Annotated in this window: 231 protein-coding genes, 1 pseudogene and 1 riboswitch (2 of these 233 running past the window's edge); of the genes and pseudogenes, 108 read left to right on the forward strand and 124 right to left on the reverse strand. The window is 54.2% G+C overall.

From position 1 onward, the window contains the following. Both mutT and C8N30_RS19785 read left to right on the forward strand, forming a co-directional pair. Window positions 1–291 carry the 3' portion of an 8-oxo-dGTP diphosphatase MutT gene (mutT, locus tag C8N30_RS07615; RefSeq protein WP_025063909.1) on the forward strand. Its footprint begins 108 nt before the window's first position, so 291 of the gene's 399 nt are visible here — the last part of the coding sequence; its start codon lies off the left edge, out of view; it ends in the stop codon at window positions 289–291. Window positions 292–410: 119 nt separating this feature from the next. Continuing rightward, complete coding sequence (locus C8N30_RS19785) at window positions 411–545, forward strand: hypothetical protein (RefSeq protein WP_269667582.1); 135 nt, start codon at window positions 411–413, stop codon at window positions 543–545. Window positions 546–640: 95 nt separating this feature from the next. Here C8N30_RS19785 and infB read toward each other — a convergent pair whose 3' ends face one another. The 6 genes from infB to pip form a co-directional block, all read right to left on the reverse strand. Beyond that, on the reverse strand, window positions 641–3121 hold the full coding sequence (gene infB / locus C8N30_RS07620; protein ID WP_025063910.1) for a translation initiation factor IF-2: 2481 nt from the start codon (window positions 3119–3121) through the stop codon (window positions 641–643). Window positions 3122–3130: 9 nt separating this feature from the next. Continuing rightward, window positions 3131–3751 (reverse strand): RNA-binding protein, encoded by a 621-nt coding sequence (locus C8N30_RS07625; RefSeq protein ID WP_025063911.1) that lies wholly within the window; start codon window positions 3749–3751, stop codon window positions 3131–3133. Window positions 3752–3774: 23 nt separating this feature from the next. Continuing rightward, a complete protein-coding gene (nusA, locus tag C8N30_RS07630) occupies window positions 3775–5385 on the reverse strand; it encodes a transcription termination factor NusA (RefSeq protein WP_025063912.1) in 1611 nt (536 codons plus the stop codon). After that, a complete protein-coding gene (gene rimP / locus C8N30_RS07635; RefSeq protein ID WP_025063913.1) occupies window positions 5385–5963 on the reverse strand; it encodes a ribosome maturation factor RimP in 579 nt (192 codons plus the stop codon). Before rimP ends, nusA begins: the two co-directional genes overlap by 1 nt. A 137-nt stretch (window positions 5964–6100) precedes the next feature. Further along, on the reverse strand, window positions 6101–6931 hold the full coding sequence (locus tag C8N30_RS07640) for an ABC transporter substrate-binding protein (RefSeq protein WP_025063914.1): 831 nt from the start codon (window positions 6929–6931) through the stop codon (window positions 6101–6103). Next, a complete protein-coding gene (gene pip, locus C8N30_RS07645; RefSeq protein ID WP_025063915.1) occupies window positions 6928–7899 on the reverse strand; it encodes a prolyl aminopeptidase in 972 nt (323 codons plus the stop codon). Before pip ends, C8N30_RS07640 begins: the two co-directional genes overlap by 4 nt. 48 nt (window positions 7900–7947) lie before the next feature. Between pip and ubiG the strand changes: the two genes are divergently transcribed. Beyond that, window positions 7948–8697, forward strand: a complete 750-nt coding sequence (ubiG, locus tag C8N30_RS07650; RefSeq protein WP_025063916.1) for a bifunctional 2-polyprenyl-6-hydroxyphenol methylase/3-demethylubiquinol 3-O-methyltransferase UbiG — start codon at window positions 7948–7950, stop codon at window positions 8695–8697. Here ubiG and C8N30_RS07655 read toward each other — a convergent pair. From C8N30_RS07655 to C8N30_RS07670, 4 genes are read right to left on the reverse strand one after another with little or no spacing between them, the layout of a single operon-like run. Continuing rightward, window positions 8694–9128: a MarR family winged helix-turn-helix transcriptional regulator gene (locus C8N30_RS07655; protein ID WP_025063917.1), complete on the reverse strand. Its 435-nt coding sequence runs from the start codon at window positions 9126–9128 to the stop codon at window positions 8694–8696. The genes ubiG and C8N30_RS07655 overlap by 4 nt on opposite strands. Further along, window positions 9125–9958: a carbon-nitrogen hydrolase family protein gene (locus C8N30_RS07660; RefSeq protein ID WP_025063918.1), complete on the reverse strand. Its 834-nt coding sequence runs from the start codon at window positions 9956–9958 to the stop codon at window positions 9125–9127. The genes C8N30_RS07655 and C8N30_RS07660 overlap by 4 nt, the downstream gene beginning before the upstream one ends. Further along, window positions 9955–10212, reverse strand: a complete 258-nt coding sequence (grxC, locus tag C8N30_RS07665) for a glutaredoxin 3 (RefSeq protein WP_025063919.1) — start codon at window positions 10210–10212, stop codon at window positions 9955–9957. Before grxC ends, C8N30_RS07660 begins: the two co-directional genes overlap by 4 nt. A 35-nt stretch (window positions 10213–10247) precedes the next feature. After that, complete coding sequence (locus tag C8N30_RS07670; RefSeq protein WP_025063920.1) at window positions 10248–10976, reverse strand: ComF family protein; 729 nt, start codon at window positions 10974–10976, stop codon at window positions 10248–10250. 29 nt (window positions 10977–11005) lie between these two features. Between C8N30_RS07670 and C8N30_RS07675 the strand changes: the two genes are divergently transcribed. Together C8N30_RS07675 and hemH are read left to right on the forward strand one after the other, a co-directional pair. Then, entirely contained in the window at window positions 11006–11806 is an 801-nt protein-coding gene (locus tag C8N30_RS07675) for a methyltransferase domain-containing protein (RefSeq protein WP_232222850.1), read from the forward strand. Between the two features lie 51 nt (window positions 11807–11857). Further along, entirely contained in the window at window positions 11858–12922 is a 1065-nt protein-coding gene (gene hemH, locus C8N30_RS07680) for a ferrochelatase (protein WP_025063922.1), read from the forward strand. A 329-nt stretch (window positions 12923–13251) separates the two neighbouring features. On the opposite strand, the gene C8N30_RS07685 is transcribed toward hemH, so the two are convergent. Continuing rightward, entirely contained in the window at window positions 13252–13431 is a 180-nt protein-coding gene (locus tag C8N30_RS07685; protein WP_025063923.1) for a hypothetical protein, read from the reverse strand. A 146-nt stretch (window positions 13432–13577) separates the two neighbouring features. Continuing rightward, window positions 13578–14186, reverse strand: a complete 609-nt coding sequence (locus C8N30_RS07690; protein WP_025063924.1) for a L,D-transpeptidase — start codon at window positions 14184–14186, stop codon at window positions 13578–13580. 163 nt (window positions 14187–14349) lie between these two features. On the opposite strand from C8N30_RS07690, the gene dalA reads away from it, so the two are divergent. Further along, window positions 14350–14859 (forward strand): divisome-associated lipoprotein DalA, encoded by a 510-nt coding sequence (gene dalA / locus C8N30_RS07695; protein ID WP_025063925.1) that lies wholly within the window; start codon window positions 14350–14352, stop codon window positions 14857–14859. 34 nt (window positions 14860–14893) lie between these two features. Here dalA and C8N30_RS07700 read toward each other — a convergent pair whose 3' ends face one another. The 7 genes from C8N30_RS07700 to hslO all read right to left on the reverse strand — a co-directional run bounded on the left by C8N30_RS07700 (window position 14894) and on the right by hslO (window position 23207). Next, window positions 14894–15394: a L,D-transpeptidase family protein gene (locus C8N30_RS07700; RefSeq protein WP_025063926.1), complete on the reverse strand. Its 501-nt coding sequence runs from the start codon at window positions 15392–15394 to the stop codon at window positions 14894–14896. A gap of 117 nt (window positions 15395–15511) precedes the next feature. Further along, window positions 15512–16729, reverse strand: a complete 1218-nt coding sequence (locus tag C8N30_RS07705) for a class I SAM-dependent RNA methyltransferase (RefSeq protein ID WP_025063927.1) — start codon at window positions 16727–16729, stop codon at window positions 15512–15514. Window positions 16730–16768: 39 nt separating this feature from the next. Next, entirely contained in the window at window positions 16769–18601 is a 1833-nt protein-coding gene (locus tag C8N30_RS07710) for an ABC transporter ATP-binding protein (RefSeq protein WP_025063928.1), read from the reverse strand. After that, window positions 18598–20439: an ABC transporter ATP-binding protein gene (locus tag C8N30_RS07715; RefSeq protein ID WP_025063929.1), complete on the reverse strand. Its 1842-nt coding sequence runs from the start codon at window positions 20437–20439 to the stop codon at window positions 18598–18600. Before C8N30_RS07715 ends, C8N30_RS07710 begins: the two co-directional genes overlap by 4 nt. A gap of 38 nt (window positions 20440–20477) precedes the next feature. Then, the gene (locus C8N30_RS07720) at window positions 20478–21662 is read right to left on the reverse strand and encodes a CCA tRNA nucleotidyltransferase (protein ID WP_025063930.1); all 1185 of its coding nucleotides are present in this window, start codon (window positions 21660–21662) and stop codon (window positions 20478–20480) included. Beyond that, window positions 21638–22234, reverse strand: a complete 597-nt coding sequence (locus C8N30_RS07725) for a CoA pyrophosphatase (RefSeq protein WP_025063931.1) — start codon at window positions 22232–22234, stop codon at window positions 21638–21640. Before C8N30_RS07725 ends, C8N30_RS07720 begins: the two co-directional genes overlap by 25 nt. Beyond that, window positions 22227–23207, reverse strand: coding sequence for an Hsp33 family molecular chaperone HslO (gene hslO / locus C8N30_RS07730; protein ID WP_025063932.1), 981 nt, complete (start codon window positions 23205–23207; stop codon window positions 22227–22229). Before hslO ends, C8N30_RS07725 begins: the two co-directional genes overlap by 8 nt. 81 nt (window positions 23208–23288) lie before the next feature. Between hslO and C8N30_RS07735 the strand changes: the two genes are divergently transcribed. Then, on the forward strand, window positions 23289–23735 hold the full coding sequence (locus C8N30_RS07735; RefSeq protein ID WP_025063933.1) for an NUDIX domain-containing protein: 447 nt from the start codon (window positions 23289–23291) through the stop codon (window positions 23733–23735). Here the strand turns inward: C8N30_RS07735 and C8N30_RS07740 are convergent. After that, window positions 23714–24994: a PP2C family protein-serine/threonine phosphatase gene (locus C8N30_RS07740; RefSeq protein ID WP_025063934.1), complete on the reverse strand. Its 1281-nt coding sequence runs from the start codon at window positions 24992–24994 to the stop codon at window positions 23714–23716. The two genes, C8N30_RS07735 and C8N30_RS07740, sit on opposite strands and share 22 nt — an antisense overlap. 138 nt (window positions 24995–25132) lie before the next feature. On the opposite strand from C8N30_RS07740, the gene C8N30_RS07745 reads away from it, so the two are divergent. Then, window positions 25133–25465 carry an Hpt domain-containing protein gene (locus C8N30_RS07745; protein WP_025063935.1) on the forward strand — a complete coding sequence of 111 codons (333 nt, stop codon included), beginning with the start codon at window positions 25133–25135 and terminating at the stop codon, window positions 25463–25465. On the opposite strand, the gene C8N30_RS07750 is transcribed toward C8N30_RS07745, so the two are convergent. After that, the gene (locus C8N30_RS07750) at window positions 25462–26268 is read right to left on the reverse strand and encodes an SDR family oxidoreductase (protein ID WP_025063936.1); all 807 of its coding nucleotides are present in this window, start codon (window positions 26266–26268) and stop codon (window positions 25462–25464) included. The two genes, C8N30_RS07745 and C8N30_RS07750, sit on opposite strands and share 4 nt — an antisense overlap. Window positions 26269–26279: 11 nt before the next feature. After that, on the reverse strand, window positions 26280–27512 hold the full coding sequence (gene ilvA / locus C8N30_RS07755) for a threonine ammonia-lyase IlvA (RefSeq protein ID WP_025063937.1): 1233 nt from the start codon (window positions 27510–27512) through the stop codon (window positions 26280–26282). A gap of 130 nt (window positions 27513–27642) precedes the next feature. Between ilvA and C8N30_RS07760 the strand changes: the two genes are divergently transcribed. Beyond that, window positions 27643–28863: an argininosuccinate synthase gene (locus C8N30_RS07760; protein WP_025063938.1), complete on the forward strand. Its 1221-nt coding sequence runs from the start codon at window positions 27643–27645 to the stop codon at window positions 28861–28863. A gap of 267 nt (window positions 28864–29130) precedes the next feature. On the opposite strand, the gene C8N30_RS07765 is transcribed toward C8N30_RS07760, so the two are convergent. From C8N30_RS07765 to C8N30_RS07780, 4 genes are all read right to left on the reverse strand, one after another. Then, entirely contained in the window at window positions 29131–29826 is a 696-nt protein-coding gene (locus tag C8N30_RS07765) for a sulfotransferase-like domain-containing protein (protein ID WP_025063939.1), read from the reverse strand. A gap of 73 nt (window positions 29827–29899) precedes the next feature. Next, on the reverse strand, window positions 29900–30766 hold the full coding sequence (locus C8N30_RS07770; RefSeq protein ID WP_025063940.1) for a ribokinase: 867 nt from the start codon (window positions 30764–30766) through the stop codon (window positions 29900–29902). Further along, window positions 30763–33021 (reverse strand): NADP-dependent malic enzyme, encoded by a 2259-nt coding sequence (locus C8N30_RS07775; protein ID WP_025063941.1) that lies wholly within the window; start codon window positions 33019–33021, stop codon window positions 30763–30765. The genes C8N30_RS07770 and C8N30_RS07775 overlap by 4 nt, the downstream gene beginning before the upstream one ends. A 58-nt stretch (window positions 33022–33079) precedes the next feature. Continuing rightward, window positions 33080–34807 (reverse strand): glycosyltransferase 61 family protein, encoded by a 1728-nt coding sequence (locus C8N30_RS07780; protein ID WP_025063942.1) that lies wholly within the window; start codon window positions 34805–34807, stop codon window positions 33080–33082. Window positions 34808–34936: 129 nt separating this feature from the next. Between C8N30_RS07780 and mutS the strand changes: the two genes are divergently transcribed. Further along, window positions 34937–37579, forward strand: coding sequence for a DNA mismatch repair protein MutS (mutS, locus tag C8N30_RS07785; RefSeq protein ID WP_232222851.1), 2643 nt, complete (start codon window positions 34937–34939; stop codon window positions 37577–37579). Between the two features lie 31 nt (window positions 37580–37610). On the opposite strand, the gene C8N30_RS07790 is transcribed toward mutS, so the two are convergent. Both C8N30_RS07790 and hrcA read right to left on the reverse strand, forming a co-directional pair. Then, complete coding sequence (locus tag C8N30_RS07790; RefSeq protein ID WP_025063944.1) at window positions 37611–38165, reverse strand: nucleotide exchange factor GrpE; 555 nt, start codon at window positions 38163–38165, stop codon at window positions 37611–37613. A 9-nt stretch (window positions 38166–38174) separates the two neighbouring features. Further along, window positions 38175–39239 (reverse strand): heat-inducible transcriptional repressor HrcA, encoded by a 1065-nt coding sequence (gene hrcA, locus C8N30_RS07795; RefSeq protein ID WP_025063945.1) that lies wholly within the window; start codon window positions 39237–39239, stop codon window positions 38175–38177. An 84-nt stretch (window positions 39240–39323) separates the two neighbouring features. Between hrcA and rph the strand changes: the two genes are divergently transcribed. From rph to hemW, 3 genes are read left to right on the forward strand one after another with little or no spacing between them, the layout of a single operon-like run. Next, complete coding sequence (rph, locus tag C8N30_RS07800) at window positions 39324–40037, forward strand: ribonuclease PH (protein ID WP_025063946.1); 714 nt, start codon at window positions 39324–39326, stop codon at window positions 40035–40037. Beyond that, window positions 40034–40645, forward strand: a complete 612-nt coding sequence (gene rdgB / locus C8N30_RS07805; protein ID WP_025063947.1) for an RdgB/HAM1 family non-canonical purine NTP pyrophosphatase — start codon at window positions 40034–40036, stop codon at window positions 40643–40645. The genes rph and rdgB overlap by 4 nt, the downstream gene beginning before the upstream one ends. Continuing rightward, window positions 40638–41813, forward strand: a complete 1176-nt coding sequence (gene hemW, locus C8N30_RS07810; protein WP_025063948.1) for a radical SAM family heme chaperone HemW — start codon at window positions 40638–40640, stop codon at window positions 41811–41813. Before rdgB ends, hemW begins: the two co-directional genes overlap by 8 nt. On the opposite strand, the gene C8N30_RS07815 is transcribed toward hemW, so the two are convergent. The 7 genes from C8N30_RS07815 to C8N30_RS07845 form a co-directional block, all read right to left on the reverse strand. Next, window positions 41810–42703 (reverse strand): ParB/RepB/Spo0J family partition protein, encoded by an 894-nt coding sequence (locus C8N30_RS07815; RefSeq protein ID WP_025063949.1) that lies wholly within the window; start codon window positions 42701–42703, stop codon window positions 41810–41812. The genes hemW and C8N30_RS07815 overlap by 4 nt on opposite strands. Next, complete coding sequence (locus C8N30_RS07820) at window positions 42696–43520, reverse strand: ParA family protein (RefSeq protein WP_025063950.1); 825 nt, start codon at window positions 43518–43520, stop codon at window positions 42696–42698. The genes C8N30_RS07815 and C8N30_RS07820 overlap by 8 nt, the downstream gene beginning before the upstream one ends. Next, window positions 43513–44124: a 16S rRNA (guanine(527)-N(7))-methyltransferase RsmG gene (gene rsmG, locus C8N30_RS07825; RefSeq protein ID WP_025063951.1), complete on the reverse strand. Its 612-nt coding sequence runs from the start codon at window positions 44122–44124 to the stop codon at window positions 43513–43515. Before rsmG ends, C8N30_RS07820 begins: the two co-directional genes overlap by 8 nt. Further along, the gene (gene mnmG / locus C8N30_RS07830; protein WP_025063952.1) at window positions 44121–45983 is read right to left on the reverse strand and encodes a tRNA uridine-5-carboxymethylaminomethyl(34) synthesis enzyme MnmG; all 1863 of its coding nucleotides are present in this window, start codon (window positions 45981–45983) and stop codon (window positions 44121–44123) included. Before mnmG ends, rsmG begins: the two co-directional genes overlap by 4 nt. Before the next feature lie 12 nt (window positions 45984–45995). Then, the gene (gene mnmE, locus C8N30_RS07835; protein WP_025063953.1) at window positions 45996–47282 is read right to left on the reverse strand and encodes a tRNA uridine-5-carboxymethylaminomethyl(34) synthesis GTPase MnmE; all 1287 of its coding nucleotides are present in this window, start codon (window positions 47280–47282) and stop codon (window positions 45996–45998) included. A gap of 29 nt (window positions 47283–47311) precedes the next feature. Then, window positions 47312–48583, reverse strand: coding sequence for a transcription termination factor Rho (gene rho / locus C8N30_RS07840; RefSeq protein WP_025063954.1), 1272 nt, complete (start codon window positions 48581–48583; stop codon window positions 47312–47314). 132 nt (window positions 48584–48715) lie between these two features. Beyond that, window positions 48716–49165 carry a CopD family protein gene (locus C8N30_RS07845; RefSeq protein ID WP_025063955.1) on the reverse strand — a complete coding sequence of 150 codons (450 nt, stop codon included), beginning with the start codon at window positions 49163–49165 and terminating at the stop codon, window positions 48716–48718. Window positions 49166–49569: 404 nt separating this feature from the next. On the opposite strand from C8N30_RS07845, the gene C8N30_RS07850 reads away from it, so the two are divergent. The 4 genes from C8N30_RS07850 to dnaQ are packed head-to-tail and all read left to right on the forward strand — an operon-like array spanning window position 49570 to window position 52268. Then, on the forward strand, window positions 49570–50169 hold the full coding sequence (locus C8N30_RS07850; RefSeq protein WP_025063956.1) for a Maf family protein: 600 nt from the start codon (window positions 49570–49572) through the stop codon (window positions 50167–50169). Further along, entirely contained in the window at window positions 50166–51002 is an 837-nt protein-coding gene (locus C8N30_RS07855) for a shikimate dehydrogenase (RefSeq protein WP_025063957.1), read from the forward strand. The genes C8N30_RS07850 and C8N30_RS07855 overlap by 4 nt, the downstream gene beginning before the upstream one ends. Then, window positions 51002–51589: a dephospho-CoA kinase gene (coaE, locus tag C8N30_RS07860; RefSeq protein ID WP_037968031.1), complete on the forward strand. Its 588-nt coding sequence runs from the start codon at window positions 51002–51004 to the stop codon at window positions 51587–51589. Before C8N30_RS07855 ends, coaE begins: the two co-directional genes overlap by 1 nt. After that, window positions 51582–52268 carry a DNA polymerase III subunit epsilon gene (gene dnaQ / locus C8N30_RS07865; protein WP_025063959.1) on the forward strand — a complete coding sequence of 229 codons (687 nt, stop codon included), beginning with the start codon at window positions 51582–51584 and terminating at the stop codon, window positions 52266–52268. Before coaE ends, dnaQ begins: the two co-directional genes overlap by 8 nt. A 7-nt stretch (window positions 52269–52275) precedes the next feature. On the opposite strand, the gene secB is transcribed toward dnaQ, so the two are convergent. Together secB and C8N30_RS07875 are read right to left on the reverse strand one after the other, a co-directional pair. After that, window positions 52276–52758, reverse strand: a complete 483-nt coding sequence (secB, locus tag C8N30_RS07870) for a protein-export chaperone SecB (protein WP_025063960.1) — start codon at window positions 52756–52758, stop codon at window positions 52276–52278. Between the two features lie 104 nt (window positions 52759–52862). After that, entirely contained in the window at window positions 52863–53351 is a 489-nt protein-coding gene (locus C8N30_RS07875; RefSeq protein WP_025063961.1) for an FxsA family protein, read from the reverse strand. Window positions 53352–53455: 104 nt separating this feature from the next. Here C8N30_RS07875 and C8N30_RS07880 point away from each other — a divergent pair, with 104 nt between their 5' ends. Genes C8N30_RS07880 through C8N30_RS07890 form a run of 3 tightly spaced genes read left to right on the forward strand, consistent with a single transcriptional unit; the run spans window position 53456 to window position 55736 of the window. Further along, entirely contained in the window at window positions 53456–54112 is a 657-nt protein-coding gene (locus C8N30_RS07880; RefSeq protein ID WP_025063962.1) for a Tim44/TimA family putative adaptor protein, read from the forward strand. Window positions 54113–54153: 41 nt separating this feature from the next. After that, window positions 54154–55146 carry a murein transglycosylase A gene (mltA, locus tag C8N30_RS07885; RefSeq protein WP_084273688.1) on the forward strand — a complete coding sequence of 331 codons (993 nt, stop codon included), beginning with the start codon at window positions 54154–54156 and terminating at the stop codon, window positions 55144–55146. Further along, complete coding sequence (locus C8N30_RS07890; protein WP_025063964.1) at window positions 55143–55736, forward strand: Smr/MutS family protein; 594 nt, start codon at window positions 55143–55145, stop codon at window positions 55734–55736. The genes mltA and C8N30_RS07890 overlap by 4 nt, the downstream gene beginning before the upstream one ends. On the opposite strand, the gene C8N30_RS07895 is transcribed toward C8N30_RS07890, so the two are convergent. From C8N30_RS07895 to hslV, 3 genes are read right to left on the reverse strand one after another with little or no spacing between them, the layout of a single operon-like run. Next, window positions 55719–56942 (reverse strand): MFS transporter, encoded by a 1224-nt coding sequence (locus C8N30_RS07895; RefSeq protein ID WP_025063965.1) that lies wholly within the window; start codon window positions 56940–56942, stop codon window positions 55719–55721. The genes C8N30_RS07890 and C8N30_RS07895 overlap by 18 nt on opposite strands. Window positions 56943–56981: 39 nt before the next feature. Then, complete coding sequence (hslU, locus tag C8N30_RS07900) at window positions 56982–58289, reverse strand: ATP-dependent protease ATPase subunit HslU (RefSeq protein ID WP_025063966.1); 1308 nt, start codon at window positions 58287–58289, stop codon at window positions 56982–56984. Then, window positions 58286–58843, reverse strand: a complete 558-nt coding sequence (gene hslV / locus C8N30_RS07905; RefSeq protein WP_025063967.1) for an ATP-dependent protease subunit HslV — start codon at window positions 58841–58843, stop codon at window positions 58286–58288. Before hslV ends, hslU begins: the two co-directional genes overlap by 4 nt. 74 nt (window positions 58844–58917) lie before the next feature. Between hslV and C8N30_RS07910 the strand changes: the two genes are divergently transcribed. Continuing rightward, on the forward strand, window positions 58918–59883 hold the full coding sequence (locus C8N30_RS07910) for a phosphotransferase (RefSeq protein WP_025063968.1): 966 nt from the start codon (window positions 58918–58920) through the stop codon (window positions 59881–59883). A 32-nt stretch (window positions 59884–59915) separates the two neighbouring features. Here C8N30_RS07910 and trxA read toward each other — a convergent pair whose 3' ends face one another. The 9 genes from trxA to regB all read right to left on the reverse strand — a co-directional run bounded on the left by trxA (window position 59916) and on the right by regB (window position 71746). Next, entirely contained in the window at window positions 59916–60236 is a 321-nt protein-coding gene (gene trxA, locus C8N30_RS07915) for a thioredoxin (RefSeq protein WP_025063969.1), read from the reverse strand. A gap of 33 nt (window positions 60237–60269) precedes the next feature. Next, complete coding sequence (gene addA / locus C8N30_RS07920; RefSeq protein WP_025063970.1) at window positions 60270–63653, reverse strand: double-strand break repair helicase AddA; 3384 nt, start codon at window positions 63651–63653, stop codon at window positions 60270–60272. Beyond that, window positions 63650–66601, reverse strand: coding sequence for a double-strand break repair protein AddB (addB, locus tag C8N30_RS07925; RefSeq protein ID WP_025063971.1), 2952 nt, complete (start codon window positions 66599–66601; stop codon window positions 63650–63652). Before addB ends, addA begins: the two co-directional genes overlap by 4 nt. Continuing rightward, entirely contained in the window at window positions 66594–67274 is a 681-nt protein-coding gene (locus C8N30_RS07930) for a nucleotidyltransferase family protein (RefSeq protein WP_025063972.1), read from the reverse strand. The genes addB and C8N30_RS07930 overlap by 8 nt, the downstream gene beginning before the upstream one ends. Continuing rightward, a complete protein-coding gene (locus tag C8N30_RS07935; protein ID WP_025063973.1) occupies window positions 67271–68281 on the reverse strand; it encodes an aminoglycoside phosphotransferase family protein in 1011 nt (336 codons plus the stop codon). The genes C8N30_RS07930 and C8N30_RS07935 overlap by 4 nt, the downstream gene beginning before the upstream one ends. Next, complete coding sequence (gene tsaE / locus C8N30_RS07940; RefSeq protein ID WP_025063974.1) at window positions 68278–68745, reverse strand: tRNA (adenosine(37)-N6)-threonylcarbamoyltransferase complex ATPase subunit type 1 TsaE; 468 nt, start codon at window positions 68743–68745, stop codon at window positions 68278–68280. Before tsaE ends, C8N30_RS07935 begins: the two co-directional genes overlap by 4 nt. Before the next feature lie 41 nt (window positions 68746–68786). Next, window positions 68787–69344 carry a hypothetical protein gene (locus C8N30_RS07945; RefSeq protein WP_051567243.1) on the reverse strand — a complete coding sequence of 186 codons (558 nt, stop codon included), beginning with the start codon at window positions 69342–69344 and terminating at the stop codon, window positions 68787–68789. Continuing rightward, the gene (locus tag C8N30_RS07950; protein ID WP_051567244.1) at window positions 69332–70276 is read right to left on the reverse strand and encodes a hypothetical protein; all 945 of its coding nucleotides are present in this window, start codon (window positions 70274–70276) and stop codon (window positions 69332–69334) included. Before C8N30_RS07950 ends, C8N30_RS07945 begins: the two co-directional genes overlap by 13 nt. 78 nt (window positions 70277–70354) lie before the next feature. Next, entirely contained in the window at window positions 70355–71746 is a 1392-nt protein-coding gene (gene regB, locus C8N30_RS07955; RefSeq protein ID WP_025063975.1) for a sensor histidine kinase RegB, read from the reverse strand. Window positions 71747–71859: 113 nt separating this feature from the next. On the opposite strand from regB, the gene C8N30_RS07960 reads away from it, so the two are divergent. Together C8N30_RS07960 and C8N30_RS07965 are read left to right on the forward strand one after the other, a co-directional pair. Continuing rightward, the gene (locus C8N30_RS07960; RefSeq protein ID WP_025063976.1) at window positions 71860–72468 is read left to right on the forward strand and encodes an SCO family protein; all 609 of its coding nucleotides are present in this window, start codon (window positions 71860–71862) and stop codon (window positions 72466–72468) included. Between the two features lie 66 nt (window positions 72469–72534). Further along, window positions 72535–73089: an ActR/PrrA/RegA family redox response regulator transcription factor gene (locus C8N30_RS07965; protein WP_025063977.1), complete on the forward strand. Its 555-nt coding sequence runs from the start codon at window positions 72535–72537 to the stop codon at window positions 73087–73089. A 21-nt stretch (window positions 73090–73110) separates the two neighbouring features. Here the strand turns inward: C8N30_RS07965 and C8N30_RS07970 are convergent, their stop codons facing one another. Both C8N30_RS07970 and C8N30_RS07975 read right to left on the reverse strand, forming a co-directional pair. After that, window positions 73111–73596 (reverse strand): GNAT family N-acetyltransferase, encoded by a 486-nt coding sequence (locus C8N30_RS07970; RefSeq protein WP_025063978.1) that lies wholly within the window; start codon window positions 73594–73596, stop codon window positions 73111–73113. Next, on the reverse strand, window positions 73593–74189 hold the full coding sequence (locus C8N30_RS07975) for an HD domain-containing protein (protein ID WP_025063979.1): 597 nt from the start codon (window positions 74187–74189) through the stop codon (window positions 73593–73595). The genes C8N30_RS07970 and C8N30_RS07975 overlap by 4 nt, the downstream gene beginning before the upstream one ends. A 99-nt stretch (window positions 74190–74288) precedes the next feature. Between C8N30_RS07975 and C8N30_RS07980 the strand changes: the two genes are divergently transcribed. The 4 genes from C8N30_RS07980 (at window position 74289) to C8N30_RS07995 (ending at window position 77279) form a co-directional block, all read left to right on the forward strand. Further along, window positions 74289–74594, forward strand: a complete 306-nt coding sequence (locus C8N30_RS07980) for a hypothetical protein (protein ID WP_084273626.1) — start codon at window positions 74289–74291, stop codon at window positions 74592–74594. A 93-nt stretch (window positions 74595–74687) separates the two neighbouring features. Then, the gene (ahcY, locus tag C8N30_RS07985) at window positions 74688–76076 is read left to right on the forward strand and encodes an adenosylhomocysteinase (RefSeq protein ID WP_025063981.1); all 1389 of its coding nucleotides are present in this window, start codon (window positions 74688–74690) and stop codon (window positions 76074–76076) included. Between the two features lie 6 nt (window positions 76077–76082). Further along, a complete protein-coding gene (locus C8N30_RS07990) occupies window positions 76083–76823 on the forward strand; it encodes an extensin-like domain-containing protein (RefSeq protein ID WP_025063982.1) in 741 nt (246 codons plus the stop codon). 114 nt (window positions 76824–76937) lie between these two features. Next, entirely contained in the window at window positions 76938–77279 is a 342-nt protein-coding gene (locus C8N30_RS07995) for a DUF2853 family protein (RefSeq protein WP_025063983.1), read from the forward strand. Window positions 77280–77514: 235 nt separating this feature from the next. Here C8N30_RS07995 and C8N30_RS08000 read toward each other — a convergent pair whose 3' ends face one another. Genes C8N30_RS08000 through tsaD form a run of 4 tightly spaced genes read right to left on the reverse strand, consistent with a single transcriptional unit; the run spans window position 77515 to window position 80261 of the window. Beyond that, window positions 77515–77934 (reverse strand): EVE domain-containing protein, encoded by a 420-nt coding sequence (locus C8N30_RS08000; protein ID WP_025063984.1) that lies wholly within the window; start codon window positions 77932–77934, stop codon window positions 77515–77517. Then, window positions 77934–78206 (reverse strand): YciI family protein, encoded by a 273-nt coding sequence (locus tag C8N30_RS08005; protein ID WP_025063985.1) that lies wholly within the window; start codon window positions 78204–78206, stop codon window positions 77934–77936. Before C8N30_RS08005 ends, C8N30_RS08000 begins: the two co-directional genes overlap by 1 nt. Before the next feature lies 1 nt (window position 78207). Further along, complete coding sequence (locus C8N30_RS08010; RefSeq protein ID WP_025063986.1) at window positions 78208–79161, reverse strand: NAD(P)H-dependent glycerol-3-phosphate dehydrogenase; 954 nt, start codon at window positions 79159–79161, stop codon at window positions 78208–78210. Further along, the gene (gene tsaD / locus C8N30_RS08015) at window positions 79158–80261 is read right to left on the reverse strand and encodes a tRNA (adenosine(37)-N6)-threonylcarbamoyltransferase complex transferase subunit TsaD (RefSeq protein ID WP_025063987.1); all 1104 of its coding nucleotides are present in this window, start codon (window positions 80259–80261) and stop codon (window positions 79158–79160) included. Before tsaD ends, C8N30_RS08010 begins: the two co-directional genes overlap by 4 nt. 69 nt (window positions 80262–80330) lie before the next feature. Here tsaD and C8N30_RS08020 point away from each other — a divergent pair, with 69 nt between their 5' ends. The 6 genes from C8N30_RS08020 (at window position 80331) to C8N30_RS08045 (ending at window position 88507) form a co-directional block, all read left to right on the forward strand. Beyond that, on the forward strand, window positions 80331–81032 hold the full coding sequence (locus tag C8N30_RS08020) for a uroporphyrinogen-III synthase (RefSeq protein WP_025063988.1): 702 nt from the start codon (window positions 80331–80333) through the stop codon (window positions 81030–81032). A gap of 115 nt (window positions 81033–81147) precedes the next feature. Further along, the gene (locus tag C8N30_RS08025) at window positions 81148–82344 is read left to right on the forward strand and encodes a COG4223 family protein (RefSeq protein ID WP_025063989.1); all 1197 of its coding nucleotides are present in this window, start codon (window positions 81148–81150) and stop codon (window positions 82342–82344) included. Window positions 82345–82354: 10 nt separating this feature from the next. After that, window positions 82355–83851, forward strand: coding sequence for a heme biosynthesis protein HemY (locus C8N30_RS08030; protein WP_025063990.1), 1497 nt, complete (start codon window positions 82355–82357; stop codon window positions 83849–83851). Between the two features lie 35 nt (window positions 83852–83886). Then, on the forward strand, window positions 83887–84570 hold the full coding sequence (locus C8N30_RS08035; protein WP_025063991.1) for a cation transporter: 684 nt from the start codon (window positions 83887–83889) through the stop codon (window positions 84568–84570). 701 nt (window positions 84571–85271) lie between these two features. Beyond that, window positions 85272–87002 carry a calcium-binding protein gene (locus C8N30_RS08040; protein WP_037968034.1) on the forward strand — a complete coding sequence of 577 codons (1731 nt, stop codon included), beginning with the start codon at window positions 85272–85274 and terminating at the stop codon, window positions 87000–87002. A gap of 860 nt (window positions 87003–87862) precedes the next feature. Then, the gene (locus C8N30_RS08045; protein WP_025063993.1) at window positions 87863–88507 is read left to right on the forward strand and encodes a glutathione S-transferase family protein; all 645 of its coding nucleotides are present in this window, start codon (window positions 87863–87865) and stop codon (window positions 88505–88507) included. 161 nt (window positions 88508–88668) lie between these two features. Here the strand turns inward: C8N30_RS08045 and C8N30_RS08050 are convergent, their stop codons facing one another. Continuing rightward, the gene (locus C8N30_RS08050) at window positions 88669–88998 is read right to left on the reverse strand and encodes a DUF2322 family protein (RefSeq protein ID WP_025063994.1); all 330 of its coding nucleotides are present in this window, start codon (window positions 88996–88998) and stop codon (window positions 88669–88671) included. A gap of 191 nt (window positions 88999–89189) precedes the next feature. Here C8N30_RS08050 and C8N30_RS19930 point away from each other — a divergent pair. Together C8N30_RS19930 and C8N30_RS08055 are read left to right on the forward strand one after the other, a co-directional pair. Next, window positions 89190–89305: pseudogene (locus C8N30_RS19930) on the forward strand (IS3-like element ISMamg1 family transposase); the annotation flags it as partial. Between the two features lie 537 nt (window positions 89306–89842). Then, on the forward strand, window positions 89843–91378 hold the full coding sequence (locus tag C8N30_RS08055; protein ID WP_025063995.1) for an AMP-binding protein: 1536 nt from the start codon (window positions 89843–89845) through the stop codon (window positions 91376–91378). 732 nt (window positions 91379–92110) lie between these two features. Here the strand turns inward: C8N30_RS08055 and C8N30_RS19570 are convergent. From C8N30_RS19570 to C8N30_RS08085, 6 genes are all read right to left on the reverse strand, one after another. Beyond that, the gene (locus tag C8N30_RS19570) at window positions 92111–92305 is read right to left on the reverse strand and encodes a hypothetical protein (RefSeq protein ID WP_249038043.1); all 195 of its coding nucleotides are present in this window, start codon (window positions 92303–92305) and stop codon (window positions 92111–92113) included. 425 nt (window positions 92306–92730) lie between these two features. Further along, the gene (locus C8N30_RS08070; RefSeq protein WP_051567246.1) at window positions 92731–93192 is read right to left on the reverse strand and encodes a Rossmann-fold NAD(P)-binding domain-containing protein; all 462 of its coding nucleotides are present in this window, start codon (window positions 93190–93192) and stop codon (window positions 92731–92733) included. A 6-nt stretch (window positions 93193–93198) separates the two neighbouring features. Next, entirely contained in the window at window positions 93199–93324 is a 126-nt protein-coding gene (locus C8N30_RS19790; protein WP_269667569.1) for a hypothetical protein, read from the reverse strand. 227 nt (window positions 93325–93551) lie between these two features. Beyond that, window positions 93552–94043: a nuclear transport factor 2 family protein gene (locus C8N30_RS08075; protein WP_025063997.1), complete on the reverse strand. Its 492-nt coding sequence runs from the start codon at window positions 94041–94043 to the stop codon at window positions 93552–93554. 49 nt (window positions 94044–94092) lie between these two features. Next, entirely contained in the window at window positions 94093–94935 is an 843-nt protein-coding gene (locus tag C8N30_RS08080) for a nuclear transport factor 2 family protein (protein ID WP_025063998.1), read from the reverse strand. Window positions 94936–95043: 108 nt separating this feature from the next. Further along, the gene (locus C8N30_RS08085; protein WP_025063999.1) at window positions 95044–95340 is read right to left on the reverse strand and encodes a DUF2218 domain-containing protein; all 297 of its coding nucleotides are present in this window, start codon (window positions 95338–95340) and stop codon (window positions 95044–95046) included. A 95-nt stretch (window positions 95341–95435) separates the two neighbouring features. Here C8N30_RS08085 and C8N30_RS08090 point away from each other — a divergent pair, with 95 nt between their 5' ends. Then, on the forward strand, window positions 95436–96344 hold the full coding sequence (locus tag C8N30_RS08090) for a LysR family transcriptional regulator (protein ID WP_025064000.1): 909 nt from the start codon (window positions 95436–95438) through the stop codon (window positions 96342–96344). A gap of 58 nt (window positions 96345–96402) precedes the next feature. On the opposite strand, the gene C8N30_RS08095 is transcribed toward C8N30_RS08090, so the two are convergent. Continuing rightward, window positions 96403–97518, reverse strand: coding sequence for an S-(hydroxymethyl)glutathione dehydrogenase/class III alcohol dehydrogenase (locus C8N30_RS08095; RefSeq protein WP_198021502.1), 1116 nt, complete (start codon window positions 97516–97518; stop codon window positions 96403–96405). A gap of 165 nt (window positions 97519–97683) precedes the next feature. On the opposite strand from C8N30_RS08095, the gene C8N30_RS08100 reads away from it, so the two are divergent. Beyond that, the gene (locus C8N30_RS08100; RefSeq protein WP_025064002.1) at window positions 97684–98553 is read left to right on the forward strand and encodes a LysR family transcriptional regulator; all 870 of its coding nucleotides are present in this window, start codon (window positions 97684–97686) and stop codon (window positions 98551–98553) included. A gap of 456 nt (window positions 98554–99009) precedes the next feature. Here C8N30_RS08100 and C8N30_RS08105 read toward each other — a convergent pair whose 3' ends face one another. From C8N30_RS08105 to C8N30_RS08130, 6 genes are read right to left on the reverse strand one after another with little or no spacing between them, the layout of a single operon-like run. Next, entirely contained in the window at window positions 99010–99474 is a 465-nt protein-coding gene (locus C8N30_RS08105; RefSeq protein ID WP_025064003.1) for a phosphatase domain-containing protein, read from the reverse strand. Beyond that, window positions 99471–100016 carry a histidine phosphatase family protein gene (locus C8N30_RS08110; RefSeq protein ID WP_025064004.1) on the reverse strand — a complete coding sequence of 182 codons (546 nt, stop codon included), beginning with the start codon at window positions 100014–100016 and terminating at the stop codon, window positions 99471–99473. The genes C8N30_RS08105 and C8N30_RS08110 overlap by 4 nt, the downstream gene beginning before the upstream one ends. Continuing rightward, window positions 100013–101080: an MBL fold metallo-hydrolase gene (locus C8N30_RS08115; protein ID WP_025064005.1), complete on the reverse strand. Its 1068-nt coding sequence runs from the start codon at window positions 101078–101080 to the stop codon at window positions 100013–100015. Before C8N30_RS08115 ends, C8N30_RS08110 begins: the two co-directional genes overlap by 4 nt. Next, window positions 101081–102130 (reverse strand): ABC transporter ATP-binding protein, encoded by a 1050-nt coding sequence (locus C8N30_RS08120; protein WP_025064006.1) that lies wholly within the window; start codon window positions 102128–102130, stop codon window positions 101081–101083. Beyond that, window positions 102118–103821 carry an ABC transporter permease gene (locus tag C8N30_RS08125; protein ID WP_025064007.1) on the reverse strand — a complete coding sequence of 568 codons (1704 nt, stop codon included), beginning with the start codon at window positions 103819–103821 and terminating at the stop codon, window positions 102118–102120. Before C8N30_RS08125 ends, C8N30_RS08120 begins: the two co-directional genes overlap by 13 nt. Continuing rightward, window positions 103821–104789 (reverse strand): ABC transporter substrate-binding protein, encoded by a 969-nt coding sequence (locus C8N30_RS08130; protein ID WP_025064008.1) that lies wholly within the window; start codon window positions 104787–104789, stop codon window positions 103821–103823. Before C8N30_RS08130 ends, C8N30_RS08125 begins: the two co-directional genes overlap by 1 nt. A gap of 170 nt (window positions 104790–104959) precedes the next feature. On the opposite strand from C8N30_RS08130, the gene C8N30_RS08135 reads away from it, so the two are divergent. Both C8N30_RS08135 and C8N30_RS08140 read left to right on the forward strand, forming a co-directional pair. Further along, window positions 104960–105724: a DeoR/GlpR family DNA-binding transcription regulator gene (locus tag C8N30_RS08135; RefSeq protein ID WP_025064009.1), complete on the forward strand. Its 765-nt coding sequence runs from the start codon at window positions 104960–104962 to the stop codon at window positions 105722–105724. Between the two features lie 748 nt (window positions 105725–106472). Continuing rightward, a complete protein-coding gene (locus tag C8N30_RS08140) occupies window positions 106473–108269 on the forward strand; it encodes an SLC13 family permease (protein ID WP_051567247.1) in 1797 nt (598 codons plus the stop codon). 457 nt (window positions 108270–108726) lie between these two features. Here C8N30_RS08140 and C8N30_RS08145 read toward each other — a convergent pair whose 3' ends face one another. The 9 genes from C8N30_RS08145 to mutM all read right to left on the reverse strand — a co-directional run bounded on the left by C8N30_RS08145 (window position 108727) and on the right by mutM (window position 120458). Continuing rightward, a complete protein-coding gene (locus C8N30_RS08145; protein WP_170151163.1) occupies window positions 108727–109902 on the reverse strand; it encodes a sugar-transfer associated ATP-grasp domain-containing protein in 1176 nt (391 codons plus the stop codon). 488 nt (window positions 109903–110390) lie between these two features. Beyond that, window positions 110391–112805 (reverse strand): DNA topoisomerase (ATP-hydrolyzing) subunit B, encoded by a 2415-nt coding sequence (gene gyrB, locus C8N30_RS08150; RefSeq protein ID WP_025064012.1) that lies wholly within the window; start codon window positions 112803–112805, stop codon window positions 110391–110393. Window positions 112806–112901: 96 nt separating this feature from the next. After that, complete coding sequence (gene recF / locus C8N30_RS08155) at window positions 112902–113999, reverse strand: DNA replication/repair protein RecF (protein ID WP_025064013.1); 1098 nt, start codon at window positions 113997–113999, stop codon at window positions 112902–112904. A gap of 60 nt (window positions 114000–114059) precedes the next feature. Continuing rightward, a complete protein-coding gene (gene dnaN, locus C8N30_RS08160; protein ID WP_025064014.1) occupies window positions 114060–115178 on the reverse strand; it encodes a DNA polymerase III subunit beta in 1119 nt (372 codons plus the stop codon). Window positions 115179–115317: 139 nt separating this feature from the next. Then, complete coding sequence (dnaA, locus tag C8N30_RS08165; RefSeq protein ID WP_025064015.1) at window positions 115318–116688, reverse strand: chromosomal replication initiator protein DnaA; 1371 nt, start codon at window positions 116686–116688, stop codon at window positions 115318–115320. A 488-nt stretch (window positions 116689–117176) separates the two neighbouring features. Continuing rightward, window positions 117177–117440, reverse strand: coding sequence for a 30S ribosomal protein S20 (gene rpsT, locus C8N30_RS08170; protein ID WP_025064016.1), 264 nt, complete (start codon window positions 117438–117440; stop codon window positions 117177–117179). 443 nt (window positions 117441–117883) lie between these two features. Continuing rightward, window positions 117884–118633 carry a helix-turn-helix transcriptional regulator gene (locus C8N30_RS19480; RefSeq protein WP_025064017.1) on the reverse strand — a complete coding sequence of 250 codons (750 nt, stop codon included), beginning with the start codon at window positions 118631–118633 and terminating at the stop codon, window positions 117884–117886. A 134-nt stretch (window positions 118634–118767) separates the two neighbouring features. Further along, on the reverse strand, window positions 118768–119544 hold the full coding sequence (locus C8N30_RS08180) for an enoyl-CoA hydratase (protein WP_025064018.1): 777 nt from the start codon (window positions 119542–119544) through the stop codon (window positions 118768–118770). A gap of 62 nt (window positions 119545–119606) precedes the next feature. Then, complete coding sequence (mutM, locus tag C8N30_RS08185) at window positions 119607–120458, reverse strand: bifunctional DNA-formamidopyrimidine glycosylase/DNA-(apurinic or apyrimidinic site) lyase (protein ID WP_025064019.1); 852 nt, start codon at window positions 120456–120458, stop codon at window positions 119607–119609. A gap of 81 nt (window positions 120459–120539) precedes the next feature. On the opposite strand from mutM, the gene ubiE reads away from it, so the two are divergent. Together ubiE and ubiB are read left to right on the forward strand one after the other, a co-directional pair. Further along, window positions 120540–121283: a bifunctional demethylmenaquinone methyltransferase/2-methoxy-6-polyprenyl-1,4-benzoquinol methylase UbiE gene (ubiE, locus tag C8N30_RS08190; protein WP_025064020.1), complete on the forward strand. Its 744-nt coding sequence runs from the start codon at window positions 120540–120542 to the stop codon at window positions 121281–121283. 1 nt (window position 121284) lies between these two features. Continuing rightward, window positions 121285–122817, forward strand: a complete 1533-nt coding sequence (gene ubiB, locus C8N30_RS08195) for a 2-polyprenylphenol 6-hydroxylase (RefSeq protein ID WP_025064021.1) — start codon at window positions 121285–121287, stop codon at window positions 122815–122817. Between the two features lie 73 nt (window positions 122818–122890). On the opposite strand, the gene C8N30_RS08200 is transcribed toward ubiB, so the two are convergent. The 4 genes from C8N30_RS08200 to C8N30_RS08215 all read right to left on the reverse strand — a co-directional run bounded on the left by C8N30_RS08200 (window position 122891) and on the right by C8N30_RS08215 (window position 127738). Then, window positions 122891–124069 (reverse strand): acetyl-CoA C-acyltransferase family protein, encoded by a 1179-nt coding sequence (locus tag C8N30_RS08200; RefSeq protein ID WP_025064022.1) that lies wholly within the window; start codon window positions 124067–124069, stop codon window positions 122891–122893. 74 nt (window positions 124070–124143) lie between these two features. Beyond that, window positions 124144–124881, reverse strand: a complete 738-nt coding sequence (locus C8N30_RS08205; protein ID WP_025064023.1) for a metallophosphoesterase family protein — start codon at window positions 124879–124881, stop codon at window positions 124144–124146. Between the two features lie 66 nt (window positions 124882–124947). Further along, a complete protein-coding gene (gene serA, locus C8N30_RS08210; protein WP_025064024.1) occupies window positions 124948–126543 on the reverse strand; it encodes a phosphoglycerate dehydrogenase in 1596 nt (531 codons plus the stop codon). 55 nt (window positions 126544–126598) lie between these two features. Next, a complete protein-coding gene (locus C8N30_RS08215) occupies window positions 126599–127738 on the reverse strand; it encodes a phosphoserine transaminase (RefSeq protein WP_025064025.1) in 1140 nt (379 codons plus the stop codon). 157 nt (window positions 127739–127895) lie between these two features. Here C8N30_RS08215 and serB point away from each other — a divergent pair, with 157 nt between their 5' ends. Beyond that, window positions 127896–128771, forward strand: a complete 876-nt coding sequence (gene serB / locus C8N30_RS08220) for a phosphoserine phosphatase SerB (RefSeq protein WP_025064026.1) — start codon at window positions 127896–127898, stop codon at window positions 128769–128771. A gap of 72 nt (window positions 128772–128843) precedes the next feature. Here serB and C8N30_RS08225 read toward each other — a convergent pair whose 3' ends face one another. After that, the gene (locus tag C8N30_RS08225; protein ID WP_025064027.1) at window positions 128844–129827 is read right to left on the reverse strand and encodes an asparaginase; all 984 of its coding nucleotides are present in this window, start codon (window positions 129825–129827) and stop codon (window positions 128844–128846) included. Between the two features lie 193 nt (window positions 129828–130020). On the opposite strand from C8N30_RS08225, the gene C8N30_RS08230 reads away from it, so the two are divergent. From C8N30_RS08230 to C8N30_RS08240, 3 genes are all read left to right on the forward strand, one after another. After that, the gene (locus C8N30_RS08230; RefSeq protein ID WP_051567248.1) at window positions 130021–130551 is read left to right on the forward strand and encodes an invasion associated locus B family protein; all 531 of its coding nucleotides are present in this window, start codon (window positions 130021–130023) and stop codon (window positions 130549–130551) included. Window positions 130552–130648: 97 nt separating this feature from the next. Further along, window positions 130649–131833 carry a 23S rRNA (adenine(2503)-C(2))-methyltransferase RlmN gene (gene rlmN, locus C8N30_RS08235; RefSeq protein ID WP_025064029.1) on the forward strand — a complete coding sequence of 395 codons (1185 nt, stop codon included), beginning with the start codon at window positions 130649–130651 and terminating at the stop codon, window positions 131831–131833. A 105-nt stretch (window positions 131834–131938) separates the two neighbouring features. Next, window positions 131939–132154 (forward strand): hypothetical protein, encoded by a 216-nt coding sequence (locus tag C8N30_RS08240; protein WP_025064030.1) that lies wholly within the window; start codon window positions 131939–131941, stop codon window positions 132152–132154. 16 nt (window positions 132155–132170) lie between these two features. On the opposite strand, the gene C8N30_RS08245 is transcribed toward C8N30_RS08240, so the two are convergent. After that, complete coding sequence (locus C8N30_RS08245) at window positions 132171–133013, reverse strand: LOG family protein (protein ID WP_025064031.1); 843 nt, start codon at window positions 133011–133013, stop codon at window positions 132171–132173. A gap of 173 nt (window positions 133014–133186) precedes the next feature. On the opposite strand from C8N30_RS08245, the gene dapD reads away from it, so the two are divergent. The 3 genes from dapD to C8N30_RS08260 are packed head-to-tail and all read left to right on the forward strand — an operon-like array spanning window position 133187 to window position 134722. Beyond that, complete coding sequence (dapD, locus tag C8N30_RS08250) at window positions 133187–134014, forward strand: 2,3,4,5-tetrahydropyridine-2,6-dicarboxylate N-succinyltransferase (protein WP_025064032.1); 828 nt, start codon at window positions 133187–133189, stop codon at window positions 134012–134014. Then, window positions 134014–134370: a hypothetical protein gene (locus tag C8N30_RS08255; RefSeq protein WP_025064033.1), complete on the forward strand. Its 357-nt coding sequence runs from the start codon at window positions 134014–134016 to the stop codon at window positions 134368–134370. Before dapD ends, C8N30_RS08255 begins: the two co-directional genes overlap by 1 nt. A gap of 13 nt (window positions 134371–134383) precedes the next feature. Further along, entirely contained in the window at window positions 134384–134722 is a 339-nt protein-coding gene (locus C8N30_RS08260) for a hypothetical protein (protein ID WP_025064034.1), read from the forward strand. Here the strand turns inward: C8N30_RS08260 and C8N30_RS08265 are convergent. Together C8N30_RS08265 and C8N30_RS08270 are read right to left on the reverse strand one after the other, a co-directional pair. Then, the gene (locus C8N30_RS08265) at window positions 134719–135813 is read right to left on the reverse strand and encodes a Hint domain-containing protein (RefSeq protein ID WP_025064035.1); all 1095 of its coding nucleotides are present in this window, start codon (window positions 135811–135813) and stop codon (window positions 134719–134721) included. The two genes, C8N30_RS08260 and C8N30_RS08265, sit on opposite strands and share 4 nt — an antisense overlap. Beyond that, window positions 135814–137400: a Hint domain-containing protein gene (locus tag C8N30_RS08270; protein ID WP_025064036.1), complete on the reverse strand. Its 1587-nt coding sequence runs from the start codon at window positions 137398–137400 to the stop codon at window positions 135814–135816. Between the two features lie 265 nt (window positions 137401–137665). On the opposite strand from C8N30_RS08270, the gene dapE reads away from it, so the two are divergent. The 5 genes from dapE (at window position 137666) to C8N30_RS08295 (ending at window position 143479) form a co-directional block, all read left to right on the forward strand. Then, window positions 137666–138820: a succinyl-diaminopimelate desuccinylase gene (dapE, locus tag C8N30_RS08275; protein ID WP_025064037.1), complete on the forward strand. Its 1155-nt coding sequence runs from the start codon at window positions 137666–137668 to the stop codon at window positions 138818–138820. A gap of 2 nt (window positions 138821–138822) precedes the next feature. Beyond that, window positions 138823–139233: a GNAT family N-acetyltransferase gene (locus C8N30_RS08280; RefSeq protein WP_120222865.1), complete on the forward strand. Its 411-nt coding sequence runs from the start codon at window positions 138823–138825 to the stop codon at window positions 139231–139233. Beyond that, complete coding sequence (locus C8N30_RS08285) at window positions 139230–139802, forward strand: TIGR04282 family arsenosugar biosynthesis glycosyltransferase (RefSeq protein ID WP_025064039.1); 573 nt, start codon at window positions 139230–139232, stop codon at window positions 139800–139802. The genes C8N30_RS08280 and C8N30_RS08285 overlap by 4 nt, the downstream gene beginning before the upstream one ends. 37 nt (window positions 139803–139839) lie before the next feature. After that, window positions 139840–142095, forward strand: a complete 2256-nt coding sequence (gene rnr / locus C8N30_RS08290; protein WP_025064040.1) for a ribonuclease R — start codon at window positions 139840–139842, stop codon at window positions 142093–142095. Window positions 142096–142261: 166 nt separating this feature from the next. Beyond that, entirely contained in the window at window positions 142262–143479 is a 1218-nt protein-coding gene (locus C8N30_RS08295; RefSeq protein WP_025064041.1) for a lytic murein transglycosylase, read from the forward strand. Here the strand turns inward: C8N30_RS08295 and C8N30_RS08300 are convergent. The 5 genes from C8N30_RS08300 to C8N30_RS08320 form a co-directional block, all read right to left on the reverse strand. Further along, window positions 143468–144646, reverse strand: a complete 1179-nt coding sequence (locus C8N30_RS08300; protein ID WP_025064042.1) for an ABC transporter permease — start codon at window positions 144644–144646, stop codon at window positions 143468–143470. The genes C8N30_RS08295 and C8N30_RS08300 overlap by 12 nt on opposite strands. Window positions 144647–144657: 11 nt before the next feature. Further along, window positions 144658–146343, reverse strand: a complete 1686-nt coding sequence (locus tag C8N30_RS08305; protein ID WP_198021485.1) for an ABC transporter permease — start codon at window positions 146341–146343, stop codon at window positions 144658–144660. Between the two features lie 93 nt (window positions 146344–146436). Continuing rightward, on the reverse strand, window positions 146437–147543 hold the full coding sequence (locus tag C8N30_RS08310) for an extracellular solute-binding protein (RefSeq protein WP_025064044.1): 1107 nt from the start codon (window positions 147541–147543) through the stop codon (window positions 146437–146439). A gap of 120 nt (window positions 147544–147663) precedes the next feature. Beyond that, complete coding sequence (locus C8N30_RS08315; protein WP_025064045.1) at window positions 147664–148764, reverse strand: ABC transporter ATP-binding protein; 1101 nt, start codon at window positions 148762–148764, stop codon at window positions 147664–147666. A gap of 204 nt (window positions 148765–148968) precedes the next feature. Next, entirely contained in the window at window positions 148969–150366 is a 1398-nt protein-coding gene (locus tag C8N30_RS08320) for an aspartate aminotransferase family protein (RefSeq protein ID WP_025064046.1), read from the reverse strand. Between the two features lie 225 nt (window positions 150367–150591). Between C8N30_RS08320 and C8N30_RS08325 the strand changes: the two genes are divergently transcribed. From C8N30_RS08325 to C8N30_RS08345, 5 genes are all read left to right on the forward strand, one after another. Further along, complete coding sequence (locus C8N30_RS08325; protein WP_025064047.1) at window positions 150592–151677, forward strand: polyamine ABC transporter substrate-binding protein; 1086 nt, start codon at window positions 150592–150594, stop codon at window positions 151675–151677. 65 nt (window positions 151678–151742) lie between these two features. Continuing rightward, complete coding sequence (locus C8N30_RS08330; RefSeq protein WP_025064048.1) at window positions 151743–152891, forward strand: ABC transporter ATP-binding protein; 1149 nt, start codon at window positions 151743–151745, stop codon at window positions 152889–152891. 3 nt (window positions 152892–152894) lie between these two features. Beyond that, on the forward strand, window positions 152895–153770 hold the full coding sequence (locus C8N30_RS08335) for an ABC transporter permease subunit (protein WP_025064049.1): 876 nt from the start codon (window positions 152895–152897) through the stop codon (window positions 153768–153770). After that, a complete protein-coding gene (locus C8N30_RS08340; RefSeq protein WP_025064050.1) occupies window positions 153767–154585 on the forward strand; it encodes an ABC transporter permease subunit in 819 nt (272 codons plus the stop codon). Before C8N30_RS08335 ends, C8N30_RS08340 begins: the two co-directional genes overlap by 4 nt. Then, window positions 154582–155910: an NAD(P)/FAD-dependent oxidoreductase gene (locus tag C8N30_RS08345; protein WP_025064051.1), complete on the forward strand. Its 1329-nt coding sequence runs from the start codon at window positions 154582–154584 to the stop codon at window positions 155908–155910. Before C8N30_RS08340 ends, C8N30_RS08345 begins: the two co-directional genes overlap by 4 nt. On the opposite strand, the gene C8N30_RS08350 is transcribed toward C8N30_RS08345, so the two are convergent. Both C8N30_RS08350 and C8N30_RS19300 read right to left on the reverse strand, forming a co-directional pair. Then, a complete protein-coding gene (locus C8N30_RS08350; protein ID WP_037968036.1) occupies window positions 155907–156578 on the reverse strand; it encodes a flagellar hook capping FlgD N-terminal domain-containing protein in 672 nt (223 codons plus the stop codon). The two genes, C8N30_RS08345 and C8N30_RS08350, sit on opposite strands and share 4 nt — an antisense overlap. Before the next feature lie 9 nt (window positions 156579–156587). After that, on the reverse strand, window positions 156588–157544 hold the full coding sequence (locus tag C8N30_RS19300; protein WP_170151164.1) for a flagellar hook-length control protein FliK: 957 nt from the start codon (window positions 157542–157544) through the stop codon (window positions 156588–156590). Window positions 157545–158435: 891 nt separating this feature from the next. Between C8N30_RS19300 and C8N30_RS08360 the strand changes: the two genes are divergently transcribed. The 6 genes from C8N30_RS08360 (at window position 158436) to C8N30_RS08385 (ending at window position 161644) form a co-directional block, all read left to right on the forward strand. Further along, window positions 158436–158720, forward strand: coding sequence for a rod-binding protein (locus tag C8N30_RS08360; RefSeq protein WP_084273630.1), 285 nt, complete (start codon window positions 158436–158438; stop codon window positions 158718–158720). After that, complete coding sequence (locus tag C8N30_RS08365; protein ID WP_025064055.1) at window positions 158710–159063, forward strand: hypothetical protein; 354 nt, start codon at window positions 158710–158712, stop codon at window positions 159061–159063. Before C8N30_RS08360 ends, C8N30_RS08365 begins: the two co-directional genes overlap by 11 nt. A 255-nt stretch (window positions 159064–159318) precedes the next feature. Next, the gene (locus C8N30_RS08370; RefSeq protein ID WP_025064056.1) at window positions 159319–160161 is read left to right on the forward strand and encodes a flagellin N-terminal helical domain-containing protein; all 843 of its coding nucleotides are present in this window, start codon (window positions 159319–159321) and stop codon (window positions 160159–160161) included. A 73-nt stretch (window positions 160162–160234) separates the two neighbouring features. Further along, on the forward strand, window positions 160235–160588 hold the full coding sequence (gene flaF, locus C8N30_RS08375; protein ID WP_037968037.1) for a flagellar biosynthesis regulator FlaF: 354 nt from the start codon (window positions 160235–160237) through the stop codon (window positions 160586–160588). 13 nt (window positions 160589–160601) lie between these two features. Then, the gene (gene flbT / locus C8N30_RS08380) at window positions 160602–161006 is read left to right on the forward strand and encodes a flagellar biosynthesis repressor FlbT (protein WP_025064057.1); all 405 of its coding nucleotides are present in this window, start codon (window positions 160602–160604) and stop codon (window positions 161004–161006) included. Continuing rightward, complete coding sequence (locus C8N30_RS08385) at window positions 161006–161644, forward strand: DUF1217 domain-containing protein (protein WP_232222854.1); 639 nt, start codon at window positions 161006–161008, stop codon at window positions 161642–161644. The genes flbT and C8N30_RS08385 overlap by 1 nt, the downstream gene beginning before the upstream one ends. A 149-nt stretch (window positions 161645–161793) precedes the next feature. Here the strand turns inward: C8N30_RS08385 and C8N30_RS08390 are convergent, their stop codons facing one another. Further along, the gene (locus C8N30_RS08390) at window positions 161794–163131 is read right to left on the reverse strand and encodes a FliI/YscN family ATPase (protein WP_025064058.1); all 1338 of its coding nucleotides are present in this window, start codon (window positions 163129–163131) and stop codon (window positions 161794–161796) included. A gap of 80 nt (window positions 163132–163211) precedes the next feature. On the opposite strand from C8N30_RS08390, the gene C8N30_RS08395 reads away from it, so the two are divergent. Genes C8N30_RS08395 through C8N30_RS08435 form a run of 9 tightly spaced genes read left to right on the forward strand, consistent with a single transcriptional unit; the run spans window position 163212 to window position 167832 of the window. Next, window positions 163212–163598, forward strand: a complete 387-nt coding sequence (locus tag C8N30_RS08395) for a FlgB family protein (RefSeq protein WP_025064059.1) — start codon at window positions 163212–163214, stop codon at window positions 163596–163598. A gap of 11 nt (window positions 163599–163609) precedes the next feature. Further along, the gene (flgC, locus tag C8N30_RS08400; RefSeq protein ID WP_025064060.1) at window positions 163610–164002 is read left to right on the forward strand and encodes a flagellar basal body rod protein FlgC; all 393 of its coding nucleotides are present in this window, start codon (window positions 163610–163612) and stop codon (window positions 164000–164002) included. A gap of 48 nt (window positions 164003–164050) precedes the next feature. Continuing rightward, a complete protein-coding gene (gene fliE / locus C8N30_RS08405) occupies window positions 164051–164341 on the forward strand; it encodes a flagellar hook-basal body complex protein FliE (protein ID WP_025064061.1) in 291 nt (96 codons plus the stop codon). Next, window positions 164341–164610, forward strand: a complete 270-nt coding sequence (locus C8N30_RS08410) for a flagellar biosynthetic protein FliQ (protein ID WP_025064062.1) — start codon at window positions 164341–164343, stop codon at window positions 164608–164610. The genes fliE and C8N30_RS08410 overlap by 1 nt, the downstream gene beginning before the upstream one ends. A gap of 2 nt (window positions 164611–164612) precedes the next feature. Continuing rightward, window positions 164613–165329 (forward strand): flagellar hook-basal body complex protein, encoded by a 717-nt coding sequence (locus tag C8N30_RS08415; protein WP_025064063.1) that lies wholly within the window; start codon window positions 164613–164615, stop codon window positions 165327–165329. A gap of 12 nt (window positions 165330–165341) precedes the next feature. Beyond that, the gene (gene flgG, locus C8N30_RS08420) at window positions 165342–166127 is read left to right on the forward strand and encodes a flagellar basal-body rod protein FlgG (RefSeq protein ID WP_025064064.1); all 786 of its coding nucleotides are present in this window, start codon (window positions 165342–165344) and stop codon (window positions 166125–166127) included. After that, window positions 166127–166546 (forward strand): flagellar basal body P-ring formation chaperone FlgA, encoded by a 420-nt coding sequence (flgA, locus tag C8N30_RS08425; protein ID WP_025064065.1) that lies wholly within the window; start codon window positions 166127–166129, stop codon window positions 166544–166546. Before flgG ends, flgA begins: the two co-directional genes overlap by 1 nt. Window positions 166547–166550: 4 nt before the next feature. Further along, window positions 166551–167285, forward strand: coding sequence for a flagellar basal body L-ring protein FlgH (flgH, locus tag C8N30_RS08430; protein WP_025064066.1), 735 nt, complete (start codon window positions 166551–166553; stop codon window positions 167283–167285). A gap of 13 nt (window positions 167286–167298) precedes the next feature. Next, window positions 167299–167832: a flagellar basal body-associated FliL family protein gene (locus tag C8N30_RS08435; RefSeq protein ID WP_025064067.1), complete on the forward strand. Its 534-nt coding sequence runs from the start codon at window positions 167299–167301 to the stop codon at window positions 167830–167832. Window positions 167833–168419: 587 nt separating this feature from the next. Here the strand turns inward: C8N30_RS08435 and C8N30_RS08440 are convergent. Next, a complete protein-coding gene (locus C8N30_RS08440; RefSeq protein WP_025064068.1) occupies window positions 168420–168725 on the reverse strand; it encodes a hypothetical protein in 306 nt (101 codons plus the stop codon). Between the two features lie 419 nt (window positions 168726–169144). Then, window positions 169145–169489 carry a c-type cytochrome gene (locus tag C8N30_RS08450; RefSeq protein ID WP_232222855.1) on the reverse strand — a complete coding sequence of 115 codons (345 nt, stop codon included), beginning with the start codon at window positions 169487–169489 and terminating at the stop codon, window positions 169145–169147. A 392-nt stretch (window positions 169490–169881) separates the two neighbouring features. Between C8N30_RS08450 and C8N30_RS08455 the strand changes: the two genes are divergently transcribed. The 5 genes from C8N30_RS08455 (at window position 169882) to C8N30_RS08475 (ending at window position 175833) form a co-directional block, all read left to right on the forward strand. Then, on the forward strand, window positions 169882–170985 hold the full coding sequence (locus C8N30_RS08455; RefSeq protein ID WP_025064070.1) for an ABC transporter permease: 1104 nt from the start codon (window positions 169882–169884) through the stop codon (window positions 170983–170985). Then, window positions 170985–171776 (forward strand): ABC transporter ATP-binding protein, encoded by a 792-nt coding sequence (locus C8N30_RS08460; RefSeq protein ID WP_025064071.1) that lies wholly within the window; start codon window positions 170985–170987, stop codon window positions 171774–171776. Before C8N30_RS08455 ends, C8N30_RS08460 begins: the two co-directional genes overlap by 1 nt. Next, complete coding sequence (locus C8N30_RS08465; RefSeq protein ID WP_025064072.1) at window positions 171776–173491, forward strand: MCE family protein; 1716 nt, start codon at window positions 171776–171778, stop codon at window positions 173489–173491. Before C8N30_RS08460 ends, C8N30_RS08465 begins: the two co-directional genes overlap by 1 nt. A gap of 6 nt (window positions 173492–173497) precedes the next feature. Further along, window positions 173498–174112, forward strand: coding sequence for an ABC-type transport auxiliary lipoprotein family protein (locus C8N30_RS08470; RefSeq protein WP_025064073.1), 615 nt, complete (start codon window positions 173498–173500; stop codon window positions 174110–174112). A gap of 1328 nt (window positions 174113–175440) precedes the next feature. Continuing rightward, window positions 175441–175833, forward strand: coding sequence for a hypothetical protein (locus C8N30_RS08475; protein WP_051567307.1), 393 nt, complete (start codon window positions 175441–175443; stop codon window positions 175831–175833). Between the two features lie 590 nt (window positions 175834–176423). Here the strand turns inward: C8N30_RS08475 and C8N30_RS08485 are convergent. Next, the gene (locus C8N30_RS08485) at window positions 176424–177479 is read right to left on the reverse strand and encodes an AbrB family transcriptional regulator (RefSeq protein WP_037968038.1); all 1056 of its coding nucleotides are present in this window, start codon (window positions 177477–177479) and stop codon (window positions 176424–176426) included. 898 nt (window positions 177480–178377) lie between these two features. Here C8N30_RS08485 and C8N30_RS08490 point away from each other — a divergent pair. Beyond that, a complete protein-coding gene (locus C8N30_RS08490; RefSeq protein ID WP_170151165.1) occupies window positions 178378–178722 on the forward strand; it encodes a transposase in 345 nt (114 codons plus the stop codon). Further along, entirely contained in the window at window positions 178722–178853 is a 132-nt protein-coding gene (locus C8N30_RS19935) for a transposase (RefSeq protein ID WP_409373592.1), read from the forward strand. The genes C8N30_RS08490 and C8N30_RS19935 overlap by 1 nt, the downstream gene beginning before the upstream one ends. 159 nt (window positions 178854–179012) lie before the next feature. On the opposite strand, the gene C8N30_RS08500 is transcribed toward C8N30_RS19935, so the two are convergent. After that, window positions 179013–179354, reverse strand: a complete 342-nt coding sequence (locus tag C8N30_RS08500; protein ID WP_025064078.1) for a hypothetical protein — start codon at window positions 179352–179354, stop codon at window positions 179013–179015. 484 nt (window positions 179355–179838) lie between these two features. On the opposite strand from C8N30_RS08500, the gene C8N30_RS08505 reads away from it, so the two are divergent. Beyond that, the gene (locus tag C8N30_RS08505; protein WP_025064079.1) at window positions 179839–180258 is read left to right on the forward strand and encodes a zinc ribbon domain-containing protein; all 420 of its coding nucleotides are present in this window, start codon (window positions 179839–179841) and stop codon (window positions 180256–180258) included. A 221-nt stretch (window positions 180259–180479) separates the two neighbouring features. On the opposite strand, the gene C8N30_RS08510 is transcribed toward C8N30_RS08505, so the two are convergent. From C8N30_RS08510 to C8N30_RS08550, 9 genes are all read right to left on the reverse strand, one after another. Next, window positions 180480–180887, reverse strand: a complete 408-nt coding sequence (locus C8N30_RS08510) for a hypothetical protein (protein ID WP_025064080.1) — start codon at window positions 180885–180887, stop codon at window positions 180480–180482. Next, window positions 180884–181966, reverse strand: coding sequence for an EscU/YscU/HrcU family type III secretion system export apparatus switch protein (locus C8N30_RS08515; RefSeq protein WP_025064081.1), 1083 nt, complete (start codon window positions 181964–181966; stop codon window positions 180884–180886). Before C8N30_RS08515 ends, C8N30_RS08510 begins: the two co-directional genes overlap by 4 nt. Beyond that, window positions 181963–182736, reverse strand: a complete 774-nt coding sequence (locus C8N30_RS08520) for a flagellar biosynthetic protein FliR (RefSeq protein WP_025064082.1) — start codon at window positions 182734–182736, stop codon at window positions 181963–181965. Before C8N30_RS08520 ends, C8N30_RS08515 begins: the two co-directional genes overlap by 4 nt. Then, entirely contained in the window at window positions 182733–184811 is a 2079-nt protein-coding gene (flhA, locus tag C8N30_RS08525; protein ID WP_025064083.1) for a flagellar biosynthesis protein FlhA, read from the reverse strand. Before flhA ends, C8N30_RS08520 begins: the two co-directional genes overlap by 4 nt. Before the next feature lie 169 nt (window positions 184812–184980). Then, entirely contained in the window at window positions 184981–187230 is a 2250-nt protein-coding gene (locus tag C8N30_RS08530; RefSeq protein WP_025064084.1) for a hypothetical protein, read from the reverse strand. Further along, window positions 187227–188096, reverse strand: coding sequence for a flagellar motor stator protein MotA (gene motA, locus C8N30_RS08535; RefSeq protein WP_025064085.1), 870 nt, complete (start codon window positions 188094–188096; stop codon window positions 187227–187229). Before motA ends, C8N30_RS08530 begins: the two co-directional genes overlap by 4 nt. A gap of 63 nt (window positions 188097–188159) precedes the next feature. Continuing rightward, window positions 188160–188813, reverse strand: a complete 654-nt coding sequence (locus C8N30_RS08540; RefSeq protein WP_025064086.1) for a MotE family protein — start codon at window positions 188811–188813, stop codon at window positions 188160–188162. Further along, on the reverse strand, window positions 188813–189238 hold the full coding sequence (locus C8N30_RS08545) for a hypothetical protein (protein ID WP_025064087.1): 426 nt from the start codon (window positions 189236–189238) through the stop codon (window positions 188813–188815). Before C8N30_RS08545 ends, C8N30_RS08540 begins: the two co-directional genes overlap by 1 nt. A gap of 11 nt (window positions 189239–189249) precedes the next feature. Beyond that, window positions 189250–189744 carry a flagellar basal body-associated FliL family protein gene (locus C8N30_RS08550; RefSeq protein WP_025064088.1) on the reverse strand — a complete coding sequence of 165 codons (495 nt, stop codon included), beginning with the start codon at window positions 189742–189744 and terminating at the stop codon, window positions 189250–189252. A gap of 122 nt (window positions 189745–189866) precedes the next feature. On the opposite strand from C8N30_RS08550, the gene fliF reads away from it, so the two are divergent. The 5 genes from fliF to C8N30_RS08575 all read left to right on the forward strand — a co-directional run bounded on the left by fliF (window position 189867) and on the right by C8N30_RS08575 (window position 193896). Then, window positions 189867–191486, forward strand: a complete 1620-nt coding sequence (gene fliF, locus C8N30_RS08555) for a flagellar basal-body MS-ring/collar protein FliF (RefSeq protein ID WP_025064089.1) — start codon at window positions 189867–189869, stop codon at window positions 191484–191486. After that, window positions 191483–192088, forward strand: a complete 606-nt coding sequence (locus tag C8N30_RS08560; protein WP_025064090.1) for a FliH/SctL family protein — start codon at window positions 191483–191485, stop codon at window positions 192086–192088. Before fliF ends, C8N30_RS08560 begins: the two co-directional genes overlap by 4 nt. Next, window positions 192081–192365 carry a FliM/FliN family flagellar motor switch protein gene (locus tag C8N30_RS08565; RefSeq protein WP_025064091.1) on the forward strand — a complete coding sequence of 95 codons (285 nt, stop codon included), beginning with the start codon at window positions 192081–192083 and terminating at the stop codon, window positions 192363–192365. The genes C8N30_RS08560 and C8N30_RS08565 overlap by 8 nt, the downstream gene beginning before the upstream one ends. Continuing rightward, entirely contained in the window at window positions 192365–193099 is a 735-nt protein-coding gene (gene fliP / locus C8N30_RS08570) for a flagellar type III secretion system pore protein FliP (RefSeq protein ID WP_025064092.1), read from the forward strand. Before C8N30_RS08565 ends, fliP begins: the two co-directional genes overlap by 1 nt. A gap of 125 nt (window positions 193100–193224) precedes the next feature. Continuing rightward, window positions 193225–193896 (forward strand): hypothetical protein, encoded by a 672-nt coding sequence (locus tag C8N30_RS08575; protein WP_025064093.1) that lies wholly within the window; start codon window positions 193225–193227, stop codon window positions 193894–193896. Between the two features lie 9 nt (window positions 193897–193905). Here the strand turns inward: C8N30_RS08575 and C8N30_RS08580 are convergent, their stop codons facing one another. From C8N30_RS08580 to C8N30_RS08600, 5 genes are all read right to left on the reverse strand, one after another. Further along, window positions 193906–195018 (reverse strand): flagellar basal body P-ring protein FlgI, encoded by a 1113-nt coding sequence (locus C8N30_RS08580; RefSeq protein WP_037968039.1) that lies wholly within the window; start codon window positions 195016–195018, stop codon window positions 193906–193908. Next, the gene (locus C8N30_RS08585) at window positions 195015–196019 is read right to left on the reverse strand and encodes a flagellin (RefSeq protein ID WP_025064095.1); all 1005 of its coding nucleotides are present in this window, start codon (window positions 196017–196019) and stop codon (window positions 195015–195017) included. Before C8N30_RS08585 ends, C8N30_RS08580 begins: the two co-directional genes overlap by 4 nt. A gap of 3 nt (window positions 196020–196022) precedes the next feature. Then, window positions 196023–197465, reverse strand: coding sequence for a flagellar hook-associated protein FlgK (gene flgK, locus C8N30_RS08590; RefSeq protein WP_025064096.1), 1443 nt, complete (start codon window positions 197463–197465; stop codon window positions 196023–196025). Between the two features lie 58 nt (window positions 197466–197523). After that, window positions 197524–198819, reverse strand: coding sequence for a flagellar hook protein FlgE (locus tag C8N30_RS08595; RefSeq protein WP_084273634.1), 1296 nt, complete (start codon window positions 198817–198819; stop codon window positions 197524–197526). Window positions 198820–198919: 100 nt separating this feature from the next. Beyond that, window positions 198920–199750 carry a flagellar motor protein MotB gene (locus C8N30_RS08600; RefSeq protein WP_025064098.1) on the reverse strand — a complete coding sequence of 277 codons (831 nt, stop codon included), beginning with the start codon at window positions 199748–199750 and terminating at the stop codon, window positions 198920–198922. A 127-nt stretch (window positions 199751–199877) separates the two neighbouring features. Between C8N30_RS08600 and C8N30_RS08605 the strand changes: the two genes are divergently transcribed. Continuing rightward, window positions 199878–201095: an MFS transporter gene (locus C8N30_RS08605; protein ID WP_025064099.1), complete on the forward strand. Its 1218-nt coding sequence runs from the start codon at window positions 199878–199880 to the stop codon at window positions 201093–201095. Between the two features lies 1 nt (window position 201096). On the opposite strand, the gene trhO is transcribed toward C8N30_RS08605, so the two are convergent. Next, the gene (gene trhO / locus C8N30_RS08610; RefSeq protein WP_025064100.1) at window positions 201097–201987 is read right to left on the reverse strand and encodes an oxygen-dependent tRNA uridine(34) hydroxylase TrhO; all 891 of its coding nucleotides are present in this window, start codon (window positions 201985–201987) and stop codon (window positions 201097–201099) included. A 106-nt stretch (window positions 201988–202093) separates the two neighbouring features. Between trhO and pncA the strand changes: the two genes are divergently transcribed. Beyond that, entirely contained in the window at window positions 202094–202687 is a 594-nt protein-coding gene (gene pncA, locus C8N30_RS08615; RefSeq protein ID WP_025064101.1) for a bifunctional nicotinamidase/pyrazinamidase, read from the forward strand. A 9-nt stretch (window positions 202688–202696) separates the two neighbouring features. Here the strand turns inward: pncA and C8N30_RS19575 are convergent, their stop codons facing one another. Together C8N30_RS19575 and C8N30_RS19940 are read right to left on the reverse strand one after the other, a co-directional pair. Next, window positions 202697–203050, reverse strand: coding sequence for a MarC family protein (locus C8N30_RS19575; protein ID WP_322787455.1), 354 nt, complete (start codon window positions 203048–203050; stop codon window positions 202697–202699). A gap of 41 nt (window positions 203051–203091) precedes the next feature. Beyond that, complete coding sequence (locus tag C8N30_RS19940) at window positions 203092–203208, reverse strand: hypothetical protein (protein WP_338054582.1); 117 nt, start codon at window positions 203206–203208, stop codon at window positions 203092–203094. Between the two features lie 153 nt (window positions 203209–203361). Between C8N30_RS19940 and pncB the strand changes: the two genes are divergently transcribed. Both pncB and C8N30_RS08630 read left to right on the forward strand, forming a co-directional pair. After that, window positions 203362–204654: a nicotinate phosphoribosyltransferase gene (pncB, locus tag C8N30_RS08625; protein WP_025064102.1), complete on the forward strand. Its 1293-nt coding sequence runs from the start codon at window positions 203362–203364 to the stop codon at window positions 204652–204654. Then, window positions 204651–205559, forward strand: coding sequence for an aminotransferase class IV (locus C8N30_RS08630; protein ID WP_025064103.1), 909 nt, complete (start codon window positions 204651–204653; stop codon window positions 205557–205559). Before pncB ends, C8N30_RS08630 begins: the two co-directional genes overlap by 4 nt. Here the strand turns inward: C8N30_RS08630 and C8N30_RS08635 are convergent. The 4 genes from C8N30_RS08635 to C8N30_RS08650 are packed head-to-tail and all read right to left on the reverse strand — an operon-like array spanning window position 205556 to window position 208975. After that, window positions 205556–206389: a metal ABC transporter permease gene (locus C8N30_RS08635; protein WP_025064104.1), complete on the reverse strand. Its 834-nt coding sequence runs from the start codon at window positions 206387–206389 to the stop codon at window positions 205556–205558. The genes C8N30_RS08630 and C8N30_RS08635 overlap by 4 nt on opposite strands. Next, window positions 206386–207240, reverse strand: a complete 855-nt coding sequence (locus C8N30_RS08640; protein WP_025064105.1) for a metal ABC transporter permease — start codon at window positions 207238–207240, stop codon at window positions 206386–206388. The genes C8N30_RS08635 and C8N30_RS08640 overlap by 4 nt, the downstream gene beginning before the upstream one ends. Continuing rightward, window positions 207237–208085, reverse strand: coding sequence for a manganese/iron ABC transporter ATP-binding protein (locus C8N30_RS08645; RefSeq protein ID WP_025064106.1), 849 nt, complete (start codon window positions 208083–208085; stop codon window positions 207237–207239). The genes C8N30_RS08640 and C8N30_RS08645 overlap by 4 nt, the downstream gene beginning before the upstream one ends. Then, a complete protein-coding gene (locus C8N30_RS08650; protein WP_025064107.1) occupies window positions 208082–208975 on the reverse strand; it encodes a metal ABC transporter substrate-binding protein in 894 nt (297 codons plus the stop codon). The genes C8N30_RS08645 and C8N30_RS08650 overlap by 4 nt, the downstream gene beginning before the upstream one ends. Before the next feature lie 126 nt (window positions 208976–209101). On the opposite strand from C8N30_RS08650, the gene C8N30_RS08655 reads away from it, so the two are divergent. Further along, a complete protein-coding gene (locus C8N30_RS08655; RefSeq protein ID WP_025064108.1) occupies window positions 209102–209527 on the forward strand; it encodes a Fur family transcriptional regulator in 426 nt (141 codons plus the stop codon). Here the strand turns inward: C8N30_RS08655 and C8N30_RS08660 are convergent. Further along, window positions 209524–210411, reverse strand: coding sequence for a DMT family transporter (locus C8N30_RS08660; RefSeq protein ID WP_232222856.1), 888 nt, complete (start codon window positions 210409–210411; stop codon window positions 209524–209526). The genes C8N30_RS08655 and C8N30_RS08660 overlap by 4 nt on opposite strands. Window positions 210412–210509: 98 nt before the next feature. Beyond that, a riboswitch (cobalamin riboswitch) is annotated at window positions 210510–210704 on the forward strand. Window positions 210705–210740: 36 nt separating this feature from the next. On the opposite strand from C8N30_RS08660, the gene C8N30_RS08665 reads away from it, so the two are divergent. Genes C8N30_RS08665 through cobJ form a run of 10 tightly spaced genes read left to right on the forward strand, consistent with a single transcriptional unit; the run spans window position 210741 to window position 220044 of the window. Beyond that, window positions 210741–210911: a CbtB domain-containing protein gene (locus tag C8N30_RS08665; protein ID WP_084273635.1), complete on the forward strand. Its 171-nt coding sequence runs from the start codon at window positions 210741–210743 to the stop codon at window positions 210909–210911. Between the two features lie 3 nt (window positions 210912–210914). Continuing rightward, entirely contained in the window at window positions 210915–211598 is a 684-nt protein-coding gene (locus C8N30_RS08670; RefSeq protein ID WP_025064110.1) for a CbtA family protein, read from the forward strand. A 16-nt stretch (window positions 211599–211614) separates the two neighbouring features. Further along, window positions 211615–212112 carry a hypothetical protein gene (locus C8N30_RS08675; protein ID WP_232222857.1) on the forward strand — a complete coding sequence of 166 codons (498 nt, stop codon included), beginning with the start codon at window positions 211615–211617 and terminating at the stop codon, window positions 212110–212112. Between the two features lie 58 nt (window positions 212113–212170). Then, complete coding sequence (locus C8N30_RS08680; protein ID WP_025064112.1) at window positions 212171–212545, forward strand: DUF1636 family protein; 375 nt, start codon at window positions 212171–212173, stop codon at window positions 212543–212545. After that, entirely contained in the window at window positions 212542–213576 is a 1035-nt protein-coding gene (cobW, locus tag C8N30_RS08685) for a cobalamin biosynthesis protein CobW (RefSeq protein WP_025064113.1), read from the forward strand. Before C8N30_RS08680 ends, cobW begins: the two co-directional genes overlap by 4 nt. Before the next feature lie 3 nt (window positions 213577–213579). Then, window positions 213580–216822, forward strand: coding sequence for a cobaltochelatase subunit CobN (gene cobN / locus C8N30_RS08690; RefSeq protein WP_025064114.1), 3243 nt, complete (start codon window positions 213580–213582; stop codon window positions 216820–216822). After that, window positions 216819–217949: a precorrin-3B synthase gene (cobG, locus tag C8N30_RS08695; RefSeq protein WP_025064115.1), complete on the forward strand. Its 1131-nt coding sequence runs from the start codon at window positions 216819–216821 to the stop codon at window positions 217947–217949. Before cobN ends, cobG begins: the two co-directional genes overlap by 4 nt. Before the next feature lies 1 nt (window position 217950). Next, window positions 217951–218580, forward strand: a complete 630-nt coding sequence (locus C8N30_RS08700) for a precorrin-8X methylmutase (protein WP_025064116.1) — start codon at window positions 217951–217953, stop codon at window positions 218578–218580. A gap of 1 nt (window position 218581) precedes the next feature. Next, window positions 218582–219313 carry a precorrin-2 C(20)-methyltransferase gene (locus C8N30_RS08705; RefSeq protein ID WP_025064117.1) on the forward strand — a complete coding sequence of 244 codons (732 nt, stop codon included), beginning with the start codon at window positions 218582–218584 and terminating at the stop codon, window positions 219311–219313. After that, the gene (cobJ, locus tag C8N30_RS08710) at window positions 219310–220044 is read left to right on the forward strand and encodes a precorrin-3B C(17)-methyltransferase (RefSeq protein WP_025064118.1); all 735 of its coding nucleotides are present in this window, start codon (window positions 219310–219312) and stop codon (window positions 220042–220044) included. The genes C8N30_RS08705 and cobJ overlap by 4 nt, the downstream gene beginning before the upstream one ends. Here cobJ and C8N30_RS08715 read toward each other — a convergent pair. Further along, on the reverse strand, window positions 220020–220766 hold the full coding sequence (locus tag C8N30_RS08715) for a cobalt-precorrin-6A reductase (RefSeq protein ID WP_025064119.1): 747 nt from the start codon (window positions 220764–220766) through the stop codon (window positions 220020–220022). The genes cobJ and C8N30_RS08715 overlap by 25 nt on opposite strands. A gap of 1 nt (window position 220767) precedes the next feature. On the opposite strand from C8N30_RS08715, the gene C8N30_RS08720 reads away from it, so the two are divergent. Genes C8N30_RS08720 through cobF form a run of 7 tightly spaced genes read left to right on the forward strand, consistent with a single transcriptional unit; the run spans window position 220768 to window position 226197 of the window. Continuing rightward, on the forward strand, window positions 220768–221949 hold the full coding sequence (locus C8N30_RS08720; protein WP_025064120.1) for a bifunctional cobalt-precorrin-7 (C(5))-methyltransferase/cobalt-precorrin-6B (C(15))-methyltransferase: 1182 nt from the start codon (window positions 220768–220770) through the stop codon (window positions 221947–221949). Continuing rightward, on the forward strand, window positions 221946–222329 hold the full coding sequence (locus C8N30_RS08725) for a cobalamin biosynthesis protein (RefSeq protein WP_025064121.1): 384 nt from the start codon (window positions 221946–221948) through the stop codon (window positions 222327–222329). Before C8N30_RS08720 ends, C8N30_RS08725 begins: the two co-directional genes overlap by 4 nt. Next, a complete protein-coding gene (gene cobM, locus C8N30_RS08730; RefSeq protein ID WP_025064122.1) occupies window positions 222326–223108 on the forward strand; it encodes a precorrin-4 C(11)-methyltransferase in 783 nt (260 codons plus the stop codon). The genes C8N30_RS08725 and cobM overlap by 4 nt, the downstream gene beginning before the upstream one ends. After that, entirely contained in the window at window positions 223105–224430 is a 1326-nt protein-coding gene (locus tag C8N30_RS08735; RefSeq protein ID WP_025064123.1) for a cobyrinate a,c-diamide synthase, read from the forward strand. Before cobM ends, C8N30_RS08735 begins: the two co-directional genes overlap by 4 nt. Continuing rightward, the gene (gene cobA / locus C8N30_RS08740) at window positions 224427–225152 is read left to right on the forward strand and encodes a uroporphyrinogen-III C-methyltransferase (RefSeq protein WP_025064124.1); all 726 of its coding nucleotides are present in this window, start codon (window positions 224427–224429) and stop codon (window positions 225150–225152) included. Before C8N30_RS08735 ends, cobA begins: the two co-directional genes overlap by 4 nt. Then, window positions 225149–225454: a DUF1636 family protein gene (locus tag C8N30_RS08745; protein WP_025064125.1), complete on the forward strand. Its 306-nt coding sequence runs from the start codon at window positions 225149–225151 to the stop codon at window positions 225452–225454. Before cobA ends, C8N30_RS08745 begins: the two co-directional genes overlap by 4 nt. Further along, window positions 225451–226197 (forward strand): precorrin-6A synthase (deacetylating), encoded by a 747-nt coding sequence (gene cobF / locus C8N30_RS08750; RefSeq protein ID WP_025064126.1) that lies wholly within the window; start codon window positions 225451–225453, stop codon window positions 226195–226197. Before C8N30_RS08745 ends, cobF begins: the two co-directional genes overlap by 4 nt. Before the next feature lie 67 nt (window positions 226198–226264). Here the strand turns inward: cobF and arfB are convergent, their stop codons facing one another. The 3 genes from arfB to C8N30_RS08765 all read right to left on the reverse strand — a co-directional run. Continuing rightward, complete coding sequence (arfB, locus tag C8N30_RS08755) at window positions 226265–226684, reverse strand: alternative ribosome rescue aminoacyl-tRNA hydrolase ArfB (protein ID WP_025064127.1); 420 nt, start codon at window positions 226682–226684, stop codon at window positions 226265–226267. Window positions 226685–226995: 311 nt separating this feature from the next. Then, entirely contained in the window at window positions 226996–227613 is a 618-nt protein-coding gene (locus tag C8N30_RS08760) for a queuosine precursor transporter (RefSeq protein ID WP_025064128.1), read from the reverse strand. A 94-nt stretch (window positions 227614–227707) separates the two neighbouring features. Beyond that, window positions 227708–228251: the 3' portion of an esterase-like activity of phytase family protein gene (locus C8N30_RS08765; protein ID WP_025064129.1), read on the reverse strand. It continues 323 nt past the right edge of the window; only the last 544 of its 867 coding nucleotides appear in the window; the start codon falls outside the window, past its right edge — the gene reads right to left on this strand; its stop codon occupies window positions 227708–227710.

The following is a 228251-nucleotide window of genomic DNA, read 5'->3' on the forward strand; positions in this document are numbered from 1 at the left end:
GGCGGCAAAATCGAGAGCGGCGAAACCCCGGAGGCAGCATTGGTTCGAGAGCTGCATGAAGAACTGGGTATTGAGACTTGGTCATCCTGCCTCGCGCCGCTGACGTTCGCGAGCCATTCATACGAAAAATTTCACCTGATGATGCCTTTGTTTGCCTGTCGGAAATGGGAAGGCACGCCACAACCACGTGAGGGTCAGGTGCTAAAGTGGGTCAAGCCAGCAGAGATGCGAGAACTTCCGATGCCAGCGGCAGATATACCCCTGATAGCTGTTTTGCGAGACTGGCTGTGACGACAGCCTAATTTTATGTCTTATAATGCCTAATATATATTCAATTTGTTTCCAGAAATGTATGGAAGAGCTAAAATTTTTAGCTATTGTAAAACATGTAGAAATTCTGGGGAGGGTTAATGATGCTACGTACCATTACAATCGGCAGCTGCGTATCGGTTCAGGGAATATTTGTAGGCTCCACACCAGATGGCCGCATTTCCGTACAGGTGGACAATACCGTTTACTCTGGCGTTCCTGTTACCAAAAAGTAATCAGAACTCCATCGCAGTTAAGTTAAGTTGAGACATGAAAAAGGGGACGGTGTTTTACACCGTCCCCTTTTTGCATTTTTTCTACGTACTTTGCCTTAGCTAAGCGTGCGGGTTACTTCCTCACGGGTGAAGATCTCAATTACGTCGCCAGCGCGAACATCATCGTAGTTCTCGAACGCCATACCACATTCCTGACCAGACTGGACCTCTGACACTTCATCCTTGAAGCGCTTGAGCGTCTTGAGGTTGCCCTCGTGAATCACCACGTTGTCGCGCAGCAGACGGACACCTGCAGAGCGGCGAGCCACCCCTTCGGTAACCAGACAACCGGCGACTTTGCCGATGCCCGTGACCTTGAACACTTCTTTGATATTCGCATATCCAATGAAGTTTTCCTTGATCTCGTTGCTGAGAAGCCCGGATGCAGCAGCCTTAATATCATCGACCAGATTATAGATAACCGAGTAATAGCGGATCTCGACACCTTTCTGGTTAGCTGTATTGCGGGCCGAGGCATTGGCACGCACGTTAAAGCCAATGATAGGTGCGCCTGATGCTTCAGCAAGTCCCACATCTGTTTCAGTGATCGCACCAACGCCGGAATGCAGGACGCGCACACGGACTTCCTCGTTGCCAATCTTCTCCATCGCCTGAACGATCGCTTCTGCAGAGCCTTGAACATCCGCTTTTACCACAATCGGCAACTCGGATACGCTCTCGTCTGCTTTGGCGTTCGCCATCAGCTGTTCCAGTGTCGTCGCAGCACCCGCCGCAGCGCGTTTGTCTTTTGCTGCGTTTGCACGGTACTCGGCGATCTCACGCGCTTGCGCTTCGGTGTCGGTCACGTTCAGAACGTCACCGGCTTCGGGTGTGCCGTTAAGGCCAAGAACTTCGACAGGAACAGAGGGGCCTGCTTCCTTGATGCGGTTACCCTGATCATCGATCAGCGCGCGGACTTTTCCGTACTGCTCACCCACAACAAAGATATCGCCAGTGCGCAATGTGCCGTTCTGGATCAGAACCGTCGCCACCGGGCCACGGCCAACATCAAGTTTTGCCTCAATCACGGCACCAACAGCGGCGCGTGCAGGATTTGCCTTCAGCTCAAGAATCTCTGCCTGAAGTGCAATCGCCTCCAGAAGTTGATCAAGGCCCATACCAGTCAGCGCAGACACTTCAACGTCCTGCACATCACCAGACATTTTTTCGACGATGACTTCGTGCTGCAACAACGCTGTACGCACGCGATCAGGGTCAGCTGAAGGCTTGTCGCATTTATTGATTGCTACAATCATCGGCACTTTTGCTGCCTTTGCGTGCGCAATCGCCTCAATGGTCTGTGGCATAACGGCATCGTCAGCAGCGACAACCAGAACCACGATGTCCGTCACCTGTGCGCCACGTGAGCGCATTGATGTAAAGGCAGCGTGGCCTGGAGTATCGAGGAACGACAATACCTGTCCGCGTTCGGTTTTAACCTGATAGGCGCCGATATGCTGGGTAATACCCCCAGCCTCGCTCGCGACGACCTTCGCTTTGCGGATTGCATCCAAAAGCGATGTTTTACCGTGGTCAACGTGACCCATGATTGTGATGACCGGCGGACGATCCTGAAGATCGGCAGCATCATCAATCTCAAGCTTGATTACGTCTTCGACATCGGCATCGGACACCCGTACAACGTTGTGGCCGAACTCTTCGATGATCAGCTCCGCGGTGTCTGCATCAATGGTTTCGTTCTGGGTGACCATTAAGCCGCTGTTCATCAGCGCCTTTACAACAGCACCAGTCTTTTCAGCCATACGTGCCGCTAGCTCGGACACAACAATTGCTGGAGGCAACTGCACGTCGCGTACGATCTTTTCGCGCTCGACGTTCCCACCCATAGCCTTCGCACGGGCACGGTCTTGCTTGCGCTTCATCTGCGCCATGGAGCGTTGACGCCCGCCCTCACCACCACGAAGTGCCTGATTGACTGTCAGCTTGCCGGAACGGCGACTGTCATCATCCTGACGATTCTTCTTGTTGGTTTCCTCGCGCTCTCGCTCTGCCTTTCGGGGCGTGGCAGCAGGGAGCGCCTTATTAGGCGCGGCGCGGCTCTGCGCCGTCGACGGCTCCGAAGCGGGTGCAGCAGCGGCTTTTGCCGCTTCTGCAGCTTCACGCTTAACACGCTCTTCTTCTTCAGCCTTTGCCTTGAGGCTCTCTTCGCGTTCGCGATCTTCAGCCTCTTTGGCTTCAATCTCGGCACGGCGACGCTCACGGTCTTCTGCTCGGGCAATTTCATCTGCTTCGCGTGCAGCGGCCTCTTCGACCTCACGCGATTTAGCAGCCTGAACCGCCTTCAGGCGCCGTTCCATTTCTGAATCGGTTATCCCAGCGGGACGCTTTGATGGATCACCAACAGGGCCCGCGCCGGGGCCGCTTGGCTTTTGTCCACCGGGCTTGGGGATAACAACGCGCTTGCGCTTTGTCTCCACTACAACATTCTTGGTCCGCCCATGGCTAAAGCTTTGCTTTACATTTCCAGGACGCGAGCCACCGAGGCCCAGTGTTTTTCTGCCGTCATTATCGCTCATCTAGCTCGTCTATCCTTTCGGCTGGTCGATACCAGCCTCGTTTTTGCGCACGCCGTTTAGTCTGTGAGCTTCCTCTACAACACGCAGAGTGAGTCCACCAGAGGCGAGCGCCCCATGTATCACAGTTTGGCGTCCGAATGCCAAACCCAATTCATCCGCAGTAAGACACCCGATATAGTGTCCGTAATGCGGCGTACTCAGTTTTGATTTGCCCCGTCCTGATCCATCCACAGCCTGAATCAACACAAGCGCCTCTTCCGTTTGCAGCCAACTTTTGACTTTCTCATAGCCCGCTACGGCTTTACCTGCCTTGCGCTGCATCGAGATAAGGTCCACCACACGGCGGGCCAGCTGCTTTTCAACTTCTTCCACCAGATTATCCGGTGTCTTAAGCGGCTGTTTCGCAGAGCGCGAGAACAACCCCCTTTTTACGGCCATCTCAAGAGCGGCACGATTTGCCGTCACCCACATACCGCGGCCAGGTAATTTACCCATCACGTCTGGAAATACCTGACCCTCAGGCCCTACAACGAAACGCACCATCTGGTACTTTTGTTGCACGTCACCTGTAGCAAGGCATTTACGCTCTGCGCCGCTCTCGCGGTCTTTGGATGCGCCACCGCGTCCCATATTGGTTCTCCCGAGGCCTGCGATCAGGCCTCGGCCTCCTCGTCAGCGTCGCCTTCGTCAGCGTCGGTTTCAAGATCGGCAGGATCAACCCAGCCCAGCATTACACGGGCCGTCATGATCATGGCTTGCGCTTCTTCAAGGGTCATCTCGAAGGGCTCAAGCGTACCATCATCCTTCACGCGCTCGCCATTTACAGTCGTCCAGCCACCGGCCAACTCCCAGTCGGCACATGTCGCAAAGTCTTCAAGGGTTTTCACATCGTCCTTGGCGAGAGCCTCGATCATCTGAGGCGTCAGACCTTCGAAGTTAATCAGGCTATCCTCTGCGCCCAGCGCACGCGCCGCATCAAGTGCAGCTTTATTTTGCGCTTCGAGAACGTCCTGTGCACGGGCCTGCAACTCGGCTGCGGTATCTTCATCAACACCGTCGATCACGAGAAGCTCGTCCAACTCGACATAAGCAACCTCTTCCAGGCTTGTGAAGCCCTCGGAAACCAGAAGCTGGGCAAAGAACTCATCGAGATCAAGGTTATCCATAAACAACTTGGTGCGCAGTTCAAACTCGGCCTGACGGCGTTCGCTTTCCTGTGCTTCGGTCATGATGTCGATATCGAGTCCGGTCAGCTGTGATGCAAGCCGCACGTTCTGGCCGCGGCGACCAATCGCAAGGCTCAGCTGCTCTTCGGGCACCACGACTTCGATCTTGCCCGCTTCTTCGTCCAAAACAACCTTGGACACTTCGGCTGGTTGAAGCGCGTTCACAAGGAAAGTGGGCATATCTTCGTTCCACGGGATAATGTCGATTTTTTCACCCTGAAGCTCATTCACGACGGCCTGAACACGGCTACCGCGCATACCGACGCAGGCGCCGACAGGATCGATAGAGTTATCATAGGAGATCACAGCGATTTTTGCGCGTGAACCGGGGTCACGGGCAACCGCCTTTATCTCGATGATGCCATCATAGATTTCAGGTACTTCCATCTTGAACAACTCCGCCATGAATTCGGGCGCTGTGCGGCTCAGGAAGATCTGCGGACCGCGCTGTTCACGGCGCACTTCCTTGATGTAGACGCGGATACGGTCGTTAGGGCGGTATGATTCGCGGCCGATCTTCTCGTTGCGGCGCAGGATCGCTTCACCGGCACCCACATCGACGATGACGTTGCCATATTCTTCGCGCTTGACCAGACCGTTGATGATGGTGCCTGCGCGGTCTTTGAATTCTTCGTACTGACGGTCACGCTCGGCCTCACGGACCTTTTGCAGAATCACCTGTTTGGCTGACTGCGCGGCAATGCGGCCCATCTCGACGGGGGGAACTTCTTCGATAAACTCCTGACCGATTTCGGGATTGGCCATATACTGCTTGGCCTGCTCGACCGTAAATTCAGCCTGATAGTTTTCCAGTTCAGCATCCGCTACAACTGTACGAACACGGGTAAACTTGGCGCGGCCAGTTTTACGGTCAATCGACACACGAATATCCATTTCCGCGCCGTAGCGGGATTTTGCAGCGCGGGCGAGGGATTCTTCCATCGCCTCAATCACCAGTACGGGATCAATCATCTTCTCACGGGCAACAGCTTCGGCAGTTTGCAAAAGCTCGAGCTGGTTTGCGGATGTAATGGCCATTAATCTTCTCCCTCGTCAGACAGATGCGTCTGCACTTCATCAAATTGTTCTTCGTCGATTGCGCCCGTCGCTTTACGCTGGCGCAGCATTTCGCGGATCAACTCGTCTGTCAGGACCAGCTTGGCGTCCGTCAGCCATTCGAACTTCAGGCCCACTGTGCCCTCTTCGATATTGATTAAAATTTCTTCGCCCTCAACGCCCGCCAGTTCACCCTTAAAGCGGCGGCGCCCGTCTATCAGATCATCTGTTTCGATCTTGGCCTCGTATCCCTCGAAGTTCGCAAAATCCTTAAGCCGTGTCAGCGGGCGATCGATGCCGGGGCTTGAAACTTCTAACGCATATTCGTCTACAATCGGATCTTCCACATCCAGCACCGCGCCGACGGCTGTGCTGATCTTGGCGCAATCGTCCACCTCGATACCGCCCTCCGGCTTGTCAGCCATGATTTGCAAAATCGCGTTCTTGCCAGACATCAGCCGCACGCGCACCAGCTCATAGCCCATGTCCTCGATGACAGGGGTAATGATTTCGGCCAGACGCCGGTCCATTGCTGCTTTTGCTATCAAATCGTTGTTCATAGTCTCACTTGGATTTAGCCGGTAATCGGCAAGCACAAAAAAACGGGCGCGCGGCCCGTATCAGAGGATCATTGGCGCTTGGTTTGGACCCAAGCAACACGCTGTTGACATCCATATACGCGCAGAGCCGAAGAACATCAAGCCCCCCACCATCGCTGAGGCGCGCGCAGATCGTCGAACACACCGCAGCCAAGTGTCATCGGCATCGCCACGCTGTTCGCTACGGCCTGACCGTCCCACACGGCGATATCGTTGAAGCCTGCAAGAGCCGTTGCATCGGCAATGTCAGCACCATCCACCAGATACTCCGCCATCGCCTGCACCCGCACGGAAGAAAGCGGGATCGATACCAGCTCGACTTCGTCGAACCAGCCGGCCTGCCCATCCTTCCAATGCGGCGCACTGCGGCTGGCCAAAAGTTGCTGACCCGCGGCAAAATGCCGAACGCGGTACAGGCCCGTCCCTATACCCTCAACAGGTGCGTGGGCGGGGCGAATAATATGATGCGCACGACCCAGCATGAACGGCAGCGCCGGATCGGGCTCACTCAACGTGATTTGAACACGCCCTGGTCCTAAGGCGCGCACATCGCCTAGCGCTGAAAGGCTATGCACCACATCAGACGCGGTAAATGGTATGCCATCATGGAATTTCACACCCTTCCGAAGTTCAAACGTCCAGATACAGGCGTCTGCTGAACTGCTCCATCCCGTAGCAAGCTCCCCGCGAAGCGTGCCGTCAGCAGAGATTTCTGTGAGGGTTTCATACACCAAACCGAGCTTTGCGACCTGCATGAACAGGCCATCCCCCTTACCCCAATCATCAGTGCGTGCCGCTCCCGAAAGCGCAAGTCGCAGCTTACCACCGCGCTGCGGCAGCGGCCCAGCACTCAACCCCGTTGCCGCAAGCAGGGCAGCGGCAGCGGCACTTGAAAACAATGCACGGCGGTCAAGAGGTTTGCGACTCATGCGGCAGCTATCCGGTCCATGGCCCGTACCAGTTCGGCGCTAATTCCCGGTTCGCTTAGGGCGTGGCCGGCATTGCGCACCATCTTCAACTCTGCTTTGGGCCACACTTTTGCAATACTATAGGCGCTGGCGGGCGGGCAGATCATGTCATACCTGCCCTGCACAATCACACCCGGTATATGGGCGATCCGGTCCATTTGGGCGAGGATTTGCCCGTCATACTCCAGAAATCCATTATTGATGAAATAATGATTCTCCAGACGCGCAAAGGCTCGGGCGTATTCTCCGGGTCCCTCGATCATCTGCCCAGAAGAGGAAATTGAAGCTAGCGCATTCTCCCATCCGGCCCATGCCCGCGCATAGCGCGTTTGCAGGGACATATCATCGGAAAACAGTCGTCTGTGGTAAGCCTTGATAAAATCATCCTGTTCGTCGCGGGGCACGATCGCTGCAAACCTGTCCCAGACCTCGGGCCAAAATTTACCCGCACCGCCACCATAGAACCAGTCAAGTTCAATTTGAGTCATCAGGAACACACCGCGCAGCACCAGATTGCGTACCGCTTTTGGATGCGTTTGGGCATAGATGAGCGATAGCGTCGCCCCCCAGCTACCGCCAAAGACAACCCACTGGCCAATTCCGAGCGTTTCGCGAATCAGTTCGATGTCGGCCACAAGATGCCATGTGGTGTTATCCGTGACGCTCGCATGCGGGGTGGAGCGGCCACACCCGCGCTGGTCAAACAGGATGACACGGAACTTTTCAGGATCAAAATAGCGTCGCATTGACGGACTGCACCCGCCACCGGGGCCACCATGCAGAACAACAACGGGAATACCGTCAGGATTTCCGCATTGCTCCACATACACTTGATGCCCCTGCCCGACGGCGAGCATCCGGCGGTCAAAGGGATCTGTTGGCGGATACAAATACTGCACTGCGCGCTTTTGATCAGGGGTCTTATCCATTACGAGCCTATATAGGTTGAGCAGACATTGAATACGAGGAGCTTAAAAATGCAAGCGCATCAGAGCACTGTTGACGACGCTGAGGTCGCAAAATTCGAGGCCATGGCAGCCGAGTGGTGGGATGCCGAGGGCAAGTTCAAGCCACTACACATGCTCAACCCATGCCGCCTTGATTACATCACCATGCAGATCGCAGGCGAGTTCGACTGCGATCTAACAGCGCCTGATGCATTCAAAGGTCTGCGTATCCTCGATATCGGCTGCGGCGGCGGGCTGTTGTCAGAGCCGATGGCGCGTCTGGGTGCCACAGTAGTCGGGGCAGATGCGGCAGCGGGCAACATTCCTGTCGCACAAATCCATGCACAGCAGTCGGATTTGAAAATCGACTATCGCCATACCACGGCGGAGGCTTTGGCCGAAGCAGGCGAGCAATTCGATGTAGTACTGAATATGGAAGTGGTCGAGCATGTCGCCTCACCCATTGCCTACCTTACCGCCTGCCGCCAATTGCTCAAACCTGGCGGCCTTCATATCTGCTCAACGCTGAACCGCAACGCCAAGTCTTATGTTGTGGCGATCGTCGGGGCCGAGCATGTCATGCGCTGGCTGCCAAAAGGCACACACGAATGGTCCAAATTCATAACACCCGACGAACTCTATAATATGCTGAATGAATCAGGGCTGACACCGGTCGACCGCAAAGGATTCGTTTTCAACCCGATTTTGTGGAGATGGAGCCTGTCGGCAAAGGACTTGAGCGTTAACTATGTCACTGCAAGCCTGAAACCAAAAACCTAGTCGATCTGGTTGCGCAACTCGCGCAGTATCGGCAGAGCCGCGCGCGCCTTATCCTCACCGAGGTCTTCAACGACCTTTGTGATCATCGGAGCAATCGCGCTGAGCGCAGTTTCACGGGCAAGGCGACCGGCCGGACTGATCGTGACCATCTTTCGGCGTGCATCATCCCAATCGGGCCGAACGTGTATATAGCCGGCCCACTCAAGCTTGGTCAGGGTATTGGTCATGGCACCGCGGGTTACGTGAAATGTCTCGGCCAATTGTGCCGGAGAGCGCTCAAGGTCGCGCCAAGCGAGATGATTGAGCACAGAAAAATGGGATATTTCCATGCCCTTAGGCAGCACCTTGCTCAGGCGGCTGCGCAATATCTGGTCAGCGCCCAGAATTTCGCTGAACAGCATGATCGCAAGTGTGTTGGATGTATCGCTCATAGTGGTCCATCAAAAGGGCGCTTGTGGCTCATACTGGGTACTTTGGCACGGGCTGCTTTGATCTGCCCCATATCCAGATCGCACATATATACGCCTGCGGACGTTCCTGCGTCTAGGATCACCTCACCCCACGGTGAAATCACCAGCGAATGACCATAGGTTTCGCGGGTCTTGTGGAGGGCACTGGCGTGCGTGCCTGTCTGGGCGGCCGCGATTAAAAAGCAACCTGTCTCGATGGCCCTCGCCCGCAGTAAAACATGCCAATGCGCCGCCCCGGTAACGGGGGAAAACGCCGAAGGCACCGTGAGGATTTGTGCGCCCGCATCGGCCAATGACTGATAAAGCGCAGGAAACCGGACATCATAGCAAATGGTCATGCCAATGGCTGCAAAAGGGGTTTGCGCAAGAACTGCCTGGAATCCCGGACGGTAGCCGGCTGATTCTCGGTACGTCTCGGTCGCACTTACAGCCACATCAAACATATGGATTTTATCATAGCGGGCGACGACCATGCCCTCCGGATCAATCAGAAATGATCGGTTGGCAAAACGCCCGTCTGCGTCCTGCGTTTTCAGAGCTATTGATCCAATCGACAGCCAGACTCCGTGTTTTTTTGCTTCCTCGCGCATTGCCGCGAGAGTTGGATCTTCGTCCTCGTAATGCAAAACGCGCTGCTGGTGATCGCGGCTTGTCGATATGCAGTTACTGACTTCGGGCGTGCATACAAGTTGTGCACCCTTCGCTGCGGCCTCCTCCAGCATGCGCCGCGTCACCACCAGGTTCTCTGCTGGATCATCGCTGACGTTCAGCTGGAGGATCGCTATTCTCATGCCTTCAGCAGCGCATCAAGCTTTCCCGCCCGCTCGAGCGCATTGAGATCATCAAAGCCGCCGACATGCACATCGCCTACAAAAATCTGTGGCACGGTGCGGCCACCGTTGGCGCGCTTGATCATCTCCGGCTTGCGGTCGGGATTTGACAAGACATCAACTTCGGAAAAACTGACGCCTTTGCTGTTCAGCAGTCGTTTCGCAGCGTGGCAATAACCGCACAGCGGGGAGGTGTAAATTTCGACAGGTTTCATGAACTGGTCCTTTTCAACAAGTGTTGGAAAAGGATTTAAGCGTCTTTGCCCGCTCTTGCTAGGGTCAGGACGCGCACGGGGCCAGACTCGGCGTCGATACATGCACGAGTGCATGCGATCAGAGTCGCGCCGGTGGTCATCACATCATCGATCAACAGAACGGGCCGCCGCTTGAGCAAAACACCGCGTTTGGGGTGCGGGCGGATGGCGGTTTCCAGCATGTCGAACCGCTGTTCGTGGCTCAATCCCTCCAAAGATGCGGTTCGCCTCACCCGCACCAACGCATCGGGGCACCAATCAAGGTTGAGCCTGCGGGCGACAACCTTAGCCAACAATGCTGATTGATTGTAACGACGTTTGAGCAGGCGCGACCAGTGTAGTGGCACAGGCACCACAATCGCATCCTCCGCCACAAGTCCGCGCATAAGGTTCGCCATCCACAGCCCCGCAGGGCGAGCCATTTCCTGCCTGTCACCGTGCTTTAGCGCCAAGACCATCTTACGACCCGTGTCGCGGTACATGACAGCAGCACGCCCTTGCACCCAAGGCTTCGGCGCCTGCATGCAGCTGTCACAGTGGTGCACCAAGCCATCCCCACCAGCAGGTAGCTGGATACCGCACAAGTCGCAAATCATCCCACCAAGAAACGCCGTGTCGCGCCAGCACGTACCGCACAGGCCAAAATCACTCTCGACTGTATCGCCGCAGGTAATACAGCGGGGAGGATAAATCAGCGCTACCGCTGTTTGAAGTTGCGCAAGCACCGGCCTATATCTCCTCTATGACAACGCCCATGACTGACAGACAGGCCCTTGAGGCGCACCGCACCCGCGCGACAGCTGATGGGATGTTCCTGCACGCCGCTGCAGTGGATGAACTTCAGGATCGCTTGGACATGGTTAATAAGTCGTTTACCAAGCCTGCGATTGTCACAGCGTTTGGCGAATTTTGGCAACCATTCTTTCCAGCGGCCCAGATCGCTTCCGATACCGAGACTCTCAACCTTTTACCACAGTCCCATGATCTTGTGGCGCATGTGCTCGGTCTGCATTGGGCGAACGATCCAGTCGGGCAATTAATTCAGTGCCGCCGCGCCCTAACCGCTGACGGGTTATTCATCGGCATAAGCTTTGGCGGCGATACGCTGCAAGAACTGCGGCGCTCACTGGGCGAGGCTGAGATTGAGATAACGGGCGGACTTTCTCCGCGCATTGCTCCCCTGCCCGAGCTGCGTGATCTAGGCGGGCTTCTGCAGCGTGCGGGATTTGCCCTGCCAGTGGCGGATACGGCCACGCTGAAGGTAGAGTATCGCGACATCTGGCACCTGATGAATGATCTGCGCAGTATGGGAGAAACCAACGCGCTGACAGCCCGCCTACGCCATCCAACGCGCCGCGCAGTGTTTCAACGTGCACAGGAATTATACGCTGCTCATTTTGTCGCACCCTCTGGCCGTCTATACGCCAGCTTCGAGCTTCAAGTGATCACGGGATGGGCCCCTGACGCCTCCCAGCCGAAACCCCTGAGGCCTGGATCCGCGCAACAGCGCCTTGCCGATGCCCTTGGGACACCTGAAAAACCCCTACGCGATTGACCCCACGCCAAATCTGACTATGTCACCCTTTACACTATTCAGGATTGTCCGATGAAAGATATGCATCCCACCGAGACGGCGACATGCCCTGTTCACGCAGCTGCCGACCACCCGCCAGTAGCGCGCCCCAAGATTGGGGTACTTGTCGGCAATCTCGGCACGCCGGACAACTACGACTATTGGTCCATGCGTCGGTATCTGGGGGAGTTTCTGTCTGACCAGCGCGTGATCGACTATTCACCATGGCTCTGGCAGCCGTTGTTGCAGTTGGTAATCCTGACCAAACGACCCTTCACTTCCGGCGCAGCCTATAAATCAATCTGGAACGAGGAGGCGAACGAGAGCCCTCTGCTGACCATTACAAAAGCACAGACAACCAAGATTGCTGCAGAAATGCAGAAAACCTATGGCGATGATGTCATGGTGGAGTACTGCATGCGCTATGGGAATCCTTCCACGCAAAGCAAGGTTGAAAAGCTGGTTAAAGCCGGATGCCAAAAGATCCTCTTTTTTCCACTATATCCTCATTATGCCGGTGCCACCTCAGCCACAGCATGCGACAAATTCTTTGAAGCTTTGACCAAAGAAAAATGGCAGCCCGCCAGCCGGACGGTCCAGCCATATTTTGACCGCCCCGATTATATCGACGCGCTCGCTAAAAGTATTGAGACAGCTTATGCCAAGCTCGATACACGCCCGGACATACTGGTATGTTCATATCATGGAGTGCCAAAGCGGTATCTGATGGAGGGCGACCCCTATCACTGCCAATGCCAGAAAACGACGCGATTGCTCAAAGAGCGTCTTGGCTGGAACGACACAGAGATAAAGACAACTTTCCAGTCAAAATTTGGCCCCGAAGAATGGCTCCAGCCCTATACGGTTGAGGAAGTTGCCCGTCTCGCCGAACAAGGCAAAAAGAACATCGCCGTATGCGCCCCTGCATTTTCCGCGGATTGCATCGAGACCCTTGAGGAAATCAACGAAGAGATTTTCGAGAGTTTCGAGGAAGCCGGTGGCGAGACGTTCACTTATATTCCATGTCTGAACGACGATGACGCACATATCACTGCCCTCTCGAATGTGATTCGCGAGAATTTAGCAGGTTGGATCTAGGCCAGAATGTACCCCCAGAAGGGCCGAAGAGCGGCTTTAACAATTTGTGTAAGGAAGTAAGTCAGGATGCTGTGGGCTGGGCTTGCGAAAAACCACTCCCGCTTAGAAGTCCCACCGAAACTTATTTATGTGCTACTCCAGTTCGATACATTTCGCCTTGGAGCAGCCGGATTGGTTGCGGACTTTGGACGAGCAGGCAGTCGCTTCAATTAGACCATAAGTTAAGAAACTGCGCCTGATAAATACAAATAATGTGGTTTGCCAAGCTGGTTTACGTAAAAAAGGCGGCGCAATGCACCGCCTTTTTCAATTCAGTCGAAGACCGAAATTTAGTCAGCCAAAGCTGCTGCAACCAGAACCACCAAAAGCAGTGGAACGAGAATGCCTGCCGAAGAGCTGGAAGCTTCTTCAACGATTACTGGCGCTTCGATGATCGGATCTGCAAGCGAACCTGCAAATGCGGAAGAAGCGGCAACGGACATAGCGGCGGCGAGAACGAGTTTTTTCATAGTAAATAACCTCCAGAAGATGACGCGCCACGATTCTCAGCATGAAACGCGTCTAAGACTTAACCTCGTGTGTTTTTCTAAATAGCATCTGTCACACGAAGGGAACAAAGATTCATCAGCCGATTACGAGTAGCGCCTAAATGTCGTCAAATTAGCAACACTTGTGTGCCGACTTTTGTCTTACCGTACAGCTCTGCGATGTGCTCATTGTAAAGACCAACGCAACCGTTGGATGAACGGCGACCAATTTTACGCGTGTCGTGAGTGCCGTGAATGCGGTAGTATGTCCAGCTCAAGTAAAGTGCGTGAGTGCCCAGCGGGTTATCAGGGCCAGGTCCGATAAATGCAGGCCACTCAGGGTTCCGCTCAAGCATGGAGGGTGTCGGGCGCCAGCTTGGGCCTTCTACTTTCTGAATGATTTCTGTCCGGCCACGGCGGGTCAGTTCCTGGGTCAGCGGAACGCTAGAGGGGTACAGCTTGTACTCGCTCTGATCCTCGGACCAGTAGTGGACTGCACGACTGTCGATATCGACAAGGATCGCACCGTTTTTAGTGTTGTCAAAATAGGGCTGCCAATCAAGCGTACGAAAGCTCGAAATATTGCGGCGTACCACCTCTGTGACATCGCGCTCTGTTTCTGTGGTTTCCAGACTATTCACATCAGATGTCTGAGCGATTGCGGGCGCGGCCAAAAGTGCGGCAGATCCGGCGAGAAACCCGCGGCGTGAATTCAATTTAAATGTTTCGTTGGACATGTTCTGCCTCCGGCTGAAATCCATTATCGATCTTCTATATTGCCTCAAAGACACGTTTTCAAATCAATCCGGTGTGACATCGGCGGATCACAGCTAAGTGCATTTGTACTGTTGCAACACAGCATGTAATGGGAACTATCATATTTGGGCTTGGAGTAGCGTAATGATCCGTCTTTTCACTGTATTGCTGGTAACTGTCATGGCGTTGACTGCCTGCCAGCCAGCCGCGCCCACAATTGGCGCTGACGGGCGTCCCGTGCCAAAAGCCTATAAAATCGGCCAGCGTGAAGCGGACGAACTTCCATTCCGCATGCTTGATTCGGTCAATTCGCTTCGCTCTGCCTCGGGCCTTTCTCCCGTGCAGCTTGATGCACAGCTGACTGCAGCCGCCGCGACCCATTCACGTGACATGCAGGTTCAAAATCGCCCGTGGCACTTCGGCTCCGACGGTTCATCACCCGTAGACCGTGTGCGCCGTGTCGGCTTTACCGGCACTCTCATCGGTGAAGTAATCTCGGAAACCTACGAGACTGAGCTTGAGACATTGGGTGCGTGGATGGCACAGCCAGATACACGCCGTATCATCATGGCACCCGAGGCTCGGACGATGGGATTTTCGTGGTTTCAGGAAAATAATGGGAAAATTTGGTGGACGCTGGTGATCGGCGGCTGACCTTTAAAGGTCAGCGCCAAAAGCACTTCTAGCATCAAGGATTAATCGCGATCGGCGTGCCGTCCTTGATCATGGCGTAAATATTCTCCATCTCGTCATTGCTCACAGCAATGCAGCCCCACGTCCAATCACCGGAATCCTTGCGCATTGGATGGCGCTGGCCATGGATAAATATCTCACCACCAGGTGACTTTCCCAGTTCTGTGGCGACACGAATATCCTCTGCATTCGGGTATGAGATCCCGAGAGACAGATGAAAGCGGCTGTTCGGATTGCGGCGGTCGATACGGTAAACACCTTCAGGGGTTTTTCCATCGCCCTCCATGACCTTATGCCCTTCGGGCGCGAAACCCAAAAACACATCATATTCTTTCATCACACGCGAATCACTCAAGAGGAACATTTTACGCTCCGCCTTATTCACGACAACGCCCGTGACTTCAGGGCCTCTGTACCGTTTGAATTTACTGGGTGCGCCACACGCACCAAGGGTCGCGACCGCTGCGCCACCAAGGATAAGATGTCTGCGTTTCATATCACTACTGCCTGTATCCGTTGATCGGATTGTTATTCCCTACACTATACCAAATGTCTGTCAGTACACAAAGGTGTCAATTCGAAAAACCGGCAAGACCGGCGGAATTTGCCGCCTTCAGGTGCGGCTCAGTTGCGCTGCGAGCTCGACATGCGATGACCAGCGGAACTGGTCCACCGGCTGTACCCAGTCCAGTGTGAAGCCCCCTGCAATCATCTGCGCCACATCGCGGGCAAATGTAACCGGATTGCATGAGACATAGGCGACACGCTTTATGTTACTGTTGACAAGCTCTGCAGTCTGGGCCTCAGCACCATTGCGAGGCGGATCCATCACTACGGCATCGAATTTCTTGAACTCATCCGGCAAAAGCGGGCGCCTGTACAGGTCACGCGTCACATGCGTCACAGTCTTCAGGCCAACAGCCATGCGCCAGCCTTTATCCATCGCAGCCATCATCAGGGCATCGCCCTCAACCGCCCAAACTTCGGCATTTTTGGCCAGCGGCAATGTGAAAGTACCGCAACCCGCGAACAGATCGATCACCCGCTTGGCGCTGCCGACGGCCTCCTGAACAGCTGCCAGTAATTGGGCCTCGCCATGGGCCGTAGCCTGCATAAATGCACCCGGTGGCGGGCAGACATCAGCCACGCCAAAACGTTGAACCGGCGGAGCACGCTGCGCAATGACTTCATCTTCCCACGTCAGGCGCGCAAAGCCCCTGCTGTCGCACAATCCCGCCAGCGCAATCCGCAGCGGTCCGTCCAACGGCTTGCCGCCACTTGCCTGAACGTCAAGGCCTCGGGCAGAGGTGGTTACGGTGACGGCGAGAGTAGCTTTGCGGCTCCCCCCTATCTCGGCAAGCGATTCTGCAATGTCGCGCGCCGCCAGCAATTCCGGCTCAACCAGTTGGCAGCCCGGGATCTCGATTACAGTTCCCGAAGCGCGCCCGTAAAAGCCGGACATCGTCCCCTTTTTAGTTCGACGCGCGGCAAATGTGGCACGGCGGCGCGAATTGGCAGGCGAAGTCAGAATTGGCCTGATGTCTGTCTGAATACCCTGCGCAGCCAATGCCTGCGCGATGATGTCAGTTTTAAAGTCAGCGACCAGAAAATCGGAGGCATGTTGCAGCTGGCAACCGCCACATGCTTTGAAGTGGCGGCAGGGCGGTGCGACGCGATCCTCGGACGGAGTGATAATTTTCACGTCGTTCAGCGTCGTCCCCTCAAGTGTTCCTGTAACGACCTCTCCCGGAAGGGTCATCGGCGCGAACACCGGCCCTTCGGCAATGCCGTCACCGTAAATACCAAGTCGTTTTATGCTATATTCTGTCATATGCCTGCCATAGCCGTGCCAGCCCGCCCCCGCCAGCCCCTATTGCGCTGCCTCAAGATCAAGAAAACCGCCCGACTGCCTTTCCCAATAGCCCGCATAAAGTCCGCCCATTGCCAGCAACGCATCGTGACTGCCTGACTCGGCTATGCGGCCTTGATCGAGAACCACAATGCGGTCCATCTCACGCAGGGTCGACAGGCGGTGGGCAATCGCCATGACTGTTTTGCCCTCCATCACACGCTCCAGCGCGGACTGGATCGATGCTTCAACCTCGCTGTCCAGCGCGCTTGTCGCCTCGTCCAGCACCAAAATGGGGGCATCTTTGAGAATTGCGCGTGCCAGCGCAATGCGTTGGCGTTGGCCCCCCGACAGCTTCACGCCGCGCTCGCCCAGATGCGCATCATAGCCGGTGCGACCTTTGTGATCTTCCAGATCCAGGATAAAATCATGTGCCTCGGCTTTTTTCGCCGCTTCGATCAACTCAGCATCGGTCGCATCAGGACGGCCATACATGATATTGGCCCGCGCAGAACGATTGAACATCGCCGTTTCCTGCGTGACCATGGCGATAGATCGCCGCAGGCTTTCTTGTGTAACGTGGCGAATGTCCTGCCCATCGATCAAAATTCGCCCCTGCTCTGCCTCGTAGAGCCTCAGCATCAACGCCACCAGCGTGGATTTGCCAGCGCCCGACGCGCCCACAACTCCCAATTTTTCACCTGCGCCGATTGTCAGGTTAATTTCTCCAATACCGCCTTTGTCCCTTCCATAAGCGAACTTGAGACCTTCGATTCGCATTTCGCCATGGCGCGCATCGAGCGCTTTTGCCTCCGGCGCATCCTCCAGCCGTGTGCGCGGCGTCAGCGTACGCATGCCGTCCTCGATTTCGCCTATATTCGAATAAATAGCCATCAAGGTGAAGCTCACCCATCCTGTCATCTGTGCAATCCGAATCGAGATTGCACCCGCAGCCGCGATATCACCCGCGCTTGCCGTACCCCGTTGCCATAGCAAAACCGTTGCCCCTATCAACAATACCGGAAGAATACCCGCCAAGCTCATGAGAGCAAATCGAAAGCCTGCGGAGATGTACCCGAACTCGAGAGAGCGCTGGCGAAAGCTTTGCATTGCATCCAACGCTGCGCGGTCTTCATGGTCATCGTGGGCAAATAATTTAACGGTTTTAATGTTTGTGATTGTATCAACCACCTGCCCCGACACCATAGAGCGCGCGCCGGCCCGTGCCGCAGATTTGGACCGTATTCGGGGCATAAACCAGTTGATCAGTGCAAAATAGAACACCAACCAAACAGCCAGACCGACAGCTACCCACCCGTTTATCGCCGTCAAAAGGAAAACCGATCCGACAAGCGAGGCAAGCGCGAAAGCCACCACATTGATCATTTCGGAAGCGACATCTGTTACCGCACGAGCCGCCTGCATCTGCTTTTGCGCGATGCGGCCCGCAAAATCGTCATCAAAAAACGTAACGTTCTGACCCAAGGACCAGCGATGTAACCGCGACAGGACCAGTGGGTTCACATTGGGTTGGACAATGATCGCGTTTGTCGCAGCGGAAAGCCCGAACAGGATAGGCCGCGCAACAAGGAAAAAGCCGACGGAAGCAAGAATGATCGCGGTATTGCTACCATCAAAGAACGCGTCAGGCCCGCTACTCACAGTCGCGTCGATCACCCACCCCAAGACCAACGCCGTGCCCGCTTCGAGCGCGCCGGCAAGTGCAGAAAAAGCTGCTGCCAACCAAAGCGCAGGCCATGCTCCTGAGAGGCACCACTTCATGAACGCGCCCAGTACTTGCGGCGGTGGCCCCCCTGCCGGGCGAAACGGGTTTATCCAATTACCTATATTCACGCGTCATTATCTTCCGTCTTCAAAAACCCGCCGGATTGACGCGCCCAGAACTGTGCATATAGCCCGCCCGCTGCCAAAAGCGCGTCATGGTCCCCGTCTTCGACAACCTGCCCTTCATCCAACACCAGAATCCGATCCATTTGCGCAATCGTAGATAGGCGATGCGCGATAGCGATGACAGTCTTTCCCTCCATCATTCCGTATAGTGTCTCTTGGATTGCGGCCTCTACCTCACTGTCGAGCGCGCTCGTCGCCTCGTCGAGTAGCAGGATAGGCGCATCCTTGAGGATCACCCGCGCAAGCGTCACCCGTTGGCGTTGCCCCCCGGACAGTTTCACACCGCGCTCGCCCACCCGCGAGGCATAACCCGTGCGCCCTTCGGGATCTCGCAGCTCACCGATGAATTCATGAGCCTCGGCTCGCCGTGCTGCGTCGATCGCTTCCTCTTCGGACGCTTCGGGACGCCCGTAACGAATATTGTCGATAACTGAACGATGAAGAAGTGCGCTGTCTTGCTGAACCATCCCGATCTGCCGCCGCAGGCTGTCCTGCGTGACGTGGGTAATATCCTGTCCATCAATTTCGATCCGGCCGAACTCTGCATCATAAAACCTCAAAAGCAGCTTGAGCAGGGTGGATTTTCCCGCACCAGATCGTCCGATAAGACCGACCTTTTGTCCCGGTTCTATCACCAGATCAATGCCGTTCAGTCCACCCGAAGTGCGCCCATAATGATGGCTCAACGCCGTCATTTCGATCCTCCCCCTCGTGAGAGCCAGCGGCTTTGCACCCACCATATCAACAAGGGTGATCGGCTGTGCGATTGTCTCCATGCCCTCAGCGACCACACCAAGTTGACGAAAGAACGCCGAAAGCGCCCACATAATCCACGCGGTCATGGAATTGAGGCGCAGGGTGAGGGTGGCAGCAGCAGCAACGGTACCAACGCTCGCCTGACCATTCACCCACAGCGCAAGCGCCCATCCGACCACGCCCACGATCAGCAATCCGTTCAACAAAACCAGCGAAAAATCCATCGTAGTGAATATTCGCTGCTCGGCCTGGAAAGTGATGCGTGCGTCCTCAATCGCTTCTTTGGCGTACATCTCCTCGCGATCGTGATGCGCAAACATCTTGACCGAGTGGATGTTTGTATAGGCATCGACAACACGACCCGTGACAGCAGAGCGGGCATCCGATGCCGCCTTGGACGCAGGGCCGATCCGCCTGATCGCCCAGCGCGATAACACCAAATAGAGGCCGAACCATATAATCAGCGGAACCAGCAAACGTGGATCGGCAGAAGTGAGCAGAATTGCTGCGCCAATCAAATAGGCCAAGGAAAATGAGATTGCATCAAACGCCTGAAATACAACTTCACCCGCTGCAGGCGGTGTTTGCATGATACGGTTGGCGATACGGCCCGCAAAATCATTCTCAAACCACCCCACGGACTGCCGCAGAACCTGACGGTGCGCGCGCCAGCGGATCAAAGTGCCAAAATTTGGCAAAATTGCATTATTTATTAACGCGACATCAATTGCCTGAAGCACAGGGCGCAGAAAAACAATCAGCAACGCCACGACGATCAGTTCCGTGCCGTGTTGCGCCCACATCTGTTCCGGTCCCTCCTCAAGGACATCGACGATCCGGCCCATGTAATAGATCAGCCCCACTTCGATCGCGGCGACAACAATGGACATGAACGCGGTCAACGCAAAAACTTTTTTGAAGGGTTGGCTGTACCCCATAAAAAAAGACCACAAATCGCGTGGCGGGCAGTCATCCTCGGGATAATCACAATAGGGGTCCACGAGGGTTTCAAAGAAACGGAACATTTATTCGGCCTTTAATATCTTATCAAACCTGCACCTTGCTATGGGTGGGGGAGCGCTAAAAGCTCGGCCCTTGTCAGAACAAAATTTGATGCAATCCACTCTGTTTTCAACTGGCTGATCCGCTTGCCCAGCGCTTCACCCTTGAACGTCGGCATCAAATCCTGTGCAGAGACAGGAAATCGCTGACGGGAGGCATGTAAAAGCGCGTCGACGTACCGTGCCTCCGGCATGCTCTCTGCGATAGCGCAACGGATTAAATAAGCTTGGGTCGCCAGCTCCGGTCCATGGTCAAAAGAGATCCCCAACAAAGAAGCTCCTTCGAAAGCAGCCTTATGGATAAGAGCGTATTCCCTATGTTCACTTCTGCTCAATCGCAGACGCTTAGGCACACCCTCACCACCGAGCACGACCAGCCTCGCCAACCAGCTTACTGGCGCAGCAATATACGTTCCAGCATGTATCACGAGCAGGATAAAACGAATATCGGTGCCGGGTAGGATAGTGCCTAGGACACCTGTTTGAGCCATTGCACCAAGTGCTGTCGAGGGATCCTTTGCAGATAGGATTTTCTTGACCTCAGCCCCGACCCTTTCAGCTGAAAGAGTCTCTAAACCGGACAGATTAGAGCCTATTGCGGCAATAGCCTCAGGATCTAAACCTTCAGAGGTATCTCCGTACCACGCGTGGAACCGAAAGTAGCGCAGCGTGCGTAAATAGTCCTCGCGGATGCGCGTTTCTGCATCCTCAATAAACCGGACGCGGCCTGCCCGCAGATCATCCAGCCCGTTTAGGGGGTCAATCACGGTACCATCCGCTTCGGCATAAAGCGCATTCATTGTAAAGTCGCGGCGGCGCGCATCTTCGGTAATATCGGTAGAATATGCGATCACGGCATGGCGACCGTCTGTCACGACATCGCGGCGAAATGTCGTGACTTCATAGGGAGTGCCGCCGGAGACAACCGTGATCGTCCCATGATCAATTCCAGTTGGAATAGGTTTCAAACCCGACGCCTCGGCCAGTTCGATCACTTGTGCGGGCGTTGCAGATGTAGACATATCCACGTCACTGACGCCTACGCCCAAAAGAGCGTTGCGAACGCACCCACCCACGTAGAAAATTTGGTGGCCGCCCTGCGCAATTGCATCAAACACCGCCCTCGCCGAGGGAGCGACCAGCCATGCCGCATCTTCAGCGACTATTTTTGTATAATTTCGGTCCATGCCCGCAACATACGCGCAGTAGCGCCCCAGATGTAATAGGGGCCGTAGGGAACGACGAAATAATGCCGCATCTGCCCACGCCAGCGTCGTGATTGAATGACGTAATTTTCTGGGTTCAAAAGATGATCCAGAGGGACCGCAAAAACTTCGTCAACCTCACCAGGTTCCGGCAGGATATTAAACGGCTTTTTAACAAAACCGATGACGGGCGTCACATGAAAGCTGGTGACTGTTTCATGCGGCGGAAGAGTGCCGAGAACTTCAACGCACTCCGGTGGAAGACCAATTTCCTCATGCGCCTCGCGCAACGCAGCGGCGATTACGTCAACGTCGCCCTCATCCTGCTTACCGCCAGGAAAAGCAATCTGGCCGGGGTGGTGTTTAAGTGCGGCAGAGCGTTTGGTCAGTAAAAGGTTCAATCCATCAGGCCCCTCCACAATCGGTGCAAGAACGCCGGCAGGACGCAGCACGCGACCCGCAGGCAGAACTGTATCGGGGTTCAGGTCAAAATCGGATGACCCGACCCCCGTTTGCGCCAGCGCTATGCGAAAATGATCGAGAGATTCACGCATTTTTTTCAGCGTCGAAACCTACTGTTGCGGGATCAATGTCGTAGTGCGCCCCGCAAAACTGGCAATCAGCTGTCACGCGCCCCTCGTCCGTAGTCATTGTCGATATGTCCTTGGCGGAATAGATTGAAAGGCTTTGACGGACACGATCCTCGGAGCAAGTGCACCCGAAATGGACACGCTGCTTGTCAAAAATACGCGGGCTTTCCTGATGGAAAAGACGCAAAAGGACTTCGGAAGGCTCAAGCGAGGGGCCGATCAGTTCCAGATCATCCACAGTGTCGAGCAAGACATTCACACGGGTCCAGTTTTCTTTTTCGTCATCATCCAGAAGGTCAGCGGACTGTAAAATATCACCCGATCCCTCCGACTGCGCGGCAAAAGGTGATGCTTTCGGCATATGCTGCAACATCACACCCCCGGCACGCCAATGCTCGGGCGCATCCGATGTTATGGATTTGCCAAAGCTCAACTCGAAGCGGGTCGGCAATTGCTCGGATTGTGCAAAATATCCTTCGGCAGATTTTGAAAGGCTCTCGGACGACAAGGGCGAAATACCTTGATAGGGTGTCGTTCCCTTGCCCTGATCAATCATCACAGCAAAATAACCCTTCCCGACTTGATCGATCGGGGCACCATCAGTCAAACGCTCGGCGTCATAGCTGGCGTAGGCGCGAATGCGGGCGGGCTTACCGTCCTCTTCAGGGCCATAATAGTCCGTCGCGATCATCCGCACGGGGCCATCCGATTGTACCTGAAGCTGGAGTTTCCAGCGCAGCTTCATTGTTTGCCCGATAAGAGCGGTTAGCAGTGCCATTTCCGCTACCAATGCCTCTACGACAGGTGGATAGTCATGCTGTTCCAAAATACCGGCCAAGGCCGTGTCCAGCCGCGCAATGCGCCCGCGCATGTCGGAGTTGTCGAGCTGGAAAGGTAGAACTGTATCGTCCCACCCGCTGTTGTTGGCCTGTGTCATTTTCATCTATCCTTACCGCGAAGTGCTTGTCATATAACGCCCTATGTAGGTCGAACAAGCCATGACAAAAAGGGGGCTGCCGTGATCAGACGTGTCGGAGAGGTGCCACAACGCGGCCAGACCTATAAAATGCGTGCTGGAGCCTATGCAATTTTACCCATTGGGCGGCGCTTTTTACTCACTGCCAGCATGCGCGATCCGCTTGATATCCAACTGCCGGGCGGTGGGATTGATGCTGGCGAAAGCCCGTTGCGCGCTCTTTTTCGGGAAGTCCGCGAGGAAACCGGCTGGTCCATTGCGCAGCCGCTTCGCCTTGGCGCGTTCCGACGCTTTGTCTTTATGCCAGAGTACAATCTTTGGGCAGAGAAACTATGCCACGTTTATGTTGCTCATCCAGCGCGACAGCTTCACATGCCAACAGAGCCCGATCACGAAACGCTCATTCTCGATGCAGATGATGCCATTGCTGCATTGGGTAACGATGGTGACAGAATGTTTATGGAAGCTTATGCGACCGGAAGGCCATGATACTCAAACAAAATTGCTGATACATCATCGGGAAAATCCTCACTCCCGTTGAACTCTGTCAGGCGCCAGATCAACGCCTCGAGAAAAGAAGGGCCGCAGGTTTGGGACAGATCATGCATCAAGGCGATCAGCCCCCCCTCATCCAGCATCGCGCCGTCCGGCCCCGGACATTCCGTCACTCCATCCGACAATATCAGGATGCGATCACCCGGGCACAAGACAACCTCGAACTGCACAAAATCTACCCCTGACAGCAACCCGACAGGAAAACCACCAGTCCCCGTTATCTCGATCGTGCCGTTAGCGCGCTGGATGACGGGGTTCGGATGACCCGCCTGTGACATTACCACTTGTCCGGTCGACATCTCTACAAAACCCAGAAGGAGCGTGAAATAATGCTCCGTCTCCATTTCGTCCAAAACAAGGTTGTTAAGATCCGCAACCACCTCATCGGGCGGTCGCGGAACGAACTCACCCTCCAAATTCTTATGCAGCGCGACATTCTGGTCGGGCGCGGCACTGGACAGATACCCCGCCAGGCTTGCTGTCATCAGCGCAGAACTGATACCATGACCTGAAACATCCAACGCATAGAGCCCGATATGACGCGGCCCCGCTTCGAAGAACCCGACCAAATCACCGCCCACATGCCCTGAAGAGCGCAACATAAGTGAGAGGTCACCAACGGGCATTGCCCGAAATCGCTCGCGCACAAGAGACTGCTGAAGCTTTTTCGCCTCTTTAAGATCGCTGTCGATATTATCATAGAGTTGCTGCAACTCGCCCAATGTCTCGCTGAGAGTCCGGTTTGCCTGCGCCATTTTACGCTGCATCTCGATCAAGCGCTCCCCGGCTGTGATGCGGGCACGCAATTCATTGTTATCGACCGGCTTACTCAGGAAATCATCCGCACCATTGTCTAGCCCACGTGCTACTTCTTCCTTATCACTTTTTGACGTCAATAGGATGAAATAGCTGTATTCTTCCCCGCCCAACGCCCTGAAGTGCTTGCATAGTTCAAGCCCCGACATACCCGGCATCATCCAGTCGCTTAACACCAGATCGGGACGGTTCAGTGCAGCAAGGCGCAGCGCCTCTTCGCCACTACCAGCCTCCTCCACCTCAAAGCCCCATTTTTTCAGTGCAATGCTGAGCAGCTTGCGCTGAAGTTTGCTGTCGTCCACCACCAACACGCGCCGGATAGCACCCGCGCGAGGCTGTGAAGACGGCGAGATATATCGATGTGGGGCAGTCTGCATATTACTTTCGCTATAAGAACATTGCGCTAGACATAACCGGATGGCCTTAACAGGTCGTGAAGCAATCAGCGCAACCTGATGCTCATTCTCCCTTAATAACTCTGGCCTATAAACAGGGCGATCTGAAGGAGATGCGCCATGATAGATTGGTTGCGGGTCAACACCCTGCGCGAGGATGTTGGAGACGAAGATTTCGATGATGTTGTCGAAATATTTATCGAAGAGGTTACGGGAATGGTCACACGACTTCGCATAAACCCACAGATGGAGACGCTGGGTGAAGATCTGCACGCGCTGAAGGGCAGCGCACTCAATCTCGGGTTCGCAACCTTCTCTGCCTATTGCCAGACCGGTGAATCCCTTGCGGCGCACGGACGCCCTGCAGAAATTGAACTGGGTCAGATTCTGAGTAGTTATGACGAGAGTTTGGCGGCTTTTCTAACCGGCTTGAAAAAGCCGCCAGCAGCTTAAACCAGTTTGTAAAAATTACCGACGCTGATGCCGCCATGTTCAGTCATCGCTTTGGCCCGCAACATCTGCATCCCTTTTATCCAGCGTGCAGGATCAGCACCGCGTAGCGCACTATATTTCGCAACGTCAGGGTGCGGCAGAATGACAAACGCGCCTTCTGCGACGCCTTTCCAAACCGCTTTTGCAACATCGTCGGCGGTCAGTAGGTTCCCTTTCGCATCACCATCACCAAGTCCCAGCAGCGGTGTAGCCACATATTGCGGGCAGACAACTGAGACGCCGATGCCATCTGCCCCATGACTGATCAACAGCGATTCAGCGAAACTGACAGCGGCGTGTTTGGTCGCAGAATAGGCGGAATCGCCGATCTGGTTCAGCAATCCTGCCGCTGAGGCAACATTCACAAAGTGCCCCGATCCACGCGCGATCATAGCAGGCAAAACTGCGCGTGCCGCCCAGACATGAGCCATGACATGGACGTTCCAATTTAGCATCCAGTCGGCATCGGGCGCAGATGCGGCATGGGACGGATCACCCCGCCCAAGACCCGCGTTAGACACGAAAACATCAATTGGTCCATGCGCCGCTTCGGCTACTGCAACTGCTGCTATAATCTGCGTTTCCTGCGTGACATCACAGGAAACCGCAATGCCACCTATCTCGTGTGCAATACTCTGTGCCTGCTCGATATTCAGGTCTGCTATGCACACCTTGGCTCCCGCCTGTGCCGCCTGCCGCGCAATGGCTGCGCCAATACCACTCGCGCCGCCTGTTACGATGATCGACTTATCCGAAATATCCATTTGCGGCTCCCTCACAATACGAACTGCCCAAGCGTCTCATCATTAGTGATATCTGTATAGGTGAACCCTGCGTCATCAAGCTCCCGCACGAAGCGCGTAAAGTTATCCGCATTCAACGTCTCGATGCCAATGAGGACAGAGCCGAAATTACGCGCCGATTTCTTCAGGTATTCGAACCTACAGATATCGTCTTCTGGCCCCAGAATATTCAGGAACTCCTTAAGCGCACCAGGACGCTGCGGCAGACGCAGGATGAAATATTTCTTGAGTCCGGAGTACCGCTGCGCCCGCTCTTTCACTTCAGGCAACCGCTCAAAGTCGAAATTACCGCCGGACGTTACACAAACCACAGTCTTGCCTTTGATTTGCTCGGCCACTTCGCCAAGCGCCTCGATACTCAGCGCTCCTGCAGGTTCAAGCACGATCCCTTCGACATTGAGCATTTCGATGATGCTTACACAGATGCGGTCCTCGGTAAGATGCACCACATCACTGCGTTTGGCATCTTTCAACTTCTCAAACGTCCGCGCTCCGATCTTGGCCACTGCCGCTCCATCAACAAAGCTGTTGATCGGCGAAACATCCACCGGCTTACCTTCTTCAAGCGCACGCCCCAAGCTCGGCGCGCCCGTTGGCTCGACATAGGTGTAGGTGCAGCGATCTCCGAAAAAGGCGCGCGTGCCAGCGGATAGGCCGCCTCCACCGACCGGAAGGATAATGTGATCAGGCACACCTCCCAGCTGGTCCTCGATTTCGACTGCGACAGAGGCCTGACCCTCAATCACATTGTCATCATCAAAAGGTGACAGGAAATACCCCCCCTCATCTCGGCAGAATTCTTGTGCCGTGGTGAGTGTTTGGTCAAAATAATCGCCAACAAGGCGCACTTCTATGTTGGTACCGCCAAAAATTTTAGTTTTCTGGATCTTTTGTTGGGGCGTGGTCACGGGCATGAATATCACGCCCCGCACGCCAAAATGACTACACATAAACGCAACACCCTGCGCGTGGTTGCCGGCAGACGCACACACAAACAGCTGGTGATCTGGGATCAGCTTTCGCATGGCGTTGAAGGCCCCGCGCAGCTTGTAGGAACGTACCGGGCTCAAATCCTCACGCTTGAGATAGATCTCCGCGCCATATCTCTCCGACAAATGCTCATTCTTCATAAGCGGTGTCGCGGGAAAGACCGCGCGCATGGCCCGCGTGGCGGTGATCGCGCCCATCTGGAAATCTTCGCTCATTTGTTGCGGCCCTTATCTAACGCCTGTCTTGGATAGGTCGCGAATGCATGCCCGTCAATCAAGCCATCCCGCTTGCTGTACCCCTTGAAACGCGATACCCAAACCGCGAAACTCGACAAAGGAAGAGATCATGCCTGCGCCCAAGAAAGTTGTCCTCGCCTACTCCGGCGGTCTCGATACTTCTATTATCCTAAAATGGCTGCAAACCGAATACGGCTGTGAGGTAGTTACCTTTACCGCCGATCTGGGCCAAGGAGAAGAGCTGGAGCCCGCCCGTGCAAAAGCAGAGATGATGGGTGCATCTGCGATATATGTCGAGGACGTGCGCGAAGAGTTCGTGCGTGACTTTGTATTCCCGATGTTTCGCGCCAACGCTGTGTATGAAGGTCTCTATCTGCTAGGCACATCCATTGCGCGCCCCCTGATTTCAAAGCGTCTGGTCGAGATCGCACATGAAGTCGGAGCAGATGCTGTAGCACATGGTGCGACTGGCAAAGGCAACGATCAAGTTCGCTTTGAGCTTGCCGCATATGCTCTTGATCCCAATATCAAAGTAATCGCGCCATGGCGGGAGTGGGATTTGACCAGCCGCACCAAGCTGCTGGAATTTGCCGAAGCGAACCAGATACCGGTGGCAAAAGACAAACGCGGCGAAGCGCCGTTTTCGGTGGATGCAAACCTTCTGCACACCTCCTCGGAGGGCAAGGTTCTGGAAGATCCAGCAGTTGATGCGCCCGATTACGTTTACCAGCGTACTGTCGCACCCGAGGACGCACCGAACGAGCCGGAATATATCGAGGTCGGTTTCGAGCGTGGCGATGCGGTGTCCGTCAATGGCGAAGCGCTCTCGCCCGCCGAGCTTTTGACCAAACTCAATGAACTCGGCGGCAAGCACGGGTGTGGTCGTCTCGATCTTGTAGAGGGCCGCTTTGTCGGCATGAAATCACGCGGAATTTACGAGACACCGGGCGGCACGCTCCTACTGGAAGCGCACCGCGCCATTGAATCCATCACGCTCGACCGCGGTGCAATGCACCTCAAGGACCAACTCATGCCGCAGTATGCGGAGCTGATTTATAACGGTTTTTGGTTCTCACCGGAGCGTACAATGCTGCAAGCCGCAATTGACGCGAGTCAGACACATGTCACAGGCACGGTCCGCCTCAAGCTCTATAAAGGGCATGCACGAACTGTTGGTCGCTGGTCTGATTACAGCCTCTATTCAGAGGCTCATGTAACCTTCGAGGACGATGCTGGCGCCTACGACCAAAAAGACGCTGCCGGATTTATCCAACTTAACGCACTGCGCCTCAAGCTGCTGGCAGCTCGTGATAAGCGGATCAAAGGCTAAAGCACAAACGAAGCCGGTCAAATAAATCTGACCGGCCTCAATCCAACCACTGGAAGAACTGTCAGTGGGAAAGATTTGAAAATGATTTATTTTTTAGGCGGAAACGACCACCAAGCGACGTTCAAGCTCAATTTTTTAAAAGAGAACCGCCCGGGCATCCGATGCCCGGGCTGTCTACTCGTTACCGAACCAAAACAGGTTTACTCGTAAATGCCTAAATGAATACCATTTAGGAACACTGAATATTTAGACCAGATCGATGGGGAGTCACGGGGAAAGGCGGACCCGATATAACCCCAAATAGTGAGGGAGCGCCGCATCAAGAACGGATTGTAAATCCGGCGGCACGTCGGGCAGTGGCCCTTCTGAACCCGAAATTCTCGTGCTTTTATGGACTGCGCCGTACCAGTGCTTCGCCCAGATACCATCTTCGGATCGAGGCCCAGCTTGCCATTTCAGCATCGCAGGATCAAACGGAAGATCGATCTCATTGCACAAGGCCCGCAGCATCACCTCGGGCTGCGCACGAATATCAGTGCTATCAATCACAATACCGCCGAGTTTCTGGAAAAGCGCAGTTTGCTGGACAAAACCTATATCTTGGAGAGTTGGAGCTTCGCGCTTTTCGGCATAGCTCGCGATTACGCGTGCGGGGTGACGGATCAGATGTATGTTGATGCAATCCGCTGCCCACTCAAGCGGAAAATCCGCTAGCATGTGATGGGGCATGTGCTTCATGTAAAGGTGCGGTGTACCGGATTGCTCGCAAGAGCGCGCCACTACATCCACATCTGTTTCATGAGTCCGTAGAATATCCTCGGCTACCGGATGATCGGCCCCTGAAATCTTGAGGTAGGGCGCATAAAACGGCTCGTCCATCACAGTAAAATCTGCGCGCGATCCAAAAGAGTACATCATGGCGGTACTCAAATTCCGCGGCCCCGACCACATCGCAATCCTCATGTGTTCTTTCCTGTTGCAAAAAATACGACCAAAGCAGTTTCTAAAACGCTGTAAACTGAAGCCACGTGGGACACTATGTACCGAACTCGTCCTGAATTTCTTTGAGATCAGGTATCACATCTGCGGTTCCGCGTCGCGTGACCATCAGAGCGGCAGCCATGAGCGCCAGATCAATCGCTGCGGCCATATCCATCCCGCGATCAAGGCCGGCCACAAGATAACCGGTAAATGTATCTCCTGCACCCGTGGTATCGACAGCTTCCACGTGGTAGGCATCAAACTGCTTTATCCCCGCATTAGAGACCCATCTACATCCCTGCGCGCCAAGTGTGATGATCACGTCCGCCACGCCAAGCGCTTCTACACTTTGTCCCGTTGCTTCCAGCAACTGGGCCGCCTCGACCTCGTTGAGCACCAGTAAATCAATCCTGCCCAACAGCCGTTCAATCGCAAAGGAATCGAAGGGGGCAGCAGCATAAACGACACGAAGGCCCAAAGACTGCGCCGTGATTGCCGCGTATTCCTGACCGTTGGTTTCGTTTTGCATCAGCAAAAAATCTTTGTGCGATGCCTCGGCTAACGCAGTGCCTATGATCGCCTCTGTAAGTTGCACATTCGCACCCTGAAACAGGACGATGCTGTTTTCACCCTGCGGGTCTATCAGGATGTTTGCATGTCCTGTAGGCGCTTCGATCTGGGCGATATGGGGCGTATCAACCCCGTATTCCATCAGTCGGTCACGGGTCCATCGCCCGTCAGCACCGATCGCGCCAATATGTGACACACGCGCGGCGCCCCGTGCAGCCGCCACAGACATGTTTGCTCCTTTGCCCCCCAGACCAAACCCGTAACTTACTGCAGCCAGCGTCTCACCCGGCGCTGGAAGATGCGGCACCTCATAGAAATTATCGATGTTGATCGAACCGAGGTTCCAGATCATCCGCCCACCTTTGACGCTGCCAGTATCGCCATGTTGAGAATATCGTTAGTTGTCGATGTCGATGAGGCAATCTGGATCGACTGGTCCAGCCCTGTCAGGATGGGGCCTATGACCGTGGCGCCTGCCATTTCCTGCATCAACTTGACCGATATACTGGCAGAGTGCCGCGCAGGTACGATCAGGATGTTAGCAGGGCCGGTAAGGCGCGAGAATGGATATTTCTTCTGGCTTTCGACGTTGAGCGCGACATCGACTGTCATCTCGCCTTCATACTCGAAATCAACACCGCGCTGGTCCAGTACATTTGGCGCAAGGTGCATTTTCTCTGCACGCTCCGATACCGGATAACCGAAGGTCGAGAAACTCACAAATGCCACGCGCGGTTCAAGCCCCAGATGCCGCGCCACACGCGCACCGCTTTCGGCGATGTTGGCTAGGTCGACATCGCTGGGCCATTCATGAACAAGTGTATCCCCGATCAGAACAATCCGCCCCTTGTGCAAAACCGCTGTAATGCCTGCGGCGCCCCCTTGGGCATTTGCATCGAAGACATGGTTAATACGATCAAGAATATGTGCGGATTTACGGGTGGCACCTGTAACCAATCCCTCACCATGGCCATGCGCCAACATCAGCGCAGCAAACACATGGCGGTCCGTCGCAGCGAGGCGATGCACGTCTTTGTTATCAAATCCACGCCGTTGCAAGCGCTTGTATAGGAAGGATTTGTACAGATCCAGATGTTGGGTATTGGCAGCGTTCACAACTTCCAGTTCGCTAATGGCATCCTCCAGACCGGCCGCAATCAGCTTGCTCTTCACATCGTCGGGCCGCCCTACAACCAACGCTTTTCCCAAACCTTGCCGCTGGTACATTACAGCCGCGCGCAGCACCTTCGGATCATCACCTTCGGCAAAGATCATCCGCGCCTGATTGCTCCGCGCCCTTGAGTTGATTCCCCGCATCACATTAGCAGTAGGATCAAGACGTGATTTGAGACCTGCCTCGTATGCCTCCATATCAATGATTGGGCGGCGCGCCGCACCGGTATCCATCCCTGCCTTTGCGACCGCAGGCGGAATACGGTGGATCAGGCGGGGATCAAAAGGTGTGGGAATGATATAATCCCGACCAAAGCTGAGGTTCTTGCCATAGGCAAGGGCCACCTCGTCGGGCACATCCTCACGGGCCAACTGAGCCAAGGCATGGGCGCAGGCAATTTTCATCTCGTCATTGATCGCACGTGCGTTGATGTCGAGTGCACCGCGGAACAGATAGGGGAAGCCCAGAACGTTATTCACCTGATTGGGATAGTCACTGCGCCCGGTTGCCACGATCGCATCGCTGCGCACGGCATGCGCTTCTTCGGGAGTAATTTCAGGATCAGGATTCGCCATGGCGAAAATCACCGGATCGGGCGCCATGCTGGCAACCATCTCTGCCGTCACCGCCCCCTTGACTGACACGCCCAAAAAAACATCCGCACCCTTCATCGCATCGCCAAGGGTGCGCGCATCAGTACTGGCAGCGTGGGCCGATTTCCACTGGTTCATTCCCTCTGTGCGGCCTTGATAAATCACGCCCTTGGTATCGCACATAATGCAGTTGTTGTGTCGTGCACCCATCGCCTTCAGCAACTCGAGGCAGGCAATGCCCGCAGCACCCGCACCATTGAGAACGATTTTCACATCCTCGATCTTTTTTCCGGAAATCTTGAGCGCGTTCAGCAGACCTGCCGCACAAATCACAGCTGTACCGTGCTGGTCATCGTGAAATACGGGAATGTCCATTTCCTCCTTCAAACGCTGCTCGATAATGAAACACTCGGGCGCTTTGATATCTTCGAGGTTGATTCCGCCAAATGTCGGTCCCATCAGCTTGACCGCGTTGATGAAAGCCTCGGTGTCTTCGGTGTCCAGCTCGATATCAATGGAGTTCACATCAGCAAAGCGTTTAAAAAGGACTGCCTTTCCTTCCATCACCGGCTTTGACGCCAGCGCGCCGAGGTTACCCAACCCCAGCACAGCAGTACCGTTGGAAATGACCGCGACCAGATTACCCTTGTTGGTATAATCGTAGGCAAGCTGCGGATCAGCCGCGATCGCCTCGCATGGAACAGCCACACCCGGAGAATAGGCAAGCGACAAATCGCGTTGCGTCGACATCGGCACTGTCGCGGTAATCTCAAATTTGCCCGGTGTCGGCTCGAGGTGGAAGGCAAGCGCCTCTTCGGAAGTTACTTTGTTTCTGGTCACGGGCTGCCACTTTCATCTAGGTTTTCACAGTCATACCCCTAGGACCGCCTACGTTCAATCAGGCGACGAAACGAACCCAGTCATGATTTTTGACAAATGTGGCATGACGTTCGGGGAAATCCACCTCAAGACGGGACAGCGCCCAGCGGATCACCTGTGGCCGTTCACAGTGGTTTGCGCACCAGATAATCCGGATAAGCGTTTGCCAGCGTGTAGGCTGCGCTTTGAACGCCTGCTCTAGCGCAATTAATTCGGATTTGGGTTGCTCCAATGCTTTGTGACAGTCAGCCAGCAAAAGACACAGATCCAGACTGGTGGTCACCATTTCCCGATGCTTTTCCAGCAAGGCCAGCGCTTGATCCGCAGCCCCTGCCTTCAATACGCGTTTTGCCAAAACAGCGAGGGACTTGTCATCTGGTACAGTTGGCAAGCGGCCGAGGAGGGTCACGACAAAGGCCATCACCTGCGCAGCGCCGCCACTCGAAACAGAGGTCGGTACGATGCCGTCCCTAGCGAAGTCCGGCTCTTTAAGAGGATCTTCACTACTAAAATCAGCAAAAAAGCTAATATAGCGGCACTGGCTCGCGATAGCGTGGGGCCAGAAGTCTGCCCAGCGTTTTTTGGCGGTCTGCAAAGTGCCCAGTTCAATAACATAGGTATCGGGACTAGCAAAAAGCATGTTGGTGAAACCGGCACCGTGATGGGAAATCATCATCTCGGCTTGTGCCATAATAGCAATCTGTTCGAGCGGCGCGAGATCTTCGAATATGACGTATTCAAAACCAAAGCGCAGCAAATGCTCCAATAACAGATCCTGCCCCGCCAAAGGCCGCGCCCTGCTTTGTGCATCTCCACGTCCGATGAAAAAACGCTTTGGCAAATGGCTGAAGTTGTGTCCCTCAATCGCTTTAAGCGCCCGCCGGCGCAGTGAAAGAAGCGCGCTACTGACGGAGTTCATGGCGAGGTTTTGCATGAAACCAACCGTTCCTGGCACAATACCAGACGGGGCCACCTCCCCCAGCTTTTCCATATCGGCCGCTGGCATCTGGCAGATTCCACCAAAAAAATCATAGGCCGTCAGAACGAGGTCGTATTCCTTTGGTGCGCGCTCAAAAAACACCCGCCCCGCGTACTCAGGAAACAGCGCGGCCACAAAGGCGTCTGCAAAATTGCGGTGCTTGTCTTCTTGATTGGGAAAATGAAAATAGACATTTCCTTGGAATCCCACTGCATCCAACACGCACAATTGGCTGAGTGATTCAGTGATAAAATGATAATAGTTAAATGTGTTCCGGCACTCGATCGCAAAGTCCAGATCAGGCTCCAGAAAGGTCATTTCGAGCGGGATTTTTTTTCCCGCGTTGGTGGCGCTGCACTTTGCGAAATATTCATCAAGCTTTGAGCCGCGTCCGGTATCCTCGTCCTCGCAGCTTTCGCTACCCCATAAGAAGGTGTTGATCAGGCGTGTGGCGGAAGCACCGGACAAAACCAGCGCCTCTCGTGCAAGGAGGTGAGATTTTCGGAAACTGGCCTGCTCAACCACTGCGGGCACCGAATTTACTTCGACAGCCGATTTGAACCGCTTACCCTTATCGACAGAAGTGAGATACGATTGGATTTTGGCATTAATCTCTGTGTGCGCGCTCACGGCGAAGCCCTCGATGACCGGCAAGGGTACTTTGCGCCAGAAAAATTCCGGTTCTTGTAATAGCTTCAGGCCCTCGTCCTGCCATGGATTGAGGAACAGCGCGGTAGGGTCAGAAGAAAGATCGATCTTGTTGCGCACTGTTCGGTTATCCTCCTCGGAACAAGGTTAAAGGCCTTTTAGCACATTAACCCAAAGCGTCTATATCGTCGGCCCCCTTCCCTCGGTCGCGATGGTTTTGTAAGGACAACACATGCGAGGGGGAAGCATATGAACACCGGAACAGTCACGCCCATGATGGCCCAGTATCTGGAGATCAAATCCGGCTATCCGGATGCCCTTCTGTTTTACCGAATGGGCGATTTCTACGAACTTTTCTTTGACGATGCAGTTGCCGCCGCCGAAGCGCTGGATATTGCGCTCACCAAACGTGGAAAGCACGCCGGCGAAGATATCCCGATGTGCGGTGTCCCGTTTCATGCTGCTGAAGGTTATCTGCTCACGTTGATCCGCAAGGGATTCCGCGTCGCCGTTGGTGAACAGCTCGAGACGCCAGCTGAGGCCAAGAAGCGCGGCAATAAATCCGTGGTCAAACGCGATGTTGTCAGGCTGGTCACGCCCGGCACGCTGACCGAGGAGTCATTACTTGAGGCACGGCGACACAATTACCTCGCTGCATTTGCAGAGGTCCGCGATAACCATGCGCTGGCCTGGGTCGATATCTCGACAGGCGCGTTTCATGTGATGACAGTCCCACTCGTGCGACTGGGACCAGAGCTGGCGCGGCTGGCACCATCTGAACTCCTCATCGCTGAAGGGAGGGAATCTGAACATCGTGAGTTAGAAGCGGAATTTGGTCTTTCTTTAACGGAACTCGCCCGCGCAAGTTTTGACAGCACCGGCGCCGAGGCCAGACTATGCTCATTATTCGGTGTATCCTCATTGGACGCTTTCGGGAGCTTTAGCCGCGCAGAGATCTCTGCGATGGGCGCGGTGATCGAATATTTGCACCTGACCCAAAAGGGAAATTTGCCGTTACTGCGCAAACCGGTAAAGGAGACCGAGGCGCGCACTGTGCAGATTGATGCCTCCACCCGCCGTAATCTGGAACTCACCCACGCATTATCTGGGGGGCGCGCTGGAACGTTGCTGGCCGTTATGGACCGCACTGTGACCGCAGGAGGTGCGCGCCTTTTGGAGAGACGCATCTCGAGCCCATCACGCGTATTAGACACGATTCATGCACGTTTAGATGCCGTTGATTTTGCGGCGGCAAACCAGCGTATTGCTGGCAATATTCGGGATCGTTTGCGCGCTGTTCCTGACCTAGAGCGTGCTTTATCTCGCCTTTCACTTGATCGCGGCGGCCCCCGTGATCTCGCTTCTGTGCGCAACGGGCTGGCAGAGGCTTCGTATCTCAACAGTGCCCTGATGGATCATGATCTTCCCGAGCTCCTAAAAATCGCTGTTAAAAATCTTTCGGGTCATGAAGCGCTGGTGTCCCTGCTTGATGAGGCGCTGGTGGCGGAGCCGCCAATGATGGTCCGCGATGGCGGATTTATCGCCCAAGGATATCACTCCGAGCTGGACGACGTGCGGCAGCTGCGCGACGAAGGGCGCAGTGTAGTGGCAAGAATGCAGGCGCAATTCGTCTCTGATACAGGCATTTCGTCTCTTAAAATAAAACACAACAATGTCTTAGGTTATTTCATTGAGACGACCACTACCCATGCTGAGAGAATGCTCTCTGCACCGCTGTCCGACACGTTCATACACCGTCAAACCACCGCAAATCAGGTCCGCTTTACCACAGTCGAGTTGTCAGAACTTGAGACCAAAATACTTAATGCGGGCAACCATGCGCTTGAATTGGAAAAGCAGATTTACGCCAGCATAAGAAATGCCGTTCTTGAAAATGCAGGCGAAATAGGCGCTACATCGGCGGCTTTAGCCGAACTTGATCTGGCTGCTGCCCTTGCCGATCTTGCGCAATCGGAAAATTGGGTAAGACCGACTGTCGACAATTCCCGTGCCTTTGATATCCAAGGTGGGCGGCATCCCGTCGTAGAGCGTGCATTAGCGCAACAATCAGGGGCGCAATTCGTTGCAAACGATTGCAATCTGAGTGCTGATACAAGCGCAGCAATCTGGCTCCTGACTGGCCCGAACATGGCCGGCAAATCAACCTACCTACGCCAGAACGCATTGATGGCTCTAATCGCGCAGATGGGCAGCTACGTTCCGGCCCGTTCTGCTCATATCGGATTGGTGAGCCAGCTGTTCAGCCGTGTCGGGGCGTCAGATGATCTTGCGCGGGGCCGCTCGACATTTATGGTCGAGATGGTCGAGACCGCAGCAATTCTCAATCAGGCAGATGACCGTGCATTGGTGATCCTTGACGAGATCGGGCGCGGCACCGCAACCTATGATGGTCTATCGATCGCATGGGCCACGCTTGAACATTTACACGATGTAAATCGTGCTCGCGCACTATTTGCAACGCACTATCATGAAATGACCGCTCTCGCCGGAAAACTGGATGGCGTTGATAACGCAACCGTGACGGTAAAGGAGTGGGAGGGCGAAGTTATCTTTTTACACGAAGTAAAAAAAGGGGCGGCTGACCGATCTTACGGAGTGCAAGTGGCGCAGCTTGCCGGTCTCCCCGCTGCCGTGATCGCGCGCGCGCGTGTTGTTCTGGAAGCGCTGGAAAAAGGTGAGCGTGAAGGCGGTGCCAAGCAGAAAACCCTGATTGATGACCTGCCCTTGTTTGCGACAGCACCCACCCAGCCGCCAGCAAAAGCGAAACCGTCGGCCCTTGATGCCCTGATGGGTGAGATCATGCCCGACGATCTTTCACCGCGCGAAGCCCTTGAACTGATCTACAAACTGAAAGAGGCGGCCAAATCCTGACCGCCTCCTCCTAAAATCAATTTGCCAAAATTTAACCTGGCGTAGACGAAACGCCAACCTGCGCGGGCCGCAACAAACGGTCATGAAGCATAAACCCTTCGCCAGCAACCTGAATGATATCGCCTGCTTTTGTGTCCGGCACAGGCGCTTCAAACATTGCCTGATGCACCTTAGGATCAAACCGGTCACCGACTTCTGGTGTGATCGAAACGATACCGTGCTTTTTAAATACCGACACCAGCTCGCGCATGGTGAGGTCAATGCCTTCAAGCAATGGCCCCGATACTGCACGCTGCTCTTCTGTTGCAGCCTCCAATGCGCGCTTCATGTTGTCGTAAACCGACAGCATATCGCGAGCGAGCTTTGAACCGCCGTAATTTTCGGCCTCACGCCGATCTTTATCGGAGCGTTTGCGCGCATTTTCTGCATCTGCCAGCGCACGCGTAAAGCGGTCTTTATACTTGTCACGCTCGGCAACTAATTCTTCGAGCGCCAGTTCGGCCTCGTCAATTTCTTCCATCTCGTTAGCATAAGCCTCTGCTTCTGCATCTTCGGGATCATCCAAAAAATCGTTCGGGTCTGCCATTTTTTACCTCTAACTCCGGTCAGAAATCAATTTTCCGACCAGTTGCGCCGTGTAGTTCACAATCGGCACGATACGTCCATAGTTCAGGCGCGTCGGGCCAATAACACCCACTGCACCGATGATCTTACGATCAGAGTTCATATATGGGGAAACTACCAAAGAGGAACCCGAAAGTGAAAAAAGTTTGTTCTCGGACCCAATAAAAATGCGCACACCGTCGCCATCTTCGGCTAGCTCAAGAAAATCGGCGATGTCACGCTTACGCTCAAGGTCATCAAAGAGTGAGCGGACCTTCTCGAGATCCTGCGCCTCACCGCTACCAGTAAGAAGATTCGCACGGCCCCGCACGATCAGCCGCTCTGGGTGACCTTCACCGCTTTCCCATATTACTAAACCGCTTTCCACCAACTCGGCGGCAAGGGCGTCAATCTCCTGACGACGGCGATGCATTTCTACTTTTATTGTGCGCTGAAGCTCGCTCAGGGTTTTACCCTCAACAAGGGAATTGAGGAAGTTCGCGGCTTCACGCATCGAGCTGGGAGTTTGCCCTGCGGGTGGCGTAAACAGACGGTTTTCAACATGGCCATCAGAAAAAACCAGAACTGCCAAGGCCCGATCATGTGACAATGACACAAATTCTATATGTTTTATTGGCGCTTCATGCTTGGGCGCCAGCACCAACGACGCACCCTGCGTCACACCCGACAATGCCGTGCCCAAACGGTCCAACATGCCTGTCATGTCATTCTCGTCCCGTCCCATAGTGGCATCAATCTGGGCGCGATCATTATCGTCAGGGTTACCGACCTCCAACAAACCGTCGACAAACATCCGCAAGCCAAGCTGCGTAGGAATACGACCTGCACTTGCGTGCGGGCTGTCGAGAAGTCCAAGATACTCTAGATCCTGCATTACGTTCCGGATGGTCGCCGCGCTTACCTTCTCCGAGAATTCACGGGTGAGTGTGCGCGACCCAACCGGATCACCCTTCGCAAGATATCCTTCGACCACGCGGCGAAACACTTCGCGTGAACGATCATTCATTTCCTGCAAAAGGCCGGATGTGTCTGTCATACTGTCACATTAAGGGGGTGGGGGTTGCATCCGCAAGGGATGCAGCGGTATCGAGTTGGCTAAATCAAACAAAAGGAATATCCCATGCGCCCATCCGGCCGGAAACTTGATCAAATGCGCGAAGTCTCTGTCGAAGTGGGCTTCACCAAACACGCCGAAGGCTCTGCCTTGATCAAAATGGGCGACACGCATGTTTTGTGCACTGCATCTATTGAACCACGCGTGCCGCCGTTTATCAAAGGATCGGGCCTTGGCTGGGTTACCGCGGAATACGGAATGTTGCCCCGCGCGACGAACACACGGATGCGCCGTGAAGCCACATCAGGCAAACAAGGCGGGCGGACTGTGGAGATCCAGCGGTTGATCGGGCGCAGCCTGCGGGCCGGTGTTGACCGCGTCGCATTAGGCGAGCGTCAGATTACTATTGATTGTGACGTGCTTCAGGCGGACGGCGGAACACGATGTGCATCGATCACCGGTGGATGGATTGCGCTGCGGTTGGCGGTGAATAAATTGATGAAAGCGGGCGACGTCATTTCCGACCCAATGCTTGATCCAGTCGCCGCGATCAGCTGTGGTATTTACGCGGGCCAGCCCCTGCTCGATCTTGATTACCCCGAGGATTCCGAAGCGGGGGTTGACGGAAATTTCATCATGACGGAAAGCGGCAAGATGATAGAAACACAAATGAGTGCCGAAGGATCCACCTACTCGCGCGCGCAGATGAATGAGTTGTTGGACCTCGCAGAGAAAGGCATCGCCGAGTTAACAGCGATCCAGCGGGCAGCTTGCGCATGAGCCGTAAGTTTGAAGGCGACCGTATTCTGATAGCGACGCACAACGCAGGCAAGCTTGAGGAAATGAGAGAGCTATTTGCCCCGCTGGGCATAACCGTTGTCGGCGCAAAAGAGTTAGGACTGGAAGAACCTGAGGAGACCGAAGATAATTTCATTGGTAATGCGAGGATTAAAGCACATGCCGCCGTTCAGGCGACTGGCCTCCCTGCCCTCGCAGATGACAGCGGTATAGAAGTCGCTGCTTTGAATAACGCGCCGGGCGTTTATACTGCGAATTGGGCCGAGACACCTGATGGTCGTGATTTTGATATGGCGATGCAAAAGACTCATGACTTGCTGGAAAAGGCGAATGCGCCCCACCCAAGGGCCGCGCGTTTTTGCACCACATTTGTGCTGGCATGGCCCGATGGCCACGACGAAGTGGTAGAGGGGTCAGTTGAGGGAACTTTTGTTTGGCCGATGCGGGGTAAAACAGGACATGGTTATGATCCAATTTTCCAACCTTCAGGTGAAACCCGCACCTTCGCGGAAATGACCCATGACGAAAAGAATGCCCTGAGCCATCGCGGCAACGCCTTTACCAAACTGTTGGCACAGTGTTTTGACTAAGCCGCTTCTACCGGCAGAAGACTGGCAGCAAGGTGGCTTTGGTATTTATATCCACTGGCCTTATTGTGAGGCTAAATGCCCGTATTGTGACTTTAACAGTCATGTTTCGCGTAACATTGATCAGGCTGCGTGGAAGTCTGCGTATATTGCGGAACTTAAACGCTACGCCGCCGAAACACCGGGGCGCACGGTCACATCTGTATTTTTTGGCGGGGGTACGCCCAGCCTTATGAATCCTGATACTGTTGCTACTGTGATAGATGAAATTAAACGTCTTTGGCCGACTTCTAATGATTTTGAAATCACGCTTGAAGCAAACCCAGGTTCTGTCGAGGCGGGTAGGTTCAGAGCATATCGAGATGGCGGTATCTCTCGCATTTCGATGGGGATACAGGCGCTTAATGACGCGGATCTTAAGCGATTAGGCCGCATACACTCGACCGAGGAGGCGCTTTCGGCATTTGATATTGCGCGAGACACGTTCGAGCGCGTCAGCTTCGATCTGATCTACGCACGCCAGAACCAGAGCCTTAAAGACTGGGGAGCAGAGTTAAATCAGGCTCTAAAGCTATCGATAGATCATCTTTCACTATACCAACTTACAATCGAGGAAGGCACCGCATTCGGCGATCGTTACGCTTTGGGCAAACTTCGGGGTCTTCCCGATGAAGACCTGGGCGCTGATATGTTTGACCTAACACAGGAGATTTGTGCCGCGGCTGGTATGCCGGCTTATGAAGTATCCAACCATGCCCGCGATGGTGCGCACTCAAGGCATAATCTGATCTATTGGCGCTACGGTGATTACCTTGGCATCGGGCCTGGAGCACACGGCCGCCTGACCACCAACGGCATTCGCAAAGCGACCATTTGCTACAGCAACCCAAAAAAATGGTTGGAAATGGTCACTGTTAATGCGGCTGAACAAAGCCGTGAGAGCCTCACCAGAGAGGATGAAGCAACTGAGTTTCTACTGATGGGCCTTAGGTTGCGCGACGGAATTGATCTTGAACGCTATCGCTTGCTCGCTCAAAAACAGATCAACCAGAAAGCACTCGATCATTTGAACGGCATAGGTATGATAACCTCGTCTGGAAAAAGACTTACCGTTACTGATCGAGGATTTAAGGTTTTGAATTCCGTAATTGGCGATTTGCTTGCCGATTAAGTACCGCTCAATAGACGACATAGCTCATCTAACTCATCAAGTGTCTTGTATTGCACAGTGAGTTGTCCATTCTCCTGTCCAGGCTTGTGCGACAGCGAGACGTTCATTCCAAGGTTTGCAGACAAATCGCCTTCCAGCGCTTTGGTATCTGCGTCCTTTTCAGATGTATCGGATGAACCGATTGGGCGTGCTTTAACTGGTCCATTCAACTCACTTTTAACCAGCGCTTCGGTCGCCCGAACTGATAAACCTCCCTTGATCACCTGTTGCGCCAGTTTCAACGGGTCCTGGGCTGGGATCAGCGCTCGCGCATGTCCAGCGCTGATCTGTCCCTCACGCAAAAGCTCAAGCACTGCTATTGGGAGATTGAGCAGACGCAAAAGGTTTGCGATATGGCTACGGCTTTTCCCCAAAGCTTCTGCCATCTTCTCTTGAGTATGGCCAAACTTTTCCATCAGCTGTTTATAGCCTGCTGCCTCTTCAGCAGCATTAAGATCAGCACGTTGGATGTTTTCAATAATCGCGACTTCTAGCACCTCAATATCGCTAAATTCGCGAATAATAACCGGCAGCGAATGAAGCTGCGCCATCTGGGCAGCTCGCCAGCGACGCTCGCCTGCGACAATCTCAAAAGTTCCGCCCTCACGCGCCCTGACAATCAAAGGCTGCAAAACACCTTTTTCACGAATTGACGCCGCCAGATCATCAAGATCTTCTTGCCGGAACTGTTTGCGCGGCTGATCGGGATTCGGTGAGATCTTTTCGATCGGGATCATCTGGTCGGCCGCAGAAGGGCCTTTCGCAGCAGCACTTTCTGTCTCACTTACATCAGCCATGAGGGCAGAAAGCCCTCGGCCTAAGCCACGCTTGCGATCATTTTGGTTAGACATGCTGCACCTCTTGTGGCGTTAATTCATTATTCTTCAAAAGCTCAGTAGCAAGCTCGCGGTAGGCTTTGGCGCCCTTGGATTGCGTATCATAGGCCAATACCGGCATCGCAAAACTTGGCGCCTCACTCACCCGAACATTTCTGGGTATCATAGTTTTAAAAACTAGATCCCCTAGATTATCCCGCGCATCCTGCTCGACCTGTTGGGACAGGTTATTACGGCGGTCGTACATCGTCAGAACAACTCCCTCGATTCTCAGTTCCTTATTCCCTGACTGGCGAACTTCGCGAATTGTGAGCATCAGCTGTGATAGCCCTTCCAATGCAAAAAATTCACTTTGAAGTGGGACGAGTACTGAGTGGGCACCGATCATGGCGTTTACCGTCAAAAGATTCAATGAAGGAGGGCAATCAATTAGAATATAATTGAACCCAAATGAATCCATCTGTGTTTGGCGTAAAGCGTCATGGAGCAAAAAACTTCGTTTTTCATTAGATAGGAGATCAAGATCTGCGGAACTCAGATCGACAGTAGCCGGAACAATATAAAGGTTTTCCGTCTCGGTTTTCAAAATCACGTCATTTAGATCAATATCTTCAAGTAATAACTCATAGGTCGTAAACTCGCGACTATCCAAGCCAATCCCAAGACCGGTCGAAGCATTTCCTTGAGGATCCAAATCGATCACAAGAACGCGTTGGCCCCTCTCAGCCAAGGCAGCTGCCAGATTGATTGTGGTAGTCGTTTTACCAACTCCACCCTTTTGGTTAGCGATAGCTATTATTTTCGGCCCACTTGGTCGAGATAGATCAGACACGGGTCAACTCCTTGATCCTGAGAATGGTAGCGTCAGGGTTCGTCTGGCTTTTAATTACATCGAGTTTATAAGACCAATTCGAAAGGGCATCTTGATGTTCTTTATTCCACGATGCCCCCTTCGGAAATATAGCCGTTCCATTCGGCGCAAGATGTCGCTCGACATGAAAAAGGAGACCATTCAGATCATCCAAAGCTCGAGCTGATATCACAGTTGCGCCAAGAGGTTCGATTTCCTCAACGCGCTCGGCAAAAACCTTTACATTTAATCCAAGCTCGCGCGTCACCGTGCGCAGGAACGCACATTTTCGCTGATCGCTGTCTACAAGAGTAAACCGGCGATCAGGTTCAGAGTTCTTTGCCATAATTGCAGCAACAATTCCAGGAAATCCGCCCCCACTCCCAATGTCGAGCCAGTCTCCCATTGTTGGGGAAATACGATACACCTGAACTGAGTCGACTATATGACGCTCCCATATTTGGGAGGCATCTCGGGACGACACCAAGTTAATTTTTTTTGTCCACTTAAATACAAGCGCTTCAAATTGTCTGAGCTGCTCAATTGTTTCACGTGAAACATTTTCTAGAGATGTGTGCTCTATCATGCCAACTTTCTAACCTGCCCCTTACGGATCAAGGCCAAAATGAGTGTAAGCGCAGCGGGCGTCATACCATCAATACGGGCTGCCTGAGCGAGGTTCTCGGGCTTGGCCGCTAGAAGTTTCGATTTTAGCTCGTTCGAAAGGCCCTCAATAATCGAATAATCAAAATATATTGGGATCTTTTCTCCCTCATCTTTCCGCAGCAACGCCACATCATTTTCTTGTCTCTTGATGTAGTTAGCGTAGATCGCATCCCGCGATACCTGATCTGCAATCTCGTCGGAAACGACGCATAGTGGCGGGTGGAGCTTCAAAACATCCACAAACTTCACATCAGGAAATGCAAGAAGTTGGAAAGCAGTTCTGCGCTGGCCATCCTTATTCAGAGCAATACCAGCGTCCGCTGCCTCCTTTGGAGTGAAGGTCTTTTCCTCCATAATGCTGCGGCACTTTTCCAGAGCTTCCATTTTATTGTTGAAAACCTCGGCACGTTCTTTTGACACACACCCAAGGCCTATACCAACGCCTGTCAATCGTTGATCTGCATTATCGGCCCGTAGTGATAGGCGAAACTCTGCTCTGGAGGTAAACATTCTATACGGCTCCGTTACACCACGGGCTGTCAAATCATCAATCATGACCCCAATATAGCTGTTCGTTCGGCTAAAAATAATGGGATCTTTATCCTTCACTGCCAATGATGCGTTAAGGCCAGCGACTAGCCCTTGCGCTGCAGCCTCCTCATACCCCGTGGTACCATTTATTTGGCCAGCGAGATAAAGCCCCGGAACTGACTTAAGCTCAAGAGTTTGTGACAGCGCCCGCGGATCAACAAAATCATACTCAATCGCATAGCCAGGTTGCATAATAGAAACATTTTCAAGACCTGCGATGGATCGGACATATTCTTCTTGGACGGATACTGGCAAGGAAGTAGAAATACCGTTCGGATAAATGGTCGGATCATCCAATCCTTCAGGCTCAAGAAAAATTTGGTGGGACGACTTTTCAGAGAACCGCACAATCTTATCCTCGATTGAAGGGCAGTACCGGGGCCCCACGCCATCAATATGACCGCCATACATAGCGGACCGACCGAGGTTTGAACGAATTATATCATGTGTTTTTTCATTGGTATGGGTAATACCACATGAGATTTGACGAGATTTTGCGTTCTTCGACAAAAACGAAAACAATGATGGAACTTCATCTGCTGGTTGCATCTCAAGACCATCCCAATTTATTGTACGGCCATCCAATCGAGGGGGAGTTCCTGTTTTTAATCTTCCTAGATTTAAACCAAAACCGTCAATGCGCTCCGCAAGTTTCTGGGATGGATTATCCCCCATCCGGCCACCAGCCTTTTGAATATCACCGATGTGAATTATACCTCTGAGAAAAGTTCCCGTTGTGAGTATAACCGCCCCTGCCGTGATGCCTATGTTATTTGCTAAGATGACCCCAGCCACCCTCTCGCCGGCCATAATAAAATCTGTCGCTTCGCCCTCTACAACAGAGATAAGCGGATGCGATTCAATTTCGGCGAGCATAGATCTTCTATATATGTTGCGGTCAGCCTGAGTTCTTGGTCCCTGAACTGCGGGGCCTTTACGTCGATTCAAAAGCCTGAATTGTATACCCGCCGCGTCTGCAACCCGCCCCATGACACCATCGAGCGCGTCAATTTCCCGAACAAGATGGCCTTTTCCCAAACCGCCGATAGCCGGGTTACACGACATTACGCCGATAGTTTCGCGCGACATGGTAAGTAAGGCTGTCCGTGCGCCCATCCGTGCTGAGGCGTGAGCCGCATCCGCGCCTGCATGTCCGCCACCTATTACTACGACGTCAAAATGTTTCACGTGAAACAATCCTTATTTTCCAAGGCAAAAACTTGCGAATATTTCGTCTAACAGATTCTCTGCATCAATGCGACCAACAAGAACCTCCAGTGCGTGAATTCCTATACGAAGTTCGGCTGACACAATATCGTAATGGTCTGGACCGGCATTCAACATGCTCTGAGCCGCTAAAAGGCCATTCCGCGCAAGCATCATTGCATTAGCGTGCCGTGCATGCGTGGCAAGACCCGCCCCTGCAGCAAGCTTACTCAGGGATCGCTGAATATCAAGCAAGAGATTTTCAATACCAGCCCCCGTTTTGCCGGAGATGGCGGGGTAACTTTTCCCTGTTACATCCGATTTTGCACGCAAAACGATATCATCTACTAGTGGAGCTAAAGGCGGTTTGTCGTCCTGATCGAGTAAAAATACCCTCAGATCAGCGTTTGTTGCGCGGCGGAGCGCCAACTGTACTCCAAGAACTTCAATCTCATCAGTGCTCTCTCGAATACCTGCCGTATCCAGCAGAGTAACCGGAAGTCCCCCCAAATCCATCCTGACTTCAATAACATCACGGGTTGTTCCAGCGGTACTTGAGGTAATAGCAGCTTCGCGTCCTGCTAAACGGTTGAGCAATGTAGATTTCCCCACATTGGGAGCACCAACTATTGCTACTTCAAAACCTGCCCTGATCTGTTCTGCCGCTTTTGTACCATCGATCTCCATTTTGAGATCTGCGTCCACGCTGAACAATAGTGATCGCACCTCATCACTCACGTCGACTGGAACGTCTTCATCCGCAAAATCTATTGTGGCTTCCAACAAGGCAGCAGCGCGCACCAGCGATCTCCGCCATCCTTCAACTTTTGTACCCAGTGCGCCAGAAAGAACCCTTAGCGCCTGTTTGCGCTGCGCTTCGGTCTCGGCTTCTATCAGGTCTGCAAGGCCTTCAACCTGCACCAGGTCAAGCCTACCGTTTTCCAGTGCCCGTCTTGTAAATTCACCTGGATTAGCCAGACGAACTCCATCAAATAGACCTAGTTCCTCCAACACGCGGCGCATGATCGCGATGCTCCCATGAAGATGGAACTCAACTACATCTTCGCCCGTAAAACTCTCGGGGCCTTTAAACCAAATAACCAACGCTTGGTCTATAAAGCCGCCATCGCGATCCTTAACCATGCGAAGCGCCGTTGTTCGCGGCTGAGGCAGAGTGCCAACCATCCGCAAACAGGTAGCGTATGCCGATGGCCCGGAAATCCGCACAACGGACACGCCGGCACGGCCCATTGCTGTCGCTTGGGCAAAAATAGTATCCATAGACCTAAGCCTTTGAATTTATGTGACGTTTATGTATTCATCGAATCGAAGAAGTCTGAATTCGTCTTTGTCTGCTTGAGCTTTGATATCAGGAATTCAATGCCATCTGTAGTACCCATTGGATTGAGAATTCTACGCAGTACAAATGTCTTCTGAAGATCAACTTTATCCACCAGCAGTTCTTCTTTTCGTGTCCCCGATTTAAGAATATCGATGGCAGGGAACACACGCTTGTCCGCAATCTTGCGATCCAGAACAATCTCGGAGTTACCAGTTCCTTTGAATTCCTCGAAAATAACTTCGTCCATCCGGCTACCCGTATCAATCAACGCAGTCGCGATAATCGTAAGGGATCCGCCTTCCTCGATGTTCCGCGCTGCACCAAAGAAGCGCTTAGGGCGTTGCAGGGCATTCGCGTCCACACCACCTGTCAAAACTTTACCCGATGACGGCACAACTGTGTTGAAGGCCCGTCCCAGACGCGTCACCGAATCGAGAAGAATCACAACATCGCGCTTATGCTCGACCAGACGTTTCGCTTTTTCGATTACCATTTCGGAGACGGCGACGTGGCGCGTCGCAGGCTCGTCAAATGTCGACGAGACAACCTCACCCTTCACGGAGCGCTGCATGTCTGTAACTTCTTCAGGACGTTCATCAATCAGCAGAACAATTAGATAACATTCAGGGTGATTCTTTTCGATCGAGTTCGCAATGTTTTGTAAAAGAACGGTTTTACCTGTGCGCGGCGGCGCAACAATAAGGGAGCGCTGGCCTTTACCGATGGGCGCTACCAGATCGATAATCCGGGCAGAGCGGTCTTTTACAGTTGGATCATCAACTTCCATGATCAACCGCTCGTCAGGGTACAACGGCGTCAGATTTTCGAAAGCTACTTTGTGGCGCGCCTTCTCAGGGTCCTCGAAGTTGATCAAGGTTACCTCGGTAAGCGCAAAGTAACGCTCGGTGTCGTCAGGTGCCTTAATCAAACCGTCAATCGTATCTCCGGTCCGCAATGAGTGCTGGCGGATCATTTCGGGAGAAACATAAATATCATCAGGTCCTGGCAGATAGTTCGCTTCGGGAGAACGCAAAAATCCGAACCCATCCTGCAAAACCTCGAGAACACCATCCCCCGAGATTTCCCAGCCTTCGTCCGCGCGTTCACGCAGAATCTGGAACATCATCTCGCCCTTGCGCATCGTTGAGGCGTTTTCAATCTCAAGCTCTTCCGCCATCGAAAGCAGGCTTTTAGGAGATTTTGCCTTTAGATCGGCAAGTTTAAGGGTCTCGAGGGTCATGAAAATATCCTTAGCCCGCGCAAATGCGATCAGGGGCTGGTGTGGTAAGCAATAGGTGGGCTGCGCCATCCCCGAACGGGGAGGTAAATATCATTTACGCCGCTGACCTGCCCCTGTCAACAAATGCCGCTTTCAGAATTTTACAGTAACTGAAAATACAATCAGGATCATGAGAAGGGTCGGTACTTCGTTCATTATGCGATACTGTTTCCCGGTTGTTGAATTCTCGCCGTTTTGGAAACCTCGCATCCTCCGCATCAACCAGATATGAAACACCGTCATCGCGATGACGCCAGCACCCTTGAGCCAAGGCCAGACATCACCCCAGTAAACAATCCCCGGCGTTGCAACCAAAAGCAGGCCAAAGACCCAGGTCGCCATCATTGCCGGTTGCATGATTACTTTGGCCAATTTGTATTCCATCATTGCAAATATTTCATGGGTTTCACCACTCAGCCCTACCCGTTCGGTGTGATGTACCATCAAGCGGGGCAGATAAAACAACGCGGCCATCCAAGAAATCACAGACATGATGTGCAGCCCCTTGATCCAAGGGTATGCCGAACTCAGGATATCACTCATGTTTGTCTCCATCTCTGTGATCTACTCTTTATAATAATAAAGATAGAAAGAAAGATTGTTGATTTAAGTAGGGAGCCCAAAACCTGTGGATTAAATGGTTATCCCCAGTCTACTTTCCGTAATTTCATCGGGGGAGAACATATGTTAGCAAAGCCATGATATACCTTTTTTTATAATGTTATCAGTTATTTAATTTCGATCCTACAATTTTTATCTGTGGATAACCCTGTGCACAGCTCTGCATTAACCAAAGTTACCAAATGGTAAAATTATCCTTATCCACGGTGGAGGAATCTCAGGTAAACCCGATGGAAGGGGCGGCTTATCCACCCCTTGAACCTCTGGTGTTAATTGTCGACAAGTTATTGTCGAGAACATCTTGGCACTATGCACGAGTTATCCACATGTCTGTCCACATTATCCTTGCCTCTGGATCTGCGATAAGGACCAGTATGCTGTCACAAGCTGCTGTACCTCATACCGTTCAGATCGCCCGTGTCGACGAGGACATGATCAAAGCGTCTTTAATTGCCGAAGGGGCGCCACCTCGTGATATTGCGGATGCTCTTGCCGAAATGAAAGCTTCCAAAGTCAGCGATAAAAATGCTGGTGCGCTGGTTATTGGTTGTGATCAGGTGCTGGAGCATAATGGCACGCTGCTCAACAAGCCACAGACACCCGAGGACGCTCTCGCGCAGCTCAAGCAGATGCGCGGTGACAGGCATACGCTTTTATCTGCTGCAGTGATCTATGAGGATGGAAAACCCTTATGGCGTCATGTTGGTATTGTCCGGCTACGCATGCGCGATGCAAGCGATGCCTATCTGGCTGATTATGTCGCACGAAACTGGGACAGTATTCGCCATGCCGTTGGTGCCTATAAACTTGAGGAAGAAGGTGTGCGGCTGTTCTCGCGTATCGAAGGGGATTACTTTAACGTTCTGGGTATGCCTTTGCTGGAAATCCTCAATTACCTCACTCTGCGCGGAGATATTGCCCAATGACCGAATTGCCCCGCATCCCCCTCGCCGGTGTTATCGGCTCGCCCATTGCCCACTCAAAATCGCCGCAGTTGCACCGCCACTGGCTCAAGGCCTATGGCATTGCCGGCCACTATATCCCGATGGATGTAAGTGCAGAAAATCTGGAAAAAGTGCTGCGTACCCTTCCCTCGATGGGTTTTGTGGGCGTGAACATTACCATTCCGCACAAAGAAAATGTTCTTCAGATTGCTGATCTTGTGACAGACCGCGCAACGCTCATCGGTGCAGCAAATACACTTATTTTCCGAAAAGATGGAAAGATTCACGCAGATAATACAGATGGTTACGGTTTTATAGAGAATTTGAAATCGGGTGCGCCCGGTTGGGATCCCCGCTCCGGCCCTGCGGCTATTCTGGGCGCTGGTGGTGCTGCGCGCGCCGTCATCTCGTCCTTGCTGGAGGCGGGCGTGCCCGAGATTTTGCTGTCAAACCGGACACGCGTGCGTGCAGACAAACTTAAACAGGAATTCGGCAGCCGCGTTCAGGTCTTCGACTGGGTGCAGGCCGGTAATATGATTGATGACGCATCACTTCTGGTGAATACCACATCCCTTGGAATGATCGGTAAGTCCGAGATGCGCGTCCCACTGGACGGCCTGCGCGCGACCACTGTTGTGACCGATCTGGTTTATGCACCGCTCAAAACACGGTTGCTCGAAACTGCGCAAGGGTATGGTTGCGTTACTGTTGACGGTTTGGGAATGCTTTTGCATCAGGCAGTGCCCGCGTTCGAGAGGTGGTTCGGCAAACGTCCCGAGGTGGACAGCGCCACACGCGCTGCGGCCCTTCGCTGATGTTTTTGCTTGGCCTTACAGGCTCTATCGGGATGGGAAAATCAACCACTGCAAAGATGTTCGTCGACGAGGGGTGCGCCCTCTGGGATGCTGATGCTGCGGTGCACCGGCTGTATGCTCTTGGCGGAGCTGCAGTGCCGCCATTCCTTGCGGCGTTTCCGCAAGCTATAGTTGATGGCGCTGTATCACGGCCTGCACTAAAGGAAATCATCGGCGGCAATCCAGCAGCGCTTAACCAGATTGAGGCGATCATTCATCCGCTAGTCGGCCAAGACCGAGCTGACTTTCTTGCTAAAACCAAAGCTGATATCGTTGTTCTCGATATTCCGCTCCTTTTTGAGACAGGCGGTGACGCACGGGTGCATGCAACGGCCTGTGTCTACACGGATGATGCCACTCAGGAAACACGGGTTCTGGCGCGCGGCACTATGACCCGCGAACAGTTTCTGGCCATCAAGGCCAAACAGTTGCCTGCCGCTGATAAATGCGCCCGAGCGACCTATGTTATTCAAACCGACACCCTTGAACACGCCCGCGCGCAGGTGCAGACAATTGTAAAAACTATCCGGAGCCAGCCCCATGCGTGAGATCGTCCTCGACACCGAAACAACAGGATTTGACCCCAAATCGGGCGACCGGATCGTGGAGATCGGTGCCGTCGAATTGATGGGGCATGTTGCAACAGGCAAAACTTTCCATGAATATATAAATCCCGAGCGTGGCATGCCCGACGAGGCGTTTCAGGTGCATGGACTGGGCGATGACTTTTTGCGTGATAAGCCCAAGTTTGCTGCTGTGGGTCAGGCATTTCTTGATTTCGTTGGTGACAGCAAAATGGTTATCCATAATGCGGCTTTCGACATGAAGTTCCTGAACTTCGAATTGGGTAAAATGGGCTTAAGGCAACTGCCGTGGGAGCAGGCGATCGATACGCTGGCCATTGCGCGAAAGAAGTTCCCCGGCTCGCCCTCGTCGCTTGATGCGCTGTGCCGCCGCTTTGGCATCGACAATGGTGCGCGCACTCTGCACGGCGCGCTTCTTGACAGCGAAATTCTGGCTGAGGTTTATCTTGAACTTATCGGGGGTAAACAACCTGATTTCGGCCTGTCTACCCGCGCAGAGCCAAAAGAGGGCGAAACTCACACAGAGTGGACTCCGCGCCCGCGTCCCGTGCCCCTGCCCTCACGCCTGTCCGAAAAAGAAACCGCCGCCCACGCCGAGTTTGTCGGCAAGTTGGGCGGCGGTGCGGTTTGGTTGAAAACCTGAAACAGGCTTATGCTTGTGCAACAGGCTGTGCTTCGGCCTGACGGCGCGCGATCTCGTTGCGATAGAGCGACACAAAATCAATGTTTTCGAGGTTAAGCGGCGGGAAACCACCGTCACGTGTCACGTCACTCACAATACGGCGCAAAAACGGGAATATCATACGTGGGCATTCGATCAGCAAAAACGGGTGCAACTGTTCTTCGGCAACATCCTGAATATCAAAAATGCCGACATAGTCGATTTCCAGCACAAACAATGTCGTGTCAGCGCCCTTGGCTTTGGATGTCACATTCAGTTTGATTGCTGTCTCGTACTGGTTATCAGTGGAGCGCTTTTTTGCATCAAGGTTCACTTGAACCTGAACATCGGGCTGCACATCTGTCGGCGCGCCTTTTTGGGCCATGATATTTTCGAACGACAGATCGCGGATGAATTGACCCAGAACGCGCAGTTTCGGGGATACTGGTGGTGTTGCTTCGGCCTCGGCCATGAACGGCACTCCTTTTTGGAGGGTGAAAAATTAACTCGGCTCGGCTTATCAGGTCAGGCCAAATCGCTCAATCTCTTAGTTCCCCAAGGCTTGTGCGCCGCCGCTTAGCTTTTGGTCCAACCGGAGGGGCGTTTTTGTACGTCCTCATCTGGTAATTCCATAAATTCACCATCGATAATGTCACCGTTGCCGCTTGTCCGGTGTGGCTGTTGGTTTGGCCCGCCACTCTGTGTTCCGAAGCTCTGTATATTGATACGTGCGCGAATTGCCTTGAAGACCGCCGTGCGGATCGCTGGCACCAGAAGCGAAAAACCCACGGCATCGGTGAAAAAACCAGGGGTAAGCAACAAGGCGCCGGAAAACAGGATCATCGCGCCGTGCACCAATGGCTCTGTCGGATCGCGCAAATCGCCGAATGACTTTTGCAGCTGGTTGAGCGCCATGCGGCCTTGGCTACGCACCAGATAGGTGCCGGCAAGAGCTGTCAGGATGACAATAAGCAGCGTTGGCCAGAGGCCGATAAAGCCGCCAACCTGAATGAATAGCGCGATCTCGATCACCGGAACTGCGATGAATGCGATTAATAGCCACATGTTATTGCTCCCTTTCAGCGGGCCTGTGGTGGACTTGAGCCCCTATCACACCTACATAAGGTGCTTGACGCATTGTTTCCACGCCTAGTCCTCAAGAGGTTCATATGAATTCGCCGCTTATCCAGATTCTGGTTCTTGCCGCAATTGCGGTCTTTCTCGTCCTGCGCCTCAAGAACGTGCTTGGCACGCGGGAAGGATTTGAAAAACCTCCTTTGCCTGTTCCTGAGAAAAAACGGGACGGGCCGGCTTTTCAGGTGATCGAGGGCGGGCCTGATCTCGATATAACTGATCACTTCGATGAAGGGACGCCACAAGCAAAAGCACTGGCAGAGATGAAGCGCATCGAGCCATCTTTCAACGTGACCGAGTTTCTGGCCGGCGCGCGCGGCGCTTACGAGATGATCGTGATGGGTTATGAGACAGGTGAACTGGATAATATCAAAAGCTTTCTGTCCGATGACATCTATGAGAGTTTCGTCGACGGAGTTGCGGCGCGTGAAGATCAAGGCCTGACTATTGAGGCAAATTTTATCGGCGTTCGGGAGATGGCTCTTGATCATGTGACCCTAAATCCGGACACAAAAGAGGCCGAAATGACCCTCAAATTTGTGGCCGAACTGACACAGGCCGTTCGCAACAGTGACGGAGAGATTGTCGAGGGCAGTGTTACAGATGCTAAAAAGCAAAAAGATACGTGGGTATTCTCCCGCCATATGGGTTCGGATGATCCAAATTGGTTCTTGGTTTCTACAGACGGGTAACATGCGCTCTTCGCATTACTGCCATTTTCGGGGCCTCGCTGCTGGCGGGGCCTTTGGCGTCTGACGTGAAATATGAAGTGCTCACCTTCGACCAGCTTGATGGTTGGGCGGATGATGATCACGCCGCTGCCTTTTCGGTGTTTTTGAATACCTGTCAGGATATGAAGGACCCCGACTGGAATGCAGTTTGCGCTTTCGCCCGAACCAATCCCGACCCCCGCTATTTTTTCGAACTGCTGTTTCGCCCCGTTGTGATGGATGATGGGAACGAGCCATTGTTCACCGGATATTTCGAGCCCGAGCTCGAAGGCTCTATTACGCCTACATCGCGCTACCGGTTCCCAGTATATAAAATGCCGCCCGAAGCGCTGCAGAACCGTCCATGGCTACCACGCCGCGATATTCTGGAAACCGGCGTAATGGACGGGCGCGGATTGGAAATCGCGTTTGTTGATGATCCGGTCGAGCTTTTCTTTCTCCAGATACAGGGATCAGGCCGTATACGGCTGTCCAATGGAAATAACCTGCGCGTTGGTTATCGGGGATCCAACGGTCATGACTATCGTTCAATTGGTCAGGAATTGGTGCGCCGTGGCGTGTATGAGCCCCATCAGGTCAGCGCGCAAGTGATCAAGAACTGGGTAAGGCGCAATCCGCTCGAGGGGCAGGAATTGCTCTATCACAACCCATCTTATGTTTTTTTCCGCGAAGTCAGCCAAGTGCCCGGTGATCAGGGGCCTTTAGGAGCAATGAACCGCTCGATCACGACAATGCGCACGATTGCGGTGGATCCGGCATTTGTGCGTCTTGGCTCTCCAGTGTGGATTGAAAAAGACGGTGCCTCGCCGTTGCGGCGCCTCATGATCGCCCAGGACACCGGATCAGCGATCAAGGGTGCACAACGTGCCGATGTTTTCTTTGGTACAGGGGATGCGGCGGGCCAATTGGCGGGCACAGTTCGTGATCCCGGTCGTCTGGTGGTTCTGATGCCGATTCAGCGCGCCTATGCCCTGCTGCCCGAAAGCGCTATATGAAACGCCGCCGCCTCACAGCTGAGGACCGCGAGCTGTGGGACCGTGTGCGGGCAAATACGCAACCTATTCAGCGTAGCGATCTGGAGGTGGAGCGTTTCGACCCTGATACCACCCTGCCCGCGCCTGCGCCGCGCAACCTGCTCAAGGCAAAGTCGGTGATCCTCGGAAAACCTGTAGGTCCTTCCCGCAGTCCTGCCCATAATCTGGCACCGGCAATTCATGACCATATTCGTCAAACTCCGGTACAAATGGATCAGAAGTCATTTGGGAAGCTTAAGCGCGGCAAGCTGCGGCCGGAGGGCAAGATCGACCTGCATGGCATGACGCTGGAACGTGCGCATCCGGTGTTGACCGGCTTTGTGATGAATGCCCACTCCCAAGGAAAGCGCCTGATCTTGATTGTGACGGGAAAAGGAAAAGAGCGGGATGAAGGCGGCCCGATTCCCGTACGCTATGGCGTGCTACGTCACCAAGTGCCGCAATGGCTTGCCATGCAGCCTATGAAATCAGTCGTCCTTCAAATTGCGCAGGCTCATGTCAGCCACGGGGGGGGCGGTGCTTATTACGTGTACCTACGGCGCCACAGGTAGGTCACGCTGATACCTAAGGACACCGAGGCCTGCCATAAGCGCACCTGCAAAATAATAGACGGCAATCGGAATCATCTGATCGGGGAAATCGACGCCATAGTCGATGAAAGCGCCAGTTACTCCCGGCCCGATGGCTGATCCGAACACCATTAATGCTGCTGCTGCCGCCTTGATCGCACCAAGGTTGCGGGTGCCATAGAACACTGCCCAAAATGCCGAGGTCGCCGTACCCTGCATGCCCTGACCCACGCCGAAAATCACGAGACCAACACCGGCCATGAGTATCGTATCGGCATAGGCCAACACCAAAAATGACAGACCAAATGGCACCATCTGGAACGGGACAATCCATTTCACCCCGAAACGGTCAATTGCCCAGCCGGTGATAAACGTGAACGCGATGCTCGCTACGGTATAGGCAGGCATGAGTGCCACATAAGCTCCAAGGCTCCATCCTTTTACCTCGGTTAAATGAACCTGCTGGAAGAACAGCGCTGTCCCCCATGCGGAAGGGCCAAGGACCAGCGGGATCAGGATATAGAACAGCGGATGTCGTAGCATCTGTGTGCGGGTCCAATGATGCCCGCACATCCCGACGGATTGTGTATCGTTGGACATGGACTGAGGAGTCCGCTCTTGGCGCAGCAGCATCTGGATCATCGGTATCATCAGCACCACACACACCGCTGCCACTAGCCACAGGTTGCGCCAGTCCACAGTGGCAAGCAGGGCTACAAAGATGATCGGTAACACGGCTTGCCCCACGGCGAAGCCCATAGACGAGATCGAAAGCGCCCGTCCTCGCGTTGCAATAAACCAGCGCGACATTGCTACCGCACCAAGTTGCGATAGCATCCCCTGACCCATCAGCCGCAAAGCATAGATTACAAATATGAGCAAAAAACCGTTTGGTACGAGTGACATTACCACACAGGCAGCAGCCAGAAGCACCATCACCCAAAGTGACAATTGCCGCACGCGGAAACGGTCTGTAAGGGCCCCCGCCCAGATCATCGTAATCGCGGACAGCGTCGTGCCGATGGTATAAATCCCACCCCATCCACCATCGCTCAAACTGAAAGTGTCTTTAATTTCCCCCGCAAACAACGAAATGAAATAGGTCTGACCGAAGGAGGAGGTAAATGTGAGTAAAAAACCTGCAAGCAGGAATAAACGGTTGTCGATGAGAAAACGAATATAGCCCATGCGCCTTTGATTTCAGGCGCATGGGAAAATGAAAAGAGATTAAAGCACGTAGCGGCTCAGGTCGGTAGATTTAACCAGTTCACCGAGGTTTTTATCGACAAACTCAGCATCAACCACGATCTTCTCGCCACCACGATCCGGCGCGGAAAAGCTAAGCTCTTCGAAGACCCGTTCCATCACAGTGTAAAGGCGCCTTGCGCCAATGTTCTCTACAGATTGATTCACATCCGCCGCAATTTTTGCCAATGCTGCGATGCCTGTGGTGGTAAAGCTGACCTCAACCTGCTCCGTGTTCATCAGCGCGGTATATTGAAGGGTCAACGCATTGTCGGTTTCGGTGAGAATGCGGACAAAATCATGCTCTGTCAGGGGACGCAACTCGACACGGATGGGCAGACGGCCCTGAAGTTCGGGGAGCAAATCAGATGGCTTCGCGATATGAAAGGCGCCCGAAGCGATGAACAGGATATGATCGGTCTTCACCGGCCCGTGCTTTGTGCTTACGGTTGTGCCTTCGATCAGTGGGAGAAGGTCACGTTGTACGCCTTCACGGCTCACATCGCCGCCACGGGCATCGGCACGGGTACATACTTTATCGATTTCATCTAAAAATACGATACCATTCTGCTCGATCGCTTCGATCGCGGCGCGGGTTACTGTCTCGTCGTCCAGCAGCTTGTCGGCTTCTTCGCCGATAAGTACCTCATAGCTGTCGCGCACGCTCAGGCGTTTCTTGGTCTTGCGCCCGCCCATGGCTTTTCCGAAGATATCACCAAGGTTCATCATCCCGCCGCCGCCCTGTGGCTGACCCGGGATCTCCATCGCGGAAAACGGATTTGAGGTGTCGGTAACCTCCAGGTCGATCATTGTCTCGTCTAGCTGGCCATCATGCAGCTTTTTGCGAAACATTGTACGCGTTCCTTCGCGGGCATCCGGCCCTGCTATCGCATCAATCACGCGCTCCTCGGCGGCGCTTTGGGCTTTGGTTTTCACGTCTTCGCGCATATGTTCGCGGGTCATGGCAATGGCCACATCCAGCAGATCGCGTATGATCTGCTCTACATCGCGTCCGACATAACCTACCTCGGTAAATTTTGTCGCCTCAACTTTAAGGAAAGGCGCCCTCGCCAACTTTGCCAGACGGCGGCTGATTTCGGTTTTACCCACGCCGGTAGGTCCAATCATCAGTATATTTTTTGGGTATACTTCGGCGCGGATGTCATCGGGCAGGTTGCGACAACGCCAGCGGTTGCGCAGGGCGACGGCCACGGCACGCTTCGCGTCATTCTGGCCAATGATATAACGGTCCAGCTCGGATACGATCTCGCGGGGGGTTAGATCAGTCATGCTTTGATTTTCTCCACGGTCAGGTTGCCGTTAGTATAAACGCAGATGTCGGAGGCGATTTTCATGGCATCGCGTGCGACAGCTTCGGCATCACGGTCACTTTCGATTAGACCGCGCGCAGCAGCGAGCGCAAAGTTGCCGCCCGATCCGATGGCGGCAATATCATGTTCAGGTTCAAGCACGTCACCCGCACCTGTGATGATCAGTAGCTCCTTACCATCTGTGACAATTAGCATCGCTTCCAGCTTTTGCAGATATTTGTCCGTGCGCCAGTCCTTCGCAAGGTCAACGCTCGCACGCTGTAGCTGACCGGGGGTCGCTTCCAGCTTTGCTTCCAGCCGCTCCAATAAGGTAAATGCATCGGCGGTAGAGCCGGCAAAACCGACAACCACATCGTACCCACCGGGCGACAGGCGGCGCACCTTGCGTGCGGTGCCTTTGATCACGGTCTGGCCAAGGCTTACCTGACCGTCACCCGCGATCACGACTTCGCCGCCCTTCTTCACGCCAATGATCGTCGTGCCGTGCCAGCCGGGAAATTCTTGAGTTGCCATAAAGCCTCCATAGTTGAATCATATATGAAAACCCTGTCGGTGTTTAGCAAGGCCCTGACCGGAAAGGATATGAATTGCCCCAGACAACGATCCTTAAAATCGAGGCGCACCGGCTTTTTTGCGAGCTTGGTGCGCAGGCTGGTCTGGCAGTCACGGACTATCGCTGCGGTGCTGAATGGATCAAAGATGACCGGAACAGGCTGCATATCGTGCAACGCTATGATAATTCAGGTGCGCCGTCTGTGGTTCTGAAATTTGCCCAGCGGCCTGTTGATAAGGAAGCTTTCGGTCGGATACTTGACGCCCATCACGGCGCGCAGGCTGCTTTGTCAGGGTCGGAATTAAACACGGTTCCTCAGATACTGGCGGAGGACCGATGCGCCCAAGCATACTTAATGCAATATATCGCTGGCGATACCTTTCTAGAACTGTGCCGGAACCAGTCAAACCACACACCGCTTTTGCGCAAGGCGGGCGCGTGGCTGGCCGCGTTTCATGGCGGAACTTTTCAACAAAAACGTCCCTTCCAGCCGCGGTTCATGGTGCGCCATATGGGTAAGCTGGCCGGTCAGATGCGGGTAGGGGAACGGCGCATTAGCGGCCAAGGCCAGTTTATCACCTATGCCGATCGCATTGGTGAATTTGCGGGCACGGCGGAAGGTCATATCGGTACGATTGCCGCAAAACACGGTGACCTTAACGCGCATAACATCCTGATATCCGATCACGCGACTGCTGGGTTCGACTTTCTCGGGACGGATAATGCGCCGGTCGCCTACGATATCGCGCGCTTCTTGCAAAGCTATACCCAGTTGGTCGGGGATATGGACGATCTGAAGACGGGACACGCCGTACCGCAGCGTGCATGGGACGCATTTTTCTCAGGGTACGATTTGGTTGGCGCTGATGATCCCACGGTCATTTTCCTCAGCAAAGTTCAGATTCTGACAGATTGGAACAGGATGCAGGACAAAACGACACTCAAAAGCTTGTTAAGATTAGAGCGCCTTAAAGAAATTGCGCGCCAGGCTTTCACCTGACGCGCAAATTTTTCGATTACCATAGCGTCGAGTTAAAGAGCTTCTTCGATCCAGCTCTTCAATGCTGCCTTGGGGCGTGCGCCCGCCATATTGGAAACCACTTCGCCGTCCTTGAAGATGAACAGCGCAGGAATCCCGCGGACACCCATCTGGGCAGCTGCATTAGGGTTGCTGTCAACGTCGACTTTAACGATTTTAACTTTGCCGTCCATTTCGGCTGACAGCTCTTCGAGCGACGGGCCGATCTGTTTGCATGGGCCGCACCACTCCGCCCAGAAATCCACCACTACGGGGATGTCCGAGTTTTTTACTTCGGCGTCGAATGTATCGTCTGTTACTGCAACGGTGGCCATAAAGCTCTCCATGGGTTCGGGTGTTTAAGATACCTAAGAAGGTGTGTTGCCTGCGTCAAGGTGACCTGTGCGGTGCAATGCGGCAGTCACGATATTGTGGGGCAGTAACATCAGAGTGCCCGTATGGGTCCACAGGATCGCGGTTTCGATCCGGTGATCGGGGTAAATGGCGCGCAACGCATGATCATATGCCCCCATCTGGCGGAGCAGTCCTTCGGGGCAGCCTTCGGGTGTTTCTGGCACCGTCCGGTTGGTTTTGAAATCAACGGCCAACACGCGGTCCCCCTCAATGACCAATCTGTCAATAATGCCATAGAGCGGCGCGCTTCCGATGCGGGCAGTTACCGCGACCTCGGCTAATGCTGAGGGCGCAAATACAGGGGAAAGTGCGTGATTTTCGAGAACAGAAATCGCTTCGAAGAGCGCGATTTCTGCGACGGCGGGCTCGGTTCTTTGCATCAGTTGTCGCCCTGCTGAAGCGCGCTTTGACCCGTCGAGCGGGGCGAGATGCTCCAGTAGCATATGAACCAGTGTTCCGTACGACTTGGCCGCTTCTTCATCCATACCCGCTTCACCGCCCAACGCTTTTGCCCCGCCCAGATCAGAGGGGGAGAGCACTTCGGTGCGCACAGGAGCTGGGGGTGGCGCTGTGCTAAATACAGTCTCTAACTGGGTACTATGCGTCGAGAAGGGCTGCTGCGCCACAATGGGAAGCGTGTCCCAACCTGCTTCCTCGTGACGTTTTCCGTTGACCAACCCTTCGGTAAAAGAAACAGCGTTGAGGTGCCCAAGGGCTTCGTCCACCATCTGATACCAGCTTCCGTCTTTGCCTAAATCCCCTGCAGCAGCGACGATCAGCCACTTTTCAGCCCGGGTCATCGCGACATAAAGCAGGCGTAGCCCCTCTTGGGTTTGTGCCTCTTTCAACACATTAATGTGGGCCGCAATGCCCTGTGTCATCTCGTTGGCGTTCGGTTTCCAGATAGGTGTGTCGTCGAGAGTTATAATCTCGCTCTTCACATCGTTTTTCTTCAACCCTGTATCCGGCAGAATAACGATCGGCGCTTCCAGTCCCTTGGCACCATGGACCGTCATTACACGGATCTGGTCAGAGGCACTGTCGATCTGGCGCTTGATCTCAAGATCATCTGCCTGCATCCATTCCAGAAACCCCGTAAGGCTGGGCACCTCGGTCCGCTCATAGGCAAGCGCCTGTCCCAGAAGCGCATCTATCCCGTCTTCGGCCTCCGTTCCCATCCGCGCCAGCAGATTACGGCGCCCGTGATGGCGCGTCAAAATCCGCTCGATTAAATCATAGGGGCGCAAAAAATCTACCTGACTGCGGAGGTCGTGCAGAACGGTCAGAGTGTCAGGATATGTATCGGTTTGTGTGCGCAGGCTTTGCCACAGGTCCTGTTTTGCGGGGCGGTGGTGGGCCAATGTAAATAATTCTTGTTCGGTCCACCCAAACAGAGGCGAGCGTAATGCGGTTGCCAGTGCAAGCGCATCATCGGGCGTAGACAGAAACGACAGGAGTGCTCCGATATCGCGAACCGCCAATTCAGCCCCGACCTTCAGGCGATCCGCCCCTGCGATCTTGAGGCCAGCAACCTTGCAGGCGCGGATAATCTCCGAAAATAGTCCGGTCTTGCGACCCCGTACCAGAATGAGGAAGTCGCCCTCAGTAATTCGGCGGCGGTGCAAGCTGCGGTCTTTTCCATCGTCGGGAATATAATGCTCTCCCTCGACCAGATATTTGATCTGTCCGGCAATCTGGTCCGCTAAAATAACGGTATGGTGTTGCGTGCTTTTCCGGTCGACCGGATCCGTCCAGTCAGGTTCATCTTCCTTGGTCTTGTCTGCCTCTATAACAGGCCAGATATCCACACGACCTGGCAGAGCCTCCTTGAACGCGAGATGTGTCATGGTTTGATCCATGCGCGGATCGGGCAGGGTGTTGAATGTCTGATCAACCGCACGCAAAATCGCGGGAGAGGAGCGGAAAGAGTAGTCAAGGCTTTGGTCCTGAAAGCTCAGATTTGCGGCCCGCAAACTTTCTCCGAAGGACGTTCGCTTGTGGTCGAATTCACGCGGATCGGCCCCTTGGAACGAATAAATTGACTGTTTTTTATCGCCCACAACAAACAGGGTGCGCTCAATCGCGCTGTCCCGTGCACCAGAGCCTGACGCGAACTCGTCTGCCAGCTTCTCAATCACATCCCATTGGCGCGGGGAGGTATCTTGTGCCTCGTCGACCAAAATATGATCGATCCCGCCATCAATTCGGTAGAGAACCCATGCAGCAACTTTTGGATCATTAAGCAATGCGCGCGCGCGCAAAATCAGGTCGTCGAAATCAAGCCATCCTCGCCTTTGTTTTTCGGCCTCATAGCGGGAAATAAACATGGCCGCAAAACGGTGAAGGGCGCCCGTCCGCGATACATTACGGGCCCGCATCTGAATATCATGCGCTTCATATGTGCGCTGGGCCAGGTCCTCGAACGATCCCAGCATCGGGCCTAGGTCGGCTTTGGCATCCTTTGTCGGAAAGCTTTTGCGTGGCTCCATCGCTTGGGTGAGCATTAGAGATTTGAGCATTTCCAGCCCGGCAAGGGAGGGCTTTGTGAAATCGATTGTCCGCAATGCATCTGCCAGAATAGGCATCGTCTTGGTTTTCTGAACAGCAAATACTTCAATCGCGTCTGGCATCCATCGGGCAACGGCCTCGTCCATTACCTGTGCGGGCAGGGTGTTGATGTCAAAACCATCCGGCAGATCGAACAGCGCGTTCAAATCACCCGGCAGGCTTCCGAACAACTCGCGCTTTCCTGTGATGGACTGCGTAAGAGAGGCGAAACTCTCGCCCGTGTAATGCGCGGCCAAATCTGTGACCAATTGTGCCTGCTGCCCCTCGGCCATCGAATCGAGAACATCGGCGCGCAGCAGTTCTGCGGCACGGTCTTCGATCTCTTTGAATTGCGGGCTGACACCTGCCTCTAATGGAAAGCGGCGCAGAAGGGATGCACAGAATGAGTGGATAGTCTGGATCTTCAGCCCACCTGGGGTTTCGATGGCCTGCGCAAACAGCGTTCTCGCCTCGCGCAATTTATCAGGCGCGATTTCGCGCAACACCCCCAGATCGCGCAGGCCTTCGCGCAGGTCGTCATCTTCCATCATGGCCCATTCGCCAAGGCGTTTGAACAAACGGTTCTGCATCTCGGATGCCGCGGCTTTGGTGTATGTAAGGCACAGGATATGCTGGGGCTTCACCTCATCCAGCAACAGGCGCGCGACGCGGTCCGTCAATACGCGGGTCTTGCCAGAGCCTGCATTGGCGCTGAGCCAAGTGGATGTATCAGGCCGAGCTGCAGTAATTTGCGCGCGCGTGGCCTCGTCCCATTGAGGTTGGGTGGTCATATTAAATCCTCTGGCGCTGCTGTGTCTGATCCGTCCCATTCGCCGTAGCGTGCGAGGTGGTCGAACTCGCCTGCAAAGCCAACCTTTTCCATCATCCGCCGCGATGTGAACCCCTGATCAAGGTCAAGATAGGCAGCAATTAAGGTGCGCAAGTTTGCAATTATATCTGCTGGCGGCTCGTCCTCCAGCGGGGCATCAACCTCCTTTGGATTGTTGCCGAGCCCTATGAATGTGGCGCTGGATACAGGGGCGGCGCCAATTGCCTTGAACGCACCCTGTTCGACCATCGCGGCCTCGATCAACAGTTGCTTGTCAAAATGCGTTTGTTGTTTGGATGTGGGTGGCTCTCCGGTCTTGTAATCATAAATCTGGATTTCGCCCGCATCGTTGCGGTCAATTCTGTCTGCCACACCGCGCAGGGTGAACCCGAGTTCGACCAACTCAAGCGTGCCGCGTGCCTCTGCCTCGAAGGCTAGGGGGGTCGCCCGCCCGAGGCGCTCGCGTTCGCGCTCGATAAACCAGTCGGCAATGCGGGCAATCCGCGCTAGCCAAATCGTGCGCGCCGCAGGCCACGGAACAAGCTCGGTCAGGACAACTTCGGCGATTGCCAACAGTTGTTTTCGCGACAGGTTTGCAGGATCGGCTACGGCAGATTTTACAAAATGCTCCATTACCTTGTGGGTTACATCGCCGCGCAGCAGCGCATCGGCTGATTGTACCAGCGGGCGTAGGCTACGCAGGCGCAAGCTGTGGCGGGCATAGATGGCATAGGGGTCGCGGATCAGGGTCTTGATTTCCGTCACCGACAGATTGCGCGGGCGGGCGGCCAGTGGCGGGCGCGGTGAGGGGCGAAGGGCCGAGTTGACTGGCGTTACCGCCTCAAGCGCGCGGGCCTGCGAAAGCCAGTAATCCCCGCGTGCGATCATCGCTCTCCACGCATCCGCACCGCCCTGTTTGGGCAACCCGCCCATTAGGTTACCCAAACGGTTGATCCAGCGGGATGGTACCGTTTCCGCATCTTCTGACCGGATGGCGCGTGTAATCCAGACCTCGGGCGCGCAAACTGCCTGCTGGTAGTCATGCGCCGCAAGGCCGACTCGCCGCTCTGGTAACAACAGACCTGCATCATGTCGCATCTTGCGGTTTAGCCACGGATCGGGTGGCGGTGCTTCCGGCCATGTGCCATCGTTAAGTGCCCCGAGGATTACCAGATCGGCACCCTGTACCCGTGCCTCCAATGTGCCCCAGATCATGATGCCTGAATAGGGCGCATCGCGATCGCGCACCTCGCCTGCCGATAGAAGTGCACCGATCAGGTCGCCGTAATCGGATGCCGTGAGGTCAGTACCATGACCCGCCTCCGCTTCAAGTTCCTGCATGACCCGCAATGCTTCAATGCCAGCCTTCTTCTGCCAAAGTTCATGCCCGGGGTTTCGCGAGGGACCAGCCGCCAGACCATTTGCCAGCTCAAGGTGCCGCGCCACCCAATGCGTCAGCGGCCGCGCCTCATGATCAAGGTGACCCATCGTGGCGGCACCGACCCAAGCGGCCCACTGCTGCATCTGCGTGTCATCGGGTGCAGCCTTGGCGCAGATCGACACGAAAGCTTCCGTTTCGGGGTAGGGCAGACCGTGTCGCCGGATTGACAGTTCGCAGCGTTGTGTATTCAGGCGGTGCATGTTCCGGTTTTCCGCACTGTGTGTCAGTGGATGTTTCAGCAGCGTCAGCAAAGCTTCTGCATCCAGCCTGCGCGCAAATAACGCGGCAGCGTGACGCAAAAACCGCCCTGGAGGCGAAAGGTGCAGGGGTGTGCCCGCACTGTCATCTGGCAAAATGTCCCACCGGCCCAGTGCCGCAGTGACGCGCCGGCCCAGCATTCTGTCGGGCGTGATAAGTGCTGCTGTCTGGCCGTCTTCGGCGGCCTTGCGCAGACGCAGCGCGATCGCCAGCGCTTCTGCACGAGGGCTCTCGGCGAGCAGGAGGGTCATATCTTTGGTCGCATGCTTGAGATCGGCCAGATGTGGTCCCTCAATCCGCCATGCATCCGTCACAGGCGCGGGGCGCAGGGAGAGCGAAATCAGTTTGTTGCGCAGGGGGGATGGAACCTTTGACGGCTCATGCCAGCTTTTTACCGCATTTGCAGTGCCATCCAAGCCCTTCATCAGGCTGTAAAACCGGTATTGCGGATGGTCCTCCGAAATCATCGGATCATCAAGTGCTGCCCAAACTTCGGCTGGTAGATCAAAGTCGAAACCAGGCAGGACCAACGCGCCTTGCGGCAGCTTTGCCACTGCTTGCATCAGCATCATCGTAGTCCCGCGTGATCCGGTTGATCCTGCAATGATAACCGGATTTGCTGGTGGCTCATCAGCCCAAAATGCGGCAATCGCCGCCACTCTGGCCCGTTGGCGCGCCTCTTTGTCCGGGGCGGCTTCGGTAAGGGAAAGATAGCTTTGAACGATCCCTAGGAAAACTTTTGCCCTCTCCCAATGGCCGGACTGGTCCGTAACATCCAGTTCTGCGATGGTTTCCGGTGTGACGCCTTCGCCCTGCATCTCGTCGATCAGCGCTGCAAGGCTATCGGCCAGATCATAAAGCGAGGCGCGAGAGGCCAGATCGGGCGACTGCTCAAGCAAGGCCGAGATCAATCCGATCAACTCCAACCGTCGTCGCAATCCGGGTACCCCTTGTGGGATGATTACCTGCGGAACCAAACGCTCAAGATCGGTGATAAGGCGGATGCGGGGCAGCAGGCGGGCAGGACCATCTTCAAAAATTGTGCGCAGACGGCGCGCCATGCGCTGGGTATTGACGAGGAGATCAACGCTGGCCAAGGCTTCGGGTGGTTGTCCGGAAAACCTGTGAAGAAGGCCGTCAACCAGAGCTTGCGGAAAGTCTACACCTGCGGGTAGGCCGTAAACGCGAGGGGAATCTTGCGGCTCAAACATCGGTGGCGAGCAGTTCTTCAGCGGTTGCCACCCCATCGGGGTGCCCAACATCACACCACATCCCCGGATAGCTGAGGCCAAACAGCCGCTTCTCTTCCAGCATAACATCCCAAACAATATTGAGCGAGAAAACCCGTGCCACAATATTGGCCAGCAGGGCGGTCTTAATGATCTGCACACCGCCAAACACCACCCCCGCACCACGGGTCAGACGCCCATCAGGCGCAAGTGTGAAGTCACCTTTGCCCGAATGTTCAAGTGCGTGTGAAGGTTGTACACCCATCAAAAGCGCGTCCATTTTGTCAGGGTCCCAGGCATCAATAAGCAGGTGTAGCGGGTTTGGCCCACGCCAGATTGCATCGGTGTTCATGGTGATGACCGGTCCGTCTCCCAACATCGGCAGCGCGTTGCGCAGCCCGCCGCCGGTCTCGAGGATGTGGGGAAGTTCAACAACGGTTTGCACGCCCAACGGGCCAAGATGCGCTGCCAGCAACTCTGGGAGGTAATGCAGATTTGCGACGATAACCGGCGGTGCGATATCTTGCGCCAGCGCCAGTGCGTGATCGATCAGCGGTTTGCCCGCAACCGGCACCATGGGTTTGGGGCGATCAGCGGTCAGGTGTTTCATCCGTGTGCCGAACCCTGCTGCAAACAGCATCACCGAAAAACTCATATCGCCGATTTCGCTTTGAGGGTGGCAAGGATGTCGTGCGTGGGTACGGGCATTGTTTCGCGGATATGGACAGCAATTGGCGCAAGCGCCGGATGGGCGAGGTTGCGCTCTACAAATTCCCACACGCGGGGGATTAGATCGACGTAACGCGGTTTGCCCAGCGCGATCGACAATTTGGCGAAAGCACCTACGATCCGCAAGTTACGCTGTACTCCGAGGATAGCATATGCCGCGCGAAATTCGGCGGAGTCCTGTGGGTTTTGCGTCAGATAGCGGTCAATCATCGCAGACTCGATCACGAGGGGCACATCGCGCCGCGCATCCTGAAGGATTGAGACAAGGTCATAGGCGGCGTGGCCCGACATCGCGTCCTGAAAATCAAGCAGCCCAACGCGTGCTGCCCCGTCACGCGTTGGCAGCCACAATAGGTTCTCAGCGTGGTAATCACGCTGGATCAGAACCTGTGGCGCGGCTACAACGGGGACCAGTAGGTCCGCCATGATACGCTCGAACTCTGCTTGTTCAGGGGTGTTGCGCGCGCCTGTGATGCCGAACGAATACCATTCGTAAGCGCGCGCGGCGAATTTGGACATCGTGACCGTATCGTATGGCGCAAGCGGTGGCAGAGGGGCGCCATGCAAAACAGTGAGTACATCTACTGCGGCCTCGTACAGAGGCAATTCCAGCGTTGCATCTCGTGCAATGACTTCTTTAAAAAGGTCATCTCCGAGGTCTTCAATAAGCAAGAGGCCTTGCTCTTTGTTTTGGTTGTAAATCTTGGGTGCGCTTAGCCCGATATTGAGAAGATGCCCGGCGATTGCGAGGAACGGCCGCACATCCTCGCCCCGCTCTTCGGGAGCATCCATCAGGATTGATGTCTCTCCATCGGGGCGCACCAGGCGTTCGTAACGGCGGTTGGATGCATCGCCAGCCACGGTAATTCGTGTGGCATCGGCCCAGCCTGAGTTTGCAATAAAAGCGGTTAAAAGTTGTGCGCGGTCAGTCATGGAATCCAGTCAGTCAATTTATCATCCCAGCGCGGATCAGACCATGTCGCGGTCAGCCTGCGGTGATCTTCAGCATCTGCAGGTAGGAGGCTGATGTCCAGCGCATCCTGAGGCCGCAACGTGGCCAGACGATCAGGCCATTCAATTAAACATACCGCATGTTCCATCGCGTCGATTAGTCCAAGTTCCTCGATCTCGGAGGGATCTGAGAGGCGGTAGAGGTCTGCATGCCAAATCTCTAAGCCGCACGCGGCATTATAGGTCTGCACCAACGTGAAAGTGGGGGAGGGAACATCCTCTGAAATTTCCAGCATCGACTGGATGAGCGCGCGGGCAAAATGGGTTTTGCCGGCCCCTACATCGCCGTGCAGCAGAATCGTATCGCCCGAACAGAGTCTAGCGCCAAGGCGGATAGCGAGTGCTGAGGTGTGATCGGGACTGGAAAGGGGGCAGGTGATTTGCATACCCGCAAACTACCTGCGCCGGACGTCACAGGAAAGAGGGGTCAGTCGACTGCTTGTCCCATTATGACGCCAAATGAGGCGGCTGCGGGAGTTTGATGGGAGAAACGAACAACCGTTGCACCAGACGCTATGGGTACAATTCTGCATTGCATCGGTGTTTGACCCTTTAGGCTAACAGGCATGCTCCATTCAGCGCGGTCTTCCAGCTTCATCACGGCATCCTTCAGGTCCTGCCACAGAGGATTAGCCACGGATTTATCTTTCCAGAGTTGCACGGCGTCGGTTATGGTTACATCGGCAAAGCTGCTTTCACCATCAAACCCCCAAAGAGTATCATAGGCTTTGTTCGAGAAGGTAAGGATGCCGTCCTGTGAGAAAACGGCCAGAGCATCCTCGAACGTATCAACAAGGCTTTGTCCCAGTTCAAGCTCAGCGCGAAAATTTCGGGTGAGGGATACCTCGGCGCTGATATCCTCCATAAGAAAGGCGATTGCTCCATCAGGATGGGGTCGGCCTGTGACTCGGAATGTTTGGCCACCCTCCAGAGTCCAAGTCTCTTCAAACTGTCCGATTTCGGCTGCACTGATCAGATCCGCCATCCGTTGGCGCCAGGTTTTATAGTTTTTGGCTCAGGCATCCGGCGGTTCTCACGCATTGCATCAAAGAAAGAATCAATCGTTGGTCGCGGACTGAGGAATGACACTGACAGACTGGTGAGATCGACAAGAGCGGGATTGAACAGCGCAAGCTGACGGTCGCGATTGAAAATGGCCAGCCCGATTGAGAGATGTGCAAAAGTTTTTGCAAGCGTCTGAACGAAATCGCGCTGGGCCTCTTCAGCGCGGATAAGTTCTATGAGGGATGTCGCGTGATAGAATGTGCCATCCGACATCGGCTTCCGGGTCACGCTGAACCATTCGAAGATTTCGGGGCACTCAAGTGCAAGTTTAACGCGCTTTGTATCGCTGCCTCCAGCAATTGCAGGCAATTCGAATAAGTGGCCTGAGTGGTTATCAGAAGCTTTCGGTAATCTTTTTCTGAGTGCTGCATAGGCGTCATTATGCCAGACGAGGGCACCTGATTTGTCCAATTTCCAGACAGGGTAGGGCAGATGTTCGCTTACCTGTCTCAGGACCTTCAGCTCTTCAAGGTCCGGCGCAAGAACTGATTGTTCTTTTGCTCCGTGAAACAGAACTGTCGCCCCATTTTCATGCCAGATAATTTCAATATCGCTGCCATTCCCCTTAAGGACTAATTCCCCGCAGTCTTTGGCATGAGCCACCGGCGGGAAATCGGGGTAGTGCGGTACAAGTATATTATGCAGATCGGCCCAATTATGCGCGCCGATTGCGATGGGGAGGTTCGCGAGTGCACTGTCGGTTGCATGTTCGATAACGCCATCGCGGAAAAGGATTGCTGGCACATCTTTTTCCACCGGCTGGTCAGCTGGTTTTTGGGGCCTCAGAACCCACCAAATGCCAAGTGCGACAGTCGGCAGAACCACGGCAAAAATGAGAATCAGATCCGTCAAACGATACTCCGCATGCCCAAGTGGGCAAAATCACTCTGCATTAATTAGTCTTTATAAAGTGTTAATTCTGAGACCAATTTATGCCTCCGCAAAGCGGGCGTTCTGCCCTGAGGTCACTGCGTTCTCGCCCTCGCGGGCGTCAATCGTACTGCGCGGCCATCTCACCTCGACCACGGCACCGATATGAGCGCTTATATACCCCGCCTCGTCCGCTCCGTTGGCAAAGCGCAGACTGGCGCCAGAACGCTCCAGCAATGTCTTTGCAATGAAAAGACCAAGGCCCATGCCCTCATACTCGGGGCGCGACAAATCTTTTTTCCGATTTCGACGTTGGCCCATAAACGGGTCACCCAGACGGCCCAGAATTTGTGGCGGAAAGCCCTCACCATCATCGAGAATTCGCAGAGTAATGGTTTCGTCGGTCCATCTGGTTTCAATCCAAACGGTTGTCTTAGAAAAATCGACGGCGTTCTGTATCAAATTGCGGAGACCGTGTATGATCTCTGGCATGCGCAGGATCGCGGGCTGAGGTCCGGTTGGCGCATCTAGATCGTGCAGATTAATCACCACATCCTTGCCGCGTCCCATATGCGGCTCCGCAGCAGCCTCGACCACTGTAATGAGCGGGGCCTGACGCATGTGCAGATCGTCCTTTCCGGCACGGCCCATATCTCGCAAAATATCACGGCAGCGGTTTGTCTGTTCCACAATCAACTCTGCATCCTCGCGCAGCTCCGGCATATCGCGTAATTCCTGAACCAGTTCGGCACTCGCAAGTTTGATGGTCGCCAATGGGGTTCCCAACTCGTGCGCGGCAGCGGCAACAACACCGCCCAGATCGGTAAGCTTTTGCTCGCGTGCAAGGGCCATTTGGGTGGCCGCAAGTGCGTCTGACATCAGGTGGATCTCGGATGTGACCCGCCGCGAATAAGCAGATGTAAATACGACGGCGATGATCAACGCGATCCATTGTCCAAAAATGAACAGTTGTGGAATTTGCAGGACATCACCGGCACCGGTTCGCAACGGGAAATGATAAAAGGCGAGGACACTGACGCTCACGATTGCCATGCCGCATAGAACCATCGTGGCACGCAAACTCAGCGCTGTTGCCGAAATTGTCACAGGTCCTAAAAGCAACAGTGTGAAGGGATTGTTCAACCCGCCGGTCAAAAACAGCAACACACTCAGCTGTAGTAGGTCGAAAATAACCATCGCCATATTCTGGCGTTCGGAGAGACGCTTGTTTTCGGGAAAGACAAACCCGGCTACAAGGTTGAAAATCACCGAAACCCCGATCGCAAAATAGCACCAACCGAGTTCGAGCTGAATGCCGAACAGTTGGGGCGTGATAGTGACGGCTACGAATTGTCCCGAAATGGCGACCCAACGTAACAGGATCATCGTACGCAGACGGATCCAGTTGGCCCTTTTTCGCGCGCCCAAAGGGCGGATTGTTTGCTGCGGCATCTAGGCGCTCTCTCCGAGAAGTGACTTGCATTGCACCAGACCTAGCGTAGTTCTGGCCAAAATCATCATCAAGCGCGCCTAATGACGCGTCCTGTGCCCCCAAGGAGATACTCATGTTACGTATTGTTGCAATCGGTGCTGTTGTTATTGCGGGGGCCGGACTGCTGTCTATGGCTATCTACTCGGGGCGCAGCGATGACGCTCAATTCGCCTCATGTGGTGCTGCAAGCGTGGCTGGCGATTTAGGTGGCCCCTTCACATTGATCAATGGTGCGGGCCAGACGGTAACCAGCGCTGAAGTAATCACCGAGCCTACATTGATATATTTTGGCTACACCTATTGCCCTGACGTCTGCCCGCTTGATGTTGACCGCAATGCTGCTGCTATTGAAATACTCGAAGAGCGTGGGCAATCCGTGACGCCCGTATTCATCACTGTCGATCCCGCCCGCGATACCCCCGAGGTTGTCCGTGATTTCGCCGATGCAATGCACCCGCGTATGATCGGTCTGACCGGAAGTGATGCGCAAGTGGCGGAGGCAAGCAAGGCCTACCGCACTTACTTCAAAGCGCATCCGCCTGTTGACGGTGAATACCTCGTGGATCATTCAACCTTCAGCTACCTTGTGACACCGGAGCAAGGCTTTGTGGAGTTTTTCCGCCGCGAGCTGACGCCGGAACAGTTGGCAGACAAGATAGGTTGTTTTGTCGATGCCATTTGACCAGCGGCGCATATGCTCCATATTCAGGAACAAGTGCAGTAACCGTTTCTGATAAGGCGTCACACAATGCAAGAAGACATCAAGCCTGACCTTGGCCCCGACAAGACCCTTTTGCTTCTTGATGATGACGAGCCTTTTTTGCGCCGTCTTGCCAAGGCGATGGAGAAACGGGGCTTTGAGGTCGAGATGGCTGGTTCTGTGGCCGCAGGTTCTGCTATTGCTACGGCCCGTCCACCTGCCTATGCGGTTTGCGATTTGCGGCTTGAGGACGGTAACGGCTTAGACGTTGTCGAAATCCTGCGCGAAAAACGTCCCGATGCGAGGGTTGTGGTGCTGACAGGCTATGGCGCAATCGCAACTGCTGTCGCCGCAGTAAAAATCGGGGCGACAGATTATTTGTCAAAGCCAGCCGATGCGACCGACATTACGAATGCGCTGCTGGCAAAGGGCGACAACCTACCGCCGCCGCCGGAAAACCCTATGAGTGCCGACCGTGTGAGGTGGGAACATATTCAGCGTGTATACGAGTTGTGCGAGCGCAATGTGTCCGAAACCGCGCGGCGTTTAAACATGCACCGCCGCACGTTGCAGCGGATATTGGCAAAGCGTAGCCCGCGTTAGGCCGGAGTCTAACCAAACACTTCACACATCATATCTCTTGCTGATCTTGTTTACGATCTGGCCACTTTCGAGTGCGACACCCTCATCAATGGTCCATATGCGAAAGCCCCGGCTTTGATAGTAAGTTAGACCGCCTTCATTATCGGCGCGGATGGTTGCATTGATCCATTTATAACCGACCGCCTTTGCCGCCGCTGCTGTAGCGGTAAAGAGGGCTGAACCTATGCCAAGTCCTGTGCGTCCGATCTGAACAAAGCTCGCGATATCGCAAGCCTCCGGCGGCAGCTTTTCATGAGGAGATATCCACTGAAACCCTACCACCTGTTCTGTATCGTCGAGTGCGACATGCCAGGCTGAGGAGGTTTTGTTAATTGCCATCCATTCATTCAGGTCGTTCCCTGTGACAGGTCGGGTGAGGGCGGTCGTGCCGCCTTTTTCGATGATCTCATTCAACAGCTTTGCCATTGATCCGGCGTCAAGCGGCATCGCGGGGCGTACTTTGATCATGGCATCTGCCCCAGTAGGTATGCATGGCGCGCAGTGAAATCTGCACGTACCTCCACTGGGGGACGCAAAGTTATCCCAAGCCCCTCCTTGAGTGCGATATCAGGCTTGCCAAAAAAGCGGTCTGCCTCGGCCTCGTCGAACCCTGCAATCTGCACGGCCTCCATCCATGCGCTTACGCGGTCTGCTTTCTTGATTTGCTTTTTGATCGTTGCAGGTACCTTTGCGGGCAGCCCGAACCGTATATGAACCGCCGCCTCAAGGCGCTCGTCGAGCGCGCCATAATTGGGACCAACAGCGGCCTTCACCGGCGAGATCATATCACCGATCACATATTCCGGCGCATCGTGCAGCAGCGCAGCCAGCCGCCATTTTGCAGGTGCATTGGGCACGATACGGCCAAAAATGGTTTCAACCAAAATCGAATGTTCAGCCACGGAATATGCAAAATCCCCCTTGGTCTGCCCATTCCATCGCGCCACAAATGCAAGGCCGTGCGCAATGTCCTCTATCTCTATGTCGACGGGCGTAGGATCAAGAAGATCGAGCCTGCGACCCGATAACATGCGCTGCCATGCGCGGGGTTGGTGCGCCATCTTTGCCTCTTTCATTCGCCACTTCGGGTTTTGTTCCCAAAATAAACATTGGAACGCAATGCGCTCTGTTGCGGTTGATGCTGCAACAAGGAGATGAAGATGAAAACCACATTCACAGCATTTGCAGCGATTATCGCCATGACGACTACCGCCGCAGCGCAAGACGTTTGTATGAATGCCGCTGAGTTGCAATCCTCTCTTATAGACTGGTACGGGGAAAGTCCTGTTTCGGGACCTTCACGCGATAACACGCGTCTGTGGGTGTCTGATGCAAGCGGGTCGTGGACCCTGGTTCGTACTCTTTCTGACGGAAATGCTTGTGTAGAAGCGCAGGGCGGTAACTGGTCAGCTGGGATGGATCCCGAAGAAATGCTCGCCTCTATTCAGGCGCGCACCGACGGCTGAGGCAATTCGCCCCTGTAACCAACAAACGCCGCAGATTGCGAAAACCCGACCTTGGTGCTATGCGCGCTCCAACAGATACGAAGGAGCGCCACAATGGCCAATGACTATATCGTAAAAGACATCGACCTTGCAGCGTATGGCCGTAAGGAACTGGATATCGCAGAAACGGAAATGCCCGGCCTGATGGCGTTGCGCAGCGAATATGGCGCTGAAAAGCCGTTGAAGGGGGCACGGATTGTTGGATCGCTTCACATGACGATCCAGACCGCCGTCCTTATCGAAACGCTAGTAGAGCTTGGCGCCGATGTTCGCTGGGCTTCTTGCAACATCTTCTCCACGCAAGATCACGCCGCCGCAGCAATTGCTGCGGGTGGCACTCCTGTATTTGCTATCAAAGGTCAGTCGCTCGAAGAGCATTGGGACTATCTCGATAAATCTTTCATGTTCCCCGAAGGTCCGAACCTCATTCTGGATGATGGTGGCGACGCAACGCTCTACATCCTTCTGGGCGCACGAGCCGAGGCTGGCGAGGAGATCATCCCTGTTCCCACCTCCGACGAGGAGGTTGTGATCAAAGCTCAGATCAAAAAACGTATGGAAGCGACACCCGGCTGGTTTACCAAAATGCGTGATCAGATTGTCGGTGTATCTGAGGAGACCACTACTGGCGTTCACCGCCTGTATGATCTTTTCAAACAGGGACAGCTGCCGTTCCCCGCGATCAACGTGAATGATTCCGTAACCAAGTCAAAGTTCGATAATAAATACGGCTGCAAAGAGAGCCTGGTGGACGGTATTCGCCGCGCCACAGATACGATGATGGCGGGTAAGGTCGCGGTCGTTCTAGGCTATGGTGATGTGGGCAAAGGCTCTGCCGCGTCCCTTCAGGGGGCTGGTGCGCGCGTCAAGGTAACCGAAGTCGATCCTATTTGCGCGCTTCAGGCAGCTATGGACGGATTCGAGGTTGTTTTGCTGGAAGATGTTGTCGGTACTGCGGATATCTTTATCACGACAACCGGAAACAAGGATGTGATCCGGATCGAGCACATGCGCGAGATGAAGGATATGGCTATTGTCGGCAACATCGGCCATTTCGATAATGAAATTCAGGTCGCAGCCCTCAAGAACCATAAATGGACGAACATCAAAGAACAGGTGGATATGATCGAGATGCCATCCGGCAGCCGCCTGATCTTGCTCTCCGAGGGCCGCTTGCTGAACCTCGGTAATGCTACCGGTCACCCGTCGTTTGTGATGTCCGCATCCTTCACCAATCAAGTGTTGGCGCAGATGGAACTTTGGCTGCGCGGCGAACAGTACAAGAACGAGGTGTATATCCTGCCGAAGCATCTGGATGAAAAAGTTGCGCGCCTGCATCTCGACCGTATCGGTGTAAAGCTCAGCAAGCTCAACTCCGAGCAGGCCGCCTATATTGGTGTGCCGCCTGAAGGCCCATTCAAGCCCGAGCATTACCGCTATTAAGCGCGAATGAGCGAGCAAGATAAATATAAGCGCCGTCCGGTTTTCCACTGGGCGGCGCTGCTGCTTTTTATCCTTATCGGTGCAGGTTTTGGTACGTGGCAAGTGATGGTACATCCTGATACGCCGTTGTCACCAGAATGGAACCCGGTACAGCCTTTGGTCGTAAGTGATCCGGTAACATCATTGACCCGGTGGAAATTGAGAAGGGCGCTGGGCGATGATGCGGTGTGTCTTGCAGCGCTCGCGACAGGCGCACAGGCCGTGGTGAAGCCGGACTTCACCGAGAGTGAGCAATGCTTTATCGCGCCGCAGGTTACCTTAAGCGGCGTTGCGGGTGCCCTGGTTGCCCCAGTGAACACCCGCTGCCAGACAGCGCTCAGGCTGGCCATGTGGACGCAGCACGACCTTCAACCCGCCGCACGGGAGCTATTTGATCAAAGCCTTAAACAAATTGAACATTTTTCAAGCTATTCGTGCCGTCCGATAAGAACACCATTAGGTGGATCAGGTAGGATAAGCACCCACTCCACAGCAAACTCAATCGATATTAGTGGCTTTGTTCTCGCAGATGGGACCCGCCTTATTTTGTTGAGCGACTGGGAAGGCGCAGAGGTTAAAAGCAGCTTTCTCAGGCGTGCAAATATTACTGCCTGCAAATGGTTTCGCGTTACACTGGGTCCTGAGTATAACAATTTGCATGCTGATCACTTCCATCTCCAGCACACAGGTTTTGGCCTTTGCCGATGAAATCGGGGGGAAATAAGCCTGAAAAATCCCTTTTGCCCACCAAGTGTTTCAGTCTAGGGTTTTTAGGAGCGTCAGCAGTAAAGCTGACTTGGTCCAAAAAAAGGGGAGTATTTTATGGGCAAGCGGGATGAATGGATCGCGAAATACGCGGAAGATCTCAAAGGTAAATGCGGTGTAGAGCCTGACATGGCGTTGCTGACAAAAGTCACGATCGGTTGCGGTCCGTCAATTTATAATGCAGATGCGTCTACTGTTGCCGGAAGTCAGCCAGCAGAGTTGGAGACCGTAAAAAACAACTTCCTCGTCAAAAAGCTGGGGCTGCCGGACGGTCCCGACCTGATGGAAGCGATCAACAAAGTAATTGAGACATATGGTAAGTCCGAGCGCAACAAATACCGCGCAGTAATCTACTATATGCTGACAAAGCATTTTGGCAAAGAAGCCGTCTATAACTAAACCTGACACAGGTCTCGGTACAGGAAACTCCCGCTTGGTTAAGCGGGTGTTTCTTTTTTGAGTTGGATTTAACCCACTGCTTTCTTGCGAAAATTATCAGGGCGTTATATTCCATCTTCAACGGCCAGTACGGCCAGAACATATTTCGAATACGTGTGCCGGGGTTAAGGGAGCGCACGGGGTGAGAAAGGGTTCTGGCGGGGTGCCGGAACCCTTTTTTCATGCACGGTCTCGCTTAGGGCTCGGTCTTTCCGAGAGCACAGACAATTTTCCATTCGGCTTCCGTTACCGGCTGTACTGACAGCCGGGAGCTACGCACCAGCGCCATGTCGGATAGTCGATCTTCCGCCTTGACCGCCTCGAGCGTGACGGGAAGTACGAAGGGTCGCACGGCGCGGATGTCCACACATTCCCATCGCTGATCATCCGTGCTGCTGTCAGCGTGGGCCGACGTACAAACCTCCACGATACCGACGACCGCTTTTTCCTTTTGGGAATGATAGAAAAAGCCCAGATCGCCCACGGCCATCTCACGCATGAAATTTCTAGCCTGATAATTACGCACGCCGTCCCATTCTTCACCGGCATTGCCTTTGGCCACCTGATCGTCCCAGCCCCAAACAGAGGGCTCGGACTTAAAGAGCCAGTACCGCATCAGCCGATTACCTTTTTCCACTCGGTCAAGGTGACAGCGCTGAAAAGCCCTGCTTTTGCATAGGGATCATTTGCTGCCCAAGCTTCGGCAGCTGCCATGTCAGGCACATCGAGCACAATCATCGAACCGCACATGCCACCCTCCGCGTCAATCAACGGGCCTGCCAGATGCACGTGATCGGTACTTTTCAAATATTCCACATGCGCGGAACGGTTTTCCAATCGCACTTCCAGCGCGCCGGTTTTGTCATGGGCTATCAGGCATACAAGCATGTTATTCTTCTTTCAAAGGTCTGGTTAGGAGGCTGTGAACAGCCGCCTTCACATCTAACGATTTATCAAGTAGTCCGGCAACGGCCATCGTGATTGGCATATCAAGGCCAGCCTGTCTTGCGACTTGGGCCACCGCCTGCGCAGTCGCCGCGCCTTCGACTGTTGTACCGGCATCAAACACCTCTCCCCGTCCGAGGCTGAGCCCAAGGCGATAATTCCGCGATCCTTCAGAGGTGCAGGTTAGGGTGAGATCACCAAAGCCGGATAAGCCTGCAAGGGTGTCCGGATCCGCGCCACGATAGGCCGCCATCCGCTGCATTTCGGCGTAGCCGCGGGTCATCAATGCGGCACGAGCGCTCTCCCCCATGCCCGCACCCATTGCCGTGCCACAGGCAATCGCGACTACGTTCTTGAGTGCGCCGCCCAGTTCGGCCCCAACAGTATCCTTGGTCCTGTACAGGCGAAGCGCGGGAGTTGTGAGTTGCGCCTGCAAAGCCTTTGCAACCACTTCATCCGCCACCGCAAGCGTAAGTGCAGTGGGCAATCCGCGCGCGATATCGACGGCAAAGCTGGGGCCGGTCAAAATAGCAGCGTGAGCATCGGGCACTTCTTGGGCAATTATCTGAACTGGTCCCGCACCGGTACTCAGTTCGATCCCCTTACAGCAGGCGATCAACGATTTCCCAGCCAACATATAGGCGTGGGTTTTGATAAATCCGCGCAACTGTTGCATGGGCAGCGCAAGCAGGATCGTCTGCGCGGCAAGAGCCTGCGCCAGATCGCCCGTCACAGTCAAAGCATCGGGAAAACGACAATTCGGTAGCCGCGTTTTATTTTCGCGGTTGATTTGCATATCTGCGGGGTCACGGGCCCAGAGGGTGACCGGCCTCTGTCCCGAAAGGGCAATTGCAAGGGCCGTGCCGAATGCCCCGCCGCCCAGAACGGAAATGCTCATGCTTTTGCCCCTTTTTTGCCGCTCCCTAGCATTGCGGGGGCGGTTTGATCCAACGGCCAACGTGGGCGCGCGGACAACGCCATTCCATCAGGGTTGCGGGTTCCCATCTGCTCAAGCGCGGCATACGCGATCATCGCGGCATTATCTGTGCACAATGCAAGCGGTGGTGCGATGAAGGCGGCGCCGAATTCTGCCGCAATGGATTGTATTGCGCTGCGTATTGCCATGTTTGAGGCGACGCCGCCTGCAACGCAAATCGCCGGGGTGCTGGTGAGGGGGGTATAAATCGCCATGGCGCGACGGGTTTTTTCGGACAGGACGTCAACCACCGCCGCCTGAAATCCTGCTGCAAGGTCGGCCTGATCCTGTGATTTCAGTTTTGCCTCCACTAACAGGCTGTCGCGTTGACGCAGCACAGCGGTTTTTAAACCTGAAAACGACATATCACATCCGGCACGGTCCAAAAGGGGTCGGGGCAGTTTGAACCTGCTTGCATCGCCGTTGAAAGCACATGCCTCGATTGCCGGCCCTCCCGGCTGGGGGAGTGCGATGAGGCGCGCTACCTTGTCAAAGGCCTCGCCAGGGGCATCATCAATGGTGCCACCAAGGCGCTTAAATTCATCCGGTCCCGACACGATCAGAAACTGGCAGTGCCCTCCCGACACCAAAAGCATCAGATAGGGAAAAGCCACACCATGGGTCAACCGTGGCGTGAGCGCATGACCGGCAAGGTGGTTGACGCCATAGAGCGGCAGATCCCGCGCGAGCGCGATCCCCTTGGCGCACATAACGCCAGAGACAACACCGCCAATTAGACCCGGTCCCGCAGTGACCGCAACGGCATCGATATCTTCCAATCCCACACCGGCCTTATCCAGCGCCTGAACTACGCAAAGATCAAGCTTTTCAGCATGCGCGCGCGCTGCAATTTCAGGTACAACACCGCCGAAGTTCGCGTGCAGAGCGGTTTGGCCCATCACCACCGACGACATTACATCGGCGCTGCCTGCATGTCCGCGCAGAACTGCCGCGGCCGTATCATCACAGCTACTCTCGATTCCGAGGATGGTAAGGGAGGACATAAGCAGGGTAGTTTCCATTGCAACGCGGGTCTGCTGCAGGTAACACTTAGCCGTCCGGCAAACAATCCTGAGAGCGTTACACCGTCCATGGCAGTGCCCACCCTTTTGCTGACGCGGCCAAGCGGGGGATCGCATGGATTTGCAGCCGCTCTTGATCCGTCCGCACTGGCGCGGGTGCGGTTGCTGGTGGCACCACTTATGGAAATTACCGGAACGTTGGCAGCACTTGCGCCCCATGACGTCCAGGCTGCCATATTCACCTCTGCAAATGGTGTGGACTATGCGCCTGATGGCCGGGGGCGTCCGGCATTTTGTGTGGGGACCGTTACAACAGCCGAAGCCAAGCGCCGTGGATGGGATGCACAGCTGTCTGGCAAAAATGCGCATGAGTTAATTGCACGGCTGCGCGAGATGCGGCCAGTGATGCCTTTGGTGCATCTGGGCGGCGCCCATACAATCGGGGATATTGCCGAAACCCTCACAGCCGAGGGGATCACCACGAGACATATCGCGATCTACCAACAAACCTTGCTACCTCTGGATCCTGAGGCCATGGAGGCGCTTAAAGCACCTTGTATTGTGCCGGTATTTTCACTGCGAAGCGCCGCGCAATTGTCTTCTCAGGCCCAAGGTTTGCTTGAACATGCCCACATAATCGCGCTCAGCGATTCTGTCGCGTGCCCTTTTCACAATGAAAAAACTGCACAATGCCTTATATTACAATCACCGCAGGCGATATATATGCGTAAAGCGGTGGAAAACCTGTGCTGGAACCTCAGCCTGCCTTGAGGGGGGGGAGGATGCGCGCTAGGCTTTATAAAAGTCCGAATTCTGCGGGCATGAATCGAAAAAGGTGTTTGTCGTGGCGTCATCCAAGAAAACCGGACCTTCCAGCAGAAAATCTGTGAAGAACAAGGCAGAAGAAACAAAAATCGAGGATGCGGTTATTGTTGAGGCGGAAGTCTCAAAGCAGGCGCCTCTGGATACAAAGCCGGACGTCACCGGGGACCCTGCCACGGAGGCTGAAGATGTTGAGGTCGTCGAGCCTTCAGAGACGCATACTGAAGACGAGAAAACAGACGAGACAAAGCCCGAAGATATTCTGGCCGAAGAGCCGGAAGCCACACCGCGGAATGAGCACGAGGCGGTTCATCCGGCACCAGTTGTGGCCCGTCCGCCCGAGCAAAAGAGCATTTTCCTGCCGCTAGTTTTAGGCGGCATCGTTGCCGGCGTTGTTGGCTTTATGGCGTCTGAATTCGATGCGTTTGGCAAGGATGATGCCGCAATCACAAATAAACTGCGCAGCGATCTGAGCAGCCAGCAAGAGCGGATTGCCGCGCTGGAGAGTGCCGAGCCCCCCACTACCTCGATGGCCAGCGTTGATCTGACACCCATCGAGACGCAACTTAGTGACATTGAAGGCCGCTTGCTTGCCCTTGAGGAGCGCCCAGCTGTCGCGCCTTCCCAAGTTGGTGATACGGGTGCAGCGGAGGTTTATGCCGCCGAGCTTGAAGCGCTCAAGCAAGCCGCCGAAACCCAGCGCGGCGAGATTGCAGCGTTGTTAAGTAACGCTAAAACGGTGGAGCAAGCCACAGCTGATGCCGCCAGAATAGCAAGTGGTCAGACGGCAATTGCCAGCATTTTGTCGGCTATTGATGCGGGTCAACCTTTCGCGGATGCCGTTGCGACACTGAGCGCACTCGATATTGGCGAAATCGATCCTGCGCTTACAGCCAATGCAGACAGCGGTGTTGCCACACTAAGCGCACTGCAAAGCGAATTTCCTGATCAGGCGCGCACAGCATTGGCGGCAGCGCGCGCCAGTGGTGGCGAAGAAGGACAGCAAGGGATTGGCAGTTTCCTCAAACGCTCGCTCGGGGCACGCTCTGTCGTTCCGCGCGAGGGGAATGATCCCGACGCGGTGCTATCCCGTGCTGAAGCTGCGATAAAAACCGGTGATCTGGCGGTTACCCTGACTGAACTCGATGCCCTGCCCGAAGAAGCACAAGCCGCGATTGAAGGCTGGCGTACAGCGGCTGACGCCCGCCTTGCAACGCGCACTGCGGCAGATGCTTTGGCAAAACGCCTAACGGCAGACTAAGGAAAACAATATGCTCTGGTCCTTGATTAAAATCATCTTTTTCTTCTGTGTTGTTGGCGCACTTGCTTGGGGTGCAGGCTATTTGCTTCAGGCTGACGGCGGTCTTCAAGTCCGCGCCTTCGGCCAGGAGTTGAACCCTGGTCCGTTGGAATCCGTCCTTCTCCTTGTCCTTTTAGTGTTTGCAGTTTGGATCATCCTCAAGGTGCTGGCATTGCTGGTCGCGGTCTGGAAATTCCTCAACGGGGACGAAACGGCGCTATCGCGGTATTTCGATCGCAACCGCGAGCGTAGGGGGTTTGACGCCCTCTCCGAAGGGATGATGGCGCTCGCCAGTGGCGAGGGGCGCGTCGCCATGGCAAAAGCGGCCAAGGCCGAGAAGTACCTCAATAAGCCGGAACTAACCAACCTGCTCACTGCGCAGGCCGCCGAAATGGCGGGCGACACGCGAAAAGCAGAAGAAGCATACCGCAAGCTTATCGAGAACGAGCAAACCCGTTTCGTAGGGGTGCGGGGCATTATGAAGCAAAAATTGGCGGCTGGTGACAACGAGACCGCGCTGCAATTGGCGGAAAAGGCATTCGCACTTAAGCCAAAGCATGAAGAGACCGGCGATCTGCTGCTGCGCCTTCAGGCGGAAAAAGAAGACTGGACCGGTGCACGGAAAACCCTCAACACCAAGCTGCGCAACGGGCAGTTGCCGCGTGATGTTCATAAACGTCGCGATGCTGTTCTTGCCCTCTCTGAAGCGAAAGTCATCATCGACGATTCAAGCTCAATCGAAGCGCGTGAAACAGCTATCGAAGCAAACCGTATGTCGCCTGATCTGATCCCTGCCGCCGTGATGGCTGCTCATGGTTACATAGCGCAGAACAAGCCACGGTATGCCACTCGTGTTCTGAAAAAGGCATGGGAGGCGCGGCCCCATCCAGATTTGGCTGCTGCCTTTGCAGCCATTGCGCCAGACGAGGCACCTCCCGCACGGATCAAGCGGTTTGCTGCTTTGACAAAAATTAATCCTACCCACCCTGAGACGCGCATGCTGCTATCCGAGTTGCACATCGCAAACGAGGATTTCCCTGAAGCGCGCCGCGCGCTTGGTGATCTGGTCGAGACAGATCCAGATGCACGTTCCGTGACGCTGATGGCGGTGATCGAGCGCGGCGAAGGGGCCTCCGATACTGTTGTAAAAGGATGGCTCGCGCGTGCGATTGCCGTGCCACGTGGACCACAGTGGATCTGCGATAACTGTCAGCACATCCATAATGAATGGAAGCCGATCTGCGAAAACTGCTCCAGCTTTGATACGCTCGAGTGGAAGCGCCCCCCATTGTCCGAAGTCGCTACACCGACAGGCGTGCAGATGCTGCCACTGATTGTTGGTGCGCTCGGGGATAGCTCGGGGGCGGACGGTGTCCCCCCTGTGGCCGAGGATGTGACAATAGAAGATGCTCAAATCATCGACGATGAGGTCGCACCAGAGGCTGGGAATGATCGGGATACCAGATAACTTCGCGGTTGTGTCGGCTCTGAAGCGAGCTTCAGATGTCTGATACCTTCTGTATTTATGTGCGTAACATGTCATGCGATGCCTGTGCCGCGCGTGCTCAAAAAGCACTGGATGACGTCGAGGGCGTCGAGGGGGCATCCGTCACATTTACCGATAAGACAGCCTGGTTTTCTGTAAATTCTGCTAAGGCGCTCAAGGATGCCTTTGCTGCGCTTGAGAAGGCCGGATATCCGGGTGATTTGAAAGAAGACGAAGCAGCAAGCGCACGGCGCGATGCGAAGGAGAACGATGCCACCTCGCTGCGCCGTGCGACACTTATTGCCACCGTACTTTCGCTTCCCGTGATTGTCATTGAGACTGGAAGCTATTTTTTTCCTGCAATGAAGGCTGCGATCGACAACGGTATCGGAATCGAAACATCGTGGCAGCTGCAATCTGTGCTCTCAGCGATTGTATTAATGGGTCCGGGCCTGCGTTTTTTCCGCCGTGGTATCACGGCCCTACTAATGCTTGCGCCTGATGTGAATACGCTTATAGCGCTGGCAGCCGGCGGTGCTTATCTCTATTCCGCTGCCGTCTTGGCTGCGCCTGACTTGTTTCCAGATCAATTGCGTGCGGTTTATTTTGGAACAGCCTGTGCTGTTATCGTGCTCACGCTGGCAAGGCGCTGGCTGAGGGCGCGGTCAAAATCCCGCGCTGAAGCTGCGGTCGGCAATTAGTCCTGTCGGGCTCTTACCATGATTGTAGCGCGGCAAGAGGTTAACCTAATCGGGGGACATGCCTGCTGCTGCGCAATGATAATCAGCACTGCTCCATTCGGACGTATGTACGCTGCGTAGCTAAAGGCAGGAATCACCGAAGGTGGATATCGCTGACAGCCTAGTTAGGGTTGGGAAAAGGTTAAAAGCAGCTGCATATTACAGCTCTTTTATGGCGCGACCTGACGAAAGTGACGGTAGCTCTGTTTCGGGGAATGGCTTGTTGTGACGCTGATTTAGCGCTTTCCAGTGTGTTATCCCTTCAGGATCAAATCAGCGGGGCCGTTCCATAGTTTTGCGACTTCACCTAATGTAAAGCCGTGACTGAGATGCGGTTGTGAAATCAATGTTCATCCATGTCCTTTCTGGCGACGATGCCGCTGGTATCTAGCTTCCGCAGCGTCCTCAATTCACCAAATTATTATCGATTTTCGAAACAATAGCCATCGCTGTGACAGCAGCGTAGCGCATGTGCAGTGCTCCTTTTTGGGGATATGACGCCGCTCAGGCGCCCGCCGATACACCCGCGACGGTAAGAATTTGGCAACCAAAACTCAACGATTTGCAAATGTATTGTCGCCATAACGCGAACAATCCAAGCCCGCCCTCCGAAAGAGAGGATGCCAGTGACAGGGCTGTTAATTGTATTTGGAGTATCCAATATGCCCAGAGGTATCACCACAAATGGCAATGATCGTATTACAGGCACAGACCGGAATGAAAGATTGGAAGGCGCGAATGGTAACGATACACTGATCGGTGGAGGCGGTGCAGACACGCTGGTTGGCGACGATGGCAACGACCGTCTGATCGCAGCGAATGCCAAGGGGATTACGGGCCTGCGCGGGGGCGCTGGTGAAGATTACCTGTATGCCAGCATCCCAGGCAGCGGGCAGGTGCATATGTTCGGTGGGGACGGCGACGACACGCTTATTATGGATCTTAGCAAAGGGCCCGACAGATTTATCCGGGGTGAGCAGGCGAGGTATACCGGCCATCACGCTTATGGGGATGGGGGCGCGGATACATTCGCCTTTGTTAACGCAAGCGAGGCCAGCGGCGTTATTATCGGGCGCATAGATGATTTCAACGCTTCAGAAGACGTGCTGATGCTCGACGATGACGTGCTTGATCTGCACAATCCGCCAGATGACGTGCACCTGTTCGCCTTCAAAGACCAACAATGGATGCAGATTGGCGATAATGCTTACTTTGCACTGGAAGGTGCGCGCGAAGGGGGAGCTGAGCGGCATTTCCTAAGTGCAAGGGATCTTCAAGCGATGCTGCGGGCCAGTCAGGACCCTGACGCCAGTGTCAGGTTCATAGATCAGGTAAACGAAGTGCCCGCCAATTTGATCTCGCAATGGGCCAATTTCGACACGATACGTGGCATGGGGGACAGTGACAAAGAGGCAGATTTTTTTGGCTCGGCCGGAAATGACGCTGTCTATGATACCCGCGTTCGTAGCGCATCGATACCAGAGGATGTCACAAACAACCGGTTTGAGGGACTTGACGGTAACGACCTGATCAACGCAGGCAAGGGTTACGACACGCTATCAGGCGGTGCAGGCAGTGATAGTCTTGCAGGTGGGCTCGACGATGACCTGCTGATTGGCGGCACGGGCAACGACTTCCTTTTCGGCGGAAGCGAAAATGACACGATGCAAGGCGATTCAGGCGAAGATATGCTGGCAGGCGGCAGTGGCGAGGATTGGCTGGACGGCGGACAAGGTCATGACACACTACGCGGACAATCTGGGCGCGACACGCTGTTTGGTGGTGCGGGGCACGACCGGATGAGTGGGGGCGACGCCGCAGACCACCTTAGCGGCGACAGCGGAAACGACCGTATCTATGCCTCGGTCGGCAACGATCTGCTGCGCGGTGGAAGTGGTCGTGATACCCTTTGGGCGGGCACAGGTGATGATAGGCTCCACGGAGGCGGTTGGAATGATCGCATACACGGGCAACGTGGCGATGATACACTGACAGGTGGTCAAGGCAATGATGCGCTCTTCGGTGGCGCCGGCGACGATTGGATTCACGGCGGAAAGGATCAAGACCTGACGTGGGGCGGCACGGGTAAGGACATCTTCGCCTATTCCGATGAGGACTTGTTAAACTGGGTCGATCTTCAGGGTGATGCCGACATGCGCGCCCGTCAGATTGACCGAATTGAGGACTTTGAGATCGGAGAGGACAAAATTCTGCTATCAGGGTTTTCTCACACCGATGACATATCCGACCTAAACGCTACCTCTCTTGTACTTGACGGTAAAAGCTATGGCATGTTGTCTATTGAAGAGACTAATCAGCGCAGCCTTGTACAGCTTCAAAGGGAGGAAGACCTCGAAGAGCTAATGGATGACGATAATTTCGTCTTCTCCTAAAAATTCGAGATCCGCCCGCCTGACTTTTATTACAATCCTACGATAAGTGTCTCGCGGCTGCCCCGCCGATCTTGCCCGCCACACCTCTTGTGACCCAGTGGGTCCAGTGACTTTGGTCATGCGGGCTGCACTCTGCAACTAGACGCATCAGATAAAGTCAGTTTAATTGCTACCCGGATTTATACGACTGCCGCCGAAGAAGGTTGGTGATATGTTCATTATCTGCGCTAATTCTACCATGAACGCAGCCTAGGCCTAGCATTGGAAAAGGGACACAGCGCAGGGAGGTGATCCTGATAATCGGAAATTTCCTTAACCGATGAAAGCGCAACCTATTGGGCGAACCGCGCAAGGTTTTGGATCGAACGAAAGGTTATGCGCGATTCTGTAACAACAAGTAGGCGTGCGCGTAATATTGTGCCTCTCTCATCAGATATGAGTGGCTTGGGCTAATTAATGCGCACATAAATCTGCGCGAGTTGAGCGCATATAATTTCGCGTCACACCGCAAAGCTCCATGAAACACTCTGATCGGCCATTTGGCGGCGCAAACCGGACCTTGGTGCAATGCGTAGCTAACGGTCAAATGAACACTAACGATCCACGGCGATGATCGAAAATTTCGCGATTACAGCGTGGACAGATTCGACACGACCTGCCTAGAGCGGACATTAAACGATCATCGCTATGCCGCACCACAGCTTCCCCAAAGAGAGCATTAGGAATGGAAAGAAGCTTTTAGTGGTGTCGGGACTGCGATGCGGGCGAAGTTAGCTGGACACTTCTAAATTTTCCGCCACGGGTCTAAACAAGAGGCACAGCATCTCCGGAATGCCCCTACAAACAAACCAATGTGATACATGCTCATCTATACCTCCGACCATTCGCTATATTGTGCCAAGTTGCGCATCTTATTACGGCATAAGATGCTATTGTTTAGAGAAGTCCCGCCGCCGGGTGGAGGTGGTTCTTCCACATATCTGGCACTTGTGCCGTCAGGCAATTTACCCGCGCTCGTTGACGGGGACTTTACGCTGACAGATAGCGAAGCGATTGCCGAATATCTGGAAGAAAAATATCCGGAAATTCCAATGTTGCCGGACACGCTTGCCGCACGTGCCAGATCGCGGGAGCGCTCTCGGTTTGCGGATACGCGATTAGAACCTGCCTTGCGTCTGACATTCCCTCATGTTGATCCTAAAGTCCGTGATGCCGCAGCGATCAGTATAGCGCACGCGCAGATCAACCTGCGGCTGCACGGATTGGGCATCATGTTACAGCGACCGGAGCTGCCGCGTGACCGGCTCTGGATGGGTGATCCGGGCACGATTGTGACCCTTGAGTGGATCGCCCTTTTTGAAGGGACGGTTGTGCCCCGGCTGGAATGGCCTCAGGCAGTTCAGACCTACCGCTCAGACATGTTGAAGCACCAATCTGTAGCCACAGAACTTAAGGCCTATCGCCCTGCGATGCTCAATTACATGCAAGAAAAAGGCGCGCTGTAATTTGAGAAACTTGCGCCGTTATTGCAGGCGGCCAAAAGCGGCCCATGCCCGCGGGAGGTGGCAAAGCGGTGCAACAATCGAAAAACCGCCGTTCTGAGCCGATAGCAGAATGTGAAGAAATCGCCCGACCCTATACAACCGCAATAGGATTAACGTGAAGTCTAAGCCTCAACGAGCCGAATATCTAACGGAGCACCGCCATCTACGATCTTGAGCAAGCGGTCGATATTAGGATGTGCTCCAGGACGGTCCTTTGCATCTGCTGTATGTTCAGCAAAAACATCGAGGCCATGCACTGCAGCGTTCGCGTCCAGTGTGCCAAAAGACTGTTGAAGATACCTATATACGACGAGTGACCCCTGCTTGCCCGGCGCATTTTCAATGGATCCAACAAGAGTACCATCTTGATCAATAAGATCGATGCGCGCGAGGTTTTCAACAGACGGTAAAAGTTGCAAATTTTCCTTAAACGATACAGTTGGCTTAATCATCTCGATGTCCTTTAACGGGCGCCTTGGCTTCGTGTCGAACGACTTATATTCTGTGTCCCGAGCTTTGGGTACCTAAAAGTCTGTTGAAATCTTTTGCGTCCCCATAGGTCATGAATTTTGGCCCTTAGCTGCCATTTATGCCTCCCACGCATTCACTGAGCAGGCCCGCTTACTAACTTCTTACGCCCGAAAATAGCAGCGAATTCACTAGAATGGCGATCCTAAAATGGGTTCAGGATGCAGACTTTCGTGGCACTATATCGCGCCAGGAAAGCCTCAGGAAAGCTCTTTTATCGAAAGCATCAACTGAAAATTACGGGGCGAATGCCTCGTGGAAACGCTGTGGCCACATTAGGTGACGCTCGCGAAATGTGCGGCGACTGATAGTAGGATTACAATCGGAGTAGGCCACATTCAGCTCTAATTGACCTTACGCCAACGGGATTTTCGTAGAGAAAACGATGGATAAATTGGCCGCCTAAGGTCACAGATTTAACCCCAAGGACTCCGCGCAAAGCTGGAGAGAGATTGGGGCACAGGGCAGGCGTCTAGAGGCAACTGCTTGAGATACACACCTTATGTTCTCTGGCCTCCAGAAGTTTCCACAACTTGGCGAATACGTAAGCTTATGGAATACTCACTTGACACAGAACACTTCAGAGATGACCGTAACATACTGCTGAGTATGTTGTGTTTTAAATGAAGGGTGCCGCGGATCCGGAAAATTCAGCCGAGGCCTCGCATAACGAGATCTCTTGCGCCGCAGAGGTGACATGACTGAGCTTCGGAAAAAGGAAATGGCATCTTAGTGCAACTCAATTAGATTTAAGACGGAAAAGACAATATGACCGAAGCAATGATTGCAGATCTCGATCATCAGATCTCTCGAGATTTATTTGAAGAGCAGGCGGCAAAAGGAGCGAGTGCGTTGACTGCTATGTGCGCAGGCGCAGATGTTCCTGTTGCAATCATAATGCGCAATGATTTGGTACAACTTGAAATAATGCGCGCCGCAGCTTTGGCTGGAACCATTATTGTTGCGCTGAATTGGCACGGGGCCGTCGACGAAGTTGCCGCGATTTGCGACGACAGTGGTGCACGTTTTGTTATTATCCACCGCGATCTTATTGACGCGTTACGCCCTGCATTGGAGGGCCGGGTTGTGATTGGAGTCACACCTGGAGAGGGCCTGTGTAAAGCATATGAAATTGACAGTACTGCCGCGCATACAGACCCTGATACTCCAGAATGGGGCGATCTTGCACAGAAGCAGGCTCCTTTGACACAACGTGAAATGATGCGCCCCCTTAGGCGCTACACCTCCGGCTCAACGGGGACGCCCAAGGGAGTGGTTCGTATAGGATCGGGACCCCGTATAAACTTTGAAGACGTCTTGTCGCGCGTTGGTGCAGAGATGATGCAACTTAGGCCAGGGTCACGCTTCTTTACCGCCGCGCCAATCTATCATTCTGCGCCCTCGACACTGACAAGTGCTGCATTGATCGCGCCCGGTGTATCGACACTTGTTGCTGCAAAATTCGATCCCGAAGAGTTTTTAGCGACAATTCAATCGCATCGGATCACACATATTTATCTTGTTCCAACAATGATGAGCCTGATGCTGAAATTGCCTGAAGAGACTAAGGCGCGGTACGATCTGTCTTCCATCGAATACTGCGTCTCCACTGGCTCACCATGGCCTCACGACCTCAAGGCGGCAATGATCGAATGGTGGGGGCCTGTTTTTTGGGAAAGCTATGGCGCGACCGAAATTGGCTTTATGACTATGGCCTCCTCCCAGGATGCATTGGCAAAGCCTGGTACAGCAGGAAAAATGCAGATGGGGGGGACAGTTCTTATTCTTGATCCGGAGGGAAATATAACGCCTTCAGGCGAGGTGGGCGAAATCTATGCGCGGATGGATGCTTTTGGCGGATTTGATTATTCAAACGATCCTGAAAGCAGGATCGCTTCTGAGAAACACGGCCATATATCAGTGGGTGACTTGGGCTGGTTGGACGAGGACGGCTTTCTTTTCATTACGGACCGTAAAAAAGATATGATTATCTCTGGCGGTGCCAACATTTTTCCCGCCGAGATCGAAGCTGTATTAATGAGGGCGCCATTTATCCGCGACGTCGCTGTTTTTGGTGCGCCACACCCAGAATTCGGAGAGCAGATAGTGGCGGCTATCGAACCAGCTGAAGGTTGGACGCACAGTTCTACAGAAGTTCTGGAGTTTTTAGACGGAAAACTCGCACGCTTCAAGTATCCGAGAATTATCGACTTCCACCGATCACTGCCTCGACAGGACAGTGGTAAAATATTCAAACAAGTGTTGCGAAGCCCGTACTGGGAAAGTGCCGGTCGGAAGATTTGAGTTCTAATCGGATCAGGTGATCACGTTAAAAGTAACCCACCGCATACATGATAGCATCAACTGAACGGAACCGCCCTCTGAGCAGACGGTTTGTAACTGTCGTGGTGTTGGCGGGCTCCGTTTACACTGAACTCGCGAACTGAGCGTTAAGGTATAAAAAGCTTTGTGCGCAAAGCTGATCTTCACTTTCAGCGGCACAACGACCATTTGATAGGCAGATCCTAATGAAGGGCCACACCTACTTCATCGCCGATGTTTTGGCATGGGGTTTCCCAAAGCAGGCGTTCTCTCATTCCACAGCAACCTTACGATCCAGAGTTCTGCAAGCCTGCGATAGCGGAGGTTCGCACGGTCGGCCGCGAATTTCAGTCTCCCGCCCCCGCTGAAAGCCGCCGCTTCCAGCCCATTGCGGTCATCTAGCATATCAAGCACTAAAATTCGGTATTCATAAACGGGCATCCAAATTGCTTGATGCGACACAATGTGATTTTACTCTTCCCATATCGACGATCAGCGTCTGTCTGGTCATGATAAGACTTCAGGCAAAGTCTGTTAGCTCAGACGAGCCCAAAAGGCCCTTGGCTCGCCACCATTCGTCCCAAGTGATTTGTTATCGCGGCCGCAGAAACCAGTACCAGACCCTATAGGCCTCCAGCAGACCAAGCGGCACGAAATGGAACATTGCCGGGCCAAAACCACCCCAGTCATGTAGTGCCGCCCAGTGCAGGAGGGTCAGAACCGCAGCGGCATAGGTCGTGCGTTGCAGTGTCTTCCAGTTCTGGCCAATTTTCGCACGAAATAGTCTGATGAGGTGAGGGCCAGCGGCACGAAGATTACGAAGGCGATCCAGCCGGTCCAGATGTAGAGACTTGGTACGTCTGCCGTGACCTTCTGCACCGTGCCCAGATCAATCAGATACAACACCATGTGCGCCAGCGCATAAAAGAAGGCTGCGACGCCAAAATAACGGCGTTTTTTTGCAAGCAGCGCGGACCGCGCCAACCCTTAAAAAAGCAGCCCCAGCGGTGAGGCCATCATTCCGATAACCATGAAGCGCCCCGAACTCGCCGGTGGGATGCAGTGCTTCGTGATAGCTTTAGCGTCGGGTGCATTGATCAGGCTGTTGAGCACAACAAGACCGGGCAAGGCTAGGAGCACCCAAAACCAGTAGGAGGAGAGTCGGGAAAACATGTCTGTGGTCGACAAGCGAAATCGCCCAGTAAACCACCAGCGGCACCCGTGTTGAAAGGCCGCGCCACGCCCAGACCGCCCAGACTAGTGGCACGGCACCCACTACCGCGAACAGGTCCAGATAGGCGGGATAGTGCCACGCCTCGGAAGACCCGCCTGCATCAATGTCCTGGATCAGCACCCATGTGATCAAACGGCACAGTTCCAGCGCCAGCCAGATGCCGATGAGAAAGGCGCGTCGCGGTGCGGTAGTCTTCGACACTCATGGTGCGGAAGGTCAGATCGGTGCCAAAGGCGCGGTTCATGTAGGCCGGAAGGTCGGTTTTGGTGATTAGCGTGCCGTGCAGATTGTAGGTCTGGCAGTGGTGTTGCGGTTCGGCCAATATAAGGGCGTAGGCCACCGCCAGTTCCCCACGCGTCGTATACCCACAACGCCCGTCGCCCGCGCAGTTGGCGATCTCGCCCGCCTTGCGATAGCTGTCGATATATCCGATGTCGGGCTCGATATAGATGCCGTTGCGCCCGATGACCCAGCCTATGCCACTGGCGCGAATGTCGGCCTCTGTCTTACGGTTGCTATTGACCACCGGCGACAAGGCGGCGCCGGTCTCAGGCCCCTGCACGCTGGTTTAAATGATCCGTTCCACGCCTACGGCTTTTGCCGCGGCAATCACATTGTGGTGCGCAGCCGGGTCGCCATTGCCCGGCACCAGCAGCAGGCGGTCCACCCCTTCCAGCGAGGCTTCAAGCTGCACTCGGTCGGCGTAGTCGCTGGGGTCGTACCTCGATATTCAGGTCGGTGACATTTTACGGGGTACGTGCCAGCCCGATGACGGTTTCGCCCCGTTCGGTCAACTCACTTGCGATTGTTGCGCCCAGATGGCCGGACACTGCGGTAACTGCGATGATCCTATTTTGTGCCTCTTGTGACAGGCAGGCTGCATGCAGCCTGCCGTGGGGAGTTCTAAGCTATCGGGCTAGATCAGTCGTGATAGGCTTGGCTGACGGCAAAGCTGTCCTCGAACCAATGCCACAGCACTACCTGGCCGTCTTTCACTTTGGCACGCAGGGCAAAGGTAAATTCACCGGTCTCCTTGCCCGTATGGGTGGTGATGCCGTTCATCTTGCCAAAGACGGCTACGGTGTCGCCCGAAGCAAAGGCATCGGTGTTTTCCCAGGCTGTAGTCTTGAAATTCTCCGAGAATCTGCCGAGGAAGGAGAAGACGTTCTCTTTGCCCTTCGCCCCGCCGATCCATGGCAGACTTGGGTCGCCTTCGTTGTGCCAGACCATGTCATCGGCCATGAGCTTACCCATGATGTCCATGTCACCTGATCCCATCGCGCCCATGAAGGCCATGACGGTGTCAAAGCTTGCCTGTGTCTGTTCGTCCATTTCCTGTGCTCCTGCGTGTTGTCCAATGATGATTGCGAGCGATGCGCCCAGCGAAGTTTTCAATAGTGTTCTGCGGTTCATTTTGTGCTCCTTCTTTGCGCCCGGGTCCGGCCCGGGCGTCGGGCTGTGATCAGAATTTGCCGGCTTCGTTATGGGCGGCCCCTTCGCCGGGCATGGGCGCGATGACGTCCCAATGTTCGACGATCAGTCCGTCCTCGACGCGGAAGAGGTCGTAAAAGGCGGTGGGTTCGCCGCCCAACGCGCCCTCAGACAGTGTGAGGACAAAGTTGCCCTCGCCGATCACCTGATGGACATCGGTGTATTCCATGGAAATGCCCTGCGCGGCCATCTCGGCCATGAAAGCGCCAAAGCCGTCCAGCCCGTCAGCCACCATCGGGTTGTGTTGCGCGTAGTTGGCGGGATTGATGTACTGGGTGAAATCAACCTGCTCTTGGTTGATCAGCGCACGGGTGATGAACTCTTTGACCTTGGCCTTGTTGGCGGCGGTCTGGTCCAGATCGGTGATCGCGGTCGCGCCGTCAATCTGACTGCGGCCCGAAGGGTTGGCGGGCTGTTCGGGGATCAGGTTGTCCCAATGTTCAACGATCTTGCCATCCTCGACGCGAAAGACGTCAAAGCCGATCATCGGCGTTTCGCCGAACCCCTCATAGCGGGCATGCACGGCGACAATGTCGCCATCCGCGATCATCCGCACATAGTCGGCCTTGAAATTGCCGTTGCCCGCAAGAAAGCCGACGACGCCCTTCTGCGCGTCAATGCCATTGGCGAACATCTCGTTGTGCTGGGTGATGTCTGTGGCAAAATACTGATCGACCGCAGCCACATCGCCGGCCAGCAGCGTGTTTTTCAGCGCTTCAAGAACAAAGGCCTTGGTGACGGCGCTGTCGGCCAGCGCGGTCAGCGGCAGGGTCGCAACGATTGCGGCCGATGCAAAAAGTTGGTTCAGGGTCATTGTGGTCTCCTCGGGGTTGGTTGGGCATGCCCGCTCTGATCGCGCCCCGGGGTGGGGCGCGCTGAGGCAGGGATCGGGTGGATAGATGGCAGTGTTAGCGGGTGGGCGTCAGGCTTTGGTGCCGTTGGCGACAGTCCAGGTCAGGTCCGGATTTTCGCGGAAGGCAAAGCGGTCCAGATGGCTGGAAATCACTTCAGCGGTTTGGTCGAGTTGCGGCCTGTCAGGTGCTTCAACAGTCAGGAGCAACCCGTTTCCGTCAGCACAAAGCACGCATTGGCCGAAGGGCAGCTCGATCCGTCCGAAACTAGGCTGGTGGGTTACCGGGACTTTGTGCCCGAAATGTTTGCACAGTGAACCCAGATAGCGTTCCGCATTCGGAGTGGTGAAGAATGTGCTCGCGTCCATATTGTCGCTCCTTTTCCTGCATAGAACATCTATCCTTGCGAGACTGATCGGGGTATTTACAAAATTCAGAAGTCATAATTCGGACAGGCAGAACAATGATCGAGTATCTGCGGCACATGGCAATCTTTGCCAGCGTTGTCGATGAAGGGTCTTTTCGAGGGGCTGCAAAGGCGATCGGCCTTGCGCCTTCGCGTGTCAGCGAAACGGTCTCTGATCTTGAAAGCTATCTTGGTGTGACCTTGCTGTACCGCACAACGCGCAAGATCGCGCTGACGAACGAGGGCCGCATGTTCTACGCACGCGTTGCAGAGATGCTGCGCAGTGCGGAAAGCGGGCTGAACGATCTTAACGCCTTGTCATTGGAACCCGTCGGTGCACTGCGGGTATCAATGCCAGCCTTCATGTCCACTTCCTCATTAGCGACGGCTATCGCAGAATTCGTTCGGCAACACCCTCAAGTGGCCATTTCGGTCTCTTACACCGACGAACGGAAAGATCTGCTGGAAGACGGATTTGACGTGAACATTCGCGTGGGATGGCTGGATGACAGTTCGATGATGTCTCGCAAACTGGGCGAAAGCGACCGGGCGCTGGTGGCGGGTGCCAAGTATGCTTCGACCCGCCCGCAACCTACGCACCCCTCTGATTTAGAGAGCTGGGACTGGCTCCGCTACAAATACCGGCCTGATCACACCACATTGAGCGGGCCTGATGGGAAAGTAGTCAAGGTTCTGGGGCAAGCGCGCATCGAAGTCGACAGCATCGACGCGTTACATCACTTCACCTGCCAGAACCTCGGCGTTACGGTCCTGCCAGAACACCTTGCCGCACGTGGTGAAGCCAAGGGTGAGCTGGTGCGCCTTCTGCCGGATTGGGGCTTGATCCCGATTGGCTTTTTCGCCGTCTGGCCGGACACGTCCCGCCGTGAGAGCCTTACGTTACTCTTCGTGCGCTTTATCGCTCTGCAACAAGAGAATTTGAAAAAAGTAAGGGCCCTTGAGTAATCGGTGCTCTGGAAAGGTGGTTCCGGTCGCACCGATACGGGCACGGCCAAGAGAAGGATTATTGGCCAAAATGAATGACCGAACGGATGCTTTCACCGTCATGCATAAGCTTGAACGCATCGTTGATATCGTTCAGCCCCATGGTGTGAGTGATGAAATCGCTCAACTTGAATTCACCATTCATGTAACGCTCGACGTATTCGGGTAGCTCCGACCGGCCCTTGACGCCACCGAAGGCCGACCCGCGCCAGACACGACCTGTGACCAGCTGGAACGGGCGGGTGGAGATTTCCTGTCCTGCGCCGGCAACACCGATGACCACAGATTCACCCCAGCCCTTATGGCAGCACTCGAGCGCCGAGCGCATGACATCAACGTTGCCGATACACTCGAATGAGTAATCCACGCCACCTTCTGTCATTTCGACAATCACGTCCTGAATTGGCTTGTCGTGATCCTTGGGGTTGATGAAATCGGTCGCGCCCAGCTTGCGGGCCAGGTCAAACTTGCTTTCGTTGATGTCGATCACGATGATCCGGCTGGCCTTGGCCATGGTTGCTCCGATTACGGCGGACAAGCCAATGCCTCCCATGCCAAAGATCGCCACAGTCGAGCCTTCTTCGACATTAGCCGTGTTCATCACGGCACCCATGCCAGTAGTTACGCCGCAACCCAGCAGGCAGACCTCTTCGAGCGGTGCTTCTGGGTTTACCTTGGCGAGCGAGATTTCGGGCAGAACGGTGTATTCCGAAAAGGTCGAGCAGCCCATGTAGTGCAGGATCGGCTGGCCGTCCTTGTAGAAACGACTGGTCCCATCAGGCATCAAGCCGCGCCCTTGGGTTTCCCGGATTTTCTGGCAGAGGTTGGTTTTGCCAGATGTGCAGAATTTGCACTCGCCGCATTCTGGTGTGTAGAGTGGTATTACATGGTCACCCACGGCGACACTGGTGACCCCCTCGCCGATGGATTCGACGACCCCTCCTCCTTCATGGCCGAGAATGACAGGGAACAGCCCTTCGGGGTCTTCACCTGACAGGGTGAATGCATCGGTGTGGCAAACTCCCGAGGCGATAATTTTGATGCGCACTTCACCCGCCTCCGGCGGTAATACATCGATTTCCTCAATCGAGAGCGGTTTGTTCGCGGCCCAAGCAACGGCCGCCTTGCATTTAATGATTTCGGTCATGCGTCTCACTTTGCAGTAATAGGTGAATTGCCGTGTGGCGTTGTTGAGAACGGTGACCTAAACTGTTTCCTTGCAGTTATAATGGATAGAATTCGAAAAACACTATTACCTATATGAGATAATAACTGTGACGCTGAGCACGAAAGGACCATCATGCTAAGTTGGGAAGGTGTTTCCGAGTTTGTCGCCGTGGCCGAAGCCCAGAGCTTTACTGCCGCCGCCAACCGCTTGGGGATTTCCACTGCTCAGGTCAGCCGCCAAGTCGGCGCACTTGAGGTGCGTCTGGACACCAAACTTTTCTATCGTACAACACGCAAGGTTACGATCACCGAGACAGGGCAAGTGTATTACAACCACTGTCGCCAAGTACTCGAGGGCCTTGCCGAGGCCGAACGCGCGGTAACCGATCTGCATCAGCACCCCAAAGGTCGGCTTAACATGACCGCCCCGGTGAAGTTTGGCGAAAACCGCATCGCGCCATTGATTAACGATTTTCTGCAGCGTTATCCGGAACTTGAGATCAACCTCAGACTGACCAACCAACGACTTGATCTTGTAGCGGAAAGCTATGATCTGGCGATCCGGCTCGGTGAACTGGAAGACAGTTCGATGATGGCAAAAAGACTTTCCTCTCGCAGGCATTATACCTGTGCCGCGCCAGAATATCTTGCTGCTCATGGCACCCCAAATGCCCTATCCGAACTTGACGCCCACAATTGCTTGCAAGGCACCTTAGGCTATTGGCGATTTCAAGAAAATGGGACCACGCGGCATACCCGGGTAAAGGGAAATCTGCGCTGCAACAGTGGCGCGTCACTGGTTGATGCAGCGCGAAAAAATCTGGGGATCATTCAGTTGCCAGATTATTATGTGGAGGCAGATATTTCTGCCGGGCGCCTGATCTCTGTTTTGGAAACATACCGCAGGCCGGACGATGGTATATGGGCGATCTATCCGCAAAACCGTCATCTCTCACCAAAGGTGCGGCTGCTGATTGATTATTTTCGGGAAGGGTTGCGATGAATGGCAGTTCTCGCTTTTACAGCTGAGGAATGCGGCCTGAATAGTCAGCAGGGAAGCGTTAAGATGGCTGACAGAGCGACATCACGATGACCTCGTCCGGCAAGAGCCAGTCTCTATTCAAGCTCTCGTTGTACAGTCACGCTAAGCGCATGCCGGCCTTTCCGATCAAGAGCAGCGAAGGGCCGGTTTCTGCCCCTGTCGTCGGTCGACACGGACGGCCCGAAGCGGCCGTTGGTGTGAAACGCGTCTAATGGCCGCTCCCAGCTCAAAGCGGACATGGCCGAACGATGCCATGGACGGACTCCGATCGTTCACTGCATACTGGTGATACGCCCAAAATAGCGAAGATGACTAACATCCAGCTTATCTTACACGCCCACAGTGTTTACTCTCGGCATAATGCTCTTTTCAATCCGTCGACGTGTCAGACTGCTGTTTAACATCAACAATGTCTGATCAGAAATCCCCTGGTGCACATTGGAGGCAAACGAGCCCTTCGTTGCGCCAAGCCTCGACGACCGAAGTGCGGTCATCAATTACCAGCCAGGGCTTGAAGCCATCTGCTTTCATTTCGTTCAGCGCACTGCGCTTTACTTCTGGGTCGCTGGCACTGTCCTGATCCATTGCCCGCAAATATATACCGTCGAAGGGTAGGTCATGTTTGTGAAGCCATGCAATCGTGTGTTCGGCCCAGCCTCTTGGCCGCCCGGAACAGATCACGATGGTCTCCCCGCTTTCTTTCAGCCGGCGCATAAGTTTCGCAATTGGTGCAATCAACGCGGCATCAGCCATGGCATGATGAAACTCGTCCCAGTGTTTTTCAACACCGTGCACAAGATGGCCAAGACGGTCTGCATCGAATTCAGCAAGTGTACCATCGACGTCGAATACCACACATGGGGTAGGTACTGCTTGGGTCACAGGGGCTTCTCCATCATTTTACTGTCTGTTTGTGTGAAAAGGAGCGGTGTCGCATTTGGGGGGCGCTGCCCTGCGTCACCGGTTGTCCAAAGGATGCGCACCGCACGAATGATGCCTGAATGACAAACCAGTATCGGCATCTTTCCCTGCGAGGTGGTGCATATTTCTGTAATCGCGGCGTGCACGCGCATTATCATGTCGGACCAGCTTTCGCCTTGATCCGGCGTATCTTCTCGGAGGGGCTGTGCAGTCAGTGGTTTCCCCTCAAATACGCCCCAGTCGCGTTCTCTTAATCCGTTGTGCAGCTTGAAATGCTGACCCGGAAAGGCAAGGCGTGCAGTGTCTTGCGCCCGTGACATCGGGCTGGCGTAGATCGCGATTTGCTCTGGCCATGTTGTATGAGACAGCGCACGCGCCTGATCGCGTCCCAGCTGGGTCAGCTGAACATCCGTGACACCCGCGATGATCGCATCTGCGTTGGCGGTCGTCTCTCCGTGGCGGATCAGGCAAAAGTCCTGAGATGGCAAAGGGGGCGTGTTCATAAGCGCACCCGATCGTGGAAGAACACCTCGGCATCCAACCCTTCAACAAGGTAATCCTCAGGATGGGTGCAAAAAGCGGGCGCAAAGCGCTTTGCGCCAAGGCGCTTTAGCATCTTCACCTGATCGCGCAGGGGGGGATGCACGTTCCAACGTTGGAAATAGCCGCCCGGAACACTGCAAATGCCACGCGCATGGGCCGTCATATGGCCTGTGAATACAACATGGGCATCTCGCCCCAAACGGCCGCTTTCATGCCAAGCCCGAACATACCCCCAAGCGGCACCACCATCGGCGTTGGGTGTATCGCAGATAAGGAAACGCGCTTGCTCCATCGGGCCACGGTCCAGAAGTGGAGCGATTTCATTCGCATTGGCACTGACATTGCCACTGCTCAGCGCGGCGCGCAGCGTATCTTGGCACTCAGGGTCAAGCATTACACTTTCAGGTCCGTAGCGGCGGATCAGATGCAGTGCCATCTCACCTGCACGGCCAGACGGGGGCACAGGCAAAAGCACCTGACCCTGCACCCTGTCCAACAGAGCATGCATCGCCTCAAGGCGTTGAGATTGCGGGACGTCATCCAAATGATAAGAGCAATCCAAAATGGCTGTCGCAGCCGGAGGCGGCGCATCGAAGGAAAACCAATCAGATTCCTCAGACCAATCACCAGAATAGTAGAACCCTTCTCCCAGATCGAAGTGGAACCAAACACCGCCCATCGCATGCCCATTGCGACCGGTGGTCAGTGTGACGCCATCGATCACCGTCTGACCTTGCTCGGGCAACAGATGCACTTTAGCGGCAGGGGGAAGCGCCTTGGCCGTTTGCGCCGTGGCATATATGGGCAGCCCTGCCTCAACAGCATAAGAGGCCCCGCCGATGTGATCAACGTGGTCATGGGTGATGAACACCGCCTCGGCCCGCTCCAGCCAGAGGGGATCGAAATGCGCGTTAGCCTCGGGGCCAAAGCCGCAATCAAGCAGCCAAATTCGATCATCCAAGGTCAGCTGGATGCATGCGGGGCCTTTGTCCCCGATGCCGGAAAGTAAACGTATGCTTTGCATTTAGTCCTCCAAAAAAGCCCAAGGAGTTGTAATTGTAAGGCCCAATTGGGTGCCAACCTCGAAACGGGCGCGGGTTTCGGCAAACAGGCGTGCACCGCAGTCGGTCACCGCTTCCAACAGGTATTTACCGCCCACATAGGTGACCCGCGCGACTTTGCTGCGCAGATCCCCTGTCTCGGTAATGGTCAGGTTTTCAGGGCGCAAACAGACATGGCTGACCTGCGCCTCCTGGCTTGCGGATTGTACTGCAACCTCAGCCCCCAGAATACGCGCCTGTTGCGCATTTCCGCGGGATTTGAGCTCTTGCACCGGCACCACTGCGCCGCGCCCAACGAATTCTGCGACAAAGCGGTTCTTTGGCCGCTCATAAAGGGTTTGCGGAGTATCGAACTGCTGAATACGCCCTTGATCCATGACAGCAATCCTGTCAGCCATTGCCATGGCTTCGGCCTGATCATGGGTGACATAAACCATCGTGGCGCCGGTACGCTTGTGGAAGTCGGTAAAGACGCCCTGCATCGTGGCGCGCAGTGCCACATCAAGGTTGGCCAAAGGCTCATCCAGCAGGACCGCGCAGGGGTCCGAGACAAGGCAACGGGCCAAAGCGACACGCTGTCTTTGACCCCCCGAAAGATCAGAGGGCATACGATCCGCATAGTCCACCAGCCCGGTTGAGGCCAAGGCGGCATCGGTTTGTTTTGCGATTTCTGCTTTGGACAGTTTTCGGATCTCAAGCGGGTAGGATATATTGCGCCGCACAGACATATGCGGCCAAAGCGCGTAGGACTGGAACACAAACCCGATGTTGCGCGCTTCGGGGGGCAGGTTCGCGCCCGTCTGGGCGTTGGCCATTTCGCGCGTCCCGATGCGCAGGCGTCCGTGGCTGGGCGCTTCAAAGCCTGCCAAGATCCGTAAAAGCGTGGTTTTGCCACAGCCCGATGGCCCTAAAAGCGCAATAAATTCGCCGTCGTCAAACCGCGTTGTAATGTCTTGTAGCGCAGGCGTGCCTGCAAATGTCTTGCCAATGCAGGACAGGTCTATGTCTGCCATGGGACAACTCCTTTGGGAAAGCGGCGTGATAACAATTGGATCAGGGCCATGAGGACGATGACGACAAGCACGATGGTCATCGCCAATGCGCTGGCCATGCCGGTTTCGCCGCTGTCATCGAGATTGAAAATCACCACGCCAAGCGTCTCGGTGCCCGAGGACCACAAAAGCGCAGACACCGTGAGTTCGTTGAACGCGGTGAGAAAGACAAGAATTGCCCCCGCAGCAGCAGCAGGTGCCGAAAGCGGAAAGATCACATCACGTAAGCGCCGGTAAAGCGAAGCACCAACCGATTGCGCTGCCTCGTCCATCGCCGGATCAAACTGCTTGAGGCTGGCCTGAACCGAACGGAACATGACCGCAAAGAAGCGCGCGATATAGGCCAGAAAAATAATCCAGATGGTGCCGTAAAGCGTGGCATCTGTGAACGGCAGTTTGATCAATAGCAAGATCATAGCAATCGACAAAACCACCCCCGGCAGCGCGTAGGGCAAGTCAAGCAGGCTATCGAATAGGCGCGCAAGCCGCGTTTTTCGCCGCTCCATAAGCCACGCAAGGGGCAGGCAAAGCACGACAAGCACCAAGGATGCGCCCATCGCCAGCCCGAATGAGTTGGTAAAAGCGCGTGATGTTGAGGGTTGCCGGAAAAGCACCTCCTGCCACGACGCAAGGCTGACCGTATCCAGACGCAGCGGCACCCCATAGGCGGGTATCAAGGAGGTGGCCAAAAGGCCGAACATCGGCAGGACAAGGATTGCAGAAACCACCGCCCACAGAAGGATTTCAACAGGCAGGCGCGCCTTACCCAGCGGGAGAACTAAGGGGCGGGATGTGCTGCCGACAAGGTGTAGCTTCTGACGCGTCTGGAAGAGGCGTTGCAACAAAATACCGGCAACGGCCACAGCCCCGATCATCATCGCCAGAACCGAAACTTCGGCCAAGACCGTTGTCCCCATTCCCGCCAGCTTTTGGTAAACGAGCGTCGGCAGCGTCGCATAGCCTGCCGGAATGCCCAACATCGCCGGAATGCCAAAATTGCCAAGGGCGGTCACAAACGTGATTGCCGTACCGGCACCCAGACTGGGTAGGGTCAGCGGCAGCACCACTTGCCACCATACGCGCAACCCTTTCGCACCGCTGATGCGGGCGGCCTCAACAACGTCTTGGGGGACAGATCGCAGGCCAGCGCGCAACGTCAGAAAAATGATCGACATATGCTGGATGCCCAGAAGAAAAATAATTCCCTCAGGCGAATAGAGCGGCTGCGGAGCCCCAAGCGGGGGTGCGATGCCCAGCGTTTTCAACAGAGCAGACGAAGGCCCCGTAATCTGGACCCAAGACAACGCGGTAATCTGCGGCGGGATCATCATCGGGATCATCAGGCAGAAAACCAGTGCCGCTTTGGCCCTCAGGTCTGTCAGCGCCACGAGGAATGCAAAAGCAGATCCCAGCACCAAAGATACCAAAGTGCCAAAACCAGCCGTGATTAACGAATGTTTAAGCGCGCTCAAGGTTGAGGGCTGCGCCAGCACATCGCGCATCAGGGTAAGGCTGGGGTTCCCTTGATACGTGACGCCCTCAACAAAAAGACGCAACACTGGCGCAAGGGTCAGACAGATTGCCACGACCAGAATAGCAGAGAGCAGCCGGGCCTCGGACCGGCTGCCTCCGTTGTTTTGTGCGGCAAACATCACTCAGCGCCGAAAAGCTCTGAGAATTTGGCTTTATTGGCGTCTGCGTTTGCGAGCGCTTCAGCCGGATCAAAGGCCATCAACTTGATGTTATCGCGCGCAGGGAAACCTGCAGGGACACCCATGCCGTCGCGCGCCGGGATATAGCCCATATCCAAAACCAGGTCCTGACCGTCTTCGCTCAGCAAGAAGTCGACAAACTTCTCTGCGCCCGCAACGTTCTTGGCAGAGGATAAGATCGCAACCGGCTCAGTCACATATGAGACGCCTTCTTCAGGGAAGACGAATTCTACCGGGGACCCATCGGCCTTATTGCGGATGGCAAGAAAGTCCACGACCATGCCGTAGGGCTTTTCGCCCGAGGCGACGGCCTTGAACGTACCACCATTGCCGCCCTGCGCGCGCGCCTCGTTAGCGGCAAGGCCTTCGTAGTAATCCCAGCCCAAGCTGTCGTCGCTTGTGAGCGTGGCAAGGTGGATCAGTGCGGCACCGGAATACAGAGGTGATGGCATTGCGATCTGACCCTTGATTGAGGCGTCAGACAGGTCGCCCCAAGATGTCGGTGCGGTTTCAACGCCTGTATTGTAAACAATGCCGGTCGTGATCAGCTTGGTGGAATAGTAATACCCCTCGGGTGAGAAGAGGGCTGCGTCGTAGTTCGCGGCTTCGGGGGAGCTATAAGCATTCAGCAGGCCCTGTTGCGCCATGCCTTCAAGGGTTACGGTGTCTGCAATCAAAAGCACGTCAGGCTGCGGGTTACCGGCTTCGATCTCCGCGCGCAGGCGTGCCATCAGCTTGGTCGTGCCATCACGCACCCAATCGACTTCGGTGCCGGGGTTTGCTGCCATAAAGGCATCAACCGTGCGCTGCGCGTCAGCATTGGGTTGCGAGGTGTAGAGGGTGATCGTGTCGGCCATGGCTGTGCTGGCCAAGAGCGCGAAAGCGGTGGATGTGAGGACGGACTTCATGGGGCTCTCCTGGAGGTTTGTCTTTCGAACGAAAGCATTTCACGAGTCGCGTTATTGCTGAGAACCTTGACAGTTTTGTAACAGTTTCTTGAAGTTTTTAATTATATTGCAGCGCGCAGCCGAGTTTCCTAACCTATAGAAAAAGTGATGTTTTCTTAGAGGACCCTGCCGTGCACCGGGATGTTATCCAGCGAAGGGATGCGATCATCGCGTTATTGTCAGAAAACGAAATGCTTTCGGCTATGGCACTTTCGTTCGAACTTGATGTCTCTGTTCAAACGATCCGCGCAAATCTACGCGATCTGGATGAAGCCGGCTTGGTACAGCGGCGCAATGGCACCGTGCGGCTGCGCCAACCAAGCGAAAACATCGGCTATCTGCCGCGCGAAGGGATCGCGCGGCAAGAAAAGCAACGAATTGCTTTAGCAGTCAAGAACTTGATCCCCGATGGCGCGCGCTTGGCTTTGGGCACCGGCACGACAGTAGAGACATGCGCGCGTTTTCTGGCCTCGCACAAGGACCTATTTGTAGCCTCCAACAGCATCCACGCTGTCTGCGCCCTGCAACATGCCCCGGGCGTTGCGGTTGAATTAGCAGGCGGAGCTGTCCGAATGCGCGATCTGGATATGATTGGGACGCCTGCAATTGAGTTTTTTTCTAAATTCAATGTGGACTATGCCGTGTTCAGCTGCGGCGGCCTGTCGGAGACCGGCAGGGTAATGGACTATAATTCTGACGAAGTATCCGCACGCAAAGCTATCGCCAATTGCAGCAAAAATAGCATTCTGGTTATCGATAGCACAAAGAACAGATTGGATCTGACTTGTCAGACTGGGAATGTCTGGGACTTTGATGTTGTCGTCACAGGTGCAACCTTTTCAACGGCAATTCTACAAAGTTGTGCGCGACATGATTGCCGAGTTATTCAAGTATGACAGTGGGATAGTTCTGCGGGTATTTGGCGAGTTTGAGGTTTGGAGAACATATTGATACTACAAACAAAAACACCCACCGCTGATCCATAGGAGCTTCGATGTGTGCGCAAAGAAGAGATTCAATGCGGATGGCTGCAAGGGGCACTCTGGACCGTTCGCGTAACTTTGCAATGATCACGTTCTGCGCAAAGCTCCCGTTTGTGCAAGACGCAGCGAACGACCGCAATCCGCCCTTCATGATGGCTTTCTGAAGCGACAGGGGCTCCGGTTTTCTTAGCCGGTTAGCAGTATCTTAAACGGTGCGATGTCGGCTGCGTGCAGATCATCTGCCAAGTGCCCTCCCTTGAGGATGATTTCCGCACAGAGATCTTCGAGTACAATGGAGTAGTGTGCCTTGGTCATGTTCCAGCTTCAGGGTGCTGGCGCTCTAGAACGTGGCTCCTTCGAGGTGTCGGCCCAGTTGGCCTTGGGAGATTGACCCTGCACCCCGCCTGTCTGTCTGATTTTCAACTCCTCTGTGGTTGCGATTGGCCAAGAGTGCTCTCTTATCAAATTGTCCTATCTGGACTCATAAGCGCTGGCGTCAGACACAACTCGTATTCTGGAAGCGTTGGTTGTCATCAGATGTCCCTGTCCTGCACCTATGATTCAAAATTCACTGGCAGTGGAACTTTCGGTAATACCCCGAGTTATTAGGATGTGGCAGCAAAAGCGCCCTCAATATCTCTTATCATGAAAAGATTTGGCTGTGGATTTTTTGAGCGAGCTGCTGGCCGAGGGCAACATCTTCTTGTCGGTTCTTATTGTATGTGCGGTATTTGTAGGCTTCTTAATCGAACGGTTACCGCCAGCAGCAGTTGCAACATGTGGCGCGGCCGCATTTATGCTTGTCGGATATATATCAACCGATGAAGTTCTGGCCGTATTTTCCAACCCCGCACCTATCACCATCGCAGCGATGTTCATTCTGTCAGGTGCATTGGTCAGGACGGGCGTGATTGATGCAGCGTCTCTTTACCTCGTCAACCAGGCCGAGAAACGGGGATGGATTGCATTCTTTGTCCTGCTGGCGGGCGCCGCCGTCGCGTCCGGCCTGATGAACAATACTCCTCTCGTTCTAATTCTCATTCCCATCATCATTAGAATGGCACAGACACTCGGGGTGGCAGCCACGAAATTGCTCATACCCCTGTCTTATATAGCTGTCCTCGGTGGCACTTTGACGTTGGTCGGAACATCGACCAACCTTCTGATCGACGGGGTAGCGCGCGAAGCCGGTCTGCCGGCTTTCGGGATTTTGGAAATTCTGCCTTTCGGTATCGTTGCAGTGATAACGGGATCAGTCACGCTGATGTTTCTTGGGCCAAAACTGTTGCCGAGCCGGACATCGGGTGCTGCCTCGCTTACCGAGGATTCTGCCGAATTTCTTACGGAAATCTCGTTGAAATCCGCCGTCGAAGAAGACGAAAAAAATGACCGCCTTCTGACTTCGTTTACGTCGCTCATGCGCTTTAAGTTGAAGCTGATTATCAACGGTAATCACGCAGAAAAAATAACCTCAGAGAGTATCTTGCGACAGTCAGAGCGTGTGATTGCGCGGGCTTCGTCGACCGAGATCCTGACGCTGCGGGAAAACGAAAAGTTCCGGATCGGTTATCCAGTAACTGACAGACCAGACACGCCTGCGGCCGATGTTGTCTGCATCGAAGCCATCGTAGCGACCGATAGAAGTGGTAAGGGGCGCAAATTGTCCGATCTCGGCTGGTTCGCCAATTTCAGGGTCAGAATTTTGGGTGTATCGCGGCACATGCACAATCCCGGGCGCCAGCTTGAGCATGTAAGGCTGAAACCGGGCGATCGTATTCTACTTGAAGGTCCGGCCAGCGGTCTGAAGTCAGTGATTGAGGGATCTGATCTGGTATCCGCAACCATGCCTGTCGCAAGGCCATATCGCCGCCACCGGGCTCCGATTGCAATAGCAGCCATGCTGGGTGTCGTCATTCTCGCGATCTTTAACGTTGCACCCATTGTGACCTTATCGATGTTGGCCGTCGCCCTTATTCTGTTAGCGGGTTGCATCGAAGCAGAAGATGCATGGAGCGCGATCGACGGATCAACACTGGTTCTTATTTTCGCGATGTTGGCCATCGGCAAAGGGTTGGAAAACGCTAAGGTCATCGAAACTCTTGTGCAAAGTATCGCGCCATTTCTTCAAGACGCATCGCCGATTATTTTATTAGTTTCGATCTACGCGCTCACGTCTATCCTTACGGAGCTTGTCTCGAACAGTGCGGTTGCTGTAATCCTAACACCGTTGGCGATATCGCTTGCAAACTCACTGGGAATAGAACCGAGACCCTTAGTTTATGCGATCATGATGGGGGCCTCTGCGAGTTTTGCTACCCCTATTGGCTACCAGACAAATACACTTGTGTATTCTGCGGGAAACTATCGGTTCACAGATTTTCTGAAAATCGGGGTTCCCATGAATTTCACAGTCGGAATTGCCAGCTGCACTGCGATCTGGCTACTTGCTCCTATGTGATCATGTAACCTTTCAGCATGAACAATATTAAGGTGGATTCAAATGTGCCGAGTGAAGGTCCCAGGTTTTGACAGAATTTTTGGCTGCGTCATTCTTGGCGGTCAGAGCTTGTGCCAAATAGGAATGTTTTTGGTACCGTCGAAGTGCCGTCTTTTCTAGTGATCTTGCTACGTTTGATTTGTCAGCATAAATGGAAGAAACGAAACTTATTGGTCGAAAACACACTATGACCAAAGGCATTTTTCCCGCTGCTGCATTCACGGTGGCACTTGGCGCATCAGTCTCTGCTGATCCCAGTGTTGGCTTGGCCTAAGCTTGTCCCTCGGTGGCGGTAATCTTGACGATGGTGTTGGCATTCGCGTGTTTTCCTGCTGTAGGGAGGCGCGTAATGTTGGGCTCCGCTTTCCTGATATCAATCACTGAGACGATTTACTGAGCACATAAGAAAAAGACGAGTTCACCCTTTGCCGAACAGCCTAAATCTGGACTTTCCGACTTTGGGCTTGGTACCGAACTGGACACCGCACTCCTCAAAGAAACTGCGCACCTGTGGGGTGAGGAGGCCTCGTCCAGCAGCGTTTTGCGGCAAGCCAAAGCCGCCGCCATAGTTAATCTCGACGATCACTGGGCCGTCTTTTGTGATTGCGATGTCAGTCGATTGATACCGGATCGGCGCAAATAGCCGTGCTGCGCGTTCATTCATCTCACGCAATGCGTCCCAATGGGGCAGTTTCTTGCCCATCCAGTTCGCACGTGTGGGGTGGTCTTCAAGAAAAACTATTTCGGGACCACTGCGGGTCACCACGGTTTTGATCTCGCCGCTTTCTGTGTCTATCTCACAGGCGATGTTTCCGCTGCGCCAAAGCGTATCGGCAATCTGGTCTCCTTGCGGCATGGAGATGACCGCGAGCGGGCAATCGACACGGTCGGTTTGTACCAGATTGACCATGCGAATGGTGGCTAGCGCCGAACAAAAAGGCGCGATATCTTCATGATTTTCAAGGTTCACTTGAAGCAGGTAGGCGTTATCACCCAAAAATGAGGTCATGAAATCAGCATATGTCATCGGTGGCTGCCCAACACATGAGATATGGGTTTGATCGGCATCTTTGACGCTGAAGGCGCCAAAGCTGACCATGCCGTCAACAATCTTGCCAAAGAGTTTCGTGTTGCCAAGGCTGAGAATCAAATCGCGCAAATCTTCGGGGTTCGAGATTTTTTGCACTCCAGGATAGAGACGCGGGGAGGTGTCGATCACGGCTACGGTCTCGGGTGCGGAGGCACCGCCAGCATTCAGGATTGTTCCTGCTAGAATTTTATCTTCTGCGGCACTGCTCCAACCTTGGTTGTTACAGGCATGGGCGATAGGCCAATGAAGCGAGTTCGAGATGAATTGCGCGCGTTGATCTTCGGTGTAGCGATCCTCGTAAAAGAGACCCCACCGGATGTATTCAGATATATTTATTTTAGCGTCGCTGCGCGAAATTCGGGAGAACTCCATCCCCAGTTTGACTGCCGAGCGGCCTGTTTTTTTTGCGGCATAGGCTAACATGTCGCTTAGCTTGCCATTGTCTACCTGCGCGAATGCTGCCTTATCTTTTTCTGCCGCTGTGATGGGTGTTTGAATAGTCATGTGAGCCTCATAAAGCTGCCAAAATCGCAGGAGTGTTGCCGATATCGAAACAGATATTTGCAAAGTATGACCAAATTTGGGCGAGACAGGTTTTCGAACGTTTGGGGCTTGCAGGAACATTGTGCTGAATGCCAGCTAAAGGTCACCTTTCCCAAGGTCTATGCTTACGCAGCGAACTTCTGCGTCCCGCACTTAGTGAGTGCTTTTGTGATAATATGTAAATGAATCCAGAGTCTTAGTTGCAACGGACAGGTTGTGAACCACGTGTGCGCTGTCATGGGCTATGGCCATAGATTGACCGAAGGCTAAGTTGAAGGCTCACTCGGGTTTGAAAGGGAATTGGCGAACTGGCGGAAACTTCCTGAGCCGACAATCTTGGGGAAATTTGAGCAAGCTGTTAAATAGATAGGGTTTCAGCATCCAAGGTATCACCCGCGACGCGCAAAGTTATACGCGCCGCGCAATTTTATTTGCATCCCTACACAATCTTAGAAGTCGAGATTTTCGACATTAAGAGCATTTTGCTGAATGAACTCACGTCGTGGCTCCACCACGTCGCCCATTAGCTTTGTGAATAGATCATCCGCTTCCGCCATATCTTCGACCCGCACCTGCAACAGCGTGCGCGCGTCTGGATCGAGCGTGGTTTCCCATAGTTGGTCGGGGTTCATTTCACCCAAACCTTTGTAGCGTTGCAGGGATAGTCCTTTTTCGCCCTCTGCAAGAACTGCATTCAGCAGATCCATTGGACCATTGATAACCTGTGCGCGGTCCTTGCGCACCAAGGTGGCGGGAAGATTATACACATCCTGCAAGTGCTCGGTGAAGGTGCCTGATTTACGGGCTTCGCCTCCACGCAGCATTTTACCATCCAGCGTGCGAACCTCCTCGACACCGCGCAGGATACGGGCAAGTTTGATCCCGTGATCCTGGGTAATCCGGCCTTGCCAGCCACGCTCGTATTCTAGCGCAATGAGGTCGAGGCGTGCTGCTACTTTGTCTGCCACGCCTTGAAGATCCTTTTCGACTGCACCGGGCACAAATGCCCCGGCAATCGCAGCCTGTTCAAGGATATGACGCGGATAATGTGTCGGGAAGGCTTCGAGAACGCGGCGCAACTGGCGCGCGTGATCGACCACGCGGGCCAGATCCTGACCATTGATTTCTTCACCGTTGCCCTGACGCAGCATGGCACCGTCTATTCCCTGCTGGATCAGATATTCCTCCATCGCAGCCTGATCCTTGAGGTAAACCTCGGATTTGCCCCGCGCCACTTTGTAAAGCGGCGGTTGTGCAATATAGAGGTGACCGTTCTCGATCAATTGCGGCATTTGCCGATAGAAGAACGTAAGAAGCAGGGTGCGGATGTGTGCACCGTCGACGTCGGCGTCGGTCATGATGACGATTTTATGGTAGCGTAGTTTAGCGATATTGAATTCGTCACGACCGATCCCCGTTCCCAGGGCCATCACCAGATTGCCGATCTCCTGAGAGCCAAGCATACGGTCAAAGCGGGCGCGCTCGACATTGAGAATTTTTCCTTTGAGGGGGAGGATTGCCTGTGTCTGACGGTCACGGCCCGTCTGTGCAGAGCCGCCAGCAGAGTCGCCCTCCACAAGGAATACTTCGGTCTTTGACGGATCTTTCTCCGAGCAGTCCTTCAGCTTCCCGGCGAGGAAGTTCACATCCATCGCCGTCTTGCGCCGCGTGAGATCACGCGCTTTTCGCGCGGCCTCGCGGGCATGTGCCGCCTCGATGATTTTGCCCACAACGATCTTGGCGATCTGTGGATTTTCCTCGAACCATTCTGCTAGCTTTTCGTTGACCAAACCTTCAACAGCAGGGCGTACTTCGGATGATACAAGCTTGTCCTTGGTCTGGGAACTGAACTTGGGATCAGGTACTTTTACGCTGAGCACGCAGGTTAGGCCCTCGCGTGCGTCATCGCCGGTGAAGGTCACTTTTTCACGTTTTGCGATGCCACTGCTTTGTGCGTAGTTGTTGATTGTTCGCGTCAGCGCGCCGCGAAAGCCTGCCATGTGGGTGCCGCCGTCGCGCTGCGGAATGTTGTTCGTAAACGGCAGGACGTTTTCGTGATAACTGTCGTTCCACCACATCGCCACCTCAACGCCGATGTCGTCTTTTTCACCTGTGATGAAAATAGGCTCCGGCAGGATCGAAGATTTGTTGCGGTCTAGGTATTTTACAAACTCTTTAACGCCGCCATCATAATAAAGGACCGTCTCGAGTGCTTCGTCGGGGCGCTCGTCCCGCAGGATGATTTTGACACCCGAGTTCAGAAACGCCAGTTCGCGAAGGCGCTTTTCCAGCGTTTCGAAGGAGTATTCAAGATTGGAGAAGGTAGAGAGGGAGGCGAGGAAGCGCACTTCGGTACCTGTGCGATCTGTTTTTCCCAGCGTTTCAAGATGCTTTGTGGTATAGCCACCTTCGAAGCGGGCAATGTGCTCATGGCCATCGCGCCATACGCGCAGCTCCAACCAGTCACTCAGCGCATTCACGACCGATACGCCGACGCCGTGCAGACCGCCCGATACTTTATAGGAATTGCTGTCGAATTTACCGCCTGCGTGCAGCTGCGTCATGATCACTTCGGCGGCGGAAACCCCTTCGCCGTCGTGCATCCCGACAGGCACCCCGCGACCGTTATCAGAAACCGAAATCGAGCTGTCATCGTGAATTGTAACGGAAACGTGGTCTGCATGGCCAGCCAGCGCCTCGTCAATTCCGTTGTCTACAACCTCATACACCATGTGGTGTAGGCCAGACCCGTCATCGGTGTCACCGATGTACATACCCGGACGCTTGCGAACAGCCTCCAAGCCTTTGAGAACCTTGATGGAATTGGCGCCGTATTCTTCGGGTGCTTGCTCAGTCTCGGACATTGATGTCTTCCTGTTATCGGGTCGGCTAAATATACGGTTTTCAGCCTGCATTGTCACGCGATTGGCACAAGATTTTGCGGCTTGAAGGCTGTTATGTCAGGTGGGGCTGCTTACTGTGGAAACGCCGCTTGCTTCGGTGACAAGAATGCTTTGCGCACGGTCGTCCATTGCATCGAAAAGCCCGTCTTCGGTACCTGTCATCCACGCCTGCGCACCAAGTGCTATGATCTCGTCATACAGGGCCGCCCGCCGCCCCGCATCCAGATGTGCGGCGACCTCATCGAGCAACAGGATGGGTGGTGCGCCAAAATCACCCGCCAGCGCACGAGCGTTTGCGAGAATGAGCGAGACCAGTAATGCCTTTTGCTCTCCGGTCGAGCAATCCCGCGCAGGTACGCCCTTCGTCGCATAAACTCCGAACAGATCGGCACGGTGCGGACCCACCAAGGTGCGCCCCGCCTTTAAGTCGCGCATCCGCCCGTCAGCCAGAGCGGCGCGCATTTCCTCGACATCGTCTGGCATCTCACACTCAAGGGTGAGCGTGGCCGCGGGAAAGGTTGTTTCGGCGGCGTCTTGTGCGTTCGACAGGGCCGCAAGGGCGTGGAGACGGTTGTGGTGGATTGCAACACCTGTTTCGGCCATGCGTGTCTCCAGCGCAGCATACCACGACGGTTCGCGTACCATATCTTTGAGCAGGCGATTGCGCTCGCGCATCGCCTTTTCGTAAGAAAGCGAGATTTCCGCATGATCGGGCAGAAAGCTGAGAGTCATTCGATCAAGAAACCGGCGTCGTCCTTCCGCTCCTTCGATCCACAAACGGTCCATAGAGGGTATAAGCCAAAGCACGCGTGCAATACGGCCAAGTGCGGTTTGGGCGGCGGGCTTTCCATCTATGCGAACCTGACGTGCCGCTCCTTTTTCCGATAAAATCTCGATCTCGTTAATGCCAAGGGGTCCGTGCAGAAGCGCGCTTATCTTCCATCCAAGCGCTTCCGGGCGGCGGGTCATATCTTCTGCACTGGCCCGACGCAGGCCACGCCCGGGTGACAGCAGAGACACTGCTTCGAGGATGTTTGTCTTTCCCGCGCCGTTATCCCCGTGAATGGCAACAGGACGATGACCGATCTCGATCACCGCCCTCTTATGCGAGCGGAAATGCGAGAGGGTCAGGTTTGAAAGATAAAGCTGTGCCATCAGCCTGCGCCGGTTTCATTCACAGAAAACGTGCGGAGATTGCCGAAAACGTTGTTTTCGTCACACACGCATCGGCATCACAACATAGACCGCTGAGGTATCATTCCCTTCACGCATCAATGTCGGATCACCTGAGGAGTTGAACAGAAACACGGCATTTTCGCGATCTACCTGACTGGCTATTTCCAGAAGATATTTCGCGTTAAACCCGATCTCCAGTCGCTCGTCGCTGTAGGCGACCGCCAGCTCTTCTTCGGCAGCGCCACTGTCGGGCGCATTTACTGACAGAATCAGACGATCTTCGTCAAGTTGCAGCTTTACGGCACGTGACCGCTCCGAGCTTACGGTTGCAACACGGTCAACAGCGCGTGCGAAATCTGCGGCGTCCACTTCCAGCTTGCGGGTATTGCCCTGCGGAATGACGCGTGTGTAATCCGGAAACGTGCCATCGATCACTTTTGACGTAAGCGTGATCTGGGGGGTCGCAAACCGGACCTTCGTTTCCGAAACTGATACGGCGATCATCATATCATCATCTTCGAGGAGCTTGCGCAGCTCGCCCACGGTTTTACGTGGCACAATCACGCCCGGCATATCAGCAGCATCGGCGGGCATATCGGCATCAATACGGGCAAGGCGGTGACCATCGGTCGCTACGCAGCGCAGTTTTTTGCCGCCATCGCCCTCTGCGATATGCATGTAGACGCCGTTAAGATAATACCGTGTCTCTTCCGTCGAAATCGCAAACTTGGATTTGTCGAACAGACGGCGCAGCACAGCGGCATTGGCCGAAAAGTTAGACGCATACTCCGAAGAGGCCATCACAGGAAAATCTTCCTTGGGCAATGTTGCGAGTGAGAAGTTTGAACGGCCCGCCTCCACAGTCAAACGACCCGCTGCATTATCAGCCGTGAGCGATACAAGCGCACCATCGGGAAGTTTGCGCACGATCTCATGCAAGGTCGTGGCAGCTACGGTAGTGGAGCCTGCACGCTCGACCTGCGCGGGAGCCTTGTCGAGAACTTCGATGTCGAGATCGGTGGCGCGGAAGGAAACCTCGCTGCCTTCGGCTTCGATCAGGACGTTGGCAAGGATTGGAATAGTGTTACGCCGCTCCACAACGGATTGTGCCTGCGAAACGGCTTTGAGCAACGCGGCGCGTTCGATGCTGAATTTCATATGCTCGGGTCTCCATTGCACAGGGTCGGGATCGGCAACGTACCCGCTTCCCGCTTAATCACAAGACATAAGAGACCTGAAACGCAAAAGGCAGCCCCGTCAAGGGCTGCCCTGTTGTAACGCTGCATCGCCGGGAGGTTTATGCCTCCAGAGCGCGGCGCAAAAGCTCGAGATCTTCCGCGATTTGACCATCCGATACTTTGAGTTCTTCGATCCTCCTTACACCATGCATAACTGTGGTGTGGTCCCGCCCGCCAAATCGTCGGCCAATTTCTGGCAACGAACGGCTGGTCATGTGCTTGCACAGATACATTGCTACCTGGCGCGGGCGTGCAAAGTTGCGCAGGCGTTTTGGTCCGATCATATCAGACAGCCGGATGTTGTAGTGATCGGACACTTTGCGCTGTATTTCCTCAACAGTGATTTTGCGCTCGGAGGCACGCAACACGTCGGCAAGGCAATCCTGCGTGAGATCCATATCGATTTTGCGGCCCACAAGTGAGGCAAAAGCGAACAGACGGGTCAGCGCCCCCTCAAGCACGCGCACATTGGTCGAAATCCGGTGTGCGAGGAATTCCAATATGCCGTCATCCATTGCCAGCTCGGGGTAGGAGGCGCGATGTACCTCCACCTTCGTCTGCAGAATGCCCAAACGCAGCTCATAATCAGTAGGATGCAGATCGACAACGAGGCCACATTGCAGGCGTGATTTAACGCGGTCCTCAAGGTCCTTGATGTCAGAGGGAGCGCGGTCAGCAGAAATGATGATCTGCTTGTTCTGGTCAACCAGCGCGTTGAATGTGTGAAAAAACTCTTCCTGCGTGCTGTCCTTGCCAGCGATGAATTGAACGTCATCGACCATAAGTACGTCAACGGTACGGAAGATCTCTTTAAAATCCATCATTTTACGGTCACGAAGCGCCTGCACAAAGCGGTACATAAACTGCTCTGCCGATAGATAGAGTACGTTCAACTCGGGCTTTCGGGCCTGCAGCTCTTGGGCGATTGCATGCATCAGGTGGGTTTTGCCAAGGCCGACACCGCCATAGAGGAAAAGCGGATTAAACGTGACGGGCCCTCCTTCAGCGACACGGCGCGCAGCGGCATGGGCCAATTCGTTAGGCTTGCCCACCACAAAAGTATCGAACGAAAACCGCTTCTCAAGCGGAGCAGTGTAAACCGATGAGGTATTCGATGCTTTGGCAGAGCGCGGCGGGGCAATTGCGTCTGTCTGACGCGTAACAGGCTTTGTAGAAGTTTTTGTCGCAGTATTGGCTACTTCAAAATTCAGCCGCGACACGTCCGCATCAAACGCCTTCATCTCGTGCAAAATCAGGTCGGAAAAATTTTGCGAAACATAATTACCAAAAAAATTGGTCGGAACGTTCAGCGTTGCAATTCCATCAGTGGTCTTCCCCAGCATGAGTGGGTCGATCCAGGTGGTAAAATTGTTTTGCCCAACAGTTTTAAGCAGTCGTTGCTTAAGGTTGCCCCAATCGTCACGTGTCATTCTATTCCTACCACCATCACTCATGCCACCCCCTGTGGCAACTCTCGACCAGCCCTCCAGACAAAAACAGACTGATCCGGTCCCAGCGGGAACCAGTCTTGTCCTTCGGACTGTTATACATTTTCGCACGAAGTATGGGCGCTGGCAGCGCCGAAATCTCCGAGCGACGTAGACATATATTAGTGACAGGCAAACTGCTGGCAGCAGAAATTGCAACTCTTCCTGACGGCCCTAGCAGACCAACAGGAGATACCTTCAAAGTTGCACAACACCTCTAGCAAAATGGTGTGCACTCATTGGGTCTGTCCCCCCGCGATGTGAATCGCTCACCCTTGGTAGCAAGCACGCACAGCCCGTTTCAACAGAACTTATATGTTGACTCTGTCTTTGCTCGAAAAGAATCTCACGGCCCTGTGAAAGGGGGCCAGAAAGCAACACAGGCGCCACCGTTAGGTGACGCCTGCGATAAAGCCGTACTGTTTCGCTTTTTATGCGATTGCTTTGACCCGTGCGGCCAAACGCGACATTTTGCGCGAAGCGGTGTTCTTGTGGTAAACGCCCTTTGTAACGCCGCGCATAAGTTCTGGCTGTGCTGCACGAAGAGCCGCGACTGCATCGTCCTTCACACCGGATTCGATGGCTTCTTCAACTTTGCGGATGAATGTGCGGATGCGTGAACGGCGTGCTTTGTTGATTGCGAAACGCTTTTCGTTCTGACGTGCGCGTTTCTTTGCTTGTGGTGTATTTGCCATGAGGATCGTCCTATCATTTATGTCGTGTCAAAGCGTGCAATCGCCCCCGCAAGGGAGGACACCGATAGGTGATTCTAGCCTGAGCGGGCTGCACGCGCATGTATGTCGGCGGCTATAGCGGGATTAGACCAAGGTTGTAAAGGTTGGTGTCAGAAAATCGCTCTTTGACTGTACCTGGGATTGAGCCGATACAGCGCCGCAAGAGTGGAAAGCGCACCAATGAGCAGGTATGGGGCAGTGATAACACAATGAAAAAAGGGTGGCTGGTAATGCCACCCTTGTCGTCATAAAAATCTCATGAAACGCTCGCTATTTGAAAGAAATACGACACAAAACTGCCACATCACCTACAACCGCTCCCTGTTCAGACGCATAATTGCACGCCCGTTTAGGTTGTGACGGAGGGTAAGGCACCAATCAATTGGGGAAAAACCCTATTATCATCATGGCCTGATCAGATTTAACACAAGTGCTTTGGCAATGGCATGGTCGCGCGTATTTGCACACAGCTTGTCTTTCGCTGTCCTGACATATTTCTCGAATGTCTTTTCGCTGATCCGGAGGCGCCAGCAGATGTCCGCAGGTCGCAACCCGACTGCGAGATAGGTCAGGCAGTCACTTTCGCGCTGCGTGAGCTCGACCAGTAGCTTTCCGTGCTGACCCCTGATGCCCTCATCAAGGATGTGACTGATCTGACGGAGAGACCCTTGATATTCCTGCCAATAGCGCACGAAACTAGTGTCGTTTTTTACATCCCCCGCCCAAAGGCCAATTCCAGCGATCGCACTTCCCGCAGCATTTCGCCCTAACGACATGGAAACACCGAATTCCATCCCCAGATCTTTTTCCAAGGAATCGCTGTTAAGCTGCGTATCGCGAGCGTTTTCCAAGAGGCTGGGGTCGTTCCAGAATATCTCGGACTTGCCGTCTATAATAAGCTCGACCGTTATATCGTCATCTAGCAGCGAGGTGTCCGAGATGGCGGCGGCCCATTCTGGCGAGTAGGTATGTTTGAAAAAACCCGCCTTTGAAAAGCCGTTTATCTTGGCATCCATGGCGTGAGGAATAATACCAAATCCAAAACCCGACACGCCGACATCCGACAGGGCAGCGGCGCAAATATCCCAAAAAACCTGATCGGATTTGGCGTTCGCCACATCTTCGCACAGATTGAGAATATCAGTGTGCTGCATCAACCCCCCTCCCAGCGAAAACCAGATGATATGAAACCGCAAAGATCAAACTGAAGGTACGCATGTTTAGCTTCAAGATCAATACAGTAGGGAAAGAGAGAGAACCCTTCAGGTTCTCACCGTGCAACCACCTCTTATTTGTCGCGGAACTGCGCCTCGCGCTTCTCCAGGAACGCGGCCATACCCTCTTCTTGGTCTTCAGTCGCGAACAGGGCATGGAACATGCGACGCTCGAACAGTAAGCCTTCGCGCAGCGGCACTTCGTAGGCGCGGTTCACTGCCTCTTTTACGACCATTGTGGAAATCATGGATTTCTCGGCAATCTTCTGGGCGGCGCCCATGGCTTCTTCCATCAGCTTCTTAACGGGCACCACGCGCGACGCGAGGCCGGAGCGCTCTGCTTCGGTGGCGTCCATGAAGCGACCTGTCAGGTTCATATCCATCGCTTTTGATTTTCCGACAATTCGCGTCAGGCGCTGTGTGCCGCCAATGCCTGCAACCACACCAAGGTTTATTTCTGGCTGGCCGAATTTGGCAGTTTCGGAGCAGATTATAAAATCGCACATCATCGCCAACTCACAACCGCCACCCAGCGCATAACCGGACACGGCCGCAATGATTGGTTTGCGCACCCGCATGATCTGATCGGTTTCGGCCGTGAACAAATCGCCTGCAAACACGTCAACGAATGACTTGTCCTTCATCATCGCAATGTCGGCACCCGCAGCAAATGCCTTTTCGGAACCGGTGATAACGATACAGCGGACTTTTTCGTTTTCCTGGCAAGACTTGAGGCAGTCGGCCAACTCGGTCATCAGTTGATCATTAAGCGCGTTGAGCGCATCAGGACGGTTCAACGTCACCAAAGCTACGTGATTATCGACATCCAGAATGATCGTTTCATAAGCCATTTGTGCGGCCCTTTGCTGTTGTTCAGACGTGCTTGCATACCATGGCGGTTGATTGGTTCAAGCTATCTTTGGCAGGAAGGACAATAGAATGATGACCGTCCCGATTGTACCACGCGTGCAATTGTCGCGTCACATCCGGCTGCCTTGCAGGGCGCGCCCTCACGTCCGTATACATCGAAAGAGTGTTGGAAATATCCAAGCTCGCCATCAGCTTGCCGGAAATCGCGCAGGGAGGACCCACCAGCCTCGATCGCATCGCCCAGCACCTCGCGGATGATGGGTACCATTGCAGAAACGCGGGGTGCGGCAATCCGCCCTGCCTTGCGAAGAGGGCTGATTCCCGCGCGGAAAAGTGTCTCGCAGACATATATGTTGCCCAAACCCGCCACGATGCGCTGGTCCAGCAGTGCTGATTTAACGGGGCTGTTTTTGCCTTTGAATGCATCGATCAGAACGGCCTCGTGAAAATCGTTGCTGAGCGGCTCTGGTCCGAGCAGAGCGAGCAGTTTGTGATCCTGTGCTGTCGCTGTATCGAGCAGATCCATCGCACCGAATCTGCGCGGATCGTTAAAGGTGATCCGCGCGCCGTTCTCCATGTAGAAAACCACATGGTCATGCTTTTCTGCAGCAGGATGTTCGCGCACAAATTTCCCCAGCGGATCACCGGATACAAGCATGCGTCCTGACATCCCCAGATGAATGAGCAATGTCTCGCCAGAGCTTAGGTCCGCCAGAACATACTTTGACCGCCTGCGTAGGCGCTCCACCCGCTGCCCCGTCAGCCGTTGTGCCATCCCCGCAGGAAAGGGCCACCTCAGTCCCTCGCGGTTCACATCCGCGCGCGCAATCACTACACCTTCCATCACAGGGGCAAGGCCACGGCGCACTGTCTCGACTTCGGGTAGCTCGGGCATCATATCTCCTGCGTCAAATGGCGGTTTGCACCTCCTTACTTGAGGCTATATCCCCGAAGTAACAAGATCAGGACCAACGACATGACCGACAAGACCACCCATTTCGGCGCCCAGACCATTCGCGAAGACGAAAAGGCGGGTAAGGTGCGCAGCCTGTTCACGGATGTGGCAAACAAATACGACGTAATGAATGATGTTATGAGCATGGGCATCCACCGTATCTGGAAAGAGGCGATGATGGACTGGCTAGCTCCGCGTGGCGGGCAAAAGCTGCTGGATGTGGCCGGTGGTACGGGCGATGTTTCGTTCAAGTTCCTCAAGCGGGCAGGTCACGGCCACGCAACGGTTTGTGACCTGACCGAAGGGATGCTTATCGAAGGCCGCAAGCGCGCCGAGGCCGAAGCGATGCAGGACAGTCTGGACTGGGTCGTGGGGGATGCGATGGATCTGCCGTTCGAGGACAGCACATTCGATGTTTACACCATCTCCTTCGGCATACGCAACGTGACGCGCCCGCAAGAAGCGCTAAACGAGGCGTACCGTGTGCTCAAACCGGGTGGTCGCCTGATGGTGCTGGAGTTTTCTCAACTTCCCAGTCCGGCAATGCAAAAAGCCTACGATCTCTATAGCTTCAATGTGATCCCGCGGATGGGCCAGCTTATTGCGAATGATCGCGACAGCTATCAGTATTTGGTCGAATCCATCCGCAATTTCCCCGATCAGGAAACATTTCTGGGAATGGTGCGCGCGGCGGGTTTCGAGCAGGCAAAGTACCGTAATCTGACGATGGGAATCGCCGCCCTTCACTCCGGCTGGAAAATCTAGGGTGCGTGGCCCGCATAATATCTGGCGTTTGATCCGCACCGGCGCCACGCTGGAGCGAACCGGCGCGATGAATTTCGTGCTCGACGCATTCGAGGCGCCCAAGGCCGTGCGCCTTGTGGCACGCGCTCTTGCGATTCCGTTCAAGCCGCTAGGCTATAAAGGCGATCCCAGCCTACAGCCTGCCACCCGTGCACTGACCGCGCTGGGTCCTGCCTACATCAAGTTTGGTCAAATCCTTTCCACACGCCCCGATGTTGTGGGAGATGAAATGGCGCTGCAACTGCGCGTATTACAAGACCAACTGCCCGCGTTCCCTGTCGAGGTTGCAAAGGCCGAGGTGGAAAAAGAGCTGGGCCAGCCCGTCGACGAGATTTTTTCGGAATTCAGCCCGCCCGTTGCGGCCGCGTCCATTGCGCAGGTTCACAAGGCCCGTCTGCGAAGCACCGGCGAGGAAGTCGCTGTAAAAGTGCTGCGCCCCGGTATCGAGAAAGCATTCCGAAAGGACGTCGACGCCTTTTATCTGGCTGCGCGCATGGTTGAGCTGTTTTCCCCCGGCTCCCGCCGTTTACGGCCGATGGACGTGATTGAGCATTTTGACGGTGTGGTGCGCGGCGAGCTTGATCTGCGGCTCGAATCCTCGTCGGCATCTGAATATGCTGCGAACACGAAAGACGACAAAGGTTTCGAAGTACCCTCAATCAAATGGGACTATTCCGCGCGCCGCGTGATGACGTTGGGCTGGGCGAGCGGTGTTCCAATGGGCGACAACGCGGCCATCGATGCGGCAGGTCACGACCGTGTTGAGATGTCCGAGCGTATTCTGGCGCTGTTTCTACAACACGCTCTACGGGACGGATTTTTCCACGGTGATATGCATCAGGGTAACCTGAAGGTCGCCGCAAACGGCAATATCATTGCGCTTGATTTTGGGATCATGGGTCACATCGACGAATACACTCGACGTGTTTATGCTGAAATCCTGTATGGCTTTATCCGCAAGGATTACAAACGCGTCGCCGAAGTCCACTTCGAGGCGGGATATGTGCCTGCGGACAAGGATGTGGATGAATTCGCCCGTGCCCTGCGCGCTGTGGGCGAGCCTATCTTCGGGATGGACGCAGACCGCATCTCTATGGCGCGCTTGCTTGCCTATCTATTCGAAGTGACCGAGCGTTTTGGCATGGAAACCCGAACTGAGCTGATATTGCTTCAACGGACGATGGTTGTAGTCGAGGGCGTTGCGCGCTCCTTGAACCCGCAGATGAACATCTGGCAGGTCGCAGCTCCGATTGTGACCGATTATATTGCAAAATCTATTGGGCCGAAGGCTATCATTAGTGATCTTACCAAAACTGCCCGCGTTCTATCGCGCTTTGGGCCACGCCTACCTGCGTTGGTTGAGGCTGCTCTGATCCGGCAAGCCGATGCATCGCCACCGCCGCGCCAGCCGTTCAAGCGATACATCTTTCTTGCTGCCATGCTCGGTGCTGCCGGTGCTACGGGTGTAATCGCGCTTGTAAGCGCCCTCAGTTGACTTCTGCACAATGGTAATCTGAAAATATGCTGAAGGCAGGCAGGGCATATTGTTCCCTGCCTGCCGTTATTGTTCAGATGCGCTCAATGGCCAGCGCGATTCCTTGACCGCCGCCAATACACATCGTGATCAGTGCACGTTTGCCACCGGTCCGCGCAAGCTCGTGCAGCGCTTTGACCGTGATGATGGCGCCAGTGGCCCCCACCGGATGCCCCAGTGCTATTGCGCCGCCGTTCGGGTTCACCTTTGCAGGATCAAATCCGAGCGCTTTGCTTACTGCCAGCGCTTGGGAGGCAAATGCCTCGTTGCTTTCGATCACGTCGAAATCATCCGGCCCCAAGCCCGTTTTCTCAAACAGTTTGGTCACTGCCGGGATCGGTCCGATCCCCATCACTTCGGGGCGCACACCTGCATGGGCATACCCGATGATCCTTGCCAGTGGGCGCAGACCATTTGCCGCTGCAGACGAGGCGCGGGCCAGTATCAGCGCTGCCGCACCGTCATTGATGCCCGAAGCATTACCTGCTGTTACGGAGCCGTCCTTTTGGAACACAGGCCGCAGCCCTGCCAACTTGTCCAGCGTGGTGGCCTTTGGGTGCTCATCGCGATCAAACGCGACAGTATCGCGGCCTTTGCGCACATCAATTGGTACGATCTGCCCTGTGAAATGCCCCGCTGCGATGGCCGCGGCCGCCCGTTCCTGTGACTGCATGGCAAAGGCGTCTTGTTCGACACGGCTCACCTCGTGCTCGCCTGCGACATTCTCGGCTGTGATCCCCATATGCCCTGTTCCGAAGGGACAATTCAGTGTCCCCAGCAGCATATCGAGCACGGGCATGTCGCCCATTTTTTGCCCCCAACGTGCAGCGGGCAGGATGTATGGTGCGCGACTCATGCTTTCTGCCCCACCAGCGAGTGCAAAATCTGCATCGCCCAGCATCAGCGACTGCGCGGCGGATACAATCGCCTGAACGCCGGACCCGCAGAGGCGGTTGACGTTCATTGCAGGCACGGCATCGGGCACGCCCGCCTCCATTGCGGCAACGCGGCTGAGATACATGTCACGCGGCTCTGTGTTGATAACGTTTCCAAAGACGACATGTCCGATTTGGCCGCCCTCTACACCCGCCCGAGATAGTGCTTCGCGCGCAACAGTCGCGCCAAGGGTGGTCGCTGGGGTACCGGCAAGCGCGCCGCCGAATGTCCCGATTGCGGTGCGTACACCGCTCAGAATAACGATATCGTCTGACATGAATTGTCTCCTTGTGTTTCGAAGGCAGCCTAGAAAGCAACTGCGCGGTTGTCAGCCGGAACGTTCCGTCAGGACTAAGTATGCGCTGGGTTCAAAAGCGCACGTCCCTGATCGGTCAGGGACCAGCATGTCGTTCCCTCGATGACAACGGCGGTCAGTGGCCTGCCATAGCCTGCACCGGCATCAATATTGATCCGGTTGCCATAGTGGGTCGCCGTTTCGACAGGCGTGTGCCCGTGTACGATGACCTTGCCATGATCGCGCGTGTCCACGTGAAATTCTTTGCGGATCCACAGCAGGTCGTGCTCGGACTGTACCCCCAGCGCGATGCCGGGCTGGATGCCTGCGTGTGCAAAAAACAAATGCTCGGTTTCGAAGCTCAGATCGAGGCCATTCAGAAAATCAATATGGGACTGCGGTACTGCACTTTTGGCGCGCGCGTGGACGTCCGTCTGGCGATCTGTCCCTACCATGCTCACCCCGTAGGAAGCCATTGTTTTGTCACCGCCCAAACGCTCGTGCAGCCAATAAAGATATACCGGCAGATATGCGTCATGCACAGGATAGTCACGCATGAACCAGCTGAACATGCGGTCATGGTTGCCCTTCAGGCAGTGCCAGTTTTTGCCCGCCGACAGACCGCTTATTAGCGTATCTAGAACATCGCAGGAGGAGGGGCCGCGATCTGTGTAGTCCCCGATAAAAACGACCTGTGCCTCAGGTCCGCCGTCCGCCTCGATCAAATCGAGCACGCGAAGAAGCTCGGTGTGCTGGCCGTGGATATCACCAACTGCGTAAATCGGTCCGGTCATAAACCCTCCAATAAAATAGGCGCGACCCTGTTAGAGCCGCGCCTTTATGTACGTGTGTGGGTTACGTTATGCTACGTCGAATTCCAGCAGCTTGATCTGGGTAAACAGGCCGGTATCGTGCAGCTTTTTTACAACGGGCGCGGGCACAGGCTCGTCCACATACAACAGCGCGATCGCCTCGCCCTTCACACCGGCACGGCCAAGGGTAAAGTTGGCAATGTTTACGCCGTTCTCGCCCATAGTCTGGCCCAGTGCACCAATGATTCCCGGCACGTCCTCGTTGGTCGTATAGACCATGTGGCGGCCGACCTCGGCGTCGATCTGGATGCCCTTGATCTGGATGAAACGCGGTTTGCCGTCCGAAAATACCGTTCCCGCGATTGACCGCTCGCGCTTGTCGGTGACAACCGTGACTTTTACGTAACCATCAAAAGCTCCGGATTTGTCCTGATTTGTTGTTGAAATCTGGATTCCTTTTTCTTTTGCTACAACTGGTGCTGAGACCATGTTCACGTCCGGATTGGCCCGCTTCATGATACCGGCAACTACACCGCAGTTCAGCGCATCGAGGTTCATCTCGGATACGACACCGTCATACAGAATGTTGATGGCCTTGATTGGCTCGTCCGTCAGCTGCCCGATAAAGGAGCCAAGGTGGCCCGATAGTTTGAGCCATGGCCCCATCACCTGCGCTTCTTCGGCGGTGACCGATGGCATGTTAAGAGCGTTACTCACCGCGCCCGTCAGCAGGTAGTCAGACATCTGCTCTGCAACTTGCAAGGCTACGTTTTCCTGGGCTTCGGTTGTGGCAGCACCAAGGTGCGGTGTGCAGACTACGTTAGGCAGGTTAAACAGCGGGTTCTCGGTTGCAGGCTCCACCTTGAATACATCGAACGCGGCACCCGCAACGTGGCCTGATTTCAGCAAATCGGCTAGCGCCTCTTCATCGACCAGACCGCCACGGGCGCAGTTGATGATGCGCACGCCCTTTTTGGTTTTCTCAAGGTTTTCGCGGCTCAGGATGTTTGCTGTCTGCTCTGTAAACGGCACGTGCAACGTGATGAAGTCAGCGCGCTTGAGCAGTTCTTCCAGTTCAACTTTTTCCACACCCATCTTGGCGGCTTTTTCTTCACCGAGGAAGGGATCATAAGCCACGACTTTCATCTTCAGGCCCCGTGCGCGGTCGCACACGATCCCACCGATGTTGCCCGCACCGATAACGCCCAACGTTTTGCCGGTCAGCTCCACACCCATAAATGCGGACTTTTCCCACTTTCCAGCATGGGTTGAGGCGGATGCCTCTGGAATCTGGCGCGCCACCGCAAACATCATGGCGATGGCATGCTCTGCTGTTGTGATCATGTTGCCGAAGGGCGTGTTCATGACGATCACGCCCTGTTTGGAGGCGGCATCCTTGTCGATGTTATCGGTGCCGATCCCAGCGCGGCCGATAACTTTGAGATTCGGTGCAGCAGCCAGAATTTTTTCGGTTACTTTGGTCGCTGAGCGAATGGCGAGGCCATCATAATTGCCGATAATGGCAAGGAGGGCATCCTTGTCCTTACCCAGATTGGGTTGGAAATCAACATCGATACCGCGGTCTTTAAAGATTTGAACAGCAGCATCGCTAAGGCTGTCGGATATGAGTACTTTGGGAGCCATGTGTGTGGTCCTTATGAATTAGGGGGAGAGTGGCGGGGGAATATCCCCCGCGAAATTATGCGTTAAGCTCGGCGTTGAAAGCGTAATCCAGCCAAGGCAGAAGCGCTTCGATATCCGATGTTTCAACAGTGGCGCCGCACCATATCCGCAGTCCCGCAGGCGCATCACGGTAAGCCCCGATATCCAGCGCGACATCCTCATCTGACAGACGCTTTGCCACTGCTTTTGCAAATGCCGCACCGTCCGCAATCCGTTCGTCCGTAAACTTGAGGCAGACAGAAGTGTTGGAGCGCGTCGCCGGATCAACCGCGAGGAAATTGATCCAGTCGTGCGATTCGACAAAAGCATTTATCGCGGCGGTATTGGCGTCAGCGCGGGCGATCATCCCGTTGAGGCCGCCCACAGATTTGGCCCATTCGAGCGCAAAGAGATAATCCTCGACACACATCATGGAAGGCGTGTTGATTGTCTCGCCCTTAAAAATACCCTCGATCAGCTTGCCACCTTTGGTCAGGCGGAAAATTTTGGGTAGGGGCCATGCGGGCTTATAGGTTTCCAACCGCTCTACTGCACGCGGGCTCAGGATCAGCATGCCATGCGCCGCCTCACCGCCCAGCGCCTTTTGCCAGCTGAAGGTGGTGGCGTCCAAACGGTCCCATGGCAGGTCCATCGCAAACGCGGCAGAGGTCGCATCACAGAGCGTCAGGCCCGCACGGTCCGCTGGTATTTCAAAAGACGCAGGAACGCGTACACCGGAGGTTGTGCCGTTATAGGTAAAGCAGACGTCGTTATCGAAGTTAACGCCCGCAAGATCTACGATCTCACCGTAGGGGGCGGTTTTCTCGGTCGCATCAATCTTGAGCTGTTTGAGTGCATCGGTAACCCAACCGGAGCCAAAGCTTTCCCATGCGAGCATCTCGACGTGGCGTTCGCCCAGCAGGTTCCACATCGCCATTTCATAGGCGCCTGTGTCGGATGCAGGTACAATGGCAATTTGGTAATCGGCAGGTATGCCTAAAACGTCGCGCGTGGTCTCGATCGCAGCCAAAAGCTTGGCCTTGCCGGGTGCGGCGCGATGGCTGCGGCCCAGTGGCGCGTCAGAGAGTTTTGCCAGATCAAATGTGGGGGGTTTGGCGCAAGGGCCAGAAGAAAAACGCGGATTCATTGGTCGCGTGGTCGGTGCGGTAATAGCCATTTATGCTATCCTCTCAGATAATCGCCCTTCGTTGGGGAAGGGTGTCCCGTAGATGCGTTTACGGGCCATTCGGTTCTGGCACAAGCTGGGAAACATCGCTAAACCGCCGCTCGATCGCTTTTTTGCGACGCCCCTGACGCTGATCGGAAACCCGCATATGCTGACCGTTGTGCTTTTGTGCGCGCCTCATCGGCGCAATCTTGACCCTGCCCTTGTTGAGTCGCTGCGAAATGCATGGGGCGGCGGTGAGGCAGTATGGCTTAAACCAGACGAAGCGGCAGAGTTTGCAGTGCCCGCCATGCCCGAAAACCGAGAGCAGGTATGGGAAAGCTGTCAGGCGATGGGCGTGGATCTGGTTGTAGTTCCTACATCAGGTCGGCGCAAAAAGATGCTGCTGGCTGATATGGACAGCACCATGATCGAGCAGGAATGTATCGACGAACTCGCCGATGAGGCGGGCGTTGGCGCGCAGGTTAAAGACATCACCGCTAGGGCCATGAACGGAGAGATCGATTTTGACGGTGCCCTGCGGGAGCGTGTCGGTCTGCTCAAGGGTCTGCCTGACGCAGTAATTGGAAGGGTACTAGCCGAGCGGATTACGCTCATGTCTGGAGGCAAGGTTTTGCTTGCAACGATGAAGGCTAATGGCGCTCATGCCGCGCTGGTATCTGGCGGATTCACGGCGTTCACCGCGCGGATTTCCACGCTTCTCGGCTTTGACGAAAATCGTGCCAACACTTTGGTGATAAAGCAAGGTGTACTCACCGGAGAGGTAGGCGTGCCGATCCTTGGTAAGCAGGCCAAGGTTGACGCGCTCAACGAGATAACAGCGCGGCTCGGGATTGGGCAGGACGAGGTGATCGCGGTGGGCGACGGCGCCAATGATCTGGGCATGCTGACCCGCGCCGGTATGGGTGTCGCGCTGCACGCCAAGCCCGCTGTCGCTGCGCAATGTGACGTGCGGATCAATTTCGGTGATCTGACGGCACTGTTGTTCGTGCAGGGTTATACGCAGTCGGAATTTGTGAGCTGAACGTAAATTTACCGTGATAAACTCCGGGAAAGAAGATCCCCGGAGTTTTTTGTATGATTGATTTCCCTGCGCTTAGGCCAGAAGACCTGCGGCGGGTTTCAAGATGCCGGTGGTGAGGCCGTCCCAGTTTGTGATTGGCTTGTTAATTCGCTTCAGCGCGGCAGGATGGTTCGGGTCAAGCATACCGAGGCGCACAAGCAGGGCGGCAATTGCGGCTTCTGCAGCGCGGGTTGTGCCGCAGGCCGCTTTAAGCGCAATGCCAAGCCCTTTTTCGGGGATGATAGCGATAAAGAAACCCTCTGCGCCTGTCTTCAAGGCGACTTTACCCTCGCAGGCGCGCATCAATTCGGTGCAGGCGCGGCCTTCGCCAGCGACGAGGTCGGGATGCATGCGCATGGCCTGATGTAGCCGTTCTTCGGCGCTGCCTTCCGGTGCGGCGGCAAAATGGGCCATGGCACGGGCTAAACCGTGCAGGGTGGCTGCATGGTTGGGTGCCGAACAGCCGTCGATCCCGAATCCGGGGCTGGTTTGATTTGTGACCTCCTCGAAGGCTTCAAGGCAGGCGCGTTGTACCGGATGATCGGGGGCCACATAATCCGGCCCGCCACCAAGGTGTTTTGACAAGGTCAGGAATCCCGCATGTTTCCCAGAACAGTTATTGTGAATCCGGCAGGGCGTCTCATGAGCGCGGATCTGCGCCTCCATAATTTCGCGATCGCGCGACTCTTCGGTGCCACAGCGAAAATCGTCGTCGGTCAGGCCTAACTCTTTGATCCATGCGCCCACACCGTCGAGATGGATCTGCGCCCCCTGATGCGATGCACATGAGAGCGCCAATTGGCGCGTGCCAAGACCGAAAGCATCTGCGGCACCAGAGCGCACCAGTGGTAGGGCCTGTATCATCTTCGACGAGCTGCGGGCGAGTACGACCGCGTCTGGATCACCCCATGCCTCGACGATCTCGCCAGAGGCATCACAGATGACAGCGTGGCCGGAATGGACGCTTTCCAGAAATTGGCCACGCCAGATTTCGGCAAAGGGTGCGGGAGCGGTCATGTTTGGTTCCTTTTTACTGCGTTTATGGGCGAAAACCTGCCAATGCGGGGTTTCACCACTCGCGTCTTTCGCGTTATGGTGTTTGTTGTCGAGAAGAGCTTAAACCATTGTGAAAGAATGGCCCATTCAAAAGCGGCTAGTGCAAGGTTTCGGATACATGTTGAGGCAACAGGACGGCTGGAGAATAGGACTGATGGCATTTTTTAAAACGGGTGTAGCGACCGCACTCATGGCGGGCCTGATCGCAGGCAGTGCGCTGGCACAGAGCCAGAGCACCAACCGCGTCGCTGCGAAAACCGACTGGAGCGTGTTTGTAGAGGATAACCCGACTGAATGTTGGGGTGTCTCCACGCCCAAGGAAACAGTGAACTCGCGCGATGGACGTGTCGTGGCGGTGAACCGTGGTCAGATTTTGCTGATGGTATTTTACCGGCCAAGTGCTGGCGCAAGCGGTCAGGTTGCATTCACCGGCGGCTATCCTTTTGCGAGCGGCTCCACGGTAACGATCGATATTTCGGGCACCAAGTTCGAGCTGTTCACCGAAGGGGAATGGGCATGGCCGGCAAGTGCATCGGACGATTCGCAAATCATTGCAGCGATGAAGCGGGGCTCTGACGCGAAGCTAACAGGTCGGTCAGGCCGCGGAACGCAAACAGACGATACTTTCTCGCTGCTCGGGTTTACCGCAGCGGTGGAGGATGCGGCCAAGCGCTGCGGCGGCTAATTGCTACCAATCGTTTATGCGGCCCTGCCTTGATTGGCGGGGCTGTTTTCATTTTCGGGGCTGAGCGCCTATATACCGCATAACCCTACGAGGAATCATAATCATGTCCGCACCAATCACCCAAGACGTTCATACTATCCCGCGCAAATTACCTGCGGGGCCGTTGAACCTTGTGGGAATGACCCGCGATGGCATGCGTGATGCATTGATCGCCATAGGGACGCCTGAAAAGCAGGCAAAGATGCGTGTTGGCCAAATATGGCAGTGGATTTACAACTGGGGTGTGCGTGATTTTGACGCCATGACCAACCTGAGCAAATCCTTCCGCGCCGAACTAGCTGAGCATTTTGTTGTGGCTGTGCCCGAAGTCGTGACCAAACAGATAAGTGCGGATGGCACTCGCAAATATCTGGTGCGGATTGCCGGCGGTCACGAGGTCGAGGTTGTGTACATCCCCGAGACGGACCGCGGAACGCTGTGCATCAGCTCTCAGGTCGGGTGCACGCTTACGTGCTCGTTCTGTCATACGGGTACGCAGAAACTGGTGCGGAACCTGACTGCAGGCGAGATCATTGGTCAGGTGATGATCGCCCGCGACGATCTGGACGAATGGCCGCAAAGCGGTACGCGGACCTATGAGGCGCGTCTGCTTTCGAACATTGTTCTGATGGGCATGGGTGAGCCGCTGTATAATTTCGAAAACGTGCGGGACGCGATGAAGATAGCTATGGACCCCGAGGGTATCCAGCTTTCGCGCCGCCGTATCACCCTGAGCACGTCTGGCGTGGTGCCGGAAATTGCGCGTACCGCCGACGAGATTGGCTGCATGCTAGCTGTGTCCTTCCATGCCACCACCGATGAGGTGCGCGACACGCTCGTGCCGATTAACAAGAAGTGGAATATCGCGGCACTGCTCGACGCGCTGCGCGCCTACCCGAGCCTGTCCAACTCCGAGCGTATTACTTTCGAGTACGTGATGCTGCACGGCGTCAACGATAGTGACGAAGACGCGCACCGCCTGATGAAGCTGATCGAAGGCATACCTGCCAAGATTAACCTAATCCCTTTCAATGAATGGCCCGGCGCCCCCTACAAACGCTCGAGCAATAACCGCATTCGCGCTTTCTCTGATATTGTGCACGCTGCAGGATATGCCTCGCCTGTGCGCAAGCCACGGGGCGAGGATATTATGGCGGCGTGTGGCCAGCTCAAGTCCGAGACAGAGCGCGCCCGTAAGTCTAAACGCCAGATCGAAGCGGAAGCCGGCACCGGTCAACACTAACTTCTGGCAGGCTTAAAAATCTTGGTTCTGCCACAATCGGAACCGAATCCTGCCACCGAAAGCAAACAGACTGTTTCCTGAGATGACTTAATCAGGAGACGGACAATGACGATCATTATCAAACAAGACGCCTTCGTTACCGAGGAGGTAATGCAGATTGTAGCGCATGAACGTGCAGTGGCCTTGTCGGCCCGCGAATGGAAGCATCGCCTTGCAGGCTATGGCTACTCCATCCGCGACACCGAAGATGGCAAGCATGTTCTCGAAACGCTGCCCCACCATGTTGCGCTGTGCGAACTTCCCGACGAGCTGTTTCACTGATCAGCGCCGGAAGTTATTACCGGCCAGGGACGTGATCGCGGACCGATGGCGCACCCCAGTTTTCAATCAGCTCCATCGCCTCATCTGCAGTTTCGACAAAGCGGAACAGGTCGAGGTCTTCGGCAGAGATTGTACCTGCGTCGGCAAGTGCATCCCAGTTGATGATTTTTTGCCAAAAATCGCGGCCAAACAGCAAGAACGGCACCCGCTGCATCCGGCCCGTCTGGATCAATGTGAGTGCCTCGAATAATTCGTCCATGGTACCAAAGCCGCCAGGGAACACACAGATCGCTTTTGCGCGCATCAGGAAATGCATTTTTCGGATCGCGAAATAGTGGAAGTTAAAACACAGGTCTGGTGTCACGTATTCGTTCGGCGCCTGCTCGAATGGCAACACGATATTCAGACCGATAGACACGCCGCCTGCGTCTACGGCACCACGGTTGCCCGCCTCCATCACACCGGGGCCACCGCCGGTCACGATGACATCCTCGCGGCCGCCACCCTCTTTTGATTTCAATGTCATGAGCCGTGCGAACTCGCGTGCCTCGTCGTAAAATCGCGATAAATCTGCAAGGGTCTTTGTGCGGGCGGTGTCCTTTTTCGCAGGCTCGGGAATGCGCGCTCCGCCGAACAGTACAATCGTCGACTGCACACCATATTCGTCCAACATCATTTGAGGTTTGAGCAGCTCAAGCTGAAGGCGGACAGGACGCAATTCCTCGCGGCACATAAAATCGGAATCAGTAAATGCCAGTTGATAGGCAGGGGCCTGCGTCTGGGCGGTAACGGGAATACCGTCGACTGTTTCAATGTCGGATTCCGCATGGCGCAACGGGTTTTGATTATTCTTGCTCATTTATTCCTCGGACTTTGTTTGTTTTTCGTACCATGCACGGTAACACTTTGATTGACTACGCGATATTGGCGGGGATGCTTTGGTCAATGGATCAAATGGCAGTGAGGATTGCACGGAACGGCCTGGCCGCGTATATCGCCCCCTAATCAAATTCAATCAAACGGAGTTCCGCCATGTCCAATGCCCAGCTTGAAACAGCCATCGAGGCCGCGTGGGATGCCCGCGACACGATCACTCCCACAACCACAGGTGAAACCCGAGATGCCATCGAGGCAACACTGGCCGCCCTCGATTCTGGCAAACTGCGCGTGGCAGAGCGGCAAGAAAATGGTGACTGGCATGTGAACCAGTGGGCGAAAAAAGCTGTCCTGCTGGGCTTCCGAATTCAGGACATGGGCGAGCAGTCAGGCGGACCTCAGGGGACAAATTGGTGGGATAAGGTCGATAGCAAGTTTAAGGGCTGGGGTCCGGCAGAGTGGAAAGCGGCAGGATTCCGTGCTGTTCCAGGCTCCATCGTGCGTAAATCTGCGTTTATCGCGCCCGGAGCGGTTTTGATGCCCTCTTTTGTGAACCTCGGTGCCAATGTGGGTGAGGGCACAATGGTTGATACATGGGCCTCTGTCGGGTCCTGCGCGCAGATCGGTAAAAATGTGCACCTGTCTGGTGGGGTGGGCATCGGCGGCGTGCTGGAGCCAATGCAGGCAGGTCCGACAATTATCGAGGATAACTGCTTTATCGGTGCGCGCTCCGAGGTGGTTGAGGGCTGTATAATCCGCGAAGGCTCGGTTCTTGGCATGGGTGTATACATCGGCCAGTCAACTAAAATTCTTGATCGTGAAACCGGCGAAGTTATGTACGGCGAAGTGCCGGCAGGGTCCGTGGTGGTGGCAGGGTCAATGCCCTCCAAAAACGGCGTAAACCTCTATTGCGTGGTGATCGTGAAACGGGTCGATGAAAAGACCCGCTCGAAAACCTCTATCAACGAGTTGTTGCGCGATTGATGCGTTTTGTTCTGCTCCTGCTGGTGCTGTTTGTAACTGCAAAAGCGGTGGGAGCAGGACCATACGATGGCCGTTATCGGCCTGATCATCCGAGCGGTGACAGTTGGGATTGTAAGGCTATCGGCAAGGATGGCGGCGCGATATTGCTCACTTCTAACACCTTTTTCGCCATTGGAACCCGATGCAATCTGCGGGATCCAGTGGCTGTAAGTGGTATGAACGCCACCCTCTATAATGCGATTTGTCGCGCGGATGGTGATCCTTGGGAGCGCCGGATAATGATCATGCGTAGCGGCACAGGCATTGCCGTGATCCAAAGTGGCGCGCGGATCAGCTTGCTGCGCAAATGTGAATAAGGATCTCGTTGGGATGACTGAAGAAAAGAAGCCAAAAAAACCTTCGCGTCAGCAGGTTTACACGCTGCTGGTGGAAATCGGGCGAAAAACCGGTGATGGATTGCCGGAGAAGGCCACCGGGGCTGCATTGATGTGCTTTGCCTCCGGCATCGACGAGGCCGAGGCGGTGCGCGAAACCGTTGCAATCCTCAAGCAGGCGGATACCGCACCGCTTGACGTTACGGGCTATGGCACATTGGCTGAACGGGAGGCCGAGGGTGATGAGATTGACGACGAAGAGCGCGCATTGATGATGCGCGCCCTTGACGAAAACTCGGTTATTATCGCGCAGATGACGCCATTTTTTGATTAGGCTGCGCGCCGCTTTGCGAGGTGGATCGCTTCGTACCACTTAAGGACCTTGTGAGAGGGAGCCTTATGCTCGGGCAGGTCGTTGCGATCCACGCCGAACATCACACTTGAGGCAAGCTGGTGCGTGTCGCGGCGAATACGCCCGATATAGAGACTTTCCAGCGGGGCGCCGCCCGCCAGAATTGTGTCGTGGTTGGGTAAGATAAGCTGTGTGTAGCGCACCAAATGACCACATGTTTCGGTGCGTGCGGCGAAGCCGTTGACCAGATGTCGGGCAGGGGTCAGCACTTTTTCACACGAAAACAGATATTCCACCTCGGGCCCATCGATCACGACATGTTGCTCAGGGGCGATGACGATATCGTCCTGTAGTCCGAAATAGGGCGCCCGCATGCGGATTGGGGCAAAACTGCCGCGCGCAGGTACCGTCCGGGATATTGTTTGCAAGACAGGCACGACCTCGCCCTCGGCTGTATAGACCGTATCACCGCGCTTTAGCGTACCGACATTTCGGTACCCCCACGGTGTCGCAACTGGCGTATCCGGTGATAGTGTCGGACTGGCGCCGATAGGCTCGATCTGGTCAGATAGAGCGGCGAATACCACGTCGGCGGCATAATCCTGTTGACCGCGACCCAGCATCAGATCGCGTAGATCATCAAGGGTAAGGGGCAACGGATTTTCTACCGCGACACTGGTTACAGCCGTTTCGCCCGCTTGTTCAAGGGTGAGGCGACCCCAATTGTATTTGATATCCCACGAATAGGTTAGCCGAAGGATTTCAGCACGGCCTGCGTTTTTATGTGCAATCGCGGCATGGGCGATTTTATCACTTTGAACATGCACCATTGCAACACCGCCACCCGGGATTGCCTGAAACACTAGGCTGCGGTGGCTGGGATGCGGATTTGTGTACCCGAACAGGACCTGTGGTTTGCTATCTTCGGCCACTTGCGTTTCGAACATGATGCTGCCGCGGTTTAGAACCTGATTTGGCACATCCGCGATTACAGGCTCGTCCCGCTTTTCAAGGCCAAGTCCGCGCAGGGACAGGCGGCGGTCTGTATGGTCGGTAATTGCAAGCCAGGTCATTTAAGCCACCTTCGCGGCGCGCAGCAGCTCCGCCTCATATCGTTTCAGGGTACGGCGCGCAGCAATAGGATAGCCGGTGCCGGAAGTAGGGTCTAATTCAGGGAAAACACTATAGATCTCATCGACCACTTCCGCCTCGAAGCTGGTGGCGGTCTGTGGGCCGGGTAGGAAGCTTTCGGTCTCCAGTCCTTCGGAAAACACGACCTGATGGCGGTCGAACAACAGGTGCACGTAGGTCACTTCTCCCCCTTCACGGCGGGTGATTGAATAGTCGTTTACCAGATCGCGGGCGGCGACCAGAACTTCAGCTTCGCCAAACAATAACTCTGCCAGATTGTCTTTGATCAACACGCGGTGCAGCGGAGAGACCAGCAAATCGCGGTGCTGTCCCAGTGTGTTCGCACGAATGTGGATCGGAGCGAAATCGCCAATTGCTTTTACACGTCGCGTCCCGATCCAGCGCAGCGGCTGCGCGCCTTCATCTTTTGTCATGACCAAATCACCGGGCAGCAGACGTTCGGCACATTGATCGCCGTCAGGAGTGGCGATCAGCGTGCCTGCCACAAAACATGGCACCGAGGTCGCGTTGACAAAGCCAACATCAGTGTCGATCCCGTTGCTGATTGTATAGGTAAAGTTAAAATTTTCCTCATCACCGTCACCGACCACGCTGAATGTGCCATTCGCGTTGAGCGTGACAATCTGGCCCGTTGGGAGGGTGATGGGGGTACCAACAGTCGCGGGTTGCCCGTTGATGTGAGTGATTGTCATTGTACTGCCGGCAGGGCCGTTATTGATATCGTTCGCCAACACATTCAGCGTGGTTGTACCATCGGGGTATACATTTACATCGTCTGAAAGCGCGACCAGTCTGGTTTGCACCGAGTTTCCCGCGATAAGAACGTTCGAATCGTAATTACTGTCGCCTACATCGGCGATGGCGATGCGCATCGAGTTCACCTGACCCGGATTAACGTACATCGTGAGTGTCAGCGTGATCGTAAAGCCGTCCATTTCGGTGTTGAAGGCATCGCTGGTGTTGTCGTTGTACATGTTGATGTTGTTGGTGGTCGAAATGTTGAAGGGGTCGGTTTCACCATCCCCCACGTCATGCTCCACCAACTGGCCATTGATCCAGACGCCAAAGAAATCCTGATAAATCGAGTTTGCAAATTCGGGATATTCTTCAGATGAAAACACGAATTGCATCGTAAGAATGTTGGTATCAGGGATAAAGTCGATGTCGAGGGTCGAGGCATCATAGGTCGTACCGCCGGCAGCATTATTATACTGGTTGAAGTTGTTCGTGCCGCTCGTATTGGTCGAGGTGTTGGTGCTTTGGTTTGATTGGCCCCTACTGTTTGTAAAGTCCTCAGCATTGCCGGTGGACAAAATCACACCGGTGGCACCCGGTGTCACCCCGGGTGAGTTTGTATCCCCGCCGCTATAGGTGCCCGCGCTGTCGATATCGCCATAGTAGGTGGCACCGGTAACGGTCACACCGTTTCCAAAAATCTCGTTCGCCATATCCGTGGCGGTGGTGCCTTCACGCACCGTTGAAATCGGAAGTTCCGATGCTGCTACCATATCACTGCCTCAAACCTTGTAATGAGACAGCACGCAACGCAGCTGGACAGAGGTGTACCTCTGTTCCGTTTGTCCGTTTTGCGGACGATTCCACCCCTGTTTTCAGGTGATGAAACTGCTCTGGCCCTGCCTCGGGTCAATTATTATGAGATCAAGTTACCACAATTTCGACATAAATGAAGCGTGATTTCATGCAGGTGCGAAGGGCTGGCACTTTTTCACCACAACAGGGATAAGGGGGCAGAGCCATTTCAGGAGAGTTTCCATGCCGCATACATCCCCGATTGATCCCGTTGATTTGACTGCGAAACTGGTGCGGTGCCCTTCGGTGACGCCTGCGGACGCCGGTGCGTTGGACATTTTGCATGATATTCTGAGCGAGGCGGGCTTCACCTGTGCCTGGGCTGATCGCGGTGGTATTCGCAATCTGTTTGCGCGGTGGGGGAGTAAGGGTAATACCCGCAGCTTCGGGTTTAACGGCCACACAGATGTTGTTCCCGTCGGAGACGAGGCAGCATGGACGATGCCCCCCTTTGGTGCCGAGATTAAGGATGGTATTATGTATGGCCGCGGCACAACGGATATGAAATCCGGCGTCGCAGCGTTTGTCGCGGCGGCAATTGATTTTGTACAAACCACGCCACCGGATGGCTCTGTGGTAATCACGATTACAGGTGATGAAGAGGGCGAATCTGTCGATGGGACACTTGCTCTACTGGAGCATATGGAAAGGCACGGCGAGCGGATGGATGTCTGCCTTGTGGGGGAGCCGACCTGCCCCGAGAAGATGGGCGAGATGATCAAAATCGGACGCCGTGGATCAATGACAGTCAAATTCAGGGTGATTGGTAAGCAGGGCCATTCCGCCTATCCGCACCGCGCCAATAACCCCCTTCCCGCGATGATGCGACTTATGGACAGGCTGGCCAGTCATGAACTGGACGCGGGCACTGACCATTTTGATCCCTCTACTCTCGCGGTTGTGACTGTGGATACGGGCAACCTTGCCACAAATGTCATTCCTGCGGACTGTACTGCGGCCGTGAATATCCGGTTTAACGACACCCACTCCGGCGAGAGTTTGACTGAGTGGATCGAGGGCGAGGTTGCGGCGGTTCGTCAAGCGTTTGGTGTTCAGGTCGAGACCCATGTCAAAATTTCGGGAGAAAGCTTTATCACCCCGCCGGGCGATTTGTCCGCGATGGTATCGGACGCGGTCGCGGCTGTGACCGGTGTCACACCTCAGTTGTCGACGACCGGTGGCACATCGGACGCACGATTTGTTAAATCACACTGCCCTGTGGTTGAGTTCGGCCTTGTCGGGCAGTCGATGCATCAAGTGGACGAGCATGTGCGCATTGACCATATTCACGAACTAAAATCGATATATTCACGCATTTTACAGGACTATTTTGCGTGATTATGATTGAAACGACCGACGACAGACAGGCCTGCTATGCCCTGCGTCATGAGGTGTTTGTGATCGAGCAAGGCTATACCGCCGAAGGCGAGATTGATGCGCTTGACGCTTTGAGCCACCATTTGCTGGCGTGTGATGATGGCACCCCGATCGCCACAGCCCGCGTTTACCTCGACGGAGTTACCGCAAAAATCGGTCGCGTTTGTGTTGTTTCGGCGCGGCGGGGGGGTGGTTTGGGGGCGCAGATGATCACTGCAGCAGTTGCGTTGGCATCACGGCAGGGAGCTGCGAAGGCGGTTCTCGGCGCGCAAGCCCATGCAACAGGCTTCTACGCCAAGTTGGGGTTTGTCCCATTTGGGTCACCCTACGAAGATGAGGGCGAACCACACCAGATGATGGAGCGCGTGCTGTGAAACGCACCCTTGTCGTAATGCTCAAAGAGCCGCGTGCGGGGCGGGTCAAAACCCGTTTGGGGCGTGATATTGGAATGGTCGCAGCGGCATGGTGGTTCAGGCATCAAGTGCGCAGCTTGTTGCGTCGTATTGAGGATCCACGCTGGGATGTGGTGCTGGCCGTGTCTCCGGACCGTGACGGGATCTTATCGCGGATCTGGCCTGCACATCTGGCCCGCATGCCACAGGGGCATGGCAATTTGGGTGACAGAATGGGGCGGGCGCTGCGTAGCGCGCCAACAGGGCCGGTCTGTGTTATTGGGGGCGACATCCCTGGTATCAATGCAGCACGCATAGCGGAAGGCTTCGCGGCGCTGGGCCGACATGATGCGGTATTTGGACCTGCACCTGACGGAGGCTATTGGCTGGTCGGGCTGCGGCGGATCCGTGCGGTACCCTCTACCCTTTTTGCGGGTGTCCGTTGGTCAACAGCACATGCATTGTCAGATACAGTTGCGACCCTGCCGGACCATAGCATCGCCCGCATTGCCACGTTGCGTGACGTTGATACCGTCGCCGATTTAAAATAATGTGACGCGACCCCGTGCCCGTGCTACCTCCACTTCCATGAGCAATATCCCAACCAAAAAAGAAGTCCTCGGCTGGATCGAGGAAAACCCCACCCTGACGGCCAAGCGTGACATCGCAAAGGCCTTTGGTATCAAGGGGGCTGCGCGCATTGATCTCAAGCGGATCCTCAAAGAACTGGAGGCCGAAGGCCATCTGGAGAAGCGCAAGAAATCGTACAACGATCCCGAGCGTTTACCGCCAGTCAGCGTGCTGCTGGTCACTGGACCGGATGGTGACGGTGACCTCTACGCCAAGCCGATGGAATGGGGCGGCGAAGGTGTCGAGCCGCTGGTTCTAATGATCCCGCGTGCTGCCGATCCAGCGCTGGGAGCGGGCGACCGTATTCTGGCGCGTCTCACGTTGGTGAAGGGGGAGCATTATCATTACGAGGGCCGCCTGATCCGCCGTATCGGCTCTAACCCAAAGAAAATTGTCGGCATCTTTAAAAAACACGCCGAGGGCGGACGGATACAGCCCATCGACAAAGGCGCAGATAAAGAATGGGCAGTGCCTGCTGATTTCACGGGCGGTGCGAAGGATGGAGAGCTGGTCGAGGCGGAGCTTGCCGGTCCCAAAGGCCGTATGGGCCTACCTCGCGCGAGGATTATCGAACGTTTGGGTGATCCTTCAGCTCCCAAGGCAGTGTCGCTTATCGCGATCCACCAGCACGCTATTCCAGATGATTTTCCAGATGACGTGATCGCCGAAGCGGACAAAGCCGAGGCAAAGGGATTGAAGGGTCGTGAAGACCTGCGCCATCTGCCGCTTGTCACGATTGATCCGTCTGATGCGCGTGACCACGACGATGCCTGTTTTGCTGAGGCGGACACCGATCCCGACAATAAGGGCGGGCACGTACTTTGGGTCGCGATTGCCGATGTCTCTGCTTATGTTACGCCGAATTCTGCACTGGATGGTGAAGCGCGGAAAAGAGGGAATTCCACATATTTCCCCGACCGCGTGGTGCCAATGTTGCCGGATGTTTTATCAGGTGATCTGTGTTCGTTGCACGAAGGGGTCGACCGAGCCTGTATTGCGGTGCGGATGGTACTGGACGCTGATGGGAACAAGCTCAATCACGATTTTCATCGGGGGCTCATGCGCTCTCCTGCCAGTCTTCACTATGAAGAAGTGCAGGATGCCATGGACGGCACACCAAACGAGCGTACCGCGAAATTGTTAGAGACTGTTATCAAACCGCTTTATGCCGCTTATGGCGCGCTGGTTGCAGCGAGAGAGCGGCGGCAACCGCTTGACCTCGACCTACCCGAGCGGCGGATCGAGCTGGATGATGATGGCACTGTCCGATCTGTCAATTTCCGCATGCGGCTGGATGCGCACCGCCTGATCGAGGAATGTATGGTGCTGGCGAATGTCGCTGCGGCAGAGACCCTCATCGCCAAGAAAACACCTCTGTTGTTCCGCACCCATGAGGAGCCTACGCCTGAGAAACTTGATGCATTGCGGGAAACTGCGGCTGCTTCGGGATACACGCTTGCTAAGGGGCAGGTGCTGCAAACCGCTCATCTGAACCGTCTTCTACAGCAGGCGGCAGGAACTGACGATGCCGAGCTTATCAACATCTCCACTCTGCGGTCTATGACGCAGGCCTATTATGGCCCCGACCAAATTGGCCATTTTGGCCTCGCTTTAAGGTCCTACGCGCATTTCACTTCGCCTATCCGTCGCTATGCGGATCTGATCGTGCATCGCGCTTTGATCACCGCTCACGGCTGGGGCAAGGATGGCCTGTCGCAACATGATATCGCTGATCTAGAGGCGACTGGCGCGCATATCTCGGATACCGAACGCCGCTCGATGATCGCGGAGCGGGACACGACCGATCGCTATCTGGCCTCCTACCTCTCCGAGCGTGTGGGCAACGAAATGACAGGCCGGATCAGCGGAATTGCCCGCTTTGGTGCGTTTGTAAAGCTGGATGAAACGGGGGCTGATGGCTTGATACCGATGCGCAATATCGGGCGGGAGTATTTCCACCACGATGCCGACGCAGGGACGCTGATGGGCGCTGACACTGGCGTGACGATTGGCTTGGGCCAGCGGGTGACTGTCCGGCTGGCCGAAGTGACGCCACTCACCGGCGGGATCGCGCTGGAACTCCTTGAGATCGACGGCGACGCGATGCCACAAGGGCGGCAAAGTCCGGCAGGCCGCAGCCCCCGTCGCAAAGGCGCCAAAGCCAAGGGCAAGAAGGCCGCGATAAAGCGTAAGGTAACCCGAAGCCGTCGATAATTTCAGCAGCGCACCCACTCTAACGATGGTGCGCAACACGCCACCCCTTGAAGGCATGCTTTTGTTGCTGTCAGCGCGCTAAACACAGCGCAACACTGTTGTGATCACTTTCAGACGGCTCTGATTGTCGATATATTGGAAACAATAGAGTTAAAAGGGGCCGGATATGCGTGGTGTTTCACTTCTTGTTTTGTTGCTTGCGGCGGTCCCGCTGCGAGCACAAACAATCCTCCCTGAAATTTCTGTGCAGCTGAGCGATGTGGGCTTGCAAGAGTGGATTGCCGCCTTTCGGCCCAAGGCGTTAGAAGCCGGCATTGCGCCTGATGTCTTTGACAATGCCATGGCCGATGTAACCTTCGTTCCCAAAGTGGTGGAGCGCGATCGCAACCAATCTGAATTTACCAAAACAATCTGGGATTACCTTGAGACGGCTGTATCAGATCAGCGTGTGAACAACGGTAAAGTAGCGTTCAAGGCGCAGCAAAAAGCACTGGAGGCGATAGAACAGAAGTATGGCGTACCGGCGGTCATTGTGACCGCCATCTGGGGACTGGAAAGCGCTTACGGGACATTCAGGGGTAGCGACCCGGTTCTCTCCTCGATGGCTTCGCTGGCATATGATGCGCGCCGCGCCGCGTTTTTCGAGGGTCAGGTGATTGCAGCGCTCAGCATTTTGCAAAGCGGCGATACCGACCTGAGAAACCTCAACGGCAGTTGGGCAGGGGCGATGGGGCACACGCAATTTATGCCAGACTCATTCATAACGCATGCGGTTGACTGGACCGGAGATGGCAAGCGCGACATCTGGGGGGATGATCCCCAAGATGCGCTGGCCTCTGCGGCGGCATATCTTAAGGCGAATGGTTGGGTTGCCGGCCAGCCTTGGGGAGTTGAAGTAGTTATGCCGGAAGGGTTTAATTATCTGCTTGCTGATCGAAGCATGACCAAATCGCCGTCAGAGTGGGCTGTTTTGGGTGTGATGGATACGAATGGTGCACCGGTGCCGGATCATGGCGCGGCAGCCATTTTGTTGCCTGCGGGAGCGGAAGGTCCGGCGTTTATGGTGTTTGATAATTTCGAGGTGATCGAGAGCTATAACACTGCCGATGCTTATGTAGTTGCCGTGGGGCATCTTGCGGACAGGATTAACGGTGCGGCACCGTTTAAGGGAACTTGGCCAGTTCAGGACCGCGCACTAAGCTTTGACGAGCGGATCGAGCTTCAGACGGAATTGACAGCACAGGGGTTTGATACGCAAAAAATTGACGCAAAGATCGGGCCGTTGACGGTTAATGCTGTAAGGGCTTGGCAACTGGCGCAGGGAGAGGTGCCGGACGGCTATGCCTCCCCCCGCTTGTTAGAGCGACTGCGCTCAGCTCGGTGACATACCGCGCATCCGCTCGGAGCGACGGCGAAGCAGTTCAACCACAGTAAGCAAACAGATCGAGATAAACACCAGTATTGTCGCAACGGCGAGAATTGTCGGGCTGATTTGCTCACGCAGTCCGATGAACATCTGCCATGGCAGCGTCTTTTGTCCGGCAGAGCCGACGAACAGGACCACAACCACCTCGTCAAAGGACGTGATAAATGCAAACAGGCCGCCAGAGATAACACCCGGCAAAATGAGGGGCATCTGTACCCGAAAGAACGTTGTTACAGGATTTGCACCCATGTTTGCTGCGGCGCGGGTGAGGGAGTTGTCAAAGCCGACAAGCGTAGCGGTTACGGTGATGATTACGAACGGAATGCCAAGGGCAGCATGTGCCAGAACCACCCCGATGTAGGTGCCTTGCAGGCCGACACGGCTGTAGAAAAAATACATACCTGCTGCGGAAATGATCAGGGGGACAATCATTGGCGAGATCAGGACCGCCATAATCGCACGGCGGAATGGCACGTGCGGTTGGCTCAGCCCGATGGCCGCCAAGGTGCCAAACCCGACTGACAGAAGCGTCGCAACAGGCGCGATCCGAAGTGAGTTCTTTACGGCGTCCTGCCATGCGTCATTTGTGAAGAAATCTCGGTAATGCTTGAGCGAGTATCCTGCCGGATCAAACCGCAGCATTTCAGGAGTAAAGGTAAAGAAATTCTCGGCATTAAAGCTGAGAGGCATAACGATTATGATCGGTGCGATCAGAAAGAAGAAAATCGCGCCACAAAGCGTTCGGAACGTGAAGTGCCACAATACCTGACCGGGGGTGAGATAAGGTGCCACTTTTGCGCGGTATCGCCCTTCGTAGAGCCAGAAGGTCATGAAGCCGAAGAACCATCCTAAAACTGTTCCGATGAACAGGCCGGGAAAGCCCGCTACTGCGTATCCGGCAATTGCGACGAGTATCAGCAAGCCCCAGCGGCCTGCGCGCTCGTTCTTGACGACCTTTGTGAGTGCCAAAGCGGCAAGTCCCATAAGGACCGCGCCGCCAATGACGCCGGCTATCATGCTGCCGTGGCCTGTGCCGATAAATACGCCAAAGAAGGCGCCGAAAGCTGCGACAACCGATACATAAAAGCCCGGCTGGGTGCGCGAGATGGGTGTGAGTGCAACCATGGGTCTGCTCCTTATCCGAGTTTCACGTTATCGATGCCGACGATCTTGTCGTAGGCGTAGTAAAGCAGCATCACAGCCGCCAGCAGAATTGCCCCCAGCGCCGCACCCAGACCCCAGTTCAACGAGCTGGATATATGATAGGCAATGCGGTTCGAGATGAAGGTACCGTCAGTACCGCCCACAATAGCGGGGGTGATATAATAGCCGATGGCCAGAATGAATACGAGGATACTACCCGCACCGATACCAGGCACGGATTGGGGAAAATACACCCGCCAGAACGCGGTCCAGTTCGTCGCACCAAGGCTTTTAGCAGCGCGCAGATAGGACGGTTGGATCGTTTGCATCACTGAATATAGCGGTAGGATCATGAACGGCAGCAGGATATGCGTCATCGCGATAATTGTACCGGTCTGGTTGTTGATAAGGGCAAGGCGGTCATCAGTCGCCACAATGCCCAACCAGACGAGCGTATCGTTGATAACGCCCTGATCCTGAAGCAGTACTTTCCATGCGGAGGTTCGCACCAGAAGCGATGTCCAGAATGGCAAAAGAACAAGGATCAACAGCAGGTTTGCCTGACGGGTAGGCAGGTTCGCAAGGATCCATGCCACGGGATAGCCAAGCAAGATACAAGACAGTGTAATCGCAACTGACATCACCATCGTGCGCCAGAACAGGATGCCGTAAATCTGCTGGTTTTCGGGGCGCATTTCTGCCCCGTCTACGGATTTTTGCATATCGATGGCGTTCAGGAAGTAGCCTGATGTGAGCTTGGGGCTGTAGACCTGAATCGTCTGCCAAGTTTCGAGATTATGCCATTTATCATCGATCTCGGCAAATGCCGCAGTATAATTGACCGTCTCGAATGTAGCTGCAGCAATGGTAGCTGCTTTCAGCTGGTCTGCGGCGGGGCCACTGTAAGAGGCTGCGCCGTTTGTACCCGTGAGGTCTTTGTGCAGGGAGGAGTAGGCAATTGCCCATGGATCCGTTGTGTAGAGGTTCTTGTTGTCCTCGATCTGGGTAAAACGGGCAAATTTCAGATAAGTAGCTGATGTAGCTGGCAGAATGTCTTCGATGCCTTCGCGCAACTCGAATCTGGGCTGGGGGCCATCGGCACGCTTCCAGTCTTGCATTTCGGCGAGCCATTCATCACTGGCCATAAAGCTGTTCCAGTTTTCGCCAGTCTTCCAGAAATCATCAAGGTCCTCGAACTGATCCTGATATACCTCGCCCATGTCCTCAACGCTGCGACCAGATTTGCGAAAGAGCGATGACATGCCCGTCAGTTCGTAATTGAGGCGGGATCCGAGGCGCGTATGTGACTTTTCCTCGACGGCAAAGAACATATCGTCATAGAGCGCCGCAAAGACGGCCTCATCGGGAATTTCGGACCCTTTAGCATCCCAGCGCGAAAGCTCGGAAGTTGTAAGGGGAAGTGTATCTGACACGATATCGTTTTCGACAGAGCGGAAGAGCATATCAGCGATAGGCGCGACAAAGGTGACCAGAACGAAAAGTAAAAGAGGAGCGATCAGGGCTAGCGCACGCATTTTTTGCAGTCTTAGCGCGCGGTTGAGCGATTTTTTCAGCGGTGTGCCATCGGCGGCAAGCATTGGTCCTGTATGGGCGGCATCTGCAATGCGCGCTTCGGCGGCGGAGGATGATGCTGTTTGTGCTGTTGGTGAGTCGCTCATGGTGTCCCCATCGGCTTGATCTTAAAAGAAAATTTTCCGAAAGTATAAGTGCGGAGAGGGCCGTGATGGCCCCCTCCTTTAGCGAGCTAGAGCTTACTTAACCAACCACGCCTGGAACTTGGCGTCGATGTCGTCACGGTAATCCGCCCAGAACTCATAGTTAAAGTTGAAGACGTTCGTTGCGTTTGCAGGGTCTGTTGGCATGTGTGGTGCCATGTCGATTCCCAGCTCTGCGTGCTTGCCGACCAGCGGTGCGGAGGATGCACGCGCAGGACCGTAAGAGATATACGCAGCCTGATCGGCCAAACGCTGTGTGTCTGTCGCAAACTTGAGGTAGTCCAGCGCACGTGCCTGACGCTCGGGTGTCAGGCCGGTTGGAATGATGAATACGTCCAGGTCGAACATCTGACCGTCCCAGAGCATCGCAACTGGCTGCTTCTGCTCTTCGATAACCGAGAACAGGCGCCCGTTGTACGTGGAGCCCATCACAACTTCGCCATCGGCGAGCAGTTGTGGCGTGTCGGCGCCAGCATTCCACCAAACGACATCACTTTTGATGGTATCGAGCTTTGCAAGAGCTTGCTCCTGACCTTCCGGGGTCGCCAGAACGTCATAGATCTCGTCTTTTGCTACGCCGTCACACATCAGCGCCCATTCCATGTTACCAATCGGACGCTTTTCCAGCGCGCGTTTTCCTGGATATGCTGCTGTGTCGAACACATCGCAGACCGAAGTCGGAGGCGTGTCGCCCACCAGATCCGTACGGTAGCCGAATGTTGTCGAGAAAACGATCAGCGGGATCGCGCAGTCGTTAATGATGTTTGCGCCAAAATCGTCTGTTGCGGATGTACCATCGGGTGCTGCTGCGAGCATCTCGTCAAAGTCGATCTCCATGGCCAGACCTTCGTCGCACAGACGAATGGAGTCAGCCGCTGTTACGTCGACCACGTCCCATGTGACATTACCGGCCTCGTTCATCGCGCGCAGCTTTGCGACGGCTTCGGCAGAAGATTCGTCATTAACGATCTTTACGCCGGCCATTTCTGCATAGGGCTCGTTGTACGCTTTTTGCTGGCTGTTGGAGTATGCACCACCCCAGCTGACGACGGTCAGTTCGTTCGCCATATGAGCTTCGGAGTGTGCCATTCCGGCCGCCACTGTAAGTGCGGTGGATGCCAAAAGTGTTTTTGTGAGGTTCATTAGTCTCTCCCAGTATTTTTCCCGTTTCGGGTATTCCAAGGGGGCAGCAACGGGTTTGGCTGCCTCCTCTTATGGATCACAGCACCTTGAGGTGCCGCGATATGACACGCGAGGTGAACGTTAGGCGTCCAGCGCGCGGCAATCTTCGGGCAACCAGCCGATTTCGATCTGGGTGCCTGGGGTCAGGCGAACCTGGTCGGGCGCGTTGCGGGTTTTCACCACAAAATCCTCTCGGCCTGCAACGCGCAGGCGGGTGCGGAAGATGTCGCCCATATAAATGAATTCCAGAACTTCGGCTTTGAGGGTGAAAGCGCCCTCGCGCATCCGCTCCTTGTTATATTCAACCCGTTCGGGACGGATAGAAACGCGGGTGCGTTCGCCTGCTTTAGTCACGTTAATAGGCTTCGCTTCGATCAGTTCGCCGCTGTCGAGCTGAACCATGGCAACGCCGCCTTTGATCTCTTTTACGACGCCTTCGAGGGTGTTATTTTCCCCGATGAACTGGGCGACGAAACTGTTTTCCGGCTCTTCATAGAGTTTGTCCGGCGGTGCCAGCTGCTGTATGCGGCCATCGTCGAACACGGCAACACGGTCTGACATTGTGAGGGCTTCCGTCTGGTCATGCGTCACGTAGACCACCGTAATTCCCAGATCATGGGCCAGTCGCGTAATTTCGAACTGCAATGTCTCGCGCAGTTGCTTATCAAGTGCGCCAAGCGGCTCGTCCATCAAGACTAGCTCTGGCTCGAATACCAATGCGCGGGCGAGGGCGATCCGCTGCTGCTGACCACCCGACAGCTGCGCCGGGCGGCGGCCTGCAAAATCTTGCATCTGCACCATGCTCAACGTGCGCATGACTTTTTCCTCACGCGCAGATTTGCCGATCTTGCGTACTTCCAAAGGAAAGGAAAGGTTCTCTGCAACCGTCATGTGTGGAAACAGTGCATAGTTCTGGAATACCATGCCAATGCCACGCTTGTGCGGGGGAATGTTATTAATGGACACTCCGTCAAGGCGGATATCGCCATGGGTTGCTGTCTCGAAGCCGGCAAGCATCATCAGGCAGGTTGTCTTGCCGGACCCCGAAGGTCCAAGCATCGTGAGAAACTCGCCTTTCGGCATGCTCAGGTTCAGATCTTTGACGACAAGGTTCTCGCCATCATAGCTTTTTTGTACGCGCTCAAACTCGACGAAGGCGGCGCTGTTTTTGGTATCGGCCAAGGTGATGGCTCCCCGTAGTCTTTGTTATTTTTAACATTGACGGAAAGTAAGCGCATACACGGCCTTTTTTGCAACTGGATAAAGCCAAAACTGGCCAATTCTTGAAGATTCAAGGCCAATTGACTAAATTCTTAACACATTCAGGAAAAAAGCCTTCAATTTAGGAGTATAGGGCGCGAACCTAATGCGCCCTATACGCGAATCCTAGGATTCGGCTTTGAGCATGTCGCCTTCTTTGAGGGCTTTATAGGTGTCATCGAGGGCAAGCTTGGCGCGCTTATGGAACACGTCAATCTCATCGGGTGTAATCACCAATGGCGGTGAAATGATCATCCGGTCGCCCACATGTCGCATGACCAGATTGTTGGCAAAGCACCGTTCGCGGCACATGAAACCCGCCGTACCTTTTGCCATTGCAAACTTGGCGCGTGACGCTTTGTGCGGTGTCAGCGGCAGCGAGGCCATCATGCCCGAGACATTAACGCCACCCACCAGAGGGTGCTCTCCCAATTGATCCAGCACTGCTTTGAAGGCGGGTGCTGCCACATTGTTCACGTGATCGAGAATGTTATCGTCCTGCATGATCCGCAGGTTTTCAAGCGCGACAGCGGCGCAGACCGGATGGCCGGAGTAGGTATAGCCGTGGTTAAACTCGATCGCGTTGATAACTTCTGCAATTTCGTCACAGACAATTGAGCCACCGATGGGCACATAACCGGAGCTAAGCCCCTTGGCGATCGTCATTATATGCGGCTTTATCCCCATTGTGGTCGAGCCAAACCAGTTGCCAGTCCGACCAAAACCACAAATCACCTCGTCAGCGATGATAAGAACGTTGTACTTATCACAGATGCGCTGGATTTCAGGCCAGTAGGTGTTGGGCGGCACAATTACACCACCGGCGCCCTGTACGGGTTCAGCGATAAAGGCCGCTACGTTCTCTGCACCCAGTTCGAGAATTTTCGCTTCCAGCTCTTGGGCGCGCGCGAGGCCGAATTCCTCGGGTGTGTGATCGCCACCTTCGGCATACCAGTCGGGTTGCCCGATATGGTGTATACCCGGAATGGGCAGGCCACCTTGTTCATGCATGTAGGTCATGCCGCCCAAGCTGCCCGATCCGACAGTCGATCCATGATAGCCGTTCAGACGGCTAATAATGTGGGATTTTTGCGGATGTCCCTTTTCAGCCCAATACACCCGCACCATGCGCAGGTTGGTATCATTCGCTTCTGATCCCGAGCCCGCGAAAAACACATGATTGAGTCCTTCTGGCGCCAGCTTGGCCAACTCGGCGGCGAGCGCGATTACGGGGGTATGCGTGGTGTTGAAGAAAGTGTTGTAGAACGGAAGTTCCATCATCTGGCGCGCCGCCACGTTTACCAGCTCCTCGCGGCCATAGCCGAGGTTCACACACCACAGACCAGCCATGGCATCGAGAATTTCGTTTCCCTCGCTGTCGCGCAAATAGATGCCTTTGCCGCTCGTGATCACGCGCGCACCGCGCTCTTTCAGCTCGTCATTGGTGGTGAAGGGGTGCATGTGATGCGCAGCGTCCAACGCTTGCAATTCGGCGGTCGGGAGGTGGTTGGATACGGTGGTCATAAAGGCCCCTCTGAAACTAAAGTTCGGTTTGGGGCAAAATATGATCAAATTCTTGCGGGGTCAATCAAACACTCCAATTGAGGCTTTTTCCATCTGCTCGATTCATGTGCAAATTTCCTATGTCAGCAGACGCAATGGGCTGATTCACCTTGGCAAAGCGCGTAAAATTTGCTCACAATCCCGCTAATGTCGGGGAAAACTGGCATCACCTATGGGAGTCACACAATGATTAAGTCACTTTTGACAGGCACTGCTGCTGTTGCGCTGGTCGCCGGTGCGGCATTTGCCGAAGAAGTACGCGTTTACAACTGGTCGGATTATATTGACGAAGAACTGCTTGCGAAGTTTGAAGAAGAAACCGGCATCAAACTGATTTACGATGTGTTCGACAGTAACGAAGTGCTGGAAACAAAACTGCTTGCGGGCGGATCGGGTTATGATGTGGTTGTGCCTTCCGGCACCTTCCTGCAGCGCCAGATTATCGCAGGCGCCTTTCAGAAGCTCGACACCGAGAAACTGCCCAACATCTCAAACATGTGGGATGTGGTCGAAAAGCGCACCGAGCAATATGACCCCGAAAATGCCTATTCAATCAACTATATGTGGGGCACCACCGGGATCGGTGTGAATGTCCCGAAAGTGAAGGAAATTCTTGGTGACGATGCGCCAATTACATCTCTCGAACTGGTGCTGAACCCTGACAATATGGCCAAGCTGGCCGATTGCGGAGTACATTTCCTTGATGCGCCGGCCGAGATGATGCCGATGGCCCTCAAGTATATTGGTGAAGATCCAGACAGCAAAGATCCGGAAGTTCTTGCCAAGGCCGAAGAGGTCATGATGAAGATCCGCCCCTACATCCAGAAGTTCCACAGCTCTGAATATATCAACGCTCTGGCGAATGGCGATATTTGTGTTGCGGTTGGCTGGTCAGGTGACATTCTTCAAGCCCGTGACCGCGCGGCAGAGGCTGACAATGGCGTCGAGATCGCATTTAACGCTCCGAAGGAGGGTGCACAGATGTGGTTTGACCAGATGGCCATTCCGGTCGATGCGCCAAACGTCGAGAACGCGCATGTTTTCCTGAACTTTATCATGGATGCCCAAAATATGGCGGCGGCATCTAATTATGTCTATTACGCCAACGGAAATAAGGCGTCGCAGGAGTTCCTGATTGAGGATGTCAGCGGCGATCCGGCGATATATCCTGACGCGGCGACACTGGACAATCTGTTTACGACAACACCCTATGAGCCCAAAGTACAGCGCACTGTGACGCGCAGCTGGACGCGGATCAAATCCGGCACCTGAACCGGCGACAAAAGGGTAGGGCCACTGGCCCTGCCCGTTTCATATTTCAATAACGGGGTACTCTTGTGGCGAAACCTAAGGCCGATGCGTGGGACAGTGAATTTTCACCTTGGGACAACCCGCATGAAGAACCGCTTATACGGTTCAAGAATGTTACCAAGCGCTTTGGCAGTTTTGTCGCGATCGACAACCTGACGCAGGACATTTACGCCCGCGAGTTTTTCGCTTTGCTGGGTCCATCCGGCTGTGGGAAGACGACGATGATGCGGATGCTCGCAGGTTTCGAGAGCGTGAGCGAAGGCACGATCGAACTGGCAGGACAGGATATGGCATCGGTGCCGCCGAACCAGCGCGCCGTGAACATGATGTTCCAGTCCTACGCACTTTTTCCGCATCTGAGTGTGTACGAGAACATCGCATTTGGCCTGCGCCGCGACAAGCTGTCGAAAGATGCAATAGATGCCCGTGTGACGGATATGCTGAAACTTACGCGGCTGGAAAAATTTGCCCGACGAAAACCTCACCAGATTTCAGGGGGCCAGCGCCAGCGCGTTGCCCTTGCCCGCAGCCTTGCAAAAGCGCCTAAGCTTTTGTTGCTCGACGAGCCTCTGGGCGCGCTTGATAAAAAGCTGCGTCAGGAAACCCAGTTTGAACTGATGGATATTCAGGAGACAACCGGCACAACCTTTGTGATTGTGACGCATGATCAGGAGGAGGCGATGACCGTCGCTTCGCGCGTGGCCGTGATGGACGAGGGCCGTATCATTCAGGTGGCCACACCGGGCCGTATTTATGAAGCGCCAAACAGTGTCTATGTCGCAGATTTTATCGGTGATGTGAATATTATCAGTGGCACGGCCAAAGCTGCGGGCACGGACAGGTATTTTGTCGACTGGGCCCCAAATCAGGCGCCAATCCTCGCCACCTCCGAGCGCCCGTTTGTCGAAGGTCAGGAATGTCATCTCGCCATTCGCCCCGAGAAAATCAGCATTACAAAAGAGAAACCGGATGAGGCGGAGAATGCCGTTCAGGGCAAGGTTCTTGATATTGCGTATCTGGGAAATCTCAGCACCTACCATGTAGAAATGCCTGGCGGGCAGGTTATCAAGGCGCAGACCGCAAATACCCGGCGTCTGTCGCGCCGTGATATCACATGGGAAGATCCGGTATGGATCCGGTGGAACGCGACCGCTGGCGTATTGTTGGAGCACTGAGGGATGCGCCGTTTTGCCCTTATCGCCCTACCATATACATGGCTGCTGGCGCTGTTTCTGGTGCCGTTCCTGATTGTATTCAAAATATCGCTTTCGGATATCGCGCTCTCTATTCCTCCCTACACCCCTACTGCAAAAGACGGGTTCGGAGCTCTGATCGAAGGACTCGATTTCGAGAATTTCGTTTTCCTCACCACCGACGATTTGTACTATAAGGCTTACTTGAGCAGTCTCAAAATCGCTCTCATTTCGACCATTCTTACACTGCTGGTGGGCTATCCGATTGCTTACGGTATGGCGCGGGCACCGGAGGAATGGCGCGCCACGCTAATGATGTTGGTTATTCTGCCGTTCTGGACCTCGTTTCTGATCCGCGTATATGCTTGGATTGGTATCCTCAGCAACGAGGGGTTCCTCAACCAATTTCTCCTGTGGACAGGTATCATTTCTGCCCCGCTCACCATTCTTAACACAAATACGGCTGTCTATATAGGCATCGTTTATACCTATCTGCCGTTCATGATCCTTCCGATCTATGCCGCGCTTGACCGGATGGACGATAGCCTGATCGAGGCGGCCGAAGACCTTGGTTGCTCGCGGCTTACCGCATTTTGGTTGGTCACCATCCCGCTATCGAAAAACGGCATCATCGCTGGTTGTTTTCTGGTGTTCATCCCCGCGCTGGGTGAGTTTGTTATTCCCTCGCTTCTGGGGGGCTCCGGCACGCTGATGATCGGCAAGGTCCTGTTTGAGGAGTTCTTTAACAACCGTGACTGGCCGGTTGCCTCTGCTGTCGCTGTGATCCTTTTGCTGATCTTGATTGTGCCTATCGTTCTATTTCAACGGAACCAGCAAAGACAGGCGGAGGCAGAAACATGAAGCGCTTGAGCCCCTTTAATGTCACCTCCCTCACGCTGGGGTTTGTGTTTCTCTACCTTCCGATGCTTCTGTTGGTCATCTACAGCTTCAACTCGTCAAAGCTGGTCACGGTCTGGGCCGGTTTTTCGACCAAATGGTACGGGGAGTTATTGCGTGACGAGGCATTCCTGAGTGCTGCTGTCGTCACAATCAAAGTCGCGGTTATCTCGTCTACCTTTGCTACAATTTTGGGAACAATGGCTGCTTATGTGCTGGTAAACTCCGGCCGGTTTTTTGGGCGTACGCTTTTTTCCGGCATGATTTATGCGCCGTTGGTGATGCCGGAAGTGATTACAGGACTATCACTTCTCCTGTTGTTTATCGGGTTGGGAATTGACCGCGGCGTGCTGACGATCGTGCTTGCTCATACCACATTTTCGATGTGCTTTGTGTCGGTGGTCGTATCGTCCCGCCTGGTGAGTTTCGACCGCTCACTCGAAGAGGCGGCCCTTGATCTTGGGTGTAGCCGGTTTGATGCCTTTCGGCTGGTAACCCTGCCGATCATCGCACCTGCTGTCATTTCCGGCTGGCTTCTGGCGTTCACCCTCAGCCTTGATGATCTTGTAATCGCTTCCTTTGTATCCGGACCATCTTCGACGACATTGCCAATTAAAATATGGAGTTCTGTACGCCTTGGTGTGTCACCGGAGATCAATGCGCTCTCGACATTGATGATTGCGATTGTGACCATTGGTGTTGTTACTGCTTCTATTGTCTCGAAACGGAACTCGGTGCGCGCGCAGAAGGACGCGCAGGCAGCAGAGCGGAACGGGTGAAGCGCATATTTGATAAATATGCTTACGGTGATGGCCCGCGCGCAGGTTGCTGGTGGGATGCAACTGTGTCGACGTCTGCGCGGCCCACATTTAAACAATCTGCGCGCACAGATGTAGCGATTATCGGTGGTGGATTTACCGGCTTGTCCGCTGCGCTACACCTTGCACGGTCTGGTGTTTCGGTAACCTTGATCGAGGCCGAGCACGTCGGGTGGGGTGCATCGGGGCGAAATGGCGGATTTTGCTGTTTGGGCGGTGGCATCGCTGATGATGCGGTCCTTGATCGCCGTTTTGGCGTAGCGGGGCGCATAGATTTCCGCCGAACAGAGCTCGCTGCGATCGGTGCTGTTGAGGGGATTATCGATGCTACAGGCCTGAAAGTAGACCGGCACTCCGTGGGCGAGACGTCCCTCGCGCATCGGTCTAAAGACTTTTTAGCACTCAGGCGCCATGCCGATACCATCGCTGAAAATTACGGTGTTGAATACGAGCTTCACATCGCAGACGAACTTTCCGGAATGGGGATGGCGGGCCCGTTTCATGGCGGCCTTTCAATCAGGGCGGGCTTTGGCCTGAATCCGCGGAAATATTTGCTGGGGTTGGCTCAGGAAGCGGAAAAGGCGGGTGCGCTGATCTACGAACGCAGTGGCGTTGCGGAATTGACCTCTCACGTGGATGGCTGGCAGTTGCGGATAAATGGCCACAAATTGCGGGCGGATCAGGTCATTCTGGCAACAAACGGTTATTCATCTGAGGATTTGCCCCCATGGCTGGCCGGTCGGTATATGCCGGGCCAATCAAATGTCCTTGTGACGCGTCCGATGTCACATGAGGAGCTGGAAGCAGCAGGATGGACCAGCACTCAAATGGCATATGATACTCGGAACCTGCTTCATTATTTCCGGTTAATGCCAGATGGACGTTTCTTGTTCGGGATGCGCGGTGGGCTGTTTACAGGAGCATCCGCCGAGGCCCATGCCGCGAAAAAGATCAGGTCCCACTTTGAGGAAATGTTCCCGGCCTGGCGCGGGATAGAAACCACTCATAGCTGGTCCGGGATGGTTTGCCTTTCCCGCGATTTGCTTCCTTTCGTTGGTCGGATACCACAGGCAAACGGGCTGTGGACCGGTATGTGCTATCATGGAAATGGCGTCGCAATGGGCAGTTATAGCGGAATGTTATTATCCCAGTTGGTTCAGGGGAAATCGCCCGATATTCTCTATCCTGAAGCGATGCGTGTTCCTCTGCGAAAGTTCGAATTAGGGCGTTGGCGCAGAGTCGTTATGCCCGCGGCTTACGCTGCTTTCATGCTCGCAGACCGCTAAGAGGGTTCGCGCAACGCAGAAATTTCACTCGCCGGAGCTTCGGCTCCACCCTCGAATACCACGCGTGCGCCGGAGCCGAGGTTTTGCACTTCCACGATCCGTGCATAGGTTTCGACCAGTGTTGCAGGAAGCGCAGCGCCACCCTCGCCGGTTGCCTCTACTTCAAAACGGTACATGCCGGAGGGCAGTGGTTGGCCCCCTTGTTGGACGCCAGCCCAGACAACCGGATCGGAAGAGACAGGCATTGGATGGCGGGTAACTTCGCGGCCGTCATTGTCATAGACAACCAGTTCCATGGACTCCGCGCCGGCGGGAGGTGTCGGCAAGACTGTAATTGGATCTGTATCGAACAGAACTGCGGCTGTTGTGCGCGCTTCCATACCGATCCATCCCGCCATTTGCCCCATAGTGCTGCTGCCCAACTGGGCGGCAAGCGCTGACAAAAGGTCGTTGGACAGAACCTGTTGTTCAACCATCGAAAATTGTGCCAGCTGAGCCGCATATTCAGAGCTGTCCAAAGGTTCTAGCGGGTCCTGATATTTGGCTTGGGTAGTGAGCATTTTAATGAATGTTTCGAAGTCCGACGAGAGAGCGGAGGAAGCAGGCAATGGCGAGGTTACGCCGTTGTTGGACCCTGCGGAAAAAGAGGTGAGAGTGGGGGATATCATGTGGGTTCCTTACAGTCGTATATCGACGCCGGATGCGGGCATACGGTCAAGTTGGATGAGCGTGTGGTCACTGGGTGTAGATTGATGTGACGTACCTGCTGCATCAGCAGAGCCGTCAGGGTTACTGTTCGCGTTATCTTGCGAGGTATTTGCACGCTCGCCCCCTTGTCCAAAGGAAAATGAGATTGAATCATACCCCATAGAACGAAAGGTCTGCCCCAGTTGGTCGATGTTGCGGCGCATAAGGTCGAGCGTGTCTGGCCGTTCGGCCAGAATACTAACCGTTATTGCGCCATCTTCGGATTTTACAGACATCCGTACGCGGCCCAATTCATCCGGGGACAATGCGATCTCAACAGGACGATGTACTGCTTGGTCCGCAACCACCGCAATTTGCCGCGCAACATGAAGGTGCAGATCGGATCTGAGCGGCACAAATGTACCAGTCGGATGGGTAGCGCTGCGGGCTTGATCCCAGTTGATGATGTCTGGTGCGTCGGTTGGGGTAAGTAATGATTGGGCCACATCCGTCGGGCTAAGGGTTCCCGGCAGAAGGCTGCCGATTCCTTGCTTCGTCGACGGTGAGGCGGGGGAGGGGCCGGCAGGGGTATGCCGCGCATCATACTGCGGATCAACAGAATGGGATTGTGAATCTAGTGTTGGAGAGGTGCTCGACATCACGGCTGGATCGAAGCGCCGCATTTCCGGAGTGACGCCAGTTTTGTACAAATCGGCGGACAACTGCTTCTCGCGCAAACGAATGTCATTCCACAAAGGGGATGTGCCTTTATGGTGGGAAGGTGCAACGGTCCCGATGTCTTGGATGCGTTGCGCCGCTGATCCCACTCCCTTTGGATTTATATGTGTCGCGTTGGTTTCAGACGCCTTGTGAATGGCTTCCGGTTCTGACGGATATTGTATTTTCGACCCTGCTACCGAGCGGGCAAGAGGCATTGCTTGCGTCATATCAAAAACTGGTTCTGAGTGTCTCTGATGAGCGCTCTGACCGTCGTGTGATTGGAGCGCCTTGGAGTCTATTTGAAGAGGTAGGGCCGGAGAATGAAGGTTCTCCGTAGTCCCCCTATTGCCAGATGTTACTATCTCGACGACAGGCTGGATGCTTGGCAAACCACTGGTGAATTGCGCGCTTTGATCGGGGGCAGTGCCCACCTTGTATAGTGGGCCTTCCCCTTCCAACTTATTCGAATTTGGGAGGGACGATTGAGACTGGCCTGCGTGATCGAGATTGGGACGTCGGGTTCCCATCATGCTCTCTGATATATTTTGGGTTAGAAACGTGCGAGATATGTCTGCCACTTGTTCCTTCCAATACTTCTCGACGGCGACCTGCGGTTGATCCTTTTCAGACGCAATTCCCTTTTTGCCATGCTTGGAAACCCGCTGTTCGGGCACGTCTTCAATGTCTCCCGCCATCGTGTCCTCAGCTTCTGGGGACATTATATGTAACTTGGTACTGGGTTGTTGCTCCGCGCTGGTCGGCGCCATGCCTGTTTCACGTTTCTCTTTCTTGTCGTCTGGCCCTTCGTCTACCTGTTTTGTGTCAGGGGCAGATTTTTGCAGGACAGGTAACGTGGCCACCATACTGGCAAAATCTAGATGTCGTGGTGGTCTTACGGCGTTTGTCTCGAGGCCTCCCGTGCCCGTGATGCCAGAAGCTGTGGGTACTTTTGGGCTGCTCCTCGGGTTAATTCCGGTCGATGCGGTAGATGTTGTCATTGGTGCGCCTTTCGGGATTCTGCCTCGATCTGCGCCTACTAAACACATTCTTCCTTACCGGTTATTTACCGCTTTGCCTTCATGATCAGCGAAATCAATGCAATTTGAGGAGTATTCCTGATGATTCCCGTAACGCCCTTCGGTTTAACAACCGGGCAGTCCCTGACCCCTCATGATTCCGCATTAATGGAAGCGGCCCGCAATCTCGAAGCATCGTTTCTGGCGGAAATGCTGAAGTCTGCCGGCCTTGGGCAAACGAGCGAAAATTTTGGTGGCGGTGTTGGCGAGGATCAGTTTGGTTCGTTTTTGATACAGGAGCAGGCCAAACATATCGTACAAGCCGGCGGTATCGGCCTCGCCCAATCGCTCTTTAACGCTTTGAAGGAGCAGGCCCATGACGTCTAATGTAACCGATTTTTCCAAGCTCGACTCATTACTTGAGCAAGAGCGTGTGTTTCTTCTCAAGGGTGACATTGCGGGACTGGCAACGTTGCTTGGTGCAAAAGAACAGTTGGTCGAACTGCTGTTGAGCAACGCCACCGCGCACCACGACCAAATCAGACCGCTTGAAGGAAAGCTGCGCCGCAACCAACTGTTACTCGACGGCGCGCTCGATGGAATCCGCGCCGTTGCGGCTCGCCTTGCAGCATTGCGTCAGGTGCGGACGGCGCTCGATACTTATGATGCGCAGGGCCGCAAGCAACGAGTCGCGATATCTACAAGTCCCAAGGTTGAAAAGCGTGCATGATCAAACGGCTCCCAAGGATTGTGCAACTGACCTGCTTAGCACTGCTCGTTTGCGGATTGAATTAAATGCGCGGCACTGGGGGTGTGGGTCTTAAGATTTTAGAAAGGCGGTTAAAGGCATGTTGGCTATGCATCCGATAACGGGTGGCACAGTGTCCCGCTACTGGCGCTGTAAAGATCAGAATGGCATTCCTGTCCCGCTCAGGTGTAGACGTCACGCCGGCGCAAAGCGCCGAAAAAAAAGGAACATGCTTCAATGTCGAGCATTAACACAAACAATGGCGCAATGGTTGCGCTGCAAACTCTCAAATCTATCAATGCCAACCTGACAGACACGCAAAATGCGATTTCGACGGGTAAAGACGTCGCGACTGCTAAAGATAATGCGTCGGTCTGGGCGATCTCTAAGGTGATGGAATCAGATGTATCGGGCCTCGACGCTGTGACAGAGAGTCTTGCAACGGGTCAGTCTGCTGTTGCGGTGGCCAGTGCGGGAGCAGAATTGATTGTAGAGACGATCAAAGAGATGCAGGCGCTTGCTATTTCAGCGCAATCCGAGGGCGCAAACTTTACCCAGATCGATGCTGAGATGACCGCCAAAAAAGAGCAGCTAGATTCCATCGTCGCAGGGTCACAGTTTAATGGGGTCAACCTGCTCAATACCGATACCGACGGGAATGGCGCAACCGGCCTGACGGTTGTTGGTTCGATCAACCGGATCGGTGGTGGTGCTGCGACTGCGACAACTATTGATGTGGCTTCTGCAGACCTTGAGGCGACGGTGACCAATATCACGCTCACAGGTACGGCTGATATTGCGGATGCCGCGACGACCTACACAGAGCTTGAGACCATGCTTACCGCAGCGATTACAGGTGCGGCAAACTTGGGTACGTCTGCGAAGCGTCTGGATGATCAGTCCGACTTTGTCTCCAAACTTTCTGATTCGCTGAAATCCGGTATTGGGGCACTTGTGGATACCGATATGGAAGCCGCATCTGCAAAACTCCAAGCTTTGCAGACGCAACAGCAGTTGGGCGTCCAGGCGCTGTCAATCGCCAACCAGGCACCCCAAACGATCCTGTCTTTGTTCCGTTAAGGCTCCGGTAACTAATAACGTCGGGGGCGCCGATTTGCGCCCCCGACACAGCCTTTAATGAGTAGGGACACATGTGAACGCCACAACACTTGCCCATCGCGGGTATGCACCGACGGCTGCGCCATTAAAATCGGCGCGTAGAGCGGAATATGAAGTTATTGCCCGGATCACCTCTCGTATGATGTCTGCTTTGCAGGCCAAAAATTTTAATGGATTAATCCATGCTATCCATGAAAACCGTACGCTCTGGCGTAAGTTGGCGATTGATCTAGCAGACCCGGAAAATCTGCTGCCTGACGATTTGCGTGCGAGATTGATTTATCTTTCTGAATTTACTGAACAACATAGCCGAAAAGTCATCGCGCGCGAGGCTTCCGCAACGGCGCTGGTTGAGATTAACACCGCCATTTTGCGTGGCTTGAAATAGATTGGAATTCGAAATGAGTGGTCTTGTCTTAAAACTGGGTCCCAAAGAACGGGTGTTGATCAACGGCGCTGTAATCGAAAATGGAGACCGTCGAAGCCGTCTGGCGATCATGACGCCCGATGCAAAAATTCTGAGGCTGCGGGATGCCATCCACCCCGAGGACGTCAGGACTCCTGTGCGTCGTGCCCTGTTTGCGGTGCAGCTGGTTCTATCTGGTGACAAGGATGCTGAGAGCGCTCACTTGCCGCTGCTGCGGCAAGTAGAAGAGCTGAGTCAGGTTTTTACTGATCCTGACAGTCGTCAAATGCTGGCTGAAGCAAGTCAGGCAGTGATCGAAAAGCAGCATTACCGGACGTTAAAAGCTCTTCGAGCACTGTTGCCGCGCGAAGAGCGGCTTCTGGCCGTCAGGCCTAGCTGATGTTCCAGCCTGTCATTCCTATCGGCGGTCTAGGAGGGTGGCGATTCCTTCAGCAGACGTACGATAGCCAATTCAAAGCATTTACGCAAAGCACTCAGCTGCAGCGGGGGAGTGATTACTTCCGCGAAAACATTAATAAGATTACCAGCGCCGAAGAGCTGGTCGCCGATCGTAGACTTTTAACTGTCGCGCTGGGCGCCTTCGGCTTGCAAGACGACATAAACAGCAAATTTTTCATTCGGAAAATTCTAGAAGAAGGAACGGTGAACGACGATGCGCTTGCGAACCGTTTCAGTGATCCTCGATACAAAGAAATGTCGCAGGCGTTCGGTTTCGGCCCCGGAGAGTTTCTCAAAGTTGCAGAGCCGGTTTTTGCAGAGGCAATAATCGATCGATTTGAGAGGATCGAGTTTGAGGTCGCTGCCGGTCAACAAAACGAAAGCATGCGTTTCGCTCTTTATGCAGAGCGTGAGATGGGATCACTGGCAGCTGACGATATGTCCAATGATGCCAAGTGGTTCACGCTTATGGGCGAGCCCCCATTAAGGAACTTGTTTGAAAAGGCCCTCAACCTTCCAAAGGCATTTGGGCAAATTGACCTGGATCAGCAGCTGAGCGTGTTCAAAGACAAAGCTTAAAAAGAGTTTGGATCAGACGATATAAGCATTTTTAGCGATCCTGCAAAAGTGCAGGACCTAATCACAAAATTTGTTGTTCGAGATCAGATATCGCAGTTCAATTCGAGCTTTTCGCCCAATGCGATTGCGCTAACATTATTACGCGGTGGTTAGGTTAGTTTCGCGCCCGCCCGGCGCAGTATCAACTCGAGTTGGCTAAAACTGCGCTGCGCATCCTCAGGCTCTTCTTTTGATAGAAACAACTCAATCTCGGGATGTAGTTGGATCGCTTTATCGACTTCAGGATCTGTCCCTTGCGTATAGAGGCCTGCACGGATCATCATTGCATTGCTGTCATACACGCTTAGCATTTTGCGCGTTTGCGAGAGCAAATTGTTTTCGCGCGCGTTTGCCGCCGCAGGGAGACTGCGGGAGACGGAGCGTAAAACATCAACTGCGGGAAAGCGCCCGCGCTCGGCTATGGAACGATCGAGAACGATATGCCCGTCGAGTACCCCGCGCAGAATATCAGCGATTGGTTCATCCATGTCTGATCCTGCCACCAGCACACTGAATAGCGCAGTAATATCGCCCTGAGGTCCGGCGCCCGGGCCAGCCCGCTCACAAAGTGATGTGATGAGGTGGGTTGTTGAGGGGGGATAACCGCGTAGGACAGGCGCCTCTCCCGCTGCAACAGCCACCTCGCGATGTGCTTCTGCGAAGCGGGTGATTGAATCGGCAAGAAAGAGGACGGATAGTCCCTGGTTGCGATAATATTCGGCTACTGCCATCGCAGTCCAGGCGCATCGCCGCCGCAAGAGAGGTGATTGATCGGACGTTGCTGCAACCACGACGGAGCGGGCAAGCCCCTTCTTTCCTAAGACTTCATCTACAAAATGACGTAGTTCGCGCCCTCGCTCCCCGATCATTGCAATCACGACGACATCTGCAGTCATATGGCGGGCAAATTTACCGAGAAGGGTCGATTTGCCCACGCCAGACCCTGCAAACAAACCCATCCGTTGCCCTTTTACCATCGGTAGCATGGTGTTCGTTACCGCAAGGCCAGTACTGATTCTTGTTCCGAAGGGGCGTCTATCAGCGGCATTCGGTGGTGGGCACAAAAGAGGGCAGGCGACTGCACCGCGCAGTAGTGGCTTGCCATCAAGCGGCCGCCCCATCGGATCAATAATCCGACCGAGCCAGTGTGTCGAGGGGGCGATGATACTTCGTGATATCAGGGTTGCCCGATCATTCAGACTAACACCATCTGTTGGCTCCTCCGCAAGCATAACTACAGTATCACCAATGATTTGAACCACTTCCCCGCGCAGTGGTGCAGCTCGTTTGCGGTATACTTGCATCCCGTCCCCGATCGAAGCGTTCGGAGCCAGACCGATCACGTGAAGCGCCGCTCCATCCGCACGACTGATCCGGCCGACGGGACGCACAGCCCGCAATGTGGCGATATGGGCGGTCAGCCCGTCGATAAGAAAAGTTTCTGTCATGGCGTCCCTTTGTCTGCTGATCACTGTTTCTAAAGGAATCACCGTTAAGCATTGATGAAATCACAGCAGGGAGAATCCCGATGTTCGAAAATCTTAAAGTATTCAAGACCGCGGCTGCGATGGCCGGTCATGCCGCGCAAAGTCAGGCGCTAATCTCGCAGAATGTCGCAAATGCCGATACGCCGGGGTATGTCGGCAAGCAGTTGGCCCCCTTTGAGGCGCTTTATGCGCCGGTTGATGCTGCTGGAAGTCAGCGTGCGACACGTCAGGGACATCTTCACGGCAGCATATCTGGCCAACAGATGTCCGCAACCGACATGCGCAATGGCGACAACCCAAACCAAAATACAGTTTCGCTTGAAGCCGAGCTGCTCAAGGCTGCTGAGGCAAAGAGTAATCATGACCGCTCACTTGCGATTTATAAATCCGCACTCGACGTGCTGCGCGCCGCAGTGCGTACAAGATAGGAGACACCAAAATGAGTGATTTTTCATCCGCACGATCTGTATCAGCCAGCGGAATGCAAGCACAGGCACAACGGTTGCGGCATCTATCCGAGAATATCTCGAATGCAGATACGCCCGGCTATCGCCGCAAAATGATTTCGTTTGAGACCGCCCTGGGCCAAGGCGATTCAATCGCCAAAGTGGAGGTCGGGCGCGTTCGCCTGGACCAGACCGAACTGTCCCAAATCTACGATCCATCACACCCCTTGGCGGATGCAGGAGGGCAATACTCAGGCTCTAACGTAAATCTTTTGATCGAACTGGCGGATGCGCGCGAAGCGCAGCGTAGTTACGAGGCCAACCTCAAGATGTTTGATCAGGCGCGCAAAATGTCGAGCAGCCTTATGCAGCTTTTGCGTAACTGATTTGCACGCGGGACAACCGCAAAAATTTCACAATAAAGGAGTTCCAGAATGGAATTAAAATCACTTTCCGCAATCCAGAATTACACATCGGCAAAGCCCGCGACTATGCCAATAGAAGGGGAAAATGGGGCAGCAAACGCATTTCGCAATATTGCGGGTGACTTTGCTTCGACACTCGCAAAATCGGAAACGGTTGCACAGTCAATGATGATGGGGAATGCGGATCCGCATGCACTGGTTCAGGCGCTCGCGCAGACTGAACTCGCCGTCGAGACGGCAGTAAATGTGCGTAATAAGGTTGTTGAGGCTTATCAGGAAATTTTGCGGATGCCCGTCTGATGATGGATGAGTTGGTGTTTTTCGACACCATGCGACAAGGGCTTTGGGTGGCCTTTATCATATCTCTCCCCATTCTCATCGCAGCGCTTATTTCGGGTGTGTCTATCGGTTTGGTTCAGGCACTGACATCGGTTCAGGAAATGACCCTGACATTTGTCCCTAAACTTGCGGCGATTGCCGTCGTGTTCTGGATGTCGATGCACTTTATGACCAATACGCTTGTCGCATTCTTCCACAACCAGATTATCCCGCTCATCATCGGAGGTTAACGATGGAAAGTACCAGTTACATCACGCTGAGTCGTCAATCAGGCCTACAACGAGAGATGCAGGTGGTGGCAAACAACATCGCCAATGCAGCCACTACCGGATTTCGTGCAGAAGGCATGATTTTTTCCGAATATGTAAAATCTGTGGATGGCGGTGCGTCGCTTTCTATGGGGCAGGGCAATATCGGTAAAACCTCGTATGAGCAGGGTGGGTTGAGCCAGACGAACGGCACCTATGATTTTGCAATCGAGGGCGATGGGTATTTTCTGGTCCAGACCCCTCAGGGCGATCGACTTACCCGTGCTGGCGCGTTCTCGCCCAATGCCGAGGGCCAGTTGGTAACACCCGACGGGTTTCCGGTGCTTGATGACGGGCGCGCTCCTCTATTTGTGCCTGCAGGTGCCGGGACCCTCGCCGTGTCTTCTGACGGCACATTGAGCATTAACGGCGCGCCTCTTGGCCAGATGGCGGTCGTGCGCCCGTTGGAGCCGCTCAACATGATCCGTGAGGATGGCGTGATGTTTCGCGCAGATGCCGGTGATGAACCTGCAGAAGCCCGGATCTTGCAGGGATTTGTGGAGAACTCGAACGTGAATCCTCTGCTGGAACTTTCCCGCATGATCGAAGTGCAGCGCGCCTATGAGATGGGGCAAAGTTTCTTGAAAACCGAAGACGAGCGTGTGCGCGCTGCCGTCAAAACCCTCACTGAAAACAGTTAAAGGAGAGAGACCATGCGCGCCCTCAAAATTGCCGCTACAGGAATGACCGCTCAGCAAATGCGGGTTGAAACGATTTCCAACAACCTCGCTAATATGAGTACAACGGGATATAATGCCCGCCGTGCGGAGTTTGCTGATTTGCACTATCAGCAGATGGCGCGTGCGGGCACCGTCAATGCGTCCGACGGCACCGTTTTACCGACCGGTGTGCAGCTTGGTCTTGGAGTGCGTCCCTCCGCAGTGAGTATGGATTTGCAACAAGGCTCACTAGCTGCAACGGGCGGAGATCTCGATGTCGCAATAGAAGGACTGGGGTACCTGGAGGTCACACTGCCTAGTGGGCAGACGGCTTATACCCGCGATGGTGCTCTCAAACGTACAGGTGAAGGCCTGATTGTCACATCAGAAGGATTTCCCGTTGGGCCCGAAATCACCATTCCTGCCGATGCCAGAAGTATTTCGGTAAACGCGGACGGCGAGGTCTATGCCTATTTCGATCAAGCGGCTGCGGGCCAGCTCCTTGGCCAGCTTACGATGACAGGTTTCACAAATGCAAAAGGGCTAGAGGCTATCGGCAGCAACATGTTTCTAGAGACCGAAGCCTCCGGTCCTGCGCTTGTTTCCTCTCCCGGACAGGACGGCCTTGGTACCTTGCGGCAGGGTTATCTCGAAGCGAGCTCGGTCGATGCTGTGCGCGAAATCACCGATCTGATCGAGGCGCAGCGCGGGTATGAAATGAATGCAAAAGTTATCTCGGCCGTTGACCAGATGATGAGCGCAACAACACAGGTGCGCTAATGAGACTATTTTGTATTTCCGTCGCAGCTCTTGCAGCCTTCCCCTTGTTCGCCGAAACAGTCGTGCCTTCGCGGACAATCCGTCCAAACCAGATCATCACAGAAATAGACGTCACCTTTGCGGCTGGTGATATTGAAACGGCGTATTCCCGCCTCTCCGATGTCATCGGTCAGGAAGCCTATGTCGCGCTCTATGCAGGTAGGCCGATCTTTATGGGTGACATCGGCCCGCCGGCAGTGATTGACCGGAACCAGATTGTCGGGCTCCGCTACCGCACGAACGGGATCACCATAAGCACCGAAGGCCGCGCATTGGAACGTGGGGCCGTCGGGGACCGGATCAGAGTGATGAACCTTGGATCGCGGGCAACTCTGTTCGGACAGATTTTGAATGATGGCACCATAGAAGTAAGGAACTGACATAATGCACAAACTAATGAAAATCATATGCTTTTCTGTTTTGGGCCTGTTCATGGCTTGTGCAAGGGCTGATCATATGGGCAGCCCGCCCAGTTTTACTTCAGCCGCAGAGGCGCCAGAGACAAAAGCCATGATTGAGCCGGGACTACCTGCGGTTATCCTGAGCCGGAACCCATCGGATGCCGCATCTTTGTGGTCACCAACCCGTGCCTCCCTGTTGGGTGATCGCCGTGCGGTAGTCCGCGGGGATATTTTGACTGTCGTGATCGAGATAGACGAAAAAGCTGAAATCTCCAATTCGTCAGACCGCAGCCGGTCAGGATCAGAAACTCTTGGTGTGCCAGGCCTTTTTGGACTGCCGCAGCGCCTTGATACCAAGCTGCCTGATGGGGCCTCATCGGCGGAACTGGTGGGCATCAACTCTCAAAGTAGTTCCTCTGGGGATGGATCGGTCAAGCGCAACGAAAAGCTCGAGCTACGCATTGCCTCAACGGTCATTGATGTCCTGCCAAACGGTGTATTATCGATTTCGGGCAGTCAGGAGTTAAGGGTGAATTTCGAGCTGCGTGAGCTTTTGGTAACCGGCTTCGTGCGCCCTGAAGACGTCTCACGCCAGAACGAGATCACCTACGATAAAATCGCCTCGGCAAGGGTCTCATATGGCGGGCGAGGTCAGATCAGCGATGTCCAGCAGCCGAGAATTGGACAACAGGTCATTGACGCAGTTTTACCATTTTAGTTCGGAGACGGTTATGATCATGAAACTTTTCCCTTTGGTTTTTTTACTTATTGGCATCGGCGCAGGTGTTGGCGCTGGTATCTTCCTTCGGCCTGACACCTCTCTAGAGGCCGCAATCACTGAAGAGGGGAGTGCTCATGCAGATGATGCAAGCGAGGGTACCAGCGATAAAAGCAGTGATGATCATGCACAAGAAGATCATGTTAAAGATGAGACCGAATCTCACGAATACGCCAAGCTCAACAATCAATTTGTCGTCCCGATTGTTGCTGAGGAACGTGTCATCGCATTGGTTGTCATAGCATTGAGTATTGAGGTTGCAGCAGGCAAAACTGAAGCCGTGTTTCTGCGCGAACCCAAGGTACGGGACAGTTTTTTGCAAGTTCTGTTCGATCATGCGAACATTGGAGGGTTCGAGGGCAATTTTACCAACGCTGAAATGTTGGGACGTCTGCGCACAGCCCTCAAGGAAGTTGGCCAAAGAGATCTTGGCAAAGACATTGTAAAGGATGTGCTCATCGTGGAAATTGCACGTCAGGATTATTAAGGTCTGCAACAGTCCCTATTGAGATAGCATCCAGGATTCCCTGTTTGAAACAACTCTATCTAAGTGAGGCATAGTGCCGAATGGTGGAGGAATAATGGACACTTTTCAGCCCTATGCCGATGCAGTGTTCGAAACAGTTGAGTCCACACTGCGTTACATTGATAAGAGTTTTAGTTACATAGACTAACTGTGGCGTCTGTCTGGAGTTTTTCGTTGAACAGTCCAGATTGTACTCACCCCTCCAACCGGTGTTGCGGGAGTTGCTGGGCCAATCAAGACGAGCAGCATTCGATATGTATTTTTTTGCGCAACAGGTGAAGAATATTCTGCATCCGTACCATTGTGAGGACCGGTTGCAGTCATGAACGCGTTTGAGCAATGTAATTTCAGTGTCACAAAGCTCGCCGCTTTGGTGGTAGCTAGCATGTTGCTTTAAAGCTGATTGGACACGAACATGAGGTGATATATACGACAAAGCAAGTTTGTATACTCATTTTAGGCTCTAAGAGATGTAAGCTCACCAGTGATGCGGGAATGGAAAATAGAAGTATAAGTGTTTTGGAATTGGAGGGGTGGAGATGACCGCTTCAGAGCTTGGGACCAAGCTTTTCAGGATGACTGACGCGAATTCGCTGGCCCTCTTGAAGTTGGGTGATGCTCATAAATATGCTCACGGTCATGCAGCTGTCGTTTACGGCCCCATGGGATAATGGTGCAATGCGCTTCTGGCCGCAAAAGCCGCATTGCGTATTGGTGCGGAAGTAGTGAGCGTCGTCTGTCACGAAAATGCTGTGATGCAGCATGCCGCACAACTCTAAGCAATCATGCTCAACCCTTACAAGAATATAGATACATTCGAAGGTCATCTTCATTTTATCAGGCCAGCGGCCCATTGTATTGGTCCTAACCTTGGATCAGGATCCGATAGTAAATCTGTCTTGCCGCAGTCACTGATGCTGAACATTCAGATGTGCATTGATGCGGATCCAATCACAATGATGTCGCAAAAGTCATTGGGGTTGCCTTCAATCCGGACTTCACAAAATGTTATTGTGCCGCACGAAAGGCGGATTGTGCCCCTTCATTCCCGAGGTTTTCTCGACAACTTCCTGCAGCGTTTCGTTGGCGTGCGCTGCTGCTAAAAAAGTGGGTTGCGTTGTGTTGTTCAATGGACCCGACGACTGTTGTCGTTGCGCCAGGCAGGCTGTCTGCGATTGATTCCGCGCGAGCGGTCAAACATACAGGTTAATTCGCCACGGCAGGTTCAGGGGATTTGCGAGCGGGATTTGTGACTGCAGATAGGTGCCGCCGGCTAGCTTTGGACCGACTCCAGATAAAGGAGCAAATCTTCGAAGTCAGCCTCAAGAACCTCTCCATCTGCACCACCATTAGGGTAGACGTGGCGCAGTCCTGTCTTGGCAAACTCGGGCATGGCTGAATTGGGGTCGTCTTTTTCAAGCAAGCCCATGACAAACCTTCTGACAAACTCTTTCGGAAATGATCCGTCGTTACGCTGGCTGAGACCTGTCAGATTTGGTGGCGTGACGCCTGTGCCTGAATAAGCTGCTCCTGCGCCTTGTCCTGCTGGCCCATGACATTGCGAGCATTCTTTTGCATAGACGAGTTGGCCTCTTTGCACCGAATTGCGCGTTTCCACAGTTGAGCTTGTACAGGCCATTAGGAAAGCTGCGCAGGTGCCTACGATAACTGTGAAACGTGCTTGCATGCCTTGAACTCAATCCAATGGTTAGTGGTGTGGGAGAAACCGCTGTTAATGATGTGCAGCTAGCAGCATACCTGTATAAACCATAGTGTAAATGAAAGTTGTGCCATTGATCTGTATCAACTGTAAGCTTCATTTCCGAGGTATTATGTATTTAACTCAAGCGAGAGGGCCAGAGGGAGTTAGAGCCGCGTGAAGAATAATTTTTGCTCTATCTTTCCGTATAAGCCGGCCAACTTCCAAAGAACGCGACGCCAGATGAGTTCTTTGCCCTTTAGTCTGTTTGGTCGCAAAGGGTGAGTGAGGTAAACTTCTTTGAACACAGGATCGTCCGCGCATCCTTGACTGACGGCACACTCAAGCTCGACGGGTCTTTGCTGATAGATACCTTAATGCAAATCCATGATAATGCAGCATTGGTTGCGGCTGCTGATATTGCATGCATCGATATATCCGAACTCTCCCAAATGGACACAGCTGGAGCCTGGTTCATCGTTTCGCGGCGAAAAGGAGCGGAGAAACAGGGGCGGAGCTTGGAAGTACTGGGAGCTACAGCGGCTCAAACGCAACTGATCCAAACCGTTGAACAAAATATGCCGCCGGACAGCGTTGTGCTACAGAAGCCGCTGACGCTCTCTGACCGCTTTGAGGGTTTTGGTCAAAAAGTGGTTCTCGCGATGCGTATGGCAATCGAATTGATATCGTTTCTTGGCCAGGTCATCGCAACCCTTGGGGGGATCATTAGGCGCCCCAGCAGACTGCGGTTAACGTCTGTCGTTCACCACTGTCAGGAAATCGGGGTCAATGCTGTGCCAATTGTGGCCCTAATGGCATTTCTGATTGGCGTTGTTCTGGCATTTCAGGGATCGGCGCAGTTGCGGCAATTCGGGGCAGAAGTGTTTGTTGTCGACCTCATTGCTATTTCTATCCTACGCGAGCTGGGTATTTTGTTGACTTCCATCATTGTCGCCGGCCGCTCTGGCTCAGCCTTTACGGCTGCGATTGGCTCTATGAAAATGCGCGAAGAAATTGACGCCATGCGCACTCTTGGACTTGATCCAGTAACTATTCTGGTTGTGCCGCGTGTGCTGGCACTTGTGTTGATGCTCCCTGCGCTGGGCTTCATTGCGAATATCTCAGGACTGGTTGGTGGGGCGTTGATGTCTTGGATCGAACTAGGCGTATCGCCCGCAGTGTTTCAGGCGCGGCTAGTGAGCAACACTGACGTCTGGCATTTTGGTGTCGGCATGATCAAGGCGCCGTTCTTTGCGCTGATTATTGGGATCATTGGGTGCTATCAGGGTATGAAAGTTGGCGGCAACGCAGAATCGCTCGGCCGATTGACCTCTGCGTCTGTGGTGCTGTCGATCTTTATGGTCATTGTCATGGACGCTATGTTTTCAATCTTTTTTGCTGTGGTGGGCGTGTGATGGATAAGGCTGATGAGACGATTATTCGTGTGCGCGGCCTCGTCACCCGCTTTGGCACGCATACTGTTCACAACGGTCTCGACCTTGATGTAAGGCGCGGTGAGATCATTGGCGTCGTAGGTGGCTCTGGCACTGGTAAATCTGTTTTGCTGCGTGCAATTGTGGGCCTGTTAGAGCCTAACGAAGGCCAGATCGAAGTTTTTGGAGAGACGGTGCGCACAAATTCCGATGCGCAATACCGTGCGTTGCGCCGTCGCTGGGGGGTGATGTTTCAGGATGGCGCGCTGTTCTCGTCGCTTACGGTGCGTCAGAATGTCGAGGCACCGATGCGCGAGCAACTGACCCTGCCTGATGATCTTCGCGAGACTTTGGCAGGGATCAAGGTCCGCATGGTTGGCTTGCCTGAAAACGCCATGTCAAAATATCCGTCTGAACTGTCGGGCGGAATGCGGAAACGCGCAGGTTTTGCACGCGCTATTGCGATGGACCCCGAGATTGTTTTTCTGGATGAGCCTACCGCGGGCCTTGATCCGATCGGAGCGGCGGCATTCGACATCCTGATAAAGCAGTTGCAGGCATCACTGGGCCTCACCGTTTTTCTCGTAACGCATGACCTCGACAGCCTGCACGCCATTTGCGACCGGATTGCAGTACTTGCGGATCAAAAGGTGCTGGCCGTTGGTACGATGGAGGAGATGCTTCAAGTGGATCATCCTTGGGTGCATGAATATTTCAACGGTCCCCGCGCCCGCGCTGCGTTATCTACTGCACAAAAGGAAGGAGCGCCCTGATGGAAACCCGCGCGAATTACATCCTGATCGGAGTGTTTACCCTCGCTGCCATTCTGGGCACGCTGGGCTTTTTCATTTGGCTCGCCAGCGTTCAGGTAAACAAGCAATATCAAACCTACGGCATTTTGTTTGACGATGTGTCCGGCCTCGATGCGTCGGGGGATGTCCTGTTCAATGGAATCTCAGTGGGCAAGGTCATTGACTTGCGCATCTCGGAACAGGATCCGTCAAAAGTGTTTACGCAAATCGAGATCGAGGCAGATGTGCCTATCCGTTCTGATACAGTTGCCCAACTCCAGTCGCAGGGAGTAACCGGTGTGTCCTATATATCGCTGTCGGGTGGTACGCCAACCGCAGCGCCTCTGGTGGCGAATGCACAAGGATTGTTAACTATTCCATCGCGGCGCTCGACTGTTCAGACGCTGGTCGAAGATGCTCCTGATCTCCTGATTGAGGCGACGAAGCTTTTGCAACAGTTTCAAGCTTTGACAGGACCAGAAAACCAAGCGCACGTCGCAAACATCTTGCGCAACATTGATACTTCCTCGGGCAAACTCGACCAGGCGCTTGGTGATTTCTCGGACATCACCGGCACTGTGCGTGAAGCAACCGCCCAGATCACAGTTTTCACACAGCGGTTGGACAGGATCGGCGCATCTGTTGTCACTACATTGGATCAAGCTGATACTGCGCTGGCTGCTGCGAGAAAAACATTCGAGAACGCAGATACACTTTTGATCGGATCTGCAGGCGCAGTCAGCAGTGCCGAAGAGGCATTTGATCAGACACGGACCCTTTTGACTGTCCAAGTAACTGATATACTTGATAAAATATCTCAAGCGGCAACGCGGACGAATTCAGCCATCGTGGATCTACAGACACGCTCGGGTGCGACCCTTGACGGATTTTCGCAAACCGCAGATCTATTGAACGCCAGATTGTCAGAGCTTGAGATATCTCTGCAAGAAGCCAATACAGCCTTTCTGGCGGTTACAGAGGCTTCGGAAAGTTTTGACACTCTTGTCGAGGGTGATGGGGCTCTTCTGATTTCAGAGGCCCGTGTGGTTATCGAGGACGCCAAAGCTGCGATTGCCACGATCAATACTGCTATCGAAAATGATGTGCCTGCGATCATGGCCGATATTCGTACGGGGGTTACAACTGCGAACAAGGCAGTTGATGATGTAGCTACCAATCTGGTCGGGTTGACCGAGCGGTTCGAGCCGATTGCCGAAAAAACGCAACAGGCCATCACATCTGCAAACGGATTTTTCATAAAAGCGCAAACCAGCCTCACAGCGCTGGACACAACGCTTGGTATCGCAGACAGCGCGCTCGGCTCTGCACAGACGAGCTTTGATGCGGCCACTGTGGTTCTGGATACCGACCTTGGGCCGATGATGACCGATTTGCGTGTGGCATCTGCTGATATCAGCAAGGCCGTTACCGACGTAACCGCTGATATTCCGCAGATCACATCGGATTTGCGTGCCCTTATTGCACGCAGCGATACCGTCGCGCGCCAGATACAGGCGGCCGTTAGCAAAAGCACCCCCGGCATTGACGCATTCGCCAACAGAGGACTGCCAGAAATCACACAGCTTACTACAGAGGCCCGCGCGCTTATTAAAACGCTCGGCGATGTGGCGCGACGGATCGAGCGTGATCCCGCCCGCTTTTTGCTGGATGGGCGCGTGCCTGACTATAGGAGATAGATAAAAATGACGAACACACTTATGCGCCGCACGGTTTTGGTTGGTATGATGGCAGGGCTTGGAGGGTGCGCCACCCTGACATCATTGAATGATGCGGCAAAACCTTTGGACACATATGATTTGCGTCCTGCTTCGGGATCAAAACAAGGCAGGAGTACCCAACGTACGCTTCTTGTGGCAGTTCCGCAGGCGTCCGCTGCGCTTACGAGTGACCGGATAATGATTAAACCAGACCCCGCATCGATCACTTATCTGCCGGATGTCCGCTGGAGTGACGAGTTGCCTGCTGTGGTTCAGTTGCTGATCATCCGTTCCGTGGCTGATACAGGCCGTGTCGGCTACGTGGGGCGCAGCGGTGCTGGTCCTGTACCCGATACGGCATTGCTGGTCCGGATCGATACATTCGAGGTGATCGCGCGCGGTGAGGATATTTTCGAAGTTGCCGTTGATCTGGATTTGACCTTAATCAATGATCGCGAGCAAAGTGTCGTGGCAACACGGCGCTTTTCGGGGTCGAAGCAAAGCGCATCAGATCAGCCCGCTGTGATTGTTGCACAGTTCCAGTCACTGTTGAATGAACTTCTGCCTGAAATGTCCGATTGGGCCATTCAAAGGCTCTGAACCGTGTAGATATTTCAGGCTTCGCTCATCGTTTGAGAAGCTTGCAGTGATTAAGATTTAAATGACGGGTGGACCATCTTTGTTGGTCGTCACGGTTTTTAATAAATTCTGTTCCGCCCACCTGTGGGCTAGAATTACCCATTGTATTTGCTCGAACCTAAGCAGCTGAGGAGCCTCCGATCAGCTAGACGTCGCACCCGGTAGCTTTAAAAGGAGACCGTATACGGTACGGTTTAACCTTGCCGTCGCCAGAAATGATTTTTCAGCAAACTATAGTGTTACGCGATATCCGAGGTCTTGCGTTGGCACACCGAGGCGTCGAAAGAGAGGCCACGATCTTGGGCATCCCCCTTTTTGAAATCGCCCGCTCCAGCAATTTGTAAATCGTAGGTCCGGAGATCGACGTTAAATCATCCAGGGCCAAGAGGATCGCCTCAAAATTACGCTGGGTTGAAGTTTGACGGGGCAAGAATACCCAAGATCGATGCCGCCCGTCAGATCAGCGTGCCTGGACAAACCTATTGCTAGTAGAAAAATAATTCGGACGTAATCCACTGCCCGGCAGGGTTAAGCGCGTCATGATTTCGAGAGGGCACACAACAACTGAACAGCCCGTAGCGGCTACACAAAGAAGACGAGCGGCTGCGGCGTGTGGTTTTCAACTGACGTTGAACAAGGTGATCATCACATAAAATGCATAGGGAAAAATCTTAGTATCTCACTTTAACGGGTCTGCATTCACGACTTGCGTAGGGAGTTCAAGGTTTCGGAGCGACGGGTTTGCTATGTTCTGGATTAGCACCGATCCACTCAACGGCGATAAATCCGCGAGAGAGTTGACGAAGAGCGCTCGGAAGATCTGACGACCGCAAGATTGCGGCTTTGGTGTGGGCGCAGGTCGGCATATCAACGACAAGCGGGTTTAACATCCATGGCGACGTGAGGGTCCTAAATTGCCGATCATACCGCCAAAATGGGGCGGCTCTGGCTGAACCTCTCTTGTCTTATGAATTGAGCAGTTCCTGTGCGCCGTTAGGCCAGCGGCCCGCCGCGACATTTGTGTCGGGCACAGGCGTAGATCGGACAGGTACCTTCTTGGACAAAGCGGGCTGTGTTTGAGTACGGTCGCCTCAGCGATTTTGCATTCACAACATAAATTTCATTAGTTGTATCAATCACACTAGCAGATTGGCCCGTGAAAACAGATTGCGAAACCTGAATTTGTGAATCCAGACGATGCATATGATAAGATAGAAAAGAGGACGACAACGGCCGGATACAGCTTTAGCCGCCGTTCGCTTTTGGTAACCTCGGGTGCTATCGTCGGCATGGCTGACGCTAGACTTTTTGTTCCAGCCCAAGCCCAAAGTTTTGCTCCCACGCCTTTAATGGAGGGTAGATCTAACAATTATCGCGCCTGTGATCCGATCGTTGACTGGATAAGCGGCGGAGAGTTCTGGATTTCTGACAGTGTCGGGCGGGCAGAAGATGGCGCTACCCTTGCAGGGCAGGAACGTGATCCGCAAAGTCATGATGACACGCTCATTGATGAGAGTGGCATGTTTCGTATGGACATGCCGCAGATTGTACCTGCGTTTGGGCCGGCGCATGCACACCTTGCGTATGACAATGCGTCATTTGGAACAATATTTTTGACGTCGGTAATGCGAGATTTCCGCGCAAAAAGCTTGAACGCTGATTTCACTCTTCATCCCGCTTAATCCCCAATGGGGTCACTTGTTGAAACGCGCTGGCGCTAAATCGCGCTTTTGCTACTTCAACCGCCTCTTATTGGGGGTACTTGCCTCGTTTAGCTGCTCGCCGCACTCGGTACTTGCATCGCTGGATCAGCGTTGCACTCGTGCTGGCGGTTGCTGTTCATGTTATTTGTCTCTGGATCACCAGCTCACCTGATGTCATCGACGCTTTGCTTTTTTATGTCACCCGCGTTTTTTTCGATCTGGGGTGTTATCGTGATGTGGGCGGTATTTGCCTCTGCCCTTTCGGCGCTGCTGCGACGGCGAAACCGGTTTCGTAACTGGTGCAGGATTCACGCTTCTCTCGCTCTCACAATTGTTGGGACCAGCGTGGTTCACGCCGCGCCAGTCGATGAGACCATGGAGACAATCTCAAAGGGTATGCTGTGTGCGGTGTCTACCCTGACTACAGTTAAGCTAATAACAGACTTGAAACGAAGATCCGGGCGCGATGCACAAACGCAGTTTCGATTGTTGCTGTAAGGCTCGACATTTTATAACTCGCGCCGCAAGCCCAGTTAATGTGTCTAAAAATACAGCTGGTTGGTTGAGCTCTAGTGTTTCTGGCGGCTGAGCGCGCCTGCGACCGTGACTGTAAAAACAATGCGAAAGAGATGGTGTGCTGTGACTAGAACCGGGCTCACTCCAAGGCTCAGTGCGACAAGGCTCATCTCGGTCACGCCACCGGGTGCAAAGCTGATCAGCAGAACGCCAAATGGCATTGCAACCCAGCGCGCCAGCACCGCTGCGAATACCGCCGAAAGACCGAGCGTGATCGCAACAGAAATCATGCCCAAGCCCATCGCTGCCGCCAATCTGCGCATAGTGGAGCGTGCGAACATCGTACCGAGTCCTGCGCCAACGATCAGCTGTGCAATATTGAGTAATTCTGCAGGTCCGTGCAGGTCAATCGCGCCGGTTCCTTGCAGTGCTGCGGTTAAAAGCAATGGACCAACCAAATGCGCGGCGGGCAATCGAAGCTGCTGGCCCAAAAAAATCCCGATAGGGACTAATATGGCGATTATCGCCCAATCTTTCCAATCTGACCGAACGGTTTGCATGATCTGCCCGTCTGCACTCCCTACTGATTGACCCGTAAAAATTAAAAATAGCGCAGGCACCGCAATGATGACCAGTATCACCCGCACAAAATGCTGTACGCTTAGCATTTCAACATCGCCGCCCGCCTTCTCGCCAAGGGATACGGCTTCGATCAGCCCGCCGGGCATGGCGGAATAGAGCGCTGTCACCTTGTCGTAGCGGCCGATATGCCGGAAGACGGCATAGTTAATAGCTTGGGCCAGTGCGATAAATACAACCATCGCAGTGAGCGTGATCAAAAGGCTCGGAGCTTCTGCCAGCACATCGGAAGTGAAGGTCGAGCCGATTTTGATACCGATAACCGCAATGAATGCTTTGCGAAGCAGAAGTGGAAACCACAGGCGGTTTTGCGTGCGCGCATAATATGTAAGAGAGACCGCCGCGCTGGTGAACAGGCTCCCTATCAGGAAGGGAATAGGGACACCTAGTGCCTGTGCGATCAACGCTCCAAACAGCCCTAACGTAAGTATGAGGGAAAGCTGGAGAGATCTTAAAAAGTAGGTTCTCATGCTGTAAAAGTTTCTGGATCTGAAAAGGGCAGCGGTGTGATGGTAGTCGTGTGTCGTATTTTTAGATCCATCTGATCGACAACTCTCGGACATTTATGCTGCATCTTGCTAGTCGGAAGGGGACAAACCGGATGGGTTGCTCACGTGTTGAACTATCTTTTAGGTCGCACATACTCGGGTCCAACGTGCGAGAAAGTATAGCCACGCAATGTTCGCCGAGTAGTTTAAAGCTCGGTACCTTTGGCATAGGGTTTTCGCTGCCTAACTACGTCCATTTGCACTATGTGACTATCGTCTGATTACCGCCAGTAAACACACGGCGCAAATGATGTCTTCAACAATATCTATCGTAGTCTTGCTTATTTTAACCGTGCTGACATGTACGTTGGAGCCTCCCACTATTGCCGCTGCGGGGAGGCGCGGTAATGCTTTGCGCGCTTATCTCGCTGACACATCAACCAATACATATTGATTTATGTCCGTTTCAGATGAAGTGGCCAATATCGGCGCTTTGTTGGAAACAGCAAAAGAAATAACATTATTTTAGCGCGAATTGAGAAGATCGTCCTTGATCCAATCAAGTGCCGGACATTTGTAGAAACGCTTCGCGTTCCGGCATGTTAAATCTGTCCATATTGCTAAGCTACTGAGGGAGCAGGGTGCACCTTCGTGCGGCACCGGACCCGGCAAGGGGTTTTCACTTGCGTCTCATATAAAAAGTAATTTTCCTAGACGAGCGGAGCGGCAATGCATCGCACAAAGCCTCCTTTTGGGCAGTGGATGTGTGCAATCTGGCCTATTGTTTCACTGAGCAAGGGCATCTCTGCCAGAACGCATCTCTGAGATGCCAGGCATCAGGTACAAAGTGGCATGGCACCTTGGTCAGCGTATTCGCACCATGATACAAGATCGCGATATTGTTCTTTCAGGTGTGGGCGAGATGGATGAAGTGTACGTAGAAGCAGCACCTTTTCAGAAGCATGGTGGAGGCCCCACCAGTATAAAAACAGGTAGAGGTCCGCACAGGCCTCTGGGTCTGGCCATGGTTGAGCGTGGTGGCAGCACGATCTTGAGCCGCATCAGAAGTCACTCAACCGAAGCAGTCAAATCTGCATCCTCCGGATACATCAAAGATTATGCCGTCATCTCTGCGTATTCATTAGCAGCCCACCGCAAAGTGGCGGATGGCGATCACCATCTGACAGTGAGGGGTTCTGTCAAAAGATTGACGCCCAAGATCTGATAGGTCTCGGCTTAGACGCACACACTAATACTGCAGAGGGTATCCACAGCGAGATCCGGCGCGCAGTCATCAGGGTTTGGCACCGGATTAGTCAGAAGCATCTGGATCGCTATCTTGATGAGATATCATAGCGCCACAACCGGCGAAAATGCAGTCATCAAGAGGCGATATCATCCGTCTTCTCCTGCTCCGGAATTTCGGCTTCTTATGCCGAAATAATTCGTCCACATAGCTGCCTTTACTTCTGATTTTCGCTTTATTGACAATATCACTAGTATGAAACGGTGCGATCATCTGCCTTTTCCGAACGCCAACGCTGGCAAGATCTCTGTGTTGCACGAAGTGCGTTCTGCGCAGCCGCACCGGATATAGCGGCAGATCAATGGGAGTTTTTCATTCAGATAGGTCGTTTCAAAAAGATGTTTTCTGCTGAAGCAGAGAAACGCTTCGTGCGCCTTTCCCCGAGTAAAGGCGATGATTGACCCCGAGCGGAGCAGATGCTCCGCTATCAGATCGTCGGCCAGCTTGAGAGCTTCATCGAGAACCGAGCGAATGACTTTCGGGAAATAGTGGTCGCATCCCACGTCGATGGCATCACACCCCACCAGTTGCTGACCAGCAACAAGGTGCATGTCTGGTTCTGGGCTGAACCGGTATTCTTCGGTAAGATAAAGAAATGCCCGACGTTGAAATCCTTGTCGACATTCGTCGTTTGCGTGGTCCTCTATGGGCGCTGTTCTGCCCCGTGATCGGCAGCCAAGATTCAATCGCCTGAACCCTTGCATTGATCAAAGGTGGTCATCCATCAGTGAGCCAAAAGGGACATGCTAGCGGACTTGCAGGTCGGCATCCACGGCATGCGGTTCGCGTTGGAAAGAACAGTAAACCAAAGCTAAATCAGGTCACTATCCAAGTGCCCTTAAAGTCATACGACAATTTCGAACATCGCAGCGGCACGTTCGTCAAGACTGTCCAGATCATCTAGCACGGAGCGGATCGCGGCAGAGGTGGTGAAATCGTCACTGACATGCAAAAGCCGTTTGGCGACACCCGAATGGCCTATCAGTCTTTGGGTGAAAAACTGTCACTGAATTTTGGCCTGATCTGGCCAGAAAGGTGGCTCGCGACAAACTTAACGATCTAAAAGAGCATTTCGACATCACCTTTGACGAGGTGCGCTCGGTCTATTCTTCAAAGACATGCTCGGACTGTGGCTTCTTTGCAAAGGCGATTCATAGCTCTCAGTCGAAATTCTCCTGCCGCTCTTGCGGACACGAGATCAATGCTGACGTGAATGTAGCGCGCAATCTGAAAAGCGGATTTTCCGCTTTGGATCGGTCTGCGTGTATCACAAAAGCAGAAAGCCTCCGCTTGACTGTTCAACGTCGCTTGGAGCGTGTCACTACCGGGGATCCGGTAATTTTCGCCAAGGTGCTTGGCAGTTCCTACTATCGGACCGCCGCCGCAGCTTTGGATGTGCTTATGGCACGGAATTCTCAGCCACCACATTTAGTGGCGGATGTGTCAGCTGGATGAACACCATGCTTCGAGCGGTGATCTTCGAAGGGAGCAGCATTAAGGATTCTCCGTATCGTATTTGATTTGCTAAATTAGAAGTACTAATGATGATACGTTCACATGGCATGGTAGTTAACTCTGTCGCATGGATGTCAGGCCCATTCCTCTACCATAGGAATGGGCGCGCCCCATTTTCCGACCATCTTACTCTAAGCATAGCGCGCTAATCTTAAACTGAATTATTTTGCGCCAAAAACACTTATTATGGAGGCCAGCTCTGAACACACTTTTTTCTGTGATTGCTCTTTACCAACCTGATCAATGAGCGAATTTGTCACCAAGACCTTTCCATAGGCTTTTCGAACTTGAGAAATACGGCGCTCTTTAACGGCCAATATTTTTGCCAACTGAAGATTCAATTCACGCTTTTTCCGTCCAACCCATGCCTGCCACGCAATATCGGCACCGATCGCTCTGAGCGGTTCATCGTGTATTGCCCGACTTTCTGCCAAGTTCTCGTCCAGTTGACGCAAGGAACTACGCAATCTGTTCTCTTGTAGTATCAATCTGCCAAAGCTCTCCTGCTGCTGGCGGTATTTTACGTCCACTAGTTTTTGCATCATAGCAAGATCGCTCAGTATGCTCATCGCTTTCCTTTCGCGCGGCGGCGCATTTCTTCGGCAAAACGGATTGCTGCGGCAACGGGAGCATAATCGTCATGACGAATTTGCGAACCCAGTTCGACAGCAGCATGCAAGGCGCGTGCGGTAGGGGGATCCGAATGAATCGGGACGCCGGCTTGCGCTCCGATCCGGCGGATGGTGGCCGCAATTTCATCGACACCTTTAGCTACACAAATTGGTGCTTCTCCTGGAAGGCGGCTCCATTTGAGGGCGACAGCGTAATGTGTCGGGTTAACGATAATCACATCGGCAGAGGGCACGTCCTTCATCATCTGGTTTTGCGATGCTGCGAGTGCGCGCTGCCGGCGTTCTTGTTTTAGGTGGGGGTCACCCTCGCTGTTTTTCGCCTCATCGGTAAGCTCCTTGCGCGACATCCGGTTTTTGCGCATGTGGGAAGCATGCTGCCAAAGTGCGTCCACCCCACCAATTACGCCCGAGACGACGGCAACAACCATTAAGAATTCTGTGCAAATCTTAAATAATAGCGTGATAGCTGTTTGTGGGTTTGTTTGTAGAACCCCAATCATTTCAGATAACCAGACCCTAATGAAGACCCCCAGACAGATAGAAAAAATCGTCAATTTTACAAAGCTTTTCAAAAATTCGAAAATTCCGTCCCGCCCGAATTTATTCTTGGCGTTTGAGATGATGGATATGCGGCTAAGCTTTGGCTCAAGTTTGCTAGGGGCGAAAACCCATGCCTGCTGTGCGAACAGTGCGAGAATCACGCCAATAGTAGGCAACGCAAATATCGGCGCCATCCCCCAAGCGATTGATTGCATGATTGCTGCTGCCGGCACAGGTTCACCTCTTTTGAAAAAAAGCGGTGCCAGATTTGAGGATTGATCAAGCAGCGTCATGAGGGCGGTGCCTACTTGTGACAATCCACTGGTGCCGGCGGCTAAAAGTGCAATTAGTAATCCAAGATATGAAACCGCCGTGAGCAGATCGGTCGATTTTGCTACGTCTCCTTTCTTACGTGCCTCCGAAAGCTTTTGCGGCGTCGCATCATAAGACTTGTCTGCGTCATCTTCGTCACTCACGGAATTGGTGCCAACGGGTTCGAGATGAAGGTGTTGAGCGCATTCAACCACGTTTCGATAAGCAGCGGAGCCGCTAAGCACAGCAGCATCAAACCACCCGCGGTTATGACAGGCGCACCCACGAATGCGACCATCAACTGCGGCATAGCTTTATTAATGACTCCTAGTGCGAGATTATAAAGGACTGAAAGAATGACAAAGGGGGCAGCCAGCGTAAAGGCGAGGGAAAATGCGCGGCGTATTTGACCTACCCCCCACTCCGCTACGTCTGCCCCAGAGGGAAGACGGCCCATGGGGAGTATCTCATAAGAAAATATAATGAGTTCTGCTACGCGTACGTGGAGCCCAGTCATCACTGCCAACGCGAGCCCGCCCATTACCAGAATGTGGCCCATTGCCGGAACAGGCTCTGCTACAGCCCCTCCAAGGATTTGCGCGAGGGATGTTGATTGCGCTGCGATGGAGCCTGCTGTCTGCAGCGCTAGGACGAACAACCTAATCCCGATGCCCAGAGCAAGACCTGCTAGGATTTCGGTCAGGGTCAACCATACAATTGAATCAAGTTTCACCGATAAAGTGGTGGCCACAACGGCAGGAGCAACGACCATCGTAAATGCGAAGGCGATCCCAAGTTTGATACGTGCAGGCACCGATTGCTCACCAAATGCGGGAAGCAGACTCACCAATGCACTTACGCGCAAAAACACAGCAAAGCTCTGCCATAGCATCGCGTTTGTCATCGTTAAAAGCTCGGCCAATGCGCCGTTCATGCAGGCACAACACCGACCAGAGAGGGCCGTGCTTCAATTCCAATTTCCTCGAAAGATAATACTGGCGAGGTGATCCCCTTTGCGCGCATCACGGTCTGCACAAATCGCCGGCGCCGTGTGTTGGTGACGATTGCAGGAAATATTCCATTTTTGTTAGCGTCGTTTAATTTTTGAGAGACACCGTCAGCGAGTAAGTTGAATAGATCGGGCGGTAAGGCAATATCTAGTCCCCGTTCGGCGTCTACCTGATAGGCACTGAACGTATCTTCCCACTCTGGTGCAAGTTGTACGAGGGGAAGGGTCCCGTCATCACGGCGTATCTCTGCTACTAGCTGAAAGCCCAGCCTCTGACGGACCAGTTCACAAATGGCTTCGGGCTGTGCATTGTGGCCACGCGCTTCGGCAGTTGCTTCGAGGATCAACGGTAGATTACGGATTGAAACTTGCTCGGCCACAAGTAGGCGGAGTACAGAATGCAAAATATCAATCGGCACTTTTTCCGGGATTAGCTCATCGAGGAGCTTACGATTTGCATCGGCACGCGTAGGCGAGGAAATATTCACCATTTCATCCAGAAGTCGGCGCAGTGATTTAAGCGTCAACAAGCGCGGAAAGTTACGCTTAACAACCTCGAGCAAATGTGTCGCGAGCACCTCGGCAGGAGTGACAATTGTGATACCCGCGATTGCAGCCATTTCTTGTTCACTATCGTTGATCCACCGGGCAGGGGCACCGTAGACCGGCTCAACGGTATCAATTCCCGCGGGGAGACTGTCGGCGTTTTCTGGGGCAAGAGCCAAAACTTGATTTGGATTCAGCACAGCGCGAGCTTGTTCAACGCCTTGGATGCGAAGCAGATAAGTTCCTAGAGGTAAGCCGGGATTATCAGTTAGTCGGATTTCTGGTAAAATAATTCCAAAGACAGATGCGACATGGGTCCTCATGTTTATAATCCGCGCATCAAGACCGGTCCCGGGATCAAGCACCATGCTTACAAGATCTGGTGCGAATTCAACATGAATGTCGTCAAGCTCCAGCACATCACCTAGTGGTTTGTGGTGCTGCTTTGGCGCTACCTCAGTTTTAGTCGTTTCGACCGTAGCTGTTTTGGCCTTTTTGTACATTCGAAATGATAAATATCCCAAACTAATAGCACCGGCCATGAAAGGAAGAAACGGCATGCCGGGAACCAAAGCAAAAAGCGTCATGAGACAAGCGACAGTCGCTAGTGCGGCGGGGTGTTTGCTGAGTTGGGAAAACATTGCAAGATCGGTAGATCCGTGCGCCCCCCCGCGTGCGAGCAGCAGTGCTGATGCGATCGAAATTATAACAGCCGGGATTTGTGAAACGAGGCCATCACCTACAGTTAAAATCGCGTAGGTTTCAAAGGCTGCGCCTAATGGCATACCATGAATAAGCGTTCCCATGATCAAGCCTGCAACCAAGTTGAGAAGTGTGATCAACAACCCTGCGATGGCATCCCCTTTGACAAATTTCGAAGCCCCGTCTAGCGAGCCGAAAAATGTTGTTTCCTGTTGCTCGCGCGCGCGTCTCTCCTTTGCTTCGGCATGGGTGATTGCACCTGCAGACATATCACTGTCGATGGCCATTTGCTTGCCGGGCATGCCATCAAGCGCAAACCTTGCCCCGACTTCAGCCATCCGTGTAGCACCCTTATTGATCACCATGAAATTTACTATCAGTAGGACCAAAAACACGACGAGGCCCAAAAAGACCGAACCGCCCATGACAAATTGAGCGAAACCCTGAATCACCTCTCCGGCAGCATCTGTACCCGTATGCCCTTCGCCAATAATTAGCTTGGTTGAGGAAACGTTTAGGGAAAGCCGCAGCATAAGCGAGGCAAGCAGGATCGTAGGAAAGGCGGAAAAATCTAGTGGCCGCTCAATAAACAGTGTGACTGTGAACATCAGGATCGCAAGCGCGAATGATGCAGCAAGGCCAATATCCAGAATCCATGCTGGCATTGGCAAAATCATCATGACGATGATCATCATCAGCCCAACAGTTAAGAGCACTGTAGGTTGATAAAAGGCACTTATTGAGAACTTCATGCTAAATTCCAGTATTAGAAGTGACTGGCGCGCGCTCTGCCAAAGGATCAGAGAAACTCAAAGAAGACCAGTATACCACTATTCAACACCTCATATTTTCCGCATTCTGCGGATGAGGTATAGGATACGACGTAAGGGTTTATTATTTCTCAATAAGAAAATATTCTTTCTAATCAAATGAGATGCCAACAGTAGAATCTTGCAACAATTGATCAATCGCGCCGCGCATTTTATTACTCTCTTCGAGAGCAATATTGGCACGTGCCAGCGGTCCTATTTCAGCGTCGCTAGCCTGAATATTTGCAAGTTCTGCTATCGCTCCGAAGCCTTGCGAATCTGCGGACGTTAGCGCGCGCCAATCATCGGAGAGCCATCCGGCCTCAGCAGCTTGCTGATTGGCGTCATTATTTGAATATAGTTTCGCCGCTTCTGCATATGCACCAGTCATCTGTTTTGCCTGTGCCAAGATAAGTTCCGCCTCTACTCCCTCGATCCCGATCAGAGCTGCCTGGGCCTGAAAGGGCTGGTTTAATAAAATTGCCACCCTTGCAGCAAGAATTTGCCTGTCTTTAGTGCGTGGGTCGTCTGGCACGGTAGAAAGGATTTCCTGAGCCAATGATGCAAAACCAAGATCTGCCAATCTATCTATGATTGAAAACTTTGTGCTATTTTGCAGGCTCCTGGTTAAATGCATTTCATGCGCGAATATAGCTTCTAAGAACTCGACATCTTCGCTGGTTTTGGTAAGTTGTTCTAATATTTCTTGATGAAGTTCAATGACACTCTCTGGAGAGAGAGATCCAATATGTGAATGAAGGTAATCAAAAGCCTCATCAAAGTGATTAGATTGGCTTAAGGCGATAATGTGAATTTTATGCATTTTATTACCAATCTCTGTGCCGCGGAGTTCTTGTGCATATGCTTCAACAAGCTGTGTGGTTTTTTTTGAAAGAGGTTCTCTTCGTGCAAGCTTTCCTTCGACTAGTTTTATGAGTGCGTAAGGAGATTGCTCGTTATTATGCCCAACTATTTCCCCTAATATATTCTCTGATGAATGACCTGTTTCATTGGCAATATCTGCCTGTGCTAAAAGAGAATTTGATCCCAAAGACTCAGGAAGTCGTTCAACAGTGCGCAGCGCAGCAGCAGCATTTGACGAATCGCCGTATGCCAATAATCTGCTGCTGACAGCTGGAGCTAAAACCTGCCGCAAATGGTTTGGAAGTTTGTTTAATGCTTCTAGGATTGCGTTAGTGTTAACAAGAGCTTCAGGCAGAATTTTATCAAAGCTCAAAATCGCCCAAAGTGCTGCATTTGACGGGCAATCTGTAAAATGCTTGAAAACTCCGGAACGGTTTGCCGTTTGACCGTCCATGATACTTGCAATTTCTACCAGTTCGGGATGTTTATCCATTAAAGAAGTGTCGAGTTTGAGGGTGTTTACAGCTTCTGCGCCAAAGCCGAAATATAGGTAATTTTGAGCCAGAGCTTTTATCGCTTCGCGATTTAATCCGTCTCGTGCATCAACTAGTATATTTCGTGCTTGACCAATCTGTGCAGAGAAATTTCTTTCATCTCCCCAAGTGCCGATTTCCGATAAGCTATCTTTAGGGCAGGTCGCTCCACCAGAAAAGCTTGTTGGATCTATCTCTAGTCGTTCCAGTCGGTCCATACTATCTGTAATTTTTATGTTCCTAAAATAGTTTAACTTGTTTTCAACTGCAGAATTTTCTTTAGCTTCCTTTTCTACATATTTTTCAATAATATCTGAAGAATGTCCAATTTTTGCTGAGTAATTACTCTTAAGCAGACCAGCGCTTGCTGCATTTGCTATTTCTCGAGTAAGACTATCCTGGATTTCTCGGAGCAGACTGGTACTTCTATCTTTCGAAAAATATGTGTCCGTCATGGAGGCTATAACAGGATTATTTGGAGAACGCTGAATCCCTTGACTAGAGGTTCTGGCCATCCAGGGTAGAACTGCGTCTGCCGCTGCAAGATTAGTGGTATTTTTTTTTGATTCCGCGTTCATGTTTTCAGCATCTAGAAGTTGAGTTGTGAAGACAGATCCGGGATCACCGACATCAATGACAAGTAAGGGGCCGCTGCGAAATGCTTTTGCGCTGCAATCACAGTTAAGAGTTAGCAGCAACGAGTCTCCTGTAATATCGATGCTGGAGATCCGATTAGCCTGCATTCTTGCAAAAACCCCACTGATATCAAATCCCCCCGAAAACCCGATAAGAGAGATCTTCACTCCTTCAGCAGTTGTTTGTGCATTCCACGATTGCAAAACGGGGATGGGTATTGTGATGCGGCTGAAAGTTGGATGATCACCTGAGCGCACGACCAGTTGTTGCGCTTGTGCAGCTTCTATCCCCATCACGAGCATAACCAAAAAGAATACAATTTTTTTCATGCGGCAGACTGCTTGAGAGCTTTGAGTGCGTCTTCCAGTTCACTGTAACTTGGCCGACAGTGTGATGGTGTATTTTGGCGTCCCACTTCAATGCAAATATTGGTAGCGTGGTTATTTAGGTTGGCGACCAGAACCTCGCGAATTAACTGGTAGAAATTTGCTTCATCTTTTGTTACGTCGCTTACTTTTGCCGCGAACGGACCAACGAAACCGTACGCGAGAAAAACACCTAGGAACGTCCCAACCAAAGCGCCGCCAATCAGTTTACCCAGAACCTCCGGGGGTTGATCGATAGACCCCATCGTTTTGATGATGCCCAAAACAGCCGCAACGATCCCTAATGCCGGAAGGCCGTCAGCGATAACCTGTAAGGCGTGGCTTGAGTGCATAGCATGTTCACGGTTTGCATCGATTCTCTTCTCAAGAACCTCTTCCACTTGGTGGGGGTCATCGTAGTTCATGGATGCAGAGCGCATTGTGTCGCAGATGAGCGCGATGGCTTCCTTGTCTTTTAAAATGCGTGGGTATTTTGTAAATATTGATGACTCCTCTGGCCCCTCAATATGTTCCTCAACAGCAACAGGGTTTTGGCGGGCAAGGCGGATCAGCTCGAACAGAAGGCACAGCAGATCGGTGTAATCCTGATGCTTCCATTTGGGTCCTTTGAATACCTTGCCCATATCTTTCATTGTATGTTTGATGGCAGGTCCGTCATTACTAATTAGAAAGGCACCAAGGGCAGCCCCGCAAATCATAATTGCCTCAAAAGGAAGCGCTTTCAAAATTATGCCCATCTTGCCGCCCGCAAGGAGATATCCTCCAAAAACCATCACTAAAATCGTGATAATACCGATAATGCCGATCATATATCGCCCCAATTAACCGTTTGAATTTTTTTCTGCATTTACTTAACTGATCCCAGCGGAGGTTCAGGTTTTTGGCGAGTTGGCGTTTCGGCCAGCCAAAATAACGCTGATCGAGTATGCAATCGGTGGCGAAAGGCCCGCCATCACCGATGCTGCGACATCCGGCCTCATACGCGCAATGAATCCAGCGGCAAAATTAGGTTCCATTTCTTCGAAAAGTGCAGCGGCATCTTTTGGTTTCATGCTTTCATAAACAGATGTAAGTCTCAGTAGATCCTTTTCAGAAGCTTCGTCAGCCAGGGACAAGGTCGCTCGGAGGCTCTGTTCGGTATCGCTCAGGGACTTAAGCCGCTTTTCTATTTCTGAATCCGCAATCGAAAGTGCGCGGAGACGTAACTCGAGTTTCTTTTCTCGTTCGGATAATTGCGCTTCTCGTTCGGCAAGCGCTGTAATCAAAGCGGACACTTCGGTCCGGTTGCTGCTGCTGAGTGTGGATGCAGCACCTAAGTCAGTCTCCACTGAATTTTCACTACTGTTCTCGGAGTGGTTTTTCACTATTGTCGGTGTTTGCGTCGTAGGTAATTGCCCAGACTGAGCAAGTGCTGCGCTACTGCTTATCATAAGCCTTATCGACGCGGAGCCGAGTAACAACGCTGAGATCACAAATACTGAGCCGCGCCCCGAGCGGGACATGAATTTTGGAAGTCGCAAGGCCATTATTCAACTCCTGCTGAATTGGTGGAGTGGGTCCGCCGGGCAAACATCGGTGTCGTCGGATTAGCCTGTGCGGGAGGAGGGGGCGGAGCGGATGGTGTTGGCACAGCTTTATGCTGCTGGTCAGTTTGCGCTACAGAAGTGACAGGAATGTCATGCAAAGATGCCATCTGGAGCTCTAGCCGACGAGAAATATCTTCTGCCCGCATAGATAGCTCAGTCAGTGTTTGAGCGGAATTTGCTGCCGTTTGTTTCGCAACTGTCAAAGTGCGGGTCAAATCGTCAACTTGCGCCGAGAGGACAGCGACGGCCCCCCCAGCTCCTTTTTCTAGATCATTGAAACGGTTCAATCGGCGACCCAGAACAAAGCAGTAAACGCCTGCGCCAATGGCTCCAAATGTCAGTAAAATGTCTGCGATAAGGTCCATCACATGCTCCTTTAAGCCAGTATGAATTCCATAATGAGCAGATCGTTAACGTGATCCTGCCCGGTAACGACCTGGATGCGGCGCAACATTTGTGCGCGTAGCCGTGTAAGTGCTGTCTGATCTTCTAGGTCTGCCACTTCGAGCGCGCGCAGATAGCTGTTTAAAACGTCGACGACTCTTGGAAGTACTTTTGTCACATCTTCCTGATGGCTCTTGGGTACTTCGAGCTGCGCGCGGAACCTGAGCAATCGCTGCCCGCCCTGCGCTTTGACGGGAATAGTTAGCGGATCAATTGCGACAAATACGATATCAGCATAAGGATCTTTGAGGGCATCAGCCTTACCTTCCGCATGATCGGCCTTTTTACTTCCTCCGAGAATCATCCCGGACTGGACCGCAAAAAAGCCACCACCGCCACCAGCCAACGCGAGCACAAGCCCAAGTATCAAGGGCATCTTTGACTTCTTGGGGGCATCTTCTGGTTGTTGTGCTTGCTCGTCAGCCATGGTGTTTGGATCCTTTGTTGCTCCACCTGGTATAGACGCAATTGCACTAACGGGTTGTTAAGCCCGATCAGTCATTTGTGTTGTCGAAGCCGGACAGAACGTGCGGTGTGACGGAGGCAAATGTGCAGCAATACCTGAATGTTTGGACACAGCTTGGAATCAAGCGCCAACTCGTTGTCATCGCGGCCACGGGCGCGATGTTTTTTGCAATATTGGCAATGGCACGGATGACGACTGCGCCCAGTATGACGCTTTTATATGCTGGCCTTGAGAGCAGTGCAGCAGGCGATGTTGTACGGTCATTGGAGCAACGCGGCGTCGCCTTTGATGTGCGCGGCGGCTCGATCTTTGTGGATAGTAAGCAGCGCGATCAGCTTCGGCTGACTTTGGCGAGCGAGGGTTTGCCCGCAAATGGAAACCGCGGGTACGAGTTGCTGGACCAACTCACAGGATTTGGCACTACCAGTCAAATGTTCGATGCCGCCTATTGGCGCGCAAAAGAGGGGGAATTGGCTCGCACTATCGTTGCTAACCCGGCAATTGCGATGGCTCGCGTTCATATCGCCAGTACTGGCTCGAATCCCTTTCAACGGGGTGTGACGCCAAAAGCCTCTGTGTCGCTTACGCCAAACGGTGGTGGAATTTCTCCGGCGCAGGCTAAGGCAGTACGGTTTTTGGTTGCCTCTGCTGTCGCTGGCTTATCGCCGGACGATGTTGCCGTCATTGACGCCAATGGTGCACTTATTGGCGCGACCGAGGAGTCAGCTCCAACTGTCGGCGGCGACGATAAGGCACAGTTGCTCAGAGAGCGCGTACAGCGTTTGCTGGAGGCACGGGTCGGGTTTGGAAATGCCGTTGTCGAAGTGAGCGTGGATACGGTGACGGAAAGCGAATCAATTCGCGAGCTCAGTTTTGATCCTGAGGGAAGGGTCGCGATCAGCAGTGATACAGAAGAGCGAACGAATACGGCTGAAGGCACCGGAGGTGGTGATGTCACGGTTGCAAGTAATCTGCCAGATCAAGACGGTGCCGGTGGCGGCGACAAGTCTACCTCTCAGAATAATGAAACGCGTGAACGAATCAATTATGAGGTCTCCGAGACAGAACGCGAAGTTATTCGTACGCCGGGCGCAATCAAACGCCTCTCTGTTGCAGTCTTGGTGAATGAAACAACAGTGTTGAATGACGTTGGAGAGCCGGTCGCCCAATCCAGAAACGCGGAAGAAATGGAAGCACTTCGCGAGCTCGTCTCGTCTGCTGTTGGCTTTGATGCCGAGCGTGGTGACATTATTACACTTAAATCAATGGCGCTCCAGAGTGTTGCGCCTTCCGGGACCGCAGCCAGTACATCTTTAATGGACCAGTTCGATCTCGATCTGCTGTCCGCGATCCAGATGATTATCTTGGCTGTGGTAACGTTGATCCTTGGATTGTTTGTAATCCGGCCGGTGCTCAGCCGCCCGCAAGCTGCCGATGTTGCAGCGTTGGACGCGCCTGCTGACGTGCCAGGAGACGCCGACGATTTTTCAGGAAATTTCCCGACAATGTTTGACGCGGAGGACATGGGCAATATGCCTATGCGCGGCAGTATGGAAGCATATGAGCCGGAAAATTCGGAGTTTATCGGTGGCGCCCAATTTCAGGATCCCGTTGAGCGGCTACGCGGGATGATCGGTGAGCGTCAGGAAGAAACGGTCGAAATTTTGCGTGGATGGCTAGAGGATAAGGAGGAGAAAGTATGACATCTATTTCCCATCGCTACGCCGATTTGAGTTCGCTCGATCCCGATGGCGAACCACCAGATGCGGAAACATTGGAGCGCGTCGAAGACCAAAAACTTCAATCTTTCGAGGAGGGTTATCAGGCAGGCTGGACAGATGCCGAAAGTAACTTTGAGACCGAGAAAAAGAATGTAACGAATGAGATATTGGATACCCTGCGTGATCTGTCGTTTACCTATCAAGATGCGCTGTCACGACTGAATCAGAGTTTACATCCGCTTTTTCAACAATTGATGGTCTCGCTGTTGCCACGAACCGCAAGCGCGGCTTTACGAGCACATGTGATTGAGCAGTTGGTAGAGATGGCCGCTAGTCAAACTTCAGGACAAATAACACTACGTGTTTCTGATAGCGACTTTCCGATGCTCGAAGAAGTATTGGATGGGGTGGAACTGAAGCTGCCGATCGCACTGAAAGCCGATAAGGCGCTGCGCCCGCAACAACTTTTCGTTGCTCTCGATATGGTCGAGCGAGAAGTCAATCTAGATTTGGTCTCCCAAGAAATCACAGACGCAATGCACGCCTTCAATTTTCACTCCCAACTGGAGCACTTCGCTGACTGATCAAACCACGCTCGCGACCGATATTTCAAACCCGTTCACCTCTGTCCCAATAGAAGTGACAGTTTGTGTGGGTAAAGCCCGGCCTTTGATCCGAGATCTCGTTATGTTGGGCGAAAATGCGGTGCTTACGCTGGACCGGCGGGTTGACGACCCTGTCGACCTCTATGTGGGAGACAAGCTGATTGCCCGTGGCATTCTGGAAGAGGCCGAAGGGGACGCCAGCGGACAACTTGTGGTTCGTTTGACTCAAGTAGTTGATATGCGTCAGGGCATTTAATGCGAAAGAGTTTGTTTTTTTTGCTGCTTGTCTGCGGAGGGCTAAGCTTCGCGCCGCCGTTAATGGCACAGGACATATCTATATCATTAGGCGACGATGGTTCGATCTCAGCGCGCACCATTCAGCTTTTTGCCCTGATTACTGTCCTTAGCCTGGCAGCCGGCCTTGCCGTAATGGTCACTTGTTTTCCTTTCTTGATAACTGTCTTCTCAATTCTGAGGCAGGCAATCGGACTTCAGCAATCGCCACCAAACATGCTCATTGTGAGCCTCGCCCTGTTTCTTAGCTATTTCATTATGGAGCCCGTTTTTGCTGCTGCATGGGCAAACGGAATAGGGCCCCTTACGAGAGAAGAGATTGACATTGAAACAGCATTTTCGCTTACGCTCGAGCCGTTTCGTATCTTTATGGCCGGCCGGCTTGATCCGGAGACATTCTTTGCTCTCGCTGAGCTGCGGCCGGATACTCTTAGTGCACAGCCAACACCTGACGCTCCGCTATCAGTCCTAGTCCCAAGCTTTATGTTGTCCGAAATATCACGCGCCTTTCAAATTGGCTTCCTGATCTATCTACCGTTTTTAATAATCGATTTGGTTGTCGCAGCAATTTTAATGTCCATGGGTATGATGATGGTTCCGCCGGCTGTTGTATCCCTTCCATTTAAGCTTGCCTTCTTTGTCATCGCTGACGGGTGGGCTCTGATCGCAGGAAGCCTTGTTCGGAGTTATTTGTAGAAAATCACTTACTAATGAGGCTCGTATACTCTCTATTTGGCTGCTCCAGTTTAAGGAACTAGCCATAATTCTCATGTGATAGTGCCTATACGTGTCAGGGGTGACATCGCGATGGGAGTGGGTAAATGTACGAACAAGGTAAGCTGACTGAAACTCGTGTCGCAATCATGGGTTCAGGCTACACGCCCATGATCTTTCGCTTTGGTACGCGCTATACTGACGTATTTCTGGCCTTCTGTATTTTTGATACCAAACCCTTCTCCGTTTATATTTTAGCACGCGCAGCATCTTTGCTCATCCCGCTCTCGCTGTCAGTTTTGGAGCGGAAAATTGCACCTCGGCTCAGGTCATTGGCAGGTATCGAAAATCAGATGATGTTTCGGTCTGCGGCAGCGCGAGTTAATCTGAGTTATATGATGGTATGCGGTGCCTTGATCCTAATGGCAATGTGCGCGGCGCGGTTCTTGGCACACGACAGCGGTCCTGATGGAACTGCATTTGCCGGGGTCCTCTTGTGGTTCGTGATTGGACAATCCGCCCCTGTCGTGTTTGGAGCAACGGGCTTATTAATGCGGGTAGTGGACCGTGGAGTGTTCTGTGATTTGCTTCAGGGTCTGATGGCAGTATTTTTCAGTATAAGCATTGCAGTGATCGGCGCGAAAGATCCTCAGGATGTTGCGCAGATACTGGCAGTGGCTCAGCTCACACATGCTGCATATTGTGCTCTACTTTTAACTAAGTGTGGTGTTTGGCCTGGCATAACCGCTTTGTTTCATAAGGAGATAAAGATTTTTTAGCTAAACTGCTTAGCGGACCACAAACTCTGCGTGAAGCGCCCCTGCTGCTTTTATGCTTTTGAGAATATCAATCATATCCCTGGGGGAAACGCCCAGTGCGTTCAAGCCTGCAATAACCTCTGACAAGGAGGCGCCAGATGGAATTTCAGCAAGGCCAATGCCCGGCTCTTCCTCAATTGCAGCTCGCGTTCTGGGCACGACGACAGTCTCGCCTGCAGCAAAAGGATTGGGTTGTGCGACAAGTGGTTCCTCTTGAATCCTAAGGGTGAGATTACCTTGGCTTACAGCTACGCGGGAAATGCGGACATCTTCCCCCATGACAATTGTGCCAGACCGCTGATCGACAACGACACGCGCTTTGCGTTCTGGTTCAACTTCGATATTTTCTATACGGCCTAATGCGTGAGCGACCGATTCCATTCGCGTTGCTGGAACGTCCAGCAGGACTGTTCCACTGTCGAGCATTACAGCAACTCCGCGCCCAAAATCACGGTTTATAGCTTGTTCGATGCGGCCTGCCGTGGTGAAATCGGCCTCTCGCAATGCAAGGCGCAAGTCGCTTAGGGAGCTAAGCTGGAATTCGATCTCTCGCTCGATTCTTGCGCCAGACGGGATGGTGCCAGAGGTCGGTACTCCCTGCGTGACTTGCCCGCCGTCTCCACCAGCTGTGGCGCCACCAGCTATAATTGTACCCTGTGATACTGCATAGATTTCACCGTCCGCTGCGTTCATCGGTGTCATGACGAGCGTACCTCCAAGAAGACTTTTTGCATCTCCTATTGCCGACACTGTTACGTCAATCTGCCCTCCTGTCCGTGCAAATGGGGGCAGTGTCGCAGTCACAAGAACGGCTGCCACATTCTTTGGTCGAAACTGTTCCCCTGTAACATTGACGCTGAGGCGCTCGAGGATATTCGTCATTATATCTTCGGTAAAGGGTGCGTTGCGTAAGCCATCGCCTGATCCGTCAAGGCCAACCACAAGGCCGTATCCCACAAGATCATTTCCTCGCACTCCGTCGAAATCGACTAGATCTTTAATTCGCACAGGGCTGGCTGAGACTGATCCCTGCTGAGCAAGCGTAATAACAAGACAAAGAAGAGCCTGAATGAACAACCTCATAGGAAATTCACAAGTGAAAGCTGCGACATGCGGGAGGTAATAGCGTAAAGGCTTTGAAGTTGAAATTGAACTTGCTCCAGTTCAGTTGCTGTTTCATAGGGGTCAATGGACAAAAGGTCATTCCGCGCCATTTCAAGCGTTGACCTCTCGGTGCTTTGGCGGACTGTAATTGCTTCTATGCGCTCTTCTGCGTAACCGATTTGAGATTGCATATCTACGAGTGTACCTGTTGCACCGAGGATGCCTGGCGTAATCTTTTGAAAAAGTTCGTTTTGCTGCGCTTTTGTGAGACCTAGAGCAGGATCATCGGCAAGTGCGACAATGGCCAAATTCTGTACGATATTGCGCAATGCGGGACTATCGGCCCGAATATCAATCTGAGCTTTTTCTCCATCTGATAGCGATAGAGGGGCGAGTGAGTTATCAGAACCAAGGTACCCAGTTGAACCGAATCCTGCAGGGTCGTCAAACCACGCTTGAGCCGCTGTCAGAATGTCATCCAACGAACCAGCACCCGCTACAGCAGTGCCAAGCGCTGCGAGGATATCTTCGGCTGGAGCCATTGGCTTTGTATCGGTGGCTGTGCCTGAAAACACCGATCGACCGCCGACGCCTGTATTCAATGCACTTATAACATCACCAAGCGCGCCTTTGGCTTGTGTTAGGAGAGTGTTCGACGTTTCACCAAGGGCAGAAACGGTGGATGTGAGTAAAGTTGCACGAAATGAATCTGTCACGGTGTTGATTTGGGATAATGCTGCCTGCATGCCTTCGGCAAGCTGCCCAGCTTCGCGCGTGGCGAGGCCATATGCGTCTAGTTTTTTCAAGCTGCGCTCGACATCATTAATATAGGCGGAATTGCCTCCAACGGCTTGTCTCACATCGGCAATTTTACCTGACGCCAATTCACTCGTCAGACGTTGGATGTCCTGCTTTAACGCTGAGTTGCGCGATTGCATTGCATAGGACTGTGCCATATCTCCAAGAGAACCAATATTCATTTTTTACAACCTCGTGAGTGTTTCAAGCATTTGATCCGCAGCTTGGATAACGCGGGCATTGGCGGCATAGGCTTGTTCGAGAACCAACAGGTTTTGCAGCTCGAGATCGGTGTCAACGCCGTCTGCAAGCTGAAGCTGCGTCAATTCGCTCAATCGCGCTGCGGTAAAAGTCGTATCTTTCTCCGCTCCGCCACGTGTAGATGCTATGTTGCCCGAAAATTTCGAAATCAAACTATTGGCGTTTTGCGTGCCCGTCCCAAAAACGCCCGATGCAGGAATCCGCCCTTCATCAAGAACAGATCGAAGTCTATTGAGCAGCGAGGCATCGCCCGAAGGTCCGGGGGCCGTTGAGCCAAGGCCGTCTCGGAGCCGCCAGGCTTCACCACCCGCAGCAGGATCAACGACACTATTAATAGCCAACCGTTTGCTGAGTCCAACCTCGTTGGCCGCATTGAATGGTGCGCCGCTATCGGTAAACAGTCCTGGATCGCCTGCATTCCTTGTCAAATCCAACATTGGGCCCTCAAAGCGCTCGATGAGATCGCGGGCTATCGCGTCAAGCTGTGTTTGGGCCTGAACGCCATGGGTGTCACGGACTGAGAAGTGGCCCCCCAAACTGCCACCCCCCAAAGCTTTTACGCGGATATCCTGACCGTTGAGTGTCAGCCCAGACAGTGATCCACTGTCAAAAGTCTGGAATTCCGTAACGGTATTCTGCCTGTCAAATCCGATCTTAGCTGCATTAATGTCCAGTAAAATCGCGCCTCCTTCAGTGTAGATTGCCACTGCGCCATTGTCCCGAGGGACCACATTGACCGGGACAACTGTGCCGATAGTATCCAACAGGGCTTGCCGCTGATCGAGCAAGGCAGGGCTAGTACCTCCGCGCGACATCGTCTTCAGAATTTGGCTGTTAATCTCGGCCACCTGTTCAAGAGCGGTATTGAGCATTGCTACGTCTTGGTCAATTGCGGCATCGGCACGTGTTCGCATTTCCTGAACCTGCTGTGAGGCATAGCCAATTCCGCTGGCAAGGCGATGCGCATCGCGTACTGTGTCAGCCAGCCGCTCAATGGAATCGGGGCGGCTTGCAGCTGTGATCAGGCCTTGTTCGAACGCGGCAAGCCTGCCGCCGAGACCCTCCGGATCACCGGCGAGGCCAGTCACATCCTCAAGCCGGCGAAAGAAGTCGACAGCGGTTTGGACGTTTTGATAGGCAGCGTTTGCAAGCCGGCGGTCTGCAACCACGCCTTCGTTCATGTGGCGGGTGGTACCGTCGATCCTGACGCCGCCCGAAGCGCCGTAGCTGAGGGCAGAGAGAGCGAGGCCGCGGCGACCGTAATTGGGTGTAAGCGCGTTCGAGATATTGTCCGAAACAATTTCTGTTCCGCGCGCCGCCGCCCTCAACCCGGAGATCGCTGAATTCATTGCACTTGTAATAGACATGCTCTTCCCCTTGGTAAGGTGAGGGAAGAGCAATTTGCTCCTCCCTTAACGTCTCAAATCAACGTTTGATGTTCGTGGTTTCCTGAAGCATTTCATCAACGGTCTGGATTACTTTTGCGTTCGATGAATAGGCGCGCTGGGTCTGAATCATGGCGGTAAGTTCGTTCGCCACGTCAGTTGTAGATTCTTCGCGGGCGAATCCCACAATGCCGTCTGTCGGACCGTCTCCAGCATCCCACATGAAATATGCTCCGCTCTCGAAAGAGGGTCGGTAGGTCTGGCCATCAAGGGCAATCATGCCGTTGGGATTGGGCAAATCGAGTAGGGGGACCTGAAAAATCGTCCGCGTAACGCCGGTGTCGAAGGTAGCATTCACAAAACCGTTTGGGTCAACAGTCACACCAGTCATGTTACCGACGGGCGAGCCATCCTTTGTAATCGAAACTGGTGCGAAGGTGTCTGAAAACTGGCTGATTGCAGAACCTTGCCCCAAATTCCCGATTTCAATAGGCCCACCTGCCACATCAACAATCAGATTGCCGCTTACCGGATCATATGCGCCACCCGAAACAGTTGTGACCGAGGCAAGTGACCCACCTGAAGTACGATCATCGCTGAAGGTCAGAACGTACTCACCGATCGTCACAGACGGATCAACCGAATCGGTAAGTGTCATCGTCCATTCATTTGACGCGCCAGTTGCCGGCACGGATGGGGTGAACGTAATATTCACATTCTCGGAAGTGCCCAGATTTCCAAAGTACTCAACCGCGAGCTGCTGGGCGTCACCGGGCGCGCCTGACACGGTCGATGTCGCGGGCAGGTTGACGCCAAGGGTGATCCGCGTCGTCGGCTCCCCAGAAAGCTGGTTTACGTTAATGCGGACAGGTTCAAGCCCCTCGTCCGTATTGCGTGGAAATGTCGGGATTGTGCCGTTCGGATTTGCAGGCCAGCCCAAAAGTACTAGGCCTGAATTAGTTGTCAAATACCCGTTTGAATCAGTTCTGAAAGAGCCTGTCGAGGTTAGCAAAAGTTCGGTGTCGCCATTGCCTACGTTCAGGTCCGACACTCGCCCTACAGGCAAAAAGCCGCGGCCGCGCACGGCAAGGTCAGTCGCATTGGATGTGGCCACCAAGGAACCGTTTTGATCAATAAGCCGTGTCGTATCTGCCCGCACGCCGCCGGCGGTATAATTGCCGCCATTGCCTGAAATAACCATAGATTCAAAATTTGTCTGAACCCGTCTATATCCCGGAGTCGAGGAATTTGCGATATTATCCGAAATGCTGGACAATCGTGAGGCATTGGATTGAAGCCCCGCAACCCCTGCGTTTAGCGAAGATGATATTGTCATAGACACGCCTTTCTGCTCTGCCAATCTGTTCTGGTACAAGGCATATCCCGACATCCTTTAATGTCGGACTAACAGATAAAATTCAGTCTACTTGATTGGATCAGGATACATCCCTCAACAGGATGATTTCGATTCTGTCATTCCGGATGTCCATCGGGTTGTGTACAGCATTCTCGCGGTCGGCGTGTCCTGTAACCCGCTTTATGCGCGCAGCCATGATGGCATTTCGCTCCATCAAAAGCCGAACTTGGGTCGCGCGCTGCTGTGATAGGTCCCAAACAGTATTGTCCTTCAGAACAATGGGCTGTGTGCGGACGTGCCCCCCGATTGCGATATCGTTTTGCACTGTTTTGCTAATCTCGGAAATCAATACGACAATGTCGCGCATCAGCTGTGTTGGCGTCGCACTGCCATCCTCGAAAATCTGGAGCTCCGCCCATGAGAAGATCTCGATCACCATCCCTTCGTCCGTGATGCGTGTCACAATATGTTCAAGGGCGTTCTCCATGACCAATGATTCTCCTCCGAACCCCTGAAGCAGCTCGTTCAGGCTCTCGAAGGCGGTGTTCTGGCTGTCGGTATCCTCTGCAATCGCGCCGCGTGCCTTGTCTTCGGCAGCAACACGAACGACCGATGCACCAGTACCGTTTTTGGTGAGGGTCTCTTCGGAAAAGATACTGTCGCCGCCAAAGGCGCCGTTGCCTCCACCCGATGCCTGTAAAATTGGAATTGTCGGCGCAAAATAGTCCGCCAACCCTTGCTTTTGTTTTTCCGTGGTCGCGTTCAATAGCCACATCAACATAAAAAAAGCCATCATCGCAGTGACGAAGTCCGCATAGGCGACCTTCCAGGCACCACCATGATGGCCGCCGCCTTTGATGACCTTTTTACGTTTAATAATGACTGGCGCTACATTTGCTTGTGCAGTCATATCTACCACCTCATTTTCACCCGTTCCAGCAATAGCGGAACAGCCGTTAGGAAAAGCCTAATGCATCATTTGTGGTTAGCAGCAGGTAAACATTGCAAACGCGGAGCGTTTTCTGCCAGATCAACATATGGACGATGTGATCACTGACAGCCGCTATTCATGGAGCCGCCTTGTGCTGACCCTTTTGGTGGGGACAGTAATCAACGCAGGGATGTGGGCCATTGTTGTGATCATGCCTGCGGTCGAGGTTGAATATGGTGGCAGCCGTGCATTGGCCTCGCTCCCCTATACACTGACGATGATCGGGTTCGCGACGGGCAACTATGCACTGGGACGTGCGGTAGACCGCTTTGGAATCACGCTGTCGTTATGTGTTGCAGCTGTGTTGACGGGACTGGGATATGTACTTGCGACACTGTCAGGTTCGCTCCTGATGCTTTCTTTTGCGCAGCTGTTGGTTGGCTTTGCCTCGGCTGTGGGGTTCGGACCATTGATTGCCGACATCTCGCACTGGTTTGTGCGCAAACGTGGCATTGCGGTTGCGATCGCAGCGTCGGGAAACTACCTCTCGGGTGCCATCTGGCCGATGCTACTCGCTACTGTTTTGGAAGACAGCGGTTGGCGGGCGGTCTATCTGGTGATGGCGGCTGTGACGCTAGCAACTGTGATTCCGCTTTCCTTTGCGCTACGCCGCCGTTTGCCGGAGGAGGCGCAGACGGCCGCGCACTCAGCATCAATGCTAAACGCGAAATCTGCGGGACTGTCGCCGCGTGCACTGCAGTACATGTTGGGGTTTGCCGGCATCGGATGTTGTGTCGCGATGTCGATGCCTCAGGTGCATATCGTGGCGCTTTGTGTCGGTCTTGGCTATGGCCCGGCTGTTGGCGCGCAAATGCTGTCATTGATGCTTCTGGGTGGCGTCGTGTCGCGTATTATATCAGGGCTGTTGGCCGATCGCCTCGGCGGTGTACGGACGCTGCTCATCGGATCATGTCTGCAAATGCTTGCGCTATTTTTGTATTTGCCTGCGGGAGGTATGGTTTCGCTGTATATGGTGAGTATGGTTTTTGGCCTGAGCCAAGGCGGGATTGTACCCAGCTATGCGCTTATTGTGCGCGAATACATGCCTGCCAAAGAGGCGGGTGCGCGCGTGGGATTTGTCATGATGGCGACGATTTTGGGGATGGCACTGGGAGGCTGGCTGTCGGGGCTTATCTATGATTTGAGCGGATCTTACACTCTGGCCTTCGTCAACGGGATCGTCTGGAACGGAATGAACATCGCCATTGTCCTGTGGCTCATGTCGCGCAGCCGTCCCCGTGTGCGTGCGGTGGCTCCTGCCTGAATTACCACTTTCGCCGTTTCGCGAGGGTGATCTGTTTCTGCCTTTCCCGGAACCGGTTTTTGTCATCCTCGGTCGTCTGGCCCACGCAGTAGTGACAGCTCACTCCAGCTTCATAGCCACTGCGCTCTCTATCGCTCGGGAGGATGGGGCGGCGGCAACCATGGCACAGCAGATGCGGACCCGGCTTTAATCCGTGCTCCACACTTACTCTGTTATCAAAAACGAAGCATGATCCCTGCCATGTCGTTTCCGCAGCTGGCACCTCTTCGAGATATTTCAAAATACCCCCCTTGAGGTGGAACACATCCTCAACGCCCTGACCCAGTAGATAGTTGGTCGACTTTTCACACCGGATGCCGCCCGTACAAAACATCGCTATCTTTTTGTTGTGAAAGCGATCCTTGTTGGCCTCCCACCACGCGGGAAACTCGCCGAAGCTGGCGGTTTTAGGGTCAATCGCTCCTTCAAACGTGCCAATCGCAACTTCGTAATCATTCCGCGTGTCAATCACGGCGACATCATCACGCCCGATCAGGTCGTTCCAATCCTGCGCATCAACGTAGTGTCCGACACTCGCGAGCGGATCGACCTCTGGCTGGCCCATTGTCACGATCTCCCGCTTGATCTTTACCTTCATTTTACCAAACGGAGCCACATCCGCGTGGGAAATTTTGAATTCAAGCGCAGCACAACCGGGAAGTGCGCGCAGGTGGCCGATAACAGCCTCAATTGCTGCCGGTGTTTCGGCTGCAATAGTCCCGTTCACACCTTCGCGCGCTAACAAAAGTGTGCCGCTCACCCCCTGCGCAAGGCACAGCTTCAGCAACGGCGGCTTGAGCGCGGCTGGATTCGCAAAGCGGGCAAAGTGGTATAGGGCGGCAATTGTATGCATGGGTTGCCAAATAGGCTGCGCAGGGGTTGTTGCGCAAGAGGGGAGCAGGCTAAAACAACCCAAATAGATGCCACAGCAATGAAACAACACACAGAATGAGATACCTATGCATGCGCTTCTTGTGATTGATGTCCAGAATGATTTTTGCCCCGACGGAGCACTTGCCGTGGCGGGGGGGAGCGAGATTGTCGCCGGCATTAATGCCCTGATGGGCAAGTTTGATGCCGTCGTGCTAACTCAGGACTGGCATCCGGCGGGTCATTCTTCGTTTGCATCCTCGCATGCGGACGCAGCGCCCTATGATCTGATAGAGATGCCTTATGGCACGCAGGTCCTGTGGCCCGAGCATTGCATTCAGGGAACAAGCGGTGCTGCATTTCATCCCGTGTTAGAGACGGATCGCGCCGATCTGATCGTCCGCAAAGGCTTTAATCCGGCGATCGACAGCTATTCTGCATTTTTCGAGAATGATCATAAGACGCCTACGGGACTGGAAGGGTATTTGCGCACGCGGGGCATTACGCAGGTCACACTTGTGGGCCTCGCACTGGATTTTTGTGTGAACTACTCGGCGGTTGATGCCGCACAACTTGGGTTCGAGGTGACTGTAGACACGGGACTATGTCGTGCAATCGACCTTGATGGCTCAGGCGCGGCGGCACAAAAAGCGATGACAGCCGCTGGTGTTACCCTGAGCTAAAGGGGGGAGTCAGGAATGGGCGCCAGTTGCAAAATTCCGAGGGCATCCAATCCGCCCTGCCAGCAACAGCAGCACAAGCGCAATAAATAAAACCACGACCAGCAGGCCTGCCGTGACGATCTGATCACTCACGGGGTTGGTGTGATTGTCTGTCAGAATAACAATCGCCAGCATCGCACCGGGTGATGTAATCGAAGGCATAGCGAGTGGGAATACCGCACCGGCAAGGTGATCCCGCTCTGCGGCTTCGATCTCTTGTTGAGGCTTTGTGTCGCCAAGAATCATGCTGAGAGCAAAGAGGAACAGGATAATTCCGCCTGCAACCTGAAAGGACCCCAGTCTGAGGCCCAGCGACTCAAGCAGAAATTAACCCGCCACCAAAAAGGCCATCAACACGAGTCCGGCTACCAGAACAACGCGTACGGCAAACTGGCGGTGCAGCTTTTCGGGACATTTGCAGTGGCATAAATAAAAACCGGCAAGCTGCCGATGGGATCAATGACTACAAATAATGTAATCAGTTCACGAAAAAGATGTGGTCAGTCGAACATCATGAATTGCCTATATTTTATTGCAGATGTCGCTACCACACCTTGGGATCGGGGTCATTGCCTATTCTCTTGCTCCCGTTGGGGTGTTGGGCCACAAACACGGGACAAAAGGGAGTTTGCATCATGGTCGATATCGCCACCCGCGTCTGGAACCACAAATGGAGGATCGACCCCATTGTGCGCTCGTTGATCGATACAGATTTTTACAAGCTGTTGATGTGCCAGTCGATCTTCCGCAATAAGCCGGATACACAGGTGACGTTCAGTTTGATTAACCGCTCGCAGAATGTCCCGCTGGCCAAACTGATAGACGAAGGAGAGTTGCGTGAGCAACTCGATCACATCCGTACGCTTAGCCTGAGCCGAGGTGAGTCCACATGGCTGCGGGGCAACACATTCTACGGCAAGCGCCAGATGTTCCGATCTGATTTTATGGAGTGGTTCGAGAACCTGCGCCTGCCGCCTTACCACCTTGAGCGCAAAGGCGACCAGTACGAGCTGACGTTTGAGGGCAAATGGCACGAGGTTATGCTTTGGGAAATTCCTGCCCTTGCAGTGCTGATGGAGCTGCGCGGCCGCAGTGTTTTGGGCAAGATGGAGCAGTTTGAGCTACAGATCCTCTATGCGCGCGCGATGACACGGGTTTGGGAAAAGGTCGAGGCATTGCGCGATATACCTGATCTATCGATTGCCGATTTCGGTACCCGCCGACGCCACAGTTTCCTCTGGCAGGATTGGTGCGTGCAGGCCATGAACGAGGGCCTTGGTCCTAAATTTACGGGCACGAGTAACTGCAAGATCGCCATGAAGCGGGAGTTGGAAGCGATCGGCACCAACGCTCATGAGCTGCCGATGGTCTATGCCGCCCTGACCAAAACCGATGAAGATTTGTTTCAGGCGCCCTATAAGGTGCTGGAGGATTGGCACGAAGAACACGAAGGTAATCTGCGCATCATCCTCCCGGACACCTACGGCTCCCAAGGCTTTCTTGATAATGCGCCCGACTGGCTTGCCGGTTGGACGGGTATCCGCATCGATAGCGGTGACCCCGCCACCGCCGCGCAGCAGGCGATTGACTGGTGGAAATCCCGCGGTGAGGATCCGCGCGACAAAAGGGTGATTTTCAGTGATGGCCTCGACGTAGCCAAGATAAAGGAACTGCACGCGCAGTTTGCCGGCAAAACAGCAATATCCTTTGGTTGGGGCACGCTTTTAACCAATGATTTCCGCGAGCTGGTTCCCGGTGATGCGCTGGCCCCATTCAGCCTTGTGTGCAAGGCGGTAAGTGCCAATGGCGTGCCGACTGTTAAGCTGTCCGATAATCCGAACAAAGCGATGGGCCCGAAAGACGAAATCGAGCGCTACAAGCGCGTGTTCAGCATGGGAGAGCAAAAGTCCCAGGAGGTGATTGTATGACCACAACCCACGAAGCCGATGAAGATGCGCGCAATCAGGATATCCTGATTTATGTCAACGGCGCGCTTAAGCCACGTGCCGAGGCAACCGTATCGGTTTATGACAGTGGCTTCTTGCTCGGGGACGGTATGTGGGAGGGAATGCGGCTTTATAACGGGGTCTGGGCGTTTTTTGACGAGCATATGGACCGTTTTTTTAATTCCTGCAAAGCCGTCTCGCTTGATGTTGGTATGGACGAGGCTGGTATTGCAGAGGCCTTACGCATGACCGCAGAGGCCAACAATATGACCACTGACGTGCATTGTCGGCTGATGTTAACACGAGGTGTAAAGGTAAAACCGTTCCAGCATCCGTCGCTGTCGCGGAGCGGGCCCACTCTTGTGATTATCATGGAGCATTCAAAGCCGGTGGAAAAGCTGGGAACGCAGGGCATCCGCCTTGCTACTGTGCCTCAGGTGCGAGGATTACCTATGTCGCAGGATGCCAAGTATAACAGCCATTCCAAGTTGAACTGCGTCATTGCTTGCCTTCAGGCAGAGCAAGCGGGTGCCGATGAGGCGCTGATGCTGGACCCGCATGGATTTGTGAACACCACAAACGCGTGTAACTTCTTCATTGTGCGGCGCGGCGAGGTTTGGACCTCGACCGGCGATTACTGCATGAACGGTGTGACGCGACAAAAGGTGATCGATCTATGCCGCGCAGACGGGATCCCCGTATTCGAGAAAAACTACTCCCTCTACGAGGCAATCGGCGCGGATGAGGCATTTCTCACAGGAACTTTTGGAGCGCAGACAATGGTTTCGCAGATCGACGGCAAACCGATCGGCAATGGCACGCATCATGTGACGGAGAGGATACGCCAGTTGTACAAGCAGGCCATTGCCGAGAATATCGCCCGCTAGGCTCTGGCGGATGCGCGGCGCGTTTTTATACTCGTCCGAACAAACGATGCGATGAATATTGCGGTCAGAATCAGGATGATCGTAGGCGCGGGCGCACTATCGAGGAAAAAGCTCGCATAGACACCCAGCACGCTCGAGATCATGGTAACGCCGACTGCAATCGGCAGCATGCGCGAGAATTGCTGAGTCAGTAAAAACGCGATCGCGCCGGGCGCAATAAGCAGACCGATCGACAGGATAATACCCACCGCTGACAATGTCGCCACGATAGTCAGCGATATCAATGCCAGAAGGCCATAGTGCAACCAGCCCACACGGAGCCCTACCGCCTGTGCCTGCACCGGATCGAAGGCGTGAAGCATCAGATCGCGCTGCTTTGCCAGTATTACGATCGCAACAAAGAGGGATATCAAACCCGCAGTCCATAAATCAGCATTGCCCACGCCCAACATATTTCCAAACAGGATATGATCGAGGTGAATGTCGGTGGAAATCTTTGTGTACATGACGATACCAAATCCGAACATGCCTGAGAACACGATGCCCATAACAGTATCTTGTTTGATCCGGCTGTTATCGGACAGGAACCCCGTAGCAAGCGCACAGAACATACCTGCACAAAACGCACCGATGATGAGGGGAATGCCTAGTACATAGGCGGCCACAACACCCGGAAGGACGGCATGGCTTATGGCATCGCCCATAAGAGACCAGCCCTTAAGCACCAGATAACACGATAACAGACTGGTCGGCACCGCAATCATCATCATGATCAGAAACGCACTCTGCATAAACGGAAATTGGAATGGCTGGAGCAAAGTCTCGATCATGGTATCAGCGCCTCCCGCGCCTTGCGACGAGCCGCGAGGTAGCCGTGCTTGGGCGCGAACACGAATGCCAAAAGAAAGATCAAGGTTTGCATCGTCACGATGATGCCGCCCGTGGCACCATCCACAAAAAAGCTCAGGTAGGCACCGAAGAATGAGGTTAGCGCGCCGATTGCTACACTCAGAACAAGAAGGCGCGGGAAGCGGTCGGTAAGCAGGTAGGCAGTGGCGCCCGGTGTCACCACCATCGCAATTACCAAAAACGCGCCAACCGTTTGGAGTGCGGCCACGCATGACGCCGATAGCAACATGAAAAAGATCACTTTAAGCAGATCAGGCTTCAAGCCGATCGAACGCGCATGATTTTCATCAAAGAAAGTCACCATCAGATCTTTCCATTTGGCCAATAATATCCCCAGCGTCACGAACCCGATGATCGCAAGCTGCAAGGTATCGGAAGGCGTGATCGCTAGAATATTACCCATCGTGATCGTCTGAACAGAGACTGATGTGGGTGATAGGGACACCATAAACAGACCCAGACCGAAAAAGGAGGTAAAGATTAGCCCGATAATAGTATCCTCCTTGAGGCCGGATCGCTGGTTCAGGAACAACATAGCCCCCGCCGCGAGGCCGCCCGCAGCAAAAGCACCCAATGCAAAAGGCAGACCCAGCATATAGGCCCCCGCAACACCCGGTACGATCGAATGGCTCAGGGCATCTCCGATGAGCGACCAACCTTTGAGCATCAGATAGGCCGAAAGAAAGGCGCAAACACCACCTACCAGCGCGCTTACCCACATGGCATTAAACATATAACCGTAGGAGAACGGCAGCAGCAGCGTTTCCATCATTCGATTGTCTCGCGGTCTGTCTCGTCGGCGTATACAACGAAAGGCCGCTCGTCGTCCGTGATCACGCGGATCGTGCGCGCATCGTCGTCATCGTGCAGATCCGAGCCGCCGATTACAAAATGCCGCAAGACGCCACCAAATGCCAACTCCAGATTTTCATGGGTAAATGTCTGCTCGGTTTTGCCGTACGCAATCACTGTTTCCTTGACCAAAATGGTGCGGTCGCAAAACTCCGGGACTGATCCGAGGTTGTGGGTCGAAACGAGCATAACCCGTCCTTCGTCGCGCATGTCGCGCAGCAACTGGATGATCGCATCCTCGGTCTGTACATCTACGCCCGTAAACGGTTCGTCCAGAAGGATAACCTGACCCTCTTGGGCCAATGCGCGTGCAAGAAATACCCGCTTGCGCTGTCCACCCGACAGTTCCCCGATTTGGCGGTGGCGGTATTCGGTCATATTGACCCGTTGCAACGCTTCGGTCACCGCAGCATGGTCGGTCTGTTTTGGATGCCTGAAAAATCCCATATGCCCGTAGCGGCCCATCATCACTACGTCCTCGACCAAGACCGGAAAGGACCAATCGACCTCTTCTGACTGAGGTACATAAGCCACAAGATTCCGCTTCAGCGCCTCTTTAACGGGAAGGCCCAGAACGAAAATTTTGCCCTTTGCCGCCGGAACAAACCCCATAATTGCCTTGAATAGGGTCGATTTACCCGCGCCATTCACACCGACCAGCGCGGTAATAGTACCTGTAGGAATTTCGAATGATGCATCGCGCAACGCGGTGTGACCGTTGCGGTAGGTGACGGTCACATCATGTGCAGTAATTCCTTCATTCATTCTGTAAGCCCTCTCACAATCGTCTCGGAGGTAACGCGCAGCAGATCCAGATAGCTGGGCACTGCGCCGTCCGCTTCTGTAAGGCTATCGACATAAAGGACGCCGCCATAGACGGCGTCTGTTTCGCGCGCGACCTGCTCGGCAGGGGCCTGGGATACGGTGGATTCGCAGAATATGACGGGGATGTTGTTCTCGCGCACTGTGTCGATCACTTTGCGAACCTGTTGGGGGGTGCCTTGCTGGTCGGCATTCATCGGCCAGAGGTACAGTTCTTTCATACCGAAATCTCGGATTAGATAGCTGAACGCGCCTTCACATGTCGCCAGCCAGCGCTGCTGCTCCGGTACGGACAGAATTGCATCACGCAGGGGTGAAATCACTTCTGTTATCTCTGCCTTGTAGGCGTCGGCATTGGCGCGGTAAATGTCGGCGTTATCCGGATCATGCTCGACAAATGCATCGCGTATATTGTCCACGTAGATGAGCGCGGTTGTCAGCCCCATCCAAGCATGAGGGTTTGGCTTTCCATCATATTCACCCTCTGAAATGCTCATCGGCTCAATTCCGTCAGTAAGGGTGGCCGACGGCACATCGCGCAGATTTGACAGGAATTGCTCGAACCAAAGTTCGAGGTTGAGACCGTTCCACAGGATCAAATCCGCATCCTGTGCGCGGATAATATCGCGGGGCGTTGGTGAGTAGCCATGGATTTCCGCACCGGGTTTCGTGATGCTTTCCACGATTGCTGCATCGCCTGCTACGTTTCGCGCCATGTCCGCGATGACCGTAAACGTGGTGACAGCCTTGAATTTTTCTTGGGCAACCGCAGGGGTCGCGCTCAATGCGAGGGTGCTAGCCACCACAATAGCTTTTGCATAAATCGGAAACATGGACATGTTCTTGTTCATCCTTTTGTTCGCAGTCTCGAAATGCTTATGAGAACCATTCACATCTGTAAATAAGAATGATAACGATTCTCAAAGATAGGGCATCGTTGAGAATATAGGGCTGAAATCATGGGCGACGAGAGTGACAGAACAGGAAAAATGACTGCTGCGCTGCGCAAGGCCGGCATTCGTGTCACCCGTCAGCGAATTGCGCTGCTTGCGGTGCTCGCCGAAGCAGTTGACCACCCAGACGCCGTCGAGCTGCATGAGCGCGCAAAGAGGTTGGAGCCTACAGTGTCGCTGGCAACCGTTTATCGCACGTTGTCCGTGTTGGAGGAGGAGGGTGTCGTTCACCGCCATTCATTTCAGGGCGGTGGGGCGCGGTTCGAGACAACACATGAGGACCATCACGACCACATCCTCGACATTGATACCGGTGAAGTGATCGAGTTCCAGTCAAACAAAATCGAACAACTGCAAGAAGAGATCGCACGCGAACTTGGCTATGATGTCGTGCACCATCGCCTCGAGCTGTATTGCCGCAAGAAGCTTTAAGCCTGTTTTAGCCGCTGCTCACGCCAAACAATCAGCAGGCCGCTTGCGAGAATGAGGAGGGCGCCGGGAAAGAGCTCGCGCCACGGTGCTTCGTCAAAAAACACCCAACCCAGCAAAAATGCCAAGGGGATGCCGAAGTAGTTGAACGGCGCAAGGTTGCTCTGTTCTGCCATCCTGTATGCCATGATCAACAAAAGCACTGCAGAGCCTCCGAAGCCGCCCATTGCCATAAGCCACCAGATATCACTGGGCGCCGCAAGCGGAGTGAAGCCCCCTGTCAGCAAGGCGAGGGCGGTTGCGCCCAGCAGGGCGACTATACTGGAATAAAGATTGATCAGAGGTGTTGGCACATCATTATCCATCATGCGCGCCGTCACTCCAACAAGTGCGTAACAGACCGCAGCCCCCAATGGCAAAAGGGCGGCCAGTGAAAAGCTGTCGGACCCCGGCCGCACAATCCAGATAACGCCGACGAACCCTGTGAGGACTGCACCCCACCTGATCCAGCCAACGTTTTCCCGCAGCAGCACGGCTGCAAGCGCGACAGCAAAAAGCGAGTTGGCGTAGGTAATCGTAGAGGCCGTGGCAAAAGTGAGCACTCCGAGCGATAGATAGAAGGAAAATTGTGCAAATGTGAGGATGACACCGCGTGATAGCGCCATCCGCCACTGCCTCAGCTTCCAGATCCGCCCTTTGGCGTGCCATTCCCGCGAGCTGTAGAGAACAATAAGCGAAGGGATCAGCCCGAACGCATTGCGCCAGGCCGACAGCTCTGCCGCGCCATAACGGGGCGACAGATATTTGATAATCAGCCCCATCGCGTCAAACAGCGTCAGCGCGCAGAGGAGCAGGGCAACTGCTGTCAGAGTGCGATCAGTCTTCATTGGCATAAGATGTGTCGGGAACAGAGCAAAGACCAGAAGGGAAGCGCGCAATCGTGCCATCGCGCGGGGAATTGTCTTGCGCCACCGGAGGGAATCCGCATAACTGACGGAGCTTGGTGTCCTTTTGGGGACCGAAAAAGGGAATTCAGTAGGGTGAACCTGATCTGAAGCCGCCCCCGCGACTGTAAGCGGTGAGTTTTTACCCTCACGCCACTTGCCCCCAAAAGGGCTGGGAAGGCAGGTAAAGGCCACGACCCGCGAGCCAGGAGACCTGCCGGGCACGTGTGAAATCAACAATGTCGTCGGGTGTGACGACGAGGAGAAGAACGATGAAAACAGAAGTTAAAGCAGTCGCCGCCACGCGGTCAGCAGCCCTTCCAGCGCTTTTTGCGCTAATTCTCGGTGCTGCGATCATCACGATGACAGGTCATTTGCAGGCGGAAACATTGCATGACGCAGCACACGACATGCGCCACGCAACCGGCTTTCCCTGCCACTAAGGCATGCTTTCTAAATTGCTGACCAGCGCGTTGTTCGCTGGTGCTGCTTCAGGTCTGCTTGTCGGCCTGTTGCAGCTTTTGTTTGTTCAGCCTGTGCTGTTGCACGCCGAGCTATATGAATCCGGTCAGTTGACACATTTCGGTGCCGTTGCAGTTTCGGCGCATCCCGATTTGCCGGGCTTTGACCCCGTTCGCGATCTTTTGAGCATCGTGTTTACTATGCTGACCTATACCGGCTACGCGATGATGCTAGTGGCGCTCATGCTCTTGGCGGATGAGCGGGGCGCGGAAATTAACGCACGTACAGGTATGTTCTGGGGCGTTTGCGGATTCGTGGCGGCGCATCTCGCTCCGGGGTTTTCGCTGGCACCTGAAGTGCCCGGTGTCGCGGCAGCTGATGTTGGTGCGCGCCAGATATGGTGGTTCGCGACTGTAATTGCTGCAGGAATTGCCATGTGGCTTATCGCTTTTGGGCGCAACTGGGCAATGTGGGGCGCGGCTGTGATCTTGCTTGCCGCACCGCACATTATTGGTGCGCCGGAACCGGACAGCTTTACCGGCCCGGTCCCGACAGAGATTGCGGCACTCTTTGCGGCGCGTGCATTCGGCGTAGGCCTCGCAGCTTGGGTCATTCTAGGCTGCCTGTCGGCATATTTCCTCGATAAAGAATCACGTCGGGTGGTATAATTACATGCGTACTTTTATGCTTTTTGTTATTGGTCTGACGTTTGGCGCAGCTGGCGGTTTCGTTGTTGCTGCGGCGAACGGCATTACTTTTGACGGTCATGATCACGCGCAGATCGGCGCGCACGCGGGAATGGATCATGCGGCCATGGGGCATGGTGACATGGACCATTCGGCGGTGCACGATCAGGCCTTCGAAGTAGCCGCTGATATCGCACCTGAACTTGAGGTTATGGTGATGAAAGATCCGATGGCAGGATACAATCTCAATGTCATGGTCAAAGATTTCATCTTTTCTCCCACCTCCGCCAGTCTTGCTCACGTCCCGGGCGAAGGCCATGCACATGTCTATGTGAACGGTGTAAAACTGTCGCGGCTCTATGGAGAATGGATGCATCTGGATGCCTTGCCCAAAGGCACAGTAGAGATCGAGGTGTCGCTAAACACCAACGATCATCGACCGCTCGCAGTTAACGGTGTGCCTATCGAGGCAAAAACTACCATTACTGTGGAATAGACGGCGCTTTCTGCGCTGCCGTTTTTACGCTAAAACGCACCCAAAAGGAGCGGACACTGTGACCACTACCCTTTACGTTTGCACGACCTGTAAGTCAGGTGAAATAAACGAAGACGAGACCCAGCGCCCCGGTGCCAGGCTTTTTCACGCATTAGCTCAGGCGGGCGCCCCGGATGGCGTTCAGATCGTTGGCGTCGAATGTCTGTCCGCATGCAAGGCGGGAGCTGCTGTTGCGCTGTCAGCGGCTGGCAAATGGACGTATGTCTATGGCCACATGACACCTCAGGACGCGCCCGATATCCTTGCGGGGGCTGCGGCCTATGCCGCGACGGACGATGGGCTTGTCCCATGGCGTGAACGCCCTGTTATCTTTCGCAAGCAAAGCCTTGCGCGCATTCCTGCATTTACCCTGCCACCGGAGGCTGCCCAATGAGCGACCTGTCAAAAATCCCCGTTACCGTGATTACCGGCTTTCTCGGCTCCGGCAAAACGACATTGATCCGTCACCTTATGACCCATTCAAAAGGCCGACGTCTGGCCGTGCTGGTAAACGAGTTCGGTACAGTCGGCGTAGACGGCGATATCCTGCGGTCCTGTGCCATACCCGATTGTCCTGTCGAGAACATTGTAGAATTGGCAAACGGTTGTATCTGCTGCACCGTGGCTGATGATTTTATCCCGACAATTGAGGCGCTGATGGCGATGCCTGTGCGCCCCGATCATATCATTATCGAAACCTCCGGCCTGGCGTTGCCAAAACCATTGCTCAAGGCGTTCGACTGGCCCGCGATCCGCTCCAAAATCACCGTTGACGGCGTAATAGCCCTTGCAGATGCCGAGGCGGTTGCGGCAGGCACCTTCGCTTCTGATGTCCACGCCGTCGACGCGCAGCGCAAGGCCGACGAGAGCCTGGATCACGACAGCCCGCTTTCGGAAGTTTTCGAAGACCAGATCAGCTGTGCTGACATCATCTTGTTGTCAAAGGCAGATCTTGCCGGTCCTGACGGTGTGGCAAAAGCCCGCGCTGTGATTGAAGCAGAGAGCCACCGCAAGGTACCAATGATCGAGATGACCGAAGGTGTGATTGATCCCAATGTTGTTCTTGGATTGAACGCCAAGGCCGAGGATGATCTGAACTCCCGTCCATCCCACCATGATGGCCACGACGACCACGAACATGATGATTTCGATACAATTGTTGTGCCAATGCCCGAGATCGAAGATGCGGCGACCCTTGTTGCCGCGATTGAGGTACTTGCTCGCGAGCAGCATATTCTGCGGGTAAAAGGATATGTTGCCGTCAAGGGAAAACCCATGCGTCTGCTGGTGCAGGCCGTCGGTGCGCGGGTTCGCCACCAGTTTGACCGCCCATGGGGCAGTGAGCCGCGCAATGGCTCTCTGGTAGTAATTGCGGAGCATGACCACGTCGACCCAAAGGCAATCCACGCGGCGCTGGGCGCCTAAGCCATGCATGTCGTCTTCCGCGAAAGCCACGGGCTCGAGGATACGCAAACGCCTTATGATCCGGGGCAAGCGCCTGCGGATCTTGTTGTGCTTTCGTTTTCTGACAGTGACCTTGGCGCATTCGGGGCAGGATGGCACCGCGCGGGTGGCGCGCAGGGTGATCTGCCCTCACTACGTCTGTGCAATCTGACAGCACTGCGCCATCCTGCGTCAGTCGATAACTATGTAGAAAAAACCCTAACAGGGGCAAAAGGTATTCTGATCCGCCTTATCGGTGGCGAAAATTATTGGCCTTATGGTGTCATGCAAGTGCAGGACTTTGCTCGCCGCAACGGTATTGCCCTTGCGGTTTTACCTGCGGACGGTCGTGAGGACCCTGCGCTTGATGCGCACTCTACGCTGCCAGTATCGACCCTGCGGCGTTTGCAACACTTGTGTGATGCGGGTGGCGCGGTGGCGGCGCAGGCCGCCCTTGCCCAATTGTCACTTGCTGCGGGCCTTTATGCTGGGCCGGTTCTCGGTACAAAAACAGTGCCCGATTGCGGTTTCTACGACCCTGAAAAAGGGGTGCTGCCCTTCGTGGATACCGTTGGCGATGTGGTTGCCGTCACATTTTATCGCAGCTACCTGACCGCCGCTGATACCGCTCCTATTGATGCCCTGATCCGCAGTTTGCGTTTGCGCGGCTATAACGCCGTTGGTCTCTTTGCGCCTTCTCTGAAAGCCCCTGTCGCAAGAGATTTTTTGCCCTCCGCTCTGGCACAATTAAACCCCCTATCGATTGTCAACGCGACTGCGTTTTCAGGGCGGGGGGCTGACGGTAACTCCCCGCTCGATTCGCAAGGGTGTCCGGTGTTCCAGGTTGCCCTCTCCACAGCGCGAAAGAAAGAATGGGCCGCCTCCGAGCGCGGGATGTCCCCCGCTGATCTGGCCATGCATGTCGTTCTACCGGAAGTCGACGGGCGCATCTTTACGGGTGTTATCAGTTTTAAGGCACCGGATAAGAAGGATCCTGACCTTCAGTTCTCCCGCTTCTCTCACCGCGCCCATGCATCGCGGATCGAGGCGGTCGTTGACCGTATTGACGGCTGGCACCGGCTTGCCAAAATCAAGCCTGATGCGCGTAAACTGGCTATTGTTTTATCAACCTATCCGGGCCGCGAGGACCAGATTGCTCACGCTGTAGGGCTTGACGCACTTGCCAGTGCCGAGGATATGCTCCTCACGCTTGCGACCGCGGGATATACTGTTACGCCCACAATCGGGTTCGGGAAATCCTTGCTGCAAAATAATATTGCATGGCCGCTAAACGCATACGTCGAGGAACTTAAATCTATTCCCGAAGCGCTCCGTCGGGATCTGCTGACTGTGTGGGGCTCACCCGAAGATGATCCTATGGCAAAAGATGGCGCGTTCCACTTCCCAGCTCAGGGCTGCGGAAACGCTCTTGTAGCGCTTCAGCCGGAAAGGGGCGCGATTGCTGCACGCGACACCGACTATCATGACCTTGCTCGCGTGCCGCGCCATTCCTATGTGGCGTTCTATTTGTGGCTACGTGCCCAAGGACATCACGCGCTTGTCCATATTGGCGCGCATGGCACCCTTGAATGGCTACCGGGCAAGGCGGTAGCCCTATCAGATGAATGCTGGCCAGAAGTTTTGACAGCAGATTTACCGGTCATTTATCCCTTTATCGTCAACGATCCCGGTGAGGCGGCGCAGGCCAAGCGGCGGATCGGCGCGGTCACGATTGGCCATGTGCCCCCTCCGATGAAGAACAGCGAAACCCCAGATGCTCTTTTGCGATTGGAGCGGTTGCTGGACGAGTACTCTACAGCAGACGGCCTTGATCCTGCGCGCCGCGACCGCTTGGTGAATACCATCCGCGAGGAGGCCAAGGCGGCAGGGGTCGAGCAAGATCTGGGTCTGACCGAAGACGCCTGTGAAGTCGAAGCGATGACACGGATCGACCGCTTTGTATGTGACATTAAAGAGAGCCAGTATGGCGATGGATTGCATATTTATGGTGCGGCTGAAGGTGAAAACGAGGGATTACTCACTGCGCTGAACGGGCGGCGTGTTCCATCTGGACCTTCAGGCTCGCCCTATCGCGGCCGCAATGATGTTCTGCCAACCGGTCGTAACCTCTATTCCGTTGACCCGCGTTCTGTGCCGTCGCGAAATGCTTACGCGCAGGGGGTCAAGCTGGCCGAGGAGCTATTGCGTCGCCACCTTCAGGACAACGGAGACTGGCCCAAAGGATTGGTTGTGGATCTCTGGGGATCTGCAACGATGCGAACTGCCGGTGAGGAGGTCGCCATGGCGATGCACCTGGCCGGACTTGCACCGAAATGGGATGATGGGTCGGACCGCGTCTCGGGGTTCGAGATACTGCCGCTCACACTGCTGGACCGCCCGCGCATCGACGTGACACTTCGCATTTCTGGCCTGTTCCGCGATATATTTCCCGGATTGGCAGGCCTCTTCGAGGCTGGAACCGCAGCGTTGGCAGAGCGGGAAGAGGCAGATGACATGAACCCCTATAAACAAAAGGCGCCGCGTGTATTCGGCCCTAAACCAGGGCTTTATGGCATGAATATGGAGAGCGCGATGCAAGACTATTCCCCCGAAGGCCGTTCGGCTGCGGGGGACGCGTGGCTCAAAGGATCAGAGTGGGCGCTGGACGCCAAAGGTGATGCGCGCCACGACCGTGCGGGCCTTGAAGCGCGTCTGCGGCAGGCGGACGGATTTGCCCATGTTCAGGATTTGACGGAGACAGACGTTTTACTGTCTTCTGATTATGCCAGTCACGAAGGCGGCTTCGCAGCTGCAATGGCGCACCTCGGCGCACCGGAACCTGCAATGTATCACGTCGACAGTACCCGCATGGGTGCCCCGCGTGCTCGCACTGTGCCTGAGGAAATCGCCCGCGTGGTCCGTGCCCGTGCTGCAAATCCTGATTGGGCCAACGGGATGATGCGCCATGGTTTTCGCGGGGGTGCCGAAATTGCCGCGACCCTTGATAACCTCGCTGCTTTTGCGCATCTGACGCGAAATGTGCCTGCGCATCTGTTTGATCTGTACTTCGATGCAACGCTTGGCCGCGATGATCTGGTTTCCTTTCTAGAGGACGAAAATCCAAAAGCGCTGGAAGAGATGAGAAACCGCTTTGCCGCTTTGCGCGATGCTGGCCTGTGGATCACGCGGCGCAATTCTATTTCTGCTGCGATGGAGGCTGCGGAGTGAGCGATACTGGCTATGAAATCAAAGGTTGGTGCCCCGGCGCATTGCGCCCGATGATGTCGGGGGACGGGCTGGTGGTGCGGGTCCGTCCGTTCGGCGGTCGCTTGCGGCGAGCGCAGGCAGATGGCATCGCATCGCTCGCTGCGGCGCACGGTAACGGATTTCTCGATATCTCGAGCCGCGGAAATATTCAGATTCGAGGCGTCGCCGAGGCGCGACATGGCGCACTTATCGAAGGATTGAGGGTTATGGGGCTCATCGATCCTACCCCTGAGATCGAGAGCCGCCGGAACATCATCGTCACTCCGTTCTGGAATAAGGGTGATGATACCGAGATCCTCACAACCGCTCTAACGCAAGCTCTGGCTTTGCCGGATATGCCGGAGCTGCCCGGAAAATTCGGATTTGCGGTGGATGCAGGCGCCAATCCTGTGTTGCAAGACGCCTCTGCCGACATTCGTCTGGAATGCGATGCTGGCGGCGGTTTAATCCTCGTCGCGGACGGTATGAAAAGGGGTAAGCCAGTCTCACTTGATACCGCAGTGCCGGAGGCCATAGCACTTGCAGACTGGTTTTCGCAATACAAGGGCACTGCTACCCGTATGAAAGCGGTAATCGCGGCGGGTGCAGAGCCTGTGGGCCACATTGTACCGCGCCAAAAAGGAACTTTTGTTCCTAAACCGGGCTACACTCCGAACGGGGCAATTGTCGGTCTTGCTTTCGGTCAGATGAGTGTTGAAACCCTGTCGACACTGGCCAAGCATGGTAGTTTGCGCCTGACTCCCTGGCGCCTAATCCTTGTGGAAAGTGCGCGAATACTCCCCGTGATCGAGGACGTCATCACCGACCCTTCCGATCCGCTTCTTCGTATTATTGCTTGCACGGGTGCACCGCGTTGCGCTCAAGCGTTGGGCGAAACTCGTAAACTGGGTTCTACGCTGGCTCCCCACCTCGCTGCACACCAAACGCTTCATATATCAGGATGTACAAAGGGCTGCGCCCATCCTCGCTCAGCCCCTCTTACGCTGACGGCTCAAAAAGGCGGTTTTGCCCTTATCAAAGATGGAAAAGCAGGGGATACGCCCAGTGTTTCCGGCCTCTCCCCCGATGAATTGAAAGACTATATTTAGAATGCCTCACACCTACATTACCGATGGCGCCGAGATTTATCGCCAATCCTTCGCCACGATACGAGCAGAGTCAGATCTGACACGCTTTACTCCCGAAGAGGAGATTGTTGCGGTGCGGATGATCCATGCAGCAGGCATGGTCGGACTTGAGGCGTTTGTGCATTTTTCGCCGGATATGGCGATTGCCGCCCGTGCTGCCCTCGAGAATGGTGCGCCTATCCTGTGTGATGCCTATATGGTCAGCGAGGGCATCACCCGCAAACGCCTGCCACGCGAAAACGAGGTAATTTGCACGCTGCGTGATGACCGTGTACCGGATTTGGCAAAGGAAATGGGAAACACCCGCTCCGCCGCCGCACTCGAGTTATGGCGCCCGCATCTGTCAGGGGCGGTTGTGGCGATTGGCAATGCGCCCACTGCGCTGTTTCACTTGTTAAATATGTTGGAAGATCCTGATTGCCCACGCCCTGCCGCGATAATCGGTTGCCCGGTCGGATTTATCGGCGCAGCCGAAAGTAAAGACGCGCTGATGGAGGTTCAACCGGTGCCATCGATGATCGTAAAGGGGCGCTTGGGAGGATCAGCAATCACCGTCGCCGCTATCAATGCTCTTGCTAGCAGGGTTGAATAGGATGGGTCGCGTTATCTGTGCAGGCTTGGGCCCCGGTGATCCAGAACTGATGAGCGTAAAGTCTGACCGTGTTATTCGGGGCGCTAGACATATTGCGTATTTTCGCAAAAAAGGGCGACCCGGTCAGGCGCGCAGCATTGTGCAAGGTATGCTGCGCGATGACGTAGTCGAATATCCCATGGAATATCCGGTCACGACCGAGCTTCACTTTGGCTCGGATGAATACAAGCAGTTGATGATAGATTTTTATGCGGAGTGGGCCGACAAACTCGACATGCTCGCAAGGGAGCACGAGGTTGTGGTTCTCTGCGAGGGCGACCCGTTTTTCTATGGGTCGTTTATGCATCTGCATACCCGACTTCAGGGCCGCGCAGAGGTCGAGGTCCTTCCGGCCATTCCGGGTATGGTGGGATGTTGGAACAGCCTTGATACTCCCTTCACATGGGGGGACGATGTGATGAGCGTTCTGATGGGGACGCTGCCCGAGGAGGATTTGATCGAGCATATGGGCCGCGCAGATGCCTTGGTAATTATGAAAACAGGGCGTAATCTTCCCCGCGTGCGCCGTGCTCTGGCCGCGACTGGGCGACTGGAGGATGCATGGCTGGTCGAGAAGGGCACTATGCCGCAACAGCGTATCGCAAAGCTGGCAGAGGTCGCTGATGATGACTGCCCCTATTTCGCGATTGTACTGGTCCACGGTCAGGGACGTCGCCCCGAGGCTGAGGAATGAGCGGCTGGATCGCGATTGTCGGCCTTGGTCCGGGGCGTGAAACGTTGGTAACACCTGAAGTGCGTGATGTCATTTCGCAGGCGACGGATGTGATCGGCTATATCCCTTATGTTAACCGGATCTCCCCGCGTGACGGTCTTACCCTTCATGCTACCGATAACCGCGTCGAGATCGACCGCGCCACCCACGCCCTCACCCTTGCCCAAAATGGCGCGCGCGTTGTTGTGGTATCTTCCGGCGACCCCGGAGTTTTCGCGATGGCCTCTGCTGTGTTCGAGGCGCTAGAGGCTCAACCCCGATTTGAGGGCGTCGAGATTACTGTGATGCCAGGTATCACTGCAATGTTGGCAGCCTCCGCTGCCGCAGGGGCACCATTGGGCCATGATTTTTGTGCGATCAATCTTAGCGATAATCTCAAACCTTGGAGCGTAATCGAGCACCGTCTGCGCATGGCCTCCCGTGCTGATTTTGCGATGGCTTTCTATAATCCGCGCTCAAAGTCCCGTCCTCACCAATTCGGTGAAGCGCTTGCGATCTTGCGTGAGGAATGTGGGACTGATCGTTTGATTACCTTTGCCCGCAACGTAAGCCATGCCGACCAGCGCTTGAATACGGTGAGCTTGGGGGAGGCGACCGAAGATATGGCAGATATGCGAACGGTTGTGATAGTAGGCAACTCTGCTACCCGCCGCGTTGGTCCGTATATCTATACGCCGCGCTCGGCGCTATGATGCAACCAATGCAAAACAGTGTCTATTTCAGCGGCTTTTTCCGTTTTTGGCCTGTGCGGCCGATCGATCATAATGACTTGCAGCCCCAGTTTCCGCGCAGCTTCTATTTTGGCCACAGCGCCGCTGCCGCCTGCGTTCTTCGCCACAATATGCGTGATGTTATGCGCCTGCATAAGGGCGATATCGCCGGCCACGTCAAACGGCCCTCGGGCCAGAACGACGGTATGGTCGGGCAAATCAATCGCCGCCACAGGCGGATCTACAAGCCGCAAAAGATAATGATGGTCGGGACACGCCGCGAATTGATCAACGTGCATCCGGCCGATTGCAAGGAATACGCGGGCAGGGATGTTAGGGAGTGCATCGCAAGCGGCAGCTATTGTTGGAACATGTATCCATCTATCAGCAGTTTTTGCACGCCACGCCGGCCGCTCCAGCCGCAGCAGGGGCACATTACACCCAGCGCAGGCCGAATGCGCATTCCAGCCCATTGTCGCGGCAAAAGGATGTGTGGCGTCAACGACATGGCTGATCCGCGCATCACGCAGATAATTCTTCAACCCTGCGATGCCGCCGAACCCCCCCACCCGTGTTTCAACCGGCTGCGCCATGGGGACGTTTGTTCGGCCTGCATAAGAGAATATAGCCTCTATTCCGTTGCCTTTAAGGGCCATGGCCAGCGCACTGGCCTCTGTCGTGCCACCCAGAAGAAGGACGCGCATGGTGGGTGATCCTTGGCTCAGTATTATCGGTCTGAATGAAGATAGCTTGGACGGGTTGTCCACCGCAAGCCGTGAGGCGCTGGTAAACGCCGACATTGTATTTGGTGCCCCACGTCATCTGGAGCTTGCGCAAGCGGGTGCACGCGGTCAGGCATGGCCAGTACCCTTTTCTACTGCGCCGGTATTGGCATGTCGTGGCATGAGGGTTGCTGTCCTCGCGTCCGGTGATCCGTTCTGGCACGGTGCTGGCGGCAGTCTTGTGCGGGATCTGGCGCGGAACGAGTGGCATGCCTATCCCGCCCCTTCAACATTTACACTCGCCACGTCTGCACTTGGCTGGCGAATGGAAGAAATCACATGCCATGGCCTTCATGCCGCCCCGCTTGCCCGGTTGCGCGGGGTCCTTGCCCCCCATGCGCGTATGATTTGCCTCATGCGCGATGGCAACGCGCCCGCGCAACTGGCGGATTGGCTTAACGCACAGGGAGCTGGTGCGGCGACCCTTACGGTGATGGAACGTTTGGGTGGTCCGAACCAGCGTTTGCGTGATGCTCGTGCGGACGCATTTAGCCTGACGGATATCGCGGCGCCTGTTACGGTGGCTGTCGAATTGCCGTCCGGTGTTGGTCTGTCCCGCGCTTCTGGTCTGCCAGATGATGTTTTTGCCCATGACGGCCAGATTACGAAACAGCCTGTGCGCGCTCTCACACTAAGCGCGCTGGCCCCCCGTCCAGATGCGCTTTTGTGGGATATCGGTGCCGGATCAGGCTCTATCTCGGTTGAATGGTGTCTTGCAGGAGGGCGCGCGATCGCTTTTGAACAACATCTAAAACGGATCGCCAATATAGAGCGGAACATAGCGGACTTCGGTATTTCACACCGCATGAAGGCAGTGGCTGGCCTCGCCGCTGACTATCTTGCAGATCATCCAATACCAGATACGGTTTTTGTCGGAGGCGGGGCGCGCCAACCCCTTCTAAACAGTCTCTACGAAACCCTGCCTGCAGGCACACGCCTTGTGATAAATGGCGTTACACTTGAGACGGAGGCCCTGCTGGCTCAGGCACATTGCGATAGGGGCGGTCTATTGATGCGGTTTGATATTGCGCAGGCGACCCCGCTCGGCCCTATGCGCGGCTGGACGGCGGCAAGACCGATTGTTCAATGGAGTGTAACGCTATGAGGGTCGCCGGTATTGGATTTCGCGGTGGCGCTGAGGTGTCGTCCCTTGAAGATGCGCTTTTGCGGGCAATCGATGCGGCAGGTGGCATTCCTGTTGAAGCACTTGTTACTGAGAGTGCAAAATCTCGTGCGCCTGTCTTTAAAGAGCTCGCTCAGATGATGGGACTTCCAGGTCTTGGCGTAACAACCGAAGACATAGCCCAAATGATAACCCCGACCCAGTCGCAACGCGTGCTCGACCAGTTCGGCACGGGAAGCTTGTGCGAAGCGGCAGCCCTTGTTGCCGCAGGGACAGGTGCCACTCTGGTTGCGGTGCGGGCCATCTCGGGCGATGGTATGGCGACGGCTGCGATTGCCGATGTAAGCGGGGAAAGCGTGTGACAGTACATTTTATTGGTGCAGGACCGGGTGCAGCTGATTTGATCACTCTGCGCGGGCGTGATCTGATCGCGGCAAGCCCTGTTTGTTTGTTTGCTGGATCGTTGGTGCCCGAAGGCATCCTTGCCCACTGCCCGCAGGGAGCGCACATCGTGAACACGGCACGCCTGTCGCTTGATGAAATTATGGAAGAGATTTCTGCGGCCCACGCGCAGGGTCTGGACGTGGCGCGTGTCCACTCGGGGGATCTGTCGATCTGGTCTGCCATGGGCGAACAGCTACGCCGTTTGCGCGCACTCGGGATCCCTTTCGATGTGACGCCTGGTGTGCCCAGTTTTGCCGCTGCTGCCGCGACCCTCGCGGCGGAGCTTACCCTCCCTGGAGTGGTGCAATCCGTCGTCCTTACACGCACCTCTGGCCGTGCAACGGCGATGCCAGAGGGCGAAACACTTGCTAACTTTGCCGCCACGGGTGCGACCCTTGCCATTCATCTTTCGGTTCATGTGCTAGAGCGTGTGGTAGAAGAGCTTACTCCCTATTACGGTCCGGACTGCCCGGTCGCTGTTGTCTGGCGTGCCAGTTGGCCGGAGGAGCGTGTGGTACGTGCGACCCTCTCCACCTTGCAAACTGAGATAGGGGAGGAAATGGCCCGCACCGCGCTTATTCTAGTGGGACACGCCCTCGGATCCGAAGATTTTGACGAAAGCAGGCTCTACGCAGGGGATTATGACCGGCGGTTTCGCCCTGTGGGCACAGCACCCAGATTTCCGGAGGCTGAATGATACCCCCCGGCTTGATGATTTCTGCTCCTGCCTCAGGTACGGGCAAGACAACGCTCATGCTGGGCCTGCTCGCCGCATTTAATGCGCAGGGCCTCAAGGTACAGCCCTTCAAAAGCGGGCCGGATTACATTGATCCAGCGTTCCACACGGCCGCTTCGGGGCGTGCTTCGTTTAACATCGACAGCTGGTCGATGGAGGATGCTCGTATCGAGGGGCTAGTCAGCAATGCGCAGGGCGCTGACCTAATCCTCGCTGAGGGTTCCATGGGTCTTTTTGATGGTGTGGCGATCCACGGCGCCTCTGGAAACGGGGCAAGCGCGGACATCGCGGCACAGATGGGTTGGCCTGTTGTGCTGGTGCTGGATGTCTCGGGCGCCGCTCAGTCGGTCGCGGCTACTGCGCTTGGATTCAAAACGATGCGCCCTGATGTAACGCTCGCGGGTGTCGTTCTTAACCGTGTCGCCTCCCCCCGCCACGAGGCGCTTGTGCGCGTGGGAATGGAGCAGGCGGGCATTGCTGTCCTTGGTGTGCTGCCCCGCCGTGCCGAGATGACATTGCCGGAGCGCCATCTGGGCCTTGTCCAAGCGGGCGAGCAAGAAAATTTGGGCGCTATCCTTGATGATGCCGCCGCATTTATTGCGGAACATGTCGATCTGGACGCCTTGCGTGCTGCAGCTTCGGGTGCGCGCCCTGACATTGCCCACCCGTTTTCTATCGTACCCCCAGGTCAGCGGATTGCGTTGGCACAGGACAATGCCTTTGCCTTTGTTTATCCGCACCTTATCGCCGGTTGGCGTGCCGCAGGCGCGGAGATTTTGCCATTCTCTCCCCTGCGAGATGAAGCCCCTGACGACAGCGCTGATATCTGCTGGCTGCCCGGCGGTTATCCTGAACTCCATGCGGGTCCTCTTGCCGCAGCACAGCGCTTTAAATCCGGCATGCGGACATTTGCAGATACCCGTCCGGTTCATGGTGAATGCGGGGGATATATGGCCCTTGGCGCGGGACTTGTCGACAAAGATGGCGCGCGACATGAGATGCTTGGATTGCTCGGTTTGGAGACATCCTTTGCAAAACGAAAATTCCACCTTGGCTACCGACGTGCCAAGCTGAACATCGCCATTCCCGGCGCGCCTGCGGGGGCGAAACTGCGCGGTCATGAGTTTCATTATGCCACGATCCTCAACGAGCCGGACAGACCGCTCGCCCAGATCACCGACAGCAACGGCCTGACCGTGCCTGAGACTGGCACCTACCGCACTAGTGCTGGTGGCGGCCAAGTGTCGGGTACCTTCTTCCATTTGATTGCCGAGGGCGCATGACCGGATTTGTTTCATTTGTATCATCCGGCCCGGGTGACCCCGAACTGCTTACGGTTAAGGCCGTGAAACGACTGGAGCAGGCAGACGTTGTTTTATTTGATGACTTGTCGGCGGGTCCAATTCTAAGCCATGCGCGTGAGGGTGCAGACCTCATTGGTGTGGGGAAACGTGCGGGGCGACCTTCCCCCAAACAGGACCATGTGAGCCGTGTACTGGTGGAATACGCTCAGGCAGATTTGAGAGTTGTGCGGCTTAAATCTGGCGATAGCGGTATGTTTGGCAGGTTAGAGGAGGAGATCACGGCCTTGCGTGCCGCCGCCATCCCGTTCGAGATCATTCCGGGTGTGACCAGCGCCTCGGCTGCGGCTGCAACTGCCGGCATCCCCCTTACACGCCGGCTTACCGCGCGCCGCGTGCAGTTCATCACCGGCGCTGATGTAACGGGTGATCTGCCGCCGGACGTCAACATGGAAGCCCTTGCTGATCCCATGGCAACGACTGTGGTCTATATGGGCAAGCGGACGTTTGCGGGTCTTGCTGCGCGCCTGATTGAGCACGGTCTTTCTCCTGATACACCTGCCATGCTTGCGGAAGCTGTCTCGACCCCCGCCGAACGGTTGGAGCGCTTTACCATCGCCACATTGGCTGAACATCTGCAAACCACAACAACCAGCACGCCGGCTTTGATTTTCTATGGTCCTTTGGCTGAGCCTGAGAAATGAAAATGTTTGTTTGCAATATATGCACCGCAGATAGTGCTGCCTTTGTTGAGCGAGTCCGTGGTGCTTTTCCCCTGCTAAATGTCGAGGGCATCGATTGTATGTCGGGATGTGCCCGAGCCCAGACCGTTGCGTTCCGCGCAGCAGGAAAAACCGCCTATCTGTTCGGGGATATTACAGAGGCAGATTTCGAGGCATTAGAGACGTTTTGCGGTCTTTATGCAGACTCTGACGATGGTAAATTCAGGGATGCCCGCGCCCTTGGTGATCTGCGTCACAAGGCAATCGCGCGGATACCGGCATGACTTTGCAACTTACCCTTATTGGTATTGGCACTGGGAATCCCGAACATCTGACGTTGCAGGCAATCCGCGCCATGAATGCCCAAGATTTGATTTTGATACCGCACAAAGGCACGGGAAAAAACGACCTCGCACAATTGCGCCATGAGATTTGTGCGGAGGTATTGACCAATCCAGCAACGCGCATCATTGAATTTGAGCTTCCTGTGCGCAACGAGGCCACTCAAAATTATCGCAAGCGGGTTGATGACTGGCACGATGAAATCGCTGCTATTTGGCAAAGTGCCATTATCTCGAACGGAGCACCGCAAAATGTGGCGCTTCTTGTCTGGGGTGATCCGTCGCTATACGACAGCACCCTGCGAATTGCGTCGCGCCTTATGCCAACGCCGGAAATAACAGTCATCCCCGGTATAACATCACTCCAAACACTCACCGCAGCACACGCAACTGTCCTGAACGAGATCGGTGCACCGTTTATCGTGACCACGGGTCGGCGCCTGCGCGATGAAGGTTGGCCTCCCGGCGTTGATACGGTCGCTGTGATGCTGGATGCAGGTGCCGCATTCGAGGCAATCGCACCCGAGGGTATTTATATCTGGTGGGGCGCTTATGTAGGCATGAAAGAGCAGATCGTGATCGAGGGCCCGCTGATCGACGTCGCCGGGGAAATCACGAAGGTGCGCGCCCGCGCCCGCAATGCGCATGGTTGGATCATGGATATATACCTCCTGAAAAAGCTCTGACAAAACAGGCAGTTTTCCGTACTGGCCGATAAGCGGATGTCACCTGTAGAACGCACACAGTTACATCCTAGTCTGGATCGACCTTTCCGCGCATGGCTTTGACTTCGCCGCGCACTTTCTTTGCTTTCAAGCGCCGTTTTTTGGAGCCCAATGTGGGACGCGTAGCGATCCGCCGCTTGGGAGGAGTAAGCGCTTTTTGAATCAGTTCCTTGAGGCGCTCCCGCACCAGATCGCGGTTACGTGCCTGACTCCGGGTTTCGTCACACTGCAGAACCAGCGCACCTTCGAGGGTCCAACGCCGTCCTGCTAACCGCCTAAGACGGTTTTTTACAGGAAGTGGCAAAGAAGGCGAGCTCGCAGCTTCGAACCGTAACTCGACAGCCGAGGACACTTTGTTGACGTTCTGGCCGCCTGGACCGGAGGCGCGCATAAAGCTCTCGGTGAGTTCCCAGTCCTGAATGATGATCGTGTCGGTGATATGCAACATACGCAGGATCATAGCGTGCGGCTGCGTAAGGTGAAGGGGGCACGCGAAAAGGGCCGCCCTGAAAAAGAGCGGCCCTATCGAATTGAATAGGAGGTGGAACCGGTCAGACCGATAGCCACTTCGGATTTCAGTAGACTAGGGGCTGCCCTAGCAAACGACCTCCAAAGTTGTTCCGACACCATTCTCCAGTACATTTCTAATCACTAGATCACCTCCTTTGCATTTGTTGAACCTGCCTAAAGTTGGCACAGGATCGCAGGATCACAAAGCATTTTTTGTCCGAATGCCGAAGGTGAATGTAGTGTGCTGCTTTAAGGAGCACGCAACCGCGCTGTGATCATCCGGAACGGGACAAGCGCCACCAATGCCAAAGAAAGCTTCACAGCCCAGTCCGCAACCGCCAGTGATACCCATAAAGGTGCAGCGGGTCCTGATCCAAGGATCGGTAGCACCTCGGACGCCCATGAAACATCGGTGCCTGCATGTACAAACGACAGTGCGCCGGAGAATGCGATGGAGAAGAATATTATTGTGTCCACGGTACTTCCCAAGAGCGTGGAAACCAGCGGCGCCTTCCACCAAGCGCCATCCCGCAGCGCCGCGAAAATACCAACGTCAAGCATTTGTGCTGTTAAAAAAGCAAGCCCCGAAGCAATAGCGATGCGTACAGTGACCAGCGGGCCAAACTCGCCCATAATCTGCGTTCCGATCAGTGAGCAAATGATGCCTACGACAAAACCGGCAAGCACAACGCGCCGCGCCGCAGCTGTGCCGTAAACGCGGTTCATCACATCGGTGACCAAAAAGGCGAGGGGGTAGGTAAACGCCCCCCATGTCAGCCAGTTGCCGTATAGGAATTGAACAAGAATGTTGGAGGCCACGACAATGACGGCCATGGCAATAATACCGGGAAAGTGAGTGCGTGTCATAAGTTTAAACCGTTTTGTGCAAGGGTGCGGCGACTTGGCCTGCGGGGATCGCAGACAGGGCGTGCTTTAGGTGGGATCTCCCCACGGTGCAACATTATTCGATGACCACAAATTCCACGATCTGCGTACGTTGTAGGGCGAAAAAATTATCGTCCGAGATAAGTGTGACGTGCATCAGCCCATCCTGATCCGACCACACACTTATTCCTTCAAGGTTATCATAGCGCGCGGGGATTGAAGTCATAAGCGTATATTCACGCGGCGCATGAGGGTCGAGAACGAACATTCGCACGCGGCTGCGAAATCCAATCGGCGTCACTGTGCGCTCAAGCAACCAAAACCGCCCCAGGGCGTCGATGTCGGCGCCCACGGGCACAAATGGCCCCCGCTGGGGAATGTGGGCCGCCACACGCCACTGGCCATCAGTATAGGTATATAGCGGGAAGGGATGCCCGCGGGCCGGCGCTGCTTCGGTCAGGGCGAAAAGCGTTCCGTCCAACCCGATCGCCAAAGCCTCTATACCGGAGTTGTCACCCAAACTGTTCCGGAACGGCAATGCTATCCGGTTACCCGTCCGACCGGTTTGCGGGTCAAGGTCCATTATCCGGTGACGATGTTCGAAGGAGACGAAGGCATGC

The organism is Sulfitobacter guttiformis, from assembly GCF_003610455.1.
GTDB lineage: Bacteria > Pseudomonadota > Alphaproteobacteria > Rhodobacterales > Rhodobacteraceae > Sulfitobacter > Sulfitobacter guttiformis.

Excerpts from the sequence above, each read along its gene's own strand:
- C8N30_RS08010 (WP_025063986.1), bottom strand. The coding sequence starts at position 79,161 with ATGAGCATTTCCGTTCTGGGCGGCGGGGCATTCGGCACGGCCCTTGCA.
- C8N30_RS08370 (WP_025064056.1), top strand. The coding sequence starts at position 159,319 with ATGTCGAGCATTAACACAAACAATGGCGCAATGGTTGCGCTGCAAACT.
- C8N30_RS08545 (WP_025064087.1), bottom strand. The coding sequence starts at position 189,238 with ATGGACCTTATCGCAGACATTTTACTGACATTTGGAGCCATTGGCGCA.
- C8N30_RS19570 (WP_249038043.1), bottom strand. The coding sequence starts at position 92,305 with ATGGTGTTGTATCTGATTGATCTGGGCACGGTGCAGAAGGTCACGGCA.
- C8N30_RS08280 (WP_120222865.1), top strand. The coding sequence starts at position 138,823 with ATGATTGAAACGACCGACGACAGACAGGCCTGCTATGCCCTGCGTCAT.
- C8N30_RS08020 (WP_025063988.1), top strand. The coding sequence starts at position 80,331 with ATGGCAGTGCCCACCCTTTTGCTGACGCGGCCAAGCGGGGGATCGCAT.
- mutS (WP_232222851.1), top strand. The coding sequence starts at position 34,937 with ATGAACACCGGAACAGTCACGCCCATGATGGCCCAGTATCTGGAGATC.
- C8N30_RS08245 (WP_025064031.1), bottom strand. The coding sequence starts at position 133,013 with ATGAGCAAGAATAATCAAAACCCGTTGCGCCATGCGGAATCCGACATT.
- C8N30_RS08415 (WP_025064063.1), top strand. The coding sequence starts at position 164,613 with ATGGAAAGTACCAGTTACATCACGCTGAGTCGTCAATCAGGCCTACAA.
- secB (WP_025063960.1), bottom strand. The coding sequence starts at position 52,758 with ATGGCCGAGGCCGAAGCAACACCACCAGTATCCCCGAAACTGCGCGTT.
- dnaQ (WP_025063959.1), top strand. The coding sequence starts at position 51,582 with ATGCGTGAGATCGTCCTCGACACCGAAACAACAGGATTTGACCCCAAA.
- rho (WP_025063954.1), bottom strand. The coding sequence starts at position 48,583 with ATGACCCTCGAGACCCTTAAACTTGCCGATCTAAAGGCAAAATCTCCT.
- C8N30_RS08040 (WP_037968034.1), top strand. The coding sequence starts at position 85,272 with ATGCCCAGAGGTATCACCACAAATGGCAATGATCGTATTACAGGCACA.
- C8N30_RS08320 (WP_025064046.1), bottom strand. The coding sequence starts at position 150,366 with ATGACCACCGTATCCAACCACCTCCCGACCGCCGAATTGCAAGCGTTG.
- C8N30_RS08325 (WP_025064047.1), top strand. The coding sequence starts at position 150,592 with ATGATTAAGTCACTTTTGACAGGCACTGCTGCTGTTGCGCTGGTCGCC.
- dnaN (WP_025064014.1), bottom strand. The coding sequence starts at position 115,178 with ATGAAATTCAGCATCGAACGCGCCGCGTTGCTCAAAGCCGTTTCGCAG.
- C8N30_RS08510 (WP_025064080.1), bottom strand. The coding sequence starts at position 180,887 with ATGAGCATACTGAGCGATCTTGCTATGATGCAAAAACTAGTGGACGTA.
- C8N30_RS08050 (WP_025063994.1), bottom strand. The coding sequence starts at position 88,998 with ATGATTAAGCCAACTGTATCGTTTAAGGAAAATTTGCAACTTTTACCG.
- gyrB (WP_025064012.1), bottom strand. The coding sequence starts at position 112,805 with ATGTCCGAGACTGAGCAAGCACCCGAAGAATACGGCGCCAATTCCATC.
- C8N30_RS08000 (WP_025063984.1), bottom strand. The coding sequence starts at position 77,934 with ATGCGGTACTGGCTCTTTAAGTCCGAGCCCTCTGTTTGGGGCTGGGAC.
- C8N30_RS07855 (WP_025063957.1), top strand. The coding sequence starts at position 50,166 with ATGACCGAATTGCCCCGCATCCCCCTCGCCGGTGTTATCGGCTCGCCC.
- C8N30_RS08580 (WP_037968039.1), bottom strand. The coding sequence starts at position 195,018 with ATGAGGTTGTTCATTCAGGCTCTTCTTTGTCTTGTTATTACGCTTGCT.
- tsaE (WP_025063974.1), bottom strand. The coding sequence starts at position 68,745 with ATGCAAATCACCTGCCCCCTTTCCAGTCCCGATCACACCTCAGCACTC.
- mnmE (WP_025063953.1), bottom strand. The coding sequence starts at position 47,282 with ATGGATACTATTTTTGCCCAAGCGACAGCAATGGGCCGTGCCGGCGTG.
- C8N30_RS08115 (WP_025064005.1), bottom strand. The coding sequence starts at position 101,080 with ATGCAAAGCATACGTTTACTTTCCGGCATCGGGGACAAAGGCCCCGCA.
- C8N30_RS07790 (WP_025063944.1), bottom strand. The coding sequence starts at position 38,165 with ATGGCAGACCCGAACGATTTTTTGGATGATCCCGAAGATGCAGAAGCA.
- C8N30_RS07705 (WP_025063927.1), bottom strand. The coding sequence starts at position 16,729 with ATGACAGAATATAGCATAAAACGACTTGGTATTTACGGTGACGGCATT.
- C8N30_RS07750 (WP_025063936.1), bottom strand. The coding sequence starts at position 26,268 with ATGGATATTTCGGATAAGTCGATCATCGTAACAGGCGGCGCGAGTGGT.
- C8N30_RS19480 (WP_025064017.1), bottom strand. The coding sequence starts at position 118,633 with ATGCAGCACACTGATATTCTCAATCTGTGCGAAGATGTGGCGAACGCC.
- flbT (WP_025064057.1), top strand. The coding sequence starts at position 160,602 with ATGAGTGGTCTTGTCTTAAAACTGGGTCCCAAAGAACGGGTGTTGATC.
- C8N30_RS08585 (WP_025064095.1), bottom strand. The coding sequence starts at position 196,019 with ATGAATATTGGTTCTCTTGGAGATATGGCACAGTCCTATGCAATGCAA.
- C8N30_RS07765 (WP_025063939.1), bottom strand. The coding sequence starts at position 29,826 with ATGAGGATTGCGATGTGGTCGGGGCCGCGGAATTTGAGTACCGCCATG.
- hslO (WP_025063932.1), bottom strand. The coding sequence starts at position 23,207 with ATGACACAGGCCAACAACAGCGGGTGGGACGATACAGTTCTACCTTTC.
- grxC (WP_025063919.1), bottom strand. The coding sequence starts at position 10,212 with ATGAAACCTGTCGAAATTTACACCTCCCCGCTGTGCGGTTATTGCCAC.
- C8N30_RS08630 (WP_025064103.1), top strand. The coding sequence starts at position 204,651 with ATGACCACAACCCACGAAGCCGATGAAGATGCGCGCAATCAGGATATC.
- C8N30_RS08030 (WP_025063990.1), top strand. The coding sequence starts at position 82,355 with ATGCTCTGGTCCTTGATTAAAATCATCTTTTTCTTCTGTGTTGTTGGC.
- C8N30_RS07715 (WP_025063929.1), bottom strand. The coding sequence starts at position 20,439 with ATGTTCCGTTTCTTTGAAACCCTCGTGGACCCCTATTGTGATTATCCC.
- C8N30_RS08090 (WP_025064000.1), top strand. The coding sequence starts at position 95,436 with ATGATCGAGTATCTGCGGCACATGGCAATCTTTGCCAGCGTTGTCGAT.
- motA (WP_025064085.1), bottom strand. The coding sequence starts at position 188,096 with ATGATCGGCATTATCGGTATTATCACGATTTTAGTGATGGTTTTTGGA.
- flhA (WP_025064083.1), bottom strand. The coding sequence starts at position 184,811 with ATGAAGTTCTCAATAAGTGCCTTTTATCAACCTACAGTGCTCTTAACT.
- dalA (WP_025063925.1), top strand. The coding sequence starts at position 14,350 with ATGATCCGTCTTTTCACTGTATTGCTGGTAACTGTCATGGCGTTGACT.
- C8N30_RS08295 (WP_025064041.1), top strand. The coding sequence starts at position 142,262 with ATGCGTGGTGTTTCACTTCTTGTTTTGTTGCTTGCGGCGGTCCCGCTG.
- C8N30_RS07995 (WP_025063983.1), top strand. The coding sequence starts at position 76,938 with ATGGGCAAGCGGGATGAATGGATCGCGAAATACGCGGAAGATCTCAAA.
- C8N30_RS08310 (WP_025064044.1), bottom strand. The coding sequence starts at position 147,543 with ATGAACCTCACAAAAACACTTTTGGCATCCACCGCACTTACAGTGGCG.
- C8N30_RS08540 (WP_025064086.1), bottom strand. The coding sequence starts at position 188,813 with ATGGCCTTGCGACTTCCAAAATTCATGTCCCGCTCGGGGCGCGGCTCA.
- C8N30_RS08700 (WP_025064116.1), top strand. The coding sequence starts at position 217,951 with ATGCCTCACACCTACATTACCGATGGCGCCGAGATTTATCGCCAATCC.
- trhO (WP_025064100.1), bottom strand. The coding sequence starts at position 201,987 with ATGCATACAATTGCCGCCCTATACCACTTTGCCCGCTTTGCGAATCCA.
- C8N30_RS07945 (WP_051567243.1), bottom strand. The coding sequence starts at position 69,344 with ATGGCGGATCTGATCAGTGCAGCCGAAATCGGACAGTTTGAAGAGACT.
- C8N30_RS08225 (WP_025064027.1), bottom strand. The coding sequence starts at position 129,827 with ATGACCGCTCCCGCACCCTTTGCCGAAATCTGGCGTGGCCAATTTCTG.
- C8N30_RS07700 (WP_025063926.1), bottom strand. The coding sequence starts at position 15,394 with ATGAAACGCAGACATCTTATCCTTGGTGGCGCAGCGGTCGCGACCCTT.
- C8N30_RS08110 (WP_025064004.1), bottom strand. The coding sequence starts at position 100,016 with ATGAACACGCCCCCTTTGCCATCTCAGGACTTTTGCCTGATCCGCCAC.
- pncA (WP_025064101.1), top strand. The coding sequence starts at position 202,094 with ATGCATGCGCTTCTTGTGATTGATGTCCAGAATGATTTTTGCCCCGAC.
- C8N30_RS08475 (WP_051567307.1), top strand. The coding sequence starts at position 175,441 with ATGGCTGACGCTAGACTTTTTGTTCCAGCCCAAGCCCAAAGTTTTGCT.
- C8N30_RS07725 (WP_025063931.1), bottom strand. The coding sequence starts at position 22,234 with ATGCGTGAATCTCTCGATCATTTTCGCATAGCGCTGGCGCAAACGGGG.
- C8N30_RS07815 (WP_025063949.1), bottom strand. The coding sequence starts at position 42,703 with ATGTCTAACCAAAATGATCGCAAGCGTGGCTTAGGCCGAGGGCTTTCT.
- cobN (WP_025064114.1), top strand. The coding sequence starts at position 213,580 with ATGCATGTCGTCTTCCGCGAAAGCCACGGGCTCGAGGATACGCAAACG.
- C8N30_RS08335 (WP_025064049.1), top strand. The coding sequence starts at position 152,895 with ATGCGCCGTTTTGCCCTTATCGCCCTACCATATACATGGCTGCTGGCG.
- recF (WP_025064013.1), bottom strand. The coding sequence starts at position 113,999 with ATGGCACAGCTTTATCTTTCAAACCTGACCCTCTCGCATTTCCGCTCG.
- C8N30_RS08550 (WP_025064088.1), bottom strand. The coding sequence starts at position 189,744 with ATGGCTGACGAGCAAGCACAACAACCAGAAGATGCCCCCAAGAAGTCA.
- C8N30_RS08560 (WP_025064090.1), top strand. The coding sequence starts at position 191,483 with ATGACATCTATTTCCCATCGCTACGCCGATTTGAGTTCGCTCGATCCC.
- C8N30_RS07745 (WP_025063935.1), top strand. The coding sequence starts at position 25,133 with ATGATAGATTGGTTGCGGGTCAACACCCTGCGCGAGGATGTTGGAGAC.
- C8N30_RS07845 (WP_025063955.1), bottom strand. The coding sequence starts at position 49,165 with ATGAGTGATATCCTGAGTTCGGCATACCCTTGGATCAAGGGGCTGCAC.
- C8N30_RS08530 (WP_025064084.1), bottom strand. The coding sequence starts at position 187,230 with ATGAAAAAAATTGTATTCTTTTTGGTTATGCTCGTGATGGGGATAGAA.
- C8N30_RS07880 (WP_025063962.1), top strand. The coding sequence starts at position 53,456 with ATGAATTCGCCGCTTATCCAGATTCTGGTTCTTGCCGCAATTGCGGTC.
- C8N30_RS08395 (WP_025064059.1), top strand. The coding sequence starts at position 163,212 with ATGTTCGAAAATCTTAAAGTATTCAAGACCGCGGCTGCGATGGCCGGT.
- C8N30_RS08485 (WP_037968038.1), bottom strand. The coding sequence starts at position 177,479 with ATGAGAACCTACTTTTTAAGATCTCTCCAGCTTTCCCTCATACTTACG.
- C8N30_RS08760 (WP_025064128.1), bottom strand. The coding sequence starts at position 227,613 with ATGACACGCACTCACTTTCCCGGTATTATTGCCATGGCCGTCATTGTC.
- C8N30_RS07720 (WP_025063930.1), bottom strand. The coding sequence starts at position 21,662 with ATGGACCGAAATTATACAAAAATAGTCGCTGAAGATGCGGCATGGCTG.
- C8N30_RS08205 (WP_025064023.1), bottom strand. The coding sequence starts at position 124,881 with ATGACCGGACCGATTTACGCAGTTGGTGATATCCACGGCCAGCACACC.
- C8N30_RS08600 (WP_025064098.1), bottom strand. The coding sequence starts at position 199,750 with ATGACTGCACAAGCAAATGTAGCGCCAGTCATTATTAAACGTAAAAAG.
- C8N30_RS08035 (WP_025063991.1), top strand. The coding sequence starts at position 83,887 with ATGTCTGATACCTTCTGTATTTATGTGCGTAACATGTCATGCGATGCC.
- C8N30_RS07930 (WP_025063972.1), bottom strand. The coding sequence starts at position 67,274 with ATGAGTTTTTCGGTGATGCTGTTTGCAGCAGGGTTCGGCACACGGATG.
- C8N30_RS08435 (WP_025064067.1), top strand. The coding sequence starts at position 167,299 with ATGATCATGAAACTTTTCCCTTTGGTTTTTTTACTTATTGGCATCGGC.
- C8N30_RS08735 (WP_025064123.1), top strand. The coding sequence starts at position 223,105 with ATGATACCCCCCGGCTTGATGATTTCTGCTCCTGCCTCAGGTACGGGC.
- dnaA (WP_025064015.1), bottom strand. The coding sequence starts at position 116,688 with ATGACACGTGACGATTGGGGCAACCTTAAGCAACGACTGCTTAAAACT.
- C8N30_RS08645 (WP_025064106.1), bottom strand. The coding sequence starts at position 208,085 with ATGAATGAAGGAATTACTGCACATGATGTGACCGTCACCTACCGCAAC.
- C8N30_RS08080 (WP_025063998.1), bottom strand. The coding sequence starts at position 94,935 with ATGACCCTGAACCAACTTTTTGCATCGGCCGCAATCGTTGCGACCCTG.
- C8N30_RS08255 (WP_025064033.1), top strand. The coding sequence starts at position 134,014 with ATGCGTTTTGTTCTGCTCCTGCTGGTGCTGTTTGTAACTGCAAAAGCG.
- cobJ (WP_025064118.1), top strand. The coding sequence starts at position 219,310 with ATGAGCGGCTGGATCGCGATTGTCGGCCTTGGTCCGGGGCGTGAAACG.
- C8N30_RS08390 (WP_025064058.1), bottom strand. The coding sequence starts at position 163,131 with ATGACAGAAACTTTTCTTATCGACGGGCTGACCGCCCATATCGCCACA.
- C8N30_RS08300 (WP_025064042.1), bottom strand. The coding sequence starts at position 144,646 with ATGGTTGCACTCACACCCATCTCGCGCACCCAGCCGGGCTTTTATGTA.
- C8N30_RS07675 (WP_232222850.1), top strand. The coding sequence starts at position 11,006 with ATGACTGACAGACAGGCCCTTGAGGCGCACCGCACCCGCGCGACAGCT.
- C8N30_RS08635 (WP_025064104.1), bottom strand. The coding sequence starts at position 206,389 with ATGATCGAGACTTTGCTCCAGCCATTCCAATTTCCGTTTATGCAGAGT.
- C8N30_RS08650 (WP_025064107.1), bottom strand. The coding sequence starts at position 208,975 with ATGTTTCCGATTTATGCAAAAGCTATTGTGGTGGCTAGCACCCTCGCA.
- cobA (WP_025064124.1), top strand. The coding sequence starts at position 224,427 with ATGACCGGATTTGTTTCATTTGTATCATCCGGCCCGGGTGACCCCGAA.
- C8N30_RS08215 (WP_025064025.1), bottom strand. The coding sequence starts at position 127,738 with ATGGCTATTACCGCACCGACCACGCGACCAATGAATCCGCGTTTTTCT.
- C8N30_RS08120 (WP_025064006.1), bottom strand. The coding sequence starts at position 102,130 with ATGGCAGACATAGACCTGTCCTGCATTGGCAAGACATTTGCAGGCACG.
- C8N30_RS08270 (WP_025064036.1), bottom strand. The coding sequence starts at position 137,400 with ATGGTAGCAGCATCGGAACTTCCGATTTCAACGGTGCGTGAAGGCACC.
- C8N30_RS08595 (WP_084273634.1), bottom strand. The coding sequence starts at position 198,819 with ATGACAATATCATCTTCGCTAAACGCAGGGGTTGCGGGGCTTCAATCC.
- C8N30_RS08265 (WP_025064035.1), bottom strand. The coding sequence starts at position 135,813 with ATGACCTGGCTTGCAATTACCGACCATACAGACCGCCGCCTGTCCCTG.
- rpsT (WP_025064016.1), bottom strand. The coding sequence starts at position 117,440 with ATGGCAAATACACCACAAGCAAAGAAACGCGCACGTCAGAACGAAAAG.
- ilvA (WP_025063937.1), bottom strand. The coding sequence starts at position 27,512 with ATGAGCGAAGATTTCCAGATGGGCGCGATCACCGCCACGCGGGCCATG.
- C8N30_RS07655 (WP_025063917.1), bottom strand. The coding sequence starts at position 9,128 with ATGAGCGATACATCCAACACACTTGCGATCATGCTGTTCAGCGAAATT.
- C8N30_RS08385 (WP_232222854.1), top strand. The coding sequence starts at position 161,006 with ATGTTCCAGCCTGTCATTCCTATCGGCGGTCTAGGAGGGTGGCGATTC.
- C8N30_RS07970 (WP_025063978.1), bottom strand. The coding sequence starts at position 73,596 with ATGATCAAAGTACGCCCCGCGATGCCGCTTGACGCCGGATCAATGGCA.
- C8N30_RS08005 (WP_025063985.1), bottom strand. The coding sequence starts at position 78,206 with ATGCTTGTATGCCTGATAGCCCATGACAAAACCGGCGCGCTGGAAGTG.
- C8N30_RS08045 (WP_025063993.1), top strand. The coding sequence starts at position 87,863 with ATGCTCATCTATACCTCCGACCATTCGCTATATTGTGCCAAGTTGCGC.
- C8N30_RS07690 (WP_025063924.1), bottom strand. The coding sequence starts at position 14,186 with ATGTCCAACGAAACATTTAAATTGAATTCACGCCGCGGGTTTCTCGCC.
- C8N30_RS08130 (WP_025064008.1), bottom strand. The coding sequence starts at position 104,789 with ATGAAGTCCGTCCTCACATCCACCGCTTTCGCGCTCTTGGCCAGCACA.
- C8N30_RS08100 (WP_025064002.1), top strand. The coding sequence starts at position 97,684 with ATGCTAAGTTGGGAAGGTGTTTCCGAGTTTGTCGCCGTGGCCGAAGCC.
- C8N30_RS08240 (WP_025064030.1), top strand. The coding sequence starts at position 131,939 with ATGACGATCATTATCAAACAAGACGCCTTCGTTACCGAGGAGGTAATG.
- C8N30_RS19785 (WP_269667582.1), top strand. The coding sequence starts at position 411 with ATGATGCTACGTACCATTACAATCGGCAGCTGCGTATCGGTTCAGGGA.
- C8N30_RS08085 (WP_025063999.1), bottom strand. The coding sequence starts at position 95,340 with ATGGACGCGAGCACATTCTTCACCACTCCGAATGCGGAACGCTATCTG.
- C8N30_RS08490 (WP_170151165.1), top strand. The coding sequence starts at position 178,378 with ATGATACAAGATCGCGATATTGTTCTTTCAGGTGTGGGCGAGATGGAT.
- infB (WP_025063910.1), bottom strand. The coding sequence starts at position 3,121 with ATGAGCGATAATGACGGCAGAAAAACACTGGGCCTCGGTGGCTCGCGT.
- C8N30_RS08075 (WP_025063997.1), bottom strand. The coding sequence starts at position 94,043 with ATGAACCGCAGAACACTATTGAAAACTTCGCTGGGCGCATCGCTCGCA.
- rimP (WP_025063913.1), bottom strand. The coding sequence starts at position 5,963 with ATGAACAACGATTTGATAGCAAAAGCAGCAATGGACCGGCGTCTGGCC.
- C8N30_RS08180 (WP_025064018.1), bottom strand. The coding sequence starts at position 119,544 with ATGGCTTATGAAACGATCATTCTGGATGTCGATAATCACGTAGCTTTG.
- C8N30_RS07980 (WP_084273626.1), top strand. The coding sequence starts at position 74,289 with ATGAAAACCACATTCACAGCATTTGCAGCGATTATCGCCATGACGACT.
- dapD (WP_025064032.1), top strand. The coding sequence starts at position 133,187 with ATGTCCAATGCCCAGCTTGAAACAGCCATCGAGGCCGCGTGGGATGCC.
- nusA (WP_025063912.1), bottom strand. The coding sequence starts at position 5,385 with ATGGCCATTACATCCGCAAACCAGCTCGAGCTTTTGCAAACTGCCGAA.
- C8N30_RS08200 (WP_025064022.1), bottom strand. The coding sequence starts at position 124,069 with ATGTCAGACGATATCGTTATTCTGAGCGGTGTACGCACCGCAATCGGG.
- C8N30_RS08675 (WP_232222857.1), top strand. The coding sequence starts at position 211,615 with ATGCTTTTTGTTATTGGTCTGACGTTTGGCGCAGCTGGCGGTTTCGTT.
- cobW (WP_025064113.1), top strand. The coding sequence starts at position 212,542 with ATGAGCGACCTGTCAAAAATCCCCGTTACCGTGATTACCGGCTTTCTC.
- C8N30_RS07625 (WP_025063911.1), bottom strand. The coding sequence starts at position 3,751 with ATGGGACGCGGTGGCGCATCCAAAGACCGCGAGAGCGGCGCAGAGCGT.
- C8N30_RS08715 (WP_025064119.1), bottom strand. The coding sequence starts at position 220,766 with ATGCGCGTCCTTCTTCTGGGTGGCACGACAGAGGCCAGTGCGCTGGCC.
- C8N30_RS08725 (WP_025064121.1), top strand. The coding sequence starts at position 221,946 with ATGAGGGTCGCCGGTATTGGATTTCGCGGTGGCGCTGAGGTGTCGTCC.
- serA (WP_025064024.1), bottom strand. The coding sequence starts at position 126,543 with ATGGCTCCCAAAGTACTCATATCCGACAGCCTTAGCGATGCTGCTGTT.
- C8N30_RS08230 (WP_051567248.1), top strand. The coding sequence starts at position 130,021 with ATGGCATTTTTTAAAACGGGTGTAGCGACCGCACTCATGGCGGGCCTG.
- C8N30_RS08350 (WP_037968036.1), bottom strand. The coding sequence starts at position 156,578 with ATGATATCCCCCACTCTCACCTCTTTTTCCGCAGGGTCCAACAACGGC.
- ubiE (WP_025064020.1), top strand. The coding sequence starts at position 120,540 with ATGACCGACAAGACCACCCATTTCGGCGCCCAGACCATTCGCGAAGAC.
- hslU (WP_025063966.1), bottom strand. The coding sequence starts at position 58,289 with ATGACTGATCTAACCCCCCGCGAGATCGTATCCGAGCTGGACCGTTAT.
- C8N30_RS08575 (WP_025064093.1), top strand. The coding sequence starts at position 193,225 with ATGTACGAACAAGGTAAGCTGACTGAAACTCGTGTCGCAATCATGGGT.
- C8N30_RS08410 (WP_025064062.1), top strand. The coding sequence starts at position 164,341 with ATGATGGATGAGTTGGTGTTTTTCGACACCATGCGACAAGGGCTTTGG.
- C8N30_RS08125 (WP_025064007.1), bottom strand. The coding sequence starts at position 103,821 with ATGTTTGCCGCACAAAACAACGGAGGCAGCCGGTCCGAGGCCCGGCTG.
- addB (WP_025063971.1), bottom strand. The coding sequence starts at position 66,601 with ATGTTTGAGCCGCAAGATTCCCCTCGCGTTTACGGCCTACCCGCAGGT.
- C8N30_RS07990 (WP_025063982.1), top strand. The coding sequence starts at position 76,083 with ATGAGCGAGCAAGATAAATATAAGCGCCGTCCGGTTTTCCACTGGGCG.
- dapE (WP_025064037.1), top strand. The coding sequence starts at position 137,666 with ATGCCGCATACATCCCCGATTGATCCCGTTGATTTGACTGCGAAACTG.
- C8N30_RS07640 (WP_025063914.1), bottom strand. The coding sequence starts at position 6,931 with ATGAGTCGCAAACCTCTTGACCGCCGTGCATTGTTTTCAAGTGCCGCT.
- serB (WP_025064026.1), top strand. The coding sequence starts at position 127,896 with ATGCTGACCGTTGTGCTTTTGTGCGCGCCTCATCGGCGCAATCTTGAC.
- C8N30_RS07760 (WP_025063938.1), top strand. The coding sequence starts at position 27,643 with ATGCCTGCGCCCAAGAAAGTTGTCCTCGCCTACTCCGGCGGTCTCGAT.
- coaE (WP_037968031.1), top strand. The coding sequence starts at position 51,002 with ATGTTTTTGCTTGGCCTTACAGGCTCTATCGGGATGGGAAAATCAACC.
- trxA (WP_025063969.1), bottom strand. The coding sequence starts at position 60,236 with ATGGCCACCGTTGCAGTAACAGACGATACATTCGACGCCGAAGTAAAA.
- C8N30_RS07960 (WP_025063976.1), top strand. The coding sequence starts at position 71,860 with ATGTTACGTATTGTTGCAATCGGTGCTGTTGTTATTGCGGGGGCCGGA.
- C8N30_RS08640 (WP_025064105.1), bottom strand. The coding sequence starts at position 207,240 with ATGATGGAAACGCTGCTGCTGCCGTTCTCCTACGGTTATATGTTTAAT.
- C8N30_RS07935 (WP_025063973.1), bottom strand. The coding sequence starts at position 68,281 with ATGACTGACCGCGCACAACTTTTAACCGCTTTTATTGCAAACTCAGGC.
- regB (WP_025063975.1), bottom strand. The coding sequence starts at position 71,746 with ATGCCGCAGCAAACAATCCGCCCTTTGGGCGCGCGAAAAAGGGCCAAC.
- C8N30_RS08745 (WP_025064125.1), top strand. The coding sequence starts at position 225,149 with ATGAAAATGTTTGTTTGCAATATATGCACCGCAGATAGTGCTGCCTTT.
- ahcY (WP_025063981.1), top strand. The coding sequence starts at position 74,688 with ATGGCCAATGACTATATCGTAAAAGACATCGACCTTGCAGCGTATGGC.
- hslV (WP_025063967.1), bottom strand. The coding sequence starts at position 58,843 with ATGGCAACTCAAGAATTTCCCGGCTGGCACGGCACGACGATCATTGGC.
- C8N30_RS08340 (WP_025064050.1), top strand. The coding sequence starts at position 153,767 with ATGAAGCGCTTGAGCCCCTTTAATGTCACCTCCCTCACGCTGGGGTTT.
- pip (WP_025063915.1), bottom strand. The coding sequence starts at position 7,899 with ATGGATAAGACCCCTGATCAAAAGCGCGCAGTGCAGTATTTGTATCCG.
- C8N30_RS08365 (WP_025064055.1), top strand. The coding sequence starts at position 158,710 with ATGACGTCTAATGTAACCGATTTTTCCAAGCTCGACTCATTACTTGAG.
- C8N30_RS07740 (WP_025063934.1), bottom strand. The coding sequence starts at position 24,994 with ATGCAGACTGCCCCACATCGATATATCTCGCCGTCTTCACAGCCTCGC.
- flgC (WP_025064060.1), top strand. The coding sequence starts at position 163,610 with ATGAGTGATTTTTCATCCGCACGATCTGTATCAGCCAGCGGAATGCAA.
- C8N30_RS07875 (WP_025063961.1), bottom strand. The coding sequence starts at position 53,351 with ATGTGGCTATTAATCGCATTCATCGCAGTTCCGGTGATCGAGATCGCG.
- C8N30_RS07965 (WP_025063977.1), top strand. The coding sequence starts at position 72,535 with ATGCAAGAAGACATCAAGCCTGACCTTGGCCCCGACAAGACCCTTTTG.
- C8N30_RS08520 (WP_025064082.1), bottom strand. The coding sequence starts at position 182,736 with ATGAACGGCGCATTGGCCGAGCTTTTAACGATGACAAACGCGATGCTA.
- pncB (WP_025064102.1), top strand. The coding sequence starts at position 203,362 with ATGGTCGATATCGCCACCCGCGTCTGGAACCACAAATGGAGGATCGAC.
- rph (WP_025063946.1), top strand. The coding sequence starts at position 39,324 with ATGCGCCCATCCGGCCGGAAACTTGATCAAATGCGCGAAGTCTCTGTC.
- C8N30_RS08305 (WP_198021485.1), bottom strand. The coding sequence starts at position 146,343 with ATGAGCGACTCACCAACAGCACAAACAGCATCATCCTCCGCCGCCGAA.
- flgK (WP_025064096.1), bottom strand. The coding sequence starts at position 197,465 with ATGTCTATTACAAGTGCAATGAATTCAGCGATCTCCGGGTTGAGGGCG.
- hemH (WP_025063922.1), top strand. The coding sequence starts at position 11,858 with ATGAAAGATATGCATCCCACCGAGACGGCGACATGCCCTGTTCACGCA.
- C8N30_RS08655 (WP_025064108.1), top strand. The coding sequence starts at position 209,102 with ATGGGCGACGAGAGTGACAGAACAGGAAAAATGACTGCTGCGCTGCGC.
- C8N30_RS08670 (WP_025064110.1), top strand. The coding sequence starts at position 210,915 with ATGCTTTCTAAATTGCTGACCAGCGCGTTGTTCGCTGGTGCTGCTTCA.
- C8N30_RS19300 (WP_170151164.1), bottom strand. The coding sequence starts at position 157,544 with ATGACGCAAGCAATGCCTCTTGCCCGCTCGGTAGCAGGGTCGAAAATA.
- C8N30_RS07890 (WP_025063964.1), top strand. The coding sequence starts at position 55,143 with ATGAAACGCCGCCGCCTCACAGCTGAGGACCGCGAGCTGTGGGACCGT.
- tsaD (WP_025063987.1), bottom strand. The coding sequence starts at position 80,261 with ATGGAAACTACCCTGCTTATGTCCTCCCTTACCATCCTCGGAATCGAG.
- flgG (WP_025064064.1), top strand. The coding sequence starts at position 165,342 with ATGCGCGCCCTCAAAATTGCCGCTACAGGAATGACCGCTCAGCAAATG.
- rdgB (WP_025063947.1), top strand. The coding sequence starts at position 40,034 with ATGAGCCGTAAGTTTGAAGGCGACCGTATTCTGATAGCGACGCACAAC.
- C8N30_RS08440 (WP_025064068.1), bottom strand. The coding sequence starts at position 168,725 with ATGGGCCGCTGGCCTGATAAAATGAAGATGACCTTCGAATGTATCTAT.
- C8N30_RS08465 (WP_025064072.1), top strand. The coding sequence starts at position 171,776 with ATGGAAACCCGCGCGAATTACATCCTGATCGGAGTGTTTACCCTCGCT.
- C8N30_RS08500 (WP_025064078.1), bottom strand. The coding sequence starts at position 179,354 with ATGCACCTTGTTGCTGGTCAGCAACTGGTGGGGTGTGATGCCATCGAC.
- C8N30_RS08055 (WP_025063995.1), top strand. The coding sequence starts at position 89,843 with ATGACCGAAGCAATGATTGCAGATCTCGATCATCAGATCTCTCGAGAT.
- addA (WP_025063970.1), bottom strand. The coding sequence starts at position 63,653 with ATGACCACCCAACCTCAATGGGACGAGGCCACGCGCGCGCAAATTACT.
- rsmG (WP_025063951.1), bottom strand. The coding sequence starts at position 44,124 with ATGATAGAGCACACATCTCTAGAAAATGTTTCACGTGAAACAATTGAG.
- C8N30_RS07895 (WP_025063965.1), bottom strand. The coding sequence starts at position 56,942 with ATGGGCTATATTCGTTTTCTCATCGACAACCGTTTATTCCTGCTTGCA.
- C8N30_RS07850 (WP_025063956.1), top strand. The coding sequence starts at position 49,570 with ATGTCTGTCCACATTATCCTTGCCTCTGGATCTGCGATAAGGACCAGT.
- fliE (WP_025064061.1), top strand. The coding sequence starts at position 164,051 with ATGGAATTAAAATCACTTTCCGCAATCCAGAATTACACATCGGCAAAG.
- rnr (WP_025064040.1), top strand. The coding sequence starts at position 139,840 with ATGAGCAATATCCCAACCAAAAAAGAAGTCCTCGGCTGGATCGAGGAA.
- C8N30_RS07975 (WP_025063979.1), bottom strand. The coding sequence starts at position 74,189 with ATGGCGCACCAACCCCGCGCATGGCAGCGCATGTTATCGGGTCGCAGG.
- C8N30_RS08260 (WP_025064034.1), top strand. The coding sequence starts at position 134,384 with ATGACTGAAGAAAAGAAGCCAAAAAAACCTTCGCGTCAGCAGGTTTAC.
- C8N30_RS07685 (WP_025063923.1), bottom strand. The coding sequence starts at position 13,431 with ATGAAAAAACTCGTTCTCGCCGCCGCTATGTCCGTTGCCGCTTCTTCC.
- C8N30_RS08705 (WP_025064117.1), top strand. The coding sequence starts at position 218,582 with ATGGGTCGCGTTATCTGTGCAGGCTTGGGCCCCGGTGATCCAGAACTG.
- C8N30_RS08460 (WP_025064071.1), top strand. The coding sequence starts at position 170,985 with ATGGATAAGGCTGATGAGACGATTATTCGTGTGCGCGGCCTCGTCACC.
- arfB (WP_025064127.1), bottom strand. The coding sequence starts at position 226,684 with ATGTTGCATATCACCGACACGATCATCATTCAGGACTGGGAACTCACC.
- mutM (WP_025064019.1), bottom strand. The coding sequence starts at position 120,458 with ATGCCCGAGCTACCCGAAGTCGAGACAGTGCGCCGTGGCCTTGCCCCT.
- flgA (WP_025064065.1), top strand. The coding sequence starts at position 166,127 with ATGAGACTATTTTGTATTTCCGTCGCAGCTCTTGCAGCCTTCCCCTTG.
- fliP (WP_025064092.1), top strand. The coding sequence starts at position 192,365 with ATGCGAAAGAGTTTGTTTTTTTTGCTGCTTGTCTGCGGAGGGCTAAGC.
- hrcA (WP_025063945.1), bottom strand. The coding sequence starts at position 39,239 with ATGACAGACACATCCGGCCTTTTGCAGGAAATGAATGATCGTTCACGC.
- ubiG (WP_025063916.1), top strand. The coding sequence starts at position 7,948 with ATGCAAGCGCATCAGAGCACTGTTGACGACGCTGAGGTCGCAAAATTC.
- C8N30_RS08660 (WP_232222856.1), bottom strand. The coding sequence starts at position 210,411 with ATGAAGACTGATCGCACTCTGACAGCAGTTGCCCTGCTCCTCTGCGCG.
- C8N30_RS07660 (WP_025063918.1), bottom strand. The coding sequence starts at position 9,958 with ATGAGAATAGCGATCCTCCAGCTGAACGTCAGCGATGATCCAGCAGAG.
- C8N30_RS08605 (WP_025064099.1), top strand. The coding sequence starts at position 199,878 with ATGGACGATGTGATCACTGACAGCCGCTATTCATGGAGCCGCCTTGTG.
- flgH (WP_025064066.1), top strand. The coding sequence starts at position 166,551 with ATGCACAAACTAATGAAAATCATATGCTTTTCTGTTTTGGGCCTGTTC.
- C8N30_RS08145 (WP_170151163.1), bottom strand. The coding sequence starts at position 109,902 with ATGACTATTCAAACACCCATCACAGCGGCAGAAAAAGATAAGGCAGCA.
- C8N30_RS08470 (WP_025064073.1), top strand. The coding sequence starts at position 173,498 with ATGACGAACACACTTATGCGCCGCACGGTTTTGGTTGGTATGATGGCA.
- C8N30_RS08360 (WP_084273630.1), top strand. The coding sequence starts at position 158,436 with ATGATTCCCGTAACGCCCTTCGGTTTAACAACCGGGCAGTCCCTGACC.
- C8N30_RS08665 (WP_084273635.1), top strand. The coding sequence starts at position 210,741 with ATGAAAACAGAAGTTAAAGCAGTCGCCGCCACGCGGTCAGCAGCCCTT.
- C8N30_RS07770 (WP_025063940.1), bottom strand. The coding sequence starts at position 30,766 with ATGATCTGGAACCTCGGTTCGATCAACATCGATAATTTCTATGAGGTG.
- cobF (WP_025064126.1), top strand. The coding sequence starts at position 225,451 with ATGACTTTGCAACTTACCCTTATTGGTATTGGCACTGGGAATCCCGAA.